Origin of the sequence: Pseudomonas iridis (assembly GCF_017980685.1) — a bacterium.
GTDB classification, from domain to species: domain Bacteria; phylum Pseudomonadota; class Gammaproteobacteria; order Pseudomonadales; family Pseudomonadaceae; genus Aquipseudomonas; species Aquipseudomonas iridis.
Map to the genome: position 1 here is coordinate 1 of NZ_JACXXO010000008.1, position 230,686 is coordinate 230,686.

At 59.9% G+C, this 230,686-nt stretch carries 205 protein-coding genes, 1 tRNA gene and 1 riboswitch; of the genes, 94 read left to right on the top strand and 112 right to left on the bottom strand.

All coding sequences use genetic code 11. From position 1 onward, the window contains the following. Positions 1-179: 179 nt before the first annotated feature. Together IEQ42_RS14675 and IEQ42_RS14680 are read right to left on the bottom strand one after the other, a co-directional pair. Positions 180-1,565: a GTPase/DUF3482 domain-containing protein gene (locus tag IEQ42_RS14675; protein ID WP_210703998.1), complete on the bottom strand. Its 1,386-nt coding sequence runs from the start codon at positions 1,563-1,565 to the stop codon at positions 180-182. Beyond that, a complete protein-coding gene (locus IEQ42_RS14680) occupies positions 1,558-2,931 on the bottom strand; it encodes a DUF2868 domain-containing protein (protein WP_210703999.1) in 1,374 nt (457 codons plus the stop codon). Before IEQ42_RS14680 ends, IEQ42_RS14675 begins: the two co-directional genes overlap by 8 nt. A gap of 85 nt (positions 2,932-3,016) precedes the next feature. On the opposite strand from IEQ42_RS14680, the gene IEQ42_RS14685 reads away from it, so the two are divergent. After that, complete coding sequence (locus tag IEQ42_RS14685) at positions 3,017-3,535, top strand: dihydrofolate reductase (protein ID WP_210704000.1); 519 nt, start codon at positions 3,017-3,019, stop codon at positions 3,533-3,535. Positions 3,536-3,659: 124 nt separating this feature from the next. On the opposite strand, the gene IEQ42_RS14690 is transcribed toward IEQ42_RS14685, so the two are convergent. After that, complete coding sequence (locus IEQ42_RS14690; protein WP_150593570.1) at positions 3,660-5,048, bottom strand: L-cystine transporter; 1,389 nt, start codon at positions 5,046-5,048, stop codon at positions 3,660-3,662. 243 nt (positions 5,049-5,291) lie between these two features. On the opposite strand from IEQ42_RS14690, the gene IEQ42_RS14695 reads away from it, so the two are divergent. After that, the gene (locus IEQ42_RS14695; protein WP_210704001.1) at positions 5,292-6,353 is read left to right on the top strand and encodes an HAD family hydrolase; all 1,062 of its coding nucleotides are present in this window, start codon (positions 5,292-5,294) and stop codon (positions 6,351-6,353) included. Between the two features lie 187 nt (positions 6,354-6,540). Here the strand turns inward: IEQ42_RS14695 and ilvD are convergent, their stop codons facing one another. From ilvD to IEQ42_RS14725, 6 genes are all read right to left on the bottom strand, one after another. Then, positions 6,541-8,382, bottom strand: a complete 1,842-nt coding sequence (ilvD, locus tag IEQ42_RS14700) for a dihydroxy-acid dehydratase (RefSeq protein ID WP_210704002.1) — start codon at positions 8,380-8,382, stop codon at positions 6,541-6,543. A 257-nt stretch (positions 8,383-8,639) separates the two neighbouring features. Beyond that, complete coding sequence (locus IEQ42_RS14705; protein ID WP_210704003.1) at positions 8,640-9,872, bottom strand: MFS transporter; 1,233 nt, start codon at positions 9,870-9,872, stop codon at positions 8,640-8,642. After that, complete coding sequence (locus tag IEQ42_RS14710; protein WP_210704004.1) at positions 9,865-10,842, bottom strand: diiron oxygenase; 978 nt, start codon at positions 10,840-10,842, stop codon at positions 9,865-9,867. The genes IEQ42_RS14705 and IEQ42_RS14710 overlap by 8 nt, the downstream gene beginning before the upstream one ends. After that, the gene (locus tag IEQ42_RS14715) at positions 10,839-11,912 is read right to left on the bottom strand and encodes a SagB family peptide dehydrogenase (protein ID WP_210704005.1); all 1,074 of its coding nucleotides are present in this window, start codon (positions 11,910-11,912) and stop codon (positions 10,839-10,841) included. Before IEQ42_RS14715 ends, IEQ42_RS14710 begins: the two co-directional genes overlap by 4 nt. Before the next feature lie 453 nt (positions 11,913-12,365). After that, positions 12,366-13,562, bottom strand: a complete 1,197-nt coding sequence (locus tag IEQ42_RS14720; RefSeq protein ID WP_042561574.1) for a class I SAM-dependent rRNA methyltransferase — start codon at positions 13,560-13,562, stop codon at positions 12,366-12,368. A 173-nt stretch (positions 13,563-13,735) separates the two neighbouring features. Further along, positions 13,736-14,275 (bottom strand): type 1 glutamine amidotransferase domain-containing protein, encoded by a 540-nt coding sequence (locus tag IEQ42_RS14725; RefSeq protein ID WP_210704006.1) that lies wholly within the window; start codon positions 14,273-14,275, stop codon positions 13,736-13,738. A gap of 228 nt (positions 14,276-14,503) precedes the next feature. Between IEQ42_RS14725 and IEQ42_RS14730 the strand changes: the two genes are divergently transcribed. From IEQ42_RS14730 to IEQ42_RS14740, 3 genes are all read left to right on the top strand, one after another. Next, positions 14,504-15,316 (top strand): HDOD domain-containing protein, encoded by an 813-nt coding sequence (locus IEQ42_RS14730; RefSeq protein WP_210704136.1) that lies wholly within the window; start codon positions 14,504-14,506, stop codon positions 15,314-15,316. Positions 15,317-15,328: 12 nt separating this feature from the next. Beyond that, entirely contained in the window at positions 15,329-16,141 is an 813-nt protein-coding gene (gene mutM, locus IEQ42_RS14735; protein ID WP_210704007.1) for a bifunctional DNA-formamidopyrimidine glycosylase/DNA-(apurinic or apyrimidinic site) lyase, read from the top strand. A 70-nt stretch (positions 16,142-16,211) separates the two neighbouring features. Then, positions 16,212-16,535 carry a multidrug transporter gene (locus IEQ42_RS14740; protein ID WP_210704008.1) on the top strand — a complete coding sequence of 108 codons (324 nt, stop codon included), beginning with the start codon at positions 16,212-16,214 and terminating at the stop codon, positions 16,533-16,535. A 149-nt stretch (positions 16,536-16,684) separates the two neighbouring features. Here IEQ42_RS14740 and IEQ42_RS14745 read toward each other — a convergent pair whose 3' ends face one another. From IEQ42_RS14745 to IEQ42_RS14765, 5 genes are all read right to left on the bottom strand, one after another. Further along, positions 16,685-16,936: a YfhL family 4Fe-4S dicluster ferredoxin gene (locus IEQ42_RS14745; RefSeq protein ID WP_003195146.1), complete on the bottom strand. Its 252-nt coding sequence runs from the start codon at positions 16,934-16,936 to the stop codon at positions 16,685-16,687. Between the two features lie 102 nt (positions 16,937-17,038). Next, positions 17,039-17,518, bottom strand: a complete 480-nt coding sequence (coaD, locus tag IEQ42_RS14750; protein ID WP_003229157.1) for a pantetheine-phosphate adenylyltransferase — start codon at positions 17,516-17,518, stop codon at positions 17,039-17,041. Positions 17,519-17,633: 115 nt separating this feature from the next. Beyond that, positions 17,634-19,229 (bottom strand): GMC family oxidoreductase, encoded by a 1,596-nt coding sequence (locus IEQ42_RS14755; RefSeq protein WP_210704009.1) that lies wholly within the window; start codon positions 19,227-19,229, stop codon positions 17,634-17,636. A gap of 91 nt (positions 19,230-19,320) precedes the next feature. Next, positions 19,321-19,866 (bottom strand): twin-arginine translocation pathway signal protein, encoded by a 546-nt coding sequence (locus IEQ42_RS14760; RefSeq protein ID WP_210704010.1) that lies wholly within the window; start codon positions 19,864-19,866, stop codon positions 19,321-19,323. Positions 19,867-19,898: 32 nt separating this feature from the next. Then, complete coding sequence (locus IEQ42_RS14765; protein ID WP_210704011.1) at positions 19,899-21,329, bottom strand: coniferyl aldehyde dehydrogenase; 1,431 nt, start codon at positions 21,327-21,329, stop codon at positions 19,899-19,901. Between the two features lie 147 nt (positions 21,330-21,476). Between IEQ42_RS14765 and IEQ42_RS14770 the strand changes: the two genes are divergently transcribed. After that, a complete protein-coding gene (locus IEQ42_RS14770) occupies positions 21,477-22,148 on the top strand; it encodes a TetR/AcrR family transcriptional regulator (RefSeq protein WP_042561566.1) in 672 nt (223 codons plus the stop codon). Positions 22,149-22,178: 30 nt separating this feature from the next. Continuing rightward, entirely contained in the window at positions 22,179-23,033 is an 855-nt protein-coding gene (locus IEQ42_RS14775; RefSeq protein WP_210704012.1) for a sulfurtransferase, read from the top strand. Between the two features lie 60 nt (positions 23,034-23,093). On the opposite strand, the gene IEQ42_RS14780 is transcribed toward IEQ42_RS14775, so the two are convergent. The 5 genes from IEQ42_RS14780 to IEQ42_RS14800 form a co-directional block, all read right to left on the bottom strand. Next, complete coding sequence (locus IEQ42_RS14780; protein WP_210623347.1) at positions 23,094-24,092, bottom strand: hydrolase; 999 nt, start codon at positions 24,090-24,092, stop codon at positions 23,094-23,096. Positions 24,093-24,355: 263 nt separating this feature from the next. Then, positions 24,356-25,417, bottom strand: a complete 1,062-nt coding sequence (locus IEQ42_RS14785; RefSeq protein ID WP_210704013.1) for a M16 family metallopeptidase — start codon at positions 25,415-25,417, stop codon at positions 24,356-24,358. Positions 25,418-25,548: 131 nt separating this feature from the next. After that, on the bottom strand, positions 25,549-26,160 hold the full coding sequence (gene rsmD / locus IEQ42_RS14790) for a 16S rRNA (guanine(966)-N(2))-methyltransferase RsmD (RefSeq protein ID WP_210704014.1): 612 nt from the start codon (positions 26,158-26,160) through the stop codon (positions 25,549-25,551). Beyond that, positions 26,160-27,650: a M16 family metallopeptidase gene (locus tag IEQ42_RS14795; protein WP_210704015.1), complete on the bottom strand. Its 1,491-nt coding sequence runs from the start codon at positions 27,648-27,650 to the stop codon at positions 26,160-26,162. Before IEQ42_RS14795 ends, rsmD begins: the two co-directional genes overlap by 1 nt. After that, positions 27,643-28,998, bottom strand: coding sequence for a M16 family metallopeptidase (locus IEQ42_RS14800; protein WP_210623098.1), 1,356 nt, complete (start codon positions 28,996-28,998; stop codon positions 27,643-27,645). The genes IEQ42_RS14795 and IEQ42_RS14800 overlap by 8 nt, the downstream gene beginning before the upstream one ends. A gap of 344 nt (positions 28,999-29,342) precedes the next feature. Here IEQ42_RS14800 and ftsY point away from each other — a divergent pair, with 344 nt between their 5' ends. From ftsY to rpoH, 4 genes are all read left to right on the top strand, one after another. Beyond that, entirely contained in the window at positions 29,343-30,851 is a 1,509-nt protein-coding gene (ftsY, locus tag IEQ42_RS14805; RefSeq protein ID WP_210704016.1) for a signal recognition particle-docking protein FtsY, read from the top strand. Further along, positions 30,848-31,519, top strand: coding sequence for a cell division ATP-binding protein FtsE (ftsE, locus tag IEQ42_RS14810; RefSeq protein ID WP_042561559.1), 672 nt, complete (start codon positions 30,848-30,850; stop codon positions 31,517-31,519). Before ftsY ends, ftsE begins: the two co-directional genes overlap by 4 nt. After that, complete coding sequence (gene ftsX, locus IEQ42_RS14815) at positions 31,516-32,541, top strand: permease-like cell division protein FtsX (RefSeq protein WP_042561558.1); 1,026 nt, start codon at positions 31,516-31,518, stop codon at positions 32,539-32,541. The genes ftsE and ftsX overlap by 4 nt, the downstream gene beginning before the upstream one ends. Positions 32,542-32,654: 113 nt before the next feature. Beyond that, positions 32,655-33,509 (top strand): RNA polymerase sigma factor RpoH, encoded by an 855-nt coding sequence (gene rpoH, locus IEQ42_RS14820; protein ID WP_042561557.1) that lies wholly within the window; start codon positions 32,655-32,657, stop codon positions 33,507-33,509. Positions 33,510-33,660: 151 nt separating this feature from the next. Here the strand turns inward: rpoH and mtgA are convergent, their stop codons facing one another. Then, positions 33,661-34,383, bottom strand: coding sequence for a monofunctional biosynthetic peptidoglycan transglycosylase (gene mtgA / locus IEQ42_RS14825; protein ID WP_210704017.1), 723 nt, complete (start codon positions 34,381-34,383; stop codon positions 33,661-33,663). 74 nt (positions 34,384-34,457) lie between these two features. On the opposite strand from mtgA, the gene IEQ42_RS14830 reads away from it, so the two are divergent. The 4 genes from IEQ42_RS14830 to trmB all read left to right on the top strand — a co-directional run bounded on the left by IEQ42_RS14830 (position 34,458) and on the right by trmB (position 36,699). Then, positions 34,458-34,838: a DUF423 domain-containing protein gene (locus IEQ42_RS14830; protein ID WP_210704018.1), complete on the top strand. Its 381-nt coding sequence runs from the start codon at positions 34,458-34,460 to the stop codon at positions 34,836-34,838. A 71-nt stretch (positions 34,839-34,909) separates the two neighbouring features. Next, positions 34,910-35,110, top strand: coding sequence for a sulfur carrier protein ThiS (thiS, locus tag IEQ42_RS14835; protein WP_162184594.1), 201 nt, complete (start codon positions 34,910-34,912; stop codon positions 35,108-35,110). A gap of 60 nt (positions 35,111-35,170) precedes the next feature. Beyond that, a complete protein-coding gene (locus tag IEQ42_RS14840) occupies positions 35,171-35,965 on the top strand; it encodes a thiazole synthase (RefSeq protein WP_042561554.1) in 795 nt (264 codons plus the stop codon). Positions 35,966-35,973: 8 nt separating this feature from the next. Continuing rightward, entirely contained in the window at positions 35,974-36,699 is a 726-nt protein-coding gene (trmB, locus tag IEQ42_RS14845) for a tRNA (guanosine(46)-N7)-methyltransferase TrmB (protein ID WP_042561553.1), read from the top strand. A 130-nt stretch (positions 36,700-36,829) separates the two neighbouring features. On the opposite strand, the gene IEQ42_RS14850 is transcribed toward trmB, so the two are convergent. The 10 genes from IEQ42_RS14850 to IEQ42_RS14895 all read right to left on the bottom strand — a co-directional run bounded on the left by IEQ42_RS14850 (position 36,830) and on the right by IEQ42_RS14895 (position 43,907). Next, positions 36,830-37,153, bottom strand: coding sequence for a DUF3392 domain-containing protein (locus IEQ42_RS14850; protein WP_150593591.1), 324 nt, complete (start codon positions 37,151-37,153; stop codon positions 36,830-36,832). 22 nt (positions 37,154-37,175) lie between these two features. Continuing rightward, positions 37,176-38,381 carry a radical SAM family heme chaperone HemW gene (gene hemW / locus IEQ42_RS14855; RefSeq protein ID WP_228731995.1) on the bottom strand — a complete coding sequence of 402 codons (1,206 nt, stop codon included), beginning with the start codon at positions 38,379-38,381 and terminating at the stop codon, positions 37,176-37,178. After that, on the bottom strand, positions 38,378-38,974 hold the full coding sequence (gene rdgB / locus IEQ42_RS14860) for an RdgB/HAM1 family non-canonical purine NTP pyrophosphatase (protein ID WP_042561550.1): 597 nt from the start codon (positions 38,972-38,974) through the stop codon (positions 38,378-38,380). The genes hemW and rdgB overlap by 4 nt, the downstream gene beginning before the upstream one ends. Further along, positions 38,971-39,405: a DUF4426 domain-containing protein gene (locus IEQ42_RS14865; RefSeq protein ID WP_210704019.1), complete on the bottom strand. Its 435-nt coding sequence runs from the start codon at positions 39,403-39,405 to the stop codon at positions 38,971-38,973. Before IEQ42_RS14865 ends, rdgB begins: the two co-directional genes overlap by 4 nt. Positions 39,406-39,423: 18 nt before the next feature. Further along, positions 39,424-40,044, bottom strand: a complete 621-nt coding sequence (metW, locus tag IEQ42_RS14870; RefSeq protein ID WP_210704020.1) for a methionine biosynthesis protein MetW — start codon at positions 40,042-40,044, stop codon at positions 39,424-39,426. 7 nt (positions 40,045-40,051) lie between these two features. After that, complete coding sequence (gene metX / locus IEQ42_RS14875; RefSeq protein ID WP_210704021.1) at positions 40,052-41,191, bottom strand: homoserine O-succinyltransferase MetX; 1,140 nt, start codon at positions 41,189-41,191, stop codon at positions 40,052-40,054. 293 nt (positions 41,192-41,484) lie between these two features. Then, positions 41,485-41,781 carry a DUF167 domain-containing protein gene (locus tag IEQ42_RS14880; RefSeq protein WP_210704022.1) on the bottom strand — a complete coding sequence of 99 codons (297 nt, stop codon included), beginning with the start codon at positions 41,779-41,781 and terminating at the stop codon, positions 41,485-41,487. Beyond that, positions 41,778-42,368 carry a YggT family protein gene (locus IEQ42_RS14885; RefSeq protein WP_210704023.1) on the bottom strand — a complete coding sequence of 197 codons (591 nt, stop codon included), beginning with the start codon at positions 42,366-42,368 and terminating at the stop codon, positions 41,778-41,780. Before IEQ42_RS14885 ends, IEQ42_RS14880 begins: the two co-directional genes overlap by 4 nt. 10 nt (positions 42,369-42,378) lie before the next feature. Further along, positions 42,379-43,197 (bottom strand): pyrroline-5-carboxylate reductase, encoded by an 819-nt coding sequence (gene proC / locus IEQ42_RS14890; RefSeq protein WP_210704024.1) that lies wholly within the window; start codon positions 43,195-43,197, stop codon positions 42,379-42,381. 23 nt (positions 43,198-43,220) lie between these two features. Next, positions 43,221-43,907 carry a YggS family pyridoxal phosphate-dependent enzyme gene (locus IEQ42_RS14895; protein WP_150597569.1) on the bottom strand — a complete coding sequence of 229 codons (687 nt, stop codon included), beginning with the start codon at positions 43,905-43,907 and terminating at the stop codon, positions 43,221-43,223. Positions 43,908-43,963: 56 nt separating this feature from the next. Between IEQ42_RS14895 and IEQ42_RS14900 the strand changes: the two genes are divergently transcribed. Further along, entirely contained in the window at positions 43,964-44,998 is a 1,035-nt protein-coding gene (locus IEQ42_RS14900; protein ID WP_007953348.1) for a type IV pilus twitching motility protein PilT, read from the top strand. A 111-nt stretch (positions 44,999-45,109) separates the two neighbouring features. Here the strand turns inward: IEQ42_RS14900 and IEQ42_RS14905 are convergent, their stop codons facing one another. After that, a complete protein-coding gene (locus tag IEQ42_RS14905; protein WP_210704025.1) occupies positions 45,110-45,727 on the bottom strand; it encodes a C40 family peptidase in 618 nt (205 codons plus the stop codon). Between the two features lie 248 nt (positions 45,728-45,975). On the opposite strand from IEQ42_RS14905, the gene IEQ42_RS14910 reads away from it, so the two are divergent. Next, positions 45,976-46,410, top strand: coding sequence for an NINE protein (locus tag IEQ42_RS14910; protein WP_210704026.1), 435 nt, complete (start codon positions 45,976-45,978; stop codon positions 46,408-46,410). A gap of 93 nt (positions 46,411-46,503) precedes the next feature. On the opposite strand, the gene IEQ42_RS14915 is transcribed toward IEQ42_RS14910, so the two are convergent. The 7 genes from IEQ42_RS14915 to gshB all read right to left on the bottom strand — a co-directional run bounded on the left by IEQ42_RS14915 (position 46,504) and on the right by gshB (position 52,620). Beyond that, positions 46,504-47,775 carry a dihydroorotase gene (locus tag IEQ42_RS14915; protein WP_210704027.1) on the bottom strand — a complete coding sequence of 424 codons (1,272 nt, stop codon included), beginning with the start codon at positions 47,773-47,775 and terminating at the stop codon, positions 46,504-46,506. After that, positions 47,772-48,776 carry an aspartate carbamoyltransferase catalytic subunit gene (locus IEQ42_RS14920; RefSeq protein WP_007913665.1) on the bottom strand — a complete coding sequence of 335 codons (1,005 nt, stop codon included), beginning with the start codon at positions 48,774-48,776 and terminating at the stop codon, positions 47,772-47,774. Before IEQ42_RS14920 ends, IEQ42_RS14915 begins: the two co-directional genes overlap by 4 nt. Positions 48,777-48,803: 27 nt before the next feature. Then, on the bottom strand, positions 48,804-49,310 hold the full coding sequence (pyrR, locus tag IEQ42_RS14925; RefSeq protein WP_042561538.1) for a bifunctional pyr operon transcriptional regulator/uracil phosphoribosyltransferase PyrR: 507 nt from the start codon (positions 49,308-49,310) through the stop codon (positions 48,804-48,806). 82 nt (positions 49,311-49,392) lie between these two features. After that, positions 49,393-49,830, bottom strand: coding sequence for a Holliday junction resolvase RuvX (gene ruvX, locus IEQ42_RS14930; RefSeq protein ID WP_042561537.1), 438 nt, complete (start codon positions 49,828-49,830; stop codon positions 49,393-49,395). Further along, positions 49,830-50,402, bottom strand: coding sequence for a YqgE/AlgH family protein (locus IEQ42_RS14935; RefSeq protein ID WP_210704138.1), 573 nt, complete (start codon positions 50,400-50,402; stop codon positions 49,830-49,832). Before IEQ42_RS14935 ends, ruvX begins: the two co-directional genes overlap by 1 nt. Before the next feature lie 193 nt (positions 50,403-50,595). Beyond that, positions 50,596-51,495: an energy transducer TonB gene (locus IEQ42_RS14940; protein ID WP_210704028.1), complete on the bottom strand. Its 900-nt coding sequence runs from the start codon at positions 51,493-51,495 to the stop codon at positions 50,596-50,598. Between the two features lie 153 nt (positions 51,496-51,648). After that, positions 51,649-52,620 carry a glutathione synthase gene (gene gshB, locus IEQ42_RS14945; protein ID WP_210704029.1) on the bottom strand — a complete coding sequence of 324 codons (972 nt, stop codon included), beginning with the start codon at positions 52,618-52,620 and terminating at the stop codon, positions 51,649-51,651. 225 nt (positions 52,621-52,845) lie between these two features. Here gshB and pilG point away from each other — a divergent pair, with 225 nt between their 5' ends. The 16 genes from pilG to madM all read left to right on the top strand — a co-directional run bounded on the left by pilG (position 52,846) and on the right by madM (position 71,244). Beyond that, on the top strand, positions 52,846-53,250 hold the full coding sequence (gene pilG / locus IEQ42_RS14950; protein WP_116028398.1) for a twitching motility response regulator PilG: 405 nt from the start codon (positions 52,846-52,848) through the stop codon (positions 53,248-53,250). 60 nt (positions 53,251-53,310) lie between these two features. Continuing rightward, on the top strand, positions 53,311-53,676 hold the full coding sequence (gene pilH / locus IEQ42_RS14955; protein ID WP_042561532.1) for a twitching motility response regulator PilH: 366 nt from the start codon (positions 53,311-53,313) through the stop codon (positions 53,674-53,676). 10 nt (positions 53,677-53,686) lie between these two features. Further along, entirely contained in the window at positions 53,687-54,226 is a 540-nt protein-coding gene (locus tag IEQ42_RS14960; protein ID WP_150593608.1) for a chemotaxis protein CheW, read from the top strand. A gap of 154 nt (positions 54,227-54,380) precedes the next feature. After that, the gene (locus tag IEQ42_RS14965; RefSeq protein WP_210704030.1) at positions 54,381-56,441 is read left to right on the top strand and encodes a methyl-accepting chemotaxis protein; all 2,061 of its coding nucleotides are present in this window, start codon (positions 54,381-54,383) and stop codon (positions 56,439-56,441) included. Positions 56,442-56,452: 11 nt separating this feature from the next. Next, the gene (locus IEQ42_RS14970; RefSeq protein ID WP_210704031.1) at positions 56,453-62,365 is read left to right on the top strand and encodes an Hpt domain-containing protein; all 5,913 of its coding nucleotides are present in this window, start codon (positions 56,453-56,455) and stop codon (positions 62,363-62,365) included. After that, on the top strand, positions 62,358-62,828 hold the full coding sequence (locus IEQ42_RS14975) for a chemotaxis protein CheW (protein ID WP_200616848.1): 471 nt from the start codon (positions 62,358-62,360) through the stop codon (positions 62,826-62,828). Before IEQ42_RS14970 ends, IEQ42_RS14975 begins: the two co-directional genes overlap by 8 nt. A gap of 530 nt (positions 62,829-63,358) precedes the next feature. Then, positions 63,359-63,724, top strand: coding sequence for a DUF6124 family protein (locus IEQ42_RS14980; protein WP_150687977.1), 366 nt, complete (start codon positions 63,359-63,361; stop codon positions 63,722-63,724). Between the two features lie 294 nt (positions 63,725-64,018). Further along, positions 64,019-65,689, top strand: coding sequence for a malonate decarboxylase subunit alpha (mdcA, locus tag IEQ42_RS14985; protein ID WP_115147116.1), 1,671 nt, complete (start codon positions 64,019-64,021; stop codon positions 65,687-65,689). Beyond that, positions 65,689-66,561, top strand: a complete 873-nt coding sequence (locus IEQ42_RS14990) for a triphosphoribosyl-dephospho-CoA synthase (protein ID WP_210704032.1) — start codon at positions 65,689-65,691, stop codon at positions 66,559-66,561. The genes mdcA and IEQ42_RS14990 overlap by 1 nt, the downstream gene beginning before the upstream one ends. Beyond that, positions 66,561-66,860, top strand: coding sequence for a malonate decarboxylase subunit delta (locus tag IEQ42_RS14995; RefSeq protein WP_210704033.1), 300 nt, complete (start codon positions 66,561-66,563; stop codon positions 66,858-66,860). Before IEQ42_RS14990 ends, IEQ42_RS14995 begins: the two co-directional genes overlap by 1 nt. Beyond that, the gene (locus IEQ42_RS15000) at positions 66,853-67,704 is read left to right on the top strand and encodes a biotin-independent malonate decarboxylase subunit beta (protein WP_210704034.1); all 852 of its coding nucleotides are present in this window, start codon (positions 66,853-66,855) and stop codon (positions 67,702-67,704) included. The genes IEQ42_RS14995 and IEQ42_RS15000 overlap by 8 nt, the downstream gene beginning before the upstream one ends. Then, on the top strand, positions 67,701-68,486 hold the full coding sequence (gene mdcE, locus IEQ42_RS15005; RefSeq protein WP_210623082.1) for a biotin-independent malonate decarboxylase subunit gamma: 786 nt from the start codon (positions 67,701-67,703) through the stop codon (positions 68,484-68,486). The genes IEQ42_RS15000 and mdcE overlap by 4 nt, the downstream gene beginning before the upstream one ends. Next, positions 68,480-69,100, top strand: a complete 621-nt coding sequence (locus IEQ42_RS15010) for a malonate decarboxylase holo-ACP synthase (protein ID WP_210704035.1) — start codon at positions 68,480-68,482, stop codon at positions 69,098-69,100. Before mdcE ends, IEQ42_RS15010 begins: the two co-directional genes overlap by 7 nt. Beyond that, on the top strand, positions 69,097-70,017 hold the full coding sequence (mdcH, locus tag IEQ42_RS15015) for a malonate decarboxylase subunit epsilon (protein WP_210704036.1): 921 nt from the start codon (positions 69,097-69,099) through the stop codon (positions 70,015-70,017). Before IEQ42_RS15010 ends, mdcH begins: the two co-directional genes overlap by 4 nt. Before the next feature lie 64 nt (positions 70,018-70,081). Further along, a complete protein-coding gene (gene madL / locus IEQ42_RS15020; RefSeq protein WP_210704037.1) occupies positions 70,082-70,474 on the top strand; it encodes a malonate transporter subunit MadL in 393 nt (130 codons plus the stop codon). Positions 70,475-70,479: 5 nt separating this feature from the next. Beyond that, the gene (gene madM / locus IEQ42_RS15025; protein WP_210704038.1) at positions 70,480-71,244 is read left to right on the top strand and encodes a malonate transporter subunit MadM; all 765 of its coding nucleotides are present in this window, start codon (positions 70,480-70,482) and stop codon (positions 71,242-71,244) included. Positions 71,245-71,344: 100 nt separating this feature from the next. On the opposite strand, the gene IEQ42_RS15030 is transcribed toward madM, so the two are convergent. Then, on the bottom strand, positions 71,345-72,265 hold the full coding sequence (locus IEQ42_RS15030; RefSeq protein WP_210704039.1) for a LysR family transcriptional regulator: 921 nt from the start codon (positions 72,263-72,265) through the stop codon (positions 71,345-71,347). Positions 72,266-72,479: 214 nt separating this feature from the next. On the opposite strand from IEQ42_RS15030, the gene trhA reads away from it, so the two are divergent. After that, positions 72,480-73,097 (top strand): PAQR family membrane homeostasis protein TrhA, encoded by a 618-nt coding sequence (gene trhA / locus IEQ42_RS15035; RefSeq protein ID WP_150593613.1) that lies wholly within the window; start codon positions 72,480-72,482, stop codon positions 73,095-73,097. A 111-nt stretch (positions 73,098-73,208) separates the two neighbouring features. On the opposite strand, the gene IEQ42_RS15040 is transcribed toward trhA, so the two are convergent. Both IEQ42_RS15040 and IEQ42_RS15045 read right to left on the bottom strand, forming a co-directional pair. After that, positions 73,209-73,928 (bottom strand): 16S rRNA (uracil(1498)-N(3))-methyltransferase, encoded by a 720-nt coding sequence (locus IEQ42_RS15040; protein ID WP_210704040.1) that lies wholly within the window; start codon positions 73,926-73,928, stop codon positions 73,209-73,211. 145 nt (positions 73,929-74,073) lie between these two features. Further along, the gene (locus tag IEQ42_RS15045) at positions 74,074-75,480 is read right to left on the bottom strand and encodes an adenosylmethionine--8-amino-7-oxononanoate transaminase (RefSeq protein ID WP_210704041.1); all 1,407 of its coding nucleotides are present in this window, start codon (positions 75,478-75,480) and stop codon (positions 74,074-74,076) included. A 221-nt stretch (positions 75,481-75,701) separates the two neighbouring features. Between IEQ42_RS15045 and IEQ42_RS15050 the strand changes: the two genes are divergently transcribed. The 3 genes from IEQ42_RS15050 (at position 75,702) to IEQ42_RS15060 (ending at position 78,977) form a co-directional block, all read left to right on the top strand. Beyond that, positions 75,702-77,477: a flavin monoamine oxidase family protein gene (locus IEQ42_RS15050; protein WP_210704042.1), complete on the top strand. Its 1,776-nt coding sequence runs from the start codon at positions 75,702-75,704 to the stop codon at positions 77,475-77,477. A 337-nt stretch (positions 77,478-77,814) separates the two neighbouring features. Further along, the gene (locus IEQ42_RS15055) at positions 77,815-78,366 is read left to right on the top strand and encodes a cytochrome b (protein ID WP_042561514.1); all 552 of its coding nucleotides are present in this window, start codon (positions 77,815-77,817) and stop codon (positions 78,364-78,366) included. 32 nt (positions 78,367-78,398) lie between these two features. Continuing rightward, entirely contained in the window at positions 78,399-78,977 is a 579-nt protein-coding gene (locus tag IEQ42_RS15060) for a YceI family protein (RefSeq protein ID WP_042561513.1), read from the top strand. 262 nt (positions 78,978-79,239) lie between these two features. Here IEQ42_RS15060 and IEQ42_RS15065 read toward each other — a convergent pair whose 3' ends face one another. The 4 genes from IEQ42_RS15065 to ahcY all read right to left on the bottom strand — a co-directional run bounded on the left by IEQ42_RS15065 (position 79,240) and on the right by ahcY (position 84,768). Beyond that, a complete protein-coding gene (locus IEQ42_RS15065) occupies positions 79,240-81,117 on the bottom strand; it encodes an RNA helicase RhlE2 (protein ID WP_210704043.1) in 1,878 nt (625 codons plus the stop codon). A gap of 221 nt (positions 81,118-81,338) precedes the next feature. Next, positions 81,339-82,151: a substrate-binding periplasmic protein gene (locus IEQ42_RS15070; RefSeq protein WP_210704044.1), complete on the bottom strand. Its 813-nt coding sequence runs from the start codon at positions 82,149-82,151 to the stop codon at positions 81,339-81,341. 170 nt (positions 82,152-82,321) lie between these two features. After that, a complete protein-coding gene (metF, locus tag IEQ42_RS15075; RefSeq protein ID WP_150593620.1) occupies positions 82,322-83,167 on the bottom strand; it encodes a methylenetetrahydrofolate reductase [NAD(P)H] in 846 nt (281 codons plus the stop codon). Positions 83,168-83,358: 191 nt separating this feature from the next. After that, positions 83,359-84,768, bottom strand: coding sequence for an adenosylhomocysteinase (gene ahcY / locus IEQ42_RS15080; RefSeq protein ID WP_210704045.1), 1,410 nt, complete (start codon positions 84,766-84,768; stop codon positions 83,359-83,361). A 23-nt stretch (positions 84,769-84,791) separates the two neighbouring features. After that, positions 84,792-84,890: riboswitch (S-adenosyl-L-homocysteine riboswitch) on the bottom strand. 197 nt (positions 84,891-85,087) lie between these two features. Here ahcY and IEQ42_RS15085 point away from each other — a divergent pair. Both IEQ42_RS15085 and IEQ42_RS15090 read left to right on the top strand, forming a co-directional pair. Continuing rightward, on the top strand, positions 85,088-85,492 hold the full coding sequence (locus tag IEQ42_RS15085) for an acyl-CoA thioesterase (RefSeq protein WP_042561508.1): 405 nt from the start codon (positions 85,088-85,090) through the stop codon (positions 85,490-85,492). Between the two features lie 221 nt (positions 85,493-85,713). Continuing rightward, positions 85,714-86,595, top strand: a complete 882-nt coding sequence (locus IEQ42_RS15090; protein ID WP_210704046.1) for a formate/nitrite transporter family protein — start codon at positions 85,714-85,716, stop codon at positions 86,593-86,595. Positions 86,596-86,601: 6 nt separating this feature from the next. Here IEQ42_RS15090 and IEQ42_RS15095 read toward each other — a convergent pair whose 3' ends face one another. After that, positions 86,602-87,468, bottom strand: a complete 867-nt coding sequence (locus tag IEQ42_RS15095) for a LysR family transcriptional regulator (RefSeq protein ID WP_210704047.1) — start codon at positions 87,466-87,468, stop codon at positions 86,602-86,604. 113 nt (positions 87,469-87,581) lie between these two features. Between IEQ42_RS15095 and IEQ42_RS15100 the strand changes: the two genes are divergently transcribed. Further along, a complete protein-coding gene (locus tag IEQ42_RS15100) occupies positions 87,582-87,995 on the top strand; it encodes a VOC family protein (RefSeq protein WP_042561506.1) in 414 nt (137 codons plus the stop codon). Between the two features lie 58 nt (positions 87,996-88,053). Continuing rightward, positions 88,054-89,337 carry an amidase gene (locus IEQ42_RS15105; RefSeq protein ID WP_210704048.1) on the top strand — a complete coding sequence of 428 codons (1,284 nt, stop codon included), beginning with the start codon at positions 88,054-88,056 and terminating at the stop codon, positions 89,335-89,337. A gap of 52 nt (positions 89,338-89,389) precedes the next feature. Here IEQ42_RS15105 and IEQ42_RS15110 read toward each other — a convergent pair whose 3' ends face one another. Beyond that, on the bottom strand, positions 89,390-90,652 hold the full coding sequence (locus IEQ42_RS15110) for a cation:proton antiporter (protein WP_210704049.1): 1,263 nt from the start codon (positions 90,650-90,652) through the stop codon (positions 89,390-89,392). A gap of 326 nt (positions 90,653-90,978) precedes the next feature. Next, the gene (locus tag IEQ42_RS15115) at positions 90,979-92,148 is read right to left on the bottom strand and encodes an MFS transporter (RefSeq protein ID WP_210704050.1); all 1,170 of its coding nucleotides are present in this window, start codon (positions 92,146-92,148) and stop codon (positions 90,979-90,981) included. Between the two features lie 226 nt (positions 92,149-92,374). On the opposite strand from IEQ42_RS15115, the gene IEQ42_RS15120 reads away from it, so the two are divergent. Together IEQ42_RS15120 and IEQ42_RS15125 are read left to right on the top strand one after the other, a co-directional pair. Next, on the top strand, positions 92,375-93,208 hold the full coding sequence (locus IEQ42_RS15120) for an EamA family transporter (protein ID WP_200616864.1): 834 nt from the start codon (positions 92,375-92,377) through the stop codon (positions 93,206-93,208). A 39-nt stretch (positions 93,209-93,247) separates the two neighbouring features. Next, positions 93,248-93,631 (top strand): MAPEG family protein, encoded by a 384-nt coding sequence (locus IEQ42_RS15125; protein ID WP_042561501.1) that lies wholly within the window; start codon positions 93,248-93,250, stop codon positions 93,629-93,631. A gap of 95 nt (positions 93,632-93,726) precedes the next feature. Here IEQ42_RS15125 and mltA read toward each other — a convergent pair whose 3' ends face one another. Next, positions 93,727-94,899 carry a murein transglycosylase A gene (gene mltA / locus IEQ42_RS15130; protein ID WP_210704051.1) on the bottom strand — a complete coding sequence of 391 codons (1,173 nt, stop codon included), beginning with the start codon at positions 94,897-94,899 and terminating at the stop codon, positions 93,727-93,729. 128 nt (positions 94,900-95,027) lie between these two features. Between mltA and IEQ42_RS15135 the strand changes: the two genes are divergently transcribed. Then, on the top strand, positions 95,028-95,477 hold the full coding sequence (locus IEQ42_RS15135) for a c-type cytochrome (protein WP_210704052.1): 450 nt from the start codon (positions 95,028-95,030) through the stop codon (positions 95,475-95,477). 122 nt (positions 95,478-95,599) lie between these two features. Here IEQ42_RS15135 and IEQ42_RS15140 read toward each other — a convergent pair whose 3' ends face one another. From IEQ42_RS15140 to IEQ42_RS15155, 4 genes are all read right to left on the bottom strand, one after another. Beyond that, positions 95,600-95,995 (bottom strand): DUF1090 domain-containing protein, encoded by a 396-nt coding sequence (locus IEQ42_RS15140; protein WP_042561498.1) that lies wholly within the window; start codon positions 95,993-95,995, stop codon positions 95,600-95,602. A gap of 95 nt (positions 95,996-96,090) precedes the next feature. After that, positions 96,091-97,758, bottom strand: coding sequence for an NAD-dependent DNA ligase LigB (ligB, locus tag IEQ42_RS15145; RefSeq protein ID WP_210704053.1), 1,668 nt, complete (start codon positions 97,756-97,758; stop codon positions 96,091-96,093). 151 nt (positions 97,759-97,909) lie between these two features. Next, positions 97,910-99,100: a methionine adenosyltransferase gene (metK, locus tag IEQ42_RS15150; RefSeq protein WP_042561496.1), complete on the bottom strand. Its 1,191-nt coding sequence runs from the start codon at positions 99,098-99,100 to the stop codon at positions 97,910-97,912. Positions 99,101-99,118: 18 nt separating this feature from the next. Continuing rightward, complete coding sequence (locus tag IEQ42_RS15155) at positions 99,119-100,114, bottom strand: ArsR/SmtB family transcription factor (RefSeq protein ID WP_042561495.1); 996 nt, start codon at positions 100,112-100,114, stop codon at positions 99,119-99,121. A gap of 259 nt (positions 100,115-100,373) precedes the next feature. Here IEQ42_RS15155 and tkt point away from each other — a divergent pair, with 259 nt between their 5' ends. From tkt to fba, 6 genes are all read left to right on the top strand, one after another. After that, positions 100,374-102,371 (top strand): transketolase, encoded by a 1,998-nt coding sequence (gene tkt, locus IEQ42_RS15160; RefSeq protein WP_210704054.1) that lies wholly within the window; start codon positions 100,374-100,376, stop codon positions 102,369-102,371. 179 nt (positions 102,372-102,550) lie between these two features. Continuing rightward, entirely contained in the window at positions 102,551-103,603 is a 1,053-nt protein-coding gene (epd, locus tag IEQ42_RS15165; RefSeq protein WP_150593634.1) for an erythrose-4-phosphate dehydrogenase, read from the top strand. 12 nt (positions 103,604-103,615) lie between these two features. Then, on the top strand, positions 103,616-104,779 hold the full coding sequence (locus IEQ42_RS15170) for a phosphoglycerate kinase (RefSeq protein WP_047303881.1): 1,164 nt from the start codon (positions 103,616-103,618) through the stop codon (positions 104,777-104,779). 34 nt (positions 104,780-104,813) lie between these two features. Then, complete coding sequence (locus IEQ42_RS15175; protein ID WP_042561491.1) at positions 104,814-105,035, top strand: hypothetical protein; 222 nt, start codon at positions 104,814-104,816, stop codon at positions 105,033-105,035. 57 nt (positions 105,036-105,092) lie between these two features. Continuing rightward, positions 105,093-105,425, top strand: a complete 333-nt coding sequence (locus IEQ42_RS15180) for an MliC family protein (RefSeq protein WP_203419808.1) — start codon at positions 105,093-105,095, stop codon at positions 105,423-105,425. 262 nt (positions 105,426-105,687) lie between these two features. Further along, the gene (gene fba, locus IEQ42_RS15185) at positions 105,688-106,752 is read left to right on the top strand and encodes a class II fructose-bisphosphate aldolase (protein ID WP_007913760.1); all 1,065 of its coding nucleotides are present in this window, start codon (positions 105,688-105,690) and stop codon (positions 106,750-106,752) included. Between the two features lie 60 nt (positions 106,753-106,812). On the opposite strand, the gene IEQ42_RS15190 is transcribed toward fba, so the two are convergent. Together IEQ42_RS15190 and IEQ42_RS15195 are read right to left on the bottom strand one after the other, a co-directional pair. Beyond that, positions 106,813-107,175 (bottom strand): DUF6124 family protein, encoded by a 363-nt coding sequence (locus IEQ42_RS15190; protein ID WP_210704055.1) that lies wholly within the window; start codon positions 107,173-107,175, stop codon positions 106,813-106,815. A 470-nt stretch (positions 107,176-107,645) separates the two neighbouring features. Then, positions 107,646-108,314 (bottom strand): polysaccharide lyase family 7 protein, encoded by a 669-nt coding sequence (locus IEQ42_RS15195; protein ID WP_210704056.1) that lies wholly within the window; start codon positions 108,312-108,314, stop codon positions 107,646-107,648. A gap of 320 nt (positions 108,315-108,634) precedes the next feature. On the opposite strand from IEQ42_RS15195, the gene IEQ42_RS15200 reads away from it, so the two are divergent. From IEQ42_RS15200 to IEQ42_RS15210, 3 genes are read left to right on the top strand one after another with little or no spacing between them, the layout of a single operon-like run. Continuing rightward, a complete protein-coding gene (locus IEQ42_RS15200) occupies positions 108,635-110,758 on the top strand; it encodes a putative bifunctional diguanylate cyclase/phosphodiesterase (protein WP_210704057.1) in 2,124 nt (707 codons plus the stop codon). A gap of 44 nt (positions 110,759-110,802) precedes the next feature. Then, positions 110,803-111,294 carry a M48 metallopeptidase family protein gene (locus IEQ42_RS15205; RefSeq protein ID WP_150601920.1) on the top strand — a complete coding sequence of 164 codons (492 nt, stop codon included), beginning with the start codon at positions 110,803-110,805 and terminating at the stop codon, positions 111,292-111,294. Between the two features lie 26 nt (positions 111,295-111,320). Continuing rightward, complete coding sequence (locus tag IEQ42_RS15210; RefSeq protein ID WP_210704058.1) at positions 111,321-111,617, top strand: winged helix-turn-helix domain-containing protein; 297 nt, start codon at positions 111,321-111,323, stop codon at positions 111,615-111,617. Positions 111,618-111,740: 123 nt separating this feature from the next. Here IEQ42_RS15210 and IEQ42_RS15215 read toward each other — a convergent pair whose 3' ends face one another. Beyond that, positions 111,741-112,193 (bottom strand): GNAT family N-acetyltransferase, encoded by a 453-nt coding sequence (locus IEQ42_RS15215; protein WP_210704059.1) that lies wholly within the window; start codon positions 112,191-112,193, stop codon positions 111,741-111,743. 254 nt (positions 112,194-112,447) lie between these two features. Here IEQ42_RS15215 and IEQ42_RS15220 point away from each other — a divergent pair, with 254 nt between their 5' ends. Then, entirely contained in the window at positions 112,448-113,185 is a 738-nt protein-coding gene (locus IEQ42_RS15220) for a substrate-binding periplasmic protein (protein WP_210704060.1), read from the top strand. Between the two features lie 148 nt (positions 113,186-113,333). Here the strand turns inward: IEQ42_RS15220 and yccS are convergent, their stop codons facing one another. The 9 genes from yccS to betI form a co-directional block, all read right to left on the bottom strand. Further along, the gene (gene yccS, locus IEQ42_RS15225; RefSeq protein ID WP_210704061.1) at positions 113,334-115,517 is read right to left on the bottom strand and encodes a YccS family putative transporter; all 2,184 of its coding nucleotides are present in this window, start codon (positions 115,515-115,517) and stop codon (positions 113,334-113,336) included. A gap of 263 nt (positions 115,518-115,780) precedes the next feature. Beyond that, positions 115,781-116,959 (bottom strand): BaiN/RdsA family NAD(P)/FAD-dependent oxidoreductase, encoded by a 1,179-nt coding sequence (locus tag IEQ42_RS15230; protein WP_115147140.1) that lies wholly within the window; start codon positions 116,957-116,959, stop codon positions 115,781-115,783. Between the two features lie 141 nt (positions 116,960-117,100). Next, on the bottom strand, positions 117,101-118,438 hold the full coding sequence (dbpA, locus tag IEQ42_RS15235) for an ATP-dependent RNA helicase DbpA (RefSeq protein ID WP_232392848.1): 1,338 nt from the start codon (positions 118,436-118,438) through the stop codon (positions 117,101-117,103). Between the two features lie 128 nt (positions 118,439-118,566). Beyond that, a complete protein-coding gene (gene mdtD, locus IEQ42_RS15240; protein WP_210704062.1) occupies positions 118,567-119,994 on the bottom strand; it encodes a multidrug transporter subunit MdtD in 1,428 nt (475 codons plus the stop codon). 140 nt (positions 119,995-120,134) lie between these two features. Then, positions 120,135-121,472: a TldD/PmbA family protein gene (locus IEQ42_RS15245; RefSeq protein ID WP_210704063.1), complete on the bottom strand. Its 1,338-nt coding sequence runs from the start codon at positions 121,470-121,472 to the stop codon at positions 120,135-120,137. Then, positions 121,472-122,914, bottom strand: coding sequence for a TldD/PmbA family protein (locus IEQ42_RS15250; RefSeq protein ID WP_210704064.1), 1,443 nt, complete (start codon positions 122,912-122,914; stop codon positions 121,472-121,474). The genes IEQ42_RS15245 and IEQ42_RS15250 overlap by 1 nt, the downstream gene beginning before the upstream one ends. A 279-nt stretch (positions 122,915-123,193) precedes the next feature. Next, entirely contained in the window at positions 123,194-124,897 is a 1,704-nt protein-coding gene (gene betA / locus IEQ42_RS15255) for a choline dehydrogenase (RefSeq protein WP_210704065.1), read from the bottom strand. A 127-nt stretch (positions 124,898-125,024) separates the two neighbouring features. Next, positions 125,025-126,497: a betaine-aldehyde dehydrogenase gene (betB, locus tag IEQ42_RS15260; RefSeq protein WP_210704066.1), complete on the bottom strand. Its 1,473-nt coding sequence runs from the start codon at positions 126,495-126,497 to the stop codon at positions 125,025-125,027. 108 nt (positions 126,498-126,605) lie between these two features. Further along, positions 126,606-127,199, bottom strand: coding sequence for a transcriptional regulator BetI (gene betI / locus IEQ42_RS15265; protein ID WP_150593648.1), 594 nt, complete (start codon positions 127,197-127,199; stop codon positions 126,606-126,608). 429 nt (positions 127,200-127,628) lie between these two features. Between betI and betT the strand changes: the two genes are divergently transcribed. Continuing rightward, positions 127,629-129,626 (top strand): choline BCCT transporter BetT, encoded by a 1,998-nt coding sequence (betT, locus tag IEQ42_RS15270; protein WP_210704067.1) that lies wholly within the window; start codon positions 127,629-127,631, stop codon positions 129,624-129,626. 247 nt (positions 129,627-129,873) lie between these two features. Here the strand turns inward: betT and choV are convergent, their stop codons facing one another. The 3 genes from choV to IEQ42_RS15285 all read right to left on the bottom strand — a co-directional run bounded on the left by choV (position 129,874) and on the right by IEQ42_RS15285 (position 132,908). Continuing rightward, on the bottom strand, positions 129,874-131,052 hold the full coding sequence (gene choV, locus IEQ42_RS15275) for a choline ABC transporter ATP-binding protein (protein ID WP_210704068.1): 1,179 nt from the start codon (positions 131,050-131,052) through the stop codon (positions 129,874-129,876). Then, positions 131,049-131,894 (bottom strand): choline ABC transporter permease subunit, encoded by an 846-nt coding sequence (gene choW / locus IEQ42_RS15280; protein ID WP_210704069.1) that lies wholly within the window; start codon positions 131,892-131,894, stop codon positions 131,049-131,051. Before choW ends, choV begins: the two co-directional genes overlap by 4 nt. Before the next feature lie 66 nt (positions 131,895-131,960). Continuing rightward, positions 131,961-132,908, bottom strand: a complete 948-nt coding sequence (locus IEQ42_RS15285) for a choline ABC transporter substrate-binding protein (RefSeq protein WP_210704070.1) — start codon at positions 132,906-132,908, stop codon at positions 131,961-131,963. Positions 132,909-133,342: 434 nt separating this feature from the next. Here IEQ42_RS15285 and IEQ42_RS15290 point away from each other — a divergent pair, with 434 nt between their 5' ends. Both IEQ42_RS15290 and gbdR read left to right on the top strand, forming a co-directional pair. Then, on the top strand, positions 133,343-134,719 hold the full coding sequence (locus IEQ42_RS15290) for an L-serine ammonia-lyase (RefSeq protein WP_210704071.1): 1,377 nt from the start codon (positions 133,343-133,345) through the stop codon (positions 134,717-134,719). A 565-nt stretch (positions 134,720-135,284) separates the two neighbouring features. Further along, the gene (gene gbdR, locus IEQ42_RS15295) at positions 135,285-136,388 is read left to right on the top strand and encodes a choline metabolism transcriptional regulator GbdR (protein WP_210704072.1); all 1,104 of its coding nucleotides are present in this window, start codon (positions 135,285-135,287) and stop codon (positions 136,386-136,388) included. 112 nt (positions 136,389-136,500) lie between these two features. Here the strand turns inward: gbdR and IEQ42_RS15300 are convergent, their stop codons facing one another. The 5 genes from IEQ42_RS15300 to IEQ42_RS15320 form a co-directional block, all read right to left on the bottom strand. Beyond that, positions 136,501-136,764: a hypothetical protein gene (locus tag IEQ42_RS15300; protein ID WP_150593754.1), complete on the bottom strand. Its 264-nt coding sequence runs from the start codon at positions 136,762-136,764 to the stop codon at positions 136,501-136,503. 287 nt (positions 136,765-137,051) lie between these two features. Beyond that, on the bottom strand, positions 137,052-137,528 hold the full coding sequence (locus IEQ42_RS15305) for a thioesterase family protein (protein WP_210704073.1): 477 nt from the start codon (positions 137,526-137,528) through the stop codon (positions 137,052-137,054). Positions 137,529-137,755: 227 nt separating this feature from the next. Further along, a complete protein-coding gene (locus IEQ42_RS15310; protein WP_210704074.1) occupies positions 137,756-138,721 on the bottom strand; it encodes an L-carnitine dehydrogenase in 966 nt (321 codons plus the stop codon). A 141-nt stretch (positions 138,722-138,862) separates the two neighbouring features. Then, complete coding sequence (gene cdhC / locus IEQ42_RS15315) at positions 138,863-139,750, bottom strand: 3-dehydrocarnitine:acetyl-CoA trimethylamine transferase CdhC (protein ID WP_042561466.1); 888 nt, start codon at positions 139,748-139,750, stop codon at positions 138,863-138,865. Between the two features lie 75 nt (positions 139,751-139,825). Then, positions 139,826-140,770 (bottom strand): choline ABC transporter substrate-binding protein, encoded by a 945-nt coding sequence (locus tag IEQ42_RS15320; RefSeq protein WP_210704075.1) that lies wholly within the window; start codon positions 140,768-140,770, stop codon positions 139,826-139,828. 193 nt (positions 140,771-140,963) lie between these two features. Here IEQ42_RS15320 and IEQ42_RS15325 point away from each other — a divergent pair, with 193 nt between their 5' ends. Next, positions 140,964-141,908: a GlxA family transcriptional regulator gene (locus IEQ42_RS15325; protein WP_210704076.1), complete on the top strand. Its 945-nt coding sequence runs from the start codon at positions 140,964-140,966 to the stop codon at positions 141,906-141,908. A 135-nt stretch (positions 141,909-142,043) separates the two neighbouring features. Here the strand turns inward: IEQ42_RS15325 and IEQ42_RS15330 are convergent, their stop codons facing one another. The 3 genes from IEQ42_RS15330 to IEQ42_RS15340 form a co-directional block, all read right to left on the bottom strand. After that, a complete protein-coding gene (locus IEQ42_RS15330; RefSeq protein ID WP_150593657.1) occupies positions 142,044-142,460 on the bottom strand; it encodes a DUF3010 family protein in 417 nt (138 codons plus the stop codon). 28 nt (positions 142,461-142,488) lie between these two features. Continuing rightward, on the bottom strand, positions 142,489-142,812 hold the full coding sequence (locus IEQ42_RS15335) for a helix-turn-helix domain-containing protein (protein ID WP_210704077.1): 324 nt from the start codon (positions 142,810-142,812) through the stop codon (positions 142,489-142,491). Between the two features lie 103 nt (positions 142,813-142,915). Then, positions 142,916-143,317: a lysozyme inhibitor LprI family protein gene (locus tag IEQ42_RS15340; RefSeq protein WP_210704078.1), complete on the bottom strand. Its 402-nt coding sequence runs from the start codon at positions 143,315-143,317 to the stop codon at positions 142,916-142,918. 234 nt (positions 143,318-143,551) lie between these two features. Between IEQ42_RS15340 and IEQ42_RS15345 the strand changes: the two genes are divergently transcribed. The 6 genes from IEQ42_RS15345 to etfB all read left to right on the top strand — a co-directional run bounded on the left by IEQ42_RS15345 (position 143,552) and on the right by etfB (position 151,346). Next, positions 143,552-144,529 (top strand): dipeptidase, encoded by a 978-nt coding sequence (locus tag IEQ42_RS15345; RefSeq protein WP_034153590.1) that lies wholly within the window; start codon positions 143,552-143,554, stop codon positions 144,527-144,529. Positions 144,530-144,634: 105 nt separating this feature from the next. Continuing rightward, positions 144,635-145,165 carry a DUF5943 domain-containing protein gene (locus IEQ42_RS15350; protein ID WP_047303843.1) on the top strand — a complete coding sequence of 177 codons (531 nt, stop codon included), beginning with the start codon at positions 144,635-144,637 and terminating at the stop codon, positions 145,163-145,165. 15 nt (positions 145,166-145,180) lie between these two features. Continuing rightward, positions 145,181-147,241, top strand: coding sequence for a dimethylglycine demethylation protein DgcA (dgcA, locus tag IEQ42_RS15355; RefSeq protein ID WP_150601896.1), 2,061 nt, complete (start codon positions 145,181-145,183; stop codon positions 147,239-147,241). A gap of 155 nt (positions 147,242-147,396) precedes the next feature. Next, complete coding sequence (dgcB, locus tag IEQ42_RS15360) at positions 147,397-149,346, top strand: (Fe-S)-binding protein (protein ID WP_210704079.1); 1,950 nt, start codon at positions 147,397-147,399, stop codon at positions 149,344-149,346. Further along, positions 149,346-150,566: an electron transfer flavoprotein subunit alpha gene (etfA, locus tag IEQ42_RS15365; protein WP_210704080.1), complete on the top strand. Its 1,221-nt coding sequence runs from the start codon at positions 149,346-149,348 to the stop codon at positions 150,564-150,566. Before dgcB ends, etfA begins: the two co-directional genes overlap by 1 nt. A 9-nt stretch (positions 150,567-150,575) precedes the next feature. Next, the gene (gene etfB / locus IEQ42_RS15370) at positions 150,576-151,346 is read left to right on the top strand and encodes an electron transfer flavoprotein subunit beta (protein WP_210704081.1); all 771 of its coding nucleotides are present in this window, start codon (positions 150,576-150,578) and stop codon (positions 151,344-151,346) included. A 617-nt stretch (positions 151,347-151,963) separates the two neighbouring features. Here the strand turns inward: etfB and IEQ42_RS27475 are convergent. Further along, a complete protein-coding gene (locus IEQ42_RS27475) occupies positions 151,964-152,095 on the bottom strand; it encodes a hypothetical protein (RefSeq protein WP_269756017.1) in 132 nt (43 codons plus the stop codon). 467 nt (positions 152,096-152,562) lie between these two features. Between IEQ42_RS27475 and IEQ42_RS15375 the strand changes: the two genes are divergently transcribed. Both IEQ42_RS15375 and IEQ42_RS15380 read left to right on the top strand, forming a co-directional pair. Next, positions 152,563-153,189 (top strand): hypothetical protein, encoded by a 627-nt coding sequence (locus IEQ42_RS15375; protein WP_210704082.1) that lies wholly within the window; start codon positions 152,563-152,565, stop codon positions 153,187-153,189. A gap of 26 nt (positions 153,190-153,215) precedes the next feature. Then, entirely contained in the window at positions 153,216-153,503 is a 288-nt protein-coding gene (locus IEQ42_RS15380; protein ID WP_210704083.1) for a hypothetical protein, read from the top strand. Between the two features lie 68 nt (positions 153,504-153,571). Here the strand turns inward: IEQ42_RS15380 and gbcA are convergent, their stop codons facing one another. Then, positions 153,572-154,867: a glycine-betaine demethylase subunit GbcA gene (gene gbcA / locus IEQ42_RS15385; protein WP_042561455.1), complete on the bottom strand. Its 1,296-nt coding sequence runs from the start codon at positions 154,865-154,867 to the stop codon at positions 153,572-153,574. A gap of 296 nt (positions 154,868-155,163) precedes the next feature. On the opposite strand from gbcA, the gene gbcB reads away from it, so the two are divergent. Continuing rightward, positions 155,164-156,264, top strand: coding sequence for an FAD-binding oxidoreductase (gene gbcB / locus IEQ42_RS15390; RefSeq protein ID WP_210704084.1), 1,101 nt, complete (start codon positions 155,164-155,166; stop codon positions 156,262-156,264). Between the two features lie 186 nt (positions 156,265-156,450). Here gbcB and IEQ42_RS15395 read toward each other — a convergent pair whose 3' ends face one another. Both IEQ42_RS15395 and IEQ42_RS15400 read right to left on the bottom strand, forming a co-directional pair. Beyond that, entirely contained in the window at positions 156,451-157,275 is an 825-nt protein-coding gene (locus IEQ42_RS15395) for an SDR family oxidoreductase (RefSeq protein ID WP_210704085.1), read from the bottom strand. Between the two features lie 162 nt (positions 157,276-157,437). Then, positions 157,438-158,478: a threonine aldolase family protein gene (locus tag IEQ42_RS15400; protein ID WP_042561452.1), complete on the bottom strand. Its 1,041-nt coding sequence runs from the start codon at positions 158,476-158,478 to the stop codon at positions 157,438-157,440. 127 nt (positions 158,479-158,605) lie between these two features. Here IEQ42_RS15400 and IEQ42_RS15405 point away from each other — a divergent pair, with 127 nt between their 5' ends. The 9 genes from IEQ42_RS15405 (at position 158,606) to IEQ42_RS15445 (ending at position 169,286) form a co-directional block, all read left to right on the top strand. Then, complete coding sequence (locus IEQ42_RS15405; RefSeq protein ID WP_210704086.1) at positions 158,606-159,316, top strand: TraX family protein; 711 nt, start codon at positions 158,606-158,608, stop codon at positions 159,314-159,316. Positions 159,317-159,590: 274 nt separating this feature from the next. Further along, positions 159,591-160,844 carry a serine hydroxymethyltransferase gene (gene glyA, locus IEQ42_RS15410; protein ID WP_042561450.1) on the top strand — a complete coding sequence of 418 codons (1,254 nt, stop codon included), beginning with the start codon at positions 159,591-159,593 and terminating at the stop codon, positions 160,842-160,844. Positions 160,845-160,864: 20 nt separating this feature from the next. Next, positions 160,865-162,115 carry a sarcosine oxidase subunit beta gene (locus IEQ42_RS15415; RefSeq protein ID WP_047303829.1) on the top strand — a complete coding sequence of 417 codons (1,251 nt, stop codon included), beginning with the start codon at positions 160,865-160,867 and terminating at the stop codon, positions 162,113-162,115. Between the two features lie 13 nt (positions 162,116-162,128). Beyond that, on the top strand, positions 162,129-162,458 hold the full coding sequence (locus tag IEQ42_RS15420; RefSeq protein WP_042561448.1) for a sarcosine oxidase subunit delta: 330 nt from the start codon (positions 162,129-162,131) through the stop codon (positions 162,456-162,458). After that, positions 162,455-165,472: a sarcosine oxidase subunit alpha gene (locus tag IEQ42_RS15425; protein ID WP_210704087.1), complete on the top strand. Its 3,018-nt coding sequence runs from the start codon at positions 162,455-162,457 to the stop codon at positions 165,470-165,472. The genes IEQ42_RS15420 and IEQ42_RS15425 overlap by 4 nt, the downstream gene beginning before the upstream one ends. A 144-nt stretch (positions 165,473-165,616) precedes the next feature. Beyond that, positions 165,617-166,249 carry a sarcosine oxidase subunit gamma gene (locus IEQ42_RS15430; RefSeq protein WP_210704088.1) on the top strand — a complete coding sequence of 211 codons (633 nt, stop codon included), beginning with the start codon at positions 165,617-165,619 and terminating at the stop codon, positions 166,247-166,249. Positions 166,250-166,260: 11 nt separating this feature from the next. Then, positions 166,261-167,118: a formyltetrahydrofolate deformylase gene (gene purU, locus IEQ42_RS15435; protein ID WP_042561445.1), complete on the top strand. Its 858-nt coding sequence runs from the start codon at positions 166,261-166,263 to the stop codon at positions 167,116-167,118. Positions 167,119-167,319: 201 nt separating this feature from the next. After that, positions 167,320-168,519: a formaldehyde dehydrogenase, glutathione-independent gene (gene fdhA, locus IEQ42_RS15440; protein ID WP_042561444.1), complete on the top strand. Its 1,200-nt coding sequence runs from the start codon at positions 167,320-167,322 to the stop codon at positions 168,517-168,519. 209 nt (positions 168,520-168,728) lie between these two features. Continuing rightward, on the top strand, positions 168,729-169,286 hold the full coding sequence (locus tag IEQ42_RS15445; RefSeq protein ID WP_042561443.1) for a DUF2780 domain-containing protein: 558 nt from the start codon (positions 168,729-168,731) through the stop codon (positions 169,284-169,286). Between the two features lies 1 nt (position 169,287). Here IEQ42_RS15445 and IEQ42_RS15450 read toward each other — a convergent pair whose 3' ends face one another. Beyond that, entirely contained in the window at positions 169,288-170,175 is an 888-nt protein-coding gene (locus IEQ42_RS15450; RefSeq protein ID WP_210704089.1) for an acyltransferase, read from the bottom strand. Positions 170,176-170,484: 309 nt separating this feature from the next. On the opposite strand from IEQ42_RS15450, the gene rloA2 reads away from it, so the two are divergent. The 4 genes from rloA2 (at position 170,485) to creD (ending at position 174,697) form a co-directional block, all read left to right on the top strand. Continuing rightward, the gene (gene rloA2, locus IEQ42_RS15455; protein WP_042561441.1) at positions 170,485-170,991 is read left to right on the top strand and encodes a retropepsin-like aspartic peptidase RloA2; all 507 of its coding nucleotides are present in this window, start codon (positions 170,485-170,487) and stop codon (positions 170,989-170,991) included. 67 nt (positions 170,992-171,058) lie between these two features. Further along, positions 171,059-171,739 (top strand): two-component system response regulator CreB, encoded by a 681-nt coding sequence (gene creB, locus IEQ42_RS15460; RefSeq protein WP_210704090.1) that lies wholly within the window; start codon positions 171,059-171,061, stop codon positions 171,737-171,739. Next, entirely contained in the window at positions 171,739-173,157 is a 1,419-nt protein-coding gene (gene creC / locus IEQ42_RS15465) for a two-component system sensor histidine kinase CreC (RefSeq protein WP_047303826.1), read from the top strand. Before creB ends, creC begins: the two co-directional genes overlap by 1 nt. A 169-nt stretch (positions 173,158-173,326) precedes the next feature. After that, complete coding sequence (gene creD / locus IEQ42_RS15470) at positions 173,327-174,697, top strand: cell envelope integrity protein CreD (protein ID WP_210704091.1); 1,371 nt, start codon at positions 173,327-173,329, stop codon at positions 174,695-174,697. Between the two features lie 244 nt (positions 174,698-174,941). Here the strand turns inward: creD and IEQ42_RS15475 are convergent, their stop codons facing one another. The 8 genes from IEQ42_RS15475 to IEQ42_RS15510 all read right to left on the bottom strand — a co-directional run bounded on the left by IEQ42_RS15475 (position 174,942) and on the right by IEQ42_RS15510 (position 184,252). Then, positions 174,942-175,571: a glutathione S-transferase gene (locus IEQ42_RS15475; protein ID WP_047303822.1), complete on the bottom strand. Its 630-nt coding sequence runs from the start codon at positions 175,569-175,571 to the stop codon at positions 174,942-174,944. A 208-nt stretch (positions 175,572-175,779) separates the two neighbouring features. Continuing rightward, positions 175,780-175,959 (bottom strand): hypothetical protein, encoded by a 180-nt coding sequence (locus IEQ42_RS15480; RefSeq protein ID WP_115147159.1) that lies wholly within the window; start codon positions 175,957-175,959, stop codon positions 175,780-175,782. Further along, on the bottom strand, positions 175,956-177,086 hold the full coding sequence (locus tag IEQ42_RS15485; protein ID WP_210704092.1) for a PepSY-associated TM helix domain-containing protein: 1,131 nt from the start codon (positions 177,084-177,086) through the stop codon (positions 175,956-175,958). Before IEQ42_RS15485 ends, IEQ42_RS15480 begins: the two co-directional genes overlap by 4 nt. 74 nt (positions 177,087-177,160) lie before the next feature. Beyond that, the gene (locus IEQ42_RS15490; RefSeq protein ID WP_210704093.1) at positions 177,161-179,596 is read right to left on the bottom strand and encodes a TonB-dependent siderophore receptor; all 2,436 of its coding nucleotides are present in this window, start codon (positions 179,594-179,596) and stop codon (positions 177,161-177,163) included. A 210-nt stretch (positions 179,597-179,806) separates the two neighbouring features. Beyond that, positions 179,807-180,781 (bottom strand): FecR domain-containing protein, encoded by a 975-nt coding sequence (locus IEQ42_RS15495; protein WP_210704094.1) that lies wholly within the window; start codon positions 180,779-180,781, stop codon positions 179,807-179,809. Further along, positions 180,778-181,254: an RNA polymerase sigma factor gene (locus tag IEQ42_RS15500; protein ID WP_215729662.1), complete on the bottom strand. Its 477-nt coding sequence runs from the start codon at positions 181,252-181,254 to the stop codon at positions 180,778-180,780. The genes IEQ42_RS15495 and IEQ42_RS15500 overlap by 4 nt, the downstream gene beginning before the upstream one ends. Positions 181,255-181,607: 353 nt before the next feature. Next, positions 181,608-182,315, bottom strand: a complete 708-nt coding sequence (locus IEQ42_RS15505; protein ID WP_210704095.1) for a 3'-5' exonuclease — start codon at positions 182,313-182,315, stop codon at positions 181,608-181,610. After that, positions 182,312-184,252, bottom strand: coding sequence for a putative nucleotidyltransferase substrate binding domain-containing protein (locus IEQ42_RS15510; protein WP_210704096.1), 1,941 nt, complete (start codon positions 184,250-184,252; stop codon positions 182,312-182,314). The genes IEQ42_RS15505 and IEQ42_RS15510 overlap by 4 nt, the downstream gene beginning before the upstream one ends. A gap of 253 nt (positions 184,253-184,505) precedes the next feature. On the opposite strand from IEQ42_RS15510, the gene IEQ42_RS15515 reads away from it, so the two are divergent. Further along, a complete protein-coding gene (locus IEQ42_RS15515; RefSeq protein ID WP_210704097.1) occupies positions 184,506-184,952 on the top strand; it encodes a response regulator in 447 nt (148 codons plus the stop codon). Positions 184,953-185,065: 113 nt separating this feature from the next. Here IEQ42_RS15515 and IEQ42_RS15520 read toward each other — a convergent pair whose 3' ends face one another. Then, the gene (locus tag IEQ42_RS15520; protein WP_210704098.1) at positions 185,066-187,243 is read right to left on the bottom strand and encodes a malate synthase G; all 2,178 of its coding nucleotides are present in this window, start codon (positions 187,241-187,243) and stop codon (positions 185,066-185,068) included. Positions 187,244-187,763: 520 nt separating this feature from the next. Here IEQ42_RS15520 and IEQ42_RS15525 point away from each other — a divergent pair. Beyond that, a complete protein-coding gene (locus IEQ42_RS15525; protein ID WP_042561426.1) occupies positions 187,764-188,282 on the top strand; it encodes a glycine cleavage system transcriptional repressor in 519 nt (172 codons plus the stop codon). Positions 188,283-188,502: 220 nt separating this feature from the next. On the opposite strand, the gene rarD is transcribed toward IEQ42_RS15525, so the two are convergent. The 5 genes from rarD to IEQ42_RS15550 all read right to left on the bottom strand — a co-directional run bounded on the left by rarD (position 188,503) and on the right by IEQ42_RS15550 (position 194,390). After that, positions 188,503-189,390 (bottom strand): EamA family transporter RarD, encoded by an 888-nt coding sequence (gene rarD, locus IEQ42_RS15530; protein WP_150598128.1) that lies wholly within the window; start codon positions 189,388-189,390, stop codon positions 188,503-188,505. A gap of 169 nt (positions 189,391-189,559) precedes the next feature. Next, positions 189,560-190,534, bottom strand: coding sequence for a serine/threonine protein kinase (locus tag IEQ42_RS15535; protein ID WP_150593685.1), 975 nt, complete (start codon positions 190,532-190,534; stop codon positions 189,560-189,562). Between the two features lie 166 nt (positions 190,535-190,700). Next, positions 190,701-192,602, bottom strand: a complete 1,902-nt coding sequence (locus tag IEQ42_RS15540; RefSeq protein WP_210704099.1) for a PhoX family protein — start codon at positions 192,600-192,602, stop codon at positions 190,701-190,703. 70 nt (positions 192,603-192,672) lie between these two features. Next, positions 192,673-193,437 (bottom strand): TOBE domain-containing protein, encoded by a 765-nt coding sequence (locus IEQ42_RS15545; protein ID WP_210704100.1) that lies wholly within the window; start codon positions 193,435-193,437, stop codon positions 192,673-192,675. A gap of 218 nt (positions 193,438-193,655) precedes the next feature. Continuing rightward, positions 193,656-194,390, bottom strand: a complete 735-nt coding sequence (locus tag IEQ42_RS15550) for a ComF family protein (RefSeq protein ID WP_210704101.1) — start codon at positions 194,388-194,390, stop codon at positions 193,656-193,658. 91 nt (positions 194,391-194,481) lie between these two features. Between IEQ42_RS15550 and bioB the strand changes: the two genes are divergently transcribed. The 10 genes from bioB to IEQ42_RS15600 all read left to right on the top strand — a co-directional run bounded on the left by bioB (position 194,482) and on the right by IEQ42_RS15600 (position 207,037). Beyond that, on the top strand, positions 194,482-195,537 hold the full coding sequence (gene bioB / locus IEQ42_RS15555; RefSeq protein WP_042561420.1) for a biotin synthase BioB: 1,056 nt from the start codon (positions 194,482-194,484) through the stop codon (positions 195,535-195,537). Between the two features lie 159 nt (positions 195,538-195,696). Continuing rightward, positions 195,697-196,875 (top strand): 8-amino-7-oxononanoate synthase, encoded by a 1,179-nt coding sequence (gene bioF, locus IEQ42_RS15560; protein ID WP_210704102.1) that lies wholly within the window; start codon positions 195,697-195,699, stop codon positions 196,873-196,875. After that, entirely contained in the window at positions 196,868-197,599 is a 732-nt protein-coding gene (locus IEQ42_RS15565; protein ID WP_200616540.1) for an alpha/beta fold hydrolase, read from the top strand. Before bioF ends, IEQ42_RS15565 begins: the two co-directional genes overlap by 8 nt. Next, positions 197,592-198,404, top strand: coding sequence for a malonyl-ACP O-methyltransferase BioC (gene bioC, locus IEQ42_RS15570; protein ID WP_210704103.1), 813 nt, complete (start codon positions 197,592-197,594; stop codon positions 198,402-198,404). Before IEQ42_RS15565 ends, bioC begins: the two co-directional genes overlap by 8 nt. Next, on the top strand, positions 198,401-199,081 hold the full coding sequence (gene bioD / locus IEQ42_RS15575) for a dethiobiotin synthase (RefSeq protein ID WP_210704104.1): 681 nt from the start codon (positions 198,401-198,403) through the stop codon (positions 199,079-199,081). Before bioC ends, bioD begins: the two co-directional genes overlap by 4 nt. Before the next feature lie 108 nt (positions 199,082-199,189). Further along, positions 199,190-199,486, top strand: a complete 297-nt coding sequence (locus tag IEQ42_RS15580; protein WP_047303795.1) for a hypothetical protein — start codon at positions 199,190-199,192, stop codon at positions 199,484-199,486. 277 nt (positions 199,487-199,763) lie between these two features. After that, complete coding sequence (locus IEQ42_RS15585; RefSeq protein ID WP_210623020.1) at positions 199,764-201,569, top strand: acyl-CoA dehydrogenase C-terminal domain-containing protein; 1,806 nt, start codon at positions 199,764-199,766, stop codon at positions 201,567-201,569. A gap of 298 nt (positions 201,570-201,867) precedes the next feature. Then, positions 201,868-203,157 (top strand): GGDEF domain-containing protein, encoded by a 1,290-nt coding sequence (locus IEQ42_RS15590; protein ID WP_210704105.1) that lies wholly within the window; start codon positions 201,868-201,870, stop codon positions 203,155-203,157. Between the two features lie 91 nt (positions 203,158-203,248). Next, entirely contained in the window at positions 203,249-205,045 is a 1,797-nt protein-coding gene (locus tag IEQ42_RS15595) for an acyl-CoA dehydrogenase C-terminal domain-containing protein (RefSeq protein ID WP_210704106.1), read from the top strand. Positions 205,046-205,258: 213 nt separating this feature from the next. Beyond that, a complete protein-coding gene (locus tag IEQ42_RS15600; protein WP_042561411.1) occupies positions 205,259-207,037 on the top strand; it encodes an acyl-CoA dehydrogenase C-terminal domain-containing protein in 1,779 nt (592 codons plus the stop codon). Positions 207,038-207,265: 228 nt separating this feature from the next. Here IEQ42_RS15600 and IEQ42_RS15605 read toward each other — a convergent pair whose 3' ends face one another. Next, positions 207,266-208,195 (bottom strand): LysR family transcriptional regulator, encoded by a 930-nt coding sequence (locus IEQ42_RS15605; protein ID WP_210704107.1) that lies wholly within the window; start codon positions 208,193-208,195, stop codon positions 207,266-207,268. A gap of 169 nt (positions 208,196-208,364) precedes the next feature. Between IEQ42_RS15605 and IEQ42_RS15610 the strand changes: the two genes are divergently transcribed. Beyond that, positions 208,365-209,648, top strand: coding sequence for an aspartate aminotransferase family protein (locus tag IEQ42_RS15610; protein WP_210704108.1), 1,284 nt, complete (start codon positions 208,365-208,367; stop codon positions 209,646-209,648). Between the two features lie 195 nt (positions 209,649-209,843). Then, a complete protein-coding gene (locus IEQ42_RS15615) occupies positions 209,844-210,002 on the top strand; it encodes a YqaE/Pmp3 family membrane protein (protein ID WP_003228885.1) in 159 nt (52 codons plus the stop codon). 148 nt (positions 210,003-210,150) lie between these two features. On the opposite strand, the gene IEQ42_RS15620 is transcribed toward IEQ42_RS15615, so the two are convergent. The 16 genes from IEQ42_RS15620 to rpsU all read right to left on the bottom strand — a co-directional run bounded on the left by IEQ42_RS15620 (position 210,151) and on the right by rpsU (position 230,565). Further along, on the bottom strand, positions 210,151-211,959 hold the full coding sequence (locus IEQ42_RS15620; protein ID WP_210704109.1) for a S9 family peptidase: 1,809 nt from the start codon (positions 211,957-211,959) through the stop codon (positions 210,151-210,153). After that, on the bottom strand, positions 211,925-213,085 hold the full coding sequence (gene pqqE / locus IEQ42_RS15625) for a pyrroloquinoline quinone biosynthesis protein PqqE (RefSeq protein WP_210704110.1): 1,161 nt from the start codon (positions 213,083-213,085) through the stop codon (positions 211,925-211,927). The genes IEQ42_RS15620 and pqqE overlap by 35 nt, the downstream gene beginning before the upstream one ends. Then, entirely contained in the window at positions 213,057-213,332 is a 276-nt protein-coding gene (pqqD, locus tag IEQ42_RS15630; RefSeq protein ID WP_210704111.1) for a pyrroloquinoline quinone biosynthesis peptide chaperone PqqD, read from the bottom strand. The genes pqqE and pqqD overlap by 29 nt, the downstream gene beginning before the upstream one ends. After that, positions 213,329-214,081 (bottom strand): pyrroloquinoline-quinone synthase PqqC, encoded by a 753-nt coding sequence (pqqC, locus tag IEQ42_RS15635; protein WP_042561405.1) that lies wholly within the window; start codon positions 214,079-214,081, stop codon positions 213,329-213,331. The genes pqqD and pqqC overlap by 4 nt, the downstream gene beginning before the upstream one ends. 134 nt (positions 214,082-214,215) lie before the next feature. Beyond that, positions 214,216-215,127, bottom strand: a complete 912-nt coding sequence (pqqB, locus tag IEQ42_RS15640; RefSeq protein ID WP_042561404.1) for a pyrroloquinoline quinone biosynthesis protein PqqB — start codon at positions 215,125-215,127, stop codon at positions 214,216-214,218. A gap of 81 nt (positions 215,128-215,208) precedes the next feature. Further along, positions 215,209-215,283 carry a pyrroloquinoline quinone precursor peptide PqqA gene (gene pqqA, locus IEQ42_RS15645; RefSeq protein ID WP_003422658.1) on the bottom strand — a complete coding sequence of 25 codons (75 nt, stop codon included), beginning with the start codon at positions 215,281-215,283 and terminating at the stop codon, positions 215,209-215,211. Positions 215,284-215,441: 158 nt separating this feature from the next. Further along, positions 215,442-217,847 carry a pyrroloquinoline quinone biosynthesis protein PqqF gene (gene pqqF / locus IEQ42_RS15650; protein ID WP_210704112.1) on the bottom strand — a complete coding sequence of 802 codons (2,406 nt, stop codon included), beginning with the start codon at positions 217,845-217,847 and terminating at the stop codon, positions 215,442-215,444. Between the two features lie 38 nt (positions 217,848-217,885). Next, a complete protein-coding gene (locus IEQ42_RS15655) occupies positions 217,886-218,680 on the bottom strand; it encodes a carbon-nitrogen hydrolase family protein (protein ID WP_210704113.1) in 795 nt (264 codons plus the stop codon). Positions 218,681-218,692: 12 nt separating this feature from the next. Then, on the bottom strand, positions 218,693-220,375 hold the full coding sequence (locus IEQ42_RS15660; RefSeq protein ID WP_115147181.1) for a flavin monoamine oxidase family protein: 1,683 nt from the start codon (positions 220,373-220,375) through the stop codon (positions 218,693-218,695). 209 nt (positions 220,376-220,584) lie between these two features. Further along, positions 220,585-221,046, bottom strand: a complete 462-nt coding sequence (locus tag IEQ42_RS15665) for an Lrp/AsnC family transcriptional regulator (protein ID WP_007910086.1) — start codon at positions 221,044-221,046, stop codon at positions 220,585-220,587. Between the two features lie 140 nt (positions 221,047-221,186). Continuing rightward, complete coding sequence (locus IEQ42_RS15670) at positions 221,187-221,927, bottom strand: hypothetical protein (RefSeq protein WP_210704114.1); 741 nt, start codon at positions 221,925-221,927, stop codon at positions 221,187-221,189. Positions 221,928-222,021: 94 nt separating this feature from the next. Next, positions 222,022-222,098: transfer RNA gene (locus IEQ42_RS15675), tRNA-Ile, on the bottom strand. A gap of 15 nt (positions 222,099-222,113) precedes the next feature. Then, positions 222,114-225,860 (bottom strand): bifunctional diguanylate cyclase/phosphodiesterase, encoded by a 3,747-nt coding sequence (locus tag IEQ42_RS15680; RefSeq protein WP_210704115.1) that lies wholly within the window; start codon positions 225,858-225,860, stop codon positions 222,114-222,116. Positions 225,861-225,986: 126 nt separating this feature from the next. After that, positions 225,987-227,834 carry an RNA polymerase sigma factor RpoD gene (gene rpoD, locus IEQ42_RS15685; RefSeq protein WP_042561397.1) on the bottom strand — a complete coding sequence of 616 codons (1,848 nt, stop codon included), beginning with the start codon at positions 227,832-227,834 and terminating at the stop codon, positions 225,987-225,989. Between the two features lie 67 nt (positions 227,835-227,901). After that, on the bottom strand, positions 227,902-229,866 hold the full coding sequence (gene dnaG, locus IEQ42_RS15690; protein WP_210704116.1) for a DNA primase: 1,965 nt from the start codon (positions 229,864-229,866) through the stop codon (positions 227,902-227,904). A gap of 483 nt (positions 229,867-230,349) precedes the next feature. Continuing rightward, on the bottom strand, positions 230,350-230,565 hold the full coding sequence (gene rpsU, locus IEQ42_RS15695; protein ID WP_002551877.1) for a 30S ribosomal protein S21: 216 nt from the start codon (positions 230,563-230,565) through the stop codon (positions 230,350-230,352). Between the last annotated feature and the right edge of the window lie 121 nt (positions 230,566-230,686).

A 230,686-nucleotide genomic window follows, 5' to 3' on the forward strand; every position in this document is an offset into this window, starting at 1 on the left:
ATCCAAAACCAGGCAAGCCGCATCCCGTTTGAAATCTGTCGAAAAATAGCGTCTGGTCAAATCACACCTCGTCGTTGGGCGTAGATTACCGCCCTTTAGGGGTGTCCAGAATCATTAAGCCAGATCACTTTCCCCCTCGCCCCCTTGGGGGAGAGGGCTGGGGTGAGGGGGGTAGCGATCTAAAGCTCAAGCACCTTTCCAACCAACTCCTCGATCTGCTCCTGCCTTTCCCCCTGATTCAACTTCGCGTGCGGATTGAGCGATGACCACTGCGGATGCGCCCGCGCCTTGCTTAGCGCCTCGGGCAACTTGCCTTCGCGCCAGGTCTTGTCCTGCGGTGTGGCCACCTGAACCGCATCCATCGCTGCATGCCCGCGTTGATCAAGTGCCAGCAGCAATTGCCGCTGACGCAACGCCAACAACCGCAACACCCCATCGTCCACGGTCAACTCCCGTTGCCCTTTGATCTTGCCGAGCAAACGACTGCCATAACTGCGCGCCGTTTGCAGCGCGCCACCCGCAATCGCACCGGCCAGCGCTGCGGCCCCGAGGGTAATCCCGCCGACCAGCAAATCCACGCCGGCCCCCGCCGCCGCGCCCGCTGCGATCCCGCCGCCAACCCGTACACCGAGTTGCTTCAGCGTCTCGGGATTGAACAGGTCATCGCCCCAGCGCCCGTCCAGCAACGGCAAATCACTGGCCGCCGCATCCTGCGGGCGAAACGCATACAGCTTGAGCAACGCCTCGACGCACTTCTGTTCGCGTTGACGCACAGCCTTGCGCAATTCGCTGATGGCTTGCTGTTCCTGCTCGGCTTCACTGACTACGCTGCGTCGGCACGCAGCGCAGTCGATCAGCAATTCTGCGATCAGCCGTGCGGCACTTTGCTGGCGCGCCAGACGCTGAGCCTGTTGATCGGCGATCAAGCGCTCCAGTTGTGGCCGCGCATTTTCCAGCAGCAGCGCGAGGCTTTCATACAGCCGCCGCTCGCCATCCTCTGGCGGCGCGACGCTGTCGAAACGCACCAGCGCATGCAGACCCAGTCGCGCCAGCGCCTCACGCCAATCCGGCTCGCGATGGCTGGCACTGCTGACGAAATTGAGTACCGGCAGCAGCGGCTTGCCGCAACTGGCCAGCACTTCCAGCTCATCGCGATACTTGGCCAACACCGGTTCACGAGCGTCGATCACATACAAACCGGCATCCGAGGCGAGCAGTTGTCGCAGCACCTTGGCCTCTTGCTCGAAGCGCTGGCGTGCCTCGCTGCCGTCGAGAAACCGCGCCAGCCGCGCCGGGCCATCAAGGCGTTCGCCGGGGCGCTCCAGACGTTCGAGAAAATCCAGCAGGGCGATGGCGTCTTCCAGCCCCGGCGTGTCATAGAGATCGAGCAGCGGCTCGCCGTCCACCGACAGCCGCGCGCCCTCGACATGCCGTGTGGTGCTTGGCCGATGGGAGACTTCGCCGAAGCCGACATCGCGGGTCAGCGTGCGCAGCAGCGACGTCTTGCCGACGTTGGTGTGGCCGACCACTGCCAGTTTCAGCGGGGCTTTGCGGGCGTCAGTCATGTCCAGTCTCCAGCCAGTTCAGCGGCGCGCTGTCGGCAAACTCCAGCTCAAGCTGTTGCAGCGCGATGTGCCAGTCGCCGAGACGTTCGGCATCCAGCGCTGCACCGGGCGGCGGTTGCAGTAGCCAAACGCGCGTTTCGCCAGCGCTGCGCGCCAGTTCGGCAATCAGCGCGAGGCTGCCGCGATCCGGCGAGCGCTGTGGGTCGCAGGCGATGGCCAGCCGCGCCGGTGGAAAACGGCTGAGTTGTTCGAGGAGCTTATGCCGCGACTCGCGGCTGTCGAGAATGCCGGCGTTGCTGACGTTTTTCGGCAGCGCGGGCGGCCATGGGCGTTGCTCGTCGAGTTCGATCGCGACCAGCAACGCGCCTTCGCTGGCGTGTTCGCTAACACCGCTTTCGACGCGATGCATCTGCGCAGGCTCCGGATCATTGACACCGAGGCGCTCACTGCTCGGCATCAGGCGTTCGCGCAGTTGGGCGTAGCCGGGCAGGTTCAGGTCCAGGCGCAGTGCCGCTTTGCCGCTGTTCCAGCGCCAGAAGCACAACAGCGCCAGCATCAGGCGCGGGAGCACGCCATAGACCACCAGCACGCCGACCAGCCATGTCGCCCAGGCCTGACGGGCACTTTCGATATCGAGAGCGCCGTCGCCGCTGGCGCGGATCATGTCCACGGTCGGCACGTTGAACCCCAGCAACGATGGCAGATGACCGAGGGCCTGGGTGACGTGAATGAAGGTATCGGCGCTGAGAAGGGTTGTTTCCCAGACGAAGCCGTAACGCCGCGTCGCCATCAGCGTCAGCAGCAGAACCAACGCGCTGAGCATTACCAGCAACCACAGGCCGTTGACTAGCGCACCGAGCGCCCAGCGATTGAGTTTCTTGCGCTGCAGCATCAACAGCAGGGCAGGTGCCAGTTGCGCGGCTTTAGCGTCGCGGGCGAGTTTTTCGCTCAGCCACAACCACAGTCGCCCGAGGGTGGCGCCGTGTTCGCCGGCAAAAATCAGCCCCAGTGCCCAGCTCAGCAGCAGAATCAGGTTCAGCCCGAGCAGGCTGCCCAAGGCCCAGAACACATTGACCGGCGTCTGGCCCAGCGCGGCGAACGCCAGACCGGCGCCACTCAACATCGCCAGTATCATCAGCAACACCAACGCCAGACGTGCGCCTTGCAGCCAGTGTTTGAGTGCGGCCGTCAGCCCGTCACGCTCAGCCAGCCACAAGGCGCGGCGTTGAATGCGGCTCGGCAGATCGCCGCCGGCCGCGCGGGCCAGGCGATTGGCTTCCAGATCATCCAGAGGGCCTGCATGTTCTTCGCGCAGGCGCACGGTTTCGGTCAGCCAGAGGTTTTGCAGTGGAGTCAGTTCAGTCACGCGCCATTCCGTCGCTCAATTGAGTCGAGAGCATAACCGCTGTGGCGCTTATCGGGGTAAGCGAGGCTCTGGTATCCTCGCCGACATGACTAAATCACTCCCCCTCAGCCTGATCGCAGCCCTCGGTGAAAACCGTGTGATCGGCGTCGACAACAGCATGCCCTGGCACCTGCCGGGCGACTTCAAATACTTCAAGGCCACGACCCTTGGCAAGCCGATCATCATGGGTCGCAAGACTTGGGACTCGCTCGGTCGCCCGCTGCCGGGGCGCTTGAACATCGTGGTCAGCCGTCAGGCCGGTCTGGTGCTCGAAGGTGCCGAGGTTTATCCGTCGCTGGAAGCGGCGGTGGTTCGCGCTGAAGAGTGGGCGAAAGCGCAGGGCGTCGATGAGCTGATGCTGATTGGCGGGGCGCAGTTGTATGCGCAAGGGCTGGCGCAGGCGGATCGTCTGTACCTGACCCGTGTGGCGCTGAGCCCTGAAGGCGATGCGTGGTTTCCGGAGTTTGATTTGAACCAGTGGACACTGGTGTCGAATGTGCCGAACCCGGCAGAGGGCGATAAGCCGGCGTACAACTTCGAAGTCTGGGAGAAAGAGCTGCTTTGAGCTACAAGCTACAAGCTACAAGCTGCAAGTAAAAGCTGATTGGCTCTTGGCTCTTGGCTCTTGGCTCTTGGCTCTTGGCTCTTGGCTCTTGGCTTGCAGCTTGCAGCTTGCAGCTTGCAGCTAGTTAGCTAGCTAGCTGCGCATGCTCATCGGCATCCAGCAGTTCTTTATCCGTCTGCTGCATCACCTGGCTGGTAATCGCACCGGCGGTGATCGCACCACTCACGTTCAACGCCGTACGCCCCATATCAATCAGCGGCTCAACCGAAATCAGCAGCGCCACCAAAGACACCGGCAAGCCCATCGCCGGCAGCACGATCAACGCTGCGAACGTCGCACCGCCGCCCACGCCCGCCACACCGGCCGAACTCAGGGTCACAATCGCTACCAGCGTGGCGATCCACAGCGGATCCAGCGGGTTGATGCCCACGGTTGGCGCAACCATCACCGCCAACATCGCCGGGTACAGACCTGCGCAGCCGTTTTGACCGATAGTCGCACCGAACGACGCGGCGAAACTGGCGATTGACTGTGGAATACCCAAACGACGGGTCTGCGCCTCGATGCTCAGCGGAATGCTCGCTGCACTGGAACGGCTGGTGAACGCGAACGTCAGCACCGGCCAGATCTTGCGGAAGAAACGCAGCGGGTTGATCCCGGCCGCCGACACCAGCAAGCCATGGACGACAAACATCAGGCCCAGACCGAGGTACGACACCACCACAAAACTGCCGAGCTTGATGATGTCTTGCAGGTTGGAACCGGCGACGACTTTGGTCATCAGCGCGAGCACGCCGTACGGGGTCAGCTTCATCACCAGACGCACCAGACGCATCACCCAGGCTTGCAAGGTGTCGATGGCGTTGATCACTTTTTGACCTTTTTCGACGTCATCCTTGAGCAGTTGCAGTGCGGCAACCCCCAGGAACGCCGCGAAAATCACCACACTGATGATTGAGGTCGGCTTGGCCCGGGCCAGGTCGGCGAACGGGTTTTGCGGGATGAACGACAGCAACAGTTGCGGCACATTCAGGTCGGCAACCTTGCCGGCGTAGTCAGTCTGAATGGTTTGCAGGCGAGCCATTTCCTGCGTGCCGGCGACCAGACCTTCGGCGGTGAGGCCGAACAGGTTGGTCAGGCCAATACCGATCAGCGCCGCAATCGCGGTGGTGAACAGCAGCGTGCCGATGGTCAGGAAGCTGATCTTGCCCAACGACGACGCGTTGTGCAGCCGGGCCACGGCGCTGAGGATCGAGGCGAACACCAGCGGGATGACGATCATTTGCAGCAACTGCACGTAGCCGTTACCGACCAGATCGAACCAGCCGATCGAAGCTTTCAGCACCGGGTTGCCGGCACCGTAAATGCTGTGCAGCGCCACGCCGAATGCCACGCCGAGAGCCAGCGCGAGCAGGACTTTTTTCGCCAGGCTCCACGAAGTGTGGCGGGTCTGCGCCAGACCGAAGAGCAGGGCGAGGAACACCAGCAGGTTGAGAATCAACGGTAGATTCATGAGAACTCCAGGACAGTCTTTGCCAACAGCCTTCCGGGGCTGCTGCGAACCGGCAAGCCTAACAGCTTGAAAAATAATGATTTAATACCGAAAACGTATGGTGTCCGTCGTTTTTGGAATAAGCGTGTGTCGCTCACAGCAATGCATTTGGCGCAAACAGGGGCGGGGGCGGTCGCTGACAGACGAGGACTGTCACACGTATTTGTTAGCGTCGATGTTTTTTAGATCAGGGAGAAAGCGTCGATGAAGTTCGCACCGAAATTTCTGGCTGTCGCACTGACTGTAGGGATGGGCCTGGCCACTCAGGCCTTCGCTACCGACTTGAAACACTGGCCAGCCGATCAGGCCAAGGCGCTGGACGCGATGATTGCGGCCAACGCCAACAAGGGTAACTACGCGGTGTTCGACATGGACAACACCAGTTATCGCTACGACCTCGAAGAGTCCTTGTTGCCGTTCATGGAAAACAAGGGCCTGATCACCCGCGACAAACTCGACCCCTCCCTGAAACTGATGCCGTTCAAGGACACCGCCGACCACAAGGAAAGCCTGTTCAGTTACTACTATCGTCTCTGCGAAGTCGACGACATGGTCTGCTACCCGTGGGTGGCGCAGGTGTTCTCCGGCTTCACCCTCAAGGAGCTCAAAGGCTACGTCGATGAGCTGATGGCCTCGGGCAAACCGGTGCCGGCCACGTATTACGAAGGCGATGTGGTCAAGAAGCTCGACGTCAATCCGCCGAAGATCTTTACCGGCCAGCAAGAGCTGTACAACAAGCTGATGGAGAACGGCATCGAGGTCTACGTGATGACCGCCGCCTCTGAAGAACTGGTGCGCATGGTCGCGGCGGATCCCAAGTACGGCTACAACGTCAAACCGCAAAATGTCATCGGCGTAAGTCTGCTGCTGAAGAACCGCGAAACCAACGAGCTGACCACTGCACGCAAGCAAATCACGGCGGGCAAATACGACGAGAAGGCCAATCTCGGTCTGGAACTGACCCCGTACCTGTGGACGCCAGCGACCTGGATGGCCGGCAAGCATGCAGCGATCCTGACCTACATCGATGAGTGGAAAAAACCGGTACTGGTCGGCGGCGATACGCCCACCAGCGACGGCTACATGCTGTTCCACGATGTCGACGTGGCCAAGGGTGGTATTCACTTGTGGATCAACCGCAAGGACAAGTACATGACGCAAATCAACGGCATGATGGCCAAACATGCGGCGGCGCAGGCCAAGGAAGGGTTGCCGGTGACGGCGGACAAGAACTGGGTGATCGTTAAACCGGAAGACATTCAGTAACCTCACACTGATCCAATGTGGGAGCGAGCGTGCTCGCGAAAGCGTAGTGTCAGCCGCCATCTCTATTACTGACATGCCGCATTCGCGAGCAGGCTCGCTCCCACAGGGTGGGCAGTTTGGGAGGTTGTTGCCAGACAAAAAAATGCCCCGCACTTTGGCGGGGCATTTTTGTTTTTGCTATCGCGGCTTACAGTCCGTCGAGCATCGCCTTGTTACGCACAGCACCCTTGTCGGCACTGGTCGCCAGCAGGGCGTAGGCCTTCAGGGCGGTGGTGACTTTGCGTGGACGGATTTCCACCGGTTTCCAGCCTTTCTTGTCCTGCTCGACCCGGCGTGCGGACAGTTCTTCGTCGCTGACCAACAGGTTGATCGAGCGATTTGGAATGTCGATCAGCACCTTGTCGCCATCCTGCACCAGACCGATTGCACCGCCGGCCGCGGCTTCTGGCGAAGCGTGGCCGATGGACAGCCCTGAGGTACCGCCGGAGAAACGGCCGTCGGTAAGCAGGGCGCAAGCTTTGCCCAGGCCTTTGGATTTCAGGTACGAGGTCGGGTAGAGCATTTCCTGCATGCCCGGGCCACCTTTCGGGCCTTCGTAGCGAATGATGACGATGTCGCCTTCCTTCACTTCGTCGGCGAGGATGCCGCGTACGGCGCTGTCCTGGCTTTCGAAGATCTTCGCGTTGCCTTCGAACACGTGGATCGACTCGTCGACGCCAGCGGTTTTCACCACGCAGCCATCGAGCGCGATGTTGCCGTAGAGTACGGCCAGGCCACCTTCTTTCGAATAGGCGTGCTCGAAGCTGCGGATGCAGCCGTTTTCACGGTCGTCATCGAGGCTTTCCCAACGTGTCGACTGGCTGAATGCAGTCTGGGTCGGGATGCCCGCCGGGCCCGCCTTGAAGAAGTGATGCACGGCTTCATCGTCAGTCTGGGTGATGTCCCACTTGGCGATGGCTTCTTCCATGCTGCGGCTGTGCACGGTCGGCAGGTCGGTGTGCAGCAGGCCGCCACGGGCCAGCGAACCGAGGATGCTGAAGATGCCGCCGGCACGGTGCACATCTTCCATGTGGTACTTCTGGATGTTCGGCGCGACCTTGCACAGCTGCGGCACGACGCGGGAAAGACGGTCGATGTCGCGCAGGTCGAAATCTATCTCGGCTTCCTGGGCAGCCGCCAGCAAATGCAGGATGGTGTTGGTCGAACCGCCCATGGCGATGTCGAGCATCATCGCGTTCTCGAACGCCTTGAAATTGGCGATGTTGCGCGGCAATACCGACTCGTCGTCCTCTGTGTAGTAGCGCTTGCACAGCTCGACGATGGTGCGGCCGGCCTGCAGGAACAGTTGTTCGCGGTCGCTGTGGGTAGCGAGGGTCGAACCGTTGCCCGGCAGTGCAAGACCGAGGGCTTCGGTCAGGCAGTTCATCGAGTTGGCGGTGAACATGCCGGAGCACGAGCCGCAGGTAGGGCAGGCGCTGCGCTCGTATTCAGCGACTTTCTCGTCAGAAGCGCTGGCGTCGGCGGCGATGACCATGGCATCGACGAGGTCGAGGCCGTGGGACGCGAGTTTGGTCTTGCCGGCTTCCATCGGCCCGCCGGAAACGAAGATCACCGGAATGTTCAGGCGCAACGCAGCCATCAACATGCCCGGGGTGATCTTGTCGCAGTTGGAGATGCAGACAATGGCGTCGGCGCAGTGGGCGTTGACCATGTACTCGACGGAGTCGGCGATGATTTCGCGGCTCGGCAGCGAATAGAGCATGCCGTCGTGGCCCATGGCGATGCCGTCATCCACGGCGATGGTGTTGAATTCCTTGGCCACGCCACCGGCGCGTTCGATTTCACGGGCGACCAGCTGGCCCAGATCCTTCAGGTGCACATGGCCCGGTACAAACTGGGTGAACGAGTTGGCAATGGCGATGATCGGCTTTTTGAAGTCGTCATCCTTCATTCCGGTGGCGCGCCACAGTGCGCGGGCGCCGGCCATGTTGCGGCCGTGGGTGGATGTTTTCGAACGGTAATCAGGCATGGAGCACTCCGGGCGGCTAATCAGGTATCAAAAGGGGAGAGAGCTTCTATTGACGTCTGGAACACTCAGAAATGGCCGTGTGTCCGGAAGTTGCCGATGACTTTGCGGGATCGCCGCTTGCCTCAGCCTGAGCTCATAAACCCGCCGGGGGATGAATGGCGATGAATGAAGCGATTCTACACCGCTGGCGTCTGGAGGGAATGGCGCAAAGTGTTGTTGCAGTGCCGGCGGTGCCTGTTGCGTGACGACCGGCAGGATTAATCGCTCCCCGGCTGCACGATCGCGTTGGCCTTAGGGTTTCTTGCTCGACGGCTGATACCACCGTTCAATGCCAGCGCCACGCAACTGAGCAGCACGAAACTGTAGCCCAGCGTGGATTGCAGATTGGCAGGACTGAGGCTTATCAGCGCGCTGATCAATCCTGCGCAAATGAAGATAATGGTGCTGCCGGCCGAGGCCGAGGTGCCGGCGTTATCGGGAAACAGACCCATGGCCCGAGAAGTGGCGGCTGGCCGGGAGATGGTCGTGCCAGCGGTACACATCAGCATCGGGATCAGCACCGCAATCGGGGTCAACGCATGATGGGCCGCCAGATACAGCGTCAGCAGCCCCGACAGCAGGATCAGACTCAGCCCGATAATGATTTGCCGGCCGGGCGTGATGCGTCGATTCAGCACCGAAGCGATGATGCCCCCGGCAATGTAGGCCGCACCGTAAATCAGCAGGATCAGCGCAAAGTCGTACGGCGCCAGTTGCAATTGATCCATGAAAATCAGCGGCGAGATCACGATGAACGAGAAGTGGCAGGCAAAGGCGAACGCTGATATCAGCCAATAGCCGACGAACTCGAAACTTCCCAGCACCCGTCGGTAGGACTGAATGAAACCCAAGCCTTCGCCGTTGCTGGCCGGACGACTGTTGTCCAGAAGCAGCCAGGCTTTGATGAATACCACGGCCGCCAGCGCAATGAAGACCCAGAAACTGCCGCGCCAGCCGAGAGTGGCTTGCAGAAAGGTGCCGGCCAGCGGCGACACCGAAATAAAGACTCCGCTCGCCGTGACCATCAGGATGCGCAGACGATCACGTTCTTTACCCTCGAACAAATCCTGCACCAGCGCCTGTGACAGCACAAAACACCCGCAGCCCACGGCCTGCACTACTCGAAACATCAGGAACAGCGAGTAGTCGCTCGTCATCACGCAACCAAGCGCGCCGAGTATCGATACGATCATGCCTGCGAGCAGCAAGCCCTTGCGCCCGATCACGTCGGACAGTGGCCCGATCGAAACCTGAGCAAACGCGATTCCCACGGCGAACAGACTGATCGACAGCGCAATGTCTGTGGGCGTGTTGCGAAAGTGTTCAGCCAGTGCCGGAAATGAAGGCAGCAGAACATCCAGAGGAAACACGCCGAGCAGCACCATCGCCAGCAACAGGCTGACCGCGCCACGGCGTTGTCTGGCGGTTACCACTGATTGCCCCTTATCCATCGATCAATCCTGCCTTGGCGAAGCGTTGCTGGTTGGTGGGCCACGCAAAAAAACCGGCTCTTTTCAGTGCGTCCAGTGTCGCGGTGGCACCTGAGCGTGCGCGCCGTCGAGTGGCTTGCGGCGCCGTTACGCTGGCGATGATGTCGGTCACGGCGCTGTCGGTGATGCCTGCTCCACGCAGGCTCTGTTGCAACCAGCGCTCGTCGGCTTCGAAGAACATCCCGATGATCTCCAATAGCGATCTGGAGGCGAAGGTTCGCTGGCGATTGTTCAAGGCCAGCCACAGGTAATGGAACACTTCGGCGAAGTAGCGGCTGTGGCGGGCTTCGTCGGCCAGATGATCGCGCAGCATGTCGTTCACGCTGGACACCAGACTGTTGCGACAGACCTCCAGCAGCTCTTGGGCAATGATGGTTTCCGAGACGAAGCCGAGGAGAAACCATGCCAGTGGGCGGTTTTTCTCCGAAGTGCGGGCGATCAGGGCGTTCATGCGCACAATCCGCTTTGGCATCGCCGGACGCCCGATGATCCCGTAGAACCCGGCGATCTGATCGGCGAGACGATTCGAAAACAGCGCGTGATAGCCCTCGTCGGTATAGAGCTGCAGCGCTGCATGCTTCATGGCTTGAGACACATGAATCGGCAGTTCCCGGTGGATGATGACTTCTACCGCGCGATTGACGATGCGGTGTTCCAGCAGGGTGGTGTAGTCGAGGAAGTGCACCAGATGATTGGCCGTCAGCCGATGCAGTACGTCACGCCCTGCTGCTTGAATGGCGGGATGCGACAGGTAGGGCAGGAAGTCCGGTGGAAACCAGTAACGGCTTTCCAGTTGTTGCTGCACATCGTCTGGCAACTGATAGTCATGAGTGCTGGTTCGGACCGAGGCTCGGTTGTCCCAGTCCCCCAAGGTGAATTTGAGCGCCCAGGAGACTGGCGCTTCGCTCGGATCGGCACTGAGGAGAGTCATGCCTGGGCCTCGCGCAACAGTTCGCGCAGTTCCTGGCACATCGCCTGTCCGTCGCTTTCCCCGCAGCCGACAAAGAACAATGGCTGTTCGGCGCTTCCCCCGAGTTCGAGGTGTGCTTCGACTTGCTCGTCGGCAAACGCGCCGGTCAACCAGGTGTTCAGGCCAAGTGCTGTGGCAACCAGTTGAAAGGTTTGTGAGAGGTGACCGGCCTCCACGAACGCCATGCGATAGGCGCGGGAGTGCCCATACTTCCACCAAAGTCGATCGAATCGCGCCGTGATGAACAATCCCAGCGGCAGGTTGTTGATGAAATGCTGGCCGCCGAGCAAATGGCCCAGTGCCGATGACGGCAATGGATTGACTCGACTGATGGAGTGTTCGTCGGGGTGATAGGCATAAATGCCGGGAGCAACGTCGTCGACGTTCTGCACCAGCAGAAAACCTTCGCATGCGTTCAGGCCACCGCCGGAGGGACTGCTGCGGCGTGCGCCCAGGCCTTCGGCGATGCTGTCATCCCGAACAGTGTCGCGCTCGCGCAGGTAACCGAGAGTCAGGTAAAGCAAGGTGCTGACGTTATTGAGCGTCATCGCTGCACCCGTAAAGGAGCGACAGGTTTTTCGCTGGAGCAGTGCGTTAGCCAGGCTGTCGTCGCTCAATTCGCCAGGGTCGGGCAAGGCGATGCGCTGTGCAGCCTCGTGTTGCGGACGGCTTTTTGCGGGCGGCGGGGTGGCCAGCACTTCGTTGCAGTGCGCCAGGTATTGCCTGGACCACTCTTGAATATTCTGTGGGGTATGTTCGCAGGGAATGTTTTGCGTGCCGATATGATAAATCTTCGACAGCTCATCCCAACCCCAGTGCGGGTTGTCTGGTTTTGAAACGGATAGAATGCCCGTGTTTAATAGTTGTGTGTCTATGATGTTGTGTGTGTCGAATAAGTCGGGATTATTTATTAGTTGGGTAAGGCGTGACGCATAATTCAGGTCGAGTTCATATTGGGTGTGATCTTTGTAGTTCCAGACTATTTGTCCGGGCGAGCGCGGCAATATAAACAAATAAGGGTTGATGTACATGGGGTTCATTCACTCTGGAAAAAGTCGAAAGGACGCCGAGGGGCCGGCACTCCGCAGCGTCCAGACTTATTTAACGGACTTTAGGCGCAACCAGAAAAGCCAGGTTTGCGATTTTGTTGGTTTCCAGAGAAATGTTTTTCATGATGTGAACTCCTTGTTCATTGATAAGCGAAGTCACCTCGTGGTGACAACTTCATAATAGTTTGTAATGGATTATTGGCAAGTGGATATTAAGTAGGAATATTCCAGTAATTTTGTCGGAGCGATCTTTAGAAGGAGATGGACTTTGTAGGGCAAGTTTCAATAATTTAAAGGCGTAAGGAAACGTCCTGCACGTCAGTCGGACGCAAGTGTAGGAAGTCGCAATGACGAAGGTAAAAGTATGTTGATTGGCCGTCAGATTCAGGCGTAAAGCAAACGGGGAGCCTGGTGGCTCCCCGTCATCCGCATTGATCAGCTGTTAGGCAGCAGGCGGCAGGTGATGCTCTTGATGTAGCGGGTTTCGGCGATCGCCGGGTGGACCGGGTGATCCGGGCCCTGACCGCCGCGCTCCAGCAACTGGATGTTGCGGTCCAGGTGGCGGGCGCTGGTCAGCAGGATGTTTTGCAGATCGTCTTCCGGCAGGTGCATCGAGCACGATGCGCTGACCAGAATGCCGTCCTTGTTGAGCAGGCGCATGGCTTGCTCGTTCAGACGACGGTAAGCACCTTCGCCGTTCTTCATGTCTTTCTTGCGTTTGATGAACGCTGGCGGGTCGGCCACGATCACGTCGAAACGTTCTTCGCTTGCCTTCAGCTCTTTCAAGGCTTCGAAGACATCGCCTTCGATGCAGGTCATCTTGTCGGCGAAGCCGTTCAATGCAGCGTTGCGCTCGACCCCATCAAGGGCGAAGGCCGAGGCATCGACGCAGAACACTTCGCTGGCGCCGAACGCGGCAGCCTGCACGCCCCAGCCACCGATGTAGCTATAGAGGTCGAGTACACGCTTGCCTTTGGCATACGGCGCCAGGCGTGCGCGATTCATGCGGTGGTCATAGAACCAACCGGTTTTCTGACCCTGAATGACCGGCGCTTCGAACTTCACGCCGTTCTCTTCCAGCGCGACCCATTCCGGTACCAGACCGAATACGGTCTCGACGTAGCGGTTGAGGCCTTCGGCGTCACGCGCAGCGGAATCGTTCTTGAACAGAATGCCGCTTGGCTTGAGCACTTGGGTCAGTGCGGCGATCACGTCATCTTTATGCGCTTCCATGGTCGCCGAGGCGATCTGGACCACGAGGATGTCGCCGAAACGGTCAACGACCAGACCTGGCAGCAGGTCGGAATCACCGTACACCAGACGATAGAACGGCTTGTCGAACAGGCGATCACGCAGCGACAGCGCTACGTTGAGGCGATGCACCAGCAGGGATTTGTCCAGCATCACCTTGGTGTCGCGCGACAGCAGGCGGGCACAGATCAGGTTGTTCGGGCTCATCGCCACGATGCCCAGCGGCTTGCCGCCGGCAGCTTCGAGGATCGCCTGATCGCCGGCATTGAAGCCGTGCAGTGGCGTGGCGGCTACATCGATTTCGTTGCTGTAGACCCACAGGTGACCGGCGCGCAGGCGACGGTCGGCGTTGGCTTTGAGGCGCAAGCTAGGCAGGGACATGACGTCGCTCCGGAAAAAAGAGCGGGAGTATAGCGTGTTGAGACTTGTGCCGGGTTTGGCGTGCGATGAAACGCTGATGACGCCTTCGCGAGCAGGCTCGCTCTCACAGCGGGCTTGTGGTGATCACAAATCCCCTGTGGGAGCGAGATTGCTCGCGCAAGCGTTAAGGAATGCTAGGCCGACAGCGCGCCGATCAACTCACGACTGAACGCCGGAATATCATCAGGCTGCCGGCTGCTGATCAAGTGGCCGTCTTTGACCACTTCCTGATCGACCCAGTTGGCGCCGGCGTTCACCAGATCATCCTTGAGCGTCTTGTAGCTGGTCATGGTTTTGCCATTCACCAGCCCCGCCGAAATCAACAGCCAGCCGCCATGGCAGATCACCGCAATCGGTTTGCCGGCCGAGGTGCCTGTCTTGACCAGGTGCTGGGCATCCTGGTCGATGCGGATGGTGTCGGAATTCTGTACGCCACCGGGCAATACGATCGCGTCATATTGCTCGCTGTTGGCGGCCTGGAAGGTCCGGTCGACCTTGAAGTCATCCGCCGGTTTGTCATGGTTCCAGCCTTTGACCGTGCCTTCTTCGGCCGAAAGGATGTCGACCTGAGCGCCGGCCTGTTCGAGCGCTTGCTTGGGACCTGTCAATTCAACCTGTTCGAAACCATCAGTAACCAAAAAAGCGACGCGCTTGCCGTTGAGTTGAGTAGCCATCGATAAGCTCCTGAGTCTGTGGGAATTTACCGCCTCATGGGACCTGAATGATCCGTTGGGCACTAATGAATCCGAAGCCGGCGCTTGAATGAAAGTTCCTGACAATTGCCCACTGGTGTGTCGTCCTGCGGTTTTTAGAGGGTAGAATCGCCGCCTGTCCCAGAGTGTGTACTTATGTCCCAAGAGCTGACCGCCGAACAGATCCAACAATCCCTGCAAGGCATCAGCGTGCCCGCGCAGCCGCAGATCATGGTGGATCTGCAAATGGAGCAGTACATGCCTGACCCGGACCTGGAGGTGATCGCCAAACTGATCGCCCAGGATCCTGGCCTCTCCGGCTCGCTGCTGAAAATCGTCAACTCGCCGTATTACGGCTTGAGCAACAAGATCACTTCGATCCAGCGTGCGGTGAACCTGTTGGGCAGTCGTTCGATCATCAACCTGATCAACGCGCAGTCGATCAAGGGCGAGATGAACGATGACACCATCGTCACGCTCAACCGTTTCTGGGATACCGCCCAGGACGTAGCGATGACGTGCCTGACGCTGGCCAAGCGCATCGGCACTCAGGCCGGCGACGAAGCCTACGCCTTGGGCCTGTTCCATGATTGCGGGGTGCCGTTGATGCTGCAGCGCTTCCCCAATTACATGTCGGTTCTGGAAAAAGCCTACGCCCAGGCCAGTGCCGAATGCCGGGTGGTGGACACCGAAAACAACGCGTTCAACACTAACCATGCCGTGGTCGGCTACTACACGGCCAAGTCCTGGCGCCTGCCGGAACACGTCAGTGCAGCGATCGCCAACCACCACAATGCGCTGGCGATTTTCAGCGACGAGTCGTCCCGCAACAGTCAACTGAAGAACCTGCTGGCGATCCTCAAGATGGCCGAGCACATTTGCGCGTCCTATCGGGTACTGGGCAACCAGACCGAAGATTTCGAATGGAACGCGGTCGGCCCGTTGGTGCTTGATTATGTCGGCCTGTCGGAATACGACTTCGAATCCCTAAAACAAACGATCCGCGACCTCGGCGCGCATTGATTCGAGGACGCCATGCCTGAATTGCCGGAAGTCGAAACCACCCGCCGGGGCATTGCTCCGCATCTGGAAGGCCAGCGCGTCAGCCGTGTGATCGTGCGCGACCGCCGGCTGCGCTGGCCGATCCCCGACGACCTCGATGTGCGCCTGTCGGGCCAGCGCATCGTGCTGGTCGAGCGGCGGGCCAAGTATCTGCTGATCAATGCAGAAGTCGGCACGTTGATCAGCCATCTGGGCATGTCGGGTAATTTGCGCCTGGTCGAGGTCGGGTTGCCGGCGCTAAAGCATGAGCATGTCGATATCGAACTGGAATCCGGTTTGGCCCTGCGCTACACCGATCCACGGCGTTTCGGCGCGATGCTTTGGAGTGCCGATCCACTCAATCACGAATTGCTGATTCGTCTCGGGCCGGAGCCGTTGACCGATCTGTTCGACGGTGAACGGTTGTTTAAGCTGTCGCGCGGACGCTCCATGGCGGTCAAGCCGTTCATCATGGACAACGCGGTGGTAGTCGGGGTCGGCAATATCTATGCGACCGAAGCGCTGTTCGCCGCCGGGATTGATCCGCGTCGCGAGGCCGGGGGCATTTCCCGGACGCGTTATCTGAAACTGGCGATCGAGATCAAACGCATCCTTGCCGCCGCCATCGAGCGTGGCGGCACCACGTTGCGTGATTTTATCGGCGGCGACGGGCAACCGGGGTATTTCCAGCAGGAGCTGTTTGTCTATGGCCGTGGTGGTGAACACTGCAAGGTCTGCGGCACCGGGCTGCGCGAGGTGAAGCTTGGCCAGCGCGCCAGTGTCTTCTGTCCGCGCTGTCAGAGCTGAGGCAAACCGTTCGAAAACATCCTACGGTCTATAGTGAGTTGTCTCACTGCCTAGCCCGAAGGATCGTGCCATGAAATCCCTGCAAGTCCTCTGTGCCGCACTGCTGCTGTGTTCCAGTCTGGCTGTCCAGGCCACGGAAACCGGCAGCGGTGATCCGCGTTACACCATCCAGAACCCACCGGCCTACGCCATGCTTGGCGACTTGCTGATCGCCCGACCTTTGTTGGTGGTGGCGACGGTGATCGGTGCGGGGGCGTTTGTGGTGTCGTTGCCGTTTACCGCGCTGGGTGGCGGAGTTGGCGATGCAGGGCAGGCGCTGGTGGTTGATCCGGCGAGGGCAGCGTTTGTGCGGTGTCTGGGGTGTGTCGGGGAGGGTTTTGAGCAGCGCGAGTGAGCTGATCCGGGTTTTGCGGTGTTGCCGATGGCCTCGTCGCGGGCAAGCCAGCTCCCACAAGGTTTTGGTGTTCACACAATTTGTGTTCCACCACAGAACCCTGTGGGAGCGGGCTTGCCGCGATGGCGTCGCCAGCGGCGCTGAAGAACTCAGGCCTTGCCGGTGATCTTGCGGTACTTCTCCATCAACTGTTCTTCAGTCTCTGGATGCGCTTCGTCCAGTGGAATGCAATCTACCGGGCAGACCTGCTGGCACTGCGGTTCGTCGTAGTGGCCGACGCACTGGGTGCACAGATTCGGGTCGATCACGTAGATCTCTTCGCCTTGGGAAATGGCGGCGTTCGGGCACTCGGGTTCGCAGACGTCGCAGTTGATGCAATCGTCGGTGATGATCAGGGACATGCTAACTCCAGCCGGGGCGGTAGGCCCGGGCGCTATAAACCAATGCGCGCAATTGTGCCGCATTGGCGCCCGCAGTGCACGCGGGCGCCGTTTGAACGGTCGTTACTTCTTGAAGCGCAGGGTCAGGGCATCGGCCACGGCCGGGTGAACGAACTTGCTGATATCGCCACCCAGCGCGGCGATTTCCCGCACCAGCGTCGAGGAAATGAACGAATAACGCTCGGACGGGGTTAGAAACAGGCTCTCCACATCCGGCGCCAACTGGCGGTTCATGTTGGCCAGCTGGAACTCGTATTCGAAGTCCGACACTGCGCGCAAACCACGCAGGAAGACATTGGCGTTCTGCTCTTTGGCGAAGTGCGCCAGCAGCGTCGAGAAACCGACCACTTCCACGTTCGGCAGGTGTTTGGTGACCTCACGAGCCAGTTCTACTCGTTGTTCCAGCGGGAACAGCGGGTTCTTCTTGGGGCTGGCGGCGACCGCAATGATCACGTGATCGAACAGGCGCGAGGCGCGTTCGACCAGATCGCCATGGCCCTTGGTAATAGGGTCGAAGGTACCTGGGTACAACACTCGGTTCATCGCGTCGTCCTGGCGGGAGTCCGTTGGGGAGTCGGATGGTATCGCAGCCGTCCCGGTCGGCCAAGTCGCCTGTTGGGTAAGAAAGCACTATAGACGATCGGAATATCCTGCTTTTTCACGGATTTTTCAGCCGATCGGCGAGGGAAGTGGCCAATTGCGCAGTCAGACCGTACACCGACAATTGCGGGTTGGCGCCAATGCTGGTGGGGAATAGCGAGCCGTCATGAATCGACAGATTGCTCAGTTGATGATGGCGGCCAAGGCTGTCGGTGACCGCGGTTTTCGGATCTTCACCCATCGCGCAGCCGCCCATGACGTGGGCGCTGCCCAGCCGTGTGCGATACAACTCAAGGCGCAAACCTTCGATCAGGCTGCGCGCCTCGGCCAGCGTCTTCACGTAACGCGCGTCGGCGTGCATTGGCATCACCGCTTTGGCGCCACCGGCGAACTGGATCTCGGCCATGTTGTGGAACGCGCGGCGCAAGCCTTCCCAGGTGTAAGGCGAAACCTGATAGTCGAGCACCGGCGAGCCGTCGCCGCGCAACTCGACGTTGCCGCCCGGGCTGTCCGGGTGGAAACCGTCGCGCAATAACGCCAGCATCGCGTGGGTGTGTGGGAGATCGGCCATGTGCTGCGCGCTCTCCTGACCAAATCCGCCCAGCAGCGTGGCCGCCAGCGCCGGGTGCAATGGCGGCACTTCCAGTTTGTAACCTATCGGCCCGGTGACACCGTTGTTCCATTGGAAGTGGTCGGAGTAGATCGATTGCGGCGCACCGTAAAAAGGATTGATCACCTCGTCGAAGCGTCCGGCGGACATGTTCACCAAGTGCAGAAACGTGCGTTTGCCCACTCGCTGATGCGGATCCGGCGCGTCGGAGCGCAGCAGCAGGGCCGGACTGTTGATACCGCCGCCGGCCAATATGTAATGCCGCGCCTTGACGATGATTTTGCGTCCGGTCGGCTCGACGCAGCGTTCATCCATGGCCACGCAGTGCAGGCCGGTCACTTTGTCGCCGTTGATCAGCAGTTTTTCCGCGCGGGCGAGGTACAGCAGTTCGCCGCCCTTTTCCAGGGTCGCCGGAATGGTCGTGACCATCATCGATTGCTTGGCGTTGGTCGGGCAGCCCATACCGCAGTAGCCGAGGTTCCAGCAGCCGCGCACATTGCGCGGAATCACATGCCAGCTATAGCCGAGTTGCTCGCAGCCTTTGCGGATCACGTCGTTGTTGGGGTTCGGTGGAACCATCCACGGCGCGACGCCGAGGCGCTGCTCCATTTTTTCGAACCATGGCGCCATGTCGGCAGGGCTGTGACCCTTGACGTTGTGCTCGGTGGCCCAGTGTTCGAGGGTTGGCTTTGGCGTGCGGAAGCTCGATGTCCAGTTGATCAGCGTCGTGCCGCCGACCGCGCGGCCCTGCAGGATGGTGATCGCGCCGTCCTTGCTCATGCGGCCGATGCCTTCCTGATAGAGGCTGCTGTAAGCCTTGTCCTCAAGCATTTTGAAGTCGGAGCTGGTTTTCAGTGGGCCTTCTTCGATCAGCAGCACTTTATAGCCGGCGGCGCTGAGGATTTCCGCGGTGGTGCCGCCACCGGCACCGCTGCCGATGATCGCGACGTCGGCCTCAAGGGTCAGATCATCGGCCAGTTGCGCGCCATTGTAGGTTTTCCAGCCTCGGGCGAGGCCTTCGCGGAAGGGGTCGGGTACGGGCATCGATCAGGCTCTCTTTATTATTTTTTGATTCGACTGTGCGGCGACTGACGCTATCGCGGGCAAGCCCGCTCCCACAGGTCTCGCGTGATGTTCAGACCGTGGGCGGGCCGGGATAACCGCAGTGCGCCCAGGATTCGCCGCGGTTGTACCAGGCCATCAGCACCATTTGCTGCAAAGAGCTGTGGCCCATGCGCAGCAGGCTCAACGAGCTGTTTTCCCAGCGATCAAGAAAGCTGCGCATTGCGTCGGGACTGGCGTTTTCCCAACTGCCCCAGATCCCGGTGAGCGGCCCGCGCGTCACGGTCATGCCCAGCACGTCGAACAACTGTCGAGTGAGTTTGAGCATTTCCGGCGACAGGTGATCGAGGCTGTAATCCAGCGACTTGAGAGTGCCAGCCACCGCGTCCGGCATTTTCTCTGGAGCCGCGGCGCCATCGAGCATCACCGGAATCAGGGCGCGCAGAAACAGCAGGTCGCCGTCGCGTAACGAGACGAAGCCATTGGCCGGGACGCTCGACGAGCAGCCGCTGAGGCTGGCGCCGAGTCCGGCGGTGGCGAGAAATGCCGTGGCGCCGAGGCTGAATTTCAGCAGGCCACGGCGCGACAGTGCAGGTGTATCGGTCAGGCTTGGGTGCATTGTTTTTATTACCCGGCGGCGATGACGAATGTTTAGCGAATGAACAGCTTCTGGATCAGCTTCTGAATCGATTTTCCATAAGGCGGGTAAATCAGTCGGGCCGCATTGAAGCGCTGTTTAACCAGCACCCCTTTGGCTTTGCTGAAGGTCAGGAACCCTTCGTGACCATGGTAATGGCCCATCCCCGACGCGCCGATGCCGCCGAAGGGCATGTCGTCCTGTGCCACATGCAGCAACGTGTCGTTCAGGCACACACCGCCGGAATGGGTTTCGTGCAGCACGCGGTTCTGTTCGCGTTTGTCGTAGCCAAAATAGTAAAGAGCCAGAGGTCGAGGCCGCTGATTGATGTAAGCGAATGCCTGCTCCAGATCTCGATACGGCACGATCGGCAACAGCGGGCCGAAGATTTCATCCTGCATCACTGTCATTTCATCGCTGACATTCAACAACACGCTGTGCGGCATGCGCCGGCCCTGACCCTGATCGAACAGCGGAATCAGCAGCGCGCCCTTGCTGGTGGCATCACTGACGTAACTGTTGAGTCGGGCCAGTTGGCGTTCGTTGATGATCGCGGTGTAGTCCGGGTTGTCGGTGAGGGTCGGATAAAAACCCTGCACGGCCTGGCGATAGGCTTCGACGAAGCCGCCGACCCGGTCTTCAGGCACAAGCACGTAATCGGGGGCGACGCAGGTCTGCCCGGCGTTGAGGGTTTTACCGAAGGCGATGCGTTCGGCGGCATCCTTGAGCGGCACATCACGGGAGACGATGGCGGGGGATTTGCCGCCCAGCTCCAGCGTCACGGGCGTGAGGTTTTCTGCTGCGGCGCGCATGACGTGCTTGCCGATGCTGGTGGCGCCGGTGAACAGCAGATGATCGAAGCGCAGACGGGAAAACGCCACGCCGATGTCAGCTTCGCCAAGCACCACACAGACCAGATCTTCGGGGAAGATCCGCGCCAGCAGTTCCTTGAGCAACAGGCCAGTGGCCGGGGTCGATTCACTGAGTTTGAGCATCACCCGGTTGCCCGCCGCCAACGCGCCGACCAGTGGGCCGATGGCCAGATACAGCGGGTAATTCCACGGCACGATGACGCCGATCACGCCCAGCGGCTGGTAAACCACTTTCGCCGAGGCTGGCTGGAAAGCCATGCCGACCTTGCGTCGCGAGTCTTTCATCCAGCCTCTGAGATGGCGACTGGCGTAGTGAATGCCATGCAGGCTCGGCATCAATTCGGCAAGCAGGGTTTCATCGGCGCTGCGATGGCTGAAATCGGCACTGATTGCCTCGATCAAGGCCTGACGCTCGTTGCTGAGCAAATCGCGCAATGCCTTGAGCCATTGCTGACGCTGGGCAGCAGGTGGCATCGGGTTGGCGGCGTACGCGGCCCGTTGCGCATTGAACTGCCGATCAAGTGCTTGCAGTGGCTCTTGTAGCGTTTGCAGATAGGCAATATCGGCAGTCATGGTCGGCTCCGGATTTATTGTAATGAGGCATTTTTTAGAGTCTATGCTCTAGAAAGTCAAATGACTTCCATGCACAGCAGTGTTTTATCCATTTCCGGTTAGGTCGTAAGATGCTCCTCAACGCACTCTGAATTAAAGCTCAAGCCCATGGCCCCACGAATAAAAACCAGCGAGCGTATCGTGCTGAACAGTCTCGAGCTGTTCAATCAACAGGGCGAGCGCAGCATCAGCACCAATCACATCGCCGCCCATATGGAGATTTCTCCGGGCAACCTCTACTACCACTTCCCCAACAAGCAGGCGATCATCGCCGTGTTGTTCAGTGAGTACGAGAGCCTGGTCGACAGCTTCCTGCGCCCGCCGCAGGGGCGCGCCGCGACCGTCGAAGACAAGCGTTTCTATCTCAAGGAACTGCTCTCGGCGATGTGGCGATACCGCTTTCTGCACCGCGACCTCGAGCATCTGCTCGACAGCGATCCGGAGCTGGCCGCGCGCTATCGGCGTTTTTCCCAGCGCTGCTTGATCCAGGGCGGGGCGATCTACGAAGGTTTTGTTGCCGCCGGGATCCTCGACATGGACCGCGTGCAGATCGAATCCCTGACCCTCAATGCCTGGATCATCCTGACGTCCTGGGTGCGCTTTCTGTGCACCACTCGGGAAAACTCCAATCACCTCAGCGAACAGGCCATCAAGCGTGGCGTGTACCAGGTGCTGGTACTGGAGGCCGGGTTTGTCACCGAGCAGGCGCGCGAAGAGGTCAATGCGCTGTTCGAGGAGTTTTACGTGCCGCTGGCCCAGGCCCTCGATGACGTGAAGTAAACCGTTTCGTTGAATTCACAGGAGCCCGTTATGCCGATTGCGCAACTGATCAGTCCCAACGCACTGGATGCCCGCAAGGAACAGCCGGGGCTGGTGATTCTCGATTGTCGTTTTGCCCTCGAGGACCCGGATTACGGGCAGCGCAGCTATGCCGAGGGGCACATTGCCGGGGCGGGCTTTGCCGATCTGGAGCGCGATCTCAGTGGCAAAGTGGTCAAAGGCGTGACCGGGCGTCATCCTCTGCCCGAGCCGACAGCGCTGGTCGAGCGCCTGCAAGCCTGGGGCATCAATGCCGATAGCGACGTGGTTTTGTATGACGACGGCCCCGGTGCCTACGCGGCGCGCGCCTGGTGGTTGCTGGCGTGGCTGGGCAAGCGCGATGGCGTGTTCATTCTCGATGGCGGGCTCAAGGCCTGGCATGCGGCAGGGTTGCCGCTGAGTCTGGATGCGCCGACTCTCACGCCTGGTCATTTCACTGGTCAGCCGGACATGAGCCTGCTGCTCAGTGCCGAGCAATTACAGCAACGCCTCGGTCAACCCGCGTTGACCCTGATCGATGCGCGGGCCTTGCCGCGTTTCAAGGGGGAAGTGGAACCGATCGACCCGATTGCCGGGCACATTCCCGGCGCGCAATGCGCGGCGTTCACCGACAACCTGGGCAGTGATGGGCGATTCCTGCCGGCCGATCAGCTCAAACAGCGCTTTGCCGCGAAGCTTGGCGAGCGCTCGCCGTCGGAGCTGGTCGCCTATTGCGGCTCAGGCGTGACGGCATGTCACAACCTGTTTGCGCTGTGTCTGGCCGGTTATCCATTGGCTTCGCTGTATGCCGGGTCCTGGAGTGAGTGGATCAACGAGCCTTCGCGCGGCATTGCCACCGGCCAATAAGACCAAAAGATCACCGTCGGCGGTGCGGTTTGCCAGAAAGGGATCGCCTGCCTTGATCGTTCAAGACGTAAGGCGCGCCAGCCACTGCGGGATGCGCCGTTCAAGGTAGTAATCCGGTCGGCGAAGCGTGCCATCGACAAAACCGACGTGGCCACCCTTGGGCTGCAATTCGAACTGCGTGCAGGCAGACAACTCTTCAGCGCTCGGCAAGCTGTGAGGGAAAACGAAAGGATCGTCCGCTGCCTGGATGATTAATGTCGGCGTACGAATCTCACCAAGAAAGTAGCGGCTCGATGCACGGCGGTAGTAATCGTGCGCATCGGTAAATCCGTGTAGCGGCGCCGTCACCCGGCCATCGAAATCCCAGAATGTGCGCATGTTTTCCAGTGAGCCGAGCGCGGCCAGCTCCGCCAGGCTGTCTTCGCGGCCATCGTGCTGAAACTGCCGTTGCTTGTTCTTGATGTAGCCGACCATCTCGCGCATGAAATGCGCCTGATAGATCTTCGAAAAGCCTTGGCCGATACGGTCGGCGCATTGGTCGAGCCGAAACGGTACCGACACTGCCACGGCACCGATTACGCCGCTGGCGCTGCCGGTTTCGCCCAAGTGCTTGAGCAGCACGTTGCCCCCCAGGGAGTAGCCGACGGCATACAGCGGCGCCAGTGGTCGCTTGGCGCGCAGGTGCCGAATGGCTTCGGCGAGGTCTTCGCTGGCACCGGAGTGATAGCTGCGCGACAGCAGATTCGGCTCACCCGAACAGCCACGCCAGTTGAGCGCCACACTGGCCCAGCCTTGAGCGCCCAGCACTTTTTGCAGGCCGGCGACATAAGGCGAATTGGACGAACCGGTCAGGCCGTGCAACACCAGAACCAATGGCGCATCGGCGCTGTGCGGGCCATGCCAGTCAAGGTCGAGGAAGTCACCGTCTGCAAGCCACAAGCGTTCACGTTCGCGGTCCAGGTGGGTGGTTTTGCGCCAGAGCGGTCCCCACAAGGTTTGCAAGTGCGGGTTGCCGAGGCCGAAGGCTGGCGTAAAGCGGGGGCTTGATGTTGGGTTCAGTGACGGCACGGCAACTCTCGACAGGTCTTGCGCAAAGCGGCGGGCGTATCAGGCGCTGACGCTTTCAATGAAAGAACCTAACTTGCCACAAAGCCTGTTTCGACGCGACATCACCCTGACGGTTACCAGGCGCCACCGATCAGCAGGCCGGTGGCGTTTCACCGTTTCGTTTATTGCTTGAACGTCAGGCACTGCGTTGCTTGACGCTGCTACTGAGCGGTTTAAAAAAACCGAACCGCTACAGTCGAAGACTGTTTTAAGCGTTACTTCGGTTTTGTTCCGATCGGCAATGCACAAACGACGGTGACATTTTCGCGGGTGAGGTAGGCGTTGGCTGCAACATGAACGTCCTCAGGGGTAATGCTGCGCAACAGCCCGACTTTATCGTCAAGCAACTGCAAAGGCTGACCTGATCCATACAAATAGGAGAGCGCATCTGCCTGGTGCTCTAGTGAGCTGTTCCAGACTTGAGGCAGCGAACAGGCTTTGTTGACGACGGAATCAATCTCTTCAGGAGAGAAAGGGGAGCGCTTCACTTCATCCAGAAACTTCCAGAAGTTCTCTTCGGCTTCCTGTGGGTCGCCGTGGATATAAAAAGCAAGGCCGAGAATTGTATTGCCTTGATTGTCTCCAATGAACCTCGGTACAACTCCACTCCGTTTATTCTGGAGTGCGGCCAAACGTGGGAGGGAATCGCCTTCAAGCAAGGAGCCTAATACTTCCAGTTCATAAGCCAGCGGTGTGTTGAATATGAAGATCATCATGGAATACTCGGGGTGTTGAGTATCCAGGTACTGCGTTATCCGGCGATAACCGGGCGCTGCCGGAACTTGCACCGCAGATCTGAACGAAGGTTCACCTCGGGGGATATCTGCGAAGTGGCGTTCGACCAAGCGCCGGGCTTCTTCAATTCCAATATCGCCAGTGATTGCCAGCTGTGCGTTGTCGGGGCAGTGCCGACTCCGCCGCAAGTTCCGTATGCGATCGGGAGACAATCGTTCAAGGTTGGCCGAAACCGCCTGATGGGATCTGTAGTGCCTGCTGCCTGCGTACACCAGGCATTCGATCTCTGGGCTGTACCATATCGGTGACAAGAAGAAGGATTCCTTCTTGTTCCTGTCTCTGGTGATATTCAGAGCATTGTGCGGCGCCTCGTCCGGCAGATCGGTTGTCATCAGCTTCGACTGGAGCTTGAGCGCGCTTTCCAAGTGTTCTACCGGTACCAATAGCGAGTCAGTCAGTTGGCCAGAGCCAGGGGAATCGCCGTAACGGAACCGAGTACCTCCGCTTTCTGTAATGAAGGCCTCGTAATCGTTTTCATCCATGATGTTTAGGCGACTAATTTCGCTTGCACAAGATGGATGAAACAGAGGCCTCTCGCTATTGCTGAACTATTGCAGCTTAATTAAAACCCGGGTTGGAAGCTCGGGCAGTCAAGTTGCCTGCTCAAGCGTGTTCAAGCGATTGTTTCTACCAGGCGATGCCACAACGCGTAATACACGCGGCCGGATTTCTGCTCGCGATGCAGACGCCAGTTTTGCGGCAGGCCGAGGGTCGAGAGAGCGCTTTCGCTTTCGGTGTAAACCCAGGCGTCATCGGCCAGCCACTGGCGCTCTTCGAGCAGCGTGCACACGGTGGGCAGCAGGTTCTGGTTGAACGGTGGGTCGAGGAACACCAGGTCGTACGCGGTGGCAGTCTGCGTTTCCAGATAGCGCAGGGCGTCGGCAGTTTGTACCTGACCGTTGGTGCAGCGCAGGGTGCCGAGGTGTTCCTTGAGGCTTGAAACGGCGATATTGCTGGCGTCCAGCGCCTGGCCCATGGCGGCGCCACGGGACAGTGCTTCAAGAAACAGCGCGCCGCTGCCGGCGAACGGATCGAATACCTTGGCCCCCTCCACGTAAGGCGCGAGCCAGTTGAACAACGTCTCACGCACGCGATCCGGCGTAGGGCGCAGGCCCGGCGCATCGGGGAAGCTCAGCTTGCGGCTGCCCCATTCACCGCCAATGATGCGCAGTTGATTCACGCCGTTGTGCACGTTGTGAACGGGTTTTTTTGGACGAGTAGCCATTAATGCTCCGGAACCCCGAGCGGTTGCTCGGCAGGTTTATCAGATGGGGCCGGTAACGGCTTTTGCGGCACGGTCGGGCCAGCGGTGACGATGACCATTTTGTCCGTGCTCAAGTGTTTGTTCAGTGCGTTGCGGACCTGCTCTACGGTCAGGCTCTGGGACTGACGCATAAAGTCATCCAGATAGTTCAACGGCAGATTATAGAAGCCCATGGCGCCGAGTTGGCCAACAATGTCGGCGTTGCTCGCAGTGGACAGCGGGAAGCTGCCGGCCAGTTCGCGTTTGGCGTCGTCGAGTTCTTTCTGGGTCGGGCCGGTTTTCAGGTAGTCGGCGAGCACATCCTGCACCAGTTTCAGAGTGCCTTCGCTCATTTCGGCGCGGGTCTGCAGGTTGATCAGGAACGGGCCGCGAACCTGCATCGGGCTAAACCCGGAATACACGCCATAGGCCAGCCCGCGTTTCTCGCGAACTTCGCTCATCAACCGGGTGCCGAAACCACCGCCGCCGAGTATCTGGTTACCCATCGACAATGCCGCGTAGTCCGGGTCATCACGATCGATGCCCAGCTGCGCGATCATCAGGTTGGTCTGCTTCGATGGGAATTCGATGTGACCAACGCTGGCTTGCGGTTCCTGTGGCTGGGCGATTTTCGCCATCGCCGGGCCTTTCGGCAGGGCTGCGGACACCTGATTGGCAATCGCCTCGGCGTCAGCACGGGACAGATCACCGACCAGCGCGATCACCACGTTGCCGGCAGCGTAGGCTTTGGCGTGGAATTCACGCAGTTGCGCGAGGGTGATCTTCGGTACGCTCTGCTCGTTGCCGTCGCTCGAATGCGCGTACGGGTGATCGCCATACAGGCGCTTCATCAGCTCCAGGCTGGCAAGTTTGCCGGGGTTCTGTTTCTGGTATTCGAATCCGGCGAGCATCTGATTCTTGATGCGCGCGAACGAGTCGGCGGGGAAAGTCGGTTTGCCGACGACTTCCGAGAACAGACTCAATGCCGGTTCGCGCTGGTCAGCGGCGCTCAGACTGCGCAGCGAAGCCAGCGCCATGTCCTTGAAAGCGCCATTGCCGAAATCCGCCCCGAGGCCTTCGAAACCTTGGGCGATAGCACCGACGTCCTTGCCGGCCACGCCTTCATTGAGCATCGCGTTGGTCAGCACCGCCAGACCCGGCGCGTTGCCGTCCTGACTGCTGCCGGCGGCGAAGATCAGGCGCATGTCGAACATCGGCAGTTCGTGGGCTTCGACGAACAGCACCTTGGCGCCTTCGGCGGTGTTCCAGGTCTGCACGTCGAGTTTGCGGCTTGCCGGGGCCTTGCCGTCGAGTTCGGCCAGCGATTGCAGCTTCTGCGCGGACTTGGCGTTGTCCAGTGCTTCGCTCGCCTTGCTGTCAGCGCCTGGTGACAGATAGAAAGCAGTGGCACCGATCACCGCGACAGCGATCAGACCAAGCAACAACAGGCGTGGGGTTTTGCGCTCACTCATGAGTCGTCTCCAGTGGCAGTACGTGGGCGACGCTGAGACGTTCGCGGGTGAAATACAGCTTGGCGGCGTTCTGGATGTCTTGCGGGGTGACGCTCTCCAGATCGGCCAGTTCGGTGTCCATCAGTTTCCACGACAGGCCGACGGTCTCAAGCTGACCGATGGCCGTGGCCTGGCTGGTGATCGAGTCACGCTCGTAGACCAGGCCGGCAATCACTTGCGCACGCACGCGTTCCAGTTCTTCGGCGGACGGCGCGGTGGTTTTCAACTCTTCCAGCAGCTTCCACAAACCGGCCTCGGCTTGCGCCATGGTCTTTTTCTTCTGCGTGTTGGGCGTGGCCGAGAGGGTGAACAGGCTGTCGCCGCGAGTGTAGGCGTCGTAGCTCGACGAGCCGCCGGACACCAGCTCTTCGCCGCGCTCCAGTTGGGTGGGAATGCGTCCGCTGTAACCGCCATCGAGCAGCGCCGAAATCAACCGCAGCGCGTTAACCGAACGCTTGTCTTCGGCAGTGGCGATGCTCGGCACGTTGAAGCCGAGCATCAAGCTAGGCAGTTGTGTCTGCACATGCAGGGTGATCTTGCGCTCGCCGGGCTCGGCCAGTTCCAGCGGTTGTTTCGCCGGTGGTACGTCGCGTTTGGCGATCGGGCCGAAGTAGCGTTGGGCGAGGGTTTTGACTTCGTCCGGGGTGACGTCGCCGACGACCACCAACGTGGCGTTGTTCGGCACGTACCAGGATTGATACCAGTGGCGCAGTTCTTCAACCTTCATCCGGTCGAGGTCAGCCATCCAGCCGATGGTAGGCGTGTGATAACCGCTGGCCGGGTAAGCCATCGCCTTGTAACGCTCGTAAGCCTTGGACATCGGCTTGTCATCGGTGCGCAGGCGGCGCTCTTCCTTGATGACTTCGATTTCCTTGGCGAACTCGTCGGCCGGCAGGCGCAGGTTGGCCATGCGATCGGCTTCCAGTTCGAAGGCCACGCCCAGACGGTCGCGCGCCAGCACCTGGTAATAAGCGGTGAAGTCATCGCTGGTGAACGCGTTCTCTTCGGCACCGAGGTCGCGCAGGATCAGCGAGGCTTCGCCGGGGCCGACTTTCTCGCTGCCCTTGAACATCATGTGCTCAAGCGCATGAGACAGACCGGTCTGGCCCGGGGTTTCGTAGCTGGAACCGACCTTGTACCAGACCTGCGACACCACCACCGGCGCGCGGTGGTCTTCGCGCACTACGACCTTCAGGCCGTTGTCGAGGGTGAATTCGTGGGTCGGTTGCGGGTCGGCCGCCAGGGCCGAAAGGGGCAGGCAGACTGTGCTGAACAGCAGGCCTGCAGCGCGGCGGGCTAGAGCATTCATTCGTTTTTTAACCTGTTGAGCTGCCCGCTTGGTCTTAGCGTCGGCGGGCGAGGAGGTGCTAGGATACTGATCCGTTTTACCGGCGACCACGCCTATCAGGTTTTCAGGCCTGATACGGCTGTATAGGTTGGCGGCAGAAAGCAGCGGTTTATCGACTAGACTTCGCTTTTTCGCCGATTTTTCCGGTTTAGTCCTTCGTTAATACGAATCTTTGGGGTGCCGCTGGCGCCTCGACAAAATGTTGCGCGTGAACAAGCTGGGTGAAACACAGTCTGTTCTGCATCGAATATTTATTTGCCGGGGCGCCCTTATGGCGCGTCGCTACCGTGAGATAGCCGTCCTCCATGTTTGGTTCCAACGACGACAAGAAGACCCCAGCTGCGGCTGGCGAGAAGAAAAGCCTGTTCGGATGGCTGCGTAAGAAACCGCAGGAACCCGTCGTCGAACAGCCGCCCGCGATTCCTGAACCGGCCCCGACGCCTGCTCCTCTAATAGAAGAAGAGCCGACGCCGATTGTGCTGCCGAATGCCGAACCGGTGTTGCAACCGGTTGAGCCAGAACCGGAGCCTGCAGCGCCTGTGGCCGTTGAGCTGCCGCTGACTCCGGCGGCTGAGCCATGGCTGACCTTGCCAGTGGCGGAAGAGCCGGTGGCGTTGGTTGAAGAGGCCGCGCCGCATTTCACCCCGCAGATTCCTGCGCCGGCTGCGTTTGTTCCAGAGGTCGCTCCGGCTCCTGTGGTGGCTGCGCCCGTTGTTCCAGAGCCTGCCCCTGAACCTATCGCTTCCGAGCCTGTTGCTCCGGTCGTTGCTGCTCCTGTTGCTCCAATCGTTCAACAGCCCGAGCCAGCACCTGCCCCCGTGGTTGCTGCTCCAGTCTTGCCGGTCGAAGTGGTTACCGAAGCCCCGCGCACCGAAGAAACCAAGGCCGGTTTTTTTGCCCGCCTCAAGCAAGGTCTGTCGAAAACCAGTGCCAGCATTGGCGAGGGCATGGCCAGCCTGTTCCTGGGTCGCAAAACCATTGATGACGAGCTGCTGGATGACCTCGAAACCCGTCTGCTGACCGCCGACGTTGGCGTCGAAGCCACCACGCAGATCATCCAGCGCCTGACCCAGAAGGTCGCTCGCAAGGAACTTGCCGACGCCGATGCGTTGTACAAATCCCTGCAGGCCGAACTGGCTGCGATGCTCAAACCGGTCGAGCAGCCGCTGAAAATCGTTTCGCAGAACAAGCCGTTCGTGATCCTTGTGGTCGGCGTCAACGGTGCCGGCAAAACCACCACCATCGGCAAACTGGCGAAGAAGCTGCAGCTGGAAGGCAAGAAAGTCATGCTGGCCGCCGGTGACACCTTCCGCGCTGCTGCTGTTGAGCAGTTGCAGGTCTGGGGCGAACGCAACAAGATTCCGGTGGTCGCCCAGCACACGGGCGCCGATTCCGCTTCGGTGATCTTCGACGCCGTGCAGGCCGCCAAGGCGCGTGGCATCGACGTGCTGATCGCCGACACCGCCGGTCGTCTGCACACCAAAGACAATCTGATGGAAGAACTGAAAAAGGTTCGCCGTGTGATCGGCAAGCTCGACGCCGACGCGCCGCACGAAGTGCTGCTGGTACTCGACGCCGGTACCGGCCAGAACGCCATCAACCAGGCCAAGCAATTCAACCAGACTGTCGAACTGACCGGCCTGGCGCTGACCAAACTCGACGGCACCGCCAAAGGTGGGGTGATCTTTGCCCTGGCCAAGCAGTTCGGTCTGCCGATTCGCTATATCGGCGTCGGCGAAGGCATCGACGATTTGCGTACCTTTGAAGCCGAACCCTTTGTCCAGGCACTCTTTGCCGAGCGGGAGCGTTCATGATTCGTTTCGAACAGGTCGGTAAACGCTACCCGAACGGACACGTCGGCTTGCATGAGCTGAGCTTTCGAGTCCGTCGCGGCGAGTTCTTGTTTGTCACCGGCCACTCCGGTGCCGGTAAATCCACGCTATTGCGCCTGTTGCTGGCAATGGAGCGTCCGACCAGCGGCAAGCTGCTGCTCGCCGGGCAAGACCTGAGCACCATCAGCAATGCGCAGATTCCGTTCCTGCGCAGGCAGATTGGTGTGGTGTTCCAGAACCACCAGTTGCTGTTCGATCGCACGGTGTTTAACAACGTCGCGTTGCCGTTGCAGATTCTCGGGCTGTCCAAGCCCGAAATCGCCAAGCGCGTCGATTCGGCGCTGGAGCGCGTGGCGCTGTCGGATAAAACCGATCTGTATCCGGGCGACCTGTCCACCGGTCAGCAACAGCGCGTCGGCATCGCCCGCGCCATCGTCCATCGTCCGGCCCTGCTGTTGGCGGACGAACCGACCGGTAACCTCGACCCGCGTCTGGCGGCCGAGATCATGGGGGTGTTCGAAGACATCAACCGTTTGGGCACCAGCGTGCTGATCGCCAGTCACGACCTGGCGCTGATCGCCCGTATGCGTCACCGCATGCTGACCTTGCAGCGTGGCCGATTGATCGGCGACGGGGAGGCCGGGGTATGAGTGCCACTCGCAGCCCGAAGGTTTCCGAGCGCGTGGCCCCGAAAGCCGCCGATCCGCAACCGGCCAAAAAGAAAAAACACGACGATGACGACGGCCCTGACTTCGCCACGCTGTTCCGTGCCTGGGTCGAAAGCCATCGCGCCAGCCTGCTCGATAGCCTGCGTCGTCTCGGCAAGCAGCCGATCGGCAGTTTCTTCACCTGCATGGTGATGGCAGTGGCGCTGAGCCTGCCGATGGGTCTTTCGCTGTTGCTCAATAACGTCGAGCGTCTTGGCGGATCGTGGCAGCGTGCGGCACAGATCTCCCTGTACCTGCAGCTCGACGCCAGCCCGGAGCAGGGCGAGTCGTTGCGCGAACAGATCAAAGGCATGCCCGGCGTAGCTGATGCTGAATATGTCGGCCGTGATCAGGCGCTGGAAGAGTTTCAACAGCAGTCCGGTTTGGGCGAAGCCCTGCGCGAGCTGCCGGAAAACCCGCTACCGGGCGTGGTGCTGGTGACGCCGAACGAGGTCGACAAGACCACCCTGGAAGCATTAAGACAAAAACTTTCCGAGCTGCCGAAGGTACAACAGGCACAACTTGATCTAGTCTGGGTCGAGCGTCTGGCCGCCATCCTCAAGCTCGGCGATCGTTTTGTCTTCGGTCTGACGGTGCTGCTGGTTTCTGCATTACTTTTGGTGATAGGCAATACCATTCGTCTTCATATTGAAAACCGCCGCACAGAGATAGAAGTGATTAAACTCGTCGGCGGCACTGACAGCTATGTACGGCGCCCCTTCCTTTATATGGGCGCGTTGTATGGCTTCGGTGCGGGACTGTTGTCCTGGGGCGTATTGGCGTTCGGCCTGGACTGGCTGAACGATGCGGTGGTTGGATTGGCCGGCTTGTACGGCAGTGATTTCGCGCTGGCCGGAGTGCCAGTTGCCGATGGTCTGTCGCTCTTGCTTGGCGCGGTGCTGTTGGGTTATATCGGTGCATGGATTGCAGTCGCACGTCATCTCAGGGAGCTGGCGCCGAAGTAGAATCTTTTTTGCGCGTGATTGGCCTTACGGTTTTTGGGAACTTGTACTTGAGTTCCCGGTCAATTTTTCGCAGTGCTGAGAAGCACGAGTATGTAAGTCGGAGGTTTTTTCGTATGACCAATTCTTTGCAACCTGCGTACGCGTTGGTTCCAGGCGCAAACCTGGAAGCCTATGTGCACACCGTGAACAGCATTCCATTGCTGACGCCGGAGCAGGAGCGTGAACTGGCCGAGAGTCTCTATTATGAGCAGGATTTGGGGGCGGCTCGGCAGATGGTGCTCGCCCACCTGCGTTTTGTCGTACACATTGCCCGTAGCTATAGCGGCTACGGTCTGGCTCAGGCTGACCTGATCCAGGAAGGTAACGTCGGCCTGATGAAGGCCGTAAAGCGCTTCAACCCGGAAATGGGTGTGCGCCTGGTGTCGTTCGCTGTGCACTGGATCAAGGCGGAAATTCACGAGTTCATCCTGCGCAACTGGCGCATTGTGAAAGTCGCGACCACCAAGGCCCAGCGCAAGCTGTTCTTCAACCTGCGCAGCCAGAAGAAACGTCTGGCGTGGCTGAATAACGAGGAAGTCCACCGTGTGGCGGAAAGCCTCGGCGTCGAACCGCGTGAAGTGCGCGAGATGGAAAGTCGCCTGACCGGCCATGACATGGCTTTCGACCCGGCTGCGGAAGCGGACGACGACAGCGCTTTCCAGTCGCCGGCCAACTATCTGGAAGACCACCGGTACGACCCGGCGCGTCAACTGGAAGATGCCGACTGGAGCGACAACTCCAACAACAACCTGCACGAAGCTTTGGAAGTGCTGGACGAACGCAGCCGCGACATCCTCTACCAGCGCTGGCTGGCAGAAGAGAAAGCCACGCTGCACGACCTGGCGCAGAAGTACAACGTGTCGGCCGAGCGAATCCGTCAGCTCGAAAAGAGCGCGATGAACAAGCTCAAATTGTCGATCGCCGCATAACCGGCGCCCGACAACAAAAAAATGCCCCGATCAGCGATGATCGGGGCATTTTTGTTTGAAAATCAAAAGATCGCAGCGTGCCGCAGCTCCTACACGGGACCCGCATTCACCTGTGGGAGCTGCCGAAGGCTGCGATCCTTTGATCTTGAAGTCACTGCGCCCAAGGTGCACGCCGCGAATCATTCAGACTCAGCAGATAACTCGTCCCACCCAACTGACGCATTTGCTGCCGAATCCATCCGGCCCGGCGCGCGACATAAGCCGTCGGATGGCTCGCGCTCCACACCCGCGGGTTGGGCAATACCGCCGCCAGATAACTCGCCTGCTGTCGGGACAACGACTTCGCGCTCACGCCGAAATGATGTCGCGCTGCGGCTTCGGCGCCAAACACGCCGTCATCCCACTCGACACTGTTCAGATACACCTCGAGAATCCGCTGTTTGGGCCACAACACCTCGATCAGCGCAGTAAACCAGGCTTCCAGGCCTTTACGCAGATAGCTGCGCCCGGCCCACAGAAACAGGTTTTTCGACACTTGCTGGCTCAACGTACTGGCGCCGCGAATTGAGCCGCCAAGTTCGTTGTGCGCAAGCGCTGCCTGGATTGCACTGAAATCAAAGCCCCAGTGCTCGGGAAATTTCTGGTCTTCGCCAGCCATGACCGCGACTTTGAGATCGTCGGAAATCTCGTCCCACGGCTTCCAGGTGCGCTGCAGGTCGATCGGCTCGCCGTCGATCCAGGATTCGACCTTGCGCTCGACCATCAGCGCGGTGCCAGGCGGCGGTACGAAGCGAAATACCAGAACCAGCAATACGCTGCCCCCCGCGAACCAGAGCAGGGCCTTCGTGAGACGACGGAAAATTGAACGCAACATAGAGATGGCTTGGCCGAACCCGTGGAGCGGGCCATTATACAGACCCTGCCGATCGAGTCTGACTGGAGTTCCCAATGCTGCGTGGCTTTTTAATGCTGGCCGCTTTTTTTGGTTTCACGGGTGTCGCGCTGGGTGCGTTTGCCGCCCACGGCCTGAAAAGCCGTCTGACACCTGATTATCTGGCGATTTTCCACACGGGCGTCACCTATCAACTGGTGCATACACTGGCGTTATTCGGTGTGGCATTGCTGGCTACGCAGATTCAGGGGCGACTGGTCACTTGGGCCGGTATCTCGTTCACTGTCGGTATCCTGCTGTTTTCCGGCAGCCTGTACCTGCTGACCACCACCGGCATCAGCAAGCTCGGCATCATCACCCCGTTCGGCGGGTTGGCGTTTCTTGTCGGCTGGGTGTGTCTGGGCCTGGCTGCCTGGCGCTTGCAATTAACCGCTTGACGCTTGGTGCTGACCTTTAGGTCATGATCGGGCTAGAATGCCAGCCCCTAAAAATGATGGCGGCATTGCGCATGCGCATTCAGTTGAACGGTGAATCCCTTGAACTGCCCGACGGTGAAACCGTTGCAGCCCTGCTGACCCGTCTGGATCTGACCGGACGCCGGGTGGCGGTCGAACTCAATCTGGATATCGTCCCGCGCAGCCAGCATGCCGACACCGCGCTAAACGACGGCGATAACGTCGAGGTGGTTCACGCCATCGGCGGCGGCTAATCGCCTGGCCCACACGGGCACAGAATTCTGCAAGACCCTCACCCCTAAAGAGGATTCCCCATGAGCATCGTTCGTAGCGACAAGCCTTTTGTGCTGGCCGGTCGTACTTACCAGTCGCGTTTGCTGGTCGGTACCGGCAAGTACCGTGACATGGAAGAAACCCGCCAGGCCATCGAAGCCTCGGGTGCCGAGATCGTCACCTTCGCCGTGCGCCGCACCAACCTCGGCCAGATCGAAGGCGAACCGAACCTGCTCGACGTATTGTCGCCGGATCGCTACACCTTCCTGCCGAACACCGCCGGTTGCTACGACGCCATCGAAGCCGTGCGCACCTGCCGCCTGGCCCGTGAGCTGCTCGACGGTCACAATCTGGTGAAGCTGGAAGTACTCGCCGACCAGAAAACCCTGTTCCCCAACGTGATCGAAACCCTCAAGGCCGCCGAAACACTGGTCAAGGAAGGTTTCGACGTGATGGTTTACACCAGTGATGACCCGATCATCGCCCGTCAACTGGCGGAAATCGGCTGCATCGCCGTCATGCCGCTGGCCGGCCTGATCGGTTCTGGCCTGGGTATCTGCAATCCATACAACCTGCAGATCATCCTTGAAGAAGCAAAGATTCCGGTATTGGTAGACGCCGGTGTCGGCACCGCTTCCGATGCCACCATTGCCATGGAACTGGGCTGTGACGCAGTGCTGATGAACTCGGCCATTGCCCACGCGGGTCAGCCAGTGATGATGGCCCAAGCCATGCAACACGCGATCGTCGCGGGCCGTCTGGCCTACCTCGCCGGCCGCATGCCGAAAAAACTCTATGCCAGCGCCTCTTCGCCGCTGGATGGTCTGATCAAGTAAGAGCCAAGATGACTGAATCGAACGACACGCCTATCCAGCCGGAAGAGGGCGACGAGCGCCAACACCGCCGCATCAAGAGTTTCGTGATGCGCGCCGGACGCATGACCGAAGGCCAGCAGAAAGGCCTGGATCAAGGCGCACCGCTGTTCGTGCTGCCCTTGGCCGATGAACCGGTCGATTACGATCAGGTTTTCGGCCGCTCGGCACCGCGCTCGCTGGAAATCGGTTTCGGCATGGGCCATTCGCTGCTGGAAATGGCCGCTGCTGCACCGGATCAGGATTTCATCGGCGTTGAAGTTCACCGTCCGGGTGTCGGCGCGCTGCTCAATGGCGTACTGACGCAGGGCCTGACCAACCTGCGGGTCTACGATTGCGACGCGATCGAGGTGCTCAACCGCTGCATCGCCGACAACAGCCTCGACCGCCTGATGCTGTTTTTCCCGGATCCGTGGCACAAAAGCCGTCACCACAAGCGTCGTATCGTCCAGGCGTCGTTCGCTGAACTGGTGCGCAGCAAGTTGAAGGTCGGCGGCATTCTGCACATGGCTACCGACTGGGAGCCGTACGCCGAATACATGCTGGAAGTCATGAACGTCGCCCCGGGCTACCGCAACCTCGCCGAAGACGGCAAGTGCGTACCGCGCCCGGCCGAACGCCCGATCACCAAGTTCGAACGCCGCGGCGAACGTCTTGGGCATGGCGTGTGGGATCTGAAGTTCGAAAAGCAGTCGTAAGCCTTACGCAGTAACAATGTGGGAGCGAGCCTGCTCGCGAAAGCGCTCTGACAGTCAACGATGAAGTTGAATGTCATGACGCCTTCGCGAGCAGGCTCGCTCCCACATTTGCTTTGTGTATGGCTCGAATTCAGCGGCGGTCGGCGACTACGCCGATCAGCACCAGTACCACCAACAACACCGGCGCCAGGCTGTAGTTGTTGAACTGGCTCAGGCCTTTGATCACCCAGGGTGTGGCGTAGATCAGCGCCGCGCCGCTACCGACCATGCACAGCAGCGCCATCAGCGGTACGCGCAGGGCGCCGGCAATGCTGCCCAGACGTTGCTCGACCCAGCCTTTGAAGTCGGCGCCGAACAGCACCAGCAGGCAGCCCACCAGCGCCAGTGCGATTTCCGAGAGGTTGCTGCGGCTCCAGCGGGAGACGGTAGCGAGCAGGTCGAGTATCAAATCCATGCGTTTTCCCTTAGCACTGAAATCAGTTCAGAAATTGTTGCAGCAAGTCATTGAGGAACAGCTGTCCGCGCTCGGTGGCCGCCAGACGTGACGGTTCGACCTGCAACAGACCGCTTTGTTCTGCGGCTGCCCGGCCTTCGGCGAGGCTTTCCAGCGACAGCCCCGTGCGCTGCGGATACAGGCGCGATTCGACGCCAGCGGTCAGGCGCAAAGCATTCATCAGAAACTCGAACGGCATCTCGTCATTGGTCAGGGCTTTTTCGCCAGCCTGAAAGCTTTTTGCCGGGTTGAGGTAGTCCTTCGGCAAGCGCGTTTTCCAGGTGCGCACGATGCGCCCGTCCGGATGGCTGAGCTTGCCATGCGCACCCGCGCCGATGCCGATGAAGTCGCCGAAACTCCAGTAATTGAGGTTATGCCGCGCCGGGCGGCCGATTTGGGCATAGGCCGACACTTCGTATTGCGCATAACCGTGCTCGGCCAGCAGCGCTTGCCCGGCTTCTTGAATGTCCCACAGCGTGTCGTCTTCCGGCAGCACAGGCGGCTGATTCCAGAACACGGTGTTCGGCTCCAGCGTCAGTTGGTACCAGGAGATATGCGTGGGATTCAGTTCGATGGCCTGGCGCAGATCGCTCAGCGCATCGTCCAGCGACTGATCGGGCAGGCCATGCATCAAGTCGAGATTGAAGTTATCGAACCCGGCCTGCCGCGCCATGCCAGCGGCGCGCACCGCTTCGTCGCCGTTATGGATACGGCCGAGGGCCTCGAGTTTTTCCTGCTGGAAACTCTGGATACCGATCGACAGGCGATTGATCCCCAGCTTGCGATACGCAACGAACTTCTCTTGCTCGAAGGTGCCGGGGTTGGCTTCCAGCGTGATTTCAATGTCGTGAGCAAACGGAATGCGCTGCTCGACGCCCTCCAGCAAACGCCCGAGCGCCTCGGCACTGAACAGGCTCGGCGTACCGCCACCGAAGAAAATCGAGCTGATTTCGCGACCGTAGACCGCATGCAGATCCTGATCGAGATCCGCCAGCAACGCGTCGACGTACTCCTGCTCCGGCAGCACCGGGCTGGCGGTGTGCGAGTTGAAGTCGCAATACGGGCATTTGCGCACACACCACGGGATGTGGATGTACAACGACAGGGGCGGCAATGTCTGCAATGGCGCCCGTGGCGAAGAAGCGGCGCCGCCGACTATCAGCGACGACGCAGAGGAGTTACCGGTCATTTCAAGCCCAGACGCTGGCGCAGCAGATCCATTGCACGGGCGCGGTGGCTGATCTGGTTCTTGTCGGCAGGCGTCAGCTCGGCGCTGGAGCAATCACGCTCCGGCACCCAGAACAGCGGGTCGTAACCAAAACCGTGTTCGCCGCTGGCCGCCGTCAGCATGCGCCCGTGCCACAAGCCTTCGCAGAGGATCGGTAGCGGATCGTCGGCGTGACGCACCAGTGCCAGAACACAAACGAACTGCGCGCCGCGCTCGGCCTCAGGAACGTCCTTCAAGGCATCGAGCAGTTTGGCGTTGTTCGCCGCATCGCCCTTGCCGTCGGCGTACCGCGCCGAGTAGATGCCAGGCGCACCGCCGAGGAAATCCACGGCCAGACCGGAATCGTCGGCCAGCGCCGGCAGCCCGGAAATGCGTGCGGCATTGCGCGCCTTGAGGATCGCGTTCTCGACGAACGACAGACCGGTTTCTTCCGGCTCCACGTTGCTCCACTCACCGATCGAGCGCAGTTGCACCGACTCGCCGAGCATGGCCTGGAGTTCCTTGAGTTTGCCGGCGTTGTGGCTGGCCAGTACGAGCTGCTTGAGGTTCATCATTCGCCGGGGAAAAGTTCTTGGTTGAAATTGATGGTGTTGATCTTGTCGCCATTCTGCACCTTGATTTCAAAGGTGCGGGTTTCCTGCTGTTCCACCGGGTACTGGGCGATGTAATAGATCGCGCCCTTTTCGGTGACCTGGCGGAAGTTCAGCGGCACGCTTTTGCTGGTCAGGTCTTTGACCGTGCCGGTGACATTGGCGATCAATGGTTTGCCGTCCTTGATCACCGAGACATTGATCACGCCTTGGTTCTTGCTGCGGATCAGTTCGGCAGCCTTGGCGATGTCAGGCGTCAGAAAGGTGGAATTAAAGGTGTTGTAGTGAACGGTGACATCACCAAACACTTCCTTGCGCTCGCCCTTGATCGCGTCGGCGGCGACCGCCGAAAAGCTCAGACATGCCGCCAACAGCGTGCCAATCAAACGTCTCATGCTCGTTCTCCTCGAATGTCAGACCGCGATTTGGTGATCTGCCACTACCGGGCTGCTGACGCGGTAGATACCAATCTCACCTAACAGATTAGGCCATAGCTTACTGGCCCACCCGTGGCGGTGCTGTTGATCCACGGCAAGCCGATCAATGACCTTCGCGTCACGTTCGCGGCAAAGTTCTTCAAAGTCTTCGAAGGTGCAAAAGTGAATGTTCGGCGTGTTGTACCAGGTGTAGGGCAAAAACTCCGACACTGGCATGCGCCCCTTGCTCGCCAGGTACCAGCGGCAGCGCCAGTGGCCGAAATTGGGGAAGGTGATGATGCACTGACGACCGACCCGCAGCATTTCGTCGAGGATCTTGTCCGGGTAGTGCACCGCTTGCAGGGCCTGGGTCATGACGACGATGTCGAAACTGTTGCTGGCAAAGTTGCCGAGGCCCTTGTCCAGGTCCTGCTCGATGACGTTGACGCCTTTGGCCACGCACTGGGCAATGTTGTCAGCGTCGTTTTCCAGGCCATAACCGGTGACCTGCTTGTTGTCGCGCAGCCAGGTCAGCAGTTCGCCGTCACCGCAACCGAGGTCGAGGACGCGGCTGCCGGCGGGGATCCATTCCTGGATGATTTCCAGATCAGCTCTCATGGCTTTCTCACAGCGTGATGCGGTTCATGTAATTGCCGAACGCCTGCAAGTAGCGAGGGATCGGAATCAGGAAGGCGTCGTGGCCCTGCGGTGCGTCGATTTCCAGATAGCTGACGTCTTTGCGCGCCGCCATCAGTGCATCCACCAGCTCACGCGAGCGCGCCGGGGAGAAGCGCCAGTCGGTGGTGAAAGACATCACGCAGAACCTGGCCGTGGCGTTCTCGAAGGTTTTCGCCAGGTTATCGTCGAAGTTCGCCGCAGGATCAAAGTAATCCAGCGCCTTGGTCATCAACAGATAGGTGTTGGCGTCGAAGCGTCCGGAGAACTCTTCGCCCTGATAACGCAGGTAGCTTTCGACCTGGAACTCGACACTGTGGAAGTCGTAGTTGAGCTTCTCGCTCTTCAGGCCACGGCCAAATTTCTCGCCCATCGAGTCGTCGGACAGGTAGGTGATATGGCCGACCATGCGCGCCAGCATCAGGCCGCGCTTGGGGATTACACCCGCTTCCTGGAACGAACCACCGTGGAATTCCGGGTCGGTGAGAATCGCCTGGCGCGCCACTTCATTGAACGCGATGTTCTGCGCCGACAGCTTGGGCGCCGAGGCGATGGCCAGGCAGTGACGCACGCGATCCGGATAAGTGATGGTCCATTGCAGCGCCTGCATACCACCGAGGCTGCCGCCGATCACCGCGGCCCACTGGCCGATGCCGAGCAGGTCAGCGAGACGCGCCTGGCTGTGCACCCAGTCTTCCACGGTGAGCACCGGGAAGTCGGCACCAAACGGTTTGCCGGTCTCAGGGTTGATGCTGCTCGGGCCGGTGGAGCCGTTGCAGCCGCCCAGATTATTCAGGCTGACCACGAAGAATTTGCTGGTGTCGATCGGTTTGCCGGGGCCGATGCAGCTGTCCCACCAACCGGGTTTGCGGTCGTCGACGCTGTGATAACCGGCTGCGTGATGATGGCCGGACAAGGCGTGGCAGATCAGCACGGCGTTGCTCGCCTGTGCGTTCAGCGTGCCGTAGGTTTCGTAGATCAGGTCATAGGCTGGCAGCGACCGGCCACAGGCCAGGGCCAGAGGTTCGCTGAAGTGCGCCGTTTGCGGCGTCACCAGACCAACAGAATCGGGGGGAAAGGCAGTTGGCATCGACCCTGCTCTCGTTGAAATGAGGCGTAAGTCTAAAGACCGCGGGGGTTAGCAGCAAGCAGCCCTCACCCTAACCCTCTCCCAGAGGGAGAGGGGACTGACCGAGGGGTTCTCTCGAGCTACACCGACCTGATTTATCGAGCCGAACTCAGGCCTTGAAAAGCACCAGAATCGGCTCCCTGATCCAGCGGCGAGGGGCACTAAGTGGGGGAGCTCAGGCCCCGAAAACACCGAAGATCGGCCCCCTCTCCCTCGGGAGAGGGCTGGGGTGAGGGGCGCAGGCGACGCAAGAATCAGGACGAACGCGCAACCAGCCCCGGCAAATCCGGCAACTTCTTCGGCGAGCAAATCTTCACCCGTTTCTGCCGGTTCAACTCGCCACTGAGCAAGCTGACCTGGCTCTTGGACACCCCAAAAGCCTTGGCCAGAAAGCCCATCAGATACGCATTGGCCTTGCCCTCGACCGGTGGCGCAGTCAGGCGGATTTTCAGGCGATCACCGTGCAGCCCGCAGAAATCATCGCTACGGGCTGCCGGTTGCAGGTGACACTCCAGAATCAGGTCGTCACCGTCCCAACGAAACCAGCTCACATCAGCAGACGGAGGATTTCCGGCATCATCGTCATCGCCGCCAGATTGTTGATCACCAGCATGTCGATCAGCTTCAGCGCGAGGAAGGCGAAGATCGGCGAGAGATCCAGACCACCGAGGTTAGGCAGGAATTTGCGGAACGGCGCCAGTGCCGGCTCGCAGATCTGGTTGACCAGCTCAGCGCCCGGGTTGTGGCTGCCCGGAGCGACCCAGGACAGGATCACGCTGATGATCAGGGCAAAGAAGAAGATCTTCAGGAACAGCGCAGTCACGCCGATCAGCGACCAGACAAGCAGTTGCAGCGGGTTGCCGATGGTGCCGTAAGTCAGCAGCAGGGTCAGCGCCATCAGCGCCAGTTGCACCAGAATCGCCAGCACCAGCGACGACATGTCCAGACCGAACATGCTCGGGATGATCCGGCGCAGTGGCTTGAGCAGCGGCTGAGTCGCTTTGACGATGAACTGGCAGAGCGGGTTGTAGAAGTTCGCCCGCACCAGTTGCAGGACAAAGCGCAGCAGTACGATCAGCAGGTACAGGCTGCCGAGGGTTTGCAGCACGTAAACCGCTGCAGTGTTCAATCCAATCATGTAAGGCTCCTTATTTGCCCAGTTGTTCGGCCATTTCGGCCGAGCGGTGCGCGGCGGCGCCGAGTGCTTTTTCCACCAGAGCTTCGAAGCCCCCGGCCTGGAACGATTTGATTGCGGCTTCGGTGGTACCGGCCGGCGAGGTCACGCGACGACGCAGTTCGGCAGCATCGACGTCACTGGCCGCTGCCATGTGCGCGGCGCCCAGTGCGGTTTGCAGGGTCAGTTGTTCAGCGGTTTCTTTCGGCAGCCCGAGTTTGACGCCGGCGGCGGTCATGGCTTCGATCAGCAGGAAGAAGTACGCAGGGCCGGAGCCGGATACGGCGGTCACTGCATCGAGTTGTTGTTCTTCATTCAGCCACAGTGCGATGCCGACGGCGGACAGCAGTTCTTCGGCTTGCTGGCGTTGTTCGGCAGTCACTTCGCGGGTGGCGTACAGGCCACTCACGCCCTGACGCAGCAGCGCCGGGGTGTTGGGCATGCAACGTACGATCGGCTGCTCGCCTAGCCATGCAGTCATGCTCGCGCAGGTAATGCCCGCCGCAATGGAGACCACCAGTTGATCGGGTTTGAGGCTCGGGCGAATCGCTTCGCAAACGGCTTTCATCGCCTGTGGTTTGACCGCCAGCACCACAACGTCGACGCCTTCGATGGCCTGAGCGTTGTCGGCGAAAGTTTCAATGCCGTGTTCGGCACTGACCTTGGCGCGGGTTTCTTCGCCCGGGTCGCTGGCGCGGATGTGTGCAGCTTCCAGACCCTTGGCCCGCAGGCCGCCGATCAAACTGGCGGCCATGTTGCCGGCACCGATGAAGGCAATACGTGTGTTGCTCATGTCAGGTCCTTATCTGGAAAATTTCAAGATTGGGAATAGTCGCGTGCGCCAAACAGGGCGGTACCAATCCGCACCCAGGTGGCGCCTTGGGCAATGGCCGACTCAAGGTCATGGCTCATGCCCATGGAAAGTGTGTCGAGTGGCAGATTCAGGCTGGCCTGCAAACGTTGCACGGCAGCAAACGCGGCGTCCTGTTCGGCGCGATCTTCGGTCGGCTCGGGAATCGCCATCAAGCCGCGCAGCTTAAGGCGTGGCAGGGCGCTGATGGCATTCGCCAGCGCCGGCAGGTCGGCCGGGGTGCAGCCGGACTTGCTGGCTTCACCGCTGACGTTGACCTGAATGCAGATGTTCAGCGGCGGCAGGTCGGCCGGGCGCTGTTCGGACAGGCGCTGGGCAATTTTCAGACGATCCACGGAGTGCACCCATTCGAAATGCTCGGCAATCGCGCGAGTCTTGTTCGATTGAATGGGGCCGATGAAGTGCCAGATCAAGGGCAGGTCGGCCAGTTCGAGCTGTTTGCTCAGGGCCTCTTGCAGATAGTTCTCGCCAAAGTCCCGCAGACCGGCGGCATGAGCTTCGCGCAGCGCCTCGGCAGGTTTGGTTTTGCTCACGGCCAGCAACTGCACGCTGTTTTCAGCGCGTCCGGCAGCAGCGGTGGCGGCCTGGATGCGCGAACTAACCTGAAGGATGTTGTCTGCTATCGTGGACATCAAGAGGCGCCGTGGGTCTGAAGGTTCGCGGCATTCTACTGGAATTGAGGAGCGCTATGGATATCACTGAACTGCTGGCCTTCAGCGCCAAACAGGGCGCTTCCGACCTGCACCTGTCGGCCGGTCTGCCGCCGATGATCCGCGTCGATGGCGATGTGCGGCGGATCAATCTGCCGGCGCTGGATCACAAGCAAGTGCACGAATTGATCTACGACATCATGAACGATACCCAGCGGGTCGACTTCGAGAAACATCTGGAAACCGACTTTTCCTTCGAAGTCCCCGGCGTAGCGCGCTTTCGGGTCAATGCCTTCAATCAGAATCGTGGCGCGGGTGCCGTGTTTCGCACCATTCCCTCGAAAGTGCTGAGCATGGAAGACCTCGCCATGGGCGACGTCTTCCGCAAGATCACCGATGCTCCGCGCGGGTTGGTGCTGGTCACCGGGCCGACCGGTTCCGGCAAGTCGACCACGCTGGCGGCGATGATCGACTACCTCAACACCCATCGCCACCATCACATCCTGACCATCGAAGACCCGATCGAATTTGTTCACGAGTCGCGCAAATGCCTGATCAATCAGCGTGAAGTCCACCGCGATACCCGCAGTTTCGCTACGGCTCTGCGTTCAGCGCTGCGAGAAGACCCGGACGTGATCCTGGTGGGCGAGATGCGCGACCTGGAGACCATTCGCCTGGCGCTGACTGCCGCCGAGACCGGGCACCTGGTGTTCGGCACGCTGCACACGACGTCGGCCGCGAAAACCATCGACCGGGTGGTGGACGTGTTCCCCGGTGACGAGAAATCCATGGTGCGTTCGATGCTGTCGGAGTCACTGCTGGCAGTGGTCTCGCAGACGTTGATCAAGAAGATTGGCGGCGGGCGGGTGGCGGCGCACGAAATCATGCTGGGAACGTCGGCGATCCGTAACCTGATCCGCGAGGACAAGGTGGCGCAGATGTATTCGGCGATTCAGACCGGTGGGTCGCTGGGGATGCAGACACTGGATATGTGCCTGAAAGATCTGGTGACCAAGGGTTTGATCAGTCGCGAGCATGCGCGGGAGAAGGCGCGCACGCCGGATAACTTTTAAAAGCAAAAGATCGCAGCCTTCGGCAGCTCCTACAGGTGTTTGTGTTCATCCGCGATATGTGGACGAACATGACCTGTGTAAGAGCTGCCGAAGGCTGCGATCTTTTGACCTTTAGCGTTGAACCACACGCATCTGGCTTTGCTCTTTCGGTAATACACGCTTGGCAACCACGTAATGTTTCTGCCAATACGGCTTGTTCAGCGTATCGATGCTCACCGACTTGCCACGACGTGGCGCGTGGATAAAGCGGTCGTTGCCCAGGTAGATGGCAACGTGGTTGACCCGACGGCTCTTGAGCTTGAAGAAAATCAGGTCGCCCGGTTTCAAATCCTTGCGGTCGACCTTCTCACCGTGGCCGCTGGCCATGGCATTGGAAGTGCGTGGCAGGTCGAATGTGGCGTCGTTGAACGCGTATTTCACCAGGCCGCTGCAATCAAAGCCTTTACTTGGGCTGCTGCCGCCCCAACGATAAGGAGTACCGAGGACGTTTACGGCGCGGCTCAGGACATTGCTGCTTTCCTTGCTAGCCATCGGCGGTACCAGGCTGCTGCGGCTTTTGCTGCTCAGCGTGGTGATTTTGCTTTGTTTGCTTTTGCTCGATGGGGCAGAAGCGTGGGATTTAGGGGTGAAGCCGTTAACGTTAGGAAGACGTTGCTCACGATTGGTGGCGTGGGCGGCCAGTGGCATTAATAGGCAAATAGTTAGCCATGTCTTGAAAAATGGTCGCATTAGGCGTGGCTCTTAAGTGATAGCGCGCAACTTTATAACAGCTTTTTTGTGACTTCCGAGGCCGTTGGTCGATTCAAACGGGAGGCAACGGAACCAAATAAGCGGCAAATTGACGCGATTGTCGGACAGAGGTCCGGTGCTATAAGGCTTTCACGGTAGCGACGGTAACATTTGCCATACGTCGGCTACCTGTAAAAAAGTCACAAAGAATTCAAGAATATTTATCTATCGAGTGCATCGAGGTCTTCATGAACAGCTATCAGCTACCCCGTGTGAAGGAAAAAACCACCCACAGCAAAATCATCGGTTACCTGCTGTGGATCTTCGGATTTACCGGTGCCCATCGCTTTTATTACGGCAAGCCTGTGACCGGGACGATCTGGTTCTTCACCTTCGGTTTGCTGGGAATCGGCTGGCTGATCGACCTGTTTCTGATCCCGGCAATGGATCGCGAAGCAGATCTGCGCTTTGCCGACGGGCCGATCGAGTACAACGTGGCGTGGATTCTGCTGACGTTTCTCGGCGTGCTGGGCGTGCACCGGATGTACCAGGGCAAGTGGATCACCGGCTTGTTGTACCTGCTGACCGGCGGGTTGTTCTTCATTGGCGTGCTGTATGACTTCTGGACACTGAATGATCAGGTCTCGGTGCGTAACGCTGAAGGCAGAGGCACCTTCCAGTAAGTCTTCGCGAGCAGGCTCGCTCCCACAGAGGATTTGTGTCGTTCACAGATCCAATGTGGGAGCGAGCCTGCTCGCGAATGGGGCGACGCGGTATTAGGCCTGGTGGCTGATCCGCCCATCCACCAGCGTATAGCGAACCACACCCGGCAAGCTGTGACCCATGAACGGGCAGTTCTCGCCTCTCGACAGCCAGTGTTCACCGGCCACCGTCGATGCCGTCGGATCGAACAGTACGATATCCGCCGCACCGCCCACCGCCAGTTTGCCCGCCGGCAGTCGCAGTGCCTCGGCCGGGCCGGCGCTCATGCGAGCCAGCAAGGTCGGCAGATCGAGCAAACCATCCTCAACCAGCGTCATCGCCAGCGGCAGCAGCAGTTCTACGCTGCTGATGCCCGGTTCAGTCGCGCCGAACGGTGCCAGTTTGGCGTCACGCTCATGGGGTTGGTGGTGGCTGGAAATCGCCGAGATCACCCCCGACTTCACTGCTTCGCGCAGGCCATCGCGGTCAGCGCGGGTGCGCAGCGGTGGCTGCACGTGATAGAGGCTGCTGAAGTCGATCAGCGCTTCGTCGGTCAGAATCAACTGATACAGCGCCACATCCGCCGTCACCTTCAGACCACGGGCCTGAGCCTGAGCGATCAGCGCAACACCGCGAGCACTGGTCAGTTGGCTGAAGTGCGCGCGCACGCCGGTCTGCTCGACCAGCAACAGGTCCCGAGCCAGCGCCACCGTTTCAGCGGTTTCCGGAATCCCCGGCAGGCCGAGGAAACTGGCCACCGCGCCTTCATGGGCCAGGCCACCTTCGGCCAGATCGTGATCCTGCGAGTTGAAGATCACCGTCAGGTCGAACGTCGCCGCGTAATCCAGCGCCCGGCACAGGGTGCGGGTGTTGCGGAAACTCTCCAGTCCGTTGCCGAACGCCACACAACCGGCGTCGCGCAGGGCAACCAGCTCGGCGAGCTGCTCACCGTCCAGACCTTTGCTCAAGGCGCCAATCGGGAACACCTTGGTATTGCCGGCCTCGCGGGCGCGGTCGAGGATCAGTTCGGCCACAGCGGAGGTGTCGAGCACCGGTTTGGTTTGCGGCGGGCAGCACAGGCTGGTCACACCGCCGGCCGCTGCGGCGCGGGTTTCGCTGGCGATCGAGCCTTTGCGGCTGTAGCCCGGTTCGCGCAGGGCGACGTTGAGGTCGACCAGGCCCGGAGCGGCCACCAGACCTGTGGCATCAATGGTTTCCACCGCGCTGAAACCGGCCGGCGTCGCGCCGAGGGCGATGATCTTGCAGGCTTCAATGTGAATGTCGGTGATTTGATCCAGGCCACTGCTTGGATCGATGACGCGTGCGCCGAGAATGCTGAGCTTCACTGGGCGTTCTCCTGCTCGAATTGGCGCTGGGCAGTCTGCCCGCTCATGGCCATGGACAGCACGGCCATACGAATCGCGATGCCGTAGGTGACCTGATTGAGGATCACCGAGTGCGGGCCATCGGCCACTGCCGACTCGATTTCCACCCCACGGTTGATCGGCCCCGGGTGCATGACGATGCAATCGGGTTTGGCTCCGGCCAGGCGCGCGGTGGTCAGGCCGAACAGGCGATAGAACTCGCCTTCGCTCGGCAGCAGGCCGCCGGTCATGCGCTCACGTTGCAGGCGCAGCATGATCACCACGTCGACGTCTTTCAGGCCTTCGGTCATGTCGGTGTAGACCTTGACGCCGTATTGCTCAATGCCGATCGGCAGCAGGGTTTTCGGCGCGATCACGCGGATGTCCGGGCAGCCGAGGGTTTTCAGGGCGAGCATGTTCGAGCGCGCCACCCGCGAGTGCAGGATGTCGCCGACGATGGCCACGGAGAGGTTTTCGAAACCGCCCTTGTGCCGACGGATGGTCAGCATGTCGAGCATGCCTTGCGTCGGGTGCGCGTGACGGCCGTCGCCGCCATTGATGATCGCCACCTGTGGGCAAACATGCTCGGCGATGAAGTGCGCAGCGCCGGAATCACCGTGGCGCACGACGAACATGTCGGCGGCCATCGCTTCCAGGTTGCGCAGGGTGTCGAGCAGGGTTTCACCTTTGCTTGCCGACGAGGTCGACACGTTCAGGGTGATCACATCCGCCGACAGCCGCTGGGCGGCGAGTTCGAAGGTGGTGCGGGTGCGGGTGGAGTTTTCGAAGAACACGTTGCACACGGTCTTGCCGCGCAACAATGGGACTTTTTTCACCGCCCGGGCGCCGACTTCAAGGAACGAGTCGGCAGTGTCGAGGATTTCCGTCAGCAACTCGCGGCGCAGACCGTCGAGCGAGAGGAAGTGGCGCAGCTGGCCCTGATCATTGAGCTGCAGCGGGCGCTTGGTATCTAGAGGCGTCATCGCGAGGGGGACTCTCAATAGGGCGGATTAAAGGGTGAAATCTTGCAGTTCGAGCGTCAGCGGCTCGGGACCGGACAGCTTCACGCGCTCGTGAGCGGCCAGCGACAGGGTCGCGCCGACCACGTTCGGGCGGATCGGCAGTTCGCCAGCTTCCAGGTCGAGCAGGCAGACCAGCGTCACGCTGGCCGGGCGACCGTAGTCGAACAATTCGTTCATGGCGGCGCGGATGGTGCGCCCGCTCATCAGCACGTCGTCGATCAGCACCAGATGCTGGCCTTCGATCTCGAAGGGCAGGGCGGACGGGCGCACTTGCGGGTGCAGGCCGTTCTGGCTGAAGTCGTCGCGGTAGAAGGAAACATCCAGCGTGCCCAGCGGCGCGTCGCTGCCCAGTTCCTTGAGCAGCGCCTGCGCGACCCAGATGCCGCCGGTACGGATACCGATGTACCGCGGTTCGCTGATGCCGCGTTGAGCAAGGTGCGCCTTGAGGCGGATCGCCATCTGGCTGATCAGATCGGCGGGATTGGGCAGACTCATGGTTGCTCCTTCTTCGCCCCGAGCTCCGTCCTGCCGGAGGTGGCTCGAGGTTTTAGCCAAAAGAAAAGCGCCGTAGCGCTTGTCAGGATTCAAATAAAGCAGTGTTTTCATCGAGCCAGCCCTGCAACAGCAGAGCGGCAGCGATGGCGTCCACCGGGTTGTCGCGGTAACTGCCCTTCTGACCGCCACGCGCCAGGCGCTCGCCCTTGGCTTCGAACGTGGTCAGACGTTCATCGTGGGTATAGAAGGGCAGGTTGTAGCGGCCGTTGAGGCGGCGGGCGAATTTCTCGGCGCGCACGCACATGTCGCTGGGGGTGCCGTCCATGTTCAACGGCAGGCCGACGACGACGGCGTCGGGTTTCCATTCCTTTATAAGCGCTTCGACCTGGTTCCAGTCGGGAACACCGTTCTGCGCTTTCAAGGTGCACAGCTCACGGGCCTGGCCGGTGATCACCTGGCCGACCGCTACGCCGATCTGTTTGGTGCCGTAGTCGAAGCCGAGAATCAGGCGCAGGGCCATCAGGCGTGCCCTGCCTGGCTGGTCAGCAGGTTTAGGTTGATCCCCAAGTGCCTGGCCGCCGCTTCCAGACGCAGTTCGCTGCGGGTGTTGAACAGGATGTCGGCGTCGTACGGGCAGGTCAGCCAGGCGTTGTCGGCCATTTCGGCCTCCAGTTGCCCGGCTTCCCAACCGGCGTAACCCAGCGCGATCAGGCTTTTTTCCGGGCCCATGCCGTCAGCGATGGCGAACAGCACGTCCTGCGAGGTGGACAGTGCCAGGTCGCCCTCAAGCTCGGCGGTGGCCTGGAAGGTCTTGCCCGCCGGGTGCAGGACAAAACCGCGATCGGTCTGTACCGGCCCGCCGATGAAGATCGGCACGTGCTGGCAGAGGGCCGGCGGATTGATGTCCGGGCGCAATTGCTCGAGGATGTCAGCCAGATTCAGCTCTTGCGGTCGATTGACCACGATCCCCATGGCGCCATTGGCCGTGTGCTCGACGATGTAGGTCAAGGTATGGGCAAAGTTCGGGTCGGCCATGTGTGGCATGGCGATCAGGAATTGATGCTTGAGGTAGCTGGGGCTGACGTTTTTCATGTGCGCTAGTGTGGCGTTCAAGGGGCGAACTGACAAGCTGAGGATGTCTGGGAAATGCTGCAAAAGCCGTGAGCGATGCTGATCTTTGTGGGAGCGGGCTTGCCCGCGATGGCGTCGGGTCAGTCACGATCAATGCCGCATGTGCCGGCCCCATCGCGGGCAAGCCCGCTCCCACAGGGTTCTACGGTGTTCTTTAATTGCTGGACAGCTTGTCGCCCCGGGCGAATTTCCAGGTGCGGATGATTTCCAGTCGGTCGATATCCGACAGATCCCCCGTAAACGGTGCAAACGGCGCCGCCAGTCGGACGATGCGCTGTGCGGCCTGATCCAGCAGTGGCTGGCCGGACGATTCCAGCACCAGCACTTCATACAGCGAGCCGTCGCGGTTGATCGACACCATCAGGCGCAAATTGCCGTAGATCTGCTTGCGCCGTGCTTCCTCGGGGTAGTTGAGGTTGCCGATACGTTCGACCTTCTTGCGCCAGTCGTCTTTGTACCAGGCACCCTTGTCGCGCATGGTCGAGGCAGCGCTCAAACGGTGGATTCGCGGGCGCTTGGCGTACAGCTGTTGTTCCTTGGCCAGCTCGGCTTCAAGGCTGGCGATGTCGCTGGACAGCTGCGAGCTGTCGAACGTCGGCGCGTCGACCGACGGTTTGACTTCGGTTTTGGTTTCTTCTTTCTTGGTCGGAGCCTTCTTCGGCTTCGGCGCAACCGTAGTTACGGCAGCCTTGGGCGCGGCTTGCTGCACTTGCGGCTTGGCGGCCGGTGGCGGCGTGACTTTTTTGACCTGATTGTCCTGGAACGGCGCGATCTCGGTGGTCTTCGGCGTCGCCTTCTTGTCCAGCGTGCCGCTGCCTTCCTGATTTTCCTGAGCGAGAAAGTCAGCTTTTTCGGGCTTCTTTTCGCTCTTGAAGGTGGCGAGGGTAATTTCCAGGGTTTTGCTGATCTGTTTCGGCTCGACCATCGTGAAACCGACGCCAAGCAGCAGCGCCAAATGAATCAGCGCGGCGAGGAACAGGGTAAATCCGAGGCGATCGGCCGGGCGCACGCCACGATGGGCGAGTTCAGTGGGCAGATCGGACGGGAGGGTCATGGGGCAAAAACCAACATCGCGTTTTTAAGGGCACGGCATGATAACGCAATGTTGGTTTTTAGCTGCAAGCTTCAAGCGGTAAGCGACAAGCTGCAGACAAGCAGCTGCAAGTTTCGAGCTGCAAGCTGCAAGTTAGACGCTTGTTGCCTGGCTTCAAGCTTGTGGCTTGCGGCTAGAAGCTTGCAGCTTCTTCTCGATAGCATCCATGAGCAGGCCGCCAATGTCGGTGCCGAAAGCGTTGTCGATTTCACGGATGCAGGTCGGGCTGGTGACGTTGATTTCGGTCAGATGCTCGCCGATCACATCGAGGCCAACGAACAGCAGGCCTTTTTCACGCAAGGTCGGGCCGACTTGAGCAGCGATCCAGCGATCCTTGTCGGTCAACGGACGGGCTTCACCGCGACCGCCAGCCGCCAGGTTGCCACGGGTTTCGCCCTGGGCCGGAATCCGCGCCAGGCAATAATCCACCGGCTCACCGTCGATCATCAGGATGCGCTTGTCGCCGTCCTTGATCGCCGGCAGATAGGCCTGGCCCATGATCTGCTGGCCGCCGAGGGCGGTCAGGGTTTCCAGAATCACCGAAAGGTTCGGATCGCCAGCGCGGTGACGGAAGATCGAAGTACCGCCCATGCCGTCCAGCGGTTTGAGGATGACGTCGCCGTGTTTCGCGGCAAATTCGCGCAACACATCGGCGCGGCGGCTGACCACGGTTGGCGGCGTGCACTGCGGGAACAGTGTGGCGAACAGCTTTTCGTTGCAGTCGCGCAGGCTCTGCGGCTTGTTGACCACCAGCACGCCGGCGGTTTCGGCCTGTTCAAGCAAGTAGGTGGAGTAGACGAACTCCATGTCGAACGGCGGATCCTTGCGCATCAGGATCACGTCCAGATCGCTCAGCAGGTTGTCCTGCTCGGCGTCCAGTTCGAACCATTTTTCCGGGTTGGCGAAGACTTTCAGCGGCTTCATGCGCGCCCGTGCCTGACCTTCACCTTGATACAGGTCGCGCTGTTCCATATAGAACAGTTCCCAGCCGCGCTTCTGCGCGGCCAGCAGCATGGCCAGCGAGCTATCCTTTTTATAGGAGATGCTGGCGATAGGGTCCATGACAATCCCGACGCGAACGCTCATTGGGTTTTCCTCGAAAATTGGCTACCGGATCGGTATGAAAAAAGTGCCGCCAGAGTGGCGCCGGCAGGGTTTTCGGTCAAGGGAAAACCCGTCGATAGATTGCATCTGGAGACTGTGCTAAAAAGGCTGCCATGCAGTGCCGGCCCTTGAACATCAAGGGTTTCCGGCCATTACTGATAGCAAAACGGACAATTTGATTCGCAAAGGCGACGGTAGAGCCCTCTTATGGAACAGCAGTCCAGCGCCTTGAAGGTCATGGTGATCGACGACTCGAAAACGATTCGCCGTACCGCCGAAACCTTGTTGAAGAATGTCGGTTGCGAAGTCATCACGGCAATCGACGGTTTCGACGCTTTGGCGAAGATCGCCGACAACCACCCCGGGATCATTTTCGTCGACATCATGATGCCGCGTCTGGATGGTTATCAGACCTGCGCTTTAATCAAGAACAACAGTGCGTTCAAGGCCACGCCGGTGATCATGCTGTCGTCCCGGGACGGGTTGTTCGACAAGGCCAAGGGGCGGATTGTCGGCTCCGATCAATTTTTGACCAAACCATTCAGCAAGGAAGAACTGCTCAGCGCGATCCAGGCCCATGTTCCGGGCTTTGCCGCCGTTTTGCCGCAGTAAGAAAAGCACTGAGACGCTCGGCCAGCGGGCCGGGTGTCGACAAGAAAAATGGGGAAGACCATGGCACGTATCCTGATCGTCGATGATTCGCCGACTGAAATGTACAAACTGACCGGCATGCTCGAAAAGCACGGCCATCAAGTGCTCAAGGCCGAAAACGGCGCCGACGGCGTCGCACTGGCCCGTCAGGAAAAACCCGACGCGGTGCTGATGGACATCGTCATGCCCGGCCTCAACGGTTTTCAGGCGACTCGTCAGTTGACCAAGGATCCGGAAACCGGGCATATCCCGGTGATCATCATCACCACCAAGGATCAGGACACCGACAAGGTCTGGGGCACCCGCCAGGGCGCCAAGGATTACCTGACCAAACCGGTCGACGAAGACACTCTGATCAAAACCCTGAACAACGTGCTGAACGGTTGATCGCGCAGCCATGAGCGAAACACTGACTGCGTTCGAACTGCTCTGGCAGATCGACCAGCGCTGCCGCTTGTTGGCGGCGGACCTGCCGTCGCAACCCGCGCGCCAGGATCGCTGGAGCGGTATCGGGTTTCGCCTCGGCGAACACTGGTATGTCGCGCCGATGGGCGAAGTCAGCGAGGTGCTGCACGAACCGCGCTTCACCCAATTGCCCGGAGTCAAACCGTGGGTCAAGGGTGTGGCCAACCTGCGTGGGCGCTTGCTGCCGATCATGGACCTGTGCGGTTTCTTCGGGCATGAACTGTCACCGCTACGCAAACAGCGGCGGGTATTGGTAGTCGAGCATGAGGAGGTGTTTGCCGGGTTGATGGTCGATGAAGTCATCGGCTTGCAGCACTTCGAGCAAGACAGTTTTGAACCGCTGTCGATCAGCAAGCGCCAGGGCTCGAAGGCCGAGTTCGTCAAAGGCTATTTCCGGCGCGAGCAGAACTGGCGGGTGTTCAGTTTGTTTGCGCTGGCCAGATCCCCGGTGTTCATGAGCGTCGCAATTTAGTCGAAACACCACCCAACCCTGTGGGAGCGGGCTTGCCCGCGATGGCACCAGATCAGTCACTATAGATGTCGGATGTGCCGGCCTCATCGCGGGCAAGCCCGCTCCCACAGGGTTTTCGGTGAGCTTCAAATGGCGCGGGAATAGGCGAGGACCGATGACAAAAGCAAAAACAGGCAAGTCAGCAGAGGGATCGCGCAGTCGCTCGCAGATCATCGTGCTGTTCATTGCATTGATCGTGTTCATCATGCTGTTGTTCGCCAACTTCGCGTACCTCAACACCCAGGCGAATTACGATAAACAGTACATCGGCCATGCCGGTGAGCTGCGCGTGCTCTCGCAACGCATTGCCAAGAACGCCACCGAAGCCGCCGCTGGCAAGGCTGCCGCGTTCAAACTGCTGAGTGACGCCCGCAACGATTTCGCCCAGCGCTGGGGTTACCTGAAAAAAGGCGACCCGGCCACCGGCCTGCCGCCGGCGCCGTCCACCGTGCGCCCTGAAATGCGCGCCGTGCAGCTCGATTGGGAACGCCTGCTGAAAAACACCGACGCCATTCTTTCCAGTGAACAGACCGTGCTGTCGCTGCATCAGGTCGCCGCGACCCTGGCCGAAACCGTGCCGCAGTTGCAGATCGAATACGAAAAAGTCGTCGAAATTCTCTTGCAGCGCGGCGCTCCTGCAACGCAAGTGGCGATGGCCCAGCGTCAGTCGCTGTTGGCTGAACGCATCCTCGGCGCAGTGAACACTGTGCTCGCTGGCGATGAAAATTCGCAACAAGCCGCGGATGCCTTCGGCCGCGATGCCACGCGTTTCGGTCAGGTGCTCAATGGCATGCTCCAGGGCAACCCGGCGCTGAAAATCAGCCAGGTCGAAGACCGCGACGCCCGTGCTCGCCTGAGTGAAATCTCCGAGCTGTTCCAGTTCGTCTCCGGCTCTGTGGATGAAATCCTCGAAACCTCACCGGAGCTGTTCAAGGTCCGTGAATCAGCGAGCAACATCTTCAGCCTCTCGCAAACCCTGCTCGACGAAGCCTCGCACCTGGCCAACGGTTTCGAAAACCTCGCCGGCGGGCGCAGCACCGACACCATTGGCGGCTACGTGCTCGGCTTGCTGGCGCTGGCCTCGATCATCCTCATCGGTCTGGTAATGGTGCGCGAGACCAATCGGCAACTGCGCGAAACGGCAGAAAAGAACGAGCGCAACCAGAACGCGATCATGCGTTTGCTCGACGAAATCGAAGATCTCGCTGACGGCGATCTGACCGTGACCGCTTCGGTGACCGAAGACTTCACCGGCACCATTGCCGACTCGATCAACTACTCCGTCGACCAACTGCGCGATCTGGTGGCGACCATCAACCTCACCGCCGGCCAGGTCGCCGCCGCTGTGCAGGAAACCCAGGCCACTGCCATGCATCTGGCCCAGGCCTCGGAACATCAGGCCCAGCAGATTTCCGAAGCGTCGACGGCGATCAGCGATATGGCCCAGTCCATCGATCAGGTGTCGGCCAACGCTGCCGAATCCTCGGCGGTGGCCGAGCGCTCCGTGGAAATTGCCAACAAGGGCAACGAGGTGGTGCACAACACCATCCACGGCATGGACAACATTCGTGAACAGATTCAGGACACCGCCAAACGCATCAAGCGTCTCGGTGAGTCGTCTCAGGAAATCGGCGACATCGTCAGCCTGATCGACGACATTGCCGACCAGACCAACATCCTCGCCCTCAACGCCGCCATTCAGGCGTCGATGGCCGGGGATGCCGGGCGCGGATTTGCCGTGGTCGCCGACGAAGTGCAGCGCTTGGCCGAGCGTTCATCTGCCGCCACACGCCAGATCGAAACCCTGGTGCGGGCGATTCAGACCGACACCAACGAAGCCGTCATTTCGATGGAACAGACCACCACCGAAGTGGTGCGCGGCGCGCGACTGGCGCAGGATGCCGGTGTGGCACTGGAAGAAATCGAAGGCGTATCCAAGACGCTCGCGGCGCTGATTCAAAGCATCTCCAACGCGGCGCAGCAGCAGACGTCTTCGGCGGGGCAGATTTCCCTGACCATGAACGTGATCCAGCAGATCACCTCGCAGACGTCGTCCGGCTCCACGGCCACCGCCGAAAGCATTGGCAACCTGGCGAAAATGGCCAGTCAGTTGCGCCGTTCGGTGTCCGGTTTCACCTTGCCGGCGGCGTCCGCGTCGGCGACGGATAAAGTGTGATTGGAGCGGTTATGGGTGATCGGCACGATTACGTGGCCCTCGAATGGGTCAAGGGCGAAATTGCCGAAACGCTGAAACAGGCGCATCAGGCGATCGAAGCCGTGCTCGATGATCCGCAGGCCTTTCCCGGGCTCGACGAGTGCCTGAGTTACATCCATCAGGTCCACGGCAGTTTGCAGATGGTCGAGTTCTACGGCGCGGCGTTGCTCGCCGAAGAAATGGAACATCTGGTCGAAGCCCTCCAGCACGAGCGCGTCAGCCATCGCGACGAAGCTCTGCACCTGTTGTTACAAGCCTTGGGGCAATTGCCGACTTACCTTGAGCGTGTGCAAAGCGCCCGTCGCGATCTGCCGCTGGTGGTCTTGCCGCTGATCAATGATTTGCGCAGCGCCCGTGGTGAAAGCCTGCTCTCGGAAACCAGCCTGTTCAGCCCGCAACTGCCGGAATTGGCGCCGCTGAGTGAAGAGGCGCTGGCGCTGCTGGAACCGGCCGAACTGCCGAGCGTACTGCGCAAGTTGCGCCAGACGCTGCAAATGGCGCTGGTCGGGTTGTTGCGTGAACAGGATGATCACACTCACCTCGATTATCTGGCCAAGGTCTTCAGCCGTCTCCAGGCGCTAAGCGGCGATGCGCCGTTGAGTCCGTTGTGGCAAGTTGCATCGGCATTGGTCGAAGGCATGCGTGAGGGTGTGATCGCCAACAGCCCGGCGCTACGCAGCCTGTTCAAGGATGCCGACAAAGAGCTCAAGCGCCTGCTCGAACAAGGCCTGCAAGGGCTCAATCAGCCGCCCCCTGCGGAGCTGCTCAAAAGCCTGTTGTTCTATATAGCCAAAGCCGAAAATCCCACCGGGCAGATGCTGACCATGAAAGATCGCTACTCGCTGGATGATGCTTTGCCCGACAGCGCGATGGTCGACGAAGAACGCGCGCGCCTGGCCGGTCCCGACCGCGATGCGATGCGCTCGGTGCTCGCGGCACTGTGCGAAGAACTGGTGCGGGTCAAGGAGCGGCTCGACCTGTTCGTGCGCAGCGACCGCCAACATACGTCCGATCTGGAAAGTCTGCTGGCACCACTGCGGCAGATCGCCGACACCCTGGCCGTGCTCGGTTTCGGCCAGCCGCGCAAAGTCATCATTGACCAATTGGCGGTGGTCTTGAGCATCGCCCAAGGCCAGCGTGAACCGAACGACGCCGTCCTGATGGACGTCGCCGGTGCCTTGCTCTACGTCGAAGCGACCCTGGCCGGGATGGTCGGCACCGTCGAACCGGAAAGCCCGGAAGACGCGCGCCTGCCGACCACCGACCTCACGCAGATCCACCAGATCGTGATCAAGGAAGCACGCATCTGCCTGCAACAGGCCAAGGACATGATCGTCGACTACATCGACGCCGACTGGGACCGCCAGCAGCTGCAACCACTGCCTGCACTGCTGACTCAAGTGCGCGGTGCACTGGCGATGATTCCGCTTGCACGTGCGGCGAGTCTGGTCGAGGCCTGCAACGGTTTTATCCGCGAACATCTGTTGCTCGATCCGCGTGAACCGGGTTGGGAGCAGTTGGACAACCTGGCCGATGTCATCAGCAGTCTTGAGTACTATCTGGAACGCTTGACCGACGACCCGCTGACGCCCGGCGAGCAACTGCTGGATATCGCACAGAAGAGTCTCGCCAGCCTCGGTTTCTTTCCCAGCGAGCAGCCCGGTGAGGTCCATGTACCGGTGCTCGACGACGTGCTCAGTCCCAGCGAAGCACTGGTGATGCAGGACGCGCAGTCGCTGGACGATCCTGAAACTGTACAGTCGCTGGCCGAGGTCCTGGCCAGCCCGGTGTCGGTGCTCAACCCGCCCGCGCGGATCACGCCCGGCAGCCTGATGCCGCCACCGGCGGATGAAGAACCGGTGGATGACGAACTGCGCGAAGTGTTCCTCGAAGAGACCGACGAGGTTCTCGAAGTCCTTCACGAATACTTGCCGCGCTGGTCGGCCAATCCGCAGGATCACGCCGCGCTGACCGAACTGCGCCGCGCCTTCCACACCTTGAAAGGCAGCGGACGCATGGTGCGTGCGCTGATCCTCGGCGAACTGGCGTGGGCCGTGGAAAATCTGCTCAACCGCGTGCTGGAGCAAAGCGTCGAACCCGGCTCGGTGGTCCAGCAACTGCTGACCGACACGGTGTTGTTGCTGCCGGAACTGATCAGCGAATTCGCCACCAATCGCCAGCGTCAGCGCAGCGATGTCGATCAACTCGCCGCGCGTGCCCATGCTTTGGCCAAGGGTGACGAACCACTGGCCGCCGAGGACGTTGATGACGTCGCGGCGCTCGATCCATTGTTGCTGGAGATCTTCCGCAACGAAGCCGAAACCCATCTCGCCAGCCTCAACCGCTTTCTCGATCAGGCCGCTGAACACGTGCCGCTGCAAGCCAGCGACGAATTGCAGCGCGCCTTGCACACGCTCAAGGGCAGCGCGTCGATGGCGGGTGTGTTGCCGATTGCCGAACTGGCGGCGCCGCTTGATCAACTGGCCCGAGAGTTCAAGGCGCATCAACTGCCGCTCGACCTCGATGAAGTGGAATTGCTCCTCGAAGCCGAGGGCCTGTTCCGTGTCGGATTACGTCAGCTCAAGCATGATCCGCTGGCGCCGATTGTAGGCGCGCAGTCACTGATCAAACGCACCGAAGCGCTGCTCGCCGAGCGTCTGGAATCGATCCTCAATGCGCCGAACACCGGCCTGCGGATCAAGCGTAATCCGCAACTGATCAACAACTTTCTTGCGCAAGGCATGGACATCCTGCTCGACACCGAAAGTCTCTTGCAGCGCTGGCAGCAACATCCCGGCGAACGGCAGGAATTGAGCGCGCTGCTGGATGAACTGACTACCCTCGGCGAAGGCGCGCACCTGGCGGATCTGCTGCCGGTCGATGTGTTGTGCGAAGCCTTGCTCGACCTGTATGGCGCCGTGGAAGAAAGCAGCCTGGCGGTCAGCGACCGGTTCTTCCACGAGGCGCAGAACGCTCACGAAGCGCTGATCAACATGCTCGACGAGCTGGCCGCCGGCCAGGAAGTCACGCCGCAGCCTGCGCGGATTCGTGCGTTGCACGACTTGCTCGATGAAAGTCTCGATCCTTCGTCCATGGGCCTGATCCGCAGCGACGGCAGCCGCACCTTGAGCATCCGCGAACTGGGCGCCGCGACTGCTGAGCTTGCACAATCCACGTCTATCCCAGCGCCGGACGACGAGATCGTCGACATCTTCCTCGAAGAGGCCGTGGACATTCTCGACAGTGCCGGGCAAGCCTTGCAGCGCTGGTTGAACGACCCGGACAACGCCGCGCCGCTGTCCTCGTTGCAGCGCGATTTGCACACCCTCAAGGGCGGTGCGCGGATGGCTGAAGTCGAAGCCATTGGGGATCTGGCCCAAGAGTTGGAAAGCCTTTACGAAGGCCTGGTTGATCGGCGCCACAGCCACAGCGAAGCCCTCGGTCGTTTGCTGCACAAGAGCCATGAGCGTTTGGCGCTGCTGCTGGAACAGCTGCAAGACCATCAGCCGCTGAACCCGGCGCAGGATCTGATTGAGGCGATTCGGCAGTTTCGCCAAGGTTCGTCCGCCAGCGTCGAAACGGCGCAACCTGCCGTCGATTACGAAGGTGCCGGGCACGATCCGGAGTTGCTGGAAATCTTCCTCGAAGAAGGTTTCGACATCATCGAAAACTCCGGCGCCGCGCTGCTGCGTTGGCAGGCCGAACCGGGCAATCGTCAGGAAGTGGAAACCCTGCTGCGCGATCTGCACACCCTCAAGGGCGGCGCGCGGATGGTCGAGATCGGCCCGATCGGCGATCTTGCCCATGAGCTGGAATACCTTTACGAAAGTCTCTCCGCCGGCACCTTACAAGCGTCGACCGAGTTGTTCGCATTGGTCCAGCGCGGCCACGACCGACTGGCGCAAATGCTCGATGCCGTGCGTGCCGGGCAACCTTGCCCGCCGGCGGATCGGCTGATCAATGCGATTCGCAATTTCAGTCATCCAGCGACGCCGGAAACCCCGCCGCCGTTGCCGCTTGCGGTCAAGACCGAGACCGCGCCACCTGCCGTCGACGCCAGCGCTGACATGGTCAAGGTCTCCGCCGAACTGCTCGACGAACTGGTCAACCTGGCCGGGGAAACCTCGATTTTCCGCGGGCGTATCGAACAGCAAGTCAACGACGCGCAGATAGCGCTCAACGAGATGGAAACCACCATCGAGCGTATGCGCGATCAACTGCGTCGCCTCGACACCGAAACCCAGGGACGGATTCTCAGCCGGCAGCAGGTCGATGCCGAGCGCCTCGGTTATGAAGAATTCGATCCGCTGGAAATGGACCGTCATTCGCAGTTGCAGCAACTGTCGCGAGCGCTGTTCGAATCCGCCTCGGACTTGCTCGACCTCAAGGAAACCCTCGACCGACGCAACCACGACGCCGAGAACCTGCTGCAACAACAGGGACGGATCAACACCGAATTGCAGGAAGGCCTGATGCGTACACGCATGGTGCCTTTCGAACGTCTGTTGCCGCGCCTCAAACGCATCGTCCGTCAGGTGGCTGAAGAGCTGAACAAGGACGTTGCGTTCGTCGTCGGCAATGCCGAAGGCGAGATGGACCGCAACGTCCTCGAGCGCATGGTCGCGCCGCTGGAACACATGCTGCGCAACGCCGTCGACCATGGTCTGGAATCTGCCGAGGTACGCCTGGCCTGCGGGAAACCGGCGCAAGGACAGATCAGCCTCGACCTGTCGCGCGAGGGTGGCGACATCGTTTTCGACATTCGCGACGATGGCGCTGGTGTGCCGCTGGAAGCCGTGCGGCGCAAGGCGATAAAGCGTGGTTTGCTGGCCCCCAACGCCGAGATCAGCGACCGCGATGTGTTGCAGTTCATCCTTCAGCCGGGGTTTTCCACCGCCGAAAAAATTACCCAGATTTCCGGGCGTGGCGTCGGCATGGACGTGGTTCACGAGGAGGTCCGCCAACTGGGCGGCAGCATGAGCATCGACTCGGTGCCGGGGCAGGGCGTGCACTTCCGCATCCGTTTGCCGTTCACGGTGTCCGTCAATCGCGCGTTGATGGTGCAGTGCGCAGAGGATCAATACGCGATTCCGCTGAACACCATTGAGGGCATCGTCCGGGTCTTGCCGAATGACCTCGAAGGACATTTCCGTCTCGACCCGCCGAGCTATCAATACGGCGGCCAGCGCTATGAGTTGTGCTATCTGGGCGAACTGCTGAAAACCGCGCCACGGCCGAAACTGCTCGGCCAGAATCTGCCATTGCCGGTGCTGCTGGTGCATTACAACGATCGGCACATTGCGGTGCAGGTTGATGCCATGGCGGGTACTCGCGAGATTGTGGTGAAGAGCCTCGGCGCGCAGTTCGCGGCGGTGCAGGGCGTGTCCGGCGCGACGATTCTGGGTGATGGTCGGGTCGTGTTGATTCTTGATCTGCTCGCGCCGATCCGCGCGATGCAGGCGCGCGTTACGCAGCATCCGACGCGCCCGGAAATCGACAGCGAACCGCAGAAACCGCTGCTGGTGATGGTGGTCGACGACTCGGTGACGGTGCGCAAGGTCACCAGCCGTTTGCTTGAGCGCCACGGCATGAACGTACTGACCGCCAAGGATGGCGTCGACGCCATGCTCCTGCTCGAAGAACACATGCCCGACCTGATGCTGCTCGACATCGAAATGCCGCGCATGGACGGTTTCGAAGTGGCGACCCAGGTACGCAACGACGAGCGCCTGCAGCACCTGCCGATCATCATGATCACCTCGCGCACCGGGCAGAAACACCGCGACCGCGCCATGGCCATCGGCGTCAACGACTACCTCGGCAAGCCGTACCAGGAATCGGTGCTGCTCGAAAGCATTGCCCACTGGAGCAAGAAACATGCATGAGCGCCGGCACAACCCGCGCACCAGCCAACTTACCGGGCTGCTGCTGCCACTGGCGGATCGCAATTTGATCCTGCCGAACGTGGCAGTCGCGGAGCTGATCGACTATCAGGCCAGCGCCTTCGATCTGGATACGCCACCGTGGTATCTGGGGCGGGTGATGTGGCGCGAGCGGCAGATTCCGCTGTTGAGTTTCGAGTCCGCCTGCGGGCAAAAAATCGTGATTGGCGAGCGGGCGCGGATCGTCATCCTCAATGCGCTGGGCGGGTTGCCGGAGCTGAAGTTCATTGCGCTGCTGGTGCAGGGGATTCCGCGGTCTTACAAACTCGACAGTCAGTTGAGCTACGTTGATGTGCCGCTGTGTGCGCTGGAGCAGGCAGCGGTGCAGGTGGGGGAACAGGTGGCGAAGGTGCCGGATTTGTTGGCACTTGAGCAGTTGCTGGTGGAGGCGGGGCTTGTCCATTAATCCAGCATTTGTTGTGCTCTGAATGGCCCTATCGCTGGCAAGCCAGCTCCCACAGTGTCCGAGTTGTATTCGAATCTTGTGAACCACATAAAACCCTGTGGGAGCTGGCTTGCCAGCGATGAGGCCAGTCGCGTGGCCAGATGCCGACAGGCAAATCCGCAATTTCTGTAGTGCAATAAACCCTTTCCGACACTGATGTTTAAAGACACTCGGTGTTACGCCCGGGAGCCTACAAATCCTTGCGCCGCTGCCTACGCATGCACCAGAATCCGCCGGCTTGTGCGCCCAGGGCTGGCTGCGTAACTTGGATCGGGTCACTGATTCGCAGTGATCGGGTTTAGCAGCCCGTGGTTAATCTAAGGGTGCACACACATCATCAGTCAGGCTCAACGCCTGAGTTCGATGGCGGCTGTGCGCAGGGCGCTTCGGCGCGCCGGCTTCCTTAGGTTCCCCGGTCTGCTAACCTGCGTTCAGCTGCCACCCCTTCTTTTAGCAGAGAGGCGGTTCCAGCTTTATTCCGGAACCTGAAGATGATTAAACCAACGCCTAACCCGCCGGTCACAGACCCGGCATCCCCCTACGAATCGCCCGATTCCAAGAAACTCCACGAAGCCGCCGAGCGCGCCCTCGACCATTACCTCGGGCCACCGACCGCCGAAATCATGGCCGCACCCTACAAACCCAACAAGCTGTACATGACAGACCCCGAAGCTGATACCGAGTCTCTCCTGGCAGATGCCAGCGAAACACTTGGCTCGGCCACCGTCATGCTGCACAACCATGTGGCGATGGTCGAAGGCACCCACCGCAAAACCCTGCAAGGTATCGCGCAAGTGGTGATGCTGGCGGAGCTGGCCGTCAATCGGGTGCTGGACAGGTTAGTGCCTACGGAGTGATTTAAAGCCAACCCTCACCCCAGCCCTCTCCCGGGGGGAGAGGGGGCCGACCGAGGTGTAGCGCGTTTTACATCGACCTGAACAACCGAGTCGATTATGGATTCGGTAAAGCACAATCAGGTCGGCGTATTTCTTGAGCATCCCCCAATCGGTCCCCTCTCCCTCCGGGAGAGGGCAAGGGTGAGGGGGCTCTTGATCGTTACGCCAAGCGTAATGATTCACCACACTGCTTGATTGATGGACCCACCCCACACGCCTAACTTAGCTCCACGACAGCGAACCCGTGGAGTGAGCATGACAACAACAATATCCCCCGACTCGCGCTGGACGCGGCGGCGCGATGAGAAGCAGCGCCGTCTCGACAAGGTGCGTGGGCTGGCCGACGGTGTGGTGTTGCCCACCGACAAGATCGTCGCGGCGCTTGAGGCGTTGATCCTGCCCGGCGACCGTGTAGTGCTGGAGGGTAATAACCAGAAGCAGGCGGACTTCCTCTCTCGCTCTCTCGCCAAGGCTGATCCCGAGAAACTCCACAACCTGCACATGATCATGCCCAGCGTCGGCCGCTCCGAGCATCTTGACCTGTTCGAACGCGGTATCGCCCGCAAGCTGGATTTCTCCTTCGCCGGCACCCAGAGCCTGCGCATCAGCCAGCTGCTTGAGGACGGCTTGCTCGAAGTCGGCGCAATCCACACCTACATCGAACTCTACGCACGGCTGGTGGTGGACCTGATTCCCAACGTCGTGCTCTCGGCCGGGTTCATGGCCGACCGTGCCGGCAACATCTATACCGGCCCAAGCACCGAAGACACCCCGGCGCTGATCGAACCGGCAGCGTTCAGCGACGGCATCGTCATCGTCCAGGTCAATCAACTGGTCGACGACGTCAGCGAACTGCCCCGCGTGGACATTCCGGCGTCATGGGTCGATTTTGTGGTGGTGGCCGACAAGCCGTTCTACATCGAACCACTGTTCACCCGCGACCCGCGTCACATCAAGCCTGTGCATGTGTTGATGGCGATGATGGCGATCCGCGGCATCTACGAAAAACACAACGTGCAGTCGCTCAACCACGGCATCGGTTTCAACACCGCAGCCATCGAATTGATCCTGCCGACCTACGGCGAATCCCTCGGCCTCAAGGGCAAGATCTGCCGCAACTGGACGCTAAACCCGCACCCGACGCTGATCCCGGCGATTGAAAGTGGCTGGGTTGAAAGCGTGCATTGCTTCGGCACCGAACTGGGCATGGAAAATTACATCGCCGCCCGGCCAGACGTGTTCTTCACCGGTCGCGACGGCTCGCTGCGTTCCAACCGGATGTTCTGCCAACTGGCCGGGCAGTACGCGGTGGATCTGTTTATCGGCGCGACGCTGCAGGTCGATGGAGACGGCCATTCTTCCACCGTTACCCGTGGCCGACTCGCCGGTTTCGGTGGCGCACCGAACATGGGCCACGACCCGCGTGGCCGCCGCCACGGCACACCTGCATGGCTGGATATGCGCCACGACGACTCGCAGCAACCGATGCTCGAACGCGGCAAGAAACTGGTGGTGCAAATGGTCGAGACGTTCCAGGAGGGCGGCAAACCGACCTTCGTCGAAACCCTCGATGCGGTGGAAGTGGCGAAGAAGAGCGGCATGCCGCTGGCGCCGATCATGATTTACGGCGACGACGTGACCCACCTGCTGACTGAAGAAGGCATCGCTTACCTCTATAAAGCGCGTTCGCTGGAAGAGCGCCAAGCGATGATCGCAGCCGTTGCGGGCGTCACCGCCATTGGCCTGCGCCACAACCCCAAAGACACCGAGCGCATGCGCCGCGAAGGCTTGATCGCCTTGCCCGAAGACCTCGGCATCCGCCGCACCGACGCCACCCGCGAACTGCTGGCGGCGAAGAGCGTGGCCGATCTGGTCGAGTGGTCCGGCGGCCTCTACAACCCGCCCGCCAAGTTCAGGAGTTGGTAATGCACGCATTCAACCTGCAAACGAAACCTCTGAGCCTGGCCGAGCGACTGGCGGATCTGGCGGTCGACGCGTTGATCGACGAAGCGGATCTGTCACCGAAACCGGCACTGGTGGATCGTCGTGGCAACGGCGCGCATACCGATCTGCACCTGGGCCTGATGCACGCTTCGGCGCTGTCGTTATGGCCAGCGTTCAAGGAGATGGCCGAGGCGGCTGTCGACATCGGCGAAGTCGCTTTGCCGTTGCGCGAAGCGGTTGGGCGGATTGGCCGTGAAGGCGAGCAAGCGATGCTCGCGACCACTCACGGCGTGAATACCCATCGCGGCGCGATCTGGGCATTGGGCCTGATCGTGACAGCGGCGGCACTGGACGCGAAATCCAGCAAGGCCGGTGCAGTTTCCGTCAGGGCCGCACGTCTGGCGCTGCTCGATGATCGCTATGCACCGCGCCCGCTAAGTCACGGCGCGCAAGTCGCCCTGCGGTACGGCGCACACGGTGCTCGCGAAGAAGCGCAACTGGGTTTTCCGTCGGTGCTGCAACGCGGCTTGCCGCAACTCAAAAGCAGTCGCGCCCGTGGTCACGGCGAACAGAACGCCCGGCTCGACGCCTTGCTGGCGATCATGACTGACCTGGCCGACACCTGCGTGCTCTATCGCGCCGGCCAAGCGGGGTTGCAAGCCATGCAGCAAGGCGCGCAAGCGGTGCTGGATGCCGGCGGTAGCGCCAGCCTCACCGGCCGCCGTCGACTGCACGAACTGGATCAACAACTCATCGCATTGAATGCCTCGCCCGGTGGCGCCGCCGACTTGCTCGCCGCCACGCTTCTGCTCGACCGAATCGAGCGCGACGGCCTCTTTCAGGGAGCGTTTTGATGGAAACCCTATCGTTTGAATTCCCCGCCGGGCCGCCGCCACGCGGTCGCGCGCTGGTCGGTTGTGTTGGCTCGGGCGATCTGGAAGTGCTGATCGAACCGGGACTGGCCGGCAAGTTGACGATCAACGTGCAGACCTCGGTCAACGGCGCGCAGCAGCGCTGGCAGCACTTGTTTGCGCGGATGTTCGACGGCACCACGCCGCCCGCCATGGCCATCGATATCCACGATTTCGGCGCGACGCCGGGTGTGGTGCGGTTGCGTCTGGAGCAAGGTTTCGAGGAGGTCGGCCATGACTGACAGCGCAGCGCTTTTGCAAAAACACAGCTTCGTTGAACTCGGCGCGCGGCAACGGGCGAAAGCCTTGCTCGATGCCGGCACCTTCCGCGAATTGCTTGACCCGTTCCAGCGCGTCATGTCGCCATGGCTTGAACGCCAGGGCGTGGTGCCGCAGGCCGATGACGGCGTGGTGATCGCCAAGGGCAGCGTCGATGGCCTGCCGGTGGTGATCGCCGCCATCGAAGGCGCGTTTCAGGGCGGCAGCCTCGGCGAAGTCGGCGGGGCAAAAATTGCCGGCGCGCTGGAGCTGGCCGCCGAGGACAACCGCAAAGGCATCCCGACCCGCGCCATATTGCTGCTGGAAACCGGTGGCGTGCGTTTGCAGGAAGCCAATCTCGGCTTGGCGGCGATTGCCGATATTCACGCGGCAATTGTCGATTTGCAGCAGTACCAACCGGTCGTCGGTGTGGTGGCGGGCAGCGTGGGTTGCTTTGGCGGCATGTCGATTGCCGCTGCGCTGTGCAGCTATCTGCTGGTGACCCAGGAAGCACGCCTTGGCCTGAACGGCCCGCAAGTGATCGAGCAGGAAGCCGGGATCGAAGAATACGACTCACGCGACCGGCCATTTATCTGGAGCCTGACCGGTGGCGAGCAGCGTTTCGCCAGTGGGTTGGTGGATCGTTATGTCGCCGACGATGTGGCGCAGATTCGTCAGCAGGTCGGTGAACTGTTGCAGCAAGGATTGCCGACACAACCGCGCAGTCAGCGTGCCGAGTGGTACCTGCAGCGTCTGGCCAGCCTCGACACTGACAAGCAAATCGAGCCTTCGGTGGTTCGCGATCTGTATCAAGGAGAGCGCTCATGAGTAGCTATTCCGTGCGCGGTTTGAACTGGTTCAACGCGTTGAGCGCAGGCGCCGTAGAGGTCGAAGGGCTGCCGTCATCGTTGAAGGTTGCGGATGGCCAACTCGGACGTTTTATCGCCGTGGTCGCTGACCCGGACAATCGTTTTCCCCGTGCTCGAAACGGTGAAGTCGGGCTGTTGGAAGGCTGGGGTTTGGCCAAGGCTGTGGATGACGCGATCACGGCTGACCGCGACAAATCACAGAAGCGCCCACTGATCGCCATCGTCGATGTACCTAGCCAGGCCTATGGTCGTCGCGAAGAAGCGCTTGGCATTCATCAGGCTTTGGCCGGTGCTGCGGACAGTTATGCCCGCGCACGTTTGGCCGGGCATCCGGTGATTGGGCTTCTTGTGGGCAAAGCGATGTCCGGGGCGTTTCTTGCCCACGGTTATCAGGCCAACCGTTTGATTGCCCTGCGCGATCCCGGCGTGATGGTGCACGCGATGGGCAAGGCGTCGGCGGCGCGGGTCACGTTGCGCAGCGTCGAAGAACTCGAAGCACTGGCCGCCAGCGTGCCGCCGATGGCTTATGACATCGACAGCTATGCCAGCCTCGGCTTGCTCTGGGAAACCCTGTCGGTGCAGCAGATCGAGCAGCCGACAGCCGAGGATCTGGCCCGGGTGACTGAATGCCTGAACCAAGCGATCAACGATGTCAGCGGCAATGATCTGAGCGGTCGTCTCGGTGCGAACAATCGTGAAGCTTCCAGCCGCGTGCGCGAACTGCTGAGGGCGCAGTGGTGAACATGCCTCTGGCCCACGATCTGCTCTGGGGCATGTCGCCTGCGCAGTTGCCGGTGGATGCGCCGCAGTGGGTGGTTGAATCGCTCAGGGTCGGGCAACCGGTGGTGGTGCGCCGGGCAACGAGCGCTGATGGTTTTGTTGCCGTTGGCGTGCGCGGTGTTTTGCGCGAGCAGCGGTTGGCGGCGTTCATGGCAGTCGATTCGATTGCCTGTCGGGTCAGTCCGGAAGCGCTTTGTCATGTCGACAGTGATCGCGACGTGCCGGCCCTGCGCGCGCTCGAACAGTTGCGGCCGATGCTCGATGATTGCGGTTGGGTCTGGGGCGTCAGTGGCAGTGCCGGGTTTGAACTGGCCAGTGGTTTTACGGCGATGCATGAGGGCAGCGATCTCGATCTGATCCTGCGTACGCCGCACCTGTTGGCGCGTAATCAGGCGCGCGAACTGGTAGCGCTTTTCGATCAGGCAGCCTGCCGGGTCGACATGCAATTGCAGACGCCATTCGGCGCGGTGGCCCTGCGCGAATGGGCTGGCCCCTCAGCGCGGGTGCTGCTGAAAAACGCCCATCAGGCATGTCTGGTGGCAGATCCATGGAATGTGCAGGAGCAGGCAGCGTGAGCAGCCTTTTGGTGTTCCCAGGCCAGGGCGCGCAGCAACCGGGAATGCTCCAGCGGTTGCCTCGGGAAACCTTGGTCGAGGCCAGCGATGTGCTCGGCGAAGACGTGTTGCTGCTCGACTCTGCCGAAGCGTTGCGCACGACGAGGGCGGTTCAGTTGTGTCTGTTGATCGCAGGCACAGCCGCTTCGCGGCAGTTACTGCAGGACGGACTGACGGCGGATTACGTCGCAGGTTTGTCCATCGGCGCTTACCCGGCAGCGGTGGTGGCGGGTGCCTTGAGCTTCAGCGATGCACTGCATCTGGTCAGCCTGCGCGGTGAGTTGATGCAGCAGGCTTATCCACAGGGCTTTGGCATGACCGCGATTATCGGCTTGCAGTTGTCCACAGTCGAAGCGTTGCTGGTGCAAGTTCACAGCGCCGAAACGCCGGTTTTTCTGGCCAACATCAACGCCGATAACCAAGTGGTCATTGCTGGCAGTGACAAGGCGATGCAAGCGGTTGCCGAACTGGCACGCAGTCGTGGCGCGGGGCTGGCGAAACGTCTGGCGGTCAGCGTGCCGTCGCATTGTCCGCTGCTGGATCACCCGGCTCAGGCCCTCGCTGAAGCCTTCGCCAAAATACAACTGCAAACCCCGCAAATCGCTTACCTGAGTGGCAGCCGGGCGCGCCCGGTGACTAAGGTCGATGCCCTGCGCGACGACCTCGCTTTCAACATGTGCCGCGTAGTGGACTGGCGCGGCACCGTGCAAAGCGCCTACGAGCGCGGCGTGCGGCTACAGATCGAACTGCCGCCCGGTGCGGTGCTGACCGGGCTGGCGCGCCGGGTGTTTGAATCAGGCACTGTCACTGCCTTCGACAGTGCTCGGCTCGACACCTTGCAGGCGCTGTTGCGTGAGGAGGGAAGCCGCCGAACCTAAAACGCCGACTCAAGCTTCGAACAACAAAAACAACATTCAACGATGCACTTTGAGGACTACAACAATGATTATTTACGGTGTGGCGTTTCTCGCCTTTTGTACGCTGGTGGGTATCTGGATCGGTGAACTGCTCGGCAAGCTGATCGGCGTGCCGGCCAACGTCGGCGGCGTCGGCATTGCGATGCTGCTGTTGATCGGACTGGGCAGTTATCTGAACAAAACCGGCTGGCTCAAGGGCAAGACTGAACAGGGTGTCGAGTTCTGGAGTGCGATCTACATTCCGATCGTGGTCGCCATGGCGGCGCAGCAAAACGTTTATGGCGCGCTGAAGGGCGGGCCGATGGCAATTCTGGCGGGGACGCTGGCTGTGGTGATTGCGTTTGCCATGGTGCCGGTGCTGGTACGCCTTGGTAACAAGGAGTCGACCGCCGTCATTCCACCCAAGACTGTGGGGTGATCGCCATGTACGAATCATTGATGAAAGTCATCACCGGTTACGGCCTGATCAGCGGCTTCCTGATTGTCGGCCTGACCATGTGGGTGTCCTACTGGATGTCCAACACCTTCACCAAGGGCCGGTTGCACGGTTCGGCGATCGCCATTCTGCTCGGGCTGGTGTTGTCCTACGTTGGCGGTGCGCTGACCGGTGGGCAGAAAGGCGTGGTGGATATTCCACTGTTGTCCGGTATCGGTTTGCTGGGCGGGGCGATGCTGCGTGATTTCGCCATCGTTGCCACGGCGTTCGGCGTGAGTGTTGAAGAGCTCAAGCGGGCCGGGTTTGTCGGTGTACTGGCGCTGTTTGTCGGGGTGGGCACGTCGTTTGTCGCCGGTGTAGGTGTGGCGATGGCGTTCGGTTATACCGATGCGGTGAGCCTGACCACCATCGGCGCGGGGGCGGTGACCTACATTGTCGGCCCGGTTACCGGGGCGGCGATTGGTGCCAGTTCTGAAGTCATGGCGCTGTCGATTGCCGCGGGGTTGATCAAGGCCATTCTGGTGATGGTGATGACACCGTTCGTAGCGCCGATCATCGGCTTGAACAACCCGCGCAGTGCGGTGATCTTCGGCGGGTTGATGGGCACTTCCAGTGGCGTGGCTGGCGGGCTGGCGGCGACGGACCCGAAACTGGTGCCTTACGGTTGCCTGACGGCGGCGTTCTATACCGCGCTTGGGTGTTTGCTTGGGCCTTCGGTGTTGTTTTTGGTGATGCGGGGGTTGGTGGGATAACGGCCGTCTGAAAAGCATGAAGATCTGCTCCCTTTGCCTCGCCCCCTTGGGGGAGAGGGCTGGGGTGAGGGGGCAGCTCTTGATCTTGATCTGCTGCTAATCACACCGCCGTCTGGCGATTCGCATACATCCGACACTCCGCCAACAACGCGAGCAAATTCGGATCGCGCTCCTTGGCCTTCAAAAACACCACGCCAATGTGCTGCTGCAACCGATACTTTTCCTGCAGCGGAATCAGCTTTACCCGGTTCTCGTACACCGCCGCAATCCGCCCCGGCAGCAACGCATATCCCACCCCGGAACTGACCATGCTCAGCAGCGTGAAGATGTCATTCACCTGCATCGCCACCTTCGGCTCGAACCCCGCCTGCCTGAACACCCGATTGCCGTCCTGATGGGTCGCGAAGCCCTGAGTCAAGGTGATGAAGGTTTCATCGCGTACGTCCGCCAGATCAACTTCACTGCGCTGGGCAAATCTTGAATCGGCAGGAGTGGCGAGGAAAATGTCATCGGAAAACAGCGCAATCTGCTCGCAATCCGGGTCGTTGATGCTGTCGTCCAGCGACACCAGAATCGCGTCGACTTCCATGTTTTTCAGCTTGTAGAGCAGGTCGATGTTTGAGCCAAGAATCAGGTCGATGTTGAGTTCGCTGCGACGGATCTTCAGGCCCATGATCAGTTGCGGCACGGTTTTCACGGTCAGTGAATACAGCGAGCCGAGTTTGAAGCGTTCGGCGGAGAACCCGGCGGCCTCGCGGGTCAGGCGTACGCTTTCGACCACGTCCTGGATCAGCTTCTGCGCGCGTTCCTCCAGTACATAGGCGCTTTCCAGCGGCGTCAGGTTGCGGCCTTCGTGTTTGAACAGCGGGCAGCGCAGGGCGCTTTCCAGCGAGTGAATCGCGCGGTGCACGCTGACGTTGCTGGTCTGCAACTCGGCAGCGGCACGGGCGAGATTGCCGGTGCGCATGAAAGCGAGGAACACCTCGAGTTTTTTCAGGGTCAACTCTTCGTCGATCAGCATGGCGCGGACTCTTTTTTATGTCGGCCGATTGTGCACGGTATGCGCCGCTCTTTGTAGGAGCTGCCGAAGGCTGCGATCTTTTGCCTTTGAAGATCAAAAGATCGCAGCCTGCGGCAGCTCCTACGCGGATTCATGTTGAACGGAAACATTGCGCTTTTACGCTCAAGGCCCGAGCCTTGCGCGCTGCGGTAATGAATTTTGAGGTGAGCAATAGATGTATCACGGAGAACGATTGAACGCCTGGACGCATCTGGTCGGGGCAGTGGCGGCTTTTATCGGTGGTGTGTGGATGCTGGTCATCGCCTGCCTCGATGGCAGTCCATGGAAGATCGTCAGTGTGGCGATTTACGCGTTTACCCTGCTGGTGTTGTACAGCGCATCGACCGTGTACCACAGCGTGCGCGGGCGCAAGAAAGAGATCATGAAGAAGGTCGATCACTTCTCGATCTATCTGCTGATCGCCGGCAGCTACACGCCGTTTTGCCTGGTGACCTTGCGCGGGGTATGGGGCTGGACGCTGTTCGGGATTGTCTGGGGGCTGGCGCTGATCGGCATTGTGCAAGAGATCAAACCGCGTTCCGAGGCGCGGATTCTGTCCATCGTGATCTATGCGGTGATGGGCTGGATCGTGCTGGTGGCAGTCAAGCCGTTACTGGCGGCGTTGGGCGCGACGGGTTTCGCGTGGCTGGCGACGGGCGGGGTTTTGTACACCGTGGGGATTATCTTTTTTGCCCTGGATCATCGGCTACGACATGCCCACGGAATCTGGCATTTGTTCGTGATTGCCGGGAGTCTGCTGCACTTTGTCGCGATTATGTTTTACGTCTTGTAGACCGAGGCGCTGCTAATCGCTGGCAAGCCAGCTCCCACAGGATTCAGTGTTGTTCACAACTGTTGTGGCCAACAAAGTACCTGTGGGAGCTGGCTTGCCAGCGATGGCGCCCTAGAAATCACCCCAAAGTTGCTGGGCCACCGCCAACGCAACCACCGGCGCTGTCTCGGTGCGCAACACGCGCGGCCCAAGGCGCGCAGCATGAAAACCATTGCCCTTGGCCTGCTCGACCTCGGCCTCGGACAAGCCGCCCTCCGGCCCGATCAGAAACGCCAGTGTCGAAGGTTTGGCATGGCTCACCAGCGGCTCGGCCACCGGGTGCAGTACCAGTTTCAACTCGGCGTCGGTCTGCTTGATCCAGTCCGCCAGCAGTACCGGTGGATGAATCACCGGGACCCGCGAACGACCACATTGCTCACATGCGCTGATCGCCACCTGACGCCAGTGCTGCAAGCGTTTGTCAGCGCGCTCGTCTTTGAGGCGAACTTCACAGCGATCGCTGAAGATCGGCGTGATTTCATTGACGCCCAGTTCGGTGGCTTTCTGGATCGCCCAGTCCATCCGCTCGCCGCGGGACAGGCCCTGGCCGAGATGGATTTGCAGCGGTGATTCGATCTGTCCGGCGAACTGCTCGTCGATCTGCACCACCACGCGTTTCTTGCCGACTTCCAGCAAGGAACCGCGAAACTCATGGCCGGAACCGTCGAACATCTGCACCGCATCACCCTCGGCCATGCGCAGTACGCGGCTGATGTAATGCGCCTGCGCTTCCGGCAGTTCGTGTTGGCCGGTGCTTAGCGGGGCATCGATAAAGAAGCGGGACAGTCTCATGCGGGGTCTCTGTAAAAAGTGTAAAAATCTGGCGGCCCCATCGCTGGCAAGCCAGCTCCCACAAGGACTTGCGCAGACCCTGTGGGAGCTGGCTTGCCAGCGATGACGGTAGTCCGGTCACCGCTGAAGCTTAAGTTGCAATAGATCAACCCGGATCACGGAAACCGGGATGGAAATCCTTCGGCACGGCCACGCTGACGCTGTCACGGGTGGCGATGTCGATGCCTTCGCTGGCGACTTCAGCGAGGAAATCGATCTGCTCCGGCGTGATCACGTACGGCGGCAGGAAGTACACCACGCTGCCGAGTGGACGCAGCAACGCGCCACGCTCCAGCGCATGCTGGAACACCTTCAGGCCGCGGCGCTCCTGCCAAGGGTAGGCCTCTTTGGTGGCTTTATCCTTGACCATCTCGATGGCCAGGACCATGCCGGTCTGACGCACTTCGCTGACGTTCGGGTGATCGACCAGGTGCGCCGTCGCCGACGCCATGCGCTGGGCGAGTGCCTTGTTGTTCTCGATCACGTTGTCCTGCTCGAAGATATCCAGCGTCGCCAACGCCGCCGCACACGCCAGCGGATTGCCGGTGTAGCTGTGCGAGTGGAGGAAGGCGCGCAGGGTTGGATAGTCGTCGTAGAACGCGCTGTAGACATCGTCGGTGGTCAGGCACGCGGCCAGCGGCAGGTAGCCGCCGGTCAGGGCCTTGGACAGACAGAGGAAGTCCGGACGAATGCCGGCCTGCTCGCAGGCGAACATCGTCCCGGTGCGGCCAAAGCCGACGGCGATTTCGTCGAGGATCAGGTGCACGCCGTAACGGTCGCAGGCCTCGCGCAGCAGCTTGAGGTACACCGGGTGGTACATGCGCATGCCGCCGGCGCCCTGAATCAGTGGCTCGACGATCACTGCCGCAACGCTGTCATGGTTCTCGGCCAATGTCTGTTCCATCGCGGCGAACATATTGCGCGAGTGCTCTTCCCAGCTCATCCCTTGCGGACGCCCGTAGCAATCCGGGCTCGGCACCTTGATGGTGTCCATCAGCAGGGCTTTGTAGGTTTCGGTGAACAGCGGCACGTCGCCGACCGCCATCGCCGCCATGGTTTCGCCGTGGTAGCTGTTGGTCAGGGTAACGAAGCGTTTCTTGGCGGGCATGCCGCGGTTGAGCCAGTAGTGAAAGCTCATTTTCAGCGCGACTTCGATGCAGGACGAACCGTTATCGGCGTAGAACACCCGGTTCAGGCCTTCCGGCGTCATCTTCACCAGACGTTCGGACAGCTCGATCACCGGTTGATGGCTGAAACCGGCGAGAATCACGTGCTCCAGTTGGTCGACCTGATCCTTGATGCGCTGGTTGATCCGCGGGTTGGCGTGGCCGAACACGTTGACCCACCACGAGCTGACCGCGTCGAGGTAGCGCTTGCCTTCGAAATCTTCGAGCCAGACGCCTTCGCCGCGCTTGATCGGGATCAGCGGCAGTTGTTCGTGGTCTTTCATCTGGGTGCAGGGATGCCACAACACCGCGAGATCGCGTTGCATCCACTGATTATTAAGGCCCATTTACAGTCTCCTCGAGGCGGCTCGCGACAGGCGCGGGCAAACAATCGCGCAAGCCTATGCAATGCATCGCGCGGGAACAACCCATTGTGTCGATTGAGCTACTTTGTATGAGCCGATAGACGTCGCTGGCGGCGTTTTGATGGCTAACGTATTCTTCGCTGTTCTTTGGGTCGTCTGACCCGCACAACTGCTTTTTTCTGTGTATTTCCGGAGTTCGCTGAATGTCTGTCGGTTGGCTGCGCGCCTGTGCGCTGGTGATGTTGGGGCTGTTCAGCGTTACGGCGCTGGCCAAGGATAAAACTGCAATCGTCATCGGCGGCGGCCTGTCGGGCCTGACAGCCGCTTACGAACTGCAAAACAAAGGCTGGCAGGTCACGCTGCTCGAAGCCAAGCCAAGCCTGGGCGGTCGCTCGGGCATGGCCACCAGCGAGTGGATCGGCAACGACAAAACCCAGCCGGTACTGAACAAGTACGTCTCGACGTTCAAGCTCGGCACCACCCCTGCACCGGAATTCGTACGCACGCCGGGTTATCTGATCGACGGCGAGTATTTTTCCGCTGCCGACCTGGCGACCAAGCAACCAGCCACCGCCGATGCCTTGAAGCGCTACCAGAAAACCCTCGACGATCTGGCGCGCTCGATCGACGATCCACAGAACCCGGCAGCGACCAACACCCTGCACGCACTCGACCAGATCACCGTGTCGAGCTGGCTCGACAAACAGAATCTGCCAGCCACTGCGCGTCAGTTGATCAACCAGGACATCCGCACCCACTACGACGAGCCTTCGCGTCTGTCGCTGCTGTATTTCGCCCAGCAGAACCGCGTGTACCGCGGCGTCTCCGACCGTGACTTGCGCGCCTCGCGTCTGGTCGGCGGCAGCCAGGTGCTGGCGCAAGCGTTCGTCAAACAGATCAAGACCATCAAGACCAACTCGCCCGTGTCGGCTATCAGCCAGGACAAGGACGGCGTGACCGTCAAGGTTGGCAGCGTCGGTTACCAGGCCGATTACGTCGTGCTGGCTGTGCCGCTGCGTGCATTGAACAAGATTCAGCTGACCCCGGCGCTGGATGCCCAGCGTCTGGCAGCCATCAAGGGCACCAACTACGGTTGGCGCGACCAGATCATGCTGAAGTTCAAGACGCCGGTGTGGGAAAGCAAGTCGCGCATGTCCGGCGAGATCTACAGCAACACCGGTCTGGGCATGTTGTGGATCGAGCCCGCGCTGAAGGGCGGTGCCAACGTGGTGATCAACCTGTCCGGCGACAATGCCCGCGTGATGCAGGCATTTGGCGACAAGCAGATGGTCGATCAGGTGCTGATTCGTCTACACGCGTTTTATCCACAGGCCCGTGGCTCGTTCACTGGTTATGAGATCCGTCGCTACAGCACCGACCCGTCGATGGGCGGCGCGTACCTCGCCTATGGCCCGGGCCAGATCAGCAAGTTCTGGCGCGTCTGGGAGCGTCCGCTGCAGCGCGTAGCGTTTGCCGGCGAACACACCGACACCTTGTACCCGGGCACTCTGGAAGGGGCGCTGCGCACCGGTCAGCGTGCGGCCAGCCAGGTTGAAGATCTGGCGGCAGGCAAATCATTTGAACCGGCCAAAGTGATCCCGGCCGCAGCAGCGGCGGGCGCGGCAGGTGCCGTAGCAGCGAAGAAGGGCAACTTCTTCAGCAACCTGTTCGGTGGTTCGGATGATGAGAAGAAGCCAGAGCCTGTGAAAGCTCCAGAGCCAGCTCCCGTGGCCCCAGCGCCGGCACCAATTCCGGCACCTGCGCCAGCTCCTGTGGAAGCGCCGAAGCCAGCCGCGCCGGTAAAAGCCGAGCCTGCGAAAAAAGCCGCGGCCAAGCCAGCAGCGAAGAAACCTGCGGCGAAAACCGAAGCTAAAAAGCCAGCGGCGAAACCGGCGGCCAAACCGGCGGCGAAAAAGGCTGAGCCGGCGAAGAAGCCAGCAGCCAAGCCTGCGGCAACGACCGAGACCAAGGCGCAGTAAAGCCTTGCGGTGATGAAGAAGCGCGGCGCTTGTGCCGCGCTTTTTTTTGCCTGTCAGATCGCTTTCGCGAGCAGGCTCGCCCCCACATTCGAGCGGGGTCTTCAACTGGAATGCGATTCCCTGTGGGAGCGAGCCTGCTCGCGAAGGGGCCTGTTCAGTCATACCCATTCCCTTGCCTTGCAACAACCTCCCACCACAACTTCTCCTTTAATCTTTCCTTAACACGCCACTTTCAGACTCTTCATCGTATTTCTCGATATTTCAAAGCGAAATTTTCCGCTTTAATTCGGTAGATAACTCGCTAGTCTTGGTTCGCAGTTCTCACAGGATTTGGGCAATGCAGCTACGTAACTCTTCTTCGCGCTATGGTTGGGTCAGCATCTTCATGCACTGGGGTGTGGCGCTGGTGGTCTTCGGACTGTTCGCGCTGGGCCTGTGGATGGTGGGGCTGGATTACTACAGCACCTGGCGCAAAGACGCGCCGGATCTGCACAAGAGCATTGGTCTGGTGCTGCTTGGTGTGATGGTGTTGCGGGTGTTGTGGCGTTTTATCAGCCCACCGCCGCCGACGCTGCAAAGCTACAGTCGCATGACCCGTATCGGCGCTAAATTCGGCCACGGGTTTCTGTATCTCGCGCTGTTCGCTGTGATGCTTGCCGGTTACCTGATTTCCACCGCAGACGGTGTCGGTATTCCGGTGTTTGGCCTGTTTGAAGTTCCTGCACTGGTTTCCGGGCTACCGGATCAGGCAGATACCGCTGGGGTGATTCATCTCTGGCTCGCGTGGGCGGTGGTAATTTTTTCCGGTCTCCATGCGTTGGCAGCATTGAAGCACCACTTTATCGATCGTGATGCGACCCTCACTCGAATGCTCGGTCGCAAAGCCTGAAATTCAACCTCGACTCCAAAGGAAAACAAAGCATGTTGAAAAAGACTCTGGCCGCTCTGGCAATCGGTTCTGCCGTTCTGTCCGCCAACGTAATGGCTGCTGACTATGTCGTTGATAAAGAAGGCCAGCACGCCTTCGTCGACTTCAAGATCAGCCACCTGGGCTACAGCTTCATCACCGGTACTTTCAAGGACATCGACGGCAAGTTCAGCTTCGACGCGGCCAAGCCTGAAGACAGCAAGATCGAGTTCAACGTCAACACCGCCAGCGTGTTCACCAATCACGCCGAACGCGACAAGCACATCGCCAGCGCAGACTTCCTCAATGCCAGCAAGTTTGGCAAAGCGACTTTCGTCTCCACCAGCGTCAAGTCCACCGGCGCGAACACCGCTGACGTGACTGGCGACCTGACCCTTCTGGGCGTCACCAAGCCAGTGGTTGTCAAAGCCACTTTCCTGGGTGAAGGCAAGGATCCATGGGGCGGCTACCGTGCAGGCTTCGAAGGCACCACCAGCATCAAGCGTTCCGATTTCGGCAAGCAGAAAGACCTGGGTCCTAAGTCCGACGCGGTCGAGCTGTACGTTTCGTTTGAAGGCGTGAAAGCGAAGTAATTTTTCGCCAGCCACACAAAAACGCCCCCGGTTGAAAAGCCGGGGGCGTTTTTTATTGCCTGCCACACACACACACACACATCCCCCTGTGGGAGCGAGCCTGCTCGCGAAGGCGTAGTGTCAGCCAGCATCCATATTGGATGTGCTGACATCTTCGCGAGCAGGCTCGCTCCCACAGGGGAAGGTGTGTACAGGGTTGGCGTTGCGTATAAAAAATGCCCCGGCTCTTGCGAACCGGGGCATTTTTCATTGCGGCATCAAATCAGCGATTGCGAGTCAGCAAGGCCGGTTTTTCGCCACGTGGGCGGCTTGGCAGTTGATCGAGCTGCTCAGGTGTCGGGAAGCGGTCGGCTTTCGATTCCTTGTGCATGATCTTCGGGCCATTGCTGCGCGGAGCCTGCACGGCTGGCTCGGTACGTGGTTGATCGTCACGGGCCGGGCGGCGGTTGCGCGAGGACGAGGAAGAGTCGTCGCGACGACCCGACTGACCGTCACGCGGTGCACCATTACGTGGACCGCTACGCTTGGCTGGCGGGGTGCCGGTGCTCGAGCCGTTGGTGTTGCGCGGAGCGTTCTGGCGACCCTGCGACTGACCGCCGCGTGGTGCGCCAGAACCTGCGCCCTGCGCCGGTGCGCCTGGACGACGACCGCGACCGCCGGCCGGGGCTGGCTTGGGCACGTAGTCAACGCGGTTACCGAAGTTATCCACGTCGTCGTCGAGGAACTCGTCCGGAGCGCGATCAGCTGCAGCACGTGGCGGCTGGCTCGGACGCTGGTCACGGGCCGGGGTGCCTTCGCGAGGCTTCTGCTGACGGGCAGGACGCTCGCCGCGTTCGCCGGCTGGCTTTTCCTTGCTCTTTTCCTTGCCCTTGTCTTTACGACCGCCGCCACCGCCGCCGCCATTCGGACCGTCGCCACGCGGGCCACGAGGATTGCGCGGGTTGCGCACGTCCGGACGCTCACGCACTTCCGGTTTCTCGGCTTCAATGGTGCTCGAGTCGAAGCCCATCAGGTCGCCGTCGGCGATTTTCTGCTTGGTCATGCGCTCGATGCTTTTCAGCAGTTTTTCTTCGTCCGGTGCGACCAGCGAGATCGCCTCACCCGAACGACCGGCACGGCCAGTACGGCCGATACGGTGCACGTAGTCTTCATCGACGTTCGGCAGTTCGAAGTTGACCACGTGTGGCAACTGGTCGATGTCCAGACCACGCGCGGCGATGTCGGTGGCAACCAGAATGCGTACGTCGCCAGCCTTGAAGTCGGCCAGGGCTTTGGTGCGAGCGTTCTGGCTCTTGTTGCCGTGAATCGCGACAGCCGGCAGACCGTGCTTGTCGAGGTACTCGGCCAGACGGTTGGCGCCGTGCTTGGTGCGAGTGAACACCAGCACCTGTTCCCACGCGCCGGCGGTGATCAGGTGCGCCAGCAGCGCACGCTTGTGGCTGGCCGGTAGACGGAATACGCGCTGTTCGATGCGCTCGACCGTGGTGTTCGGCGGCGTGACTTCGATGCGTTCCGGGTTGTGCAACAGCTTGCCGGCAAGGTCGGTGATGTCTTTGGAGAACGTCGCCGAGAAAAGCAGGTTCTGACGCTTGGACGGCAGACGTGCGAGGACTTTCTTCACGTCGTGCACGAAGCCCATGTCGAGCATGCGGTCGGCTTCGTCGAGGACGAGGATTTCAACGTGGGACAGATCGACGCTGCCCTGGCCGCACAGGTCGAGCAAACGACCCGGGCACGCCACCAGCACGTCGACACCACGGGCCATGGCCTGAACCTGCGGGTTCGTGCCGACGCCGCCGAAGATGCAGGCGCTGACGAATTTCAGGTCACGGGCGTAGATCTTGAAGCTCTCGTGAACCTGGGCCGCGAGTTCGCGGGTCGGGGTCAGGACCAGTACGCGCGGTTGGCGCGGGCCATGACGCTGGGATTTGTCCGGGTGACCGTTGGGGAACAACCGCTCCAGGATCGGAAGGGCGAAACCGCCGGTTTTACCAGTACCTGTCTGCGCCGCAACCATCAGGTCGCGACCTTGCAACACGGCGGGAATGGCCCGCTGTTGCACCGGAGTAGGCTCGGTATAGCCCGCATCTTCGATGGCACGGACTAAAGCCTCGGAGAGACCGAGGGAAGCAAAGGACATGAGTAATCCTGTTTTAGTTAGGGCTTGGCCCAATGGGAATCTTGCCTGGCGCGAATCACGTTTAAGAGGACGCAATCCCGTCCGGTCCTGCTGCGGTTCCAAAGACACGTCTGGAGTGCTCGCGCTGGCTGAAAGCTGCGCTGTAGCGGGTCGAGAGGCCTGTTAAGGTTCCGGGCGTCCGGGCGTGAGCCTGGCGGGAACGCCGGAGTATAACAGAGCAATCACTGCGCGCCGCTTTCCTGCTGCTCAACGGTTTCGCTGTTCGCCGACGCACTACTCAATGGCGCCGTCTGGCCAGGGGCTGCGCCATAGCGTGCGCTCAGCTCGGCGTAGGCCGGTTCGCGCTTGAAGCGCTTGAGTTCGGCGCCGAAGCGCTGGACCAGCAAATCCATCCCGGCATTGCGCCGAACTGCAAGAAACTGGCTCTGGCGGCTAATAACCGTGGGGTTTTCGCTGATCAGATCGCGAATATTCAACTCATCGAGCAAATGCTGGCCGACACGGCGATCAGTGATCAACAAATCGATGCGTCCGCGCACCAGTTTGCCGAAGTTGGCTTCGTGGGTCGGCGCGGGCTCGCGGGTAAACAGGGTCGATTCGCTGAAGTCGGGGCTGTACAGATAACCGGGGGAAGTGCCGATGGTCAGGCCTTTGAGCTCGTCGAGCCTGGTGAACGGGTGGGGGCGGTCGTTGGCGTAGAACATCACGAACTCGACATCCGACAGCGGCTCGCTGGGGTAGAGCAGGGTGGCGTCGCGCTCGTCACTGTGAAAAATATCCAGCGCGCCGTCGGCCTGGCCTGTTTCCAGCATCGACAGGCAGCGTTTCCACGGCAGGAACTGCCATTCGACTTCAATGCCCAGGCGCTTGAACACAATAGCGGTGGTTTCGTAGTCCAGTCCGAGGTTTTTACCGTTCTCTTCATAGACGTAAGGGGCCCACGGCTCGGTGACAATACGCAGCTTCTCGCCCCGAGCGGCGAAGCTTAGGCAAGCAAAAACCAGCACGGCGAATAACTGCGTGATCAAAGGCATGGCTTGAGATTACGACGAGAAACCATAAAGAGCCAGAAACTACCTGTACAAGCTCTGCCTCGGGCCTTTAAAAGCAAAAAATCGCAGCACCGACAACCCTTGTAGGAGCTGCCGCAGGCTGCGATCTTTTGATCTGGCTTGTAGCTTTCAGCTTGAAGCTTGTAGCTGCTTCAACGCGGCAACTTCAGGTTATTCCAGATCGCCAGACTAGGTTCAGCCTGGTTCATGGAATAGAAGTGCAGCCCCGGTGCGCCGCCCTGCAACAGGCGTTCGCACATCTCGCTGACGACTTGCTCACCAAAGCGCTGAATGCTTTGAGTGTCATCGCCATAGGCTTCCAGCTGCTTGCGAATCCAGCGCGGGATTTCCGCACCGCAGGCGTCGGAGAAGCGCGCGAGTTTGCTGTAGTTGGTGATCGGCATGATCCCCGGCACTACCGGAATATCCACGCCCAGCGCCTGCAAACGGTCGACGAAGTAGAAGTAGCTGTCGGCGTTGAAGAAGTACTGGGTGATCGCGCTGTCGGCGCCGGCGCGAGCCTTGCGCACGAAGTTGGCGAGATCGTCTTCGTAATTGCGCGCTTGCGGATGCATCTCCGGGTAAGCGGCGACTTCGATGTGGAAATGGTCGCCGGTTTCTTCACGAATGAATTCAACCAGTTCATTGGCGTGACGCAGCTCACCGCTGGTCATGCCCATGCCGGACGGCAAGTCGCCACGCAGGGCAACAATGCGCTTGATGCCGGCAGCCTTGTACTCGTTCAGCAGGCCGCGCAAGTCGTCCTTGCTGTCGCCGACGCACGACAGGTGCGGTGCGGCCGGTACTTTGACTTCGCTTTCCAGCTGCAAAACGGTGTTGAGGGTGCGATCACGCGTCGAACCACCAGCGCCATAGGTGCAGGAGAAGAAATCGGGATTGTACGTTGCCAAATGACGGGCAACGTTGAGCAGCTTTTCATGCCCAGCATCGGTCTTGGTCGGGAAGAACTCGAAGCTGTAGCGACGGTCTTGGGACATGGAGGAAACCTCCAGCTACAAGCGGCAAGCTTCAAGTTGCAAGAGAAGCGGAGGTGCGCTGGTCTCTTGTGCCTGAAGCTTGCGGCTTGAAACTGTTTTGAAATAGGGGCAGAGCCTCGGGCTTCGCACGGCAAGTCCGGCTTTTGACCTTACTTGCCGCTTGAAGCTTAAGGCTCGCAGCTGCTCTAAACTTAGTAGCGGTAAGCGTGCGGCTTGAACGGGCCTTCGACGGTGACGCCGATGTAGTCAGCCTGTTGCTTGGTCAGTTGAGTGACCACGCCGCCGAAGCCGCGAACCATTTCCAGGGCCACTTCTTCGTCGAGTTTCTTCGGCAGTACTTCAACGGTCAGACGCTCGGCTTTCTGGGCTGGCGACAGGTCGGCGTACTTCTGGCCGAACAGGAAGATCTGTGCCAGAACCTGGTTGGCGAACGAACCGTCCATGATGCGGCTCGGGTGACCGGTAGCGTTGCCCAGGTTCACCAGACGGCCTTCGGCCAGCAGGATCAGGTAGTCGTCGTTCTGAGCGTCGAAAGCGCCAGCACCGGTACGATGAATCTTGTGTACCTGTGGCTTCACTTCTTCCCATGCCCAGTTCTTGCGCATGAAAGCGGTGTCGATTTCGTTGTCGAAGTGACCGATGTTGCAGACAACGGCGCGCTTCTTCAGGGCTTTGAGCATGTTCGAGTCGCAAACATTGACGTTACCGGTGGTGGTCACGATCAGGTCGATCTTGCCCAGCAGCGCTTTGTCGATGCTCGCTTCGGTACCGTCGTTGATGCCGTCGATGAACGGCGAAACCAGCTCGTAGCCGTCCATGCAAGCCTGCATGGCGCAGATCGGGTCGACTTCGGACACTTTAACGATCATGCCTTCCTGGCGCAGGGACTGGGCGGAGCCCTTGCCCACGTCACCGTAACCGATGACCAGCGCTTGCTTGCCGGACAGCAGGTGGTCAGTGCCGCGCTTGATCGCGTCGTTCAGGCTGTGACGGCAGCCGTACTTGTTGTCGTTCTTGGACTTGGTCACCGAGTCGTTGACGTTGATGGCCGGGATTTTCAGCTCGCCCCTGGCCAGCATGTCCAGCAGACGGTGTACGCCAGTGGTGGTTTCTTCGGTCACGCCGTGAACGCGATCCAGAACCTGTGGGTATTTCTTGTGCAGCAGCTCGGTCAGGTCGCCGCCGTCGTCGAGGATCATGTTGGCGTCCCATGGCTGGCCATCTTTCAGGATGGTCTGCTCCAGGCACCACTCGTACTCTTCTTCAGTTTCGCCTTTCCAGGCGAAAACCGGGATGCCGGCAGCAGCGATAGCGGCAGCAGCCTGATCCTGAGTCGAGAAAATGTTGCAGGACGACCAGCGTACTTCGGCACCCAGGGCAACCAGGGTTTCGATCAGCACGGCAGTCTGAATGGTCATGTGGATGCAGCCGAGAATCTTCGCGCCTTTCAACGGCTGTTCGCCGGAGTACTTGCGACGCAGACCCATCAGAGCCGGCATTTCCGATTCGGCGATGATGGTTTCGCGACGGCCCCAGGCAGCCAGGGACATGTCGGCAACTTTGTAATCGTTAAAATCTGCAGGCGTGATAACAGCGCTCATGAAGAGCCTCCATTCGTAATGTATGCGAATGGGCGCCGTTGTGCGTTTAGTGTCCGGCCTAGGCCAGTCAACGCCCCATCCGAGCCTGACAGGTTGAACCTGCTGCAGCGCCCCTCGGACAGGTGGCGGGAAAACGGTAGCAAGTGGAAGTTACCGTTTTGAAACGGTGGCGATTATAGCCGTCTAGACTGATCTTCCAAAGGCTTTCTGTCGGCCAAATGAAGATCACCAATCACGACCATAGTAGAAGGCTCATGGAGCATGACCGCTCGGTCTGCCAAGATACCGCCCATCTTTCGGCAAACGCTCAGGAGTGAACATGAATTTCCACACCCGCAAATGGGTAAAACCCGAAGACCTCAACCCCAACGGCACCCTGTTCGGCGGCAGTTTGCTGCGCTGGATCGACGAGGAAGCAGCGATCTACGCCATCGTCCAGTTGGGCAATCAGCGCGTGGTCACCAAGTACATTTCCGAAATCAACTTCGTCAGCGCCTCGCGCCAGGGCGACATCATCGAACTGGGCATCACTGCCACCGAGTTCGGCCGCACCTCGATCACCCTGACCTGCGAAGTACGCAACAAGATCACCCGCAAGAGCATTCTGACTGTCGAGAAGATGGTTTTCGTCAACCTCGGTGAAGACGGCCTGCCGGCACCGCACGGGCGGACCGAGATCAGATATGTGAAAGACCAGTTCAAGGATGACGAGGCCGTCCAATAAGATTGGCGGCGCAAACTTCGCAAGCATAAGCTGACCCTGTAGGAGCTGCCGAAGGCTGCGATCTTTTGATCTTGCTTCTGAAAAATCAAAATCAAAAGATCGCAGCCTTCGGCAGCTCCTACATTTTCTGCGTACGCCCAAAGATTTGCTCGGCGCCTACAGAACGTATTTCATGGTGCGAATGTCGTAGGTAAACGACACCCCCCACCGGTTCCCACGCCATGACCACGCCCACCGACGGCAAGACCCCCGATCTCTCGGCCAAAGAGCAACACGAAGTCGAGAAAAGCCAGCCGCCCCGCGCGGCGGTTCTGCATGAAATCATCCGCTCTCAAGGCGATCAGGAACTTGAACGCAGCATCGCTGCGCTATGGTGGTCGGCGCTCGCCGCAGGGCTGACCATGGGCCTGTCGCTGATGGGCATGGGCCTGCTCACTTCGCGGTTGCCCGAGGGCGATGAATTCAAGGTGATCGCCAGTTTCGGCTACTGCGCAGGTTTCCTCGCGGTGATCCTCGCCCGCCAGCAACTGTTCACCGAAAACACCCTGACCGCCGTGCTGCCGGTCATGACCAAACCGACGCTGCTCAATTTCGGTCGGCTTATCCGCCTCTGGACGGTGGTGCTGGTCGGCAACCTGTGCGGCACGATTCTGGTGGCTTACGTGATGCTGGAGCTGCCGATTTTCGACGCCAAGACCGACCACGCCTTCCTCGAGATCGGCCGCAAGGTGATGGAACACAGCGCCAGCCAGATGTTCGCCAAAGGCATTGTCTCCGGCTGGATGATCGCGACCATGGTCTGGATGATCCCGTCGATGGAGAGCGCGAAGATGTGGATCATCATCCTCATCACCTACTTCATGGCGCTCGGTGACTTCACTCACATCGTCGTCGGTTCGGCGGAGGTGTCCTATCTGGTGTTTGCTGGCGAGTTGCCGTGGAGCGATTTCTTGGCGGTGTTTGCCGGGCCGACGCTGGCCGGCAATATCATCGGCGGCAGTTTTATCTTCGCCCTGATCAGCCATGCGCAGATCCGCAGCGAAAGCGGGACGCCGAAACCTGATGGCCCTGAGAAGGATCATGCCGAGTCCAGGCCAGATTGAATCCCGTCAGGCTTGTGCCAGTGAAAGCACTTTGGACAAGGCGCCCATCATCTTGGGCCGGTCAGTCTGAACGTGGCTGGTCAGCGCAATCTCTCTGTCGTAGCGGTCGTTGCCAAGCGGGGTCACAACACACTTGTGGCCCCAGTGTTCGAAGCCGGACCAGTAAGGCACAAGGCTCACGCCCAGGCCTTCAGTCACGAGCATGGCAATGGTCTCCAGTGCATCCAGATCTACCAGCGGCGTCGGCAGCAATCCGTTGTCCGCCAGATAGTGCTCGGCATGCCTTCCGCCCCACGAGTCAGGATCGTAGCGGATATACGGTTGGGTTTTCAGTTGAGCCGGGATGCTGTCCGAGGATTTTTCCTTCGACAGAAAAACCAGAGGTTCCTTGCGAAGCGATACCGCCTGCAGGGTTTTCGGCAATTCGAACGGTGGAACCACCAGAATGGCCGCGTCGATTTCCCCAGAGAGAAGCGACTGATACAACGCGCGCGATGTACCCGGCACGATGACTGGCGTCAGCCCCGGCGCCAGCTCGGTCAGTGCGCGCAATGCGCCGGGAAGCAGACCGGTCAGCACAGTTGATATAGCGCCTATCCGTAACTGCCCCGTAAGCCCACCCTCGTCGGCATCTCCCGCCAACAATGCAATCTCGCGAACGATGCGTTTAGCCCTCGGCAATAAACCGAGACAGGCCTGGGTCGGCTTGGCTGCGTGCCCAACCCGCGATAGCAGTTCAAAGCCGAGTTGCCGTTCGAGCGCGAGAATTCGCTGACTGATCGCTGCTGCCGTCAAACCCTCCACGCGCGCGGCGTGCGCGATGGAGCCACATTCCACGACTGTAATGAGGCTTTTCAAATAACGCGTATCCATAAGAAATTCTTTCGATAGCGAAAAAAATTACATGCTATCTCTTTTGATGAAAACCGCACAGTCTTCAGCTCAGCCAGTCATTCTCACTTTCCGGCGACGTTCAGGAGCTACCGATGCAGTCAATTTTTCATCTCGCTATTCACGTCCGCGATTTGCAGATTTCCCGCCAGTTCTACGGTGATCTGCTGGGATGTGAAGAAGGGCGCAGCACCGAGACCTGGGTTGACTTCAATTTTTTCGGGCATCAATTGTCGTTGCATCTGGGCGAGCCGTTTGCGGTAACGAACACCGGAAAAGTAGGTGAGCACAACGTGCCGATGCCCCACCTTGGGGTGATATTGAAGATGTCGGACTGGGTTGCCTTGAAGGACCGTTTGATCGAAGGCCAAGTGAAATTCGTTCTTTCACCCACCATTCGTTTTCCAGGAGAGCCCGGCGAGCAAGCGACCATGTTCTTCCTGGACCCCGCCGGAAACCCTATCGAGATAAAAGGCTTCACTGATTTGCAATCGGTTTATGCAACTTGAAACGTCCAAAAAACGCACCTCCCTCAAGTGATTTTCGAAGGGAAGTCCAAGGAGCGATATGCAAAATTTCAATCAAGCTGATGCCACCGCAATTTCTGAAATGGTTCGGGCGGATGCCGTGAGTGCAGAGGCAGTAGCCGAGCACTTTCTTGGCTGTGTCGAAGTGAGTGAGCGCAGCATAAATGCCTTCGTTTCGTTCGATCCGGACGCGGTGCGCAGTCAGGCGTGCCAATTGAAAAACGGTAACGCGAAAGGCCTCTTGGCAGGTGTGCCCGTGGGGATCAAAGACGTCTATGACACTGTCGATCATCCCACCCGTTTTTACTCGCCGATCTATGAGCAAAACCGCCCCTCGCGTGACGCCCATGTCGTTGCGCTGCTGCGCCAGGCCGGGGCAGTCATCATGGGCAAGACCCATACCACCGAATTCGCTTACATGCACACAGGTCCAACCCGCAATCCTCATGATCTTGCCAGAACCCCCGGCAGTTCGAGTGCCGGTTCGGCAGCGGGGATGGCTGCCGGTTTTTTCCCGCTCGCGTTGGGGACTCAGACGGCTGGCTCATTGATCAAACCGGCGGCGTATTGCGGGCTGTATGCCTTCAAGCCTTCCTATGGTCTGGTTTCTCTGGAGGGGGTCAAACCCCTGGCGCCGAGCTTCGACACGGTGGGTTGGTATGGGCGCTCGGTGCGTGATCTGGAGCTGATGGCTCAGGTTTTGATACCTGGTTTCCCGCAGAGTGCTCATGAACGCAATTTATGCTCGTTCGGCTTCTGTCGTACGGCGCGTTGGGATCAGGTAGATGAAGATGTGGCCAGATCTCTGGAAGCTGCGGTTCAAGAGCTGCGCTCAGCCGGACATCAGGTGAGCGAGGTGTTGCTGCCTGAGGAGTTTGCGGCGGTATTTGATGACCATCTGCTGATAAACGATTGCGAAGGCGCCCGATCACTGTCCAAAGAACTGCAAATGCATCCGGACAAACTCAGTGAAGAACTGTTAGCCATGATCGAACGCGCCCGTTTGACGACTTGGGAGCAAGAGTCAGCGGCAAACAAGCGTCTGGCAAAGCTGGCCACCGTTTTGGAGTCGATATTCCAGCCTTTCGACGCCGTTCTGGGGGCGAGCTGTGGCATCGTCGCCCCGTTGGGTCTTGAAGCCACCGGACCTTCCGATTTCAGCAAGTTCTGGATGGCGTTTGGCTTGCCGCAAATCAACCTTCCGCTCGTGCGCAATGCCGGGGCGTTACCCGTTGGCCTGCAAATGATCGGAAGGTTTAGAGACGACAGCAATCTGTTGCGTGCTGCGGAGCAGGTGGATGCTGTGCTGCGGGCTGCCGGCTAATTGAAGAGGCACCGTCGTGGAGGTGGCTCCAGGACGGCGTTCCCTTGATGCGTCAGTGCGCGGAACTCGCAGCGCTGACGTCTTGCTGGCCAGTGACGCCGCGGACAACCCGGCCAATGGTCAGGCCCTGTATCAGAATCGACGACAACACCACGATGTAGGTGATGCTCAGCAGCAGGTCACGCTCCTCGCCCAGTGGCAGCGACAGGGCCAAAGCGACCGAGACCCCACCGCGCAAACCGCCCCAGGTCAGTACCCGGATTGTGCCGCGCGGCACTGTGCGCCAACGCCGCAGCAGCAGGATTGCCGGGGCCACGGTGAGCAGACGCGACAGCAGAATCGCCACCGCCAGCAAGCTCGCCGCCGCCACGTGCAGCCAGTTGAATGGCAGCAGCAACAGCTCCATGCCGATCAGCGCAAACAGCAGCGCGTTGAGCATGTCGTCGAGAAGCTCCCAGAAGCCGTCGAGGTATTTGCGGGTCATGTCGTTCATCGCCAGATTGCGTCCCAGGTTGCCGATGATCAGGCCGGCAACCACCATCGCAATCGGTGCGGAAACGTGCAGTTCGGAGGCCAGCGCCGAACCACCGATGACCAGCGCGAGGGTCAGCATCACTTCGATCTGGTGCTGCTCGATGCTCTTGATCATCAGGTAAACCAGATAACCGATCAGCCCACCGAACACCACGCCGCCAATGGCTTCGTGGGCGAATAGCATGGCGGTGGCACTGACGGTCGGGGTCTCGCCGAGTTGGGCGATGCCCAGCAACACGGTAAACACCACAACGGCGGTGCCGTCGTTGAACAGCGACTCGCCGACGATGGTGGTTTTCAGCGGTTTCGAGGCGTTGGCGGTACGCAACACGCCGAGCACCGCAATCGGGTCGGTCGGGGAAATCAGCGCGCCGAACAACAGGCAGTAGAGGAAGCTCACGTGCCAGCCGAACAGGGCAAAGATGTAATACGCGAGGCTGCCGATCACCGCCGTGGCGATCAATACACCGAAAGTCGCCAGCAAGCCGATGGGCCAGCGATAGCTGCGCAAATCATTCAGGTTTACGTGCAAGGCCCCGGCGAACAGCAGGAACGACAGCATCCAGTTCATCAGCAGATCGCCAAAATCGATCTGGCCGATCAGTTGCTGTACGCGTTCTTCCAGGCCCGGATAGCCGAGCACGCTCAAGCCTTGCAGCAGCAGGGAAAACAGCAACGCGGTGACCATCACGCCGATGGTCGGCGGCAGACCGATGAAGCGGAAGTTGACGAAGGTGAGGAGGGTGGTGAGGCAGATGAAAGCGGCGACAAGTTCAAGCATCCGGGGTCCTTTGGATGAGGGGTGGGAAGAAAACGCACCGGTTCGTTGGTGCAGGGGTTTGATGGGCTGGAGGCAACTGAAGACACAGTGGAAATCTGAGCTGAGATAAGGAGCCCCCTCATCACAGCCCTCCCGAAACGTCGGACCGCCCGGAGGGAGAGGGAGCCGACCGTGGCGTTTCCTACTCAACATCGACCTGAGCAATCGAGTCGATTATGGATTCGGCAATACACGTTCAGGTCGACGTAGCTCTGAAGCATTCCCCAATCGGTCCCCTCTCCCTCTGGGAGAGGGTTAGGGTGAGGGCAATGTCTGGCGCAACTCGATCAGCCAGACACATTGACCGCAGCAGCCCCGCGACGTTGCAGGTAGATAAACCAAAGCGCCGTCAGCACCGTCAACACCCCTACCAGCGCCCCGGTCCACGGCAACTGCGCAAGATCGGCACCGCTCGCCACCACCAACCCGCCTATCCAGGCACCGGCCGCGTTGCCGAGGTTGAAGGCGCTTTGATTCAGGGTCGAGCCGAGGTTCGGCGCTTCATGAGCTTGATCAATAATCAGCAGTTGCAGGATCGGGCACAGCGCGAAAGCGAAAATCCCCCACAGCACCAGCGTGATCGCTGCCGGAATCACCGAGTGACTGGTCTGGGTGAACGCCGCGAGAACCAGCACCACGGCCATTGCCACACCCACCAGCGACGGCAGCAAACGACTGTCGGCCAAACGCCCGCCGAGCATGCTGCCAGCGGTCAGGCCGACGCCGAACAGCAACAGCATCACAGTCACGCCGTGCGGGCTGACGCCGGTGATGTCCTGCAGGATCGGCGCAATGTAAGTGAACACGCTGAACAGGCTGGTCGACGCCAGTACACTCATGCCCAGCGCCAGCAGCACATTGATCTTGCCCAGCACTTTGAACTCGCTGGCGAGGTTGGCCTTGTCCATCGGGATGTGTTTGGGTAACCACAACCATTGCGCCAGCGCGGCAATTACGCCGATCACCGACACCGCCCAGAATGTCGAGCGCCAACCGGCGTATTGCCCGAGCGCAGTACCCAGCGGCACGCCGAGCACATTGGCCAGGGTCAGACCGGTGAACATCATCGCAATCGCCTGCGCGCGTTTGTTCGGCGCTACCAAACCGGCAGCGACCACCGAGCCGATACCGAAAAACGCGCCGTGGCACAGCGCCGTGACCACGCGAGCGGCCATGAGTGTGGCGTAATTCGGCGCCAGCGCGCAGAGCACGTTGCCGAGGATGAACATCAGCGTCATGCCCAGCAGCGTGGCTTTGCGCGGCATGTTGGCGGTGCCGATGGCGAGAATCGGCGCACCGAACACCACGCCCAGGGCATAACCGGTGATCAGCAGGCCGGCGTGAGGAATGCTCACCGCGAGATCGCGGGCGACGTCGGGCAGCAGGCCCATGATGACGAATTCAGTGGTGCCGATGCCGAACGCGGCAACAGCGAGTGCAAACAAGGCGAGTGGCATGCGCAAGGTCTCTGTCGGTAGTCTTGACGCTGTGATCAGGCATACGCAGGCCAACGACCGGTCTCGAAAGAGAGCGGGGCGGGCAGGAATTATTGGAATTAGTCTGTGCGCAACTGAGTGCGGCGTGGTCGCTTGCAGTATAAACAGCTGCTGACACATCGAGAATCAATAATCTGACTATTCGATTGTTGACGTGAGTGCGGTGAAAAATAATAAGGAGTGAAACGTGCTGGCGACAGCTTTGGTGTTGGTAGCGGCGCTGCTGCATGCGGCGTGGAATACCCTGATCAAGTTCAGTGCCGAACGGCTGCTGGTGGTGGCGTGCATGGACACCGTGGCGCTGCTGGTTGTCGCCATCGCGTTGCCCTTCGTGAACGTGCCGCCCATGGATATCTGGCCGTGGATTCTCGCGTCGGCAGCGTTCGAACTGCTCTATCGCTATCTGTTGATTCAAGCCTATCGCGTTGGCGATCTCGGGCTGGTCTATCCGTTGATGCGCGGTTTGTCGCCACTGGTGGTGCTGGCACTGACCCTGATCTTTGCCGGTGAAGTGCTCACTACACAGCAGATCTTCGGGATCATGCTGATTCCGTTCGGCATGGCGTGTCTGCTGTGGCAGGGCGGCGGTGGCAAACATTTACCGTGGTCGATGTTGCCGGTGGTAGCGCTGATCGGGCTGTGCATCGGCTGCTACACCTACATTGACGGCCAGGCGCTGCGGCGCTGGTCGCATCCGCTGGATTACCTGGTCTGGGTCACGCTGCTCAGCGCCTGGCCGTTTCCGTTGCTGGCGTGGGTCGCCAAACGTCCGGCGTTCATGCAGTTCTGGCGTGAGCAGTGGAAACTGGGGCTGGCAGTCGGGTTCTGCGTGTTGTTCAGCTACGCTTTGGTGCTGTGGGCGATGCAGTTGGGCTCGATTGCCGAAGCAGCGGCGTTGCGCGAGATCAGCGTGATTCTGGTGGTGCTGTTCGGAATGCGATACCTCAAAGAACCTTTCGGCAGGTCGCGGCTCTTAGCTTGTGGGCTGGTGCTGATCGGCATACTGGTGATGAAGTTCTGACGGCTCGCGAACTCTATAACTCGAAAAAAGGATGGCGTTATGACGGTGGCTCTTTGGTGTGTGTTAATCGCGATCTTTTTGCCGTACGTGTGCACGATTGTCGCCAAGATCTCGGGCGGTTTCCGGCTCAGTGACAATCATGACCCGCGAGACTTTCTCGACAGCGTTAATGGCGTGGCCCGGCGGGCGCATGCGGCGCAACTGAACAGCTTTGAAGTGATGCCAGCGTTTGCCGCAGCGGTGATCGTTGCGCATCTGGTGGGGACGGCGCAGTTGGTCACCGTGAATGTGCTGGCGGTGCTGTTTATCACCAGTCGCCTGCTGTACATCATCTGCTATCTGGCGGACTGGGCGATTCTGCGGTCGCTGGTGTGGTTTGTGGGGATGGGGTTGATTGCTTCGTTCTTCTTCGTGTCGGTTTAGGTAGAGCAAGGTCAAAAGATCGCAGCCCGCGGCAGCTCCTACAGAGGTCACAGATCCACCCTGTAGGAGTTGCCGCAGGCTGCGATCTTTTGCTTTTAAGGTTTGTCGGCCACCTGCGGTACTTGTGGCAACGGTGCACCTTTGGGCCAGAGCATCCAGATCTGCCCCTGCTGTTTCATGTCGCCAGCCAATTGCCCGGCCGCATCACCGGTGCCCCAGAACAGATCTGCGCGAACCTCACCGGCAATCGCACCGCCGGTGTCCTGCGCCGCCACTGGACGAACCAGCGCCGTGCCATCCGGGCGCGTCGTCGACAACCACAACAGGCTACCCAAAGGAATCACCTTGCGATCCACCGCCGCGCTATAGCCGGCAGTCAGTGGCACGTTCAGCGAACCGCGCGGGCCTTCGTTGCTGTCCGGGTTGCGGGTGAAAAACACATAGCTGGGGTTGCTGCCCAGCAGTTCCGGAATGCGCGACGGATTGGCCTTGGCCCAGTCGCTGATCGCGCCCATCGTCACGTCTTCTTTCTTCAGTTCGCCTTGCTCGACCAGCCAACGGCCAATCGGTCGATACGGGTGGCCATTCTGGTCGGCGTAGGCAATGCGTAGCTGCTTGCCGTCCTGGGTCTGGATCCGCCCGGATCCCTGGATTTGCAAAAATTGCAGATTCATCGGGTCGGTGAGGTAGGCAACCACTGGCGCGTTCACGCCTTTGCTTTCGATCGTCGCCGCGTCGTCGTAGGGCTTGAGCACCCGACCTTCAAGTCGACCGCGAAGGCGTTTGCCTTTGAGTTCGGGATAAATGCTGTCGAGCGAGACGATGATCATGTCCTCGGGCACGCCATACACCGGAACGTTCGCCGTTTCGGTCGGCGTCAGGCTGCCGGGGTACACCGGTTCGTAGTAGCCGGTAATCAACCCGTTGGGGTTGTCGTTTTCAGCACGCAGGCCGTAGACATCGAGGTTCTGTTTGAGGAAAGCACGAATCTCGCTGGCGCTCTGCGGCACGTTCGCCGCAGCGGCGCAGGTCGTGCCCCAGACCGCATCATTTTTGAGGCGGGTGCAGGCGCTGCGCCAAGAACCGAAACCGGCGACCAGATCGCTATCGGACACCGCTGGCAGTGCTTCCCACGTCGCGCTGGAATAAGTGGCCAGCGCATGGGTTTTCGGCTTGTCGCTGTCGCCACCGGTACAACCGGCGAGAATTGCCAGCATTGGAAGAGTGGTGATCAGCGGATGACGCCAGGCCTTGAAACGGCTGTTCATGGAGTGATTCCTGTGCCGGTTGCCGGAGTGCTCCATGCGCTCCGGCAACCCGTATTTTTAATAGGGCTATTGGTGTTTGTCGGTGACGCGGGGATACTGGCCGCCGATTTCCGTGACCTGAAGCCACCATGACTCTTAAAAGAATTGCTGTTGTATTGCTGGCCTGCCTGACCCTGTCCGGCTGCGGCGGTGTCGATCCGAATTCTCCGTTGGGCCAACGCAAGACGATCTTCAAGCAGATGCTCAAGACCGGCGAAGACCTGGGCGGCATGTTGCGTGGACGCATTCCGTTCGACGGGCCGAAGTTTGCCGAAGGTGCGGTGAAGCTCGATACGTTGTCCCGCGAACCGTGGAAACATTTCCCGCAAGTGCGCGAAGAAGATCACACGAGCGCCAAAGACGATGTGTGGCAAAAGCAGGCGCGCTTCCAGGAAATGGCCCGCAACCTTGAAGCAGCCACCGGTGAATTGGTGGTCGCCAGCAAGGTCCAGCCGTACAAGGCCAGCAACCTGGGGCCTGCGGTGCAGAAGGTTGAAGATGCCTGCAGCGCTTGCCATAAAGAGTTTCGCGATCATTGATACCTGTTGGCTGATCTGACGCCATCGCGGGCAAGCCCGCTCCCACAAATTTCTCTGCTGTACATAAAAAATTCCTGTGGGAGCGGGCTTGCCCGCGATGGTGGCCTTTAACTCACCACCCTTTACTTGTCGATCTGGTCCAGCGCGTCCTGCAGCTCTTTACGCGATTCGGCGAGCTTGTTCTTGCGCTTGTCGATCTTCTCCGGATCACCTTTCTTCATGGCCTTGTCGAGGTCGGCCTGGCGCTGACTGACTTCATGCTTGGCCTCGAGGACCTTGTTTTCGCGCTCCTTTTTCAGGCCGGCGTCAGTGCAATGTTCAGTGACTTCACGCAGAGCGGTTTCCAGACCTGCCTGCTGATCGGCATTGCCGCGGGCTTTGGCCTGCTCGATCTGGTTCACGATGCCCTGCTTCTTGGCCGCGCAGCCGGTCAGTCCGGGAGCGTCTTCGGCAGCCATTACGGGAGCGGCCATGACGCCGCAAAGGGTCAGCAGGGCGAGTGGTGCGAAAAATTTCATAAAAGCTCCATGTGCAAAGGCATTCGGGTCGGGGGCGCTGCGCTGTTGGAGCGCCTCGGCGACCGTTGGGTTCCCGGTGAGCCGGGATTGCATGTTCAGAAACCGTCGATTCCGGCGGCGCGTAAAATTTCACTCAAGGCTAGCACCTGCGCGTCACGGAAGAATGCGTTCAATTGCGCTGCGCGACCGGGGCCGATGCCGGCTTCCTTCTGCCATTGTTCGGTATCGCGTTGTGCCAGTGCCTGCCACGAATCGGGGAGTTTTGCCCCGCCCGTTGGCGGCATACCCAGTGCCTTGAGCCATTGTGCGAACGGTCGTTGGCGGGCGCTGCGAAAGCTGTGCATCAGGCGCGCGCTGCTGCGTTCGCCGAAGCCGGCAATGTTAGCAAGCTCTGGCTCGTCGAGGGTCAACCAATCCAGCAGGTGTTTCACGCGGCCTGTTTCGAGAAGTTTCTCCCAAGTACCGCGCCCGACATTCTGCATGGCCAGTCCTTGTTTGCCGCTGAGCCAGGTCAGGCGCGAGAGAAACTGGCTTTCGCAGCCGGGCGTGGGCTGCCAGCAACTCAAGGCATGAAAATCCTTGGCGTTCGGGACATTGATTGCTGCGCGCTCGCTGGTGCGCAATACAGCGCTGTCGAGACGCGGAATCGTGAGTCCGGCCAGACTGATTGCCACCTGATCGCCGGGGCGGATATCCAGCGCCTGCCAGCGCTTGAGTGAACTGGCGCTGACCCGTTTGATCTCCCGGTCATCGAGCATGACGGGTATCAGTTCGAGTACCGGCGTGATGCGGCCGGTGCGACCGATCTTGAAATTCACCTTGCGTACTTCGGCCAATGCCTGGGCAAACGGATATTTCCAGGCGATCGCCCAGTAAGGTGCGCGGGCCTGCCAGCGTTCGGCCGGAGGGCGCCGGCTCTGGCGCAGAACGATGCCATCAGTGGCAAATGGCAGGGGGGAGCGATACCAGTGCTCGCGCCACTTTTGTGCCTCTGCCAATTGCTGGACGGGATAGCTGTAGGGCACCGTTGTGGCGAAGCCCAGCGCCGCCAGTGTCGATAGCCGCTCAGGCAAATCCGAAGGCCCTTGTGGCCAGTCCCAGATGAATAAGCCGATGCCGGCACCTTGTTCTGTACTCAGGGATTTTCTGCCCATCAAGCCTGCAACGATAGCGCGTGCGTTGACGCTGCCAGCGCGTGCTTGAACATGCTCGTTCAAACGCCAATAGAGCTCGCCTTGCACCAACACATCCAGCGGTTGCTTCAAGCGTTGAGGAATGGCGTCGATGTTGCGTGCCGATGCCGTCCAGTCTTGCCCGTTGACGCCGTCGCCGCGACTGATTGCTTGCTGCAACACCCCGGCGCGATAGACGAGTGTCACGGCGACGCCATCAACTTTGGGTTGTACCCAGACGTCCTTGCGGTCTCTCAGCCATGCCTCCACGGCCTCGGCTTTATGAAGCTTGTCCAGGCCAGTGTGGGCAATAGGGTGCGCAATGGCGCCCGCGGCTGTGCGCAAAGACTCGGGCGCCATTGGTAATTTGAAGCACTGCCGCCATTGGTTTAGCCGCAGGCGCGATTGATCGTAGAGTTCGTCGGCAATCAATGCGCGGCCTTCGCGGTGATAGGCGTCGTCCCATTGGTCGATCTGTTTTTGCAGGGTGGTGATTTCGCGCTGGGCCTGGGTGAGGGCCCAGTTCGGACATTGAGACGCGTAGCCAGTCAGGTATATGAGGTTCAGCAAAACAAACAAAAACAAACGCATCTTGAGCGTCCTTGCTCATGGGGGTTTCTGAAGACTAGTCAGGATTTTTAGCGAGGTCGGTCGGGTGTTTTGCGGGGTGTTGCGGATCTTGAAAGCATAAAAAAACCCCGCACGGCGCAAACCGTGCGGGGCTTTTCATGCAGCCAGGGAATTACAAGCCGGCAGCAGAACGCAGAGCGTCGGCGCGGTCGGTTTTTTCCCAGGTGAATGTGGTGAAGGTGTCTTCGCCAACAGTCTTGGTCTCTGGCGTGCGACCGAAGTGGCCGTAGGCTGCAGTTTCCTGGTACATCGGGTGCAGCAGGTCGAGCATGGTGGTGATCGCGTATGGACGCAGGTCGAACACGTCACGCACCAGTTTGACGATTTTGTCGTCGCTGATCTTGCCGGTGCCGAAGGTGTTCAGCGAGATCGAGGTAGGCTGGGCCACACCGATCGCGTAGGAAACCTGAATCTCGCAACGCTCGGCCAGGCCGGCAGCGACGATGTTTTTGGCAACATAACGGCCAGCGTAGGCAGCCGAACGGTCAACCTTCGATGGATCCTTGCCGGAGAACGCGCCGCCGCCGTGACGGGCCATGCCGCCGTAGCTGTCGACGATGATCTTGCGACCGGTCAGACCGCAGTCGCCAACCGGGCCGCCGATGATGAACTGGCCAGTCGGGTTGATGTGGAACTGGGTGTCTTTGGTCAGCAATTCGGCAGGCAGCACGTGCTTGACGATCAGCTCCATCACGCCTTCGCGCAGGTCTTTGTACGATACGTCAGGGTTGTGCTGGGTCGACAGAACTACAGCGTCGATACCGACAACCTTGCCGCCTTCGTAACGGCAGGTCACTTGCGACTTGGCGTCCGGGCGCAGCCAAGGCAGCAGACCCGATTTACGGGCTTCGGCCTGGCGCTGAACAAGCTGGTGCGAGAAGGTGATCGGGGCTGGCATCAAAACGTCGGTTTCGTTGCTGGCGTAGCCGAACATCAGGCCTTGGTCGCCGGCACCCTGATCTTCAGGCTTGGCACGGTCAACACCCTGGTTGATGTCTGGGGACTGCTTGCCGATGATGTTCATCACACCGCAAGTTGCGCCGTCGAAGCCGACATCGGAGCTGTTGTAGCCGATGTCCAGAATGACGTTACGCACGATTTCTTCCAGATCGACCCAGGCCGACGTGGTCACTTCACCGGCGATGATTGCAACGCCGGTCTTTACCAGAGTCTCGCACGCCACACGGGCGAACTTGTCTTCAGCAATAATGGCGTCCAGCACCGCATCGGAAATCTGGTCGGCGATTTTGTCCGGGTGCCCTTCGGACACGGACTCGGAGGTGAAGAGGGAGTATTCGCTCATCTCGATTTTTTCCTGAATTTACCGATGGTGAGTGTCGCCAGCCGGTCGCTGAAAGTGGCGGACCTGGATCTGGAAACCATTACGTAAGCCTACATAGAGGCTTTCCCCGGGAACGAGTCCCGCAGCGGTGGCCCAACGGGCCAAATCGTCCTGTTCAAACCCCAACCACAGATCACCGCAGGCCTCCCTGGCCCAACTCTGGTTGTGGCTACATAACTCTGTCACGAGCAAGCTACCGCCCGGTTGCAGCAAGTCGGCCATGTGCTTGAGCGCTTCGGCCGGCGCGGCGAAATGGTGCAACACCATGTTCAACACCACGCAATCGGCCTGAAGGCTGGTGCCGTTCAATGCATCGGCCAATTGCAGGCTGACGTTAGCCAGTTGTTCACGAACGCATACCTGACGCGCCAGTTCGAGCATCGCCGGGCTGTTGTCCAGCGCGGTTACGGTGCTGAAGCGACGCGCCAGTTCCGGCAGGAAAGCGCCATCACCGGGGCCGACTTCAATGGCCGTGGCAGCACCATCGAAATTCAGTTTGTCGAGCAGCGCCAGCACGCTTTCGCGGTACTGCGGCAGGCCTGCGATCAAGTCTTGCTGGGCGCGAAATTTCTCAGCTACCCGAGCGAAAAAGTCCTGACTGGCCGCAGCCCGCTGCCCGTGAACCTGAGTGATTCGCGCTTGAACGTCGTCAGGCAGCACCAGGTTGTCGACTTCTTCTAACAATGCGGCGTGCAACTTGCCACCCAGCAATTCGGTGTGGGGCAGGGCGCGGCGATAGAAAATCGCGTTGCCTTCGCGGCGGGTCGCCACCAGATCGGCTTGCGCCAACACTTTAAGGTGATGACTCATGCCGGACTGACCGATGCCGAAAATTTGCGCCAGCTCCAGTACACCGAACGAATCGTTGGCCAGGGCGCGCAATACATTCAGGCGCAGCGGATCGCCGCCGGCCTTGCACAGGGCCGCCAGCTCGTCGCAATCGTCATGGCGAATGGAAGGCACGCGTAAGTTCATAGGGTGGGCAGTCTAGTGACGGCCTCAAAGCACCGCAAGGGCAATATCAAAAAGTTTTGATATTGCTCGATAGATGGCACTTCTCGCGAGATGGTCAACTCTACAAACCAATAGCGGAAAGGTTTCACCTGCCTAATCCGCCGCTATCCATTGGAAAAACGCTGCCGGATGACTATCTGTCATTGCCCCGAGGCGCTCCGGTGAGGGAAAATGCCCTCCTTTTTTCCGTTTCAATCTATTCACACCCAGGAGATCAGCGATGCCTAGCCGTCGTGAGCGTGCCAACGCCATTCGTGCCCTCAGCATGGATGCCGTGCAAAAAGCCAACAGCGGCCATCCCGGTGCACCTATGGGTATGGCAGATATCGCCGAAGTGCTTTGGCGCGACTACCTCAAGCACAACCCGAGCAATCCATCCTTCGCCGACCGTGACCGCTTCGTGCTGTCCAACGGCCATGGCTCGATGTTGATCTATTCGCTGCTGCACCTGACCGGTTATGACCTGTCGATCGAAGACCTTAAGCAGTTCCGTCAACTGCACAGCCGCACCCCGGGTCACCCGGAATTCGGCTATACCCCAGGCGTCGAGACCACCACTGGCCCGTTGGGTCAGGGCCTGGCCAACGCCGTGGGTTTCGCGCTGGCGGAAAAAGTCCTGGCGGCGCAGTTCAACCGTCCGAGCCACAACATCGTTGACCACCACACCTACGTGTTCCTGGGTGATGGCTGCATGATGGAAGGCATTTCCCACGAAGTCGCTTCCCTGGCCGGTACGTTGGGTCTGGGCAAGCTGATCGCCTTCTACGATGACAACGGCATCTCCATCGACGGCGAAGTCGAAGGCTGGTTCACCGATGACACGCCGAAGCGTTTCGAAGCCTACAACTGGCAAGTGATCCGCAACGTTGACGGTCACGACCCGGAAGAGATCAAGACCGCCATCGAAACCGCTCGCAAGAGCGCGCAGCCGACGCTGATCTGCTGCAAGACCACCATCGGTTTCGGCTCGCCGAACAAGCAAGGCAAAGAAGACTGCCACGGCGCCCCACTGGGTGACGCGGAAATCGCCTTGACCCGTCAGGCGCTGAACTGGAACCACGGTCCATTCGAAATCCCGGCCGACATCTATGCCGAGTGGGATGCCAAGGAATCCGGCCGCGCTGTAGAAGCCGAGTGGGACCAGCGTTTCGCTGCCTACTCCGCCGCGTTCCCGACCGAAGCCAACGAGCTGATCCGTCGTCTGAGCGGTGAACTGCCAGCAGACTTCTCCGAAAAAGCCTCGGCTTACATCGCTGAAGTCGCTGCCAAAGGCGAAACCATCGCCAGCCGTAAAGCCAGCCAGAACACCCTGAACGCGTTCGGCCCGCTGCTGCCGGAATTGCTCGGCGGTTCGGCTGACCTGGCCGGTTCCAACCTGACCCTGTGGAAAGGTTGCAAGGGCGTCAGCGCTGAAGATGCCAGCGGCAACTACATGTACTACGGCGTGCGCGAGTTCGGCATGACCGCCATCATGAACGGCGTCACCCTGCACGGCGGCCTGGTGCCTTACGGCGCGACCTTCCTGATGTTCATGGAATACGCTCGCAACGCTGTGCGCATGTCGGCGCTGATGAAGAAGCAAGTGATCCACGTCTACACCCACGACTCCATCGGTCTGGGCGAAGACGGCCCGACGCACCAGCCGATCGAGCAACTGACCAGCCTGCGCACTACACCGAACCTCGACACCTGGCGTCCAGCCGATGCCGTTGAATCGGCCGTGGCCTGGAAAAACGCTCTGGAGCGCAAGGACGGTCCATCGGCGCTGATCTTCTCGCGTCAGAACCTGCAGCACCAAACCCGTGATGCTGGCCAGATCGCCGACATCAGCCGCGGTGGCTACGTGCTGAAGGACTGCGCAGGCGAGCCTGAGCTGATTCTGATTGCGACCGGTTCGGAAGTCGGCCTGGCTGTTCAAGCCTTCGACAAACTGACCGAGCAGGGCCGCAAGGTGCGCGTGGTTTCGATGCCTTGCACCAGCGTGTTCGATGCTCAGGATGCTGGCTACAAGCAAGCCGTCCTGCCGTTGCAGGTCAGCGCGCGTATCGCGATCGAAGCGGCTCATGCCGACTTCTGGTTCAAGTACGTGGGTCTGGAAGGTCGCGTGATCGGCATGACCACTTACGGTGAGTCGGCTCCGGCTTCGGCACTGTTCGAAGAGTTCGGTTTCACCCTGGAAAACATCCTCGGTCAGGCTGAAGAGCTGCTGGAAGACTAAGGCACAGCGCGGTGATCTAACGGTCACCGCAGTACCATGTGGGAGCTGGCTTGCCAGCGATAGCGTCCGTTCAGTCAGCATTTATGTTGATGCGAATGGCCCTATCGCTGGCAAGCCAGCTCCCACAAGGGTTGTGTTGCAACAAACATTACGTCTGCCTGCGTACTATCGAGAACCCCATGCCTCAACCGCGTCCTTACAAAGTTGCACTCAACGGCTACGGCCGGATTGGTCGTTGCGTCTTGCGTGCGTTGTTTGAGCGAGGCGAGAAAGCCGGGTTTGAAATTGTCGCGATCAACGATCTGGCCGACATGGCCAGCATCGAATACCTGACACGCTTCGACTCTACCCACGGCCGGTTCCCCGGCGAAGTGCGGGTCGAGGGCGATTGTCTGCATATTAATGGCAACTGCGTGAAGGTCCTGCGCAGTGCCACCCCCGAAGGCATCGATTGGGCGTCGCTGGACGTCGATCTGGTGCTCGAATGCTCCGGCGCCTACAACACCCGTGAAGACGGCCAGCGTTTCCTGAACGCCGGCGCGCCGCGTGTGTTGTTTTCGCAGCCGATGGCCAGCGAGGCGGATGTCGACGCCACCATCGTTTACGGCGTCAATCAGGACTGCCTGACCGGCGACGAACTGCTGGTGTCCAACGCCTCCTGCACCACCAACTGCGGCGTGCCGCTGTTGCGTCTGCTCGACAAGGCGATCGGCCTTGATTACGTGTCGATCACCACGATTCACTCGGCGATGAACGATCAGCCGGTCATCGACGCCTATCACCACGAAGACCTGCGCCGCACCCGTTCGGCGTTCCAGTCGGTGATCCCGGTGTCCACTGGTCTGGCGCGCGGTATCGAGCGCCTGCTGCCGGAACTTGCCGGCCGAATTCAAGCCAAAGCCGTACGCGTGCCGACGGTCAACGTGTCGTGCCTCGACATCACGATGCAGACCGCCACGGCGACCGACGCCACTGAGGTCAACCGGATCCTGCGTGAAGCCGCCACCAGCGGCCCGCTCAAGGGGCTTTTGGCCTACACCGAATTGCCTCACGCCAGTTGTGATTTCAACCACGACCCACATTCGGCCATCGTCGATGCCAGTCAGACCCGCGTTTCCGGCCCACGGCTGGTGAACATCCTGGCCTGGTTCGACAACGAGTGGGGTTTTGCCAACCGAATGCTGGACGTTGCAGAACACTATCTGCAAACAGCAACTTCAAAAAAACCGTAGGAAGTGCGACCCATGACCGTGTTGAAGATGTCCGACCTCGATCTGCAAGGTAAGCGCGTATTGATCCGCGAAGACCTCAACGTCCCAGTCAAGGACGGTGTTGTCACCAGCGATGCGCGAATCCTGGCTTCGCTGCCGACCATCAAGCTGGCCCTGGAAAAAGGTGCCGCCGTCATGGTGTGCTCGCACCTTGGCCGTCCGACCGAAGGCGAGTTCTCCGCCGAGAACAGTCTCAAGCCAGTCGCCGACTACCTGAGCAAGGCACTCGGCCGTGAAGTACCGCTGGTAGCCGATTACCTGGGCGGCGTTGACGTCAAGGCCGGCGACATCGTGCTGTTCGAAAACGTGCGCTTCAACAAGGGCGAGAAAAAGAACGCTGACGAACTGGCCCAGCAATACGCCGCCCTGTGCGACGTGTTCGTGATGGACGCGTTCGGCACCGCTCACCGCGCCGAGGGTTCGACCCACGGCGTGGCCAAATTTGCCAAAGTCGCCGCTGCTGGCCCACTGCTGGCCGCCGAGCTGGATGCACTGGGCAAAGCGCTGGGCGCGCCTGCGCAACCAATGGCTGCCATCGTTGCCGGCTCCAAGGTCTCGACCAAACTCGACGTACTCAACAGCCTGAGCCAGATCTGCGATCAACTGATCGTCGGCGGCGGTATCGCCAACACCTTCCTCGCCGCTGCCGGTCATCCGGTAGGCAAGTCGCTGTACGAGCCGGATCTGCTCGACACCGCGCGCGCCATCGCCGCCAAGGTCAGCGTGCCGCTGCCCGTTGATGTTGTGGTTGCCAAGGAATTCGCCGAGTCCGCTGAAGCCACCGTCAAGCTCATCGCTGACGTTGCCGCCGACGACATGATTCTGGACATCGGCCCGCAAACCGCAGCCAACTTCGCCGAACTGCTGAAATCGTCGAAAACCATTCTGTGGAACGGCCCGGTCGGCGTGTTCGAGTTCGATCAGTTCGGCAACGGCACCAAAGTGCTGGCTCAGGCCATCGCCGACAGCGATGCGTTCTCGATTGCCGGCGGTGGCGACACCCTGGCGGCCATCGATAAATATGGCGTGGCTGAAAAGATCTCCTACATTTCCACCGGTGGCGGCGCGTTCCTCGAATTCGTCGAAGGCAAAGTGCTGCCAGCCGTTGAAGTCCTGGAAAGCCGGGCCAAGGCCTGAGGCCGCCCGTTTGGCCAGGCAAAGGAGTGTTCAAATGGTCAAGTCATTAGCATTGTTGTTGCTGACCGGTACGCTGGCGGCCTGCGGGAGCAACCCGAAGGCCGAGCCTACGCCTGCGCCAGACGCGGTGCACAAAGGCTGTTATCAGGCCGACTGGCAGGCCGAGACCAACCCGGTGCTGAACAAGCGTTCCGGGCCGGACGGTCTGGACAAATACGAGACGCAAACCCCGGCCAAGGAACATGGTTGTCCTTGACGGGTCTGACTCTTTAACTCAGGACTGGCGGCGTGCGTCGTCAGTCGAGGAACACGGATGAAAGGCTTGATCGCCATTGCGGCGTTGGCATTGTTGGGCGGTTGCGCGCAGTTGAACCTGTTTCAGTCGTCCGCCCCTGCGGATAACTGGACCACCTGGACCTGCGACAGCCAGGCCAAAGTGCTCTGGCGTTACGCCGATGCCGGCCAGAAGGAAGTCGACGTTCGACTGGGCGGCGGTGATCAGGTCTATCGCCTGAAAGAAGAGCCGGGCGCCTCGGGCGCGCTGTACAGCGATGGCATGCTGGCGTTTCACGTCAAGGGTGAGGAAGGCCTGGTGTATTGGGTCGCCACCAATGACCTGATCGGCCGCGGCTGCAAAGCCGAGTAACACGATTGAATTGATGTACGGAGATCCAATTGTGGGAGCGAGCCTGCTCGCGAAGGCAGTCTTGCCGTCGCTGATGCAGTGTCTGTCAGACCGCTTTCGCGAGCAGGCTCGCTCCCACAGGGGTTCTGTGTTGTTCACAAGATTTTGGTACCACCGAATCACCAGGCCGGGCCTCAACCCCCGATCTGCAATCACTTGAATAGCCGCCGCCGCTCCGGCAGGCTGGCACGATTAACGACCCAAACCGGGAGAGACACACACAATGGCACTTATCAGCATGCGCCAGATGTTGGACCACGCAGCCGAGTTCGGCTACGGCGTTCCAGCTTTCAACGTCAACAACCTTGAGCAGATGCGCGCCATCATGGAAGCCGCTGACAAGACTGACTCCCCGGTGATCGTCCAGGCTTCGGCCGGCGCCCGTAAATACGCTGGCGCGCCATTCCTGCGCCACCTGATCCTGGCCGCGATCGAAGAATTCCCGCACATCCCGGTGTGCATGCACCAGGACCACGGCACCAGCCCTGACGTCTGCCAGCGTTCGATCCAGCTGGGCTTCAGCTCGGTGATGATGGACGGTTCCCTCGGCGAAGACGGCAAGACCCCGACCGACTACGACTACAACGTTCGCGTCACTCAGCAGACCGTTGCCATGGCTCACGCCTGCGGCGTTTCGGTAGAAGGCGAGCTGGGCTGCCTGGGTTCCCTGGAAACCGGTATGGCCGGTGAAGAAGACGGCATCGGCGCCGAAGGCGTTCTGGATCACAGCCAAATGCTGACCGACCCGGAAGAAGCCGCTGACTTCGTCAAGCGCACCCAGGTCGACGCATTGGCCATCGCCATCGGCACCAGCCACGGCGCCTACAAGTTCACCAAGCCACCTACCGGCGACGTGCTGGCCATCGACCGCATCAAGGAAATCCACAAACGCATCCCTAACACCCACCTGGTGATGCACGGTTCCTCGTCGGTTCCACAAGAGTGGCTGGCAATCATCAACCAGTACGGCGGCGACATCAAAGAAACCTACGGCGTACCGGTTGAAGAAATCGTCGAAGGCATCAAGTACGGCGTGCGCAAGGTCAACATCGACACCGACCTGCGCCTGGCATCCACCGGCGCCATGCGTCGCCTGATGGCCACCAACCCGAGCGAATTCGACCCACGTAAATTCTTCGGCGCCACCGTGACTGCAATGCGTGATGTATGTATCGCGCGTTATGAAGCGTTCGGTACTGCCGGTAATGCTTCGAAGATCAAGCCGATCTCGCTGGAAGCGATGTACCAGCGTTATCTGAAGGGTGAGTTGAACGCCAAGGTTAACTAAGCCTTAGCGTTAAACCATTGAATCAAGAAACCCGCCGAGAGGCGGGTTTTTTGTGGGTGACTATTCCTTCAACTCAACATGATCCAGCGCCTGATTCACCGCCAGTTCTCCGAGCATGACGACTTGCGCAATGCCCAGCGCGGTCTTGCGGTGCGAGGTATCGAGCATCGCCGCGAAGTTGTTGAGCATTTCGCTGGCTGAGCCCAACGTTTCGCTGGCGTTGGCCAGCAAGGACTCGGTGTTGTACTTCGGGTTGGCGAGGTACATGGGTTCGGGGTTGTTGGTGCTCGCCATGATAAGGGCGGCGGGGTTGAGGTAGTGGTCGAGGGCGCGTTCGGCGGCGTCGTTGAGTTTTTTTGAGTCGGGGGATTCGTACGGGGAGGCCGGGTCGGTGACCGGCGGGTGTGGCGTTGATTTAGTCATTTGCTCGAAACCTGATTGAAGTGCCTCCGCTCTGGCTACTAATCAAAGTGGAGGCAACTGTACGCAGGTTAGTAGACCGGGGTTTCGAGCAAGCCGGCGCACCCGAAGGTGCCCTGCGCACAGCTACCATCAAGCGCAGGAATCGAAATACCTGACTGACAGATGCTTGTGCACAACGCTTGAAACCTCGGGCTACTAAACCCGATCACTGGAAATCAGTGACGCGAATCAAGTTACCGATGGCCCTCCAGGCGCACAAGCCGGCGGATTCTGGCGTACCCGTAGGCAACGACGCAAGCTGTTGTAGGCTTCGGGAAGTAACCGCCGACAGATCTAAACAACACCGTTTAAATGTAGGAGCTGCCGAAGGCTCGGGCCGCGATCGGACGATCTTTTGATTCTGTCTTTTTAGAATCAAAAACAAGATCAAAAGATCGCAGCCTTCGGCAGCTCCTACAGTGGGGATTGGGTTATTTATCGTGATCGATGTCGAGTTTGCTGAAGGTGACCTGGCCACCTTCGCTGGTGTAGCCGGTGTTGTCCTGCACGTAAACTCCGGCCTTGAAGTACAGCGGCTTGTTACGCCACGTCGCGCTGATCTGTGAATCCCACTGATAACCCGCCGCACTCACGCCCAACGCGCCGCCGGGGCTGAGGTGGATGAGGTAGTTGAACTGGCGGTCCATTTTGATTCCCGTGGCGAGGGTGATGACGCGGCTTTCTTCGTCATCGGGGCGCATGCGGACTTTGATTACAAGGTTGCCGGTTTCGGTTTTAGTCTTGTATTGATATTCGAGCTTGAGCATCGGCTTCTGGCTTTCATAAGCATGAATCTGGCCGATGACGATTTTGCCGGAGCTTGGCACTTTGTTGACCGTGACGGTCGCGCGTAGCAGGTTGTCGGCGTCCGGGTAATACCAGTTTCGCAGGGTGCCGTTGCTGTAGGTCTCGCGCAGTTCAGTACGCGGGTAGATGGCGTTTTCGGTTTTTGACCCGGTGACCGGTGACCAGAAAAACAGGGTGCCGGTGTCGGAATGGAAGTATTGATCCTTGAAGCCTTTCACCAGTTTGGAGGTTTCGACGGTATATGGCGGGCTGCCAACGGGAACGCTGAGGTTCCAGGTTGCGAGATCGATCATGTCGGTTCTTCCACTCAAGTTTCGCTGCACGCACGTGCCAGATGCTCTAGCCCGCGCGTTTTGGGGCGGCCTTTATAAGCGTAGAGGGAAAGTTTGTTAACGGCCGTCCGGCGGACGGTTGACGTCAACATCCTGTCGAAATGCCACCTTTGCCGGTTTCAGGGGACTTCAAGCGTGACCGTTAGTCGGCTAAACATGCCATTCGTTAAATGATGGCCTGATGACAGCTACTGCTTTTGTGGATCCAAGACTAGAGTGAACGCTCAGTATGTGTGCGGTTTTTACTGGAACCGACCTGATGTCCCGACAAGAGAAGCAGCATGGAATGCGCGCAACCCCCGCCAAGTGAAGGCAGCTCTGTCCTGTTGATCGTAGATGACTACCCTGAAAACCTGATCAGCATGCGCGCGTTGCTGCAGCGTCAGGATTGGCACGTCATGACCGCCGCCTCCGGTTTCGAGGCGCTCAATATTCTGCTCGAACACGACGTCGATCTGGTCCTGCTGGATGTGCAGATGCCGGGCATGGACGGCTTTGAAGTCGCGCGGCTGATGCGCGGCAGTCAGCGCACTCGCCTCACGCCAATCATTTTCCTCACCGCCAACGAGCAATCCCAGGATGCCGTGATCAAGGGCTATGCCAGTGGTGCGGTGGATTACCTGTTTAAACCCTTCGACCCGCAGATCCTCAAGCCCAAGGTGCAAGCGCTGCTGGAGCATCAGCGCAATCGCCGCGCCTTGCAGCAACTGACTCGCGATCTGGAGGTGGCGCGGGCATTTAATGCCTCGGTGCTGGATAACGCTGCCGAAGGCATTCTGGTGCTGGGCGAGGACGGTTTGATCCGCTTTGCCAATCCGGCGATTTCACGGCTGCTCAATGCGCCGGTGAAAGAGCTGGAGGGTAAGGAGTTTCTTGATTACCTGCAGAAACCACACATCCCGTTGTGGGCCGATTCCGAATTCAAAAGCAGTTACCAGCGCGGCGAAACCTTGCGGCTGCGCGACGCTTTGCTGCGTACCGCGCCCGGACAGCAAGTGCCGGTGGCGCTGTCCTGTGCGCCGTTATCCGCCGAGCAATATGGGATGGTGGTGACGGTGCTCGACATGTCGGTGGTGCGTCATTTGCACCAGCAGCTCGAATATCAGGCAGTCACTGATCCGCTGACCGGGTTGCTCAATCGTCGCGGCTTTTATCAAACCGTCGAAAATCTGCTGCTGCGCGGCGAACGCAGCGATGGCAGTTGGGTGCTGCTTTATCTGGATCTCGACGGCTTTAAACGCGTCAACGATTCCCTCGGGCACGACGCGGGCGACCGCGTGTTGCGCTGGGTCTCTGAACAGTTGAAGGCGTGTTTGCGGCCGTTCGATATTCTTGCGCGCATGGGCGGTGATGAATTTACTGCGCTGCTGGATCTGGAGTTTCCCGAGCAGGCGGCGAAGATTGCCGAGAAGCTGATCGAACGGGTCTCCATATGTCAGCAACTTGAAGGTATGGATATTGCCCTCGGCGCCAGTATCGGCATCGCCACTTTTCCGGACTGCGGATCGAACCTCGACGGGTTGCTGCGCGCCTCGGACATCGCCATGTACGAAGCCAAACGCGCCGGGCGTCAGCAATATCGTTTCTATGATCATGAAATGAACGGCCGTGCGCGCTCGCGGTTGATGCTTGAAGAAAGTGTGCGCACCGCCATCGAAAATCGTGATTTCAATCTGGTCTATCAACCGCAGGTGGCGATTGATAGCGGGCAGATCCGTGGTTTCGAGGCACTGCTGCGTTGGCAGCACCCGAGCGTGGGTGACGTGCCGCCGGGGTTGTTCCTGCCGTTGCTGGAGGAGGCGCGGCTGATCAGTCGCCTCGGCAGCTGGATTTATCACCGTGGCGCTGGGCAGCGAAAGGCCTGGGAAACCTTGTTTGCCGAAGACCTGGTGCTCGGCGTCAGTTTGAGCAACACCCAGTTTGGCCTGCCCAATCTGGTCACCGAGTTGCGTCAGGTCATGGAGCGGCATGCCTTGCAGCCACGGCAACTGGAGGTCGAGGTCACCGAGGAGGCCTTGATGCAAAACCCCGACGAAACCCGAAAGCAGTTGCGCTTGCTGCGCAATCTCGGGGTGCGGGTGGCGTTGGACGATTTCGGCTCCGGGCCATGTTCGCTTACGCATTTGCGTGATCTGGAACTGGACACACTCAAGCTCGATCGCCATCTGATCGCTCGATTGCCGGACTCCAAAAAGGATGCGTACCTGGTGAGCACGGTGATCAATCTGTGCAAGCAATACGGTTTGCTGGTGATTGCCGAGGGTGTCGAGACCATCGAGCAATATCAATGGCTGCAAGCCCACGGCTGCGAGTACGTACAGGGCTTTCTCGTGGCGCGTCCGATGATTGCCGAAGACGCCGCAAGCTTTGCCGAGCCTTTCGACTGGAGCGCGTTGCCCGGCTGAATTCGCTACACTGGCGCACCTTTTTCGAACCGTGTCGCCCGTCCATGACTGTGTTGAAGTACCTCCAGGCCTATCCCGCGCAACTCCAGGATCAGGTGCGCCAATTGATCGCCGACGGGCGTCTGGGTGAATACCTGGACCAGCGTTATGCGGGGCGCCACGATGTGCAGAGCGACAAGGCGCTGTACACCTACGCGCTGGACCTGAAGCAGGAATACCTGCGCAACGCCCCGGCCATCGACAAAGTGCTGTTCGACAACCGCCTCGACCTGACCCATCGTGCTCTCGGGTTGCACACCACGGTTTCGCGCGTTCAGGGCGGCAAACTCAAGGCCAAGAAAGAGATTCGTATCGCCTCGCTGTTCAAGGACGCTGCGCCGGACTTTCTGAAAATGATCGTCGTGCATGAATTGGCGCATTTCAAAGAGTCGGATCACAACAAGGCGTTTTACAAATTGTGCGAACACATGCTGCCGGGGTATCACCAGGTCGAGTTTGATCTGCGGGTGTATCTGACTTGGCGAGATATGCAATAACAACAGTCGCAACCAGGAAGGTGTGGATGGACGTCAGCAAGACCAAAAGCAGTTTCTATCGACGCTTGTACGTCGCGTACCTGATCGACAGCGGTCTGGCCCCAAGCGTGCCGGCGCTGACCGAAGTGACGGGCATGCCCCGCCGCACCGCGCAGGACACGATCGCCGCGCTGGCGGATCTGGATATCATTTGCGAGTTCGAGCAGGAAGAGGGCGCCCGCAATCATGCCGGGCGTTATCGGATTCGTGAGTGGGGGGCGATTGAACGGGGGTGGATCGAGAGGAATTTGCGGCAGATCAAGGCTGTGCTTGAGTATCCCTGAATCCTGAGTGGATTGGGCTGACGCCATCGCTGGCAAGCCAGCTCCCACAGGTTTTTCTGGCGTTCACATAGGTTGTGAACGACGCAATTCCTTGTGGGAGCTGGCTTGCCAGCGATGGGGCCTTCAGGAGCGACGCATCCCGATATGCGCAATGCCGTCCTCCAGATATTCCTCACCCGCCACCACGAAACCGTACTTGCCGTAATACCCCTGCAAATGCGCCTGCGCCGACAGATAGATCGGCACCTGCGGCCAGTGTTTCTCGGCCTGCTTCAGCGCCTGCTCCATCATTTCGTGGCCCACCCCTTGGCCTCGGGCTTGCGGCGCGGTGATCACGCGGCCGATGACCACGTCGCCGCCCTGAGATTGCGGATCGAGCAGGCGCAGATAAGCCTTCAACTGATCATCCTCCCAACCCATCAGGTGATAGGTGTCGCCCTCCAGATCCTGCCCGTCGAGGTCGGGGTAGGCGCATTTCTGTTCAACCACGAATACTTCCGAGCGCAGCTTCAACAGTGCGTACAGCTGCTCTTTGCCCAGATCGCTGTGATGTTTGCAGACCCAATCGATTGTCATTTTCCGATTCCTTGAATACGTCGTCCGATACTAAGCGCACCGGTCGCAGATGTCTGTATGGCGTAAGAGTCTGTGACAAAGGTCAAAATGCCATCATTCCTTTCGCGCAGCACGGGCGTCTTTGTGTAATCTGCGGGTGAGCCCTGTGCACTGGCTCCCTTGAGCTAATGTTAGTGCCTGGGTTTTGCCGGTAAGGGGCCTTGGGGTTTTGACTGAAAACACGCAGGGCTCCGGCCCGCTAAGGATTTTCAAGCATGCCGCGTTTGCATCGAGCCTTTGCTTTGATCGGATTGCTCTTGCTGGCTCAGACCGCAGCGGCGCAGAAGTTGCGGCTGGTGTTTGATATCTGGCCGCCCTTTACCGATGACACACTGGTCAACGGCGGCCTGGCCACCGACATCGTCACCACCGCGCTGGCCCGGGCGGGCTATGCCAGCGGTTACGAGCAGGTGCCTTGGGCGCGGGCGCTGCTGGGGGTTGGCGAGGGGCGTTACGACGTACTGGTCAATGCCTGGTACAACGAAGACCGGACGAAACTGGGGCAGTTTTCCGGTGAGTATCTGGTCAACCGTATCCGCTTTCTCAAGCGCAAAGACACGCCACTCGAATACAACAATCTGCAGCAACTGCACACGTATCCCATAGCGGTGGTGCGCGGCTACGCCTACTCACCGCCATTTGATGCCGACAAGGCGTTGCAGAAAGTCCCTGTGCATAACTTTGCCATGGGCGTGCGCATGCTGGCGGCGGATCGGGTCAAGCTGACGCTGGAGGACGAGTATGTGGCGAAGTATTACCTGGCGCGGGAATCAGCCAAGGTACGCAGTGCGGTGGAGTTTTTGCCCAAGCCGTTGAGCGAGAACAGCCTGCACATATTGGTGAGTCTGAAGAATCCGCAGCATGCGCAGATTGTGGCGGGGTTTGATCGGGCTATTGCGGCGATGAAGGCGGATGGCAGTTATGACAAGTTGCTTCGACAGCATGGGATGTAGGTTTCTGATCCCGGAGTTGTGTTGTTGCTGAGGGCCTCATCGCTGGCAAGCCAGCTCCCACAGTGGGTCGGGTTGATTCACAAAATTGTGCTTCACCAAAGAACCCTGTGGGAGCTGGCTTGCCAGCGATGGGGCCAGTCGGGCCAACTCAAGCTTCAGAGGTGTCCTTGATCAAGTGCGCCGCCAACGTCCGCAGTGGCCCCAACTGTCGGCAGATCAGCGCCAGTTGCGTCTGCACCAGTCGCTGCCCTTCATCGATTTCATCCGGCATCTGCTCAAGTTCATTGGCCAGTGCTTCTTCTTCGTCACTTTGAATCGCAACCGGTTGTTTGCTCGCCAGGCCTTGGGCGATTTCATTGATGCTCGCCGCCAGTTTCACTCCGGCGCCATCAATCAAATGCTCGCGCACATCCGCCGGCAGCTGCGTCTCGCGGTGCGCTCCCAGCCCTGACAGATAGCTGAGCAAGGTGTGCGACAGCACCAGGAAACGGAAACCGACATCCGCTTCCTTACGAAAATGACCAGGCTCCATGAGCATGTTCGCCAGCGTCGTCGACAGCGCCGCATCAGCGTTGTGCGCGTTGCGTCGGGCCAGGCGATAGGCGAGGTCGTCACTCTTGCCCGCCGCGTATTGCTGCATGATCTGGCGCAGGTAGATGCTGTTGCAGGTCAGGGTGTTGGCCAGCACTTTGTTCAGGCGCCGGCCTTGCCAGTCCGGCAGGAACAGGAGCACCGTCAGACCGGCGATCAGGCTGCCGAGCAAGGTATCGAACAGTCGCGGCAGGAACAGCCCGTAACCGTCGCCGACCTGATTGAAGCAGAACAGCACCATGATGGTGATCGCGGCGGTCGCCAGGGTGTAGCGAGTGGTGCGGTTGGTAAAGAACACGACCCCGGCGGCGATGGCGAAGCACGATTGCACCAGCGGACTTGGGAACAGATCGAACAACGCCCACGCCACGGTCAGGCCGATGGCGGTACCGAGAATCCGCTGGCCGAGTTTACGCCGCGTCGCGCCGTAGTTCGGCTGGCAGACGAACAGCGTGGTGAGGATGATCCAGTAGCCTTGCGACGGGTGAATCAAATGCACCATGCCGTAGCCGATGCTCAAGGCCAGCGGCAGACGCAACGCATGCCGGAACAGCAAAGAGGTCGGCGTCAGCTGTGTGCGCAAGCGAATCCACACGTCCTTGAAGTTGCGCGGCGAACGGTCGAGCAGGCTGCTGTCGGTGGCGTCGGCCAAGGCATCGGGGTTGCTCGCATCGCTGAGCAAACGGTCGAGGGTGCCAAGGTTGGCCGCCAGTGCGCGCAGCGAGCGCAGCAGGCCGCGCCATGCCGGGTTGCTCTGGATGCGCAGGTGTTCGAGGGAGGCGTCGAGGTCGCTCAGGGCTTCGGCAAAACTGGCGTCGTAGATGAACGGCTGACGCATCTGGATCGATTCGGCCAGCGCCCGGCAGGCTTTGCCTTGCTGGCGCAACAGTCGCTGGCAGCGGAACAGTACGTCGCTGTGGAAAAATGCATCGGCCAGGGCGTTGTATGGATAGTGCGAAGAGCTGGCGCGTTCGTGGATGTCCTGGGCGAGGAAGTACAGCTTCAGGTAACGGCTGACTTTCGAGCCGGGGCGACCGTTGCCGACCCGGTGCAGGATGATTTCCTTGGCGCTGTTCAGTGCGGCCACCACGCGACCATTCTGCTGCGCCAGTTCCAGGCGTCGGGCCTCTACGTCCATCTGCCGGATGGGCTCGAACAGCGAAGATTTCAGCTTCAGGTAAAAACCCAATTCACGGAACAACCGCGCCAGACTCTGTTGCACCGGCTGGTTGGAAAACAGCGCCTGCCACAGCACAGAGAGCAAGCCGTACCACGCGGCGCCAGCCACCAGCAGCATCGGTTCATGCCAGAAATCGAGCACTGCGCCACCGCGCTGGTCGACGCCGATCATCGTGTACACGGAAAGAATCAGGGTTGCCGAGGCAATCGCCCCGTAACGCTCGCCCAGCGCCCCGAGCATGGTCAGGCCGAAGCTGGCCAACGCCAGCGCTATCGCAAAGATGATGGGGTAGGGGAAGAGCAGCTCCACCGACAGTGCGGCGATGCTGAAACATACCAGCGTCACGGCGAGTGCATTGAGCCGACCCTGCCAACTGTCGTCGGTCTCGGCCAGTGCGCTGGCGATAATCCCCAGGAACAACGGGATCAGCAGGCCCATTTCATCCTGATACCAGCACAGCGCCATGCTGCCGGTCAGGGCGATGAACACCCGCACGCTATAACTGAATTTATCCAGCGCCCACAGGCGCCGCAAAGACTGACGAAACGAAGTCGAGGACATGAAGTGCGAAGGCCTTCCGAGGCGATGCCGCTAAATTGAGCCAGTAATGACGCCGACGCAATGGCGCCGATCACATCTGACAGCAAAAAGTGTTCCTTACTGCTTTTATGCCGAACTCAATTTGGGGGTTGGCACAAAAACCTGTGGGAGCTGGCTTGCCAGCGATGGCGTCCTGGCGTTCAACATCGATGTTGGATGTGCCGGCCTCATCGCTGGCAAGCCAGCTCCCACAGGGATTGCATTTCACATTTGAAAGACGTGGATCAGACGTACTGCGCGGCCGCGTAGCCCGAGGCCCAGGCCCACTGAAAGTTGAAACCGCCCAAGTGCCCGGTGACGTCGAGCACTTCGCCGACAAAATACAGGCCCGGACTTTTCAGCGATTCCATGGTCTTGGACGACACTTCGCGGGTGTCGACACCGCCCAGCGTTACTTCGGCCGTGCGGTAGCCTTCGGTACCGGCCGGGACAACTTTCCAGCTGCCCAGCTTCTCGGCGATCTCGGCCAGCTCCGCATGGGTGTACTGCTTCATCGGCTTGGACACGAACCAGTTATCCGCCAGCAGATTGGCCATCTTCTTGGTGAAGATCTCACCGAGCAGCGTTTTCAGCTCGCTGTTCGGACGCTCGGCCACTTGCTGTTGCAGCCAGCTGGCGGCGTCGTGATCCGGCAGCAGGTTGATCTCTACCGTGTCGCCGGATTCCCAGAACGAGGAGATCTGCAAAATCGCCGGGCCGCTGAGGCCGCGGTGAGTGAACAGGATGTTCTCGCGAAAACTCTGATCGTTGCAGCTGACCAGACAATCCACCGATGTGCCGGACAGCTCTGTGCACAGTTCCTTGAGCTGATCGGTGATGGTGAACGGCACCAGCCCGGCGCGGGTCGGCAGCAGTTCGTGACCGAACTGTTTGGCGACCTGGTAGCCGAAACCGGTGGCGCCCAACGTCGGGATCGACAGGCCGCCGGTGGCGATCACCAGCGACTGGCACTGGATCTGGCCGAGGGTGGTGTCGAGCAGGTAACCGCTTTCGACTTTCTCGATCGTCTGGATCGAGGTGTCGAGGTGCAGCTCGACGCCGACCTGATCACATTCGGTGAGGAGCATTTCGAGGATGTCGCTGGATTTGTTATCGCAGAACAGCTGACCGAGCTTCTTCTCGTGATACGGCACCGCGTGCTTGCCGACCATGCCGATGAAATCCCACTGGGTGTAGCGCGCCAGTGCGGATTTGCAGAAGTGCGCGTTCTGCGAGAGGAAATTGCTCGGTTCGGTGTACATGTTGGTGAAATTGCAGCGGCCACCGCCCGACATCAGGATTTTCTTGCCGGCCTTGTTCGCATGGTCGAGCAGCAATACCTGACGGCCGCGCCCGGCGGCGGTCAGTGCACACATCAAACCCGCGGCGCCAGCGCCAATGATCACGACTTCGGTAGAGCGCAAAACGGTGTCCTCTGAAAATGTCACCACAAAACCAATTGTGGGAGCGAGCCTGCTCGCGAAAGCGGTATGCCATTCAACATTGATGTTGGCTGACAGATTGCCTTCGCGAGCAGGCTCGCTCCCACAGGGGAGTACGTTGTTTTACAGGATACGCACGCGCAGCGAACGGCCCTTGATCTTGCCGTCGTTCAGGCGCTGCAAGGCTTGCATGGCCACGGTACGTTCCACGGCCACATACGCCTGGAAGTCGAAGATCGCGATCTTGCCGACCTGTGCGCCCGGAATGCCGGCATCGCCAGTCAATGCACCAAGAATGTCGCCCGGACGCACTTTGTCTTTACGGCCGGCACCGATGCACAGGGTGGTCATCGGCGGCTGCAGCGGAGCCAGGCCCTGGGACTTGAGGTTGTCTACCTGATCCCAGTTCAGCGGCGACTTTTGCAGTTGCTCGATGGCTTGCGCGCGGTGCGCTTCGCTCGGTGCAACCAGGCTGATGGCAATGCCTTTCTCGCCCGCACGACCGGTACGGCCAACGCGGTGAATGTGGATTTCCGAATCGCGCGCCAGTTCGACGTTGATCACCATGTCCAGGGCATCAATGTCCAGACCACGGGCGGCAACGTCGGTGGCGACCAGTACCGAAGTACTGCGGTTGGCGAACATTGCCAGCACCTGATCGCGGTCACGCTGTTCCAGATCACCGTGCAGGCCGACGGCGGAGATGCCTTTGGCCGTCAGGTGGTCAACGGTTTCCTGCACTTGCTGCTTGGTGAAGCAGAACGCCACGCAGGATGCTGGACGGAAGTGGTGCAGGACCTTGGTCACCGCGCTCATGCGCTCATCCGGGGAAATCTCGTAGAAACGCTGCTCGATCTGCGTGTCATCGTGGAACGCTTCGGCTTTCACCGTTTGCGGATCGCGCATGAACTTCGACGCAAGCTGCTTGATGCCTACCGGGTAGGTTGCCGAGAACAGCAAGGTCTGACGACGCTCAGGGGTCTTGACGATGATGTCTTCGATGGCGTCGTAGAAACCCATGTCGAGCATACGGTCGGCTTCGTCGAGGATCAGCGTGTTCAGGCCATCGAGTACCAGCGAACCTTTGCGCAAGTGCTGCTGAATGCGCCCCGGGGTGCCGACGATGATGTGCGCGCCGTGTTCCAGCGAAGCGATCTGCGGGCCGAACGACACGCCGCCGCACAGGGTCAGGACCTTGATGTTGTCTTCGGCACGGGCCAGGCGACGGATTTCCTTGGCCACCTGGTCGGCCAATTCGCGCGTCGGGCAGATCACCAGCGCCTGGCAACCGAAGTAGCGCGGGTTGATCGGGTTTAGCAGGCCGATGCCGAACGCAGCGGTCTTGCCGCTGCCGGTCTTGGCCTGGGCAATCAGGTCCATCCCCTTGAGGATCACCGGCAAGCTCTGCGCCTGGATCGGCGTCATCTGCGCATAACCGAGTGATTCGAGGTTAGCCAGCATGGCAGCGGACAGCGGCAGAGTGTTAAAAGCGGTGGCGATGGTGGTCACGGGGCGGGCCTGCAAAACAAAATGTCGCGCAGTGTAGCAGCCCCGTGCCACTTTTCTCGAAAGTTCTGGACGAACAGCGCTTAATGTTCGATGTGTTCTTGCGGCCGTTTTGCGCGCCTTCCGTCTTCTTTCGACAGTTGCGAGAAAATCGTCGCGGCGAGCATCGCCATGATCCCGACGGTCACAAAGGTCAACTGGAATGCGCCCAGAACCGTCTCGACACCGTCGTTGCCGACCTCGGCGGTAAACCCGCCCAACAAGGCACCGGCGCAGGCAACCCCCAGACTCAGCGACAACTGCGCGACCACCGACAGCAAACTGTTGCCGCTGCTGGCACTGGCGTCGTCGAGGTCGATCAGGGTCACGGTGTTCATCGCGGTGAATTGCAGCGAGTTGATCGCGCCGAGAACCGCCAGCAGGCACAGCAGCAGCCAGTACGGCGTCTGTTCGCTGACCAGGCCCATGCTGGCCAGCATGATCCCCAGCAGCAGCGTGTTGCCGGTGAGGACGATGCGATAGCCGAGGCGTTCGATCAGCGGTCGCGCGACCCACTTGGCGATCATCGCCGCAGCGGCCAGTGGCAACATGCTCATCCCCGCTTGCGACGGTGAGTAACCCAGCGCCACTTGCAGCAGCAACGGCACCAGAAACGGCAGGGCGCCGCTGCCGAGACGGGCGAACAGGTTGCCGAGAATGCCGACGGCAAATGTGCGGGTCTTGAACAGCGACGGTGAGAACAACGGATTCTCGATGTGCCCCGCGCGCAGCCAGTACGCGGCCAGACAGGCGAAGCCAGCGAACAGCAGCAACATCACGCGCAAGTGCGGCAGATGCAATTCGCCGAGGCCTTCCATGGCGATGGTGATCAGAATCATCGCTGCGCCAAACAACAGGAAACCGAGGCTGTCGAAACGCGTGCGTTCGGTGCCGCGCAGGTCGGGGATGAATTTCCACACCGCGTAGCAGCCGATGACGCCCACCGGAAGGTTGATCAGGAAGATCCAGTGCCACGTCAGGTATTCGACCATCCAGCCGCCCATGGTCGGGCCGAGCAGCGGACCGAGTAATCCGGGAATGGTGATGAACCCCATGATCCGCACCAGCTCGGATCGCGGATAAGCGCGCAAGACCACCAGTCGCCCGACCGGCAACATCAATGCACCGCCCAGGCCCTGAATCACCCGGGCGCCAATCAGCATGCTCAAGGTGCTCGACAGTGCACAGAGCAGCGAGCCGATGCTGAACAGCAGGATCGCGCCGAAGAAGATTTTCTTGGTGCCGAAACGGTCGGCGATCCAGCCGGAAGCGGGGATCAGCAGGGCTACGGTGAGCATGTAGGCAATGACCACGCCCTGCATGCGCAAGGGGTCTTCGGCCAGATCCCGGGCCATGGCCGGCAGGGCAGTGTTGAGGATGGTCCCGTCGAGGGACTGCATGAAGAACGCAATGGCGACGACCCACGGCAACCAGCGGGCGGTGATGGCGTCGAGAGGCGGGCGGTCGGGCATGGAACCTCTAAGAGTATGGGTCAGGCGGAATGCGAACCTGTGGGAGCTGGCTTGCCAGCGATGGCGGACTTTCAGACGAGCACGATGCTGAGTCTGCCGTCCTCATCGCTGGCAAGCCAGCTCCCACAGGTGCTGCGGTGTTACAAGGTTAAAGTCAGTCGGCTCACCAGCGCCCCCGGCAGCAATGCTGACGACGTATTGCGCTGGCTATACGTGCTCGCCGACAGCAGCAACTCCCGTTCGGCTGTCAACGCTTCCAGCTGCGAACCCAGCAGGCTGTAAGCGCTGTCGTCGAATCGCATGGTGCTGACCGGCGCCTGAATCTCGCCGTTTTCAACCCAGAACGTCGCGAAGCGCGTCATGCCGGTCATGCGTGCCGCCGGTTGATCCGAGAAGTTCAGGTACCACAGATTGCTGATGTACAGCCCGGTGCCCAACTGCTTGAGAATCTCCGCTTGTGGCAAATCGCCGGCGGCCATGTTCAGCGCACTGGGTGATTCACCACCGCTGGCACCGTTGGCCGCCAGACCGTACTCGGCCGCACTGCGCGAACCGACCAACTGATCTCCAGCCTTGCCCTCGATGATCAGGCGCAAATCACTGCGCGGATAACCCTCGCCGGAAAATGCCGGACTCAGCGAGTCGCTGACTTTCTCATCCAGCGACACCAGCGGACTGAACGCCTGATCGCCGACATACAACTTCTGCAGCGGGCTGCTCTTGCTGGCAATCGACTGCGCGGAGAAGCCGCCCCAGCTCAGCATGCCCATGATTTCTTCCAGTGCGGCTGGAGCCAGATAAGCGCGGTACTGTCCCGGCGGCAAGGTGCGCAGTGGGCGACCGAGAAACTCCAGTTGTTCGCGAGCCTGCCGGAAGCGCTTGGCGAAGTCTTCGCTGCTCCAGTCGTGCCCGGCGTAGCTGGCTTTCACCGCTTCACCGTTCTCGTGGAACAGGCTGAAATCGAAGTTGAAGCTGTTGGCCTGATGCCAGCCAAACGCGCCTGAGGAACTGGCGAAACCACGGCTGATCGGGCCTGCGGCATAGAAACCAACCAGATCCAGACCTTCAGCGGCGGCGCAGATTTCGTCGACCACTTGCTCGGTATCCGGCAGCGGATGGTCCTGCACTTTACTGCTCTGCCAGCCATTGTGGTTGAGCAGCAGATACGGATCCTGCGGCAGCAGCGGCAGGGTTTCGCGCAGTTGTTGCAGGCCTTCGGCCAGCCGCTGCAGGTCGCCTTCCTGATCGCCGGAGAGGGTGACTTGCAGGTCGGCGTGGCGACCATCGTTGATCAGTTTCAGGACGATGTTGGCTTGCTGCACCTGCCCGGCCTGGCGCACCTTGGCGTGATTGAAGCGCACGAACGCCGAAGATTCAGCGGCGTAGCTGAGGGTGAACTGTTCCGGCTCGCGGACGCTGTCGCGCAGCCAATTGACCATGTCCTTGAAGGCGTCGGACTGACTCTTCGAAATGCTCATCAGGCGTCTCCCCCAAATACATCAACGTTGCTGAATACGCAGGCCGGCGAAGCGTGGCCGACGCGGATCACCTGGTTCGGTTCGCCCTTGCCGCAGTTCGGCGTGCCGAGCACCTTGACGGTGTTGGCATCGCCGACGGCGCGCAGGCTTTTCCAGAAGTGCGCGGAAATCGCCCGATAGTTGGGATTTTTGACCACGCCTTTGAGTTCGCCGTTTTCGATCAACTGGCCCCATTCACAGCCGAACTGGAATTTGTTGCGCGCATCGTCAATCGACCATGAGCGGTTGGTGCTCATCAGGATGCCGTTTTCGATGCTTTCGATGAGTTTGTTCAGCGGCTGATCGCCCGGCTCGATGTTGAGGTTGGCCATGCGATCGATCGGTGGACGGTTCCAGCCGCAGGCGCGGCTGTTGGCGACGCCGTCCATCCCGGCACGGAACTGCGACAGCGCACCGCCGAGTGGACGCAGCAGCAGGCCATCACGAATCAGGAATTGTTTGCTGGCTTTGCTGCCGTCGTCGTCATGGCCGTAACTGGCGAGTTCCTCGGGGATGCCCGGATCGAACGTCACGTTGAGCAGTTTCGAGCCGTATTGCAGGCTGCCGAAGTCAGATGCTTTGACGAAGCTGGTACCGGCGTAATTGCGTTCGTCGCCGAGGATGCGGTCTAGCTCCAGCGGGTGACCGATGGATTCGTGGATCTGCAGCATCATCTGGTCAGGCATCAGCAGCAGATCGCGCGGGCCTTGTGGAGTGTTTGGCGCGAGCAACAGTTGCAGTGCCTGATCGGCGACTTGCGGGCCGGCACCGATCAGCCCGCAACGGCTGATCACGTCTGCGCCACCCTGTTGGCCAAAGTTTTCGCGGCCGAGGCTGCGAGTCTGGCTGTCGTTGCCGTCGTAGGCGGTGACGTCGAGGCTTGGGTAGACGAAGCGCTGGGCCTGGCGCAATTCGGCGCCGGCGCTGCTCAGGTAGATCTGCTCGACATGGGTGATGCCAATGCTGACTTCCCAATTCACCAGGCGCTCATCCTTTGGCACCGAGGCGGATTCCGCGCCGAGCAGCTCAAAGCATTCGCTCAGGGACGGGAAGGGTTGTTCGAGATTGGGCGAAAAGTAATCCGCGCGGTCGCTGGAAACCGGTTGATCGCGCAGGTCGAGCAAGGCGTGGGGCTTGAGCCGCCGGGCCTGCTGTTCGGCGCGCTCAAGGGCGGCTTGTAGGCCCCGTTGCGAGAGGTCATTGGTCGCAGCGTAGGCTTCGACGCCGTTGACCCGCACCGTGAGCATCGCACCTTCGTCGCGGCTCAGGCTCGGCGGCTCGGCAACGTTCTTGCGCACCGACAGGTATTGGCCGGACTCGCGTACATACCGCAGGGAAAAGAACTCGGCGCCCGTGCGCAAGGCAGCGAAGCGCTGCTTGAGCTGGGGGTGGAAATCGAACATTCGGGAACCTCCTTGTTAGGGGGAAGCGGTAAAGCGACGGCGGGGAGGGGTGAAACGATTGCGCGAGGTCTAGAGTAGGCCTGCGTGGGGGTAGGATCAAGTGAAGAGGGGGTGTAGGAGGTTTTACTGTGCAGCAAGGGAATTTGTGCTGAATGTAAGGGCCCCATCGCTGGCAAGCCAGGCTCCCACAGGTTTTTTGCTGAACACAATAGGTGTGAACGACGCAAAACCCTGTGGGAGCTGGCTTGCCAGCGATTAGCCGTGACGCGGTATCAAGTATTACTGAGCAACAGGCGTGATATCACGCATCGGCTTGCCCTTCACCGGCGCATCGCCCGCTACGTAGTAGTCGGCGGTGCTGCGCGGCAGCGGCTTGCGGCCACGGATCTTGTCGGCGATTTTCTCGGCGATCATGATCGTCGGCGCGTTCAGGTTGCCGGTGGTGATGATCGGCATGATCGACGCATCGACCACCCGCAGACCCTGCATGCCATGCACGCGGCCTTCGCCATCGACCACAGCCATCTCGTCGGTGCCCATCTTGCACGAGCAGGACGGGTGGAACGCGGTTTCGGCGTGTTCGCGGATGAACTTGTCCAGCTGCTCATCGGTTTGCACGTCGATACCCGGGCTGATTTCACGGCCACGGTATTGATCCAGCGCTGGCTGTTGCATGATTTCACGGGTCAGGCGGATGCCGTCACGGAACTCCTGCCAGTCTTGCTCGGTGGCCATGTAGTTGAACAGGATGCTCGGGTGCTGACGCGGATCCTTGGACTTCACCTGGATGCGACCACGGCTCGGCGAACGCATGGAACCCATGTGTGCCTGGAAACCGTGCTCTTTCACACCGTTGCTGCCGTTGTAGTTAATCGCTACCGGCAGGAAGTGGTACTGGATGTTCGGCCATTCGAATTCCGGACGCGAACGGATGAAACCGCCGGCCTCGAACTGGTTACTGGCGCCGATGCCGGTGCCGTTGAACAGCCACTCGGCACCGATGGCCGGCTGGTTGTACCAGAGCAGCGACGGGTACAGCGAAACCGGTTGGGTGCACGCGTATTGCAGGTACAGCTCCAGGTGATCCTGCAGGTTTTCACCGACGCCCGGCAGATCGTGTACGACCGGGATGTCGAGGCTTTCCAGCAGTTTTGCCGGGCCTACGCCGGAACGCTGCAGAACCTGTGGCGAGGCGATGGCGCCGGAGCACAGCAGGACTTCCTTGCGGGCTTTGGCTTCAACGCGCTCTTCAGCGTCGCCAACCAGATAACGCACGCCGATGGCACGCTTGCCTTCGAACAGGATCTTGTCGGTCAGCGCGTGGGTGACGATGGTCAGGGTCGAACGCTTTTTAGCGATATCGAGGTAACCACGGGCGGTGGAAGCACGACGGCCGTTCGGCGTTACTGTGCGGTCCATCGGGCCGAAGCCTTCCTGCTGATAACCGTTCAAGTCTTCGGTGCGCGGGTAACCGGCCTGCACGCCTGCTTCAACCATCGCGTGGAACAGCGGGTTGTTGCCAGCCTTTGGCGTGGTCACGCTGACCGGGCCATCGCCACCGTGGTAATCGTTCGGGCCGATGTCACGGGTTTCCGCTTTGCGGAAATACGGCAGGCAGTTCAGGTAATCCCAATCTTCAAGGCCCGGCAGCTTGGCCCAGTTGTCGTAGTCCATCGCGTTACCGCGGATGTAGCACATGCCGTTGATCAGCGAAGAGCCGCCAAGGCCTTTGCCGCGACCGCATTCCATCCGGCGACCGTCCATGTGTGGCTCTGGATCGGTTTCGTAAGCCCAGTTGTAGCGACGACCTTGCAGCGGGAACGCCAGTGCGGCCGGCATTTGCGTACGGAAGTCGAGACGATAATCCGGGCCGCCTGCTTCGAGCAGCAGCACGGTGACGCCTTCGTCTTCAGTCAGACGGGTCGCAAGTGTGTTACCTGCAGAGCCGGCCCCTATGATGATGTAGTCGTATTCTGTAGTCATAAATTCTCCTGGGGGAGCTACAAGCCACAAGCTTCAAGCTGCAAGAAAAAGCAGCGAGCTGTGGCTTCGAAATCGGGGGAGGACGGCAAGCCCAAACTGCTGCTTAGAGCTTGCCGCTTGTGGCTCCTCAGAACACTGAGGCGTAATCGCCCAGTTCGACTTGCACGGACTTGATGCGCGTGAAGTTATTGAGAGAGCTGATCCCGTTTTCACGGCCAACGCCCGACTGCTTGTAACCGCCAACCGGCATTTTTGCGTCGGACTCGCCCCAGGCGTTGATCCAGCAGATACCGGCTTCGAGCTGATGAATCACGCGGTGCGCGCGGTTCAGGTCTTTGGTGACGACACCGGCGGCCAGGCCGAAGTCAGTGTCGTTGGCACGGCGGATCACTTCTTCTTCGGTCTCGTAAGACAGGATCGCCATGACCGGGCCAAAGATTTCTTCACGAACGATGGTCATGTCGTCGGTGCAGTCGGTGAACACGGTCGGCGCCACGAACGCGCCTTTGGCGAATTCGCCGTCGGTCAGACGCTCGCCGCCGCACAGGACGCGGGCACCTTGTTCTTTACCCTTGGCGATGTAGCCCAGCACGCTTTCCATGTGCGCGAAGCTCACCAGCGGACCGAAGTTGGTGTTTTCGTCTTCCGGGTTGCCGATGCGGATGCGCGCAACGCGCTCAACGATCTTGGCTTCGAAATCAGCTTTCAGGTGGCTCGGCACGAACACGCGAGTACCGTTGGTGCAGACCTGACCCGAGCTGTAGAAGTTGGCCATCATTGCGGTGTCGGCGGCGCGATCGAGGTCGGCGTCGTCGAAGATGATCAGCGGCGACTTGCCGCCCAGTTCCATGGTCACGTCTTTCAGCGACGATGCCGAAGCGCTGGCCATGACTTTCTTGCCAGTGTCGGTGCCGCCGGTGAAGGAGATTTTCTCGATGCGCGGGTGTTCGGTCAGCCAGGTGCCGACTTCACGGCCGCTGCCGGTCAGGACGTTGAAAACGCCATCCGGAACGCCGGCTGCGGTGTAGATTTCAGCCAGTTTCAGGGTGGTCAGCGAGGTGACTTCGCTTGGCTTGAAGATCATCGCGTTACCGGCGGCCAGCGCTGGAGCGGATTTCCACAGAGCGATCTGGATCGGGTAGTTCCACGCGCCGATACCGGCGACAACGCCCAGCGGCTCGCGACGGGTGTAAACGAATGCGGTGTCACGCAGCGGGATCTGCTCGCCTTCGATGGCGGGTACCAGGCCTGCGTAGTATTCCAGCACGTCGGCGCCGGTGACGATGTCGACGTACTTGGTTTCGGAGAAGGCTTTACCGGTGTCCAGGGTTTCCAGAGCAGCCAGTTCATCGTTGCGCTCGCGCAGGATGTCGACGGCACGACGCAGGATGCGCGAACGCTCCATGGCGGTCATCGCGGCCCAGATTTTCTGGCCCTTTTCGGCGCTGACCACAGCGCGCTCGACGTCTTCTTTGGTCGCACGTTGTACTTGTGCGAGGACTTCACCGTTTGCCGGGTTGATGGCTTCGAAGGTGGCGTCGCTGGAGGCGTCGGAGTAAGCGCCATCGATGTAGAGTTTTTGCAGTTCGAAACGGGCCATAGTGTCCTCGCAAGTGCGTAAGTGGTTGGCGTTGGTCACCGGGTGAGCCATGTAGCTGTGGCATCACTGATCGGTGACAGTTCAGGGGCCGAGCTTTTTTCGAGTGCTCTAGCTCACCTGCTTGGCCAATTGGAAATCCATGTATTCGTAAGCGATCTGTTGCGCCTGCGCGGTGTCGAAAGCGTCTCCCGACAGCGCGCCGCGCAACCACAAGCCGTCAATGAGGGCTGCCAGACCACGGGCGGCGCTGCGCGCATCTTCGAGCGGCAACACACGGCGGAACTGGCAGCACAGGTTGGAATACAAGCGGTGATCGTTGATCCGCTGCAACCTGTGCAAAGACGGCTGGTGCATGCTGGTGGCCCAAAAGGCCAGCCAGGTTTTCATTGCCGGGCCATTGACCTGGCTGGCGTCGAAGTTGCCTTCGATGATCACCTGCAGATGCGCCCGTGGGCTGTTATCTGCCAACGCCTGACGACGTGCGGTGACACTCTCGCTGAGGGCGGTCATCAGATACCGCATCGTGGCGGCAATCAGGCCATTCTTGTCCTGAAAATAGTGACTGATGATGCCATTCGAGACACCGGCCAAACGGGCGATCAGCGCAATGCTGGCGTCCCCCATTCCGACCTGATCGACCGCCTGCAAAGTAGCTTCGATCAGTTGTTGGCGGCGGATGGGTTGCATACCGACCTTGGGCATCTTGCACATCTCCTTAGGCCTTCCGACGGGCGAATAACGCTTATCGGATTGAGGGCCAGTCTATTTTGTTTTGATTGAACGTTCAATCAACAAAGAATAAGATCTGCGACAAATCGTCGCTGCCTACAGCTTTTTCCTACGTGTAAGTGGCGATAAAACCGACATCCGAAAATGCTCGAAACCTGTATGGGGCATGGCGCGGTTCGCTATTCGAAGGACGTGTTGAAAGGGCAAGGCGCTCAGGGCCAGGTTTCGGATGAACGTCCGTACATCTTCGGCCACGCTAGCGATTCGCAGCGCCATTTCGGCAGGTTCAGGCTTTTTTCGGGGTGTCTTTATATCACCCGCCGGTCGGCTGCCAACTAACCGATTGGTCGGGTTCCGTGTTGCCTTGTGTTCTTCTCTCGCACTGCCTGGAGCATTTGTGCCATGAGTTCTGCCTCGCTAATAAAGACCCCGCCCGAGAAGGTGACGGTCAACGGTTGGGTGTTTTACACCTCTACCGCGCTGATTCTGTTGTTGACCGCCATTCTGATTATCGCCCCGCAAGAGGCCGGCAGGATGTTGGGTGTGGCTCAGGCCTGGTTGTCGCGCAGCTTCGGCTGGTACTACATGGTGGTGATCGCCGCTTACCTGGTGTTTGTGGTAGGCCTGGCGTTTTCTTCCTACGGCAAACTCAAACTGGGCAGCAAGGACGACACCCCTGATTTCAGTTACGGCGCCTGGGCGGGGATGCTGTTCTCGTCGGGTATCGGTATTTCGTTGTTGTACTTCGGCGCCTCCGAACCGCTGGATCACTACTTCAATCCGCCTGAAGGCACTGCCGGCTCCAACATGGCGGCGCGTCAGGCTGTACAGCTGACTTTCCTGCACTGGGGCCTGCACGGCTGGGCGATCTATGCACTGGTCGGTCTGGCCGTTGCGTACTTTGCTTACCGTCATAACCAGCCGCTGGCACTGCGTTCGGCGCTGTATCCGCTGGTAGGCGAGCGTTGGGTCAAAGGCGCGGCCGGTCACGCGGTGGACGGCTTCGGCATGTTCGTGACCCTTTTGGGTCTGGTGACCAACCTGGGCATTGGTTCGCTGCAAGTGTCGTCGGGCCTTGAAAACCTGTTCGGCATGGATCACAGCAACACCAACCTGCTGATCGTGATCATTGTGATGAGCACCGTGGCGACCATTGCGGCTGTGTCGGGCGTGGAAAACGGCATCCGTCGTCTGTCCAACCTGAACATCGTGCTGTTCAGCGGTCTGCTGATTTTCGTGCTGCTGTTCGGCCCGACCTTGCACTTGCTCAATGGCTTCGTGCAGAACATCGGCGACTACCTCAACGGCATCGTGCTGAAAACCTTCGACCTCTACGTGTATGAGGGCAGCGCCGAGAAAACCGAACGCTGGATGGGCCTGTGGACGCTGTTCTACTGGGCGTGGTGGATTTCCTGGGCCCCATTCGTCGGCATGTTCATCGCGCGGATTTCCCGTGGTCGGACCGTGCGTGAACTGGTCGCCGGTGTGCTGCTGATTCCGCTGGGCTTCACGCTGGCCTGGTTGTCGATTTTCGGCAACTCGGCACTGGATCTGGTGATGAACCATGGGGCGGTGGAACTCGGCAAGACGGCGCTGGAACAGCCGTCGATGGCGATCTATCAGCTGCTTGAGCATTACCCGGCGTCGAAGATTGTCATTGGTGTGTCGATCTTCGTGGGCTTCGTACTGTTCCTGACCCCGGCCGATTCCGGTGCGGTGATGATGGCCAACCTTTCGTGCAAGGGCGGCAACGTCGACGAAGATGCGCCGCACTGGCTGCGGATTTTCTGGTCGGCAGTTATCACGCTGGTGACCATCGGTTTGCTGTTTGCCGGTAACTTCGAAGCCATGCAAACCATGGTGGTGCTGGCCGGTCTGCCGTTCTCGGTGGTGCTGGTGTTCTTCATGTTCGGCCTGCACAAGGCGATGCGTCAGGACGTGCAGATCGAACAGGAGCAAGCGCAACTGGCCGAGCGTGGTCGTCGTGGTTTCAGCGAGCGTCTGACGCAACTGGATCTGCAGCCGAGCCAATCGGTGGTTCAGCGTTTCATGGACAAGCAAGTCAGCCCGGCGCTGGAAGATGCGGCCGCGCAAATGCGTGCGCAGGGTCTGGAAGTACAGACGCTGCTGGGTAAATCCAAGCGTTGCATGGGCGTGCGCATCGAAATGGAAGAGGGTAACCCTTTCGTTTATGAAGTGAGCCTGGAGGGCTACCTCGCGACGCCGACTGAATCTGCGGACTCGGAAGAGGCGCGCCAGCGCTACTACCGCGCCGAGGTGTACCTGCACAACGGCAGCCAGGATTACGACCTGATGGGCTTCACGCAGGATCAGATCATGCGGGATGTGCTTGATCAGTTTGAAAGCCATCGGCAGCTCCTTGGCCGGGTGTACAGCTAAAGTCAAAAGCCCCCTCACCCCAACCCTCTCCCGGAGGGAGAGGGGGCTGACCGAGTTGTGCGGCGTTGTACATCGACTTGAAAGATCGAGTCGATTATGGATTCGGTGAAGCAGAATCAAGTCGGCGTACCGCTGCAGCATCCCCCAATCAGTCCCCTCTCCCTCCGGGAGAGGGCTAGGGTGAGGGGCTTTTTCCAGACCCAATAAAAAAGGGATCGCTCACTGCGATCCCTTTTTTTATCCCGCCTTAACCGAGATTCTTGCCCAGCAACGCGTGATACAGCTCGCTGTCGCCCAAGATCCCCACCACATGATTGTTATCGTGCAGCACCAGTTTGTTTCCGGTCTGGTAACGAATCTGCAACGCATCGCGCATGCCGATATTGGAGTCGACCAGCGTCGGCCGGCGCTCCAGTCCTTCCACCGCTTGCCCCGGTGCCCAATTCTGCAAGTCGAGGGCCGCGCCGTTCTGCCGCGCGCCTTTGATGGTGTTGCCTTCGGCCAGGTCCAGCCACGAGTCGCCGCCCGGATCGAGACACACCGAGCCGTTGATGCGTTTGCACTGGTCCAGCGTGCGCATCAGGCTGCGACCGCACAGCACGTTGAGCGGATTGGTGTGCGCGACGAAGGTGCGCACATAGTCGTCCGCCGGGTTCAGCACAATCTCTTCCGGCACGCTGTATTGAATGATCCGGCCGTCCTTCATGATCGCGATGCGGCTACCCAGTTTGAGCGCCTCATCAAGGTCGTGGCTCACGAACACAATGGTCTTGTTGAGCTTGCGCTGCAGCTCCAGCAGTTCATCCTGCAAACCCTGGCGGATCAACGGGTCGAGTGCCGAAAACGGTTCGTCCATCAGCAGAATATCGGCATCCATGGCCAGCGCCCGGGCAAGGCCCACACGTTGCTGCATGCCGCCGGAGAGTTCGTCAGGCTTCTTGTTACGCCATTGGGTCAGGCCCACCAGTTCGAGTTTTTCATCGACCAGTTTCTTGCGTTCCTTCTCCGGACGACCCTGCATTTCCAGACCGAAACTGATGTTCTCGCGCACCGTCAGCCAAGGCATCAAGGCGAATTTCTGGAACACCATGGCGATGCGTTTGGTGCGCATCATTTTCAGTTCGGCGGGCGTGCAGGAGGCGATGTCGATCTGGCGGTTTTCATGCTCGACGAACAACTTGCCGCGGCTCACGGTGTTGAGGCCGTTGATGCAGCGCAGCAGGCTCGACTTACCGGAGCCCGAGAGGCCCATCAGCACGCAGATTTCGCCTTTGTTGATGTCCAGCGTGGCTTTTTCCACACCAACGATTTGCCCGGTCTTTTTCAGGATCTCGTTGCGGGTCATGCCCTGATCCAGCAGCTTGAGCGCCTCGCGCGGATCCTTGGTGAAGATTACGTCGACGTCTTCGAAGCGAATTATGCTCATGCGTCACCCCCTACTTTGGCGTCGGGTTGTTTGCAGATACGGTCGAGCATGATCGCCAGCAGTACGATCGCCAGGCCTGCTTCGAAGCCCAGGGCGATATCAGCAGTGTTCAGTGCGTTGACCACCGGTTTGCCGAGTCCGTCGGCGCCCACCAGTGCCGCGATCACCACCATCGACAACGACAGCATGATGCATTGAGTGATGCCGGCAGCGATGCTCGGCATGGCGTGAGGCAGTTCGATCCGTGAGAGCAATTGGCGACGCGAGCAGCCGAAGGCCTTGCCGGCGTCCATCAGTTCTTGCGGGACATCGCGGATGCCCAGGTAGGTCAGGCGGATGGGCGCCGCGATGGCGAACACCACCGTGGAGATCAGGCCCGGCACCACACCCAGCCCGAAGAGGGTCAGGGTAGGAATGAGGTAAACGAAGGTCGGTACGGTCTGCATCAGATCGAGTACCGGGCGCATCACCGTGTAGAACATCGGCTTGTGCGCGGCGATGATGCCCAGCGGCACACCGATCAGCACGCAGACAAAGGTGGCGAACAACACCTGGGCGAGGGTTTCCATGGTTTCCTGCCAGTACCCCAGATTGAGGATCAGCAGAAACGAAGCGACTACAAAAGCGGTGAGCCCCCATTTGCGCTGGATCAGATGCGCAATCAGGGCGATGAGGCCGATCAAGACCAGCGGGTTGAACCAGGTCAGCGCGAACGTCACGCCGTGGATCATCGTTTCCAGCGTCACGGCAATTGCGTCGAACGTGTTGGCGCCGTGTTGCGTCAACCATTCAACGAATGCCGCGATGTACTGGCCTAAAGGTAGTTTCTGATCAATCAGCATGGTAGTGAACGTCCGCATGCAAGGAAATAAACAGCCCGGGCAGGCGAGCCTGCCCGGCATAAGCGATTACTGGGCTAACTTGGCTTTCACGGCCTCCAGGCCAGGCTTACCGTCAATGGTGGTCACGCCAGCGAGCCAGGTATCGAGCACCTGTGGATTCTTTTTCAGCCAGGCCTTGGCGGCCGCGTCAGGCTTCATCTTGTCGTCGAGGATATTGCCCATCAATTCGCTTTCCATGTCGACGGTGAACTCCAGATTCTTCAGCAACTGACCGACGTTGCTGCATTCCGTGGAGTAACCCTTGCGGGTGTTGGTCGCTACGGTGGCCGCACCGAAATCGGGGCCGAAGAACTCGTCGCCGCCGGTCAGGTATTGAATCTTGAAGCGCTTGTTCATCGGGTGCGGCGCCCAGCCGAGGAACACCACCTCGGTGCCACGGCGCGACGCCCGGTCAACCTGCGAGAGCATGCCCGCTTCAGACGATTCGACGATTTTGAACCCGGCGGTTTTCAGGCCGAAGGCGTCCTTGTCGATCATGCTCTGGATCAGACGGTTGCCGTCGTTGCCAGGCTCGATGCCGTAAATCTTGCCGTCGAGTTCTTTTTTGAATTTGGCGATGTCGGCGAAGTCATGCAGACCTTTGTCATACAGGGCTTGCGGCACGGCGAGGGTGTATTTGGCGCCGGTGAGGTTGGTGCGCACGGTTTCCACGGTGCCGGCGTCGCGGTAGGCCTTGATGTCGTTTTCCATGGTCGGCATCCAGTTGCCGAGGAACACGTCCATGTTCTTGCCGTCGGCCAGCGACTTGTAGGTCACGGGCACGGAGATCATGGTGGTTTTGGTCTTGTAACCGAGGGCGTTGAGGACGACGGAGGTGGTAGCAGTGGTGGCGGTGATGTCGGTCCAGCCAACATCGGAGAAATTTACGGTACTGCACTGTGCCGGTTCTGCAGCTTGCGCCAGTAACGGCAGACTCAGCATCGCGGCCAACAACAACGACGGGGAACCTTTCATGGATGGACTCCTTGGTGTTTTTTTTGGCAGTGTTCCGACTGGACCACCGCACTTATGGGTTGCGGTTGGGTGGCGTTCTGGAGACAGCTCTACCACGTCGCCTTGCAATCGAGTCATAACGATCATGTACCAGTGAAAATCTGACGCCTACAGGGGGGGTCGTATCCAGTACAGGGATGGTCGCATCCAGTGTCAGTGACGTCGTTTACAGCTTTTTTCTGCCCTGTCTGGCCATCTGAACTGCATAAAAACGGCGCAAACAGGCGTGAAAACCGCTACGGCGTTAGTGAGCATGAGTGCGTCGGTGCCAGACGCCGTACGAGCTATCAAAAGCCTGATGATGCGGGCATTCCGGCGGATCGCAGCTTGAGCGTAGCAGCTCCGCCAGCGGGCGCTTCATGCCCCGGATCAGCATCCTCAGGAGCTCTGCAGCAATGGCTATCAGCGTTTTCGACCTGTTCAAAATCGGCATCGGCCCTTCCAGTTCCCACACCGTCGGGCCAATGCGCGCGGCGGCATTGTTCATTGAGTCGCTGCGTGACAGGCATCAGTTGGAACAGGTGCGGCGCATTGAGGTTCAGCTTTTCGGTTCGCTGTCGGCCACAGGTATCGGTCACGGCAGCGACAACGCGGTGATCATGGGGTTGATGGGCGAGTGGCCGGACGGGATCGATCCGTCGCAGATCGGCCCGCGCATCCAGGCCCTGCGTGAAACCCACACACTTCTCTTGGATGGTCGCTTGTCGGTGCCGTTTGTCTGGGCCCGCGACATGCGCCTGATCGAGGAAAACCTGCCGTTCCATCCCAATGCCATGACCCTGGTTGCCGAAGGCGATCACGGCGAACTGCATCGCGACACCTACTATTCGGTCGGCGGCGGGTTTGTCGTGGATGAGGCGCAGGCGTCCAGCGGTGTGGTGGATCTGGATCGCACTGAGTTGCCTTATGACTTTTCCAGCGCCGTCGAGCTGCTGGAACTGTGCAAGAAGCACAACCTGCGTGTGGCGGAACTGATGCTGGCCAACGAAAAAGTCTGGCGCAGTGAAGAAGAGATTCGCGCCGGGCTGATGAAGCTGTGGCGGGCGATGCAGGATTGCGTCGAACAGGGCTTGAAGCACGAGGGCATCCTGCCCGGCGGTTTGAATGTGCGTCGCCGTGCGGCGAAGTTGCACCGTAGCCTGCAGGAGCTGGGCAAGCCGAATGTGATTGGCTCGACGCTGAGCGCGATGGAGTGGGTCAACCTATTCGCCCTCGCCGTGAATGAAGAGAACGCCGCGGGTGGGCGCATGGTCACGGCGCCGACCAACGGCGCGGCGGGGATCATTCCGGCGGTGTTGCACTACTTTATGAAGTTCAGCGAGGCGGTGACTGACGCCAACGTCGTCGATTACCTCCTCGGTGCGGCGGCGGTCGGGATTCTGTGCAAGAAGAATGCGTCGATCTCCGGTGCTGAAGTCGGCTGTCAGGGCGAAGTCGGCTCGGCGTGCGCGATGGCGGCGGCGGGGCTGGCGGAGATTCTTGGCGCCACACCCGAGCAACTGTGCAATGCGGCGGAGATTGGCCTGGAGCACAACCTTGGGCTGACGTGCGATCCGGTAGGTGGCCTGGTGCAAGTGCCGTGCATCGAGCGCAATGCGATTGCGGCGGTGAAAGCAATCAACGCAGCGCAGATGGCGCTGCGTGGCGACGGGCAGCACTTTATCTCGCTGGACCGGGTGATTCGCACCATGCGCGATACCGGCGCCGATATGCATGACAAATATAAAGAAACGTCGCGCGGTGGCTTGGCGGTGAGCGCGGTTGAGTGCTGAGTCAGCTCCACCGAGGTGAATTCTTCGTCGGAACGCCGCCCGGAGACAAGCTCGCTCCCACATTGGAACCTGGCGTTCACACATTTTTGTGTTCACTGGAGATCTGTTGTGGGAGCGAGCCTGCTCGCGAAGGGGCCAGACCAGTCAAAACTGCTCACCAAGTGAACACAGACAATAAATCACGCCACCTTTTAGCGCGTCGCAATCAGATAAGAGTCTTTCCCAGCTGTTACACGAAATCGGCATCCCTACCGTCCGTCACCCGCGCCTTAGGTGACATTCCCCGGCAACCGTGCGCAGGCCAGTTCCCACAAGTGCTACCGATATGCTCACACCCCTCGGGGCAGGGCTTTCAATGGCGGCGATGGCACTTCGAAATACCCTTCGTCGGACGTCTCGAATAGACACGTCGCGACGTCGTTTTCAGGAGTTGTTGAACGGCCATTCAATTTTAGGCATGGCAATTGCTCTGTCATAACAAAGCCCGTCTCCCCTGCGAGAGCGCCGGCAATAACAAGAGCCTCCGCCTGAGGCCATCACCCGCATTGTGTGAGGAGATACCGCGATGACGTCGTTCAACTCCGGGGCCCAACCCCAGAACCGTACGCCTCAATCCATCGGCTTTCTGCTGCTGGACAATTTCACGCTGATTTCTCTGGCCTCCGCAGTTGAACCTCTGCGCATGGCCAACCAATTGTCCGGTCGCGAGCTGTATCGCTGGAGCACCCTCACCGTCGATGGCGGCCAGGTGTGGGCCAGTGACGGTCTGCAAATCACCCCTGACGCCTCCATGCACAAAGCGCCGCCGCTGGACACCGTGATCGTCTGCGGTGGCATCGGCATCCAGCGCACCGTTACCCGTGAACACGTCTCATGGCTGCAAAGCCAGGCGCGTCAGTCCAAACGTCTCGGTGCCGTGTGCACCGGCAGTTGGGCCCTGGCCTGCGCCGGCCTGCTCGACGGTTTCGATTGCAGCGTGCATTGGGAATGTCTGGCGGCGATGCAGGAAGCTTTCCCGCGCGTGGCGATGAGCACTCGTTTGTTCACCCTCGACCGCAACCGTTTCACCAGTTCCGGCGGTACCGCGCCGCTGGACATGATGCTGCACTTGATCAGCCGCGATCATGGCCGTGAACTGTCCGCCGCGATTTCCGAGATGTTCGTCTACGAGCGTATCCGCAACGAGCAGGATCACCAACGCGTGCCGCTCAAGCACATGCTCGGCACCAACCAGCCGAAACTGCAAGAAATCGTCGCGCTGATGGAAGCCAATCTGGAGGAGCCGATCGATCTGGATGAACTGGCGGTGTACGTCGCCGTGTCGCGTCGGCAGCTCGAGCGCCTGTTCCAGAAATACCTGCACTGTTCGCCGTCGCGCTACTACCTCAAGCTGCGCCTGATTCGCGCCCGGCAATTGCTCAAGCAGACGCCGATGTCGATCATCGAAGTGGCGTCGGTGTGTGGTTTTGTGTCGACGCCGCACTTCTCCAAGTGCTACCGCGAATACTTCGGCATTCCGCCGCGTGACGAGCGCGTAGGGTCCAACACCACCCAGCAAGTGGCGATGCTGCCGCTGCCGCAAGCGATTGTGATGTCGCCGCTGTCGGGGCCGATGTCGGCGTTGAGCCAGGCGCGCAATGAGTCGACGTTTGCCAGTGTAAGGCTGTAGACCGAGGCGCTTTCATCGCTGGCAAGCCAGCTCCCACAGGATCTGTGTTGGACACAAATGTTGTGTTCACCCGGATCACTGTGGGAGCTGGCTTGCCAGCGATGGCGGTTCGTCAGGCGCTATGGCTTTGCTGATAGTCCGCCAATGCCGGCAACAACTGTTTGTCGATGGCCTGACGCACTGCGGGCTGGATACTGGCGCCACTGGTGTACATGTCCTTGACCATCTTGCGCAGCTCGGATGCCCTTACATTATCCAGCCCACGCACCGCACACTCGCAGGCCTGCTCAGCCGTGGAGCCGATCGGCACCTGAAACCCCAATGCCTTGAGCTGTCCCAACAGGTCTTCCTGATCAATCAAGTCGGCGTACATCATGAGGCGAATCCTTCTTCGGCAACGGAGGTCGTGGTTCGATTCTGGTAGGCGGGTGAAGTGACGGCAAGAGCGATTTGTCGCAGTGGCCGCGACGGCTATGAACAGGTCGTTTTCGGCTAACTCGCTGTTCAGGGGAGTCGGCACACTGAACGCAGCTTGCAACACGAAGGTTTGGTCACCCTCGCCTCGCAGCTCCTCAACAGTAGCCTCTGCCCCGATCCAGTCACGGCTGGTATCGGGTTTTTTTTGGCTGTGAATCAGCAAGACCTAGGTGGATTCATCGCGGTCTACCGGGCAGGCGGGAGGGCGATGATGCGGCCTATGTAAGCGGGGGCGGGCAGATCGGTTTGCGCGGCGACGATGGCTTGCAGGTGATTCAGCGTGTCGGGGGTGAACGGTGCCGAGCGTGGGCCGGCGAGATCGACATGCAGCAACATTTGCTCGTTGCCGGCCAGTTCCTGGGGATCGCCGACTTTGTGCAGGCTGTGATAGAGGTGCAGGCGTTTACTGTCGTGGCCGATGATTTGCGTGCGCACTTCGACGTCGGTGTCGAGCTTCACTTCGTGCAGGTAGTTGAGGTGCAGTTCGAGGGTAAACAGCGAGTGGCCGCTGGCTTCGCGGTTGTTGCTGTCCATGCCGAGGCGATCCATCAGGGCGTCGGTGGCGTAGCTGAAAATCAGCAGGTAAAAGGCATCGCGCAGATGGCCGTTGTAGTCGACCCAGTCAGGGATGATGCGGGTTTGGTAGGTGGTGAGGGTGGGCATGATTGGGTTCCGGGCAGTTGGATGGTCTTCAGGATCAAAAGCTACCCCCTCACCCCAGCCCTCTCCCCCAGGGGGGCGAGGGGGGAAGGGAGCCGATCTTTTTGCGATTTAAAACTTGAGTTCGGCTAGGTAGTTCAGGTCGGCGTCACTCGCAAGAGCACCTCGGTCAGTCCCCTCTACCTCTGGGAGAGGGCTAGGGTGAGGGCAGCAATGTCATTCCAAACGCATCACTCGCTAAAACTCATCCCATGCTTTTCCTTGGTAGCCTTCACCGCCTCCAGCACCGCCAGCAGGCAATCATCACGATAGCGCTCCAGCGCCGAAATACTACGTTCGCCAAGCTGCTCGCTGGTGCCATCGACCACGTCATCAATCAACTTGTCAGTCAGTTCCGGGGCCGCCAGATACGTCCACGGCAACTGCAAGGCCGGGCCGAATTGCGACATGAAGTGGCGCATCCCGGCATCACCACCGGCCAGCGTGTAGGTCAGGAAAGTGCCCATGAACGACCAGCGCAGACCCGCGCCAAAGCGGATCGCATCGTCGATCTCGCCCGTTGTGGCGACGCCATCGTTAACCAGGTGCAGCGCCTCACGCCACAGCGCTTCAAGCAAACGGTCAGCGATGAATCCAGGCACTTCCTTACGCACGTGCAGCGGGCGCATGCCGAGGGATTCGTAGACCTTCATCGCCGCCTGCACGGCTTCAGGCGCGGTGTTCTTGCCGCCGACTACTTCCACCAACGGCAGCAAGTAGACCGGGTTGAATGGATGGCCGACCACGCAGCGTTCCGGGTGGGTCGAGCTCTCGTAAAACTCGCTCGGCAGCAGGCCAGAAGTGCTGGAACCGATTAACGCGTTCGGCTTGGCGGATGCGCTGATTTTGCTGTGCAATTCCAGTTTCAGTTCCAGACGTTCCGGCGCGCTTTCCTGAATGAAATCGGCATCACGCACGCATTCTTCGATGGTCGCGACGAAGCGCAGACGATCCTGCGAGGCGCCGGTCGCCAGGCCGTTTTTCTCCAGCGCACCCCAGGCATTGGCGACGCGTTTGCGCAATGCCGCTTCAGCGCCGGGCGCCGGGTCCCAGGCCACGACATCGAGGCCATGGGCGAGGGCACGCGCGACCCAGCCGCTGCCGATGACACCGCTGCCCAGCGCGGCGAAGGTTTTGATTTCGGTGATAAAGCTCATTGGTCATGTCCTAAAGAGTTCGCAGAACCCTGTGGGAGCGGGCTTGCCCGCGATGGCGTCGGCACTACTGAAAAAATCTGTCGGTAGAACAGCCGTCATCGCGGGCAAGCCCGCTCCCACAAGGTCATGGGTAAGTTCGAATTAACCGCGCTGGGTCAGGCCCATTTTCTTGCGGCCTTCCGCCGGAGTCAGCACACGAGCGCCGAGGCGGCTGAGGATTTCGGTGGCGCGTTCGACCAGTTGGCCGTTGGTCGCGAGCACGCCCTTGTCCAGCCACAGATTGTCTTCCAGGCCGACCCGCACGTTGCCGCCGAGCAGCACGGCTTGCGCCGCCATCGGCATCTGCATGCGGCCAATGCCGAACCCGGCCCACACGGCATCCGCCGGCAGGTTGTCGACCATGGCTTTCATGGTGGTGGTGTCGGCCGGCGCGCCCCACGGGATGCCCAGGCACAGCTGAAACAACGGATTGTCGAGCAGACCTTCCTTGATCATCTGCTTGGCGAACCACAGGTGACCGGTGTCGAAAATTTCCAGTTCGGCCTTCACACCCAACTCGGTGATGCGTTTGGCCCCTGCGCGCAGTTGCGCCGGGGTGGAGACGTAAATGGTGTCGCCGTCGCCGAAGTTCAGCGTGCCGCAATCGAGGGTGCAGATTTCCGGCAGCAGTTCTTCGACATGAGCGAGGCGGGTCAGCGGGCCGACCAGATCGGTGTTCGGGCCGAACTCCATCGGGTTCTCGCCCGCGCCGATTTCCAGGTCGCCACCCATGCCGGCCGTGAGGTTGACGATGATGTCGACGTCCGACTCGCGGATCCGCTCCATCACTTCGCGGTACAGCGCCACGTCACGGCTGAACTTGCCGGTCTGTGGATCACGGACGTGGCAATGCACCACCGTGGCGCCAGCCTTGGCGGCTTCCACGGCGGCTGCAGCGATCTGTTTCGGGGTGACCGGCACGTGCGGGCTGCGGGCGGTCGTGTCGCCAGCACCGGTGAGTGCGCAGGTGATGATGACGTCGTGGTTCATGGTGCGGTTTCCTTCAGGCGTGATGGGTCTGTCCGCAGCCCTTGTCGGGCTGCGAAGCGGTGATTCGGGGGTGATTTACTTGCTGGTCAGTTGCAGGTTTTCAGCGGCCGGTTTTCCATCGAAAGTGGTCACACCTTCGAGCCAGCGCTGCTTGTCTTCGGGGTGATCCTTGAGCCATTGCCTGGCGGACTCGAAGGCGTCCTTGTGATCGAGCAGTGGTTGCATCATCCGGCTCTCGTCTTCGGCGGTGTACGTCAGGTTGGTCAGCAGGCGACCGATGTTCGGGCATTGTTCGGCGTACTTGGGCGACGTGACCGTCCATACGGTGGCCATGCCTTCGTTCGGGCCGAGGGCGTCTTCGCTACCGGTGAGGTAAGTCATCTGCACGTTGACGTTCATCGGGTGCGGCGCCCAGCCGAAGAACACCACGGCCTCTTTGCGGCGCACGGCGCGATCAACCGCCGCGAGCATGCCGGCTTCGCTTGATTCGACCAGTTGGAATTTGCCGAGGCCGAACTGGTTCTTGGCGATCATTGCCTTGATCTGCGTGTTGGCGCCCGAACCCGGCTCGATGCCGTAAATCTTGCCGCCCAGTTCTTTCTCGAATTTGGCGATGTCAGCGAAGGTTTTCAGGCCCTTGTCAGCCAGATAAGTCGGCACGGCGAGGGTGGCGCGGGCGTCTTTCAGGCTCGGCGCATCAAGGACCTTGACCTGATTGGCGTCGACGAACGGCGTGATGGTCTGGGTCATCAGCGGGTTCCAGTAGCCGAGGAACAGGTCCAGACGCTGATCGCGTATCCCGGCGAAGATGATTTGCTGGGACGCGCTGGTTTGTTTGGTGTTGTAGCCGAGGCCGTCGAGCAGGACCTGGGTCATGGCGCTGGTAGCGATCACGTCGGTCCAGTTGACCACGCCCATGCGTACGTTCTGGCAAGACGCGGGTTCGGCCGCCATGACGCTGGCGCTCAAGAAAGCGGTACCGCTGAGTGCAAGAACACAGCTGCTGATCAGTCGTTTCATGTCGGGTTCCTCGGCAGGTCGTTTATTGTGGGGCCCGGCGTCTGATGCGCCGGTGATGCAAAGTTACGCAGCAATGCGCCCGTGAAAGCGCACTACGGCGACCGGCACTTGCACTGTAGCGACCTGTGCGCTTGAACGCTGACGACAATCGGCGTATCAACGACCCCACGCTACCCGCCAACCGAGTGCGCCCATGTCCCAGGATTTTTACTTTTTGCTGATGCCGGGGTTTTCCGCGATCGGCTTTATCTCCGCGATCGAACCGCTGCGGGTGGCAAACCGCTTTCGCGGCGAGCTGTACCGCTGGCATGTTCTGAGCGCCGATGGCGGGGCAGTGCTGGCGAGTAATGGCATGTCGGTCAACGCTGACGCGGCGCTGGAGCCGCTGAAGAAGGGCGCGACGCTATTAGTGGTCGCCGGATTCGAACCGCTGAAATTCGCCACGCCAACGCTTGAGCACTGGCTGCGCCGCCTGGATAACGAAGGCGTCACCCTTGGCGCCATCGACACCGGCAGCTTCGTCCTGGCCGAGGCGGGCCTGCTCGAGGGCCATCGCCTGACCCTGCATTGGGAAGCGATCGATGCGTTCAAGGAATCTTATCCACAACTCAGCGTGACGCAGGAGCTGTTCGAGATTGACCGGCGGCGCATCACCTCGGCCGGCGGCACGGCTTCCATTGACTTGATGCTCGACCTGATCGCCCAGGCCCACGGCCCGCAACTGGCGATCCAGGTCAGCGAGCAGTTCGTGCTCGGCCGCATCCGCCCGCGCAAAGACCACCAGCGCATGGAAGTCGCCACGCGCTATGGCATCAGCAACAAGAAGCTGGTTCATGTGATTGGCGAGATGGAACAGCACAGCGAACCGCCGCTGAGCACGCTGCAACTGGCGGAATCGATCAAGGTCACGCGGCGACAACTGGAGCGCTTGTTTCGGCTGCACCTGAACGACACACCGAGTAATTTCTATCTGCGCTTAAGACTGGAGAAGGCTCGGCAGTTGTTGCGCCAGACGGATATGAGCGTGCTGGAAGTCAGCATTGCCTGCGGGTTTGAATCACCGTCGTATTTCACTCGCAGCTACCGGGCGAAGTTCGCACGCTGTCCGCGAGAAGACCGCCGCACGGCACAAGCCTGATGGGGGCACAAAAACCAATGTGGGAGCGAGCCTGCTCGCGAATGCGGTGTGTCATTCAATACCACTGTCGACAGACAGATTGCATTCGCGAGCAGGCTCGCTCCCACAGTTGATTTGTATCGTCTGAAAGAATGCTTACTTCTTCACCAACGCCGAGCACGCCGCTTTATAAGCCTCATGCTGATACTTGTTCAACGTCCCCGGCAGCTCGAAATTGTGCTTCTTGGCCTGTGCATTGATCGTCTGCGGCGACAGCAGCGTCACCTCACACCCATCGAGCAACTGAAACACACCCTCGATCTTGAACGTCGTCGGCCCACCGGCAAATTCACCCTTCTTGCTGCGCTTCTTGATCGCAATCCGGTCAATCGAATTCTCCCGCACAAACGACGCGACCTGCGCGGCGAAGCGTTTGACGTTGGCTGCCTCGTCGTCATCGTCGAGGGCGATTTTCTTGGTGGCGAGAGGGATGTGGCTCAGGGTCGAACCGTCGAGAGCGGCCACGGCGATGATCGCTTCGCTGCCTTTGATTTCGATGCCGCAGATGTTCATGGGAATTCCTTTGAATGAAGAGGGCTGCTTACAGCTCAAGCTGATTGGCCGTGATGCCGAACGCTGCTGCAATTTTCTCGCGGGTTGCCTTGCGTGGCTTCGCTACCGTTTCTTGTTGAGCGAACGCCGGTTGTGAAATACCCAGGCGCTTCGCCACTTCTTCCTGTGTCAGATTGAGATGTTCGCGCCAGGCGCGGATTGGTGTCGCCCCGTCGACCAATCGACTGACCACCTCGTGAGGGATCAGATCCGGCTGCATTTTCTGTGCGACGTATTGCGCATAGGGAGTGACCACGAAGGCGGGTTTGCCCTCGGCGTCGTTGATGATTTGGATGTCGGCAGATTGGCTCATGGTGCTGAAAATATAAGTCTTTTATAAGATTTGCGGATATTCACTTATATTTTTCAGTCGGCCAATCAACAACGTTTGTCGGCATGTTGCCGAAGTTCCGGGATCACTCTTGCCCAATCGACTCCAAAAACTCCGACCGTTCATCACTCATCCGCGCCACGCAATCGTTCTGCGCAATCGTAAATGCCTTGCTTCCCGCCGTTGCCGGAAATGCTTCCACCGCGCAATCCGCATCCCGCGTCTTCAGCCATTGCTGCTGGGCGGTCTTGAGTTTGGCGGTGATGTCAGCCAGTTGCGCCGGATTCTTGCCGTACGCGGTCTGCATGCGTTCGGTGAGGCTGGCGTAGTTGTCCTTGAGCAGGTCTTCGGCCGCGGTGCGGCTGTAGGCTGAGCACTCCAGGGTCTGCACGTCGTTTTCGACTGCGTCGCACGGGTTGTTGTCGGACTCTTCGGCGGCGTGTACGCCGGTCGCAATCAGTGCCAGGGCCAGGAAGATCGATTTCATTGAGGTCGCCGCTCTCATCCAGTGGTGTATCCAAGATGCGGGGGATTCTGGCTCAAGCTGGCGGGCTTGAACAGGTAGCTGATCGGAGCGTCTTACGACCCTTTGTCGCGGATTGACGCTTTCGGCAATTCCCCTGTCGTTTTTGCACCCGGTCGCCCCGGCACCGAGGCATATGCTGGCCCCAAAGCGCCGGCAGACGATTCGGCGCATGAATCGCCAATAAGGGGACGCCTGATGAGCCCAGCCGAATTACACGCCGACAGCATCGTTATCGACGGTCTGATCATTGCCAAATGGAACCGCGAGCTGTTCGAAGACATGCGCAAGGGCGGTCTGACGGCGGCCAACTGCACTGTGTCGGTGTGGGAAGGCTTTCAGGCGACCGTCAACAACATCGCTGCCAGCCAGAAGCTGATACGCGAGAACAGCGACCTGGTAATGCCGGTGCGCACCACCGCCGACATCCGTCGCGCCAAGGAGCAGGGCAAGACCGGCATCCTCTTCGGCTTCCAGAATGCCCATGCGTTTGAAGACCAGATCGGTTACGTCGAGGTGTTCAAGCAGCTCGGCGTCGGCATCGTGCAGATGTGCTACAACACTCAGAATCTGGTCGGCACCGGTTGCTACGAGCGTGATGGCGGGCTGTCGGGTTTCGGTCGCGAGATCGTCGCCGAGATGAACCGCGTTGGTGTCATGTGCGACCTGTCCCACGTCGGTTCCAAGACCTCCGAGGAAGTCATCCTCGAATCGAAAAAACCGGTCTGCTACTCCCACTGCCTGCCGTCGGGGCTCAAGGAGCACCCGCGCAACAAGTCCGATGAAGAACTCAAATTCATTGCCGACCACGGCGGTTTCGTCGGCGTGACCATGTTCGCGCCGTTCCTCGCCAAGGGCATCGATTCGACCATCGACGACTACGCCGAAGCCATCGAATACGTGATGAACATCGTCGGCGAAGACGCCATCGGCATCGGCACCGATTTCACTCAGGGCCACGGCCAGGACTTTTTCGAATACCTGACCCACGACAAGGGCTACGCCCGCCGTCTGACCAGCTTCGGCAAGATCATCAACCCGCTGGGCATCCGCACTGTCGGCGAGTTCCCGAACCTGACTGAAACCCTGCTCAAGCGCGGCCATCCTGAACGCGTGGTGCGCAAGATCATGGGCGAAAACTGGGTCAACGTCTTGAAAGACGTCTGGGGCGAGTAACGCTTTCCAAGACCGCCGCCGAACTGCCCCCTCTCCTGTGGGAGAGGGCTGGGGTGAGGGCTGCGGCCAACACTGAATCTAAAACTTTTCTGGAGTTAAGTTTCCATGGCCAAGATCGCCCCGCAATTGCCTATCGAAGTCGACAGCGAAACCGGTGTCTGGACCTCCGACGCCCTGCCAATGCTGTACGTGCCGCGTCACTTTTTCGTCAATAACCACATGGGCATCGAGGAAGTGCTGGGCGCCGAAGCCTACGCTGAGATCCTCTACAAGGCCGGCTACAAATCTGCCTGGCACTGGTGTGAAAAAGAAGCTGAATGTCACGGCCTGGAAGGCGTTGCGGTGTTCGAGCATTACATGAAGCGTCTGTCGCAGCGCGGCTGGGGCCTGTTCAAGATTCAGGACATCGACCTCGATAAAGGCACCGCCAGCGTCAAGCTCGAGCACTCGGCGTTTGTCTACGTCTACGGCAAGGTCGGGCGCAAGGTCGACTACATGTTCACCGGCTGGTTTGCCGGCGCGATGGATCAGATTCTTGAAGCTCGCGGCAGCAAGATTCGCACGGTTGCCGAGCAAGTGTACGGTGGCTCCGAAGAAGGCCACGAAGACGGCTTGTTCACCGTCAAGCCGTTGTAAGTCGAGGAACCCGTCATGGCTTTCGAAGCAATGTTCCAGCCGATCCAGATCGGCAAACTGACCATCCGCAACCGTGTGCTCAGCACCGCGCACGCCGAGGTCTATGCGACTGACGGCGGCATGACCACCGACCGCTACGTCAAGTATTACGAAGAGAAAGCCAAGGGCGGGATCGGCCTGGCGATTTGCGGCGGTTCGTCCAGTGTGGCCATCGACAGCCCGCAAGGCTGGTGGAAATCGGTGAACCTGGCGGACGACCGGATCATCCCGCACTTCCAGAACCTGGCCGACGCCATGCACAAACATGGCGCCAAGATCATGATCCAGATTACCCACATGGGTCGTCGCTCGCGTTGGGACGGCGAGCATTGGCCAACCCTGCTATCGCCGTCGGGCATCCGTGAACCGGTGCACCGCGCGACCTGCAAAACCATAGAGCCGGAAGAAATCTGGCGGGTGATCGGCAACTACGCCACCGCTGCTGGCCGCGCAAAGGCCGGTGGTCTGGACGGCGTTGAGCTGTCCGCCGTGCACCAGCACATGATCGACCAGTTCTGGAGTCCGCGCGTCAACAAGCGCACCGATGAATGGGGTGGCAGTTTCGAGAACCGCATGCGTTTCGGTCTGGAAGTGCTCAAGGCTGTGCGCAAGGAAGTCGGCGACGATTTCTGCGTCGGCATCCGCTTGTGCGGCGACGAATTCCACCCGGACGGCTTGTCCCACGAGGACATGAAACAGATCGCCAAGTACTACGACGACACCGGCATGCTCGACTTCATCGGCGTGGTCGGTTCGGGTTGCGACACCCACAACACCCTGGCCAACGTTATCCCCAACATGAGTTATCCACCGGAGCCGTTTCTGCACTTGGCGGCCGGGATCAAAGAGGTGGTGAAAGCCCCGGTGCTGCATGCGCAGAACATAAAGGACCCGAACCAGGCCACCCGGATTCTTGAGGGCGGTTATGTCGACATGGTCGGCATGACCCGCGCGCACATCGCCGACCCGCACCTGATCGCCAAGATCAAGATGGGCCAGATCGACCAGATCAAACAGTGTGTGGGCGCCAACTATTGCATCGACCGTCAATACCAGGGTCTGGACGTGCTGTGCATCCAGAACGCCGCGACGTCCCGTGAATACATGGGCGTGCCGCACATCATCGAAAAATCCACCGGCATCAAGCGCAAAGTCGTGGTCGTCGGTGCCGGCCCGGCCGGGATGGAAGCGGCGCGGGTGTCCGCTGAACGTGGCCACGACGTGACGCTGTTCGAGAAGAAAGAATTCATCGGCGGGCAAATCACTACTGCATCGAAAGCACCGCAGCGCGACCAGATCGCCGGCATTACGCGCTGGTTCCAGTTGGAACTGGCGCGCCTGAAAGTCGACCTGCGTCTGGGCACTGCTGCCGATGTTGCCACGATCATGGATTTGCGTCCGGACGTGGTGGTGCTGGCGGTTGGCGGTCATCCGTTCCTTGAGCAGAACGAACACTGGGGCGCGGCCGAAGGGCTGGTGGTCAGCAGTTGGGACGTGCTCGACGGCAAGGTTGCGCCGGGCAAGAACGTGCTGGTCTACGACACCATTTGCGAGTTCACCGGGATGTCGGTTGCCGACTTCCTCGCCGACAAGGGCAGCCAGGTCGAGATCGTCACCGACGACATCAAACCCGGCGTGGCCGTTGGCGGTACGTCGTTCCCGACTTACTACCGCAGCATGTATCCGAAAGAAGTGATCATGACCGGCGACATGATGCTCGAGAAGGTCTACCGCGAGGGCGACAAACTGATCGCGGTGCTGGAGAACGAATACACCGGTGCCAAAGAGGAGCGGGTGGTCGATCAGGTGGTCGTGGAAAACGGCGTGCGTCCGGACGAAGAGCTGTATTACGGGCTCAAGGAAGGATCGCGCAACAAGGGCCAGATCGATATCGATGCGTTGTTTGCGATCAAGCCGCAGCCATCGCTGAGTACCACGGGTGACGGCTATTTGCTGTTCCGCATCGGCGACTGCGTGGCGCAGCGCAACACACACGCCGCGATCTACGACGCACTGCGGTTGTGCAAGGATTTCTGACGGCTTGCACCAAACCCTGTGGGAGCGAGCCTGCTCGCGAATGCAATCTGTCAGTTGACGATGATGTCGACTGACTCACCGCTTTCGCGAGCAGGCTCGCTCCCACAGTAAAGCGGATCGTGTTTCTCCAGGTTGCACTGGTGGGAGCTTCACCTATGTTGAACACCCTTCTTCCAATCCTGTTGTTCGCAGCCCTGGGCCTCGCTGTCCTTGGCGCGTTGCGGCGGGTGGCGATGTGGCGTCGGGGCCGGGCCTCGAAGGTCGATCTGATTGGCGGCCTGCTGGCCATGCCCAAGCGATACATGGTCGATCTTCACCATGTGGTGGCGCGGGACAAATACATCGCCAACACCCACGTGGCCACGGCCGGTGGCGCGGTGGCGTCGATTGTGCTGGCGATTCTGGTGCACGGCTTTGGCCTGCATAACCGCATCCTCGGTTACGCCTTGCTGCTGATGTCGGCGGTGATGTTCGTCGGTGCGATCTTCGTTTACCTGCGCCGGCGCAACCCGCCGGCACGGCTGTCGAAAGGCCCGTGGATGCGCCTGCCGAAAAGCCTGCTGGCCTTCTCGGCGTCATTCTTTCTGGTGACCTTGCCGGTGGCCGGGATTCTGCCGCAGGACTTCGGTGGCTGGCTGCTGGCAGTGATTCTCGGCATTGGCGTGCTGTGGGGCGTTTCGGAATTGCTCTTCGGCATGACCTGGGGCGGGCCGATGAAGCACGCCTTTGCTGGTGCCCTGCATCTGGCGTGGCACCGTCGCGCCGAACGTTTTGGCGGCGGCCGTTCCACCGGTTTGAAACCGCTGGACCTCAACGACCCGAGCGCACCGCTGGGCGTGGAAAAGCCTAAGGATTTCACCTGGAACCAGTTGCTCGGTTTTGACGCCTGCGTGCAGTGCGGCAAGTGTGAAGCCGCGTGCCCGGCGTTCGCTGCCGGCCAGCCGCTGAACCCGAAAAAACTGATTCAGGACATGGTCGTCGGCCTCGCTGGCGGCACCGATGCCAAGTTCGCTGGCAGCCCGTATCCAGGCAAACCAGTCGGCGAGCATTCAGGCAATCCGCATCAACCGATCGTCAACGGTCTGGTCGATGCCGAAACCCTGTGGTCATGCACCACCTGCCGCGCCTGCGTCGAGGAATGCCCGATGATGATCGAGCACGTCGACGCCATCGTCGACATGCGCCGCCACCTCACCCTGGAAAAAGGCGCAACGCCGAACAAGGGCGCTGAAGTGCTGGAAAACCTCATCGCCACCGACAACCCCGGCGGTTTCGCACCGGGCGGGCGGATGAACTGGGCGGCGGATTTGAACCTGAACCTGCTCAGCGAAAAGAAATCCACCGACGTGCTGTTCTGGGTCGGCGACGGCGCCTTCGACATGCGCAACCAGCGCACCTTGCGCGCCTTCGTCAAAGTGCTGAAGGCAGCGAAAGTCGACTTCGCCGTACTCGGTCTTGAGGAACGCGACAGCGGCGACGTGGCCCGTCGTCTCGGCGACGAAGCGACGTTCCAGCAGCTCGCCAAACGCAATATCCAGACCTTGGCCAAATACAGCTTCAACCGCATCGTCACCTGTGATCCGCACAGTTTTCATGTGCTGAAAAACGAGTACGGCGCGTTCGACGGCAATTACCTGGTGCAGCACCACAGCACCTACATGGCGGAAATCATTCAGGCCGGCGCGCTCAACCTCGGGCAGCACAAAGGCAACAGCGTGACCTATCACGATCCATGCTATCTCGGCCGCTACAACGGCGAGTACGAAGCGCCGCGTGAAGTGCTGCGTGCGCTGGGTATCGAAGTCAAAGAGATGCAACGTTCCGGGTTCCGTTCGCGCTGCTGTGGTGGCGGTGGCGGTGCGCCGATCACCGACATTCCGGGCAAACAGCGTATCCCCGACATGCGCATGGACGACATCCGCGAAACCGGCGCTGAACTGGTGGCCGTGGGTTGTCCACAGTGCACGGCGATGCTCGAAGGCGTGGTCGAACCGCGTCCGCTGATCAAGGACATTGCCGAACTGGTCGCCGATGCGCTGCTCGAAGACGCCGCGCCAGGCAAACCGACCACGCCGGCCAAACGTGAACCCGCGGAGGCCCACTGATGAGCGACCTTATCCGCCGCGATCCGCGCGCCGAATGGATCGCCCGCAACCGACTGCATCCGCTGCACGCGGCGATGCAACCGGCACAACACAGCTGGATGGGGCCGAACGGCGTCATCCGTAAAAACCTGCACGGCATCGGTTTTATTGGCCCCAACGGCATCAAGCGTATCGACCGCAGCGGCGCGCAACAGGGCGGAGCGACTAAGCGTTCCGCCGCTGTAGAGGTGCAATTGCTGCTGCATCAGGTGCCGGCCCCGGCGTTCTACATCAGCGTGGTGCCGGACATGGTCGGTGGCCGCTTGAGCAGCCACGACCGCGACTTGCTCGGTCTTGCCCATGAGTTGGCCGGCAAGGATGGGGCGGTGTTGGCGGTGGTGTTCGGCGAGCACAAGGAAAGCGCATTTGTCACGGCGGGCGTTGACCGCTTGCTGGTACTCGATGGCGAAGCGTTCAACGGTTATGCACCGGAACAACGGGTGCAGGGCCTGCGGGCTGTGGATAACCAGTTCCGTCCGCGTCACTGGCTGCTGCCCGACAGTCGCAGCGGTGGCGGTGAACTCGGCCGTCGCTTTGCTGCAGCGTTGGGAGAACGCCCGGCCACACGGGTATGGCAGGTGAAGGATGAGCAATGCATCGGCCGCGCCGGTGCGGGGCTGCAAGACCTGGCGCGTCCGGTCGCACGATTGATTCTGGCCTCGGCCGAATGCGCCGAACCGGTCAGCGAAACTCGCCACGAAGCACTGCCCGTGGAGTTATCCACAAGCGTTGCGCGCAGCTTGTCGCGAATCGAGGACCTGGGCGCGGTGGCGGTGGACCCGGCGGCGATTCCGATGGCCGAGGCCGAGTTCATCTTCTCCGGTGGTAACGGGGTCAAGGACTGGGCGCTGTTCCACCAGACTGCTGCCGCACTGGGTGCCACCGAAGGCGCTTCGCGGGTGGCGGTGGACGACGGCTACATGGCGCGCGATCGTCAGGTCGGCGCGTCCGGTACCTGGGTCACTGCGCGGGTGTATGTGGCGGTGGGGATTTCCGGCGCGATCCAGCATCTGCAAGGCATTGGCGCCTGCGACAAAGTGGTGGCGATCAACCTCGATCCGGGTTGCGACATGATCAAACGTGCCGACTTGTCGGTGATCGGCGAGAGCGCAGAGATTCTTCAAGCCTTGATCGCGGCGGTAGCGGCCTACCGCAACGACGCCAAGCGCGATGCGGCTTAAGGAAACGCTATGAACACGAAAATCATCAGTCTGGTTTCAATCGGCGCCCACCCGACCTCCGGCCGCCCACGCCGGGCGGAGCAGGATGCACGGGCAGTGGAATTGGGTTTGCAACTGGCTGGGGATAACCTGCAAGTGCTGCATGCCGGCGATGTTGCTGAACCGGCGTTGCGCGCTTATCTGGGCATGGGGCTTGAGCAGATGCATGTGCTGGAACAACCCGCCGGTGCCGATGCATTGCCGGCGCTGACGGCTTATCTGCGTGAGGCCGGTGCTCAAGTGGTGTTGACCGGTAGCCAGGCGGAAACCGGCGAGGGCTCGGGGATGTTGCCGTTCCTGCTGGCGGAAGGGTTGGGCTGGCCGCTGGTGGTGGGGTTGGCGCAGGTCGAGTCGATCAGTGATGGTTCGGCATTGGTGTTGCAAGCGCTACCGCGCGGGCAGCGGCGTCGGTTGAAGGTCAAGCTGCCGTTTCTGGCGACTGTGGATAACGCTGCGCCGAAGCCTCGGCAGAGTGCTTATGGGCCGGCGCGGCGTGGGCAGTTGGAGGCTGATGACGTCGAAGTGATCGACGATGAGCTTTTGTCTGTCGCCACGCTGCAACCGGCCAAGCCGCGGCCGAAGCGCTTGAAAGTGATCAAGGCCAAGAGTGGTGCTGATCGGATGAAGGCTGCGACGGCCAAGGCCAGTGGTGGCGGGGGGCAGGTGCTGAAAGGGGTGACGGCGCAGGCGGGGGCTGAGGCGATTCTCAAGCTGCTGATCGAAGAAGGCGTTGTCCGCTGACTCCCTGCAAAGCCCCTGTAGGAGCTGTCGAGTGAAACGAGGCTGCGATCTTTTGATCTTCAAAATCAAGATCAAAAGATCGCAGCGTGCCGCAGCTCCTACATATGAGCCGAGCGCATCGAGATAATGCGCTGTTTACCCACAATCCCTGTTGGCGAATCTGTGGATAACGTGTTCGCCCATCCGTGCACCCTACGCCAATCAAGCCCTCCAGCCCTCAGATCAAAAAACAACCAGCGTAAGTAACGGTTTTTACTGGATTTTCCCCCTGGATAACGACACAAGTTGCCCCCAATCTCTGTTGGCGCTTCTGTGGATAAGATGTTCGCTATCCCCCAAGAGCCATATAAAACGTGGCTTGCACGGATTTGACTAAAAACTGATCAAATCATCAATTCTCACCGTGGTGACTCTCTGTAAAGCCCGGTTTTTCACAGTCGCAGACATTTTTCCACAGCGCCTGCAAAGTTACCCCCGAAGTCTGTTGGCGCTTCTGTGGATAACGTGTTCGCCATCCTCTACAGGTCTTTAAACACGTGGCTTATAGGGTGTTGATTAAAAAATGTACAATCCATGTCTCAGACTGCTCTTCTGGATAAGTCACGATTTTTCTTCACTTATTCACCGCTGTTTTTCTCATTCATCCACAGTTGTCCCCATTTGCTGTGGGTGGCTATGTGGATAACTTGTTCGCCAAACCCTGCAAACCCCGGCGGATATAGTCCAAACGGCAATTGATCAAATTTCATACAGGTTTCGATATCTCTGCGCACAACAAGACTGCGCTCCCGCCGTGCGCGATCATTTTCGAATGGGTTTCTCCATATAATTAATTTTACGATGCTCAGCTTCCGATAGTTCTATCGAGTGGTTTGACAGGGTTGATTGCCACAGCTTTAATTGGCTTCACGCGATTAAATGAACAAGGTTGTTCATTGTTTTATTCTTGTCACAGTACAGGGGTTCAGCTATGGAAGGCGTTCGCGCTCATTTATATTCTTCATTTTGAAAAATTCTTTTTCTGCAAACTTTCGATATGTTCGGCTCGAGCCGGTACATGGGAATTTTGCACCTGAATATAATGTAATGCTCGCGTAAGTTTGCGTGGGTTTAATCAAAGTTTTTGACGAGTGCTGCCGAAGTGCGAGGCGGCAAGCGCTTATCAGCCTGAGCACAGTAAAAGTGCAATTCATATGACACTACAAGGAGTTCTAAAATGTCTGAAGCTGCCAAGTCTAAAATCAAATCAGTCGCCGACGCCGCTGTTGCTCCGTCGAAAGAGGCTTATGTCGAACTGCTGAACGAGATGCGCGTGCATGCGAAGCAACTTTCCACGGGTACGGCCCGAGGCGTTTTAATGGCTTCGCCGCACCTGCAGCATCTTCACCTGCGTAGTCTTTATCTGAATACCAGCGCCAATGACCCAGCCGTAAAAAGGCTGGAGCCGCTGGCCAAGGAGGTTGGTGAGGAGCAGTCGAACCAGTCGGAGCAGGAACTGACCAAAGCGACCGAGACGTTCCAGAATTCAGGTTCCACCGATACCAAATCCTATAAAGATAAACTTGAGGAGTTGCGTAACCGCGATCATAAAGCAGCGGCGGAGCGTATCGATAAAATGTACGACGCTGCCATTGGAGAGGTCGAAAAGTTTCCTGGCAGCGCGGACGCGGTTGTTGGGTTTATGGATCTTTTCGGCGGTCTGTTCAATAGCGTGCTCGATAAGATTACTGCGTTTTTTGTCGAAATTGGCCAGAAAATCCTGAGCTGGTTAAAAAATGTCTGGGAGAAGATCACCAATACATTCCATTCGGTCGTGAACTGGATCAGTGGTTGGTTTTCCTGATCCGTTTGAAGGTTGTGAGGTGATTAATGATCAAGCCTTTCAAACCGATCGGACCTCCACCGTTTATCGATCCAATCGAAGGTGAGTGGTGTCGTGCTTTCAATATCGAAGAGAACAGAGCGCTTGATGATAATAAAGCAAAGCTCGACGTTCTTCGTCAGCGCGATAAGAAACGTACCGAGGAGAAGATTGATAGTCTGTACGATGAGTTGCAGCGAAAAATCGATCCAGACTATAAACGACCGCCGAGTGCTTCCGACATAGATAGTATCTTTGAGGTGGCGCAACGTATTATCAAATCGTGGAACTGGTAGCCGTTTTATAACGGCAATAAAAAACCGCGAGCATGCTCGCGGTTTTTTTTATTTACAGTTCACCTTCTTCAACCTTGAACGGGCACACCCTTGAGATAAGGCGCAGGCTCAGCCCCAAGGTTGCTCAACAACCGCTCGCTGTACCAATCGACGAAATTCACCACACCAAACTCATAGGTCTTCGAGTATGGCCCCGGCTGGTAAGCCGTGGAGTTGATCCCGCGCTGGTTCTCTTCGGCCAGACGCCGATCCTGATCATTGGTCGCGTCCCACACCTGGCGCATGCGTTCTACGTCGTAATCCACGCCTTCAACCGCGTCCTTGTGCACGATCCACTTGGTGGTAACCAGGGTTTCCTGGGCGCTGATCGGCCACACGGTGAAGACGATGATGTGATCGCCCATGCAGTGGTTCCACGAGTGCGGCAGGTGCAGGATGCGCATCGAGCCGAGGTCCGGATTCTTGATGCGGCCCATCAGTTTGGCGCAGCCCTGTTTGCCGTCGAGGGTCATCGACACGGTGCCCTTGAGCAGCGGCATACGCACGATGCGGTTGCGCAGGCCGAAACTGGCGTGGGCGTACGGGATCTTTTCGGCTTCCCAGGCCGCGGCGGAGGCCGCGACGTGATCCTTGAACGCCTGATCGGCGCGCGGGTCGGTGACGTCGTCCCACTCCAGCAGGGTTTTCAGCAGTTCCGGGTGCGAGGCGTTGCAGTGGTAGCACTCGCGGTTGTTTTCCAGCACCAGTTTCCAGTTGGCCTTTTCCACCAGGGTGGTGGTGATCGCCACCTTGGTGTTCTCCATGTCGTACGGTTCCATGTAGTGGTTCAGCGTCGACAGGAAGTCATCGATGGCCGGTGGATTCTCCGCCAGGCTGATAAAGATGTAGCCGCCAGCGGTCTTCACGTTCACCGGTTTGAGGCCGTACTGCTTCATGTCGAAGTCGGCGCCCATTTCGGTCCCGGCGAACAGCAGGCGACCGTCCAGCTCATAGGTCCACTGATGGTAGTGGCAGACCAGTTTAGCGACCTTGCCCTTTTCACTGGTGCACAGGCGCGAGCCACGGTGGCGGCAGACGTTATGGAACGCATGCACCACACCTTCAGCGCCACGGATGACGATGATCGGGTTTTTGCCGACCTGCAGGGTCAGGTAGTTGCCCTTGGTCGGGATTTCGCAGGTCATGCCGGCGATCAACCACTCTTTCTGGAAGATCTCCTGCATGTCGATATCGAACAGCCGCTCGTCGCTGTAGAACGGTTGCGGCAGCGAGAAGGTGCGCTCGCGCTCCTGCAACATTTGGGCGGTGGCCTTGCGTGCGGGTTCCAGCGGATCGCCCAGGCTGATTTTTGCGGTGACGTCCATCGATGTGATCCTCATGGCCATCTGCGTGGCCGGCGAAAGTGGCTAATCAGGTGTGCTGTTAACGGTTGCTACGCAAGGTGTAAAGAATCTGTCTTGGTGTTGGGGCGAGTGTGGGCCCGGCGCTGGGCGGAACCTTATCCATGGGCGACATGGTGCAATCTGTTCCCGACGCGCAACCCCCGGTGGTTGGGGGCTGGTCGCGATAAGTATGCCGATGTCGCGGATAGGTAAACGGGCGGTCTGCGCTATACGCAGAATCGCCACATGAAGGCCGGCAGTCGGCCGTGGAGAACAGCATGTCCAACAGCTTCCTGAATCCGGTCACCACCCAGACCTGGGCCAATGGTCGACACATTGTCCGTTGCGTCAAAGTCATCCAGGAAACCTGGGACGTGCGCACCTTCTGCTTCATGGCCGATCAGCCGATCCTGTTCTTCTTCAAGCCCGGGCAGTTCGTCACCCTGGAGCTGGAAATCGAAGGCCAGCCGATCATGCGTTCGTACACCATTTCCAGTTCGCCGTCGGTGCCTTACAGCTTTTCGGTGACGATCAAACGGGTGCCGGGCGGCAAGGTTTCCAACTGGCTGCACGACACGCTGCATGAAGGCCAGGAGCTGGCAGTGCACGGGCCGGTCGGGCTGTTCAATGCCATTGACTATCCGAGCCCGAAAGTCCTGTACCTCAGCGGCGGCGTCGGTATTACGCCGTGCATGTCGATGGCCCGCTGGTTCTACGACACCAACGCCAACGTCGACATGACCTTTGTCCACAGCGCGCGCTCGCCCAAAGACATCATTTACCACCGCGAGCTGGAACACATGGCGTCGCGGATCGACAACTTCAGCCTGCACCTGATCTGTGAGAAGCACGGCTTGGGTGAGCCGTGGGCCGGGTATCGCGGTTACCTCAATCACAAGATGCTCGAATTGATGGTGCCCGACTTCCTCGAGCGCGAAGTGTTCTGCTGCGGGCCGACGCCGTACATGCACGCCGTCAAGCGGCTGCTGGAAGCCGCCGGTTACGAGATGTCGCGCTACCACGAAGAATCCTTCGGTGCCACGCCACCCGAGGCTCGCGCCGATGCTGTCGAACAGGCCGAGCAGGCAGCCGACGCGCCAGAAATCGACGTGGCGGATCTGCATCAGGTGGAATTCACTTCTTCCGGCAAGAGCATTCGTGTGGCACCGGGCGAGACCGTGCATGCGGCGGCGGCCAAGCTCGGCCTGATGATCCCGAAAGCCTGCGGCATGGGGATTTGCGGGACGTGCAAGGTGCTCAAGCTTGGGGGCGAAGTGGAGATGGAGCACAACGGCGGGATTACCGAGGACGACGAGGCAGAAGGATTTATTTTGTCGTGCTGCAGCGTGCCTAAAGGCGACGTCCGTATCGAGTTCTGATTGGCGGTGGGGCGGGCTGCTGCGCTCGGCTTGCCCCTCACCCCAGCCCTCTCCCGAGGGAGAGGGAGCCGATTTTTATGTTGTTCAAAATCTAAGTTCGACTCGGTATTTCACGTCGGCGTACTTCGACTAAACACCTCGGTCAGTCCCCTCTCCCTCCGGGAGAGGGCTAGGGTGAGGGCTCTTTCAGTCAACAAACAAATCCGTCATCAACGCCGCGCTGCTGCCCGCTTCAAAGCGATAGTGATTGAATTCGCTCACACCGCTCTCGCGCAAAATCTCCTCATCAATCAGCAATCGCCCAGTGATCTGCCGCTTGCTGCTACTCAAAATCACATGCGCCGCATCCGCCATGATCTCGGGCGTGCGCGCATGCTTGAACGACTCTCTGTTGCCCAACTGAAACTCAATCGCTGCCGTGGCAATCATCGTCTGCGGCCACAGTGAGTTGACGCTGATCCCGTACCCGGCGAATTCCTCGCTCATGCCCAGTGTCAGCATGCTCATGCCGTATTTGGTCACGGTGTACGGACTGTATTGGGCGAACCACTTGGTCGCCAGGTTCAGTGGCGGCGACAGGTTGAGAATGTGCCCAGCGGATTTCTTCAGATAGGGCAGGGCGGCCTGGCTGCACAGCAGCACTGCGCGGGTGTTGATCTGGTGCATCAGGTCGAAACGCTTGAGTTCGATGTGTTGCACGCCGGTCAACTTGATCGCCCCGGCGTTGTTCACCAGCGCATCAATGCTGCCGAAATGCTCGTTGGCCTGCGCTAACGCCTGGCGCACCGCGTCGTCGTCACGCACATCCAGTTGCAACGCCAAGGCTTTGCCGCCCGCCGCTTCGACTTCCGCGGCGACGCTGTGGATGGTGCCGGGCAACTTGGCGTGGGGTTCGGCGCTTTTCGCCGCAATGACAACATTTGCTCCGTCCCTGGCGGCTCGCAGCGCAATCTCACGGCCAATGCCACGGCTGGCGCCGGTGATGAACAGGGTTTTGCCTTGTAACGACATGCCGATGCTCCTGCTTATTGTTATGTGAGCGGAGGGCTCGACAAACAATGTAGACCAAGCGCAGAAAGGCAATCGACGAAGGGGCCGTGCAGAACTGCCGCAGGCTGCGATTCAAGATCGCAGCCTGCGGCAGCTCCTACAGGGAGAGGGGGTTGTGTCAGGTCAGGCGCTCATGACTTCGCGGATGTCACGGGCCAGTTCGCGTACGCGCTCTTCTTCGGTATCCCACGAGCACATGAAGCGTGCCCCGCCCTTGCCAATGAAGGTGTAGAAGCGCCAGCCGCGTTCCGTCAGCGCGGCGATGGCCGGCTCGGACAGTTGCAGGAACACGCCGTTGGCCTGGACCGGGAACATCAGCTCGACACCCGGAATGTCGCTGACCAGTTCGGCCAGCAGTTGCGCGCAGTGGTTGGCGTGGCGGGCGTATTTGAGCCAGGCGTCGTTTTCGAGGATGCCCACCCACGGTGCCGACAGAAAGCGCATCTTCGACGCCAGTTGTCCGGCCTGTTTGCAGCGGTAATCGAAGTCTTCGGCCAGTTTGTGGTTGAAGAACAGGATCGCTTCACCGACGGCCATGCCGTTTTTGGTGCCACCAAAACACAACACATCAACACCGGCCTTCCAGGTCAGATCCGCTGGCGAGCAGCCGAGGAACGCGCAGGCGTTGGAGAAACGCGCACCGTCCATGTGCAGGTTCAGGCCCAGCTCTTTGCAGGTGGCGCTGATGGCGCGGATTTCTTCCGGGGTGTAGACGCTACCGACTTCAGTGGCCTGGGTCAGGGTCACGACACGCGGCTTAGGGTAGTGAATGTCCTGACGCTTGAGCGCGACTTCGCGGATCGAGGCCGGGGTGATCTTGCCGTTTTCAGTGCCGGCTATCAGCAGTTTCGAGCCGTTGGAGAAGAATTCCGGAGCGCCACATTCGTCGGTTTCGACGTGGGCGGTTTCCGAGCAGATCACGCTGTGATAACTCTGGCACAGCGACGACAGGGCCAGCGAGTTGGCGGCAGTGCCGTTGAAGGCGAAGAAGACTTCGCAATCGGTGTCGAACAGCTTGCGGAAATGGTCGGCCGCGCGAGCGGTCCATTCATCGTCGCCGTAAGCGCGTTGGTGGCCGTGGTTGGCCTGTTCCATGGCAGCCCAGGCTTCAGGGCAAATACCGGAATAGTTGTCGCTGGCGAATTGTTGGCTCTTGTCGGTCATGGCCGGCTTCCGTGATCGAAACGCTTGTGGCGCTTCGTTGGTCAATGATGGTGCGCACTTTACCGAAGATCTTCCGGGGAGCACACGAGATGTCGCTGTCAAAACTCTACAAGGACACGGGCCGATTATGCACCTGAGAAATCGCGACGGCGCGCTGGATCTGCTCAAGTGGCTGGCGCTGTTGAGCATGTTGCTCGATCACCTGCGATATGTCGGGTTCTCCGTCGATTGGCTGTATGTGCCTGGGCGTTTGGCGTTTCCATGGTTTTGTCTGGCAATGGCGGCGAATCTTGATCGTGCGGGTGCGCGCAAGACTGAGTGGCGGTATCTGGGCTGGTTGCTGTTGTTCAGCCTGGTCAGCGAGATTCCGTATCGGATGTACATTCCTGATCCCGACACGTTGAACGTGATGCCCACCCTGGCGCTGGGCTTGCTCGTGGCGCGGGGCTGGCAGGATCGGGCCTTGGCATCGCGATTGCTCGGCGCCGGCGCGTTGCTGCTTTCTGCGTTGTTCTCGGAACGGCTGATGTTCGGTTTCTTTGGTGTTTTGCTGCCGCTGGCGACGTTGTGGGTGATTCGTCGCCCGTGGTATTTCGCTGTGTTGCCGGGGCTGGTGTGCCTGGCGGCGAATCAGTGGCGGGTGTTGTTTGAATCTGTGCGGTTCGGCAATGAGTTGGCGATCTTCGGCCTCATCGTTTGCCTGATTGCGCCATTGCTTGGGATGTTGCTTTTGCGACATGCCCACACCGCTCAGCCGCCTCCGATGCGGCGTTGGGCCTACGCCCTCTATCCGGGACATTTCCTGCTGTTACTCCTTATCCGCCAGATCGCCGCCTAACCCTGTGGGAGCTGGCTTGCCAGCGATAGCGGTGGGTCAGCCTCCATCAATGCCAGATGTGCCACCGCCATCGCTGGCAAGCCAGCTCCCACAGGGTTCTCTGGTGTTTTTGAGATCGAGTCTGGCAAGGGCATTCACCGCCATGTCGTAAACGCACCTTTGCGTGGCGTCCGTAGGCATTTGAGCTGTCTGCGCCGGTCATACCATCGCATCAAAGGGCACGCAGGTGCCTGACCGAGACGAATGGCGCACCGCCGCCGCTGGGAGAGACGCGATGTTCAGCAAGCAAGACCAGATCCAGGGTTACGACGATGCACTGCTGGCGGCGATGAATGCCGAGGAGCAACGTCAGGAAGATCACATCGAGCTGATCGCGTCGGAGAACTACACCAGCAAACGCGTGATGCAAGCCCAGGGCAGCGGCCTCACCAACAAATACGCCGAAGGCTATCCGGGCAAGCGCTACTACGGCGGCTGCGAGCATGTGGATAAAGTCGAAGCGCTGGCCATCGAGCGCGCCAAGCAACTGTTCGGCGCCGATTACGCCAACGTCCAGCCGCACTCCGGTTCCTCGGCCAACAGCGCCGTGTACCTGGCGTTGATCCAGCCGGGCGACACCATTCTGGGCATGAGCCTGGCCCACGGTGGTCACCTGACCCACGGCGCCAAAGTGTCGTCCTCGGGCAAGCTCTATAACGCCGTGCAGTACGGGATCAACACCGATACCGGCCTGATCGATTACGACGAGGTCGAGCGTCTGGCCGTTGAGTGCCAGCCGAAAATGATCATCGCCGGTTTCTCGGCTTACTCCAAGACTCTGGATTTCCCGCGCTTCCGCCAGATCGCCGACAAGGTAGGTGCGCTGCTGTTCGTCGACATGGCTCACGTGGCCGGGCTGGTTGCGGCCGGTCTGTACCCGAATCCGCTTCCGTACGCCGACGTGGTCACCACCACCACGCACAAAACCCTGCGCGGCCCGCGTGGTGGCTTGATCCTGGCCAAGTCCAATGAAGAAATTGAAAAGAAGCTCAACTCTGCGGTGTTCCCCGGCGCTCAGGGTGGCCCGCTGATGCACGTCATCGCCGGTAAAGCCGTGTGCTTCAAGGAAGCGCTGGAGCCTGGTTTCAAGGCATATCAGCAACAAGTGATCGACAACGCCCAGGCGATGGCGAGCGTGTTTATCAAACGTGGCTACGATGTAGTGTCCGGCGGTACCGATAACCATCTGTTTCTGGTCAGCCTGATCCGTCAGGGCCTGACCGGCAAAGACGCCGACGCCGCCCTTGGCCGTGCACACATCACCGTCAACAAGAACGCGGTGCCAAACGATCCGCAGTCGCCGTTCGTGACGTCCGGTCTGCGCATCGGCACCCCGGCCGTCACGACTCGCGGCTTCAAAGTGACGCAGTGCACTGAACTGGCCGGCTGGATCTGCGACATCCTCGATAACCTTGGCGATGCCGATGTTGAGGCGGATGTGGCGAAAAACGTCGCGGCCCTGTGCGCTGACTTCCCGGTTTATCGCTGAGCGTTCTGGAGTACATGACTATGCAACGCTATTCGGGCTTCGGCCTCTTCAAACACTCGCTCAGCCACCACGAAAACTGGCAGAAAATGTGGCGCACGCCGACGCCGAAAAAGGTCTACGACGTGGTCATCGTCGGCGGCGGCGGGCACGGTCTGGCAACTGCTTATTACCTGGCAAAAGAGCACGGCATCACCAACGTCGCCGTGGTCGAGAAGGGTTGGCTGGGCGGCGGTAACACCGCGCGCAACACCACCATCGTGCGTTCCAACTACCTGTGGGACGAGTCGGCGCATTTGTACGAACACGCGATGAAATTGTGGGAAGGCCTGTCGCAGGACTTGAACTACAACGTGATGTTCTCCCAGCGCGGCGTCTACAACCTGTGCCACACCTTGCAGGATATCCGCGATTCCGAACGTCGGGTCAGCGCCAACCGCCTCAACGGCGTCGATGGCGAGTTGCTCAACACTGAGCAAGTCGCCAACGAGATTCCGTATCTCGATTGCTCGAAAAACACTCGCTACCCAGTGCTCGGCGCAACCGTCCAGCGTCGCGGCGGCGTTGCCCGTCACGATGCCGTGGCGTGGGGCTTTGCCCGTGCCGCTGATGCTCTGGGCGTGGACTTGATCCAGCAGACCGAAGTCATCGGTTTCCGCAAAGAAAATGGCGTGTGCATCGGCGTTGAAACCAACAAGGGTTTCATCGGCGCCAAGCGCGTCGGCGTGGTGACGGCCGGTAACTCCGGGCACATGGCCAAACTCGCCGGTTTCCGTCTGCCGATCGAATCCCACCCGCTGCAAGCACTGGTGTCCGAGCCGATCAAACCGATTATCGACAGCGTGATCATGTCCAACGCCGTGCACGGTTACATCAGCCAGTCCGATAAGGGCGACCTGGTGATCGGCGCCGGTATCGACGGCTACAACGGTTACGGCCAGCGCGGTTCGTACCCGGTGATCGAGCACACCATTCAGGCCATTGTCGAGATGTTCCCGGTGTTGTCCCGGGTACGCATGAACCGTCAGTGGGGCGGCATCGTCGACACCACGCCGGATGCTTGCCCGATCATTTCGAAAACCCCGGTGCCGAACATGTTCTTCAACTGCGGTTGGGGCACCGGTGGCTTCAAGGCAACACCTGGCTCGGGCAACGTGTTTGCCGCGAGCCTGGCCAAGGGCGAAATGCACCCGTTGGCCGCACCTTTCTCCATCGACCGTTTCCACAACGGTGCGTTGATCGATGAACACGGCGCTGCGGCTGTCGCCCACTAACAGGAGAAATCCCATGTTGCATATCTTCTGTCCTCACTGCGGCGAGCTGCGCTCCGAAGAGGAATTCCATGCATCCGGTCAGGCGCACATTCCGCGTCCGCTGGACCCTGCAAGCTGCACCGATGCGGAGTGGGGCGACTACATGTTCTTCCGTGATAACCCACGCGGTCTGCACCACGAGCTGTGGGATCACGTCGCCGGTTGCCGTCAGTACTTCAACGTCACCCGCGACACCGTGACCTACGAGATTCTCGAAACCTACAAGATCGGCACCAAGCCGCAATTCACCGACAAGGCTGATGCTGCGAAAACAGCCACGACGGCGCTGGGAGAGAAGGTATGAGCCAGACCAATCGCCTGTCCAACGGTGGACGGATCGACCGCAACAAAGTGCTGAGCTTCACCTTCAACGGTCAGAGCTACAAAGGCTTCGAGGGTGACTCGCTGGCCTCGGCGCTGATCGCCAACGGCGTCGACATCATCGGCCGCAGCTTCAAGTATTCGCGCCCACGCGGCATCTTTGCTGCCGGTGCCGAAGAGCCGAACGCGGTGCTGCAGATCGGTGCTGCCGAAGCCACGCAGATCCCCAACGTGCGCGCGACGCAACAGGCGCTGTATCAAGGTCTGGTCGCGACCAGCACCAACGGCTGGCCGAGCGTCAACAACGACGTGATGGGGATTCTCGGCAAGGTCGGCGGCAAGCTGATGCCGCCGGGTTTCTACTACAAAACTTTCATGTACCCGCAATCGTTCTGGATGACTTACGAGAAGTACATTCGTAAGGCAGCAGGTTTTGGCCGCTCGCCGACCGAGAATGATCCGGACACCTACGACTACATGAACCAGCACTGCGACGTGCTGATTGTTGGCGGTGGCCCGGCGGGTCTCGCTGCAGCACTGGCCGCTGCGCGTAGCGGTGCTCGCGTGATCCTCGCCGATGAGCAGGAAGAGTTCGGCGGCAGCCTGCTTGATTCGCGCGAAAGCCTCGACGGCAAGCCTGCATTGGAGTGGGTTGCCAGCGTCATCACCGAACTGAAAAACACCCCGGACGTGCTGATCCTGCCGCGCGCCACGGTCAACGGTTACCACGACCACAACTTCCTGACCATTCATGAACGCCTCACCGATCACCTCGGCGACCGTGCGCCAATCGGTCAGGTGCGTCAGCGCATCCACCGCGTTCGCGCCAAGCGTGTGGTGCTGGCCACTGGCGCTTGCGAGCGTCCGCTGGTTTACGGCAACAACGATGTGCCGGGCAACATGCTCGCCGGTGCGGTATCGACTTACGTGCGCCGCTATGGTGTGGCGCCGGGCAAGAAACTTGTCCTCAGCACCAACAACGATCACGCCTACCGCGTGGCGCTCGATTGGCTCGACGCCAGCCTGCAAGTGGTGGCCATCGCCGATGCTCGCAGCAATCCGCGTGGCGCCTTGGTTGAAGAGGCTCGCGCCAAAGGCATCCGCATCCTCACCGGCAGCGCCGTGATCGAGACCCGAGGCAGCAAGCGCGTCACTGCTGCCCGCGTCGCCGCGATTGATGTCAAAGCGCACGCCGTGACCAGTCCGGGCGAATGGCTCGACTGCGACGTGGTCGCCAGCTCCGGCGGCTACAGCCCGGTGGTTCACCTGGCCTCGCACTTGGGCGGCAAGCCGACCTGGCGTGAAGACATCCTCGGTTTCGTACCGGGCGAAGCACCGCAGAAACGCGTGTGCGTCGGTGGCATCAACGGTGTCTACGGTCTTGGCGATTCGCTGGCTGACGGTTTTGAAGGTGGCGTGCGCGCCGCTGCCGAAGCCGGTTTCCAGACCGTTGAAGGCGTGCTGCCAAAAGCCTTGAGCCGTCACGAAGAGCCGACGCTGGCGCTGTTCCAGGTGCCGCATGAGAAGGGCACCGCACGGGCGCCGAAGCAATTCGTCGACCTGCAAAACGATGTGACCGCCGCCGCCATCGAACTGGCAACTCGCGAAGGTTTCGAGTCGGTCGAGCACGTCAAACGCTATACCGCGCTGGGCTTCGGCACCGATCAGGGCAAGCTGGGCAACGTCAACGGTCTGGCCATCGCCGCCCGTTCGCTGAACGTGACCATCCCGCAGATGGGCACCACAATGTTCCGCCCGAACTACACGCCAGTGACTTTCGGCGCGATCGCCGGCCGCCACTGCGGGCACATCTTCGAGCCGGTGCGTTATACCGCACTGCATCAATGGCACCTGAAAAACGGCGCCGAGTTCGAAGACGTCGGCCAGTGGAAGCGTCCGTGGTACTTCCCGAAAAACGGTGAAGACCTGCATGCCGCTGTGAAGCGCGAATGCAAAGCCGTGCGCGACAGCGTCGGCCTGCTCGACGCCTCGACGCTGGGCAAGATCGACATTCAAGGCCCGGATGCCCGCGAGTTCCTTAACCGCGTGTACACCAACGCCTGGACCAAGCTCGATGTGGGCAAGGCCCGTTACGGTTTGATGTGCAAAGAAGACGGTATGGTCTTCGACGACGGCGTGACGGCTTGCCTGGCCGACAACCATTTCGTCATGACCACCACCACTGGCGGCGCCGCTCGCGTCCTGCAATGGCTGGAGCTGTACCACCAGACCGAATGGCCGGACATGAAGGTGTACTTCACCTCCGTGACCGACCACTGGGCGACCATGACCTTGTCCGGCCCAAACAGCCGCAAGCTGCTCAGCGCTGTCACCGATATTGATTTGAGTAACGAAGCGTTCCCGTTCATGACCTGGAAAGAAGGCGAGGTCGGCGGCGTGCCTGCGCGGGTGTTCCGCATCTCGTTCACCGGTGAGCTGTCGTACGAAGTCAACGTGCAGGCCGACTACGCGATGGGCGTGCTGGAGAAAATCGTCGAGGCGGGCAAGCAGTACAACCTGACGCCGTATGGCACCGAAACCATGCACGTCCTGCGCGCCGAGAAGGGTTTCATCATCGTCGGTCAGGACACTGACGGCTCGATGACCCCGGACGACTTGAACATGGGCTGGTGTGTCGGTCGCACCAAACCGTTCTCGTGGATCGGCCAGCGCGGCATGAACCGTGAAGACTGCGTACGTGATCAGCGCAAGCAGTTGGTGGGCCTGAAGCCGATCGATCCGACCAAATGGCTGCCGGAAGGTGCGCAGTTGGTGTTCAACACTAAACAGACGATCCCGATGACCATGGTCGGCCACGTGACTTCCAGCTATGCGCACAACTCCCTGGGCTATTCGTTTGCGATGGGCGTGGTGAAGGGCGGTTTGAAGCGTCTTGGCGAGCGGGTGTTTGCACCGTTGGCGGACGGCCGCGTGATCGAGGCGGAAATTGTTTCTTCGGTGTTCTTCGATCCGAAGGGTGATCGCCAGAACATTTGATGGTCTCGAGAACTGTGGGCGGGCGGCTATTCGTGAGCAGGCTCGCTCCCACATTCGACCGTGTTCACCTGTGGAGGCGAGCCTGCTCGCGAAAGCGGCAGATCAGCCACCACAGGAACCAACAGAATTCAGCAAAGGTGCTTTATGACCACAGCCAACGTGTACCAACAACGCCCGACCACCGGTGCCCGTGCCGAGTCTTCGCTGCACCATGCCGACCTCGCCAGCCTGGTCGGCAAGGGCCGCAAGAACGCCGGCGTGATCGTGCGTGAGCGCAAACTCCTCGGCCATCTGACCATTCGTGGCGATGGCCATGATCCAGCGTTCGCCGCTGGCGTGCACAAAGCATTGGGCATCGAATTGCCCGGCGCCCTGAGCGTGATCGTCGAAGGCGAATCCAGCCTGCAATGGATGGGCCCGGATGAATGGCTGCTGATCGTGCCAAGCGGTGAAGAATTCGCCGCCGAACAGAAACTGCGTGAAGCGCTGGGCGATCTGCACATCGCGATCGTCAACGTCAGCGGTGGCCAGCAATTGCTCGAACTGAGCGGGCCGAACGTGCGTCAGGTGCTGATGAAGTCCACCAGCTACGACGTGCATCCGAACAGTTTCCCGGTCGGTAAAGCGGTGGGCACGGTGTTCGCCAAGTCGCAACTGATGATTCGCCATACCGCTGAAGACACCTGGGAACTGCTGATCCGCCGCAGCTTCTCGGATTACTGGTGGTTGTGGTTGCAGGATGCGTCCGCCGAGTACGGCCTCAGCGTTCAGGCTTAGGAGAAACAACGATGAGCCGCGCCCCAGACACATGGATTCTGACCGCCGACTGCCCAAGCGTCCTCGGCACTGTGGACGCGGTCACGCGTTTTCTGTTCGAGCAGGGTTGCTACGTCACCGAGCACCACTCGTTCGATGACCGGCTCTCCGGCCGCTTCTTCATTCGCGTGGAATTCCGCCAGCCCGACGGCTTCGACGAACAAGCCTTTCGCGCCGGCCTCGCAGAACGGGGTCAGGCGTTTGGCATGATCTTCGAACTGACTGCGCCGAACTACCGTCCGAAAGTGGTGATCATGGTTTCCAAGGCTGATCACTGTCTTAACGACTTGCTCTACCGCCAGCGCATCGGTCAATTGTCGATGGATGTGGCAGCGGTGGTGTCCAATCACCCGGATCTCAAGCCGCTGGCCGACTGGCACCAGATTCCCTACTACCATTTCCCCCTCGATCCCAACGACAAACCGTCGCAAGAGCGCCAGGTCTGGCAGGTGATCGAAGAGTCTGGCGCCGAGTTGGTCATCCTTGCCCGCTACATGCAGGTGCTGTCGCCAGAGCTGTGTCGCAAGCTCGATGGCAAGGCGATCAACATTCATCACTCGTTGCTGCCGGGTTTCAAGGGCGCCAAACCGTATCACCAGGCTTACAACAAAGGCGTGAAACTGGTCGGCGCGACCGCGCATTACATCAATAACGATCTTGATGAAGGGCCGATCATTGCCCAGGGTGTCGAGGCGGTGGATCACAGCCATTACCCCGAAGATTTGATTGCCAAGGGGCGCGACATCGAAGGCCTGACCTTGGCTCGCGCCGTTGGCTATCACATTGAGCGCAGGGTGTTTCTTAACGCCAATCGTACGGTCGTTCTTTAGATCGCCATCGCTGGCAAGCCAGCTCCCACAGGGATTTGTGTCGGTTACAAAATTTCAATCCAACCCGAATCCTGTGGGAGCTGGCTTGCCAGCGATGAGGCCATTACTGACAACGCAAAACCAACAAGCAATAACCCGAGCACTTAACGCGCTGCCTGCCTGGGCAACGCGGTTTCATAAAAACAACAGCGAGGTGAAAGCATGTCTGGCAATCGTGGTGTGGTGTATCTCGGCGCTGGCAAGGTCGAAGTACAGAAAATCGACTATCCGAAAATGCAGGACCCGCGCGGTCGCAAGATCGAGCACGGGGTCATTCTCAAAGTGGTTTCCACCAACATCTGCGGCTCCGACCAACACATGGTGCGCGGCCGTACCACGGCGCAGACCGGTCTGGTGCTGGGCCACGAGATCACCGGCGAGGTGATCGAAAAAGGCTCCGACGTCGAAAACCTGAAAATCGGTGATCTGGTTTCCGTACCGTTCAACGTGGCTTGCGGGCGCTGCCGTTCCTGCAAAGAGCAACACACCGGCGTCTGCCTGACCGTCAACCCGGCCCGTGCCGGCGGTGCTTATGGTTACGTCGACATGGGCGACTGGACCGGTGGCCAGGCTGAATATGTTCTGGTGCCGTACGCTGACTTCAACCTGCTGAAACTGCCGGATCGCGACAAGGCCATGGAGAAAATCCGCGACCTGACTTGCCTCTCCGACATCCTGCCGACCGGTTATCACGGTGCAGTCACCGCAGGCGTAGGCCCGGGCAGCACGGTTTACATCGCAGGTGCCGGCCCGGTCGGTCTCGCCGCCGCCGCATCGGCACGCCTTCTCGGCGCAGCAGTAGTGATCGTTGGTGACGTCAACACCATCCGCCTGGCCCACGCCAAGGCGCAGGGTTTTGAGATCGTCGACCTGTCGAAAGATACTCCGCTGCACGAACAGATCGCCGCGCTGTTGGGCGAGCCGGAAGTGGATTGCGCCGTTGACTGCGTTGGCTTCGAAGCCCGTGGACACGGTCATGACGGCGTCAAATCCGAAGCCCCGGCTACCGTACTCAACTCGCTGATGGGCGTGGTGCGTGTGGCAGGCAAGATCGGCATTCCGGGCCTGTACGTCACCGAAGATCCGGGCGCCGTCGACGCCGCTGCGAAAATGGGCAGCCTGAGCATCCGCTTCGGTCTGGGCTGGGCCAAATCCCACAGCTTCCACACCGGCCAGACTCCGGTGATGAAGTACAACCGCCAACTGATGCAGGCAATCATGTGGGATCGCATCAACATCGCTGAAGTGGTGGGCGTGCAGGTGATCAGCCTCGACCAGGCGCCGGAAGGTTACGGCGAGTTCGATGCCGGTGTGCCGAAGAAGTTTGTGATTGATCCGCATAAGTTGTTCAGTGCGGCGTAAGCGAGCGAGAAAAAAACGGCGACCATTGGTCGCCGTTTTTTTATCCATCACAGCGCCACGCAACCTTCGCTCACGGGATTTCACAGTTTCTCCACACAGGCTCTGCGACAGTGACGCTTGCGGTTCCGGAACATGGCGGCGCATACCCGGTCAAACCGGCAGTTTGATCGTTGAATGAACGGTCTTTACGTCATAAGAGGATGTCTGAAATGAAGATTGCACGCGGTTTTGCCTTGGCCTCATTGATGGCGTTGACCGCAGGCCCTGCGCTTGCCGGTTTCAGCCTCAACGATGTAGCGGGGGCGGTTTCGGGCATGCAGGGCGGTGACAAAGCTGCCGCCGCGGCGCCGACCTCGGAAACCGCCGGTCTGTTGAGCGCGCTTAGCGCTTTGGACGTCACGCCGCAGCAAGCCGTTGGTGGCACCAGTGCGATGCTGGGCCTGGCGAAAAACCAGCTGAGCAGCACTGACTACTCGCAGCTGGCCAAGGAAGTGCCGGGCATCGACAAGCTCTCGGGTGGCAGCGGCAATCTGGCGGCATTGAGCGGTTTGCTCGGCTCGTCGGGTAAATCTGCCGGTCTGGAAAACGCGCTGGGCAACGTCAAGGACACCAATGACCTGAACAACGCGTTCAGCGCGCTGGGCATGGACAGCGGCATGATCGGCCAGTTTGCTCCGGTGATCCTGCAATACCTCGGTCAGCAAGGCGTCGGCGGTTCGCTGTTGAGCAGCCTTGGCAGCATCTGGGGCACCGGCACCGGTAGCTGAATCAGCTCCGCTCGCCGCGTAACTCGGTGATGCGTTGATCCTTGAGCGTCCAGAGCTGGTTGACCCAGTTCTGGACCTTCTCGCGAAACACCGGATCGTTGGCGTAATCGCCCTGCCACAGCGCGGGATCGAGTTCGCGGGTCTGGATGTCGACGATCACTCGCGGCACGCCGCCGCTGATCAAGTCCCAGAATCCCGGGATCTTGTGCTGTGGATAAACCACGGTGACGTCGAGAATCGCGTCCAGCTGTTCACCCATTGCCGCCAGCACGAACGCCACGCCGCCGGCTTTGGGTTTGAGCAATTGGTTGAACGGTGATTGCTGCTGGCTGCTTTTTGCCGCCGTGTAGCGCGTGCCTTCCAGATAATTCACCACGGTCACCGGCTGGCGCTTGAACAGCTCGCAGGCCTGCTTGGTGATTTCCAGATCCTTGCCTGCCAGCTCGGGATTTTTCGCCAGGAATGCCTTGGTGTAGCGCTTCATGAACGGGTAGTCCAGTGCCCACCAGGCCAAACCCAGGAACGGCACCCAGATCAGCTCCTTTTTAAGGAAGAACTTGAAGAACGGCGTGCGTCGGTTGAGGGTCTGGATCAGTGCCGGAATGTCGACCCACGACTGATGGTTGCTGACCACCAGATACGAGGTGTCCCGGCGCAGGTTTTCGCCACCGCGAATGTCCCACTGAGTCGGGATGCACAGGCGGAAAATCAGCTTGTCGATTTCCGCCCAGGTCTCGGCGATCCACATCACCGCCGCCGACGCATGATCGCGCCAGCGGCCGGGCGCTACCAGTTTGAGCAAGGCAAACACCAGCAACGGCCCGATCAGGATCAGGGTGTTGAGCAACAGCAGCAGGGTGACGAAACAGCCGGTGAGCAGGCGGCGCATAAGCAACTCTTTGAAGACGGATGTGCTCGCCATGATAAGCAGCTTCGGGCGACAGGCCAAATCGATGGTGACGAATGTTTCACTTTTGGGCCGGTATGCTTTGCTCAGGCGTTGTGTTGAATGTACCGGCCTCTTCGCGAGCAGGCTCGCTCCCACGGGGGATTTGTACTGTGTTGAAGATTGCATGCACACAGAAATCCAATGTGGGAGCGAGCCTGCTCGCGAAGGCGGGCTTGAGGCGAACCAATTGCTTGCAGGCTGTCTAAAATCCCACGTCTGCCGCCCTCATTTTCCAAGGAAGCCCCTTACGTGAAATCCCTCCTTGCACTGTTTGCCCTTGTCGCTCTGCCGGTCATGGCCGCTGAGCCGACCCTCTACGGGCGCTATGAATACATCGCGTTGCCGGAAATCGGTGGTGAAGTGCTCAAGGCCAAGATGGACACCGGCGCGCTGACTGCCTCGCTGTCGGCCAAGGACATCGAGACCTTCACCCGCGATGGCGACGACTGGGTACGTTTCCGCCTCGCCACCAAAGATGCCAGCAACAAGGTTTATGAACACAAGGTCGCGCGCATCAGCAAGATCAAAAGCCGTTCCGACGAGGACGACGATGAGCGCGAAACCACTGAAGCGGCCAAACGCCCGGTGGTGGATCTAGAGCTGTGCCTGGGTAACGTCAAGCGCACCGTGGAGGTCAACCTGACGGACCGCAGCCACTTCAACTATCCGCTGCTGATCGGGGCCAAAGCCTTGCGTGAGTTTGACGCGGCAGTAAACCCGGCACGTCGTTACACGGCTGACAAGCCTGACTGCTAAGTGGTCTCATTGACGTAACGTCAGGCTTGGGGCAACGTTCGCGCACTCAACCACGGGCTCGGATGCCATGCCTCATATCCTGATTGTCGAAGACGAAGCGGCGATTGCCGACACGCTGATTTTTGCCTTGCAGGGCGAGGGGTTCACCACCTCGTGGGTGAGCCTTGGCGAGGCGGCGCTTGAGCATCAGCGGCAGAAGCCGGCCGATCTGATCATCCTCGACATCGGCCTGCCAGACATCAGCGGTTTCGAAACCTGCAAAAAGCTGCGGCGTTTCAGTGAAGTGCCGGTGCTGTTCCTCAGTGCTCGCGATGCCGAGATTGATCGTGTGGTGGGGCTGGAAATCGGCGCTGACGACTACGTGGTCAAGCCGTTCAGCCCACGGGAAGTCGCGGCGCGGGTGAGGGCAATCCTCAAGCGTATGGCGCCGCGTCCTGTCATTGAGGCCACTTCGACACTGTTTCGCATTGATCCCGAGCGCGTCCAGATCAGCTATCGCGATCAGACATTGAGCCTTACGCGCCATGAATTCCGCCTGCTGCAATGCCTGCTCGAACAACCGGAGCGGGTGTTCAGTCGCGAACAATTACTCGATGCGCTGGGCGTGGCCGCCGATGCCGGGTACGAGCGCAGCATCGACAGCCACATCAAAAGCGTACGCGCCAAACTGCGCCTGGTCCGCGCTGAAGCCGAGCCGATCCAGACCCATCGTGGCCTCGGCTACAGCTACAGCCCGGGGCATAGCTGATGTCGTTAGGCCTGCGAATTTTTCTGGTGTATGTGCTGTTTGTCGGCCTGACCGGTTATTTCGTGCTCAACACCGTGATGGAAGAAATCCGCCCCGGCGTGCGTCAGTCCACCGAAGAAACGTTGGTTGATACCGCCAACCTGATGGCGGAGATCCTGCGAGACGACTTCAAGGCCGGCACCCTCAGTGAGAATCGCTGGCCGCAATTGCTCCGTGCTTACGGCGAACGTCAGCCGCAAGCGACGATCTGGGGCTTGCCGAAGAATCAGGTCAACCACCGCATCTATGTCACCGACGCCAATGGCATTGTCGTGCTGGACTCCAATGGTGTGGCGGTGGGGCAGGACTATTCGCGCTGGAACGACGTCTACCTGACCCTGCGTGGCGAATACGGGGCCCGTTCCAGCCGCAGCGATGCGGATGACCCGAGTTCTTCGGTGATGCACGTCGGCGCGCCCATTCGTGACAACGGCCGCATTATCGGTGTGGTCACGGTGGCCAAGCCCAACAGCTCATTGCAGCCGTATGTCGATCGTACCGAGCGGCGCCTGTTGCTTTACGGCGCCGGGTTGATCGGCCTGGGTCTGCTGTTCGGCGCATTGCTGTCGTGGTGGCTGAGTCGCGCGCTGCATCGCTTGACCGGTTACGCTCAGGCCGTCAGCGAAGGGCGGCGGGTGGAAGTGCCGCACTATCGCGGTGGTGAGTTGGAGCAGCTTGCGACAGCGGTGGAGCAGATGCGCACGCAACTGGAGGGCAAGGCCTACGTCGAGCGTTACGTGCACACACTTACCCATGAACTGAAAAGTCCGCTGGCAGCGATTCGTGGCGCGGCGGAGTTGTTGCAAGGCGAGATGGCACCGGCGCAGCGCCTGCGTTTTGTCGGCAACATCGACAGCGAAAGTGCACGAATGCAGCAGTTGATCGAGCGCTTGCTGAATCTGGCGCAAGTGGAGCAGCGCCAGGGGCTGGAGGAGCGCGTGGCCGTGCCGCTGGCGGTGTTGGTCGATGAGTTGTTGCACGCCCAGGCTGCGCGAATTGAAGGCAAACAGTTGCGCGTTGAACAAGCGGTCGCGGCGGATCTGTTGCTGATCGGCGAGCCATTTCTGCTGCGTCAGGCGTTGGGCAATCTGCTGGAGAATGCGCTGGATTTCACCCCGCGTCAGGGGCTTCTGCGCTTTAGTGCCGAACGGTTGGGGGAACAGATCGAAGTCCGCTTGTTCAATGAAACCTCACCGATTCCCGACTATGCGTTGCCGCGTCTGACCGAACGCTTCTACTCGCTGCCGCGCCCGGACAGTGGACGCAAGAGCACCGGGCTTGGGCTCAATTTCGTTGAAGAAGTGGTCAAGTTGCATGGTGGCTCGATGAGTATTCGCAATGTCGAGAGTGGGGTTGAAGTGACATTGCGCATGCCTTGATACCGTCAAAAGATCGCAGCCTTCGGCAGCTCCTACAGGTGTACGCGACCCTATGCAGGAGCTGCCGAAGGCTGCGATCTTTTGATCTTTCCACACAATCTCCATATTCCCCCCACATTCCGCCCATACAGCCCCGCCAGACTCTGCCCATCAAAACAGGGAGAGTCCCATGAACAAGAATCTAACCATAAAGCTGGGGGCCATTGGCCTATTGATCCTGCTGTTGCTGGTGCCGTTGCTGATGATCGACGGCGTCATCGATGATCGCCAGCAACTGCGTGACGGCGTGCTTGAAGACATCGCTCGCAGCTCCAGTTACAGCCAGCAGTTGAGCGGGCCGGTGATGGTGGTGCCGTATCGCAAAGTGGTGCACAACTGGAAGATCAACGACAAAACCAATCAGCGGTATGACGAGCCTGGCGAAGAGCGCGGGCGTTTGTACTTCCTGCCGGAACGCTTCGAACTCGATGGTCAGGTGCAAACCGAACTGCGCGCGAGGGGCATTTACGAGGCGCGGCTTTTCCACGCCGATAACCGCATCAACGGGCATTTCTCCCTGCCGGCGCAATTGGGCATCAAGGAAGACTTCGTCGACTACCAGTTCGATGCACCGTTTCTCGCGGTCGGTATCAGTGACATTCGCGGCATCGAAAACGCTTTGAAACTGGAACTCGACGGTCAGCGCCTGGACTTCGTTCCCGGTACGCAAGTCGGCTGGCTCGGTGAAGGCGTACGGGTGACGCTGCCACTGCTCGACGCCAGCAAAGCCACGGAACTGGCGTTCGGCTTCGACCTGCGCCTGCAAGGCACCGGCTCGCTGCAAGTGCTGCCGGTGGGCAAGAGCAGCAGCGTGAGCCTCACCGCCAACTGGCCGCATCCAAGTTTTGTCGGCAACTTCCTGCCGGCCAAACGCGAAATCAATGACGCCGGTTTCAGCGCTGACTGGCAGACCACGTTCTTCTCCACCAACTTGCAGGACGCCATGAGCCGCTGTGTGAGCAGCAATGATTGCGAGGCCTTCAATGGCCGCAGCTTTGGCGTGAGTTTCATCGATCCGGTGGATCAGTACCTCAAGAGCGACCGTGCGATCAAATATGCGTTGCTGTTTATTGTGCTGACGTTCGCGGGTTTCTTCCTGTTCGAAGTGCTCAAAAGCCTGGCTGTGCACCCAGTGCAGTACGCGTTGGTGGGTGTGGCGCTGGCGTTCTTTTATCTGTTGTTGCTGTCGCTGTCGGAGCACATCGGTTTTGGCCCGGCGTATCTGCTATCGGCCAGCGGTTGTGTGGTGTTGATCGGGTTCTATGTCTGTCATGTGCTGCACAGCGTGCGGCATGGCATGAGTTTTTCGGCGGGTTTGGCGGCGTTGTATGGCTTGCTCTATGGCTTGCTGAGCGCCGAGGACTATGCGCTGTTGATGGGCTCGTTGCTGCTGTTTGGCTTGCTGGGGGTATTCATGGTGCTGACGCGCAAACTGGATTGGTACGGGATCGGGCAGAAACCGGCCAAACCGCTGGAGTTTGATATTGGAGCGGTGCAATGAGTGGATTGCGAGAGGATCAGCGGGAGGCTGAGGTGCTGGTGACGCTGATTGTTGCGTCACTACCGCCGGAACCGAGGTGGTGCCATCGCTGGCCAGCCAGCTCCGACAAGATTTGTGCTGGATCAGTTCTCTCTGCCACATCCAGCTCCCATAGGTTCTGTGATGAAACAGATATCTCTGTTACACCCAAATCCACTGTGGGAGCTGGCTTGCCAGCGATGAGGCCGGACCAGGCACCTCAGATTCAGGGCTTGGGCATGGTCGCGATCATGGACGGTCGCTGACTGACTTCAAAGAACCAGTTGGCCAGTTGCGGGTTGGCCTCGCGCCAGCCCAGGTCCGGGAAGCGCAGGTCGAGATAACCCAGGGCACAGGCCACGCTGATCGCGGCAATGTCGAAGTGGCTGGTCAGCTCGGCGATGGCGTCGTTCTCCAGCAGATTCAGAGCGCGGCGGATTTTCTCGCGTTGCGCTTCGAGCCATTCATCCCAGTGTTTTTCTGGCGCGCGCAGCACCAGTTCATAACGCACCATGACCGAAGCATCCATGATCCCGTCGGCCATCGAGGCCAGGGTCAGGCGCCGCCAGCGGGCCGAGCCTTCGCGGGGGATCAGCGGGTTGCCGACGTGCTGGTGATCGAGGTATTCGAGGATGACGCGGCTGTCATGGATGACGGTGCCGTCGGCCAGGCGCAGGGCCGGAATCTTGCCCAGCGGGTTGTCGGCGTTGAGCGCCGGGTCCGGGCTGACCGGGCTGAGGACGCAGTCTTGCAACGCAACGCGATCCTGCTGACCGGTCTCATGCAGCAACACCATCACTTTGCGTACGAACGGGGAAAGCGTGTTGTGGAACAGGGTCATGCTGGGGGCGGACATTGGCAAACCTCGGTGGTCGTCGAAGAGCAGGAGGTTAGCCTAGTCATAAGCTGCGCGGCTGGCGAGGAGTTTGATGGTGCCCCTGAGATAGCCATCGCTGGCAAGCCAGCTCCCACAGGTTTTGTGCTCAACGCAAATTCCGGGTTCACTGGCGCTCACTGTGGGAGCTGGCTTGCCAGCGATGAGGCCATCACGGGCAACAAAAAAATCACCCGCGCTGCAGCAATCCCTTTAGCGCCAAAAAGGCCGGCACGCCGAGCCCGACCCAGCTCAACGCATCCCAGATACCATCCCCCAACAATGCCGCGAACAACCCCGCCGCACTGAGCAACGCAATCACCAGCGGTGTGCTGAACACCTTCCAGAAATTCGACTGACGCGGCTTCATGCAGACGCCTCCGCCGTTTCCAGCACAGGCTTGGTCGCCCTGCGCCGAACCACCCACAGATACACGCCACTGCCGAGCACGATGATCGTCAGCACATCGAGCGTCGCCCAGAGGATTTTCATCGGCATGCCGCCGTAGTCGCCAAAGTGCAGCGGCTGCGACATGCCCATGGCGTCCATGTACCACGGGCGTTCGGCGACGGCGGTGACTTTCAGGGTGGTGGCGTCAATCAGCACCGGCGTCAGCAGGTGCGACGTCAAATGCGTGCCGCCCTTCATGAACACCGAGTAATGGTGTTCACTGGAAAAACGCGTGCCGGGGAAGGCAATGAAATCCGGCTTCATGCCCGGGGCAACTTGCGCCGCGATATCGAGCAAGCGGGTGGCCGGTGCCAGGTGCGTCAGCGGCGGTGCATCGCGATAAGGTGCGATCAGCGTGGTTAGCGCATCGTTGCGCCAGGCGGCGATGAGCAGATCGGCGCATGCGCTGATCACGCCTGTCACGCCGACCACCAGTGCCCAGGTCAGTGTGACGACGCCGATCAGGTTATGCAGATCGAGCCAGCGCAGGCGCGTGGATTTGTCCTGGCGTACGGTGCCGAATTTCAACCGGCGCATGAACGGCAGGTACAACACCGTCCCCGAAACAATCGCGACGACAAACAGCAAACCCATGAACGCCAGCAGCAGTTTGCCCGGCAGCCCGGCGAACATGTCGACGTGCAGGCGCAGGATGAACAGCATCAAACCGCCGTTGGCCGAAGGGGTTTCCAGCGCTTCGCCGGTGCGCGCGTCAAGCATGAAGGTGTGTGAGGAGTTCGGTTCGGTGCCGGCAGTCTTCGCCATGATCGTCAGCACCGCGTTCGGCTCATCGTCGTCGAAGCCGAAGTACTGCACGACTTCCTCGGGGCGATGTTGTTCGGCAGCCTGCACCAGTTGCGCCAGATTCAGGCGCGGTGTGTCGGCCGGCATCTCGCGCACGTGCGGCGCATCGCCCAGCGCGTGTTCGATCTCGTGATGGAAAATCAACGGCAAACCGGTCAGGGCCAGCATCAGCAAAAACACGGTGCAGATCAGGCTGGTCCAGGTGTGGATGAACGACCAGCGGCGAATTGTTTTACTTTTCATTTCATGACCTTCAAAAACACCAAAGCCGTCCGCGAGGGACGGCCAGGTTACAGGGCCTGTTTCAGCTCAGTCGCTTACCACTTGTAGGTGGCGCTGGCGACGACGCTGCGCGTGTCGCCGTAGTAGCAGTAGAAGCTGTCGCAGGTGGAAATGTATTCCTTGTCGAACAGGTTGGTTGCGTTCAGTGCCAGCGACGCACCTTTGAGGCTGTTGTCCAGGCGTCCGAGGTCGTAATGCACGCTCGCGTCGAACACGGTGTAAGCGTCCGCCTTGCCCAGCCAGGTGTTGGCTTTGTCGCCGTAGGTGTTGCCGGTATAACGCACGCCGGCACCCACACCGAAACCATCAAGCACGCCGGTGTGCCAGGTGTAGTCGGTCCACAACGAGGCCTGCTGGTTCGGCATCAGTTGCAGGCGATTGCCTTTGTCGACGCCGTTCTGCACTTCAGACTTGGCCAAGGTGTAGGCGGCGATGACTTTCAGGTTTTCGGTGACGTCGGAGACCGCTTCCAGCTCCAGGCCTTTGACCTTCACTTCGCCGGTCTGGCTGGTGATCGACACGCCGTCGACGAAGGTGTTGACCGAGACGTTCTTCTGGGTGAGGTCATACACAGCGGCGCTGAGCAGGGTCTTGCTGCCCGGCGGCTGGTACTTGATGCCCAGTTCCCATTGCTTGCCTTCGGTGGGCTTGAGCGAACCGGTGGACGTGGCGTCGGCGCCAGTGGTCGGCTGGAAGGATTCGGCATACGACAGGTACGGCACGAAGCCCGAATCGAATACATAGCTGAGCGCCGCGTTGCCGCTGAACGCCTTGTCGCGCTGGGTGTTGGTGGCATCGCCCTTGTTGATGAACCGAGTGCTGGTGTGCACCCAGTCTTCACGCCCGCCCAGTGTCAGGCGCCACTGGTCGAGGGCCATTTGGTCCTGCACGTACAGGCCGGTCTGGTAGGTCTTCTGGTTGTAGTCGTAGAACGCAGTGGAGCGCGCCGGACGCACGATTGGCTGGCCGTAGATCGGGTTGATTACGTTGGTACCCGGAGTGGTATCCGAAAAGCCGAAAATCGAGGTGTAGTTGGTGTTGCTGCGCTGATGATCCAGGCCCAGCAGCAAGGTATGGCGGATGTCACCGGTAGCGAAGTCAGCCTGGAAGTTGTTGTCCACGGCGAACTGGCTGATGTCTTCATCGACGCTCGTGGACGAGCGACCGACGTTGCCCTGGTCATCGACTTCAGTGAATGGATACGAGCCAACCGTCAGTGCCTGGAATGACAGATCCGACTTGGTGTAGCGCAGGTTCTGCTTGAACTGCCAAGTGTCGTTCAAGCGATGCTCGAAGGCATAACCCAAAGCGTAGTAAGTGCGGTCGTAATATTCCCAGTCCGGATCACCGAGATTCTTGTGATGGGAAATATCACCAAGCGGCGATTTGATCTTGGTGCCCTGAATCGGCAGGAACTGGCTGGTAATGCCGGTATCGTCGCGGGTGAACTGGCTCAGCAGGGTGAACTTGGTATCTTCGTCGATGTTCCAGGTCAGGCTCGGCGCAATGTTGTAGCGCTTGTTGTCGACGTGGTCGACCTGCGTACCGCTGTCACGCACCACGCCGCTGATGCCATAGAGAAACTGACCGGCCTCGTCGATCTTGCCGGTGCTGGCGAAGTTGATCTGGCGATGGTTGTCGCTGCCGTACTGCAACTGGATTTCACTGCTGGCGACGTCGCTTGGGCGACGGCTGACCATGTCCAGCAAGCCGCCCGGCGGGGTCTGGCCGTAGACGGACGACGCCGGGCCGCGCAGCAGGGCGAGGCGATCGAGGTTCCAGGTTTCCTGTTTCGGGTTGGCGTAAACACCTTTTGGCAGCGGCAGACCGTCGAGGAACTGGGTCGGCTCGAAGCCGCGTACGCGCAGCCAGTCGGCCCGGGTGTCGCTGCCGTAGCTGCTGGCGGTGATGCCCGGCATGTAGCGCACGGCGTCATCGAGACTGTGCACGCCCCGGTCTTCCATTTGCTGACGGGTCGCTACCGAGATCGAACGTGGCGCTTCGACCAGTGCTGTGTCGGTTTTGCTGCCGGCGGCGGTGCGCGTGGCGGTATAGCCCTCGACCGGGCTCCAGGCTGTTTCCAGATTCTCTACACCGATGACCGATGTTTCCGGCAGTGCCATCACGCCTTCCGGCACAGCCACCAAGGTGTAAGTGCCGGTGCTGCTTTGTTCCAGTTGCAGGCCGGTGCCACGCAGTGCTGCGCGCAAAGCGCCGGCGGCGTCGTATTGGCCGCTCACGGGCGCCGACGTTTTGCCCGCCGCCAGCGCCGGGTTCAGCGACAGCGCGAGGCCGCCCTGACTGGCGATCTGGTTCAGGGTGGTCGACAGCGGCGCGGCCGGCAGGTTGTAGGCGCGAACGCTGGACGCTTGTTCAGCAGCGATCAGTTGGCTGCTGACCAGCGGAGTGCTGAGGGCAATGGCGACCGCCAGCAAACTGGGGCGCAACAAGGTGTCTAGCGAACGGGACATACGGCGGCTCCTGAATGAAAATATTTCTCAATTGCCTGTGTGCCGGATGAAAATCAAAAAGTGATAGGGCAGGATGAAAATAATTTCGATTAACTGGAAATCGACGTTGTGGCAGATGATGCCTTCGCGAGCAGGCTCGCTCCCACAGGGGGGATTCATTTCCAATGTGGGAGCGAGCCTGCTCGCGAAAGCGATGGTTCAGTCACCACCTCAATCAGGCTTTGGCTCAGCCTTCGCCACGGTGACCCAATACGGTGTGTGCTGCTCGATCTGCACCGGCAGGGTCGGTAACAGCGCGCTCAAGGCTTTATCGGTGTCATGCAACGGGAAGCTGCCGGTAATGCGTAAATCGGCCACTTCCGGTGCCACGCCCAAATGCCCGTGGCGATAGCGACCCAGTTCATGGACCAGATCGCTTAGTCGCGCGTTGTCGACCACCAGCATCCCGCGTGTCCAGGCATCGGCGCCGGGCGTGAGGGCGACAATCGAGCCGAGCCCGTCACTGCGCAGCAGCACTTGCTGGCCCTCGCGAAGGATCTGTTCTTCAGGGTTCGATTGCGTATGCGCCGCCACCGCCGATTGCAGCACGCTCAGGCGCGTGCCCTGTTCCTCGCGCTTGACCAAAAACCGTGTGCCGAGCGCGCGCATGCTGCCTTCGCGAGTCTCGACAATGAAAGGTCGCGTATCGCCGTGAGCGGTTTCGATGAGGATTTCGCCTTCCTGCAAAACAATCAGGCGCTGCTTTGCATCGAAGCGCACGTCCACGGCGCTGTGGGTATTGAGGTTGAGCAACGTGCCGTCGGCCAACCGCACAGTGCGCTGTTCGCCGGTGGCGGTACGCTGGTCGGCGAGCCAGTAATCGAGCGGCAGATAGCGTTCACCGGCAAACAAGGCCAGACCCACCACCGCGACAACGCTGGCCAGACCACTCCCCAATTTGCGTACGCGGCGGCGAATGCTTTCGCGCGATTGCAGCAGCGCACTGCGGGCCGGCCCTTTGGCGACGCTGAAACGCTGATCGAGCATGCCCAACTGGCGCCAGGCGCGGGCGTGTTCTTCATGGGCCGCATGCCACTTGACGAATTCTTCGCGCTCCAACGGACTGCTGGAATCGAGCGTCAGTTGCCAGGCTATCGCCGCGTCCAGCACATGCGCCGGCACCGGCCTGGAACTGGCCGGACTCATGTTGGCTCACCGTACAGCGCGATGTAGCACTGACGAATGCCTTGAGCGAGATACTGGCGCACGCGTGGCACCGACACACCGAGCTTCTGGGCGATCTCGGCATGGCCGAGGCCATCGAGGCGGTTATAAAGGAACGCAGCGCGGGCCTTGGTCGACAGTTTGCCGAGCAGGCGGTCGATGGCCTTGAGGTCTTCGAGGATCAGTTGCTGTTCTTCCACCGACGGTTGTTCACCTTCGGGGATCAGCATCAGTTCGGTGAGGTAAGCCTGTTCGAGGGCAGCGCGGCGGAAGTAATCGAACAGCAGCCCTTTGGCGATCGCTACCAGGAAGGCCCGGGGCTCGCGCGGTGTCAGCAGTTCATCGCGGCCGAGCAGGCGTACGAAAGTGTCCTGGCTCAGGTCTTCGGCACGCTGCGGACACGCCACATTGCGCCGCAGCCACGCCAGCAGCCAACCGCGATGGTCGCGATACATCGCACCGACGAGCTCACTGTGAGGGCTTGGGACTGACGACACCGGACATCACCGATTGGGAAATATTAACTAACGCGAATTGTTCGCGATTGTGGCAGAGGTGGGAATGGTTAGCAATTGGCCACTGGTCGGGTTGGCGGTCAACGGCAACGGCGGCCCTCACCCTAGCCCTCTCCCAGAGGTAGAGGGGACTGACCGAGAGATGCTCTAGAGATACACCGACCTGAAAGGTTTTTAGTGAATCCACAATCGACTCGATTTTTCAGGTCGATGCAAGGCTTCAGACCCCTCACCCCAGCCCTCTCCCTCCGGGAGAGGGCTGGGGTGAGGGGCTTTTGATTTAAACCAACGATCTAGAAAGAGGGCGCCTGCTGCCGACGCTTCCACTGGCTCAAGCGCTGCTGCAAATTCAACGGGCTATGAATCTGCTGTCCCCGCGCCCGACTGAACAATATCAACGCCAACTCCGCCGTCGCCAGCGCATCGGCACTCGCGTTGTGCCGCTCGAACACTTCAAGCTTGAACCACTCGATCCACTCATCCAGCCCGGCCTCGCGAATGTTCGCCTGTGGGCACACCAACGGCGCAATGTCGGCGACATCCAGAAACACATGCTGCAATTTGTGCCCCAGATGTTCCTTCAGCGCCCGTCCGAGCATGTGCTGATCGAACGGGGCATGAAACGCCAACACCGGGCTGTCACCGACAAACTCCATGAACTCCACCAGCGTTTCGGCCGGGTCGCTGCCAGCGGCGATCGCGTTCGGCCCCAGGCCATGAATCAACACACTGGCGCCGAGCTTCACCTGCGAGCACTGCAGCGTGCGTTCGAACTGCTGGCTTAAGTCGATCGCGCCGTCCTCGATCACCACGGCGCCAATCGACAACAACCGATCCTTGTTCAGGTTCAGCCCGGTGGTTTCAAGGTCGAGCACCACCCAGCGCTGTTCGCGCAGGCTGCAATCGCCCAGTTGATTGACCGACGGCAGGTTCGCCAGACGCTGTTGCAGATCAGCCGGCACCACCGGGTTGGCCGGACGCAGCCACGAAAACAGACTCATAGCTGATACCGCAACGTCAGGCTGCTTTGCAGGCGTTGGGCCTGACGCAGCGATTCACGCAGGATGCGCCGGTCCAGATGATTGAGGCTGTCGGGATCGACCCGGTTGGAGTAGGGCAGGTTCTCGCGGCTCTGGATCTGATGCTGCTGCATGCGCGTTTGCTGAATGAAGTGATAAGCCTCTTCATATGCCGCGCCGTCGAGTCGATCGATGACTTCCTTCTCCACCAACTGACGGAAGCGTTCCACCGTATTGTTGGCATCGATGCCGTTGGCCAGTGCGAGCAATCGCGCACCATCCACGAACGGCGTCAGGCCCTGGACTTTCAGATCAAGGGTGGCTTTCTCGCCGTTCTTGCGCGCCAGCACAAACTCACGGAAGCGTCCCACTGGCGGGCGATTGCGCAGGGCATTGTCGGCCATCATGCGCTGAAACAAGCGGTTATCACCGACCTGATCGAGAATCCCCCGGCGCAATTGCGCACAGCCCTGTTCATCGCCCCACACCACGCGCAGATCGAAATAGATGCTCGACCCCAACAGGTTTTCCGGCGTCGCCTCGCGGATAAACGCCGCGAACCGTCGCGCCCATTCCGCGCGGGACAGGCACAGCTCAGGGTTGCCAGCCATGATGTTGCCCTTGCACAGCGTGAAGCCGCACAGCGCCAGGCTCTGGTTGATCTGCTGGGCAATCGGCAGCAGCTTGCCGCGAATCTCCGCGGCATGCGCCGCATCACGTGCATCAAAGAGAATGCCGTTGTCCTGATCCGTGTGCAGCGTCTGCTCACGGCGGCCCTCGCTGCCGAAGCACAACCAACTGAACGGCACCCCCGGATCACCTTTTTCGGCGAGGGTCAGTTCGATTACCCGGCACACGGTGTGATCGTTGAGCAGGGTGATGATGTGCGTGATCTGCGTCGAGGATGCACCGTGAGCCAGCATGCGCTCGACCAATTGGCCGATCTCGCCGCGCAGGGTCACCAGTTGTTCGACGCGTTGGGCGCTGCGGATGGTTCGGGCCAGATGCACCAGGTCCACCCGTTGCAGGGAAAACAGATCGCGTTCGGACACCACGCCGCACAGGCGCTGATCCTTGACCAGGCAGACATGGGCGATGTGCCGTTCGGTCATGGCAATCGCGGCATCGAAGGCGCTGTGATCCGGCGACAGATAGAACGGCGCGCGGGTCATGTGGCGTTCGATGGCTTCGCTGAAATCGCCGACACCTTCGGCCACCACATGGCGCAAATCGCGCAGGGTGAAAATGCCCAGCGGCGCCTTGTGCTCATCCACCGCAACGATGCTGCCGACCTGTTGCTCGTGCATCAATTTCACCGCTTCACGCAGTGGCGTGTCGGGGCTGCACGTCACCGGATGGCGCATCGCCAACTCGCCGAGACGGGTGTTCAGCGAATATTGGGTGCCGAGATTTTCAACGGCTTTCTGCTGGACTTGCTGATTGACCTGATCGAGCAGGCTGCTGACCCCGCGCAAGGCGAAGTCGCGGAAGACGCTGGAGAGGGCGAACAGTTTGATGAACGCCTGTTTGTTCAGTTGCAGGCAGAAAGTATCTTCACCGGCCAGATGCTCGGTGCGTGTTGCCCGCTCACCCAGCAACGCGGCCAGGGGAAAACATTCGCCGGTGGTGATTTCGAACGTGGTTTCAGTGCCGCCCTTGGCCGTGTGCGGACGTTCGCCGACCACGCGGCCCTGTTTGACGATATGGAAGCATTCCACCGGGCCGTCGGCAGGCTTGATGATGCTTTCGCCCTGACCGTAAAACCGCAGCTGGCACTGCTCCACCAGATAGGCGAGGTGGGCCTGCTCCATCTGATTGAAGGGCGGGAAACGCTGGAGGAATTGCACAGTGCCCTGAATGTTCTGCAACACCGCGGTTTTCCCTGCCTGGGTGAAGGCGTCCGCTTTACTCATAACCATTACCGCAGTCTTTTTTGAATTGTTGTTGTCGGATCGTTGCAGCCATGGTCGACCCCTGCGGCCGGGGTGCCCATTGGACGTAAGTCTAGGTTGGCGATGTCGTTGGGTATATTTGGGAAGTGACCTACAAATTCAGTCGGAAATTCGCCCGCCCAGCTATTGGAAAAAAATCCGACGAAGTGCACATTGAAGCTCTGCCTGGCGATGTCTGACGACTGAGCAAGGTGATTGATTTGGAAATGTAGAGAACGCCATGTCCGACCACGATATTTTGAGCGACGCCGAGCGTGAAGCGCTCAGCGCCGTAATGCTCGAACCCGACCTGCCGCCGCAGCGTGTACTGATCGTCGATGACGACAAGGACGCCCGCGAGCTGCTCGCGGAGATTCTGGCGTTGGACGGCATTCGCTGCATGACCGCCGCCAGTGGCGAAACCGCACTGAAGATGCTTGATGAGAAACCTTCGATCGGGCTCGTCATCACCGATCTGCGCATGGGCAATGTCGGTGGGCTTGATCTGGTTCGACAGGTGCGCGAATCGGTACGGGCGGCGATGCCGATCATCATTGTGTCGGGCGATGCCGATGTGAAAGACGCGATCGCGGCGATGCACTTGAGCGTGGTGGACTTTTTGCTCAAGCCGATTGATACGACGAAGTTGCTGGGGTTGGTCAAGCATGAATTGGGGATTGAGCCTTAGCGCCACCCGATCATTCCAACGCGGAGCGTGTGAACGATCTTTTGATTCTGCTTTCACAAAAAAAGCCCTGATCCAAAGATCAGGGCTTTTTCATATCCAGCGTCTACGCACAATTACAGGCCGTTGGCAGCCTTGAACTCACGACGACGACGGTGCAGAACCGGCTCGGTGTAACCGTTCGGCTGCTTGGTGCCTTCGATCACCAGTTCGACCGCCGCCTGGAACGCGATATTGCTGTCGAAGTTCGGTGCCAGCGGACGGTACAGCGAGTCGTTGGCGTTCTGACGATCGACCACCGGCGCCATGCGCTTGAGGCTTTCGATCACTTGCGCTTCGGTGACGATACCGTGGCGCAGCCAGTTGGCGATGTGCTGGCTGGAGATACGCAGCGTCGCACGGTCTTCCATCAGGCCGACGTCATTGATATCCGGCACTTTCGAGCAACCAACGCCTTGGTCGATCCAGCGCACCACGTAGCCGAGAATGCCCTGGGAGTTGTTGTCCAGTTCGTTCTTGATCTGCTCTGGTGTCCAGTTCGGATTGACCGCCAGCGGAATAGTCAGGATGTCGTCCACCGAAGCGCGAGCACGTTTGGCCAATTCGGCCTGACGGGCGAACACGTCGACCTTGTGGTAGTGCAGCGCGTGCAGCGCAGCGGCGGTTGGCGATGGCACCCAGGCGGTGTTGGCACCGGCCAGTGGGTGAGCGATTTTCTGTTCGAGCATCGCTGCCATCAGGTCGGGCATCGCCCACATGCCTTTACCGATTTGTGCACGACCCTGCAGGCCAGTGCTCAGACCGATATCGACGTTCCAGTTCTCGTAGGCGCCGATCCATTTCTCGGCCTTCATGTCGGCCTTGCGCACCATCGGGCCGGCTTCCATGGAGGTGTGGATTTCGTCGCCGGTGCGGTCGAGGAAACCGGTGTTGATGAACACCACGCGCTCGCTGGCCGCCTGGATGCAGGCCTTGAGGTTGACCGTGGTGCGGCGCTCCTCGTCCATGATCCCGACTTTCAGGGTGTTGCGTTTCAGGCCGAGCACGTCTTCGATACGGCCGAACAGTTCGTTGGTGAACGCTGCTTCTTCCGGGCCGTGCATCTTCGGTTTAACGATGTAGACCGAGCCGGTGCGAGTGTTCTTGCGCGAAGTGTTGCCGTTGAGGTTGTGCATCGCCGCCAGGCAAGTCACCAGACCGTCGAGGATGCCTTCCGGCACTTCGTTGCCGTCTTTGTCGAGGATCGCGTCGATGGTCATCAGATGACCGACGTTGCGCACGAACAACAGCGAGCGGCCATGCAGGGTCACTTCGCCGCCATCGACTGTGGTGTAGCTGCGGTCCGGGTTCATGGTGCGAGTGAAGGTCTGGCCGCCCTTGGCGACTTCTTCCGACAGATCGCCCTTCATCAGGCCGAGCCAGTTTCGGTAGATCACCACTTTGTCGTCGGCATCGACGGCCGCCACGGAGTCTTCGCAGTCCATGATGGTGGTCAGCGCGGCTTCCATCAACACGTCTTTGACGCCGGCCGCGTCGGTCTGGCCGACAGGGGTGCTGGCGTCGATCTGGATTTCGAAATGCAGACCGTTGTTTTTCAGCAGGATCGCGATTGGCGCGTTGGCGTCGCCCTGGAATCCGATCAGCTGTGCATCGTTACGCAGACCGCTGTTGCTGCCGCCCTTGAGGGTGACCACCAGTTTGCCGTCGGCGATTTTGTAGCCGGTCGAATCGACGTGGGAACCCGCTGCCAGTGGTGCGGCTTCGTCGAGGAAAGCACGGGCGAAGGCGATGACTTTGTCGCCACGCACCTTGTTGTAGCCTTTGCCTTTTTCCGCGCCACCGTCTTCGCTGATCGCGTCGGTGCCGTAGAGGGCGTCGTACAGTGAACCCCAGCGAGCGTTCGAGGCGTTGAGGGCAAAGCGCGCATTCATCACCGGCACAACAAGTTGCGGGCCAGCGGTACGGGCGATTTCGTCATCGACGTTTTGCGTCGTTGCCTGGAAATCAGCCGCTTCTGGCAGCAGATAACCGATTTCTTGCAGGAAGGCTTTATAAGCCACGGCGTCGTGCGCCTGGCCCGCGTGTTCCTGATGCCAGGCGTCAATGCGAGCCTGGAAGTCATCGCGTTTGGCGAGTAGGGCTTTGTTCTTCGGTGCCAGGTCGTGAATGACCTTGTCGGCACCTTCCCAGAATTTGTCGGCGGTGAGGCCGGTACCGGGAATGGCTTCGTTGTTCACGAAGTCGAACAGGACTTTGGCGACCTGCAGGCCACCGACTTGAACGTGTTCAGTCATTGCTTGCCTCACTCTGCTCAGCTATTTCGCTTTTCAGCTCTTCAATTTACCAATGAAGCCTCTGGCCATTTAAACCACAAACCTGCGGACCAGTACATGCCATTGCTGGCGGCTGGGCTGGGACCAATCAACGGCTTGGGGCCTTGCTGACGGGGCTTTCAGGATTGCGAACATGCCTTGGGCAGACATCGATCCAGCGTTATGTAGTGCGCGCTGCGGCATACTACATGATGAGTTGCGCTTGTGAAAATCAGACTAATTACGTCGTTCTGCGACCCCATGACGCATTGCGGTCACGGCGCGGAACAGGATGTTCTCAAAAAACCATTGGATTGTTCCAGTTAAATATCGAAAGTTGTACACGATTTATCTTCGTGTCAGATCGGGCGGCGCCCACATGGCCGGCGCATCCCCTGTGGGAGCGGGCTTGCCCGCGAAGAGAGCAGTCGCTACGACGCACAAGTCCTGCTTGCCTATACTTGCCCTTCCATAACAAAAGTCATGACAAGAGGGCTGCGCCATGGACCACCTCGTACTCACTGTTTTCGCCCCGGACAAACCCGGGCAGGTCGAGCGCATCGCCCAATGCATCGCCGAGCATGGCGGTAACTGGCTGGAAAGTCGTATGTCGCGAATGGCCGGACAGTTCGCCGGGATTCTGCGGGTGGGTGTGCCGGCGGAGGCTTACGACGAATTAGTCGATTCCCTACAAGCACTGTCGACTCATGGCATTCGCGTGCTGATCGCCGAAAGCGGTATCGAGCAATCCTGCACCTGGAAACCGATCGCGATGGAACTGGTGGGCAATGACCGCCCGGGGATTGTGCGCGACATCACCCGCCTGCTGAGCGAGCAGGGCGTCAACCTGGAGCGGCTGGTGACCGAAGTGCGCCCGGCACCGATGAGCAGCGAGCCGCTGTTTCACGCCGAAGCGATTCTGGCGGTGCCGTTGACGTTGTCGCTGGATGTCCTGCAATCGCGCCTGGAAACCCTGGCGGACGACTTGATGGTGGATCTGGTGTTACGCACAGAGGTTTAACCCTTGGGGTTATCCAGTTTAAACGTGCACCTGCCTGTGGATAACCTGTAGAGACTGCTCTCCAGGCCACGTCCACTGTGGCTCTGCGAGAGTTGATCAAAAAACCGCCAGCATTCAGTGACTTGCGCACAAACGGCGGGGATCACGCTGTGGATAACCTTGGGAAGGAACGCTAAGGGCCGCGAGCAACGTGGCCTGTAGCTGTTTGTGTATTTTTTGATCAGCTGCGTCGGCGCAAACTTATCCACGCATCGACGCTGTAAACGGCGAGGCCGGCCCATATAAAGGCAAAAGCGATCAACGTGCTCGACGACATGTGTTCACCGAACAACAGCACCGCTTGCAACAACACCAGCGTGGGCGCGATGTATTGCAGGAAGCCGATCGTGGTGTAGGGCAAATGCCGGGTTGCTGCGTTGAAACACACCAGCGGGATCAATGTTACCGGGCCTGCTGCGACCAGCCACCACGCTTGCGAAGTCGTCCAGAACTCGGGTTGAACACTGGTCGCGGTCTGATTGAACAGCAGCCATGCGATGGCAATCGGCACCAGCATCCAGGTTTCCACCACCAGTCCGGGCAATGCCTTGACCGGCGCCTGTTTGCGGATCAAACCGTAGAAACCGAACGTCAGCGCCAGCACCAGCGATACCCACGGCAGACTGCCGACTTGCCACACCTGCTGCGCCACGCCAATCGCCGCCAGCGCCACGGCGATCCATTGCATGCGCCGCAGCCGTTCGCCAAGAATCACCATCCCCAGCAGCACGTTGATCAGCGGATTGATGTAGTAACCGAGGCTCGCTTCGAGCATGCGCCCGTTGTTGACTGACCACACATAGGTCAGCCAGTTGGCTGCGATCAACGTGCCGCTCAGCGCCAGAATCGCCAGACGTTTCGGGTTGTCGAGCAATTCGCGCAACCAGCCTGGGTGCTTCCAGACCATCAGCAGCAGCGCGCCGAACAGCGCCGACCACAACACCCGATGGATGATGATCTCGACCGCTGGTACTTCAGCGATGGCTTTGAAATAGATCGGGAACAGGCCCCAGATGATGTAGGCACTCAGGCCCAGGATGTACCCGCGGCGCGGGTTGGCAGCTTGCATGCAGAATCCTTGCTTAGGCAGCTAACAAAGGAGGGGATTGTAAGGAGGTTGTATAGATGTGTCGTGTCAGAAAGCAAAAAGATCGCAGCCTTCGGCAGCTCCTACATTGGAATGCGTTCCCCTGTAGGAGCTGCCGAAGGCTGCGATCTTTTGATCTTTGCTTCTTGAATCAGAAGAGTTTCAGCGGTTCTTCATTGAGCGCCGACAACTGCTCACGCAACGCCAACACCTGATCGCCCCAATAACGTTCCGTACCAAACCACGGAAAGCTGTGCGGGAACGCCGGGTCGTCCCAGCGCCGCGCCAACCAGGCGCTGTAATGCATCAGGCGCAACGCGCGCAGCGGTTCGATCAGTGCCAACTCGCGCGGGTCGAAATCGTGAAACTCGTTGTAGCCGTCCATCAATTCCGACAATTGCCCCAGGCATTCCTGCCGATCTCCGGCAAGCATCATCCAGATGTCCTGCACCGCCGGACCCATGCGGCAGTCGTCGAGGTCGACGATGTGGAACATCTCATCGCGGCACATCATGTTGCCGGGGTGGCAGTCGCCATGCATGCGGATGTTCTGATGCGGCGTGTTGGCGTAAACGTCTTCCACACGCTTGAGCAGATCGCGCGCTACCGATTCGTAAGCCGGCAGCAGGCTCTTGGGAATGAAGTTGCCTTCGAGCAGCGTGGTCAGCGAGGCATGGCCGAAGTTCTGCACGGCGAGGGCTTCGCGATGTTCGAACGGCTTGGTCGCGCCGACCGCGTGAATGCGCCCGAGCAACTGACCGAGTCGGTACAACTGATCAAGATTGCCCGGCTCCGGCGCACGGCCGCCGCGACGCGGGAACAGGGTGAAGCGGAAACCGGCATGTTCGTGCAGGGTTTCGCCGTTGTGGATCATCGGCGCGACCACCGGGATCTCGACGTCGGCCAGTTCGAAGGTGAACTGGTGTTCTTCGAGGATGGCCTCGTTGGTCCAGCGTTGCGGTCGGTAGAACTTGGCGATCAGCGGTTCGGAGTCTTCGATGCCGACCTGATAGACGCGGTTTTCGTAGCTATTGAGCGCCAAAATGCGCGCATCGCTCAGGAACCCGATGCTTTCTACGGCATCGAGTACGAGGTCGGGTGTGAGGGTTTCAAACGGATGGGCCATGCTGACTCCTGCGCGCAGCAGGCTGCCGCGTCCGGCCCAGCATGGTAGCGCAGATGGCGGCGGGGGAGTTGGTTGGTGTCTGGTCGGGCCTCTTCGCGAGCAGGCTCGCTCCCACATCCGGGATGCGTTCCCCTGTGGGAGCGAGCCTGCTCGCGAAAGCGGTTTATCAGGCGCCGACGATCCCGCCATCCTCACGGGTAATCGCCATCACCGAAGACCGTGGCTTGCCATTCGGCAAATGCTCAGGGAAGGTCGAACCGCCGTTCTCCCCTGGATGCTGAATCCCGACAAACAATGTCTTCTGATCCGGCGAGAAGCTGATCCCGGTGACTTCACAACCAATCGGCCCGACCATGAAGCGGCGAATCTCGCCGGTCTTGGGGTCAGCGCAGAGCATCTGGTTATTGCCCATCCCGGCAAAGTCTCCGGCGTTGCTCGAGTCGCCGTCAGTCAGAATCCACAAGCGTCCGGCCTTGTCGAAACCCAAGCCATCGGGGCTGTTGAACATGTTCTGCGGGGTGATGTTTTTCGAGCCGGCCTTCGGCGTGCCGGCGTGCACGCCCGGGTTGCCGGCGACCACGAACAGATCCCACGCGAAGGTTTTCGACGCATGATCGTCGCGATCGGTGCGCCAGCGCAGAATCTGCCCGTAGACGTTCTTCTCGCGCGGGTTCGGCCCGCCCACCGGTTGCCCGTCTTCGCCGCGCTTGGCGTTGTTGGTCAGGGTGCAATAAACCTGGCCGTCCTTCGGGCTGACCACGATCCATTCCGGGCGGTCCATGCGTGTGGCGCCGACCACGCTGGCGGCGAGGCGGGCGTGGATCAGCACTTCAGCCTGATCGGCAAAGCCGCTGCTGGCATCGATGCCGTTTTTGCCGTGGGTCAGTTCGATCCATTGGCCCTGGCCTTTCGGGTGATCCGGGTTGCTGTCGCCGTTATCGAACTTGGCGACGTACAGGGTGCCGTGATCGAGAATGTCGCGGTTGGCTTTGGCGTTGCGGTGGTTGATGCGGTCGCGGCTGACGAATTTGTAGATGAACTCGCCACGCTCGTCGTCGCCCATGTACACCACGGCGCGACCGTCGTTGGTCTCGGCCAGTGCGGCGTTTTCATGTTTGAAGCGGCCCAGTGCCGTGCGCTTGACCGGGGTCGATTGCGGATCGAACGGGTCAATCTCGACCACCCAGCCGTGACGGTTGAGTTCGTTGGGGTTCTTCGCCATGTCGAAGCGCGGGTCGTGCGGGTGCCAGTTGATTTCGCGGCTGGCGGCCGAGACGCCGTAGCGCTTTTGCGCCGCGTCGAACTGCTGCTGGGCGTTGCTGCTGCCGAAGACGTCGGTGAAGTTCTCTTCGCAGGTCAGGTAAGTGCCCCACGGCGTTTTGCCGTTGGCGCAGTTCTGGAAGGTACCGAGGACCTTTTTGCCGTGTTTGTCGGCGGCGGTTTTCATCAGGTCGTGACCGGCCGCCGGGCCGGCGATGCGCAGCGGCGTGTTGCCATGGATGCGTCGGTTGTAACGCGAGCCCTGAACGAATTGCCACTGGCCGTTCTTGCGCCGCACCTCGATCACCGAAACGCCTTCGCAGGCCAGGGCCTTGCGCACGTCTTCGGCCGATTGCGGCATGCCGCCGTGCGGGTAGAGGTAACGGTAGTTGGTGTATTCGTTGTTGATCGCCATCAACGCGCGGTTTCTGTCGTCCGGGAAGGCGAACAGGCTCATGCCGTCGTTGTTGTCGCCGAACTGCACTTCCTGTGCGGCCGCGGTTCCATTGCCACTCGGATCGAACGCCGGGCCATTCTTTTGCAGGGGCTGGCCCCAACTGATCAGTACTGAAGACTTGTAGCCTTTGGGCAGGCTGATGACATCAGTGGTCGCCGCCGGAATGCTTTCGAAGCCGAGCAGACGGCTGTTGCCAGCACTGACGCCAGTGGCCAGCGCGCTGCGGCTCAGGAGGCTACCGCCCAGGAACATCGCTGCACCACACAGAGCGCCGGCGCCGATGAAACCGCGACGGCTGAGGCCGACCATTTTTTCCAGATCAGTCGATTGGTTTTCTTCTAATAGGCTCACATCAGGCTTCCTGCTTGGTTTTGGCAGTCACCTTAATGAGCGTCGATGACGCTTTCGTTGCAGGCCGCGATTAAAGTGACGTGCCGATCAGCACATTGGACGGCGAAAACCGCACGTGCACGGGGTGCCCCACTGCCAGCCCACGGCTGCGCAAGTCCTGCGGTTCGGCCAGCGCACACAGGGTGTGGCCGTTGGGCAGGGAAATCCGCACTTCGCTGGGGCCGTCGTCGGCGTCGAGAATCGCTTCGATGGTGCCCTCCAGATGATTGTGCCCAGGCGTTGCCGGCTGATCGCTGGCCAGCAATTCGAGCCAGCCGGCCTTGATCAGGGCCACCACTTGCGAACCGGTTTGCAGCTCCAGATGCACAGTGCTGTCGTGGGTGATTTGTGCGTCGAGGCACAAGCCTTCGGCCAGCTCCAGACGAATCAGGTCATTGCGCCCCTGAGCGTTGATCGCCACGACTTTGCCGTGCAACTGGTTGCGAGCACTGGTGCGTAGCATCAAGCGACCGAGCAGGTCGAGGTCGCTGGCGTCTTCGGCGGCTTCCAGTACCTGCGCTTGCAAGGCTTGCAGCTTTTGATAGAGGCGCAGCACCCGTTGACCTTCGCTGGACAGTTTGGCGCCGCCGCCGCCCTTGCCGCCGACGGCACGCTCGACCAGCGGCTTTTGCGACAGGTTGTTCAGCTCATCGATGGCGTCCCACGTCGCTTTGTAGCTCAGCCCTGCGCTTTTCGCTGCACGGGTGATCGAGCCCTGTTCGGCGATGTGTTGCAGCAGGGCAATGCGCTGCGGACGACGGACAATGTGCTGGGAGAGCAGGGAGGGCATGGACATGAATGGGTGCTTTTTGCTGTGGCGGTGGAAGGTGAAGTTGGCCGCTTGCGCTGCGAGAGTCAAGCCGTGTGCAGAACCTGACCGTGGGGGGGCGCCCAGCTATTCGTCACTGCGCAATATCGATGTAGGAGCTGCGGCACGCTGCGATCTTTTGATTTTAAAGATCAGGATCAAAAGATCGCAGCGTACCGCAGCTCCTACAGGGGATTGCGCTGACCTCAGGAGCCGGGTTTTGGCGTGCGCGCCAGGCAATACACGTCGACCCTTGCCGCTCCTGCATTCATTAACAATCGTGCAAGGGCCTGGGCCGTGGCGCCGGTGGTCAAAACATCATCAACCAACGCCAGATGCCGACCTTTTACGTTCGCATCTGACGTCAGGGCAAAGGCATTACGCAGGTTGCGCTTGCGCGCCTTGGCATCAAGATCCTGCTGGGCGCTGGTGTCTTGAATCCTGTGCACAACATTCTCCTCGCAGGGCAAATCCAGTTGCTTGCTCAACCAGCGCGCCAACATCGCTGCCTGGTTGAATCCGCGTTGACGCAGCCGTTTAGCGGCCAATGGCACCGGCAACAACGCATCGGGGCGCGGCAAGTCTTCATCGAAGCGATGTTGCAGGTATTGGCTGAGAACGTCGGCGAGCAGATGACCAAACGGCCATTTCGCGTTGTGTTTAAAGCGGGTAATCAAACTGTCCACCGGGAAGTCGTAGCGCCATGGCACGGCGACCTGTTCGTACGCCGGAGGCTCTAGCAGGCACCCGTCGCAGGTCAGGCCGGCCTCGGGCAGCGGCAATGCGCAGGTCTGGCAGTGCGCGCCCAGCCATGGCATCTCGGCTTCGCAGGCGACGCAGATTGGCATTTCTGCTTCTGCTGGCTCATCGCACAATAAGCAGCTTTGTACGTTTTTTAAACAGATGTAAACCTGATCTTTGTATCGTGGTTGACAGTGCATGACACTTCCTTAAATATGCCGAACATCCGTGTAGCGCCTGTGGGTATTCCGTTCCCGCAGCCGCCAGCCAAGCATAACCAAGGAAATACCCATGAGCGCGAGCACCACTGCCACCCTGCGTCACGACTGGTCATTGGCCGAAGTCAGAGCCCTCTTCGTACAGCCATTCAACGACTTGCTGTTCCAGGCGCAGACGGTGCACCGCGCGCATTTCAACGCCAACCGCGTTCAAGTCTCCACGCTGCTGTCGATCAAGACCGGCGCCTGCCCGGAAGATTGCAAATATTGTCCGCAGTCCGGTCACTACAACACCGGCCTGGAAAAAGAAAAGCTGATGGAAGTGCAGAAAGTCCTCGAAGAGGCTGCCCGCGCCAAAGCCATCGGCTCGACGCGTTTCTGCATGGGGGCGGCGTGGAAGCATCCGTCGGCCAAGGACATGCCCTACGTGTTGAAAATGGTCGAAGGCGTCAAGGCCATGGGCCTGGAAACCTGCATGACCCTCGGTCGTCTCGATCAGGATCAGACCGAAGCGCTGGCCAAGGCCGGGCTCGATTACTACAACCACAACCTCGACACCTCGCCTGAGTTCTACGGCAGCATCATCACCACCCGCACGTACAGCGAGCGCCTGCAAACGCTGGCCTACGTGCGTGAGTCGGGGATGAAAATCTGTTCCGGCGGCATTCTGGGCATGGGCGAGTCGCTGGATGACCGCGCCAATCTGCTGATCCAGTTGGCCAACCTGCCGGAGCATCCGGAGTCGGTACCGATCAACATGCTGGTGAAAGTCGCCGGCACGCCACTGGAAAACGCCGAGGACATCGATCCGTTCGACTTCATCCGCATGCTCGCCGTGGCGCGCATCCTGATGCCGCAATCCCACGTGCGGCTGTCGGCCGGGCGTGAAGCGATGAATGAGCAGATGCAGGCCCTGGCGTTCTTTGCGGGCGCCAACTCGATTTTCTACGGCGACAAGTTGCTGACCACTGCCAACCCGCAAGCGGACAAGGACATGCAACTGTTTGCGCGTCTGGGCATTGCGCCGGAAGCCCGCGAAGAGCACTCCGACGAAGTGCATCAGGCCGCGATCGAACAGGCGTTGGTGGAGCAGAAGAGTAGCGAGCAGTTCTACAACGCCGCGGTGTAAAGACTTGCGCAAACTCCTCTGAAGGAATGCAAACCCCTGTGGGAGCGAGCCTGCTCGCGAATGCGGTCGAATATTCAACAGTGATGTCGACTGGACTGACGCTTTCGCGAGCAGGCTCGCTCCCACAGGGGATCTGTCTATTTGAAAATCGAGGCCTGCATGTCTTTCGATCTCGCCGCACGCCTTGCTGCCCGACGTGCCGAAAATCTCTACCGCCAGCGACCGCTGCTGGAAAGCCCGCAAGGGCCGGAGGTGGTGGTCGACGGCCAGCCATTGCTGGCGTTCTGTAACAACGACTATCTGGGCTTGGCCAATCACCCGCAGGTGATCGAAGCCTGGCGCGCCGGTGCCAAGCGTTGGGGCGTAGGCGGCGGGGCGTCGCATCTGGTGATCGGCCACAGCGGCCCGCATCACGCACTGGAAGAAGCACTGGCTGATCTCACTGGTCGGCCGCGCGCGCTGCTGTTTACCACCGGCTACATGGCCAATCTCGGTGCGGTCACCGCGCTGGTCGGGCAGGGCGATACGGTGCTGGAAGACCGGCTCAATCACGCCTCGTTGCTGGATGCGGGGCTGTTGTCCGGCGCACGCTTCAATCGTTATCTGCATAACGACGCGGTGAGTCTGGCCAAGCGGCTGGAGAAAGCCACCGGCAATACGCTGGTGGTCACCGATGGCGTGTTCAGCATGGACGGCGACCTTGCCGATCTGCCGGCACTGGCGCGTGAGGCCAAGTCCAAAGGTGCGTGGCTGATGGTCGACGATGCCCATGGTTTCGGCCCGTTGGGCGCTAATGGCGGCGGTATTGTCGAGCATTTCGGCTTGAGTCAGGACGACGTCCCGGTGCTGGTCGGCACGCTCGGCAAAGCCTTCGGCACGGCGGGCGCGTTCGTCGCCGGCAGCGAAGAGTTGATCGAAAGCCTGATCCAGTTCGCGCGTCCGTATATCTACACCACCAGTCAACCGCCGGCGCTGGCCTGTGCGACGTTGAAAAGTCTCGAACTGCTGCGCAGTGAACACTGGCGTCGAGAGCATTTGCAGACGCTGATCCGCCAGTTCCGTCGCGGTGCCGAACAGATCGGCCTGGAGTTGATGGACAGCTTCACCCCGATCCAGCCAATCATGATCGGCGATGCCGGCCGCGCGGTGCGCCTGTCGCAGATGTTGCGCGAACGCGGCTTGATGGTCACCGCGATCCGTCCGCCGACCGTGCCCGCTGGCAGCGCAAGACTGCGCGTGACCCTGACCGCCGCCCACAGCGAGGCGCAGGTGCAGCTATTGTTAGAAGGACTGGCTGATTGCTTTGCGCAACTGTCGTCGGAGCCAAGTCATGCGTGATCGCCTGATTCTGCTGCCCGGCTGGGGCCTCGGTGTTTCGCCGATGGAGCCTTTGGCCGCTGCGCTCCAAGGGCTCGACGAACATCTGCATGTCGAGGTCGAGCCGTTGCCGGAACTCGACTCCTGCGACCTGCAAGACTGGCTCGATGACCTCGATGAGCGCATTCCTCAAGACGTGTGGCTCGGCGGCTGGTCGCTCGGCGGAATGCTCGCGTCCGAACTGGCGGCGCGTCGGGGCGACAGGTGTTGCGGCTTGCTGACACTGGCGAGCAATCCTTCCTTTGTTGCGCATGAACAATGGCCGAGCGCGATGCCCGGCGAGACCTTCGATGCGTTTCTTGCCGGTTGCGCTGCTGACCCACGGCTGACCCTCAAACGTTTCTCGCTGCTGTGTGCTCAAGGCGCGCAAGACCCCCGCGGCTTGTCGCGGCTGATGCTAGGCGGCGCACCGAACACTTCGTCGGCGGCACTGATGGCCGGACTGGAATTGCTCGCGCAACTGGATACGCGCGAAGCGTTGCAGGCGTTTCGTGGCCCGCAGTTGCATCTGTTCGCCGGGCAGGACGGATTGGTGCCGGCAGAGGCGGCGGGCGAATTGTTCGCCTTGTTGCCGGATATTGAAATTGGTCTGATCGAACAGGCCAGTCATGCGTTTCTTCTGGAAGACCCCCATGGAGTGGCGGGTGCGATCCAGGCTTTTTTACATGAGTGCGGTGATGACTGATTTGTCCCATGTGGCGCTGCCCGGCGGCTTGCCTGACAAGCGTCAGGTCGCGGCCTCTTTCTCCCGCGCGGCGGCCAGCTACGACAGTGTCGCCGAGTTGCAACGTGATGTCGGTACACAGTTGCTGCAGCGCTTGCCTGCGGATTTCGTGCCGTCGCGCTGGCTCGATCTGGGCTGCGGCACCGGGTATTTCAGTCGTGCATTGGCCGGGCGTTTTGCCCATGGCCAAGGGCTGGCGCTGGACATTGCCGAGGGCATGCTTGATCACGCGCGTCCGTTGGGTGGCGCCGAGCACTTCATCGCCGGAGATGCGGAACGTCTGCCGTTGCGCGATTCAACCTGCGATCTGATCTTCTCCAGCCTTGCGGTGCAGTGGTGTGGGAATTTTGATGCGGTTCTAAGTGAAGCGTTGCGAGTGCTGAAACCCGGCGGAGTTTTCGCGTTTGCTAGTCTTTGTGTAGGGACATTGTTTGAGTTGCGCGATAGCTGGCGTCAGGTCGATGGTCTGGTGCATGTGAATCGCTTCCGCGAGTTCGCGCGATATGAACAGTTGTGTGCGGCCAGTGGCCTGCGCACGGTGAGTCTGGAGAATCAGGCGCATGTGCTGCATTACCCGGATGTGCGCAGTTTGACCCATGAGCTGAAGGCTCTGGGGGCGCACAATCTGAATCCTGGTCGCCCGGGTGGATTGACCGGGCGGGCGCGGATTCTTGGTCTGGTCGAGGCTTACGAGCAGTTCCGTCAGGCGTCGGGGTTGCCGGCGACTTATCAGGTGGTCTACGCCGTGTTGGAGAAACCCGTATGAGCGCAGCCTATTTCATCACCGGAACTGACACCGACGTTGGCAAGACAACGGTCGCCGCCGGATTGCTGCATGCGGCGCGTTCGGCAGGGTTGAGCACCGCGGCGGGTAAGCCGATTGCCTCCGGGTGCGAAGTCACGCCCAAGGGTTTGCGCAACTCGGATGCCTTGGCCTTACTGGCCGAATGTTCGTTGCCGCTGAGTTATCAACAGGTCAATCCGATAGCGTTCGAGCCGGCTATTGCTCCGCATCTGGCGGCTCGCGAGGCCGGTGTTGCGCTGACGGTGCAATCGCTGCTGACACCGATGCGCGAGATTCTGGCGATGAATGCCGATTTCACCCTGATAGAGGGCGCGGGTGGCTGGCGGGTGCCGTTGGCGGATCAGGACAATCTCTCGGATTTGGCGATGGCGTTGAAGCTGCCGGTGATTCTGGTGGTGGGTGTGCGGCTGGGTTGCATCAGCCATGCGTTGCTGACGGCTGAGGCGATCGCCCGAGATGGCCTGCAACTGGCGGGGTGGGTGGCGAATATCATCGATCCGAAGACTTCGCGGCTGGAGGAGAATCTGGCGACACTCGCCGAGCGGATTCCCGCGCCGTGTCTTGGGCGAGTGCCCAAGCTCAAGGCGTTGAGCGCCGAAGCGGTGGCTGAGCATTTGCAGTTGGACTTGCTCGACTAAGGTTTTGCCTATGGGCAGGCACTGTGCCATTAGTGTTTTTGACGGGTGTTTTTCTGGCGCCTCTGGTTCAATGGCGACTATTGATCCTTCCCAAGGATGAGACCAGTTATGGAAATCTCCGGTAACACAGCTTTTTATGCGGGTTTGAGCTCGATTCAGACCGGGCAGAATCGCGTCGATCAGGCGGCCAGCCAGATCGCCAACAACACCATCGAGCGTTCGGTCACCAGCCAGTCTTCCGAAGTACAGGTCGATCGCCTGCGTGGTCTGGATCGTGCGCAGCAGTCTGATCTGGCGAGCAACATCGTCGAGATGTCTCAAGGCAAATACCAAGCTGAGCTGGGCGTGAAAGTCGTCAAGGCATCCGATGAAGTGCTCGGTACGATCATCGATACATTCGCCTGATTTTCATAGCTTCCAGCACGCTGAACGCCGCGCATTGTCGCGGCGTTTTTCGTTTTAAGTCCTTCTCGCTCAACTAATCTTCTTTTTATCGTCCATGACTCGATCGAGTCGATGGCGGTTTGCTGTGTCCGGCATTTGGAAGACATGAAGACGAACGGCAAATGATCGACGCTTGACAAGATTTCGGCGTAAACGTATGTTTCAAACAACTGTTTGACCGTCACAACAAATCAACACGGTCGTTCATTCCCGGTTACATCAGCAGAGGTTTATCGCTATGCCTGACTACAAGGCCCCCTTGCGTGATATTCGCTTCGTTCGTGACGAACTGCTCGGCTACGAAGCGCACTATCAGAGCCTTCCGGCTTGCGCAGACGCAACTCCGGACATGGTTGATGCCATTCTCGAAGAAGGCGCCAAGTTTTGTGAGCAGGTACTGGCGCCGCTGAACCGCGTGGGCGACACCGAAGGTTGCACCTGGAGCGAGTCCGGCGTTAAAACCCCGACTGGCTTCAAAGAGGCTTACAAGCAATTCGTCGAAGGCGGCTGGCCAAGCCTGGCGCACGACGTCGAGCACGGTGGTCAGGGTCTGCCTGAGTCGCTGGGGCTGGCCGTCAGCGAAATGGTTGGCGAAGCCAACTGGTCGTGGGGCATGTACCCAGGCCTGTCGCACGGCGCGATGAACACCATCTCCGAGCACGGCACCCCTGAGCAGCAAAGTGCTTACCTGACCAAACTGGTTTCGGGCGAATGGACCGGCACCATGTGCCTGACCGAGCCGCACTGCGGCACCGACCTGGGCATGCTGCGCACCAAGGCCGAACCTCAGGCCGACGGTTCGTACAAAGTTTCCGGCACCAAGATCTTCATCTCGGCCGGTGAACACGACATGGCCGACAACATCGTCCACATCGTACTGGCCCGCCTGCCGGATGCGCCTGCTGGCACCAAAGGCATCTCCCTGTTCATCGTTCCAAAGTTCATGCCCAATGCTGATGGCACCGTCGGTGCACGCAACGCTGTGACTTGCGGTTCGCTTGAACACAAGATGGGCATCCACGGCAACGCCACTTGCGTGATGAACTTCGACGGCGCCACCGGTTTCCTGATCGGCCCGGCGAACAAAGGCCTGAACTGCATGTTCACCTTTATGAACACCGCTCGTCTGGGGACCGCGCTGCAAGGTCTGGCCCACGCCGAAATCGGTTTCCAGGGTGGACTGAAATACGCTCGCGATCGCCTGCAAATGCGCTCCCTGACTGGCCCGAAAGCGCCGGAAAAAGCTGCTGACCCGATCATCGTGCACCCTGACGTACGCCGCATGCTGTTGACCATGAAGGCATTCGCCGAAGGCAACCGCGCGATGGTGTACTTCACTGCCAAACAGGTCGACATCGTCAAATACGGTGTAGACGAAGAAGAGAAGAAGAAAGCCGACGCACTGCTGGCCTTCATGACGCCAATCGCCAAAGCGTTCATGACCGAAGTCGGTTTCGAATCCGCCAACCACGGCGTGCAGATCTACGGCGGCCACGGCTTCATCGCCGAGTGGGGCATGGAGCAGAACGTTCGCGACAGCCGCATTTCGATGCTGTACGAAGGCACCACCGGTATCCAGGCACTCGACCTGCTGGGCCGCAAAGTGCTGATGACGCAAGGCGAGGCTCTGAAAAGCTTCACCAAGATCGTCCACAAGTTCTGCCAGACCAACGAAGGCAACGAAGCGGTTCAAGAGTTCGTCACGCCGCTGGCTGCACTGAACAAGGAATGGGGCGAGCTGACCATGAAGGTCGGTATGGCCGCCATGAAAGATCGCGAAGAAGTCGGCGCGGCCTCCGTGGATTACCTGATGTACTCCGGTTATGCCTGCCTGGCCTACTTCTGGGCCGACATGGCGCGTCTGGCTGCCGAGAAGCTGGCAGAAGGCACGGGCGACGCGGCGTTCTATACCGCCAAGCTGCAAACTGCGCGCTTCTACTTCCAGCGCATCCTGCCGCGTACCCGTACCCACGTGGCCACCATGCTGTCGGGCGCCAACAACCTGATGGACATGAAAGAAGAAGACTTCGCACTGGGCTACTAAGCCTTAACGCGGTCTGTTGAAAAACCGCTGCTCCCTCGGGGGCAGCGGTTTTTTTATGCGCGAATATTCCCCGGCTGTGGGTATTTCTGAAAGAAATTCCCGACGTGGCCATCAAGCATGATGGCCATGAAGGAGATTTCATCTCCAGGGGGCAAAAAACCTTGGTCGACGGCTCAGAAAACAGTATTTGCGGCCGTTAAAGAGACTGCATGTGATCTGGATCACATTCTGTGTGCTTAACTGGCCACATTGCAGGCACAATGCCATCTCTTTGCCATGACGGGTCGGAGCTTTACCCTTGCCACGTTCTTCTACTGTACGTTTCAGCCATTTCCTGCCTTCTCTGCTGTTGTTGCTCGCGGGGTTGGCGGCTGCGTATGTCAAAGACCTCAGCGTGTTCTTCACTTCCCTGTTCAACGTGTTGCCGACTCTGGTCCTGCTGCTGGGCGGCGCTTACTGCGCGGTTTACCGACGCCAGCGCGAACTGTTTCTGATGCTCACGGTGTACATCGCCTACTTTTTGCTCGACACCCAGACCGACTTTTACCGCGACAACGGCAAAGTGCGCGAAGACGCCGCTGTGGTCTTCCATCTCGTCTGCCTGTTACTGCCCTTGTTGTTCGGTCTGTTTGCTGCGTGGCAGGAGCGCACGCACCTGTTTCAGGACATGGTGGCGCGGTTCGCCGTCTTGCTCGCCTTCGGCAGCGTGGCACTGGGGCTTGAGCAAAGTTACCCACAGGCGTTGCTGATGTGGCTTTCGGAAATTCGCTGGCCGGCGCTGCACGGCGTGTGGATGAGCCTGATCCAGTTGTCGTATCCGGTGTTCATTTCGGCATTCCTGCTGCTGGCCTGGCAATACTGGCGCAACCCGCGTCCACTGCATGCGGCGCAACTGGTCGGTTTGCTCGGGGTGTTCTGGATGCTGCCGAAAACCTTCATCCTGCCGTTTACCCTGAACATCATGTGCAGCCAGGTGATGTTGATGATTGCTGCCGCCGTGGCGCACGAGGCTTATCAAATGGCCTTTCGCGACGAACTCACCGGTTTGCCGGGTCGCCGTGCGCTCAACGAACGCATGCAGCGCCTGGGGCGCAACTATGTGCTGGCAATGAGCGACGTTGATCACTTCAAGAAATTCAACGACACCCACGGCCACGATGTCGGTGACCAGGTGCTGCGACTGGTCGCCAGCAAGCTGTCCAAAATCAGCGGAGGCGGTAGGGCATATCGCTATGGCGGTGAGGAATTTGCCCTGGTGTTCGCAGGCAAAACCCTTGAGGAGTGCATGCCGCACCTTGAAGTCATTCGCGAGTCGATTGCGTCCTACAGCATCCAGTTGCGCAATCAGGAAAACCGCCCGCACGACGATCAGCAAGGTCGCCAGCGTCGCGCCGGTTCCGGTGCTTCCAGCGTTTCGGTGACGGTGAGTATCGGCGTCGCTGAGCGGGTGGAGCAGCGCAACCCCGAGCAAGTTCTAAAATCCGCGGACGAGGCGCTTTACAGTGCCAAGGGTGCGGGGCGCAACTGCGTGGTCGCGTTCGGCCAGAACCGCCGTGGCGCGGTGCGCATGGACACCGCTGCGGGTTGAGTGATGACGGCGCATTCAGCGTCTGGACAGTGATTGTGGCGCGTGGTGGCCGGCAGTAGTTTCAAGGAAACCTGCTGACGGAGAAGCCATCATGCCCGAGTACAAAGCCCCGCTGCGCGACATGCGTTTTCTGATCGATCACGTCTTCGACTTCCACACCAACTACGCAGCCTTTGGCGCCCACGACGCCAGCCCGGACATGATCAGCGCGATCCTCGAAGAAGGCGCGAAGTTCTGCGAGAACGTTCTGGCACCGCTCAATCGCAGCGGTGACGAAGAGGGCTGCCATTTCGACAACGGGGTGGTGACAACGCCTACAGGCTTCAAGCAAGCCTTCGCACAATATGTCGAGGGCGGCTGGCATGGTCTGGCGGCAGATCCGGTGTATGGCGGCCAAGGCCTACCGAGCTCCCTGGGGCTGGTGATCAGCGAAATGGTCGGCTCCAGCAACACGTCCTGGGGCATGTACCCGGGCCTGACTCACGGCGCGATGTCGGCAATCCATGCCCACGGCACCACCGATCAGAAAGACACTTACCTGAGCAAACTCACCGCCGGCCAGTGGACCGGCACCATGTGCCTGACCGAAGCCCACTGCGGCACCGATCTGGGCATCATCAAAACCCGCGCCGTGCCTCAGGCCGACGGCAGTTACACGGTCACGGGCAGCAAGATTTTCATCTCTGCCGGTGAGCACGACATGAGCGAAAACATCATCCATCTGGTGTTGGCCAAGTTGCCGGATGCGCCCGCGGGAACAAAGGGCATCTCGTTGTTCATCGTGCCGAAATTCCTTCCGGATGCGTCGGGCGAGGCGGGCGAGCGCAATGGCGTTTCCTGTGGCTCGATCGAACACAAGATGGGCATCAAGGCCTCGGCCACTTGCGTGCTGAACTTCGATAGCGCCAAAGGCTTCTTGATCGGCGAACCGAACAAGGGCCTGAACTGCATGTTCACCATGATGAACCACGCGCGGCTCGGCACTGGAATGCAGGGCTTGTGTCTGGGCGAAGCGAGTTTCCAGGGCGCCATCAAATACGCCAACGACCGCCTGCAGATGCGTTCGCTGACCGGCGCCAAAGCCCCGGACAAACCGGCCGACCCGATCATCGTCCACCCGGACGTGCGGCGCATGCTGCTGACCATGAAAGCCTTCAACGAAGGCAACCGCGCGCTGACTTACTTCACCGCGCAACTGCTCGATGTCGCCCATCTAGGCAGCGATGCCGAGGCGCGTCAGGAAGCCGAAGACCTGCTGGCGTTCCTCACGCCGATCTGCAAAGCGTTCATGACCGACTCCGGGCTGGAAGTGACCAATCTCGGTATGCAGATTTTTGGTGGTCACGGTTTCATTCGCGAGTGGGGCATGGAGCAGTTGGTGCGCGATTGCCGCATTGCGCCGATCTACGAAGGCACCAACGGCATTCAGGCCCTCGATCTGCTTGGGCGCAAGGTGCTCGGCAGTCAGGGCAAGCTGCTGCGCGGCTTTACCAAAATCGTCCATAAGTTCTGCGCGGCGAACGAGGGGCATCCGCAGCTGGGGAGCTTTGTCACGCAGCTCAATGAGCTCAACCAGCAGTGGGGCGATCTGACCATGAAGGTCGGCATGGCGGCGATGAAGAATCCGGACGAGGTTGGTGCTGCGTCGGTGGACTATCTGATGTACAGCGGTTACATCATCCTCGGCTATCTGTGGCTGCGCATGGCGCTGGTGGCGCAAGCGCAACTGGATGCGGGCGAGGGGGAGGCGGATTATCTTCGGGGTAAATTGGCCACTTGCGAGTTTTACTTCAAGCGGTTGCTACCACGCACGGCGGCGCATCGTGCGGCGATTGAGGCGGGCAGTGATTGTTTGATGAAGCTGCCGGCCGAAATGTTTGCGCTTTAAGGTAGATCAAAAGATCGCAGCCTTCGGCAGCTCCTGCACGGGATCGCTTTTTACCTGTGGGGGCTGGCGAAGGCCGCGATATTTTTCTGGTGACTAAAAATAACAAATCAGTCACCGGTTGACCCTATGTGTCGCAAAAGTTGTTGATGTACACTCCGGCTCAACGAGAATACATTCCCACGAATCACCTGTTTAGATCTTGCGAGGTTTGCCATGGCTGACTACAAAGCGCCGCTGCGCGATATGCGCTTCGTCCTCAATGAAGTGTTCGAGGTCGCCAAACTCTGGGCGCAACTGCCGGCGCTGGCCGAGACCGTCGACGCCGAGACTGTTGAAGCGATTCTCGAAGAGGCCGGCAAGGTCACCAGCAAAAGCATCGCGCCGCTGAGCCGTGCCGCTGATGAAGAAGGTTGTCACTGGGCAGACGGTGCCGTCACCACGCCGGCCGGTTTCCCACAGGCTTATCAGACTTACGCCGAAGGCGGTTGGGTTGGCGTTGGTGGCGATCCGCAATATGGCGGCATGGGCATGCCCAAAGCCGTGTCGGCGCAGGTCGAAGAAATGGTCAACTCCGCGAGCCTGTCCTTCGGTCTGTACCCGATGCTCACTGCCGGCGCGTGCCTGTCGATCAACGCCCACGCCAGCGAAGAGCTGAAAGCCGCCTACCTGCCGAACATGTACGCAGGCGTCTGGGCCGGTTCTATGTGCCTGACCGAGCCGCACGCCGGCACCGACCTGGGCATCATCCGCACCAAAGCCGAACCTCAGGCCGACGGTTCCTACAAGGTCAGCGGCACCAAGATCTTTATCACCGGTGGTGAACACGATCTCACCGAAAACATCATTCATCTGGTGCTGGCCAAACTGCCGGACGCACCGGCGGGTCCGAAAGGCATCTCGCTGTTCCTCGTGCCGAAGTTCATGGTCAACGCAGATGGCAGCCTGGGCGCGCGCAACCCGGCCAACTGTGGTTCGATCGAACACAAGATGGGCATCCAGGCGTCCGCGACGTGCGTGATGAACTTCGACGAAGCGGTGGGTTATCTGGTCGGTGAGCCGAACAAAGGCCTGGCGGCGATGTTCACCATGATGAACTACGAGCGTCTGGGCGTCGGCATCCAGGGCCTTGCCACTGGCGAGCGCTCCTACCAGAACGCCGTCGAATACGCTCGCGACCGCCTGCAAAGCCGCTCGCCGACGGGCGCGCAAAACAAAGACAAGGTCGCTGACCCGATCATCGTCCACCCGGACGTGCGTCGCATGCTGCTGACCATGAAAGCGTCGAACGAAGGTGGTCGCGCATTCTCCACTTACGTGGCGATGCAACTCGACACCGCCAAGTTCAGCGAAGATGCGACGACGCGCAAGCGTGCGGAAGACCTGGTGGCGTTGCTGACGCCGGTTGCCAAGGCGTTCCTCACCGATCTGGGTCTGGAAACCACCGTGCACGGCCAGCAGATTTTCGGCGGCCACGGTTACATCCGCGAGTGGGGCCAGGAGCAACTGGTACGTGACGTGCGCATCACCCAGATCTACGAAGGCACCAACGGCATTCAGGCGCTGGACCTGGTGGGTCGCAAGATCGTCGGCAGTGGCGGCGCGTTCTATCAACTGTTCGCTGACGAAATCCGCCACTTCACCGCGACTGCCAGTGCGGATCTCGGCGAATTCACCAAGCCGCTGAACGACGCCGTCACAACGCTCGACGAGCTGACTTCGTGGGTGCTGGATCGGGCGAAAAGCAATCCGCACGAAATCGGCGCGGCTTCGGTCGAATATCTGCAGGCGTTTGGTTACGTGGCCTACGCCTACATGTGGGCATTGATGGCCAAAGCCGCGTTGGGCAAAGAAGCGCAGGAGGATTTCTATGCCAGCAAACTCGGCACCGCGCGCTTCTACTTCGCCCGTCTGCTACCGCGTATTCATTCGTTGAGCGCGTCGGTCAAGGCCGGTAGCGAGTCGCTGTACCTGCTGGATGCAGCGCAGTTCTGACCCCGATAGCGTCATGTAAGCAATCGCTTACATGACGTGCTGCTGTTCTCCCATATGCGTAGATTGGATCCACGGCTAATCTACATTTCATGGACGTCGCGCAGGAAGCGCAAAGCAACAACACGGACACGTAGGATTCTGCCAGGGTGGCGGAGTGAAATGGATGTCAGGGAAACAGTCTGCAAAGCCCCGCTTCGGCGGGGTTTTCTTTTGCCTGAAGAAAAGTTTTCAGGTCAGGGAATCCAGTGGCGGCGGGCTTTTGCGCGCTTTTTCATCGCGGCCCATGACCTCTTCCAGCAATGTCTGCAGCAGTGCCAGCGAAGCTTGCTGACGTTGCACGTCGCGACACACCAGCCCGACTTTCAACGGCACCCGTGGCTCGCTCAGCGGTTTCCACAGCAGATCTTCATCGTCGTACTCTTTTTGCGAGTGTCCGGGCAGCACCGTCGCCAGTTTGGTGTGCGGCAGACTGTCGAGAATCCCCAGCATATTGTTCAACTCGGCCTGCACTTGTGGGCGACGGCCAAGGCTGGTCAATTGCGCCTGCCAGATCTGGCGGATCTGAAACTCCTCGCCCAGTAACAGCATTGGCAATTCGGCCGCCTGGCGAATCGAAACCTTCTTGAATTCACGCAACGGATGGTCCGCCGGGATGACCAGTGTCAGTTCATCTTCGTACAGCATCACGCCATGCAACCCTGGCTGACGTGGCGGCAGATAGCTGATGCCGATGTCCAGCGAGCCGTTAAGCAAACGCCGTTCGATCTCCAGCCCGGTCAATTCATAAATTTGCACCACCAGATGCGGTTGCGCCTTGCGCACTCGCTCAAGCATTTGCGGCACCAGACTGGTATGGACGGTTTGCAGCACGCCAATCGCCAGGGTGCGCAGAGCCTGGCCCTTGAAGTTGCCGAGCGCTTCGCGTGCGCGTTGCAGCCCGTCGAGCAATGGCAGCGCGTGGTTGTACAACGTGTGCGCGGCGAGGGTCGGCAGCAGGCGTTTACTGCTGCGTTCGAACAGGGTGACGTCGAGATTTTGCTCGAGCTGGCGAATCTGCTGTGACAGCGCGGGTTGGGAGATCGACAGGCGTTCGGCAGCCCGTCCGACATGACCTTCCTCGTAGACCGCGACGAAATAACGCAGTTGTTTGAAATCCATAAGTAATGCTTATCGAAAATGCTGATAAATCGAAATGGCCCGAGGCCGTCAGTGCGCCTAGTCTAACCGCAATCACAAGGCTTACAGGGCCAGAGCGCGCGATGAATAGCTTTTGCTGCGACAGTGTTTGCATAGGCAGTTCAAAAAACCTCGGACGAGGTTTTTTCCAATGAATCTGTTCAATCTGCGGCGCCTTGCGCCAAGCCTCGATGATCTTTTCTTTGATGCCGAGCATTCCGATGCGGATGACAGCCTGAATAGCGATCGCCTGATGCCGAGCGTTGAACGGCCGCAGCAGGTTTTCGTTCGGGGTCAGGGGTCGTGGCTGTGGGACAGCAACGATCGCGCCTACCTCGACTTCTCCCAGGCCGGCGGCGCCAACAGCCTTGGCCACAGTCCTTCAGCGTTAGTCAAAGCCATCGCCGGTCAGGCCCAGGCGTTGATCAACCCCGGGTTCAATCTGCACAACCGCGGCATGCTCAGCCTCGCCGAACGGCTGTGTGCCAGCACCTCCAGCGATCAGGCGTACCTGCTCAACAGCGGCAGCGAAGCCTGCGAAGCGGCGATCAAACTGGCACGCAAGTGGGGTCAACTGCATCGTGGCGGCGCCTCGCGAATCATTGTGGCAAGGCAGGGCTGTCACGGCCGTAGCCTGGCGACGATCTCGGCGTCAGACAGTTGCAACCTGCACAATCGCTTTGCACCGCTGCTGCCGGGTTTCGATCTGGTGCCCTTCAACGATCTTCCGGCGCTGCATGACGCCGTCGACGCGCAAACCGTGGCGATCCTGCTTGAGCCGATCCAGAGCGATGCCGGGGTTGTCCCTGCGGCCGATCGCTACCTCAAAGGTGTCGAACGCCTGTGCCGCGAACTGGGGATTCTGCTGATCCTCGACGAAGTACAGACCGGCATCGGCCGTTGCGGCACCTTGCTTGCCGAACAGTCCTACGGCGTGCGCGCCGACATTGTCGTGCTCGGCAAAGGCTTGGGCGGTGGCGTGCCATTGGCGGCGCTGCTGGCGCGTGGCAAAGCGTGCTGTTTTGACACGGGCGAGCTGGGCGGCACGCACCATGGCAATGCACTCATGACCGCGGCAGGGCTGGTGGTGCTCGACAGCGTTCAGGATCGCGCCTTCCTTCAGCAGGTCCGGGACAACGGTCAGCATCTTCGCGAAGGCCTCGCACGGCTGGCGCATCGTTACGATCACGGCGATCTGCGCGGCCAAGGGCTGTTCTGGGGGCTGACCCTGTCGGATGATTCAGCAGATGCCGTAGTCAAAGCAGCGTTGCATGAAGGCCTGATACTCAACGCCCCACAAGCCGATTGCCTGCGCTTCACCCCGGCACTTACGGTCAGCAATGCCAACATTGACGAAATGCTCCTGCGCCTGGCCCGGGCCTTCTCTCGAGTGCGCACCGCTCAACTGCAATGCCGCAAAGGGATTGCTGTCTGAGCCGAAGCTTCCTGCCCGAATTCAAGAACCGTCTCGCGGTATAACGCACGCCCCACGCCTGATTCTTTTGGTGTGGGGCGTTTTTTTGCGTGCGATAGTGGCGAACAAATGGCGGAAGCACTGAACCCTGACGAGCGGCACGGGTCATTAGCGTGTATGGCTCAGGTGAGCCAACCCCCAATCAGGAGCTGACCCATGGATTTCATTCGTATCATCATCGCCATTCTGTTGCCGCCACTGGGTGTGTTTCTGCAGGTCGGATTTGGCGGGGCGTTCTGGTTGAACATTCTGCTGACGTTGTGCGGTTACATTCCGGGGATCGTGCACGCGGTTTACATCATCGCCAAGCGCTGAGTTCTGCGGCGCCAGGTAGATCGCTATCGCGGGCAGCCCGCTCCCACATTGGTCTTGGTTGTTCACACCTTGCGTGTACACCAGAACACCTGTGGGGCAGGCTCGCCAGCGATTGGGGCGACCCGGATCCGAGTGGTGGAGGTGAATTTCAGTCCGCCAATCCCATCACCCGCCGATAAAACGTCCACTCGCGCTCCAACGCATGCGCCTGATTCACCGCTCGGCGAAAGCCGTGGCGTTCGTCGGCGTAGTAGTGCGCCTCGACCGGAATGCCGTTCTGCTCCAGCGCTGTGACCATATCGCGGGTTTGCTGCGGGACGACGACGGCGTCCAGTTCACCCTGAAAGAAAACCACCGGCACGCGGATATTGCTCGCGTGCAGCAAGGGTGTGCGGGCCGCGTAGCGTTCGGCGTCCTGTTCGGGATCGCCGATCAGCCAGTCCAGATAATCGCCTTCGAACTTATGCGTCGCTCGGGCAAGGGCGACCGGATCGCTGACCCCGTAGAGGCTGGCGCCGGCGCGGAACACTTGATGAAAGGCCAGAGCGCACAGCGTCGTGTAGCCGCCAGCGCTGCCGCCACGAATGAACGCGCGTTCACCGTCGATCAGGCCTTGTCTGGCGAGATAGTCGACCACGGCGCAGGCGTCCTTGACATCGACGTCACCCCAACTCAAATGCAACGCCTGCCGATATTCCCGGCCATATCCGCTGCTGCCGCGATAGTTGAGGTCGGCGACCGCGAAGCCGCGTTGCGTCCAGTACTGGATGCGCGGATCGAGCATCGGGTAGCAGGCTGAGGTCGGGCCGCCATGGATGAACACCACCAGAGGCGGCTTTGTTTCACCACTCATCGCCGGATAAAAGAACCCGTGAGCCTCGCCCGAACCGCTTGGGTAGCGCAGGGTTTGTGGGCGGCTGATGCGTTCGGCAGCCAGCGGCGCAACGCCGCCGGCCAGCACTGTTACTTCATGGGATGCGCGATCAATGGCGATCACCGCCGAAGGGCTGATCGGCGAGGCTGCGATGCAATAGATGAATCGCTCATCCAGTGCCAGATGCCGGAATCGGCTGTAATCGCCGGTAAGGTCATCACCATTCAATGCGAGGCGACCGAAACCGCTCTCACTCCAACTGGCCAGATAGCCGTCAGCCAGTGGCAGCCAGGTGCAGCCGCCCATTTGCCACGGCGCTGGCGCGTGATCCGCTTGCACGCTGGGCAATGGCTCGAATCCATCCACTGATTCGACATAAGGCTGCCAAAAGCCTGCGCGGTCGGTCAGACAGTAAAGCTGTCCTTTCGCGTCGAAACGCGGCTGTTGAATCGACTCTTCAATGGCATCGCCCGCCACGCAGCGGGGCGCTGAAAAACCTTGTCCGGAACGCTCAGCCACCATCAACCGGGTTGACGTCCATGGTTGATGCGGACGGCTCCACTCGATCCACGCCAGCCTTGCGCCATCCGGGCTGATAACCGGTGCGGCATAAAAGTCCGCGCCTTCGGCCAGCAGACGGCGCGTACCATCGGCCAGAGCGATGGCGACCAGTCGATGCTGGTCGCCATTTTCCTCGACTGCCAAAATCTGCCCGTCGGCGAAATTCACATCGCCATAGCGGCACTCGCCTGATGTCAGCGCCTCGGGCGAGCCATCCAGCGTTTGCCGGTAAAGCTGCTGGTCCGCCTCATTAACGAAAACCACACCGTCAGGCGTCAGATAAAACGCTCCACCGCCATATTCGTACACCCGACTGCGCACGCTGAAACCCGTGGGTGTCAGACATTTCGCCACGCCGTCGCGCCAGTGCCAGATTCGGCACGCGGCATCTTCCGGGCGATATTCGTTCCAGAACAAACCGTTGGCACCGAGTTGCAGTTCGGCAAAATCCATTCCGGCAGCGACGGCTTGGGAGGCGCTGAAAGGCTCAGCCTTTAGCGATGAGGCGCGAGTTTCGTTCATTGCGGAAGGCCAGTTGTTCGATGGTTTGGGTGGCGTGCTCGGCTTCTTCGCGGGCCGCAAGGATCACACCGTGATGTTCGGATTTGCTGCACACCGGATCTGCATTGCTCGCATCACCGGTCAGCATGAATGCCTGGCAGCGGCAGCCGCCGAAATCCTTTTCCTTTTCGTCGCAGGAGCGGCACGGCTCTGGCATCCAGTCGTAACCGCGAAAGCGGTTGAAGCCGAACGAGTCGTACCAGATGTGCTGCATGCTGTGGTCGCGCACATTGGGAAATTGTACCGGCATCTGTCGGGCGCCATGACAAGGCAGGGCGGTGCCGTCCGGTGTGACTGTCAGAAAAATACTGCCCCAGCCGTTCATGCAGGCTTTCGGGCGTTCTTCATAGTAGTCCGGGGTGACGAAAATCAGCTTGCATGGATGCCCTTCGGCTTCCAGCTTGGCGCGATATTCGTTGGTGATGCGTTCGGCGCGGACCAACTGCTCTTTGGTCGGCAACAGACCGACACGATTGAGCTGCGCCCAACCGTAGAACTGGCAAGTGGCGAGCTCGACGAAGTCGGCTTCCAGCGCGATGCACAGCTCGATGATGCGGTCGATCTTGTCGATGTTGTGCCGATGAGTGACGAAGTTCAGCACCATCGGATAGCCGTGGGCCTTCACTGCACGGGCCATCTCCAGTTTCTGCGCAAAGGCTTTTTTCGAGCCGGCGAGCAGGTTGTTCACTTGCTCGTCGCTGGCCTGGAAACTGATCTGGATGTGGTCGAGGCCGGCCTTCTTGAAGTCGCTGATTTTCTGCTCGGTCAAGCCGATGCCGGAGGTGATCAGGTTGGTGTAAAACCCCAATTTGCGCGCTTCAGCTATCAGCTCGGCGAGGTCCTGGCGCACCAGCGGTTCTCCGCCGGAAAAGCCCAACTGAGCCGCGCCCATCTCCCGTGCTTCGCGGAACACCTTGATCCACTGTTCGGTACTCAGCTCTTTTCCCTGTTCGGCAAAATCCAGGGGATTGGAGCAGTACGGGCATTGCAGCGGGCAGCGATACGTCAGCTCGGCGAGCAGCCACAGCGGCAGGCCGACCTCGGGCTTGGGCGGCAGATCAGTCAAGGGTGATCCAGTGTTGCGCACGGGCAACCTCCATGAATTGCTCGATGTCGTCACCGAGCTCGGGCACGCCGGGGAACTGCTCGTCGAGCTTAGCGATGATCGCCGCGACATTCCGTTCACCGTCAATCAAACCACCGATCAGCGCGGCCGTCTCATTAAGTTTGATCATGCCTTCGGGGTACAGCAGCACGTGGCCTTTTTGCGCCGGTTCATACTGAAAACGGTAGCCGGGACGCCAGATCGGGGTCTTGCTGCGATCGAAACTCATAAGGTGATTCCTTTATGCCAGACGCGTTGCTCAGTCACGCTGTGATACGGCGGGCGGTTCAGTTCGTAGGCCATGCTCATGGCATCGAGCATGCTCCAAAGAATGTCCAGTTTGAACTGGAGAATTTCCAGCATGCGCTCCTGGCCTTCGCGCGTCTTGTAGTGTTCCAGTGTGATCGCCAAGCCGTGCTCGACATCGCGCCGTGCCTGACCGAGGCGGGTGCGGAAGTACTCGTAACCGGTCGGGTCGATCCAGGGGTAATGCTGCGGCCAACTGTCCAGACGGGATTGGTGAATCTGCGGCGCGAACAGTTCGGTCAATGAGCTGCTGGCGGCTTCCTGCCAACTGGCGCGGCGGGCGAAGTTAACGTAGGCATCGACGGCGAAACGCACGCCAGGCAACACCAGTTCCTGCGAACGCAGTTGATCAGGGTCGAGGCCGACTGCCTGGCCGAGCCGCAGCCAGGCTTCGATACCGCCGTCTTCACCAGGAGCGCCGTCGTGATCGAGCAGGCGCTGAATCCACTCGCGGCGGATTTCGCGATCCGGGCAATTGGCGAGGATCGCCGCATCTTTCAGGGGGATGTTCACCTGATAGTAGAAGCGGTTGGCGACCCAGCCCTGAATTTGCTCGCGGGTGGCGCGGCCTTCGTACATCGCCACATGGTACGGATGGTAGATGTGGTAATACGCGCCCTTGGCGCGCAGGGCTGCTTCGAATTCTGTAGGGGACATTGGCGTGTCAGTCATGTCTGTTCTCCGGGAACAACCATTGGATTCTGTGGTGTCTGTCAGAACGCGATCGCTGGCAAGCCAGCTCCCACAGATTTTGCGTACGCCACAGAACCTTGTGGGAGCTGGCTTGCCAGCGATGAGGCCATCAGCTACAGCACAATACTCATGCCATCGAACGCCACTTCAACATGACGCCGCGCCAACTCCGCGCGCTCCGGCGAATCCTCATCGAGAATCGGGTTGGTGTTGTTGATGTGGATAAGCACTTTGCGCTGTTCGGGCAATTGCTCCAGCACCTCGAGCATGCCGCCGGGGCCGTTCTGCGCCAAGTGGCCCATCTCGCGCCCGGTGCGGGTGCCAACGCCACGGCGCTGCATTTCATCGTCATCCCACATCGTGCCATCCACCAGCAGGCAATCGCTGCCGGCCATGATTTCCAGCAGCGGTGCGTCCACCTTGCCTAAGCCCGGCGCGTAAAACAGTTTGCCGCCGGTATTCAGGTCTTCGACGATCAAGCCGATGTTGTCGCCTGGGTGCGGGTCGAAGCGGTGCGGCGAGTAGGGCGGCGCGGCGCTGCGCAATGGCAGCGGGGTGAAGCGCAGGTTCGGGCACGCGGCAACGGTGAAGCTCTGGTCGAGCTCAATGCGGTTCCAGTCCAACCCACCGTTCCAGTGGGTGAGCATCTTGAACAGCGGAAATCCTGTGCTGAGGTCTTCGTGAACCATGTCCGTGCACCAGACCTGATGCGGACAGCCTTCGCGCAGACTGAGCAGGCCAGTGGTGTGGTCGATCTGGCTGTCCATCAGGATGATCGCGCTGATGCCGGTGTCGCGCAGGGCGCGGCCCGGTTGCATCGGTGCAAAGCTTTGCAACTGCGCGCGGATGTCCGGCGAGGCGTTGCACAGCACCCAGTTCACGCCATCATCGGAAATCGCGATGGACGATTGGGTGCGGGCCTTGGCATTCAGGCTGCCGTCGCGAAAACCTGCGCAGTTGACGCAATTGCAATTCCACTGCGGAAATCCGCCACCGGCGGCCGAACCCAGAATCTGGACGAACATGAACGCTCCATCATTTCAACGCTGAAAATAAAACGCCCCGGCGAACCGAGGCGTTGCACTGCAATTCTGTCGAGGCAGAACTCAGCGGCTGGCGAAGTACATGGTGACTTCGAAGCCGATACGCAGGTCGGTGTAAGCAGGTTTTGTCCAGGACATAGGGTTACTCCTCAGGTGGTGGATGGGATAGCGCTGTCCATAGGTATAGTCCACGGCAGCGCAGGGATGTTCCAAATAGTTAGGCGGCTATGTTACTCAAAATTTCAACGTGATTGCCCGTGAATATTCGATAAAGCTCGTTGCAGCCTCGGTAATGATCACTTTGTCGCTTGCCACGGCGCGCCGAGCGGCGAATCGCTGGCGAGGCACAGCCAGCCACCCTCGGCGCGGTTCAGTCGTTGCGCGGCGGCCAGCAATTCTGGGCGTTCCAGGGAATCGATCGCGCTGACCAGTTGCGGCAGATAATCCGACGAGTGGCCGGCAAGTCTGGACTGCCACAGCAGTTCGGCGACATCTTTGGTCGATAGATTTTCGTCGCTGAATTGATCGGCGAGGTTCTGCCGTTGCTGGACGAGGTCAGTCGCATCGATGAGCGAAGGAAGCGCTTCAATAAACTGTTGAATATGGCGGAGCAACTCCACCGGTGCGAACGTCGGCGATTGCACGCCGAACAGCAGCCCGGTCTGTCCGTGCATCTGCCGCACGGCACTGAACACCGCGTAACCCAACTGCAACTCGACCCGCAGGCGTTGGTAGAACGGCGTTTGGCACAACTGCGCGAGCATGCGCCAAGCGGCTTCATCAGCGACATCGCGACTGGCCGTTGGGCAGAACAGCAACAAGGCATGTTCGCTGGACGCGGTGTCGATGTGGCGCCACAGGTGTTGGCCATTGATCGCCGACGGAGCCGGTATTTGAGTGTCGGGTGTGCCGGGGATGCGGCTCAGGGCCAGGCCCATGGCTGATTGGGTTTGCGCACCGAGTCCCAAGGCCAGGCCATCCCAGCGGGAAGTTGTCCACAGGTGCTGAGCATTGTCGGATGTTTCTACAGAGGGCGGACATTTTTCAGGCAATGCCTTGAGCAATTGGCGGATCGGTATCAGCGGCGTTTCCGGCTCACCTCTCGCGGAATCGGCGTCAACTTGCGTCAGACATTTCAGCGCATGCTCGAGGACTATCGGCATTGGTTCTTGCAGGCCGGTCAGTTTCAGCAACCATTGATTGCCGGTCGTGCTGAATGACAATTCAACCCCGGCCTGACGTGCGTCGTCCTGAGTTTCCCGCAGGCTACCCTGCAGTTGCGCTTGCAGGCCGGCGGTGGCTGCCGCTTCCATCTGCCAGCGCAGATAAATCGCGCCTTGATCACCGCTGTCCGGCAATGCCTGGCTGAACTGCATCGGCGAGCGTTCGCGACGGCCGCGCGAACGATCCTGCGCGAACGTGCGCAGACCTCGGTGAGCGCTGGTTTGTCCGCGGATCAGTCCGGCGTTGGCGACCGGTTCGTTGGCACGCAAAAATGGATTGGCAGTCGGCAAACGCCAATGGGCGCTGAAGTTATCCACAGTGCCGATCTCGCCAAGGATATGTTTGAGGGCAGCAACGCCGGTTGCGCTCAGGCCTGTTTCCAATTGTTCGCTGTCGAGCCGCGCCCGTTGCAATGCGCCGCCGACTTGCTGCTGACGCGCAAGCATGGCTGCGTAGTCTTCACGTAGTGGCGTCCAGTCCTGCTGCGCGAAGAAGCTCAGCCAGTCCCGCACCTGTTCGCTAATGCTGCCAAGCGACTCGGAGGATGTATTGAACGCCAGATGCAGCAGGGCTTGGCCAGCAAACTGATAGAGCGGCGCCGCTTTCAAGCTGTCAGCCAAGCCCTGCTGCTGCAAATACCCAAGCAATCCACCGGGCTTGGCGCTGTTCAACGAGTGGCAAAGAAACGCCAACGCTTCAGCGGATGAATCAGGCAAGGCGTCGAATGCAAACTGCAGATTGCACTGGCGTTCGGCGACCTGTTGATAACTTTTTACCCTTAACGGCGGCGGTGCGGCTTGCGCGATGTTATCCCCAGCCGGCAACGCCGTCGCGAACGTTTCCGCCAACTCGCGCAGCTGTTCGAGGCTTTGCGGCCCAACCAGACTCAAGGTCATTTGCCCGGTGCGATAAAACTGCTGATGGAAGTCTGTCAGAGCCTTTTGAAACTCCGGCTGCTCGACCTGGAGAGTGTCCCGATTGCCAGCATGAAAGCCGCGCAATGGATGATCAGCCGATAAACCTTCGTACAACGCAAACTGCTGCTGCGCTGTCGGATCTTGTGACCAGGCGACAAATTCCGCCTGTAACACTTCCCGTTCCCGCAACTGATCGTCCGGATTCATACGCGGCTGAGCGAGCATGTCTGACAGACGCTCTAGCCCGGCACTGAATGACTGCGTCGGCAACTCAAAGAAAAAATCGGTCGTGCGCTCGCGAGTGCTGGCATTCACCTGCCCGCCGTGACGCTGCACGTAGGCCATCAGCCCTTCATTCGCGGGAAAACGCTCAGTGCCGAGAAACAGCAAATGCTCAAGAAAATGCGCCAGCCCCGGCCACGCCAGCGGCACGTCATGACTGCCAGCGGCCACCCGCAACGCAGCGGCGCTGCGCTTCAGGCCAGGCACATGACGCAGGGTCACGCGCAAGCCGTTGGCCAGGGTTTCAGTGTGGGTGCGGGGGTGAGTCGGCGCAGGCATGGGCACTTCCAGAACAGTGAAGTGCCAATGCTAGCGGATTAGCGCTTGTTGAGCGCGCCGTAAAGTTCAGGCCGACGATCACTGAGATAGTGATTGGCCGTGCGGGAGTCGACCATTAACTGCCGATCCAGCTCGCCGACGATCAGCGCTTCGTCCAGGCCGGCCTGAGCAATACGGCTGCCGTCCGGCGCGGCGATGCTGCTTTGTCCGCAATAGTGGATGTCGCCTTCATGGCCGCAGTAGTTGGCGTAGGCCACGTAGCATTGGTTTTCGAACGCGCGCGAGCGGACGGTGACATCGGCAACGAAATCGAACGGGATCATGTTCGCCGTCGGCACCAGAATCAGCTCGGCGCCGGCGAGGGCCAGTCGTCGGGCGTTCTCCGGGAATTCGAGGTCGTAGCAGATCAGGAAACCGAGCTTCCAGCCGTTGAGTTCCACCACAGGAACCTCGTCTCCACCGGCGCTGAACATCGACCGGTCAAGATCCCCGAACAGATGGGTCTTGCGGTAATTGCACCGGCGCTCGCCGTGGGCATCGATCAGCTGCACGGCGTTGTAGATCTGACCGTCGGCAGTGCGCTCGGGATAACCGTAGACGATCGCCAGGCCAGCTGTTTTGGCGATCCGGCCGATCTGCTGCGCCCATTCACCGTTGTAGACCTCGGCCAATGTGCTGACCGCCTCGGCGCCAATGTTGTAGCCGGTCATGAACATTTCCGGCAGCACCAACAAGTCGGCGCCTTTGGCCTCCATCGCCAGTTGATGCAGGCGGTGGAGGTTGGCGGCGGGGTCCAGTGGCAGCGGTGGACATTGGTAAAGGGCTACACGCATCAGGAATTCCTCTTACTCGGGCAGGGCGATAGGGCCGATGTCTTTGAACACATCACCCGGGCCTGGGTTCTCTTTATGTGTGGCGCCGCCGAAATGTTTAATGATCCCCCACACCGCGTTGAGCGAAGTCTGCACCGCGCCTTCAACCCACGCAGGCGTCCACGACACATCGTCACCGGCGATGAAAATCCCGCGCTGCTCGGCCGGCATGTCGTCCTGCATGAAGTGCGCGTACATGCGCTGGTTATAGCGATAGTGACCCGGCAGGGCGCCCTTGAACGCGCCGAGAAAGTACGGATCGGCCTCCCACGACACGGTGATCGGATCGCCGATGATGCGCGCGGCAATGTCGACTTTCGGGTAGATTTTCTTCAACGCATTCAGCGCAAGCTCTACACGTTTTTCTACCGGGTGCGGGAGCATTTTCAACGCGTCGCTCATCCACGAGTACGACAGGCAAATCACGCCAGGCTTGTCGTCGCCGTTGTCGAACAGATAGGTGCCACGGGTCAGGCGATCGGTGAGGGTCATGCTCATCAGATCGCGACCGGTTTCAGGGTCCTTGTCCTTCCAGAACGGCCGGTCGACCATCACGAAAGTCTTCGACGACTGCATATAGCGCGTGCGGTCGAGCGCCATCCACATCTTCTGCGAAAACAGCGTTTCGTCGCATTCGATCTGGGTGGTCAGCAGCCAGCTCTGGCAAGTGGTCAGGACGGCGGCGTACTCGCGGGTATCGCCGTTGTTGTCGGTGACAGCGAAACGACCATCGGCTGCATGGGCGATTTTTTTCACGCCGGAACGCGGGGCGCCCCGGTGCAGGGATTTCAGGCTGGTGCCTTCTGGCCAGTGAACGCAACGTTCCGGCACATGACGCCAAATGCCTTGCGGCACCTGTTCCACACCGCCGACCACCAGGTGCTGGTGATCGTCGCAGTTGGTCATCACCACGCGGAAAATTTCCAGCATCGAGTTAGGGAAGTCCGAGTCCCAGCCACCCGTGCCGAAACCGACCTGACCGAACACTTCGCGATGATGGAACGACAGTTTGGCGAAGGCCTCGGAGGTGGCAACGAAGTCGTAGAACGTGCGGTCGTCCCACAGCGGCACCAGGGTGTTCCACAGTTCTTTGAGGCGCGGCACATCACGGTCGCGGATGGCTTGCTGAATATCGGCGAATTGCGAACCGGCTTCCAGCGCGTCCGCCCAGGCGTCAGCCACTTCCTGGAACAGCGCAGGAAGATCCGCCAGTTTCTGTGCGTAATGGGTTTTGCCTTCCAGGTCGATCACTGTACTGCCGGAGGCCGGCGTCAGCGGGTTCGGGAACGGTTTGGTCTCCAGACCCAGCTTGTCGACGTAGTGGTAGAACGCGGTGGAAGATACCGGGAAACGCATGCCGCCGAGCTCGGCGACAATACCGTCAGTGCCGTTGAACGCCTGCGAGCGCAGGCGCCCACCCAGTTTCGACGCCTCGTAAACCACCGGTTTCAAGCCCAGTTTCATCAACTCGTAAGCGGCCACAAGACCTGCGATGCCGGCGCCGACAATCGCCACTTCAGCACCATGATTTTGCACCGGGATGCTACCGAGTCCGGCCGGGTGTTCGATCCAGTCGTCGAAGGCGAAAGGAAAGTCCGGGCCGAAAATGGTGATGGGCTTTTTACCGTCTGCAGGATGGCGATTGTTCTTGTTCATGGCTGACCTTGCTGGCGTGCGCGTCTGAGTATAGGAAAAGATGCCAGTCATTCTAGGGAGCGTAGAACACGTTAATAAGACGCAAAGTGTCGTCGTTTTGCCATTTATCTGATCAAAATGACGATCTGAATCACCATACTGTCACCCTGTAGGAGCCAGCCTGCTGGCGATGAGGCCGGATCAGGCAATCAGAAAGTCACGACCGAAGCCTAAACCGGCTGCCCCCGATCAATCTTGCTACTCAAAATAATTGAAGTCGTGGTCTTCTCAACCCCATCCACACTGCCAATCTGATCCAGCAACTGATCCAGCTGCTCCGGCGAATCCGTGCGCAACCACGCGACATAATCAAATTCGCCACTCACCGCACACAGCTGCTGCACCTGCGCCATGGCACTCAAGCGGCGCAACACCTCTTTGCCGGAGCGCGGCTGAACCTTGATCCCGACATACGCCTGCAAACCGCCATCGACCACACGCTGCCCCAGGCGTACGCCGTAACCGGTGATCACCTTGGCTTTTTCCAGCCGCGCCAATCGTGACGTCACCGTGGTGCGGGCAATCCCCAGCTGCCGGGCGAGCATGGCCACGCTTTCGCGGGCGTTGATTTGCAGGGCGGCGATCAACTGGCGGTCGATTTCATCGAGGACGGGCGGGCGGATGTCGGGCAAGGGGGGCTCCAGGTGGTGAGTCGGTTGGGGCATGTTACAGGGTCGTTCGGTGCGGTGCTTGTGGCGCCTGAGTAGAGGCTGAAGTGCAGATACGAAAAAGCCGCGCATGTGCGCGGCTTTTCATTGGCTCAGGCTCTCAGTTACTTGGCCATCCTGCGTAAGGCATGCTCAATCAATTCAATCTGAAAACGGTATCGGACGTTTACATGTTTGAGCAGCACGGCGCCGATGGACAAACCCAGCACTAAGGCAATGATCATCAGCACCGCGGTATTGCTCCAGTTACCGTCGACAGGTCCGGCCAACAAGGTTTTTCCAACCCAGGGAAAGCCACCAAACTTCTCGGCACAGACATAAGCAGTACCCAGCAAAGCAAGGGCTGCGGCTTTTTCGCCGAAGAAATAGGCCACTCGTGCCTCGGCGCGATTGACCCTGAGTTCGATCCAGTATTTGGCCTCCAGCAAAGCCTTTTCGTTATGCCGGCGCAGCCCATCGACCAAGGCGCTTTCGTGATGCACATCATCGATCAGGCTTTTCAGGCTAATGGTCTTCCAGCGAGTGAGGAGCCAGCCGAGCGACAGAATCGGCACCAGCAGAGATAGCAGCGTCGCTATCGTCGAGAAAAGCAGCAGGCCCAAGGCCAATGTCTTGGCCCATTCAGGCAGCGGCGAATGCGAGGTGTGCCAATAGGCCATAGCCGCGGCGATGGCCATTCCGGCCCCACCCAATATCAGGCATCCATTGGCGAATCTTTCGGCATTCACCTCTAGCTTGCTGCGCCGCGCCGACGCTTTGAGTGGCTTGCAGTTGCTGAGATGTTCGAGCGCTTCGATAGTGTCGGTGAGGTTTGTAACCGGAAATTCCTTTTCCATGACGCTCATTGCTTTCTCCATTGAGGTGTTGCGAGGCACTTTCAGACATTGGCGAATGCCAAAAAAAAGGCCTATGCAATTAAGCATAAGCCTTCGTATTGTTTGGTGGGCCCACACGGACTTGAACCGTGGACCAAAGGATTATGAGTCCTCTGCTCTAACCAACTGAGCTATAGGCCCTCAGTAGGCCGCGGATTATAGCGACGGTTTCGCCGCTGTGCTATCCGAAAAATCCGATACGGTAATACGCAGAAACGTCGCGGCGAACTCTTCCGGTGGCAGTGGGAGGCTGACGATGTAGCCCTGGATCTGTTCGCAGCCTTCGGCGGCAAGAAATTGTTGTTGCGCCTGGGTTTCCACGCCTTCGGCGATAACGGTGAATTGCATGCTTCGGCCCAAGGCGATGATGGCGCGGACAATCGCCGCATCGTGCGGGTCGTCGGGCAGTCCGCGGACGAATGACTGATCGATTTTGAGGATGTCCAGCGGCAGACGCTTGAGGTAACTCAGCGAAGAATAACCGGTGCCGAAGTCGTCGATCGCCAGTTGTACGCCCAGGTGTTTGAGTTGATGCAGCACTGACAGTGCTTCTTCAGCCTGACTCATGATGAAGTTTTCGGTAATTTCCAGTTGCAGTAAATCCGGCCTGAGACCGTTGTCCTTGAGCAGTTGCTCGATGCGCCCGAGTAGATTCGGCTGCCGCAACTGCGCCCCGGCGAGGTTGACCGACAGTGGCCCGAGGCTGTCGTAGATCTGGTTCCACTCGAACATTTGCCGGCACGCGGTCTCCAGCACCCAATCGCCGATCTGCAGAATCATCCCGTTCTCTTCGGCCAATGGAATGAAGTGCTCCGGCGGCACCTCGCCAAAAGTTGGATGGCGCCAGCGGATCAGCGCTTCGGCGCCGACGAGGCTGTGGTCGTCGAGGCTGATTTTCGGTTGGTAGTAGAGATGCAACTCTTCACGCTCAATGGCACGGCGCAGTTCGTGCTCCAGTGCCACGCGCTCGATGGCCTGCGCGGTGAGGTCGCGGGTGTAACTCTCGACGCGGTTGCGGCCCTTGGCTTTGGAGCGGTACATCGCCGCATCGGCGTTTTTCACCAGTGTGGCCACGTCGCAACCGTCGCGGGGGTACAGGCTGGTGCCGATGCTGGCGCTGATGAAAAATTCGTGTTCGCCGGCCTGAAACGGCGCGCTGAAGCAATTGAGCAGTTTTAGCGCGATATGGTCGGCGTCGCTGGCCTGTTGCAGGCCGGGCAACAGAATGATGAATTCGTCGCCGCCCAGGCGTGCGACGGTATCGATGTCGCGCAGCTGTTCTTTGAGGCGTACGGCGATGCCCTTGAGCAGCAGGTCGCCGACCGGATGACCGAGGCTGTCATTGATGTGTTTGAAGCGGTCGAGATCGAGGAACAGCACGGCACCCAGACCGCCGTTTTCCTGCTGGTTGTTGAGTGCCGTGAGCAAACGGCTTTCGAACAACGTGCGGTTCGGCAGGCCGGTGAGTGGGTCGTGGTGAGCCTGATAATCGAGTTTGGCCTGGGCGTGCTTGAGGCTGGAGATGTCGGCAAATACCGCAACAAAATGGGTGATGAGTTTGTCGCGGTTGCGCACTGCGCTGATAGTCAGCCAGCTCGGGTACAACTCGCCATTCTTGCGTCGGTTGGAAATCTCGCCCTGCCAGTGGCCTTCATCAGTCAACTGGTGCCACATCGCTGCGTAAAACGCGCTGTCGTGCAGGCCCGAGGCGAGCAGGCGCGGTGTATGGCCGAGGGCTTCGCTTTCGCTGTAACCGGTGATTTCGGTGAAGGCCCGGTTGACTGCGCTGATGTGCTGTTGGGTGTCGGTGATCAACACGCCTTCCGCGGTGCTTTCGAAAACAGTCGCAGCCTGTTGCAGTTTCTCCTGCATCAGGTGGCGTTCGGTGATGTCGCGGGCGATGGTCAGCATGCAGTCTTCTTCGCCGATCGGTAGCGGTCGGGCAGACACTTCGCACAGGCGAATCTGACCATCGCTGCGGCGAATATGGCAGGTGAAATCACGGACGAAGCCGTCGCGGTGCAGCAGATCGAGCATCTGTTTACGTTCGTTGAGGTTGACCCAGATCCCCAGGTCCAGCGCCGAACGATCCACCGACATGGCGCTGTTGAACCCGGTGATCCGGCTGAAACCGTCGTTGACTTCGAGCAGCAATCCGTCGCTTTGACGCGACAGCAGCAAGCCATCCGGCGATGCATGAAATGCCTTGGCAAACTTTTCTTCCGACGTTTGCAGTTGCTGTTGGGTTTCCTTGAGCTGAGTGATGTCGCGCACCACCACGACCAGTGCGGGCGTGGTGTCGAGGTCAAAGGGTTCGGCGGAAATCAGCCCGGTAAACACCTGGCCATTGTTACGGCGAAAGGGCATTTCCAGGTTGCGAATGCTTCCGGCCTGCAACCGCTGCAACAGCCCCGGTCCGACGCCGGGAATGCCCCAGATGTTGAGGTTGGTGGCGGTCTGACCGATGACTTCTTCGGCTTTCAGTCCGATCTGCTCTTCGAAGGCCTCGTTTACTTCCAGCAAGCAACCGTCGGACAACCGCGCGATCACCAGAATGTCCGGGCATTGCTGGAACACCGAAGCAAATTTCTGCTCGGACAGGCGCAAGGCCTCCTCGGTACGTTTGGTCTCGCTGATGTCGATCATCAGTCCGCGCATCACCGGCTCATGGCCGTGTTCGATAAGGCTGACGATGTCGCGTACCCACAGACAGCGACCGTCGGCGGTGATCACCCGGTAATCGAGGCTATGATCGCGTCCGGCCAGCACTTCGTGATCGCAAAAGCTCTGGGCGCGGGTCAGGTCGGCCGGGTGAATGATGTTGCGCCAGAACCCCGGAATCAGCCAATGCGACAGCGGATAGCCGAGCAAGTCTTCGGCGTGGGGTGACACATAGCTGTAGGTGAAGTCGCTCATTCGCGCTTCCCAGGCGATGGCCGACAAGCTCTCTACCAAGCCGCGATAGTGATACTCACTGCTGCGCAATTCCTGTTCGAGGTTGATGCGGCGGGCGATCTCTGAACTCAGGCGGCGATTGATGCGGATAACCGCCGCCAGCACGATGATCAGGATCACCAGGCCAGGCAGGCCGTAAACCAGCAGATCCGACCAGAATGTCCGGTGATCAAGCACGTTGCCGACCCAATGCTCTTGAATCGCGCTGATTTCAGCGGGGGACATGTCCGCCAGGACTTTGTCCAGAATGCCCACCAGTATCTTGTTGTCACGGGGTACGCCCATCGCCAGCTGATAGCGATACGGGGTTTCGCCGCTGACGTAAAGGCCGTCGAGTTTCAGCTGACGCAGGCTCCAGACACTGGACGCGAGATCACCCACTACGGCGTCGACCTCATCGGTCGCAAGCGCTTGCAAGGCAGAGCTGACATTGGGCATGGCGACCAGATTCAGGTCGGGATGGTGGGTGCGCAGGAGTTCATGGGGCGCGTAGTTTTCCACCACGGCGATCTTCAAGCCGTACAGATCGTCAAGTTTGCGCGGTTGTGCGCCACCGACGTGGGCGAGGATGACGATGGGGAAGTCGAGGTAAGGGCGAGTGAACGACAGATATCCCTGACGCTCCGGTGTCGACATGATCCCGGGCAGCAGATCGATCTTGCCCTGCTTGACCTGCTCAAGCACCACCGTCCAGCTCACGGGTTCGACCGGGGTGAGTTTGATCGCCAGACGCTGGCGTATGACGTCTATGTAGTCAGCTGCCAGGCCCTGATAGCGGGACTGATCGTCACGAAACTCAAAAGGCGGCCACGACGCGTCGACGCCCAGGCGCAAGTCCGGATGAGCCGTCAGCCAGCTACGTTCTTCATCGGTCAGAGTCAGCGCGTCAGCCGTTGCGGTCCAGATCATCAGTGACAGCAGAATTAGCACGGACGCCAATCTGGGCATAGCGCTCTCGGTATGGCTCGGGGGTGGTTGTTTCGAGTGTAGACGGGGTATGCGGGGGAGGGGTGGTGCGGAGGATTTAATCTGCTACATAAACAAAACCCCCGGCCTGGGCCGGGGGTTCTGGTATCACTCGTCGAGGAAGGAGCGCAAATGCTCGCTTCGCGTCGGGTGGCGCAGCTTGCGCAACGCCTTGGCTTCAATCTGACGGATCCGCTCACGGGTCACGTCAAACTGTTTGCCCACTTCTTCGAGCGTATGGTCGGTGTTCATGTCGATACCGAAACGCATGCGCAGTACCTTGGCTTCACGGGCAGTGAGGCCGGACAGCACTTCGCGAGTCGCTTCTTTCAGGCTCTCAACAGTGGCAACATCGATTGGCGACTGCATGGTCGAGTCTTCGATGAAGTCACCCAGATGGGAGTCTTCGTCATCACCGATCGGGGTTTCCATGGAGATCGGCTCTTTAGCGATCTTCAATACCTTGCGGATCTTGTCCTCAGGCATTTCCATGCGTTCGCCCAGCTCTTCCGGGGTCGGTTCGCGACCCATTTCCTGCAACATCTGCCGGGAAATACGGTTGAGCTTGTTGATCGTCTCGATCATGTGCACCGGAATACGGATGGTGCGGGCCTGGTCGGCGATCGAGCGAGTGATCGCCTGACGGATCCACCAGGTGGCATAAGTCGAGAACTTGTAACCACGACGGTATTCGAACTTGTCCACCGCTTTCATCAGACCGATGTTGCCTTCCTGGATCAGATCGAGGAATTGCAGGCCGCGGTTGGTGTACTTCTTGGCGATCGAGATCACCAGACGCAAGTTCGCTTCAACCATCTCTTTCTTCGCGCGGCGGGCCTTGGCCTCACCGATCGACATGCGACGGTTGATGTCCTTGATTTCAGCAATGGTCAAACCGGTTTCGGTTTCCAGCGCAATCAGTTTCTGCTGGCAACGAATGATGTCCGGCTGAACACGGCCGATGGCTTCGGCGTATTTGCTCTTGCCTTTGGCCAGTGCGTCGGACCAGCTTTCGTCGACTTCGTTGCTCGGGAACTGACGCAGGAAATCGGCGCGTGGCATACGTGCATCACGTACGCACAGTTGCATGATCGCGCGCTCTTGCTGACGCAGACGATCCAGGGCACCACGAACACGCTCGACCAGGGCTTCGAATTGCTTCGGCACCAGTTTGATCGGCATGAACAGCTCGGCCAGTAGCAGCAGTTCGGCAATCGCTGCCTTGTTGCTGCGACCGTGCTTCTTCAGCGCCTTGCGGGTGATTTCCATCTGGTCGGACACAGCGCCAAAACGCTGGGCCGCGATGACCGGATCCGGACCGCTTTCGGCTTCTTCTTCGTCATCGGAAGAGTCGGCTTCATCGTCGTCGGTGTCGTCATCAGCCTTGACGGCTTTCGGATCGACCGGCGGCGGCACTTCTGCCGCAGGCGGCGCAATGCCGTCGTCCGGGTCGATATAACCGCTCAGGACGTCAGACAGGCGACCACCTTCGGTGGTGACGCGGGTGTACTCGGAGAGAATGTGGTCAACCGTGCCAGGGAAGTGCGCGATTGCGCCCATCACTTCACGGATGCCCTCTTCGATACGCTTGGCGATTTCGATTTCGCCTTCACGAGTCAGAAGCTCAACGGTACCCATTTCACGCATATACATGCGCACAGGGTCAGTCGTGCGACCGATATCGGTCTCCACCGCTGCCAACGCGGCTGCTGCTTCTTCCGCAGCGGCCTCGTCGGTATCGGCGTCGGCCAACATAAGGGCGTCCGCATCCGGAGCACTCTCGTGTACGGGGATCCCCATGTCGTTAATCATGCGGATGATGTCTTCCACCTGCTCAGGATCTGAAATATCCTCGGGCAGGTGGTCGTTGACCTCGGCGTAAGTCAGATACTTCTGCTCACGACCCAGTTTGATCAACTCAATAATACGAGACTGCTGTTGCGCTTTTCCGGACATAACACCCTATCCACTGAAGGTCTTGGCGGGCAAAAAACAAGCCGAGGATTATACCTGAGCTATGACCTCACGCGCCAGTTGAGGTCGGGCTTGATGCGGAAACATTGCGACTTAAAAGGTCGCGCAGTTGATTTTTCTCTTCGGTACTCAGTTCGCTTTGACGCGCTTTCCTGAGTAACTGTTCCAGATTTCGCTCGCGTTGGCGGGCTGACAAGCTAGTAATGGTGTCGAAAAACTGTTGTTCAAGGTTATCTCCGTCAATCAGCCATTCCTTTTCTGCCAGTGCCTTGAGCAATCGACCCTGTTCGGTGCCGTGCCATCGCGCGATCAACTGAAATGAGTTTAGCTTGGGATTCTTCTGTACGGCTTCGAGCAGCGCCACAAGCAGCTGGGCGTTGGTCTGGTTTTCGTCCGCAATGTGCCCGGCATCTTCGACGCGCTCGGCCAATTGCGGGTGATGAAGCAGTGTGCGCAGGGCGGTCAGGGTTGGCGACTCGACGCCGATTGGCGTCCGTGGCCGCTGCTGGTCGCGATCGCCACCACGCTTGCCGTTTTTATCCCAGGGTTTTTTGCCCCATTTCTTGCCGCCGGCACCGGGTTTTTTCGGCGTCCACTCCTGCTGCGGCGCGTACATGTCCTGCGCCTGCGGCTGATGGTAGTCGCTGTAATCGGGCATTGCGTCGTAATCGAAGCCCGGATCGTAGGCGGGCGGCGCTTCCTGCGGTGCGTTTTGCGCGAGCTGACTGACGGTTTCGCTGCTCAGGCCGGTGATTTCGGTCAGGCGCTGACGCATCAGAATGCGCAGATTTGCACCTGGCACTTTGTCGATCAACGGTGCAGCGAGGGTGGCCATGTGGGCCTTGCCTTCGAGCGAGCGCGGGTCTGACTCTTCGCTCAGTTGCTGGAAGAAATAATCTGCCAGCGGCTGCGCATGCTGATTGATTCGAGCTTTGAAGGCGTCGGTGCCCTCGGCGCGAACCAGGGTATCCGGGTCTTCGCCTTCGGGCAGAAACAGGAATCGCGCGCGACGTCCATCCTGCAGGCTTGAAAGCGTTGCCTCCAATGCGCGCCACGCGGCGTTGCGGCCGGCCTGGTCGCCGTCGAAACAGAACAATACGTTGGGCACGACGCGGAACAGGCGTTTCATGTGTTCTTCGCTGGTCGCGGTGCCCAGCGTTGCGACGGCATTGCGCAGGCCTTGTTGGGCGAGGGCGATGACGTCCATATAGCCTTCGACGACGATGATTTCGTCAAGGTTGCGGTTGTTCTTGCGTGCTTCATAGAGGCCGTAGAGTTCCTGGCCTTTATGGAATACCGGGGTTTCCGGTGAGTTCAGGTATTTGGGCTTGTCGTCGCCCAGTACGCGACCGCCGAAAGCAATGATCCGACCGCGGCTGTCGCGGATCGGGAACATCACGCGATCGCGGAAGCGGTCATAGCGCTTGCCGGTTTCGGCGTTCTCGATCAGCAGGCCGGCGTCGATCATGGCTTTTTGCTGAAGTGTGTCGCTGCTCAAGTGTTTGAACAGATTGTCCCAGCCCGGCGGAGCAAAGCCTAAACCGAAGTCTCGGGCAATCTCGCCCGTCAGGCCGCGGCCCTTGAGGTAATCCACGGCGGCTTTGCGCGCTGGGTGGCTCTTGAGCGCCTGCCGATAAAAGTCAGCGGCAGCAGTGAGCAGCGGATACAGCGGCGAATCGGTCGGCTGGCGCGGCTTGTGCGGGCGGCCACTTTCTTCGCGGGGTATTTCCATGCCGGCGGCTTTCGCAAGGTCTTCAACAGCCTGGGGGAAATCCAGATTGTCGTGATCCATGAGGAAGCCGAGCGCGTTGCCGCCGGCACCGCAACCGAAGCAGTAATAGAACTGCTTGTCGGGGCTTACGCTGAACGACGGGGTTTTTTCTTTATGAAACGGGCAGCAGGCGGTGTAGTTCTTGCCGGCCTTCTTCAATTGCACGCGCGAGCTGACCACGTCGACGATGTCGGTGCGGTTCAGCAGGTCGTCAATGAAGCTCTGGGGAATCAGCCCGGCCATGGCGTGCTCGTCGTCTGCGCTGTAATAAGTCCGATGCGAAGGGCGGCCGGACGCGGGTCGTTGTTTGAAGCGCGCAAAATGTGCGGCTCGACCGGTGTCGTCTGCGTTATCGCTGTCGGGAAGTGTATCTGCCGAAAATCCACTGACGTTAGTACCAATCAGCCTTCGACTATTTGAAAGTGTTGCGCTGAATCCGCTGACGGCCGTTTAAAGACCTCGGATAGCTCAATAAAGCGGGCACGCATGCAGGTGCCTTGGGCTGATCGTCGTAAGAGGAATCAGTGGGTGTGCTCGTCAGTAGCCTTGAAAGGCTCGTCAGAAAAGACGTGCACCGCTGGCAAAAGAGCCAGGTCTGACGTTTGAAGCAGATTTGTCTCGGTCGCGTGTGCGGCGTCGACGATGAAGCATCAAGCGATATCCGCAAATGCCAATAGCCCGGCTGAGGGCCGGGCTTGGCAGAAGCTTGCTACGAACGTCTGTGTATTAGTACAGACGAACGGCGCGGCGCTGTTCGCGCTGAACTTTCTTGGCGTGACGCTTAACAGCGGCTGCTGCTTTACGCTTACGCTCAGAAGTTGGCTTCTCGTAAAATTCGCGGCTACGAACTTCAGCCAGTACACCGGCTTTTTCGCAGGAGCGCTTGAAACGACGCAGAGCTACGTCGAAGGGTTCGTTCTCTTTAACTTTGACGGCTGGCATCCAGAGCTACCTTCTTTCATTACCGGGATCAACGTTCTCGTCGCAAAAAATTCGCGGCTGAGGTCGTCGGTTTTTAAGGGTTGCGGATGTTAACCCCTCATCGCTCGGAATGCAAAGCCTC

Bases quoted from the DNA above. Each gene is read 5' to 3' on its own strand.
- IEQ42_RS15415 (WP_047303829.1), top strand. From the start codon at position 160,865: ATGCAACGCTATTCGGGCTTCGGCCTCTTCAAACACTCGCTCAGCCAC.
- purU (WP_042561445.1), top strand. From the start codon at position 166,261: ATGAGCCGCGCCCCAGACACATGGATTCTGACCGCCGACTGCCCAAGC.
- IEQ42_RS15495 (WP_210704094.1), bottom strand. From the start codon at position 180,781: ATGAGTCCGGCCAGTTCCAGGCCGGTGCCGGCGCATGTGCTGGACGCG.
- metK (WP_042561496.1), bottom strand. From the start codon at position 99,100: ATGAGCGAATACTCCCTCTTCACCTCCGAGTCCGTGTCCGAAGGGCAC.
- pilG (WP_116028398.1), top strand. From the start codon at position 52,846: ATGGAACAGCAGTCCAGCGCCTTGAAGGTCATGGTGATCGACGACTCG.
- IEQ42_RS14800 (WP_210623098.1), bottom strand. From the start codon at position 28,998: ATGAATGCTCTAGCCCGCCGCGCTGCAGGCCTGCTGTTCAGCACAGTC.
- IEQ42_RS15545 (WP_210704100.1), bottom strand. From the start codon at position 193,437: ATGTCCATGCCCTCCCTGCTCTCCCAGCACATTGTCCGTCGTCCGCAG.
- IEQ42_RS14760 (WP_210704010.1), bottom strand. From the start codon at position 19,866: ATGCACCCAAGCCTGACCGATACACCTGCACTGTCGCGCCGTGGCCTG.
- IEQ42_RS14995 (WP_210704033.1), top strand. From the start codon at position 66,561: ATGGAAACCCTATCGTTTGAATTCCCCGCCGGGCCGCCGCCACGCGGT.
- rpoH (WP_042561557.1), top strand. From the start codon at position 32,655: ATGACCAATTCTTTGCAACCTGCGTACGCGTTGGTTCCAGGCGCAAAC.
- IEQ42_RS15330 (WP_150593657.1), bottom strand. From the start codon at position 142,460: ATGAACATCTGCGGCATCGAAATCAAAGGCAGCGAAGCGATCATCGCC.
- IEQ42_RS14895 (WP_150597569.1), bottom strand. From the start codon at position 43,907: ATGTCCACGATAGCAGACAACATCCTTCAGGTTAGTTCGCGCATCCAG.
- IEQ42_RS15170 (WP_047303881.1), top strand. From the start codon at position 103,616: ATGACCGTGTTGAAGATGTCCGACCTCGATCTGCAAGGTAAGCGCGTA.
- IEQ42_RS15290 (WP_210704071.1), top strand. From the start codon at position 133,343: ATGGCTATCAGCGTTTTCGACCTGTTCAAAATCGGCATCGGCCCTTCC.
- pqqB (WP_042561404.1), bottom strand. From the start codon at position 215,127: ATGTTCGTCCAGATTCTGGGTTCGGCCGCCGGTGGCGGATTTCCGCAG.
- metW (WP_210704020.1), bottom strand. From the start codon at position 40,044: ATGAGAGCTGATCTGGAAATCATCCAGGAATGGATCCCCGCCGGCAGC.
- bioB (WP_042561420.1), top strand. From the start codon at position 194,482: ATGAGCGCGAGCACCACTGCCACCCTGCGTCACGACTGGTCATTGGCC.
- IEQ42_RS15105 (WP_210704048.1), top strand. From the start codon at position 88,054: ATGCAAAATTTCAATCAAGCTGATGCCACCGCAATTTCTGAAATGGTT.
- IEQ42_RS14960 (WP_150593608.1), top strand. From the start codon at position 53,687: ATGAGCGAAACACTGACTGCGTTCGAACTGCTCTGGCAGATCGACCAG.
- mdcA (WP_115147116.1), top strand. From the start codon at position 64,019: ATGACAACAACAATATCCCCCGACTCGCGCTGGACGCGGCGGCGCGAT.
- betT (WP_210704067.1), top strand. From the start codon at position 127,629: ATGAGTTCTGCCTCGCTAATAAAGACCCCGCCCGAGAAGGTGACGGTC.
- IEQ42_RS15375 (WP_210704082.1), top strand. From the start codon at position 152,563: ATGTCTGAAGCTGCCAAGTCTAAAATCAAATCAGTCGCCGACGCCGCT.
- IEQ42_RS14695 (WP_210704001.1), top strand. From the start codon at position 5,292: ATGAAGTTCGCACCGAAATTTCTGGCTGTCGCACTGACTGTAGGGATG.
- creB (WP_210704090.1), top strand. From the start codon at position 171,059: ATGCCTCATATCCTGATTGTCGAAGACGAAGCGGCGATTGCCGACACG.
- metF (WP_150593620.1), bottom strand. From the start codon at position 83,167: ATGTCCCAAGACCGTCGCTACAGCTTCGAGTTCTTCCCGACCAAGACC.
- creD (WP_210704091.1), top strand. From the start codon at position 173,327: ATGAACAAGAATCTAACCATAAAGCTGGGGGCCATTGGCCTATTGATC.
- IEQ42_RS15060 (WP_042561513.1), top strand. From the start codon at position 78,399: ATGTTGAAAAAGACTCTGGCCGCTCTGGCAATCGGTTCTGCCGTTCTG.
- IEQ42_RS15115 (WP_210704050.1), bottom strand. From the start codon at position 92,148: ATGCCACTCGCCTTGTTTGCACTCGCTGTTGCCGCGTTCGGCATCGGC.
- IEQ42_RS15320 (WP_210704075.1), bottom strand. From the start codon at position 140,770: ATGAAACGACTGATCAGCAGCTGTGTTCTTGCACTCAGCGGTACCGCT.
- IEQ42_RS15175 (WP_042561491.1), top strand. From the start codon at position 104,814: ATGGTCAAGTCATTAGCATTGTTGTTGCTGACCGGTACGCTGGCGGCC.
- IEQ42_RS15485 (WP_210704092.1), bottom strand. From the start codon at position 177,086: ATGAAAAGTAAAACAATTCGCCGCTGGTCGTTCATCCACACCTGGACC.
- IEQ42_RS15600 (WP_042561411.1), top strand. From the start codon at position 205,259: ATGGCTGACTACAAAGCGCCGCTGCGCGATATGCGCTTCGTCCTCAAT.
- trmB (WP_042561553.1), top strand. From the start codon at position 35,974: ATGACTGAATCGAACGACACGCCTATCCAGCCGGAAGAGGGCGACGAG.
- IEQ42_RS15480 (WP_115147159.1), bottom strand. From the start codon at position 175,959: ATGAAGCCGCGTCAGTCGAATTTCTGGAAGGTGTTCAGCACACCGCTG.
- IEQ42_RS15565 (WP_200616540.1), top strand. From the start codon at position 196,868: ATGCGTGATCGCCTGATTCTGCTGCCCGGCTGGGGCCTCGGTGTTTCG.
- IEQ42_RS15535 (WP_150593685.1), bottom strand. From the start codon at position 190,534: ATGGCCCATCCGTTTGAAACCCTCACACCCGACCTCGTACTCGATGCC.
- IEQ42_RS14715 (WP_210704005.1), bottom strand. From the start codon at position 11,912: ATGTACATCAACCCTTATTTGTTTATATTGCCGCGCTCGCCCGGACAA.
- bioF (WP_210704102.1), top strand. From the start codon at position 195,697: ATGTCTTTCGATCTCGCCGCACGCCTTGCTGCCCGACGTGCCGAAAAT.
- IEQ42_RS15445 (WP_042561443.1), top strand. From the start codon at position 168,729: ATGAAGATTGCACGCGGTTTTGCCTTGGCCTCATTGATGGCGTTGACC.
- pyrR (WP_042561538.1), bottom strand. From the start codon at position 49,310: ATGAGTCTGCCCAATCCCGCCGATCTGATCAGCCAGATGGCGATCCGC.
- dgcB (WP_210704079.1), top strand. From the start codon at position 147,397: ATGTTGAACACCCTTCTTCCAATCCTGTTGTTCGCAGCCCTGGGCCTC.
- IEQ42_RS15135 (WP_210704052.1), top strand. From the start codon at position 95,028: ATGACTCTTAAAAGAATTGCTGTTGTATTGCTGGCCTGCCTGACCCTG.
- ftsX (WP_042561558.1), top strand. From the start codon at position 31,516: ATGAGTGCCACTCGCAGCCCGAAGGTTTCCGAGCGCGTGGCCCCGAAA.
- tkt (WP_210704054.1), top strand. From the start codon at position 100,374: ATGCCTAGCCGTCGTGAGCGTGCCAACGCCATTCGTGCCCTCAGCATG.
- IEQ42_RS15500 (WP_215729662.1), bottom strand. From the start codon at position 181,254: ATGTATCGCGACCATCGCGGTTGGCTGCTGGCGTGGCTGCGGCGCAAT.
- etfA (WP_210704080.1), top strand. From the start codon at position 149,346: ATGAGCGACCTTATCCGCCGCGATCCGCGCGCCGAATGGATCGCCCGC.
- mtgA (WP_210704017.1), bottom strand. From the start codon at position 34,383: ATGTTGCGTTCAATTTTCCGTCGTCTCACGAAGGCCCTGCTCTGGTTC.
- choV (WP_210704068.1), bottom strand. From the start codon at position 131,052: ATGAGCATAATTCGCTTCGAAGACGTCGACGTAATCTTCACCAAGGAT.
- betI (WP_150593648.1), bottom strand. From the start codon at position 127,199: ATGCCCAAGGTCGGTATGCAACCCATCCGCCGCCAACAACTGATCGAA.
- IEQ42_RS15550 (WP_210704101.1), bottom strand. From the start codon at position 194,390: ATGCACTGTCAACCACGATACAAAGATCAGGTTTACATCTGTTTAAAA.
- IEQ42_RS14910 (WP_210704026.1), top strand. From the start codon at position 45,976: ATGAACAGCTATCAGCTACCCCGTGTGAAGGAAAAAACCACCCACAGC.
- betA (WP_210704065.1), bottom strand. From the start codon at position 124,897: ATGACTACAGAATACGACTACATCATCATAGGGGCCGGCTCTGCAGGT.
- glyA (WP_042561450.1), top strand. From the start codon at position 159,591: ATGTTCAGCAAGCAAGACCAGATCCAGGGTTACGACGATGCACTGCTG.
- IEQ42_RS15310 (WP_210704074.1), bottom strand. From the start codon at position 138,721: ATGAGCTTTATCACCGAAATCAAAACCTTCGCCGCGCTGGGCAGCGGT.
- IEQ42_RS15180 (WP_203419808.1), top strand. From the start codon at position 105,093: ATGAAAGGCTTGATCGCCATTGCGGCGTTGGCATTGTTGGGCGGTTGC.
- IEQ42_RS15515 (WP_210704097.1), top strand. From the start codon at position 184,506: ATGTCCGACCACGATATTTTGAGCGACGCCGAGCGTGAAGCGCTCAGC.
- IEQ42_RS15580 (WP_047303795.1), top strand. From the start codon at position 199,190: ATGGAAATCTCCGGTAACACAGCTTTTTATGCGGGTTTGAGCTCGATT.
- IEQ42_RS14785 (WP_210704013.1), bottom strand. From the start codon at position 25,417: ATGGATGAAAACGATTACGAGGCCTTCATTACAGAAAGCGGAGGTACT.
- IEQ42_RS15205 (WP_150601920.1), top strand. From the start codon at position 110,803: ATGACTGTGTTGAAGTACCTCCAGGCCTATCCCGCGCAACTCCAGGAT.
- IEQ42_RS14850 (WP_150593591.1), bottom strand. From the start codon at position 37,153: ATGGATTTGATACTCGACCTGCTCGCTACCGTCTCCCGCTGGAGCCGC.
- bioC (WP_210704103.1), top strand. From the start codon at position 197,592: ATGACTGATTTGTCCCATGTGGCGCTGCCCGGCGGCTTGCCTGACAAG.
- IEQ42_RS14935 (WP_210704138.1), bottom strand. From the start codon at position 50,402: ATGAAAAACGTCAGCCCCAGCTACCTCAAGCATCAATTCCTGATCGCC.
- IEQ42_RS15400 (WP_042561452.1), bottom strand. From the start codon at position 158,478: ATGACCGACAAGAGCCAACAATTCGCCAGCGACAACTATTCCGGTATT.
- IEQ42_RS15215 (WP_210704059.1), bottom strand. From the start codon at position 112,193: ATGACAATCGATTGGGTCTGCAAACATCACAGCGATCTGGGCAAAGAG.
- hemW (WP_228731995.1), bottom strand. From the start codon at position 38,381: ATGACCGGTAACTCCTCTGCGTCGTCGCTGATAGTCGGCGGCGCCGCT.
- IEQ42_RS15125 (WP_042561501.1), top strand. From the start codon at position 93,248: ATGACGGTGGCTCTTTGGTGTGTGTTAATCGCGATCTTTTTGCCGTAC.
- IEQ42_RS14755 (WP_210704009.1), bottom strand. From the start codon at position 19,229: ATGCCCGTACCCGACCCCTTCCGCGAAGGCCTCGCCCGAGGCTGGAAA.
- IEQ42_RS14745 (WP_003195146.1), bottom strand. From the start codon at position 16,936: ATGTCCCTGATCATCACCGACGATTGCATCAACTGCGACGTCTGCGAA.
- IEQ42_RS15655 (WP_210704113.1), bottom strand. From the start codon at position 218,680: ATGCGTGTAGCCCTTTACCAATGTCCACCGCTGCCACTGGACCCCGCC.
- choW (WP_210704069.1), bottom strand. From the start codon at position 131,894: ATGCTGATTGATCAGAAACTACCTTTAGGCCAGTACATCGCGGCATTC.
- IEQ42_RS14685 (WP_210704000.1), top strand. From the start codon at position 3,017: ATGACTAAATCACTCCCCCTCAGCCTGATCGCAGCCCTCGGTGAAAAC.
- gbcA (WP_042561455.1), bottom strand. From the start codon at position 154,867: ATGGACGTCACCGCAAAAATCAGCCTGGGCGATCCGCTGGAACCCGCA.
- IEQ42_RS15520 (WP_210704098.1), bottom strand. From the start codon at position 187,243: ATGACTGAACACGTTCAAGTCGGTGGCCTGCAGGTCGCCAAAGTCCTG.
- IEQ42_RS15490 (WP_210704093.1), bottom strand. From the start codon at position 179,596: ATGTCCCGTTCGCTAGACACCTTGTTGCGCCCCAGTTTGCTGGCGGTC.
- IEQ42_RS15045 (WP_210704041.1), bottom strand. From the start codon at position 75,480: ATGGGCCTTAATAATCAGTGGATGCAACGCGATCTCGCGGTGTTGTGG.
- IEQ42_RS14830 (WP_210704018.1), top strand. From the start codon at position 34,458: ATGCTGCGTGGCTTTTTAATGCTGGCCGCTTTTTTTGGTTTCACGGGT.
- IEQ42_RS15425 (WP_210704087.1), top strand. From the start codon at position 162,455: ATGAGCCAGACCAATCGCCTGTCCAACGGTGGACGGATCGACCGCAAC.
- IEQ42_RS15100 (WP_042561506.1), top strand. From the start codon at position 87,582: ATGCAGTCAATTTTTCATCTCGCTATTCACGTCCGCGATTTGCAGATT.
- ahcY (WP_210704045.1), bottom strand. From the start codon at position 84,768: ATGAGCGCTGTTATCACGCCTGCAGATTTTAACGATTACAAAGTTGCC.
- IEQ42_RS15340 (WP_210704078.1), bottom strand. From the start codon at position 143,317: ATGAAATCGATCTTCCTGGCCCTGGCACTGATTGCGACCGGCGTACAC.
- ligB (WP_210704053.1), bottom strand. From the start codon at position 97,758: ATGCGTTTGTTTTTGTTTGTTTTGCTGAACCTCATATACCTGACTGGC.
- IEQ42_RS14990 (WP_210704032.1), top strand. From the start codon at position 65,689: ATGCACGCATTCAACCTGCAAACGAAACCTCTGAGCCTGGCCGAGCGA.
- IEQ42_RS14795 (WP_210704015.1), bottom strand. From the start codon at position 27,650: ATGAGTGAGCGCAAAACCCCACGCCTGTTGTTGCTTGGTCTGATCGCT.
- mdtD (WP_210704062.1), bottom strand. From the start codon at position 119,994: ATGCCCGACCGCCCGCCTCTCGACGCCATCACCGCCCGCTGGTTGCCG.
- IEQ42_RS15200 (WP_210704057.1), top strand. From the start codon at position 108,635: ATGGAATGCGCGCAACCCCCGCCAAGTGAAGGCAGCTCTGTCCTGTTG.
- IEQ42_RS15510 (WP_210704096.1), bottom strand. From the start codon at position 184,252: ATGGTTATGAGTAAAGCGGACGCCTTCACCCAGGCAGGGAAAACCGCG.
- IEQ42_RS15505 (WP_210704095.1), bottom strand. From the start codon at position 182,315: ATGAGTCTGTTTTCGTGGCTGCGTCCGGCCAACCCGGTGGTGCCGGCT.
- IEQ42_RS15450 (WP_210704089.1), bottom strand. From the start codon at position 170,175: ATGCGCCGCCTGCTCACCGGCTGTTTCGTCACCCTGCTGCTGTTGCTC.
- ftsE (WP_042561559.1), top strand. From the start codon at position 30,848: ATGATTCGTTTCGAACAGGTCGGTAAACGCTACCCGAACGGACACGTC.
- gbdR (WP_210704072.1), top strand. From the start codon at position 135,285: ATGACGTCGTTCAACTCCGGGGCCCAACCCCAGAACCGTACGCCTCAA.
- IEQ42_RS15615 (WP_003228885.1), top strand. From the start codon at position 209,844: ATGGATTTCATTCGTATCATCATCGCCATTCTGTTGCCGCCACTGGGT.
- trhA (WP_150593613.1), top strand. From the start codon at position 72,480: ATGTATCACGGAGAACGATTGAACGCCTGGACGCATCTGGTCGGGGCA.
- madL (WP_210704037.1), top strand. From the start codon at position 70,082: ATGATTATTTACGGTGTGGCGTTTCTCGCCTTTTGTACGCTGGTGGGT.
- creC (WP_047303826.1), top strand. From the start codon at position 171,739: ATGTCGTTAGGCCTGCGAATTTTTCTGGTGTATGTGCTGTTTGTCGGC.
- IEQ42_RS15090 (WP_210704046.1), top strand. From the start codon at position 85,714: ATGACCACGCCCACCGACGGCAAGACCCCCGATCTCTCGGCCAAAGAG.
- IEQ42_RS14840 (WP_042561554.1), top strand. From the start codon at position 35,171: ATGAGCATCGTTCGTAGCGACAAGCCTTTTGTGCTGGCCGGTCGTACT.
- IEQ42_RS15420 (WP_042561448.1), top strand. From the start codon at position 162,129: ATGTTGCATATCTTCTGTCCTCACTGCGGCGAGCTGCGCTCCGAAGAG.
- IEQ42_RS14720 (WP_042561574.1), bottom strand. From the start codon at position 13,562: ATGTCCCTGCCTAGCTTGCGCCTCAAAGCCAACGCCGACCGTCGCCTG.
- mutM (WP_210704007.1), top strand. From the start codon at position 15,329: ATGCCTGAATTGCCGGAAGTCGAAACCACCCGCCGGGGCATTGCTCCG.
- IEQ42_RS14770 (WP_042561566.1), top strand. From the start codon at position 21,477: ATGGCCCCACGAATAAAAACCAGCGAGCGTATCGTGCTGAACAGTCTC.
- mltA (WP_210704051.1), bottom strand. From the start codon at position 94,899: ATGAACAGCCGTTTCAAGGCCTGGCGTCATCCGCTGATCACCACTCTT.
- pilH (WP_042561532.1), top strand. From the start codon at position 53,311: ATGGCACGTATCCTGATCGTCGATGATTCGCCGACTGAAATGTACAAA.
- rdgB (WP_042561550.1), bottom strand. From the start codon at position 38,974: ATGATGAACCTCAAGCAGCTCGTACTGGCCAGCCACAACGCCGGCAAA.
- ilvD (WP_210704002.1), bottom strand. From the start codon at position 8,382: ATGCCTGATTACCGTTCGAAAACATCCACCCACGGCCGCAACATGGCC.
- epd (WP_150593634.1), top strand. From the start codon at position 102,551: ATGCCTCAACCGCGTCCTTACAAAGTTGCACTCAACGGCTACGGCCGG.
- IEQ42_RS15140 (WP_042561498.1), bottom strand. From the start codon at position 95,995: ATGAAATTTTTCGCACCACTCGCCCTGCTGACCCTTTGCGGCGTCATG.
- IEQ42_RS15430 (WP_210704088.1), top strand. From the start codon at position 165,617: ATGACCACAGCCAACGTGTACCAACAACGCCCGACCACCGGTGCCCGT.
- ruvX (WP_042561537.1), bottom strand. From the start codon at position 49,830: ATGGCCCTGCGCCTGATTCTCGGCTTCGACTACGGCACCAAACAGATC.
- IEQ42_RS14775 (WP_210704012.1), top strand. From the start codon at position 22,179: ATGCCGATTGCGCAACTGATCAGTCCCAACGCACTGGATGCCCGCAAG.
- IEQ42_RS15305 (WP_210704073.1), bottom strand. From the start codon at position 137,528: ATGCCCACCCTCACCACCTACCAAACCCGCATCATCCCTGACTGGGTC.
- IEQ42_RS14705 (WP_210704003.1), bottom strand. From the start codon at position 9,872: ATGGATAAGGGGCAATCAGTGGTAACCGCCAGACAACGCCGTGGCGCG.
- IEQ42_RS14675 (WP_210703998.1), bottom strand. From the start codon at position 1,565: ATGACTGACGCCCGCAAAGCCCCGCTGAAACTGGCAGTGGTCGGCCAC.
- etfB (WP_210704081.1), top strand. From the start codon at position 150,576: ATGAACACGAAAATCATCAGTCTGGTTTCAATCGGCGCCCACCCGACC.
- IEQ42_RS15285 (WP_210704070.1), bottom strand. From the start codon at position 132,908: ATGAAAGGTTCCCCGTCGTTGTTGTTGGCCGCGATGCTGAGTCTGCCG.
- madM (WP_210704038.1), top strand. From the start codon at position 70,480: ATGTACGAATCATTGATGAAAGTCATCACCGGTTACGGCCTGATCAGC.
- IEQ42_RS15525 (WP_042561426.1), top strand. From the start codon at position 187,764: ATGGACCACCTCGTACTCACTGTTTTCGCCCCGGACAAACCCGGGCAG.
- IEQ42_RS15585 (WP_210623020.1), top strand. From the start codon at position 199,764: ATGCCTGACTACAAGGCCCCCTTGCGTGATATTCGCTTCGTTCGTGAC.
- thiS (WP_162184594.1), top strand. From the start codon at position 34,910: ATGCGCATTCAGTTGAACGGTGAATCCCTTGAACTGCCCGACGGTGAA.
- IEQ42_RS27475 (WP_269756017.1), bottom strand. From the start codon at position 152,095: ATGAAATTTGATCAATTGCCGTTTGGACTATATCCGCCGGGGTTTGCA.
- IEQ42_RS15000 (WP_210704034.1), top strand. From the start codon at position 66,853: ATGACTGACAGCGCAGCGCTTTTGCAAAAACACAGCTTCGTTGAACTC.
- IEQ42_RS15335 (WP_210704077.1), bottom strand. From the start codon at position 142,812: ATGAGCCAATCTGCCGACATCCAAATCATCAACGACGCCGAGGGCAAA.
- IEQ42_RS15350 (WP_047303843.1), top strand. From the start codon at position 144,635: ATGGCCAAGATCGCCCCGCAATTGCCTATCGAAGTCGACAGCGAAACC.
- IEQ42_RS15030 (WP_210704039.1), bottom strand. From the start codon at position 72,265: ATGCTGATCGACGAAGAGTTGACCCTGAAAAAACTCGAGGTGTTCCTC.
- rsmD (WP_210704014.1), bottom strand. From the start codon at position 26,160: ATGGCTACTCGTCCAAAAAAACCCGTTCACAACGTGCACAACGGCGTG.
- mdcE (WP_210623082.1), top strand. From the start codon at position 67,701: ATGAGTAGCTATTCCGTGCGCGGTTTGAACTGGTTCAACGCGTTGAGC.
- IEQ42_RS15605 (WP_210704107.1), bottom strand. From the start codon at position 208,195: ATGGATTTCAAACAACTGCGTTATTTCGTCGCGGTCTACGAGGAAGGT.
- IEQ42_RS15405 (WP_210704086.1), top strand. From the start codon at position 158,606: ATGCACCTGAGAAATCGCGACGGCGCGCTGGATCTGCTCAAGTGGCTG.
- rpoD (WP_042561397.1), bottom strand. From the start codon at position 227,834: ATGTCCGGAAAAGCGCAACAGCAGTCTCGTATTATTGAGTTGATCAAA.
- IEQ42_RS14765 (WP_210704011.1), bottom strand. From the start codon at position 21,329: ATGACTGCCGATATTGCCTATCTGCAAACGCTACAAGAGCCACTGCAA.
- IEQ42_RS15155 (WP_042561495.1), bottom strand. From the start codon at position 100,114: ATGAACTTACGCGTGCCTTCCATTCGCCATGACGATTGCGACGAGCTG.
- IEQ42_RS15050 (WP_210704042.1), top strand. From the start codon at position 75,702: ATGTCTGTCGGTTGGCTGCGCGCCTGTGCGCTGGTGATGTTGGGGCTG.
- IEQ42_RS15670 (WP_210704114.1), bottom strand. From the start codon at position 221,927: ATGAGCGTCATGGAAAAGGAATTTCCGGTTACAAACCTCACCGACACT.
- IEQ42_RS15475 (WP_047303822.1), bottom strand. From the start codon at position 175,571: ATGTCCGCCCCCAGCATGACCCTGTTCCACAACACGCTTTCCCCGTTC.
- IEQ42_RS15610 (WP_210704108.1), top strand. From the start codon at position 208,365: ATGAATCTGTTCAATCTGCGGCGCCTTGCGCCAAGCCTCGATGATCTT.
- IEQ42_RS15395 (WP_210704085.1), bottom strand. From the start codon at position 157,275: ATGTCGTTACAAGGCAAAACCCTGTTCATCACCGGCGCCAGCCGTGGC.
- IEQ42_RS15680 (WP_210704115.1), bottom strand. From the start codon at position 225,860: ATGCCCAGATTGGCGTCCGTGCTAATTCTGCTGTCACTGATGATCTGG.
- IEQ42_RS14900 (WP_007953348.1), top strand. From the start codon at position 43,964: ATGGATATCACTGAACTGCTGGCCTTCAGCGCCAAACAGGGCGCTTCC.
- gshB (WP_210704029.1), bottom strand. From the start codon at position 52,620: ATGAGCGTTCGCGTCGGGATTGTCATGGACCCTATCGCCAGCATCTCC.
- IEQ42_RS14725 (WP_210704006.1), bottom strand. From the start codon at position 14,275: ATGGCTACTCAACTCAACGGCAAGCGCGTCGCTTTTTTGGTTACTGAT.
- IEQ42_RS15095 (WP_210704047.1), bottom strand. From the start codon at position 87,468: ATGGATACGCGTTATTTGAAAAGCCTCATTACAGTCGTGGAATGTGGC.
- IEQ42_RS15040 (WP_210704040.1), bottom strand. From the start codon at position 73,928: ATGAGACTGTCCCGCTTCTTTATCGATGCCCCGCTAAGCACCGGCCAA.
- IEQ42_RS14885 (WP_210704023.1), bottom strand. From the start codon at position 42,368: ATGATTGGATTGAACACTGCAGCGGTTTACGTGCTGCAAACCCTCGGC.
- IEQ42_RS15085 (WP_042561508.1), top strand. From the start codon at position 85,088: ATGAATTTCCACACCCGCAAATGGGTAAAACCCGAAGACCTCAACCCC.
- IEQ42_RS15220 (WP_210704060.1), top strand. From the start codon at position 112,448: ATGCCGCGTTTGCATCGAGCCTTTGCTTTGATCGGATTGCTCTTGCTG.
- IEQ42_RS14975 (WP_200616848.1), top strand. From the start codon at position 62,358: ATGCATGAGCGCCGGCACAACCCGCGCACCAGCCAACTTACCGGGCTG.
- IEQ42_RS15620 (WP_210704109.1), bottom strand. From the start codon at position 211,959: ATGAACGAAACTCGCGCCTCATCGCTAAAGGCTGAGCCTTTCAGCGCC.
- IEQ42_RS15190 (WP_210704055.1), bottom strand. From the start codon at position 107,175: ATGACTAAATCAACGCCACACCCGCCGGTCACCGACCCGGCCTCCCCG.
- IEQ42_RS14690 (WP_150593570.1), bottom strand. From the start codon at position 5,048: ATGAATCTACCGTTGATTCTCAACCTGCTGGTGTTCCTCGCCCTGCTC.
- IEQ42_RS14865 (WP_210704019.1), bottom strand. From the start codon at position 39,405: ATGAGACGTTTGATTGGCACGCTGTTGGCGGCATGTCTGAGCTTTTCG.
- coaD (WP_003229157.1), bottom strand. From the start codon at position 17,518: ATGAACCGAGTGTTGTACCCAGGTACCTTCGACCCTATTACCAAGGGC.
- IEQ42_RS15070 (WP_210704044.1), bottom strand. From the start codon at position 82,151: ATGCCTTTGATCACGCAGTTATTCGCCGTGCTGGTTTTTGCTTGCCTA.
- pqqF (WP_210704112.1), bottom strand. From the start codon at position 217,847: ATGCCTGCGCCGACTCACCCCCGCACCCACACTGAAACCCTGGCCAAC.
- yccS (WP_210704061.1), bottom strand. From the start codon at position 115,517: ATGTCCTCGACTTCGTTTCGTCAGTCTTTGCGGCGCCTGTGGGCGCTG.
- IEQ42_RS14920 (WP_007913665.1), bottom strand. From the start codon at position 48,776: ATGACGCCTCTAGATACCAAGCGCCCGCTGCAGCTCAATGATCAGGGC.
- IEQ42_RS15210 (WP_210704058.1), top strand. From the start codon at position 111,321: ATGGACGTCAGCAAGACCAAAAGCAGTTTCTATCGACGCTTGTACGTC.
- IEQ42_RS14940 (WP_210704028.1), bottom strand. From the start codon at position 51,495: ATGACCCTCCCGTCCGATCTGCCCACTGAACTCGCCCATCGTGGCGTG.
- cdhC (WP_042561466.1), bottom strand. From the start codon at position 139,750: ATGAACCACGACGTCATCATCACCTGCGCACTCACCGGTGCTGGCGAC.
- rpsU (WP_002551877.1), bottom strand. From the start codon at position 230,565: ATGCCAGCCGTCAAAGTTAAAGAGAACGAACCCTTCGACGTAGCTCTG.
- IEQ42_RS15065 (WP_210704043.1), bottom strand. From the start codon at position 81,117: ATGTCCTTTGCTTCCCTCGGTCTCTCCGAGGCTTTAGTCCGTGCCATC.
- IEQ42_RS14980 (WP_150687977.1), top strand. From the start codon at position 63,359: ATGATTAAACCAACGCCTAACCCGCCGGTCACAGACCCGGCATCCCCC.
- IEQ42_RS15595 (WP_210704106.1), top strand. From the start codon at position 203,249: ATGCCCGAGTACAAAGCCCCGCTGCGCGACATGCGTTTTCTGATCGAT.
- fdhA (WP_042561444.1), top strand. From the start codon at position 167,320: ATGTCTGGCAATCGTGGTGTGGTGTATCTCGGCGCTGGCAAGGTCGAA.
- bioD (WP_210704104.1), top strand. From the start codon at position 198,401: ATGAGCGCAGCCTATTTCATCACCGGAACTGACACCGACGTTGGCAAG.
- dgcA (WP_150601896.1), top strand. From the start codon at position 145,181: ATGGCTTTCGAAGCAATGTTCCAGCCGATCCAGATCGGCAAACTGACC.
- rarD (WP_150598128.1), bottom strand. From the start codon at position 189,390: ATGCAAGCTGCCAACCCGCGCCGCGGGTACATCCTGGGCCTGAGTGCC.
- IEQ42_RS14970 (WP_210704031.1), top strand. From the start codon at position 56,453: ATGGGTGATCGGCACGATTACGTGGCCCTCGAATGGGTCAAGGGCGAA.
- dbpA (WP_232392848.1), bottom strand. From the start codon at position 118,438: ATGCTGGCTAACCTCGAATCACTCGGTTATGCGCAGATGACGCCGATC.
- IEQ42_RS14905 (WP_210704025.1), bottom strand. From the start codon at position 45,727: ATGCGACCATTTTTCAAGACATGGCTAACTATTTGCCTATTAATGCCA.
- IEQ42_RS15055 (WP_042561514.1), top strand. From the start codon at position 77,815: ATGCAGCTACGTAACTCTTCTTCGCGCTATGGTTGGGTCAGCATCTTC.
- pqqD (WP_210704111.1), bottom strand. From the start codon at position 213,332: ATGAGTTTCGATCGCAGCAAGACCCCGATCTGGCGTCCCGGCTACCGT.
- IEQ42_RS15660 (WP_115147181.1), bottom strand. From the start codon at position 220,375: ATGAACAAGAACAATCGCCATCCTGCAGACGGTAAAAAGCCCATCACC.
- betB (WP_210704066.1), bottom strand. From the start codon at position 126,497: ATGGCCCGTTTCGAACTGCAAAAACTCTACATCGATGGCGCTTACTCC.
- IEQ42_RS15110 (WP_210704049.1), bottom strand. From the start codon at position 90,652: ATGCTTGAACTTGTCGCCGCTTTCATCTGCCTCACCACCCTCCTCACC.
- ftsY (WP_210704016.1), top strand. From the start codon at position 29,343: ATGTTTGGTTCCAACGACGACAAGAAGACCCCAGCTGCGGCTGGCGAG.
- IEQ42_RS14965 (WP_210704030.1), top strand. From the start codon at position 54,381: ATGACAAAAGCAAAAACAGGCAAGTCAGCAGAGGGATCGCGCAGTCGC.
- pqqC (WP_042561405.1), bottom strand. From the start codon at position 214,081: ATGACTGACACGCCAATGTCCCCTACAGAATTCGAAGCAGCCCTGCGC.
- metX (WP_210704021.1), bottom strand. From the start codon at position 41,191: ATGCCAACTGCCTTTCCCCCCGATTCTGTTGGTCTGGTGACGCCGCAA.
- IEQ42_RS15380 (WP_210704083.1), top strand. From the start codon at position 153,216: ATGATCAAGCCTTTCAAACCGATCGGACCTCCACCGTTTATCGATCCA.
- dnaG (WP_210704116.1), bottom strand. From the start codon at position 229,866: ATGGCCGGGCTGATTCCCCAGAGCTTCATTGACGACCTGCTGAACCGC.
- IEQ42_RS15300 (WP_150593754.1), bottom strand. From the start codon at position 136,764: ATGATGTACGCCGACTTGATTGATCAGGAAGACCTGTTGGGACAGCTC.
- IEQ42_RS15345 (WP_034153590.1), top strand. From the start codon at position 143,552: ATGAGCCCAGCCGAATTACACGCCGACAGCATCGTTATCGACGGTCTG.
- IEQ42_RS15325 (WP_210704076.1), top strand. From the start codon at position 140,964: ATGTCCCAGGATTTTTACTTTTTGCTGATGCCGGGGTTTTCCGCGATC.
- IEQ42_RS14710 (WP_210704004.1), bottom strand. From the start codon at position 10,842: ATGACTCTCCTCAGTGCCGATCCGAGCGAAGCGCCAGTCTCCTGGGCG.
- IEQ42_RS15245 (WP_210704063.1), bottom strand. From the start codon at position 121,472: ATGAGCATTTCGAAGAGTCAGTCCGACGCCTTCAAGGACATGGTCAAT.
- IEQ42_RS15250 (WP_210704064.1), bottom strand. From the start codon at position 122,914: ATGTTCGATTTCCACCCCCAGCTCAAGCAGCGCTTCGCTGCCTTGCGC.
- IEQ42_RS14740 (WP_210704008.1), top strand. From the start codon at position 16,212: ATGAAATCCCTGCAAGTCCTCTGTGCCGCACTGCTGCTGTGTTCCAGT.
- proC (WP_210704024.1), bottom strand. From the start codon at position 43,197: ATGAGCAACACACGTATTGCCTTCATCGGTGCCGGCAACATGGCCGCC.
- IEQ42_RS15195 (WP_210704056.1), bottom strand. From the start codon at position 108,314: ATGATCGATCTCGCAACCTGGAACCTCAGCGTTCCCGTTGGCAGCCCG.
- fba (WP_007913760.1), top strand. From the start codon at position 105,688: ATGGCACTTATCAGCATGCGCCAGATGTTGGACCACGCAGCCGAGTTC.
- gbcB (WP_210704084.1), top strand. From the start codon at position 155,164: ATGTCCAACAGCTTCCTGAATCCGGTCACCACCCAGACCTGGGCCAAT.